This window comes from Roseburia rectibacter (assembly GCF_014287515.2).
Classification (GTDB): domain Bacteria; phylum Bacillota; class Clostridia; order Lachnospirales; family Lachnospiraceae; genus Roseburia; species Roseburia rectibacter.
Genome location: NZ_CP092473.1, coordinates 1875413 through 2106098, shown reverse-complemented (window position 1 = coordinate 2106098; position 230686 = coordinate 1875413). Strand labels below are relative to the sequence as shown.

At 41.0% G+C, this 230686-nt stretch carries 222 protein-coding genes, 3 tRNA genes, 1 other RNA gene, 2 pseudogenes and 1 other annotated feature (2 of these 229 cut by a window edge); of the genes and pseudogenes, 27 read left to right on the top strand and 201 right to left on the bottom strand.

The window, feature by feature from the left end:
• Positions 1–292, bottom strand: the start of a protein-coding gene (locus H8S51_RS09980; RefSeq protein ID WP_186898790.1) for a chloride channel protein. It extends 914 nt beyond the left edge of the window; the window shows 292 of its 1206 coding nt (coding positions 1–292); the start codon lies at positions 290–292; its stop codon lies beyond the left edge, outside the window.
• A gap of 167 nt (positions 293–459) precedes the next feature.
• On the opposite strand from H8S51_RS09980, the gene H8S51_RS09975 reads away from it, so the two are divergent.
• Positions 460–1986 (top strand): sodium/proline symporter, encoded by a 1527-nt coding sequence (locus H8S51_RS09975; RefSeq protein ID WP_186898791.1) that lies wholly within the window; start codon positions 460–462, stop codon positions 1984–1986.
• 58 nt (positions 1987–2044) lie between these two features.
• On the opposite strand, the gene H8S51_RS09970 is transcribed toward H8S51_RS09975, so the two are convergent.
• Together H8S51_RS09970 and rlmH are read right to left on the bottom strand one after the other, a co-directional pair.
• Entirely contained in the window at positions 2045–3568 is a 1524-nt protein-coding gene (locus tag H8S51_RS09970; RefSeq protein WP_186898792.1) for a glycoside hydrolase family 43 protein, read from the bottom strand.
• Positions 3569–3635: 67 nt separating this feature from the next.
• The gene (rlmH, locus tag H8S51_RS09965; protein ID WP_118208864.1) at positions 3636–4127 is read right to left on the bottom strand and encodes a 23S rRNA (pseudouridine(1915)-N(3))-methyltransferase RlmH; all 492 of its coding nucleotides are present in this window, start codon (positions 4125–4127) and stop codon (positions 3636–3638) included.
• Between the two features lie 159 nt (positions 4128–4286).
• Here rlmH and H8S51_RS09960 point away from each other — a divergent pair, with 159 nt between their 5' ends.
• Positions 4287–4814: a hypothetical protein gene (locus tag H8S51_RS09960; RefSeq protein ID WP_241070674.1), complete on the top strand. Its 528-nt coding sequence runs from the start codon at positions 4287–4289 to the stop codon at positions 4812–4814.
• Between the two features lie 65 nt (positions 4815–4879).
• Positions 4880–5458, top strand: a complete 579-nt coding sequence (locus H8S51_RS09955) for a xanthine phosphoribosyltransferase (RefSeq protein ID WP_186898793.1) — start codon at positions 4880–4882, stop codon at positions 5456–5458.
• A 79-nt stretch (positions 5459–5537) separates the two neighbouring features.
• Here H8S51_RS09955 and H8S51_RS09950 read toward each other — a convergent pair whose 3' ends face one another.
• The 4 genes from H8S51_RS09950 to H8S51_RS09935 all read right to left on the bottom strand — a co-directional run bounded on the left by H8S51_RS09950 (position 5538) and on the right by H8S51_RS09935 (position 9750).
• Entirely contained in the window at positions 5538–6503 is a 966-nt protein-coding gene (locus H8S51_RS09950; protein WP_186898794.1) for a glycoside hydrolase family 43 protein, read from the bottom strand.
• Positions 6504–6551: 48 nt separating this feature from the next.
• Positions 6552–7388, bottom strand: coding sequence for a carbohydrate ABC transporter permease (locus H8S51_RS09945; protein WP_118208868.1), 837 nt, complete (start codon positions 7386–7388; stop codon positions 6552–6554).
• Positions 7389–7401: 13 nt separating this feature from the next.
• The gene (locus H8S51_RS09940; protein WP_186898795.1) at positions 7402–8289 is read right to left on the bottom strand and encodes a carbohydrate ABC transporter permease; all 888 of its coding nucleotides are present in this window, start codon (positions 8287–8289) and stop codon (positions 7402–7404) included.
• Positions 8290–8373: 84 nt separating this feature from the next.
• On the bottom strand, positions 8374–9750 hold the full coding sequence (locus H8S51_RS09935) for an ABC transporter substrate-binding protein (protein WP_186898796.1): 1377 nt from the start codon (positions 9748–9750) through the stop codon (positions 8374–8376).
• Positions 9751–10166: 416 nt separating this feature from the next.
• On the opposite strand from H8S51_RS09935, the gene H8S51_RS09930 reads away from it, so the two are divergent.
• Complete coding sequence (locus H8S51_RS09930; protein WP_117921398.1) at positions 10167–11024, top strand: helix-turn-helix transcriptional regulator; 858 nt, start codon at positions 10167–10169, stop codon at positions 11022–11024.
• Positions 11025–11026: 2 nt separating this feature from the next.
• Here H8S51_RS09930 and H8S51_RS09925 read toward each other — a convergent pair whose 3' ends face one another.
• The 15 genes from H8S51_RS09925 to H8S51_RS09855 all read right to left on the bottom strand — a co-directional run bounded on the left by H8S51_RS09925 (position 11027) and on the right by H8S51_RS09855 (position 30147).
• A complete protein-coding gene (locus H8S51_RS09925) occupies positions 11027–12157 on the bottom strand; it encodes a tetratricopeptide repeat protein (RefSeq protein ID WP_186898797.1) in 1131 nt (376 codons plus the stop codon).
• Positions 12158–12180: 23 nt separating this feature from the next.
• Entirely contained in the window at positions 12181–13851 is a 1671-nt protein-coding gene (locus H8S51_RS09920) for a formate--tetrahydrofolate ligase (RefSeq protein WP_186898798.1), read from the bottom strand.
• Positions 13852–13869: 18 nt separating this feature from the next.
• Positions 13870–16638: an FtsK/SpoIIIE family DNA translocase gene (locus H8S51_RS09915; RefSeq protein WP_186898799.1), complete on the bottom strand. Its 2769-nt coding sequence runs from the start codon at positions 16636–16638 to the stop codon at positions 13870–13872.
• Between the two features lie 21 nt (positions 16639–16659).
• The gene (locus H8S51_RS09910) at positions 16660–17538 is read right to left on the bottom strand and encodes an undecaprenyl-diphosphate phosphatase (protein WP_186898800.1); all 879 of its coding nucleotides are present in this window, start codon (positions 17536–17538) and stop codon (positions 16660–16662) included.
• Positions 17539–17641: 103 nt separating this feature from the next.
• Positions 17642–18295, bottom strand: a complete 654-nt coding sequence (locus H8S51_RS09905) for a ClpP family protease (RefSeq protein ID WP_117921388.1) — start codon at positions 18293–18295, stop codon at positions 17642–17644.
• Positions 18296–18449: 154 nt separating this feature from the next.
• A complete protein-coding gene (glgA, locus tag H8S51_RS09900) occupies positions 18450–19901 on the bottom strand; it encodes a glycogen synthase GlgA (protein ID WP_117921386.1) in 1452 nt (483 codons plus the stop codon).
• 165 nt (positions 19902–20066) lie between these two features.
• Positions 20067–20795, bottom strand: a complete 729-nt coding sequence (locus H8S51_RS09895; RefSeq protein ID WP_117921384.1) for a YebC/PmpR family DNA-binding transcriptional regulator — start codon at positions 20793–20795, stop codon at positions 20067–20069.
• An 83-nt stretch (positions 20796–20878) separates the two neighbouring features.
• Positions 20879–21226: a type II toxin-antitoxin system PemK/MazF family toxin gene (locus tag H8S51_RS09890; RefSeq protein WP_015560523.1), complete on the bottom strand. Its 348-nt coding sequence runs from the start codon at positions 21224–21226 to the stop codon at positions 20879–20881.
• A gap of 73 nt (positions 21227–21299) precedes the next feature.
• The gene (gene alr, locus H8S51_RS09885; RefSeq protein ID WP_117921382.1) at positions 21300–22469 is read right to left on the bottom strand and encodes an alanine racemase; all 1170 of its coding nucleotides are present in this window, start codon (positions 22467–22469) and stop codon (positions 21300–21302) included.
• A 32-nt stretch (positions 22470–22501) separates the two neighbouring features.
• Positions 22502–24064: an NAD(P)H-hydrate dehydratase gene (locus H8S51_RS09880; RefSeq protein WP_186898801.1), complete on the bottom strand. Its 1563-nt coding sequence runs from the start codon at positions 24062–24064 to the stop codon at positions 22502–22504.
• Between the two features lie 86 nt (positions 24065–24150).
• The gene (locus H8S51_RS09875) at positions 24151–24804 is read right to left on the bottom strand and encodes a redox-sensing transcriptional repressor Rex (protein WP_118209033.1); all 654 of its coding nucleotides are present in this window, start codon (positions 24802–24804) and stop codon (positions 24151–24153) included.
• 124 nt (positions 24805–24928) lie between these two features.
• Complete coding sequence (gene abc-f, locus H8S51_RS09870; RefSeq protein ID WP_186898802.1) at positions 24929–26866, bottom strand: ribosomal protection-like ABC-F family protein; 1938 nt, start codon at positions 26864–26866, stop codon at positions 24929–24931.
• Positions 26863–28074: an NADP-dependent isocitrate dehydrogenase gene (locus H8S51_RS09865; protein ID WP_186898803.1), complete on the bottom strand. Its 1212-nt coding sequence runs from the start codon at positions 28072–28074 to the stop codon at positions 26863–26865. The genes abc-f and H8S51_RS09865 overlap by 4 nt, the downstream gene beginning before the upstream one ends.
• A 14-nt stretch (positions 28075–28088) precedes the next feature.
• Positions 28089–28748, bottom strand: coding sequence for a GntR family transcriptional regulator (locus tag H8S51_RS09860; RefSeq protein WP_117921374.1), 660 nt, complete (start codon positions 28746–28748; stop codon positions 28089–28091).
• A gap of 10 nt (positions 28749–28758) precedes the next feature.
• The gene (locus H8S51_RS09855; RefSeq protein WP_015560518.1) at positions 28759–30147 is read right to left on the bottom strand and encodes a beta/alpha barrel domain-containing protein; all 1389 of its coding nucleotides are present in this window, start codon (positions 30145–30147) and stop codon (positions 28759–28761) included.
• 313 nt (positions 30148–30460) lie between these two features.
• On the opposite strand from H8S51_RS09855, the gene H8S51_RS09850 reads away from it, so the two are divergent.
• The gene (locus tag H8S51_RS09850) at positions 30461–30685 is read left to right on the top strand and encodes a chorion class high-cysteine HCB protein 13 (protein WP_117921372.1); all 225 of its coding nucleotides are present in this window, start codon (positions 30461–30463) and stop codon (positions 30683–30685) included.
• A gap of 148 nt (positions 30686–30833) precedes the next feature.
• On the opposite strand, the gene H8S51_RS09845 is transcribed toward H8S51_RS09850, so the two are convergent.
• Complete coding sequence (locus H8S51_RS09845; protein ID WP_241070673.1) at positions 30834–30998, bottom strand: hypothetical protein; 165 nt, start codon at positions 30996–30998, stop codon at positions 30834–30836.
• A gap of 169 nt (positions 30999–31167) precedes the next feature.
• On the opposite strand from H8S51_RS09845, the gene H8S51_RS09840 reads away from it, so the two are divergent.
• Positions 31168–31494 (top strand): hypothetical protein, encoded by a 327-nt coding sequence (locus H8S51_RS09840; RefSeq protein WP_117921370.1) that lies wholly within the window; start codon positions 31168–31170, stop codon positions 31492–31494.
• 29 nt (positions 31495–31523) lie between these two features.
• Positions 31524–31802, top strand: coding sequence for a hypothetical protein (locus H8S51_RS09835; protein WP_117921369.1), 279 nt, complete (start codon positions 31524–31526; stop codon positions 31800–31802).
• 56 nt (positions 31803–31858) lie between these two features.
• Here the strand turns inward: H8S51_RS09835 and H8S51_RS09830 are convergent, their stop codons facing one another.
• Complete coding sequence (locus tag H8S51_RS09830; RefSeq protein WP_241070672.1) at positions 31859–33184, bottom strand: InlB B-repeat-containing protein; 1326 nt, start codon at positions 33182–33184, stop codon at positions 31859–31861.
• A gap of 108 nt (positions 33185–33292) precedes the next feature.
• Entirely contained in the window at positions 33293–35386 is a 2094-nt protein-coding gene (locus tag H8S51_RS09825; protein WP_186898804.1) for an elongation factor G, read from the bottom strand.
• 349 nt (positions 35387–35735) lie between these two features.
• Here H8S51_RS09825 and H8S51_RS09820 point away from each other — a divergent pair, with 349 nt between their 5' ends.
• Positions 35736–36833 (top strand): prephenate dehydrogenase, encoded by a 1098-nt coding sequence (locus H8S51_RS09820; protein ID WP_186898805.1) that lies wholly within the window; start codon positions 35736–35738, stop codon positions 36831–36833.
• A gap of 86 nt (positions 36834–36919) precedes the next feature.
• Here the strand turns inward: H8S51_RS09820 and H8S51_RS09815 are convergent, their stop codons facing one another.
• Positions 36920–38608 carry an AAA family ATPase gene (locus H8S51_RS09815; protein WP_186898806.1) on the bottom strand — a complete coding sequence of 563 codons (1689 nt, stop codon included), beginning with the start codon at positions 38606–38608 and terminating at the stop codon, positions 36920–36922.
• Positions 38609–39093: 485 nt separating this feature from the next.
• Here H8S51_RS09815 and H8S51_RS09810 point away from each other — a divergent pair, with 485 nt between their 5' ends.
• Positions 39094–41040: a right-handed parallel beta-helix repeat-containing protein gene (locus tag H8S51_RS09810; RefSeq protein WP_241070671.1), complete on the top strand. Its 1947-nt coding sequence runs from the start codon at positions 39094–39096 to the stop codon at positions 41038–41040.
• An 86-nt stretch (positions 41041–41126) separates the two neighbouring features.
• Here the strand turns inward: H8S51_RS09810 and H8S51_RS09805 are convergent, their stop codons facing one another.
• From H8S51_RS09805 to H8S51_RS09750, 12 genes are all read right to left on the bottom strand, one after another.
• Positions 41127–41468, bottom strand: coding sequence for a PilZ domain-containing protein (locus H8S51_RS09805; RefSeq protein WP_117920884.1), 342 nt, complete (start codon positions 41466–41468; stop codon positions 41127–41129).
• A 31-nt stretch (positions 41469–41499) separates the two neighbouring features.
• Positions 41500–42537: a tRNA preQ1(34) S-adenosylmethionine ribosyltransferase-isomerase QueA gene (queA, locus tag H8S51_RS09800; RefSeq protein WP_186898807.1), complete on the bottom strand. Its 1038-nt coding sequence runs from the start codon at positions 42535–42537 to the stop codon at positions 41500–41502.
• An 84-nt stretch (positions 42538–42621) separates the two neighbouring features.
• Positions 42622–45039 (bottom strand): phenylalanine--tRNA ligase subunit beta, encoded by a 2418-nt coding sequence (pheT, locus tag H8S51_RS09795; RefSeq protein WP_186898808.1) that lies wholly within the window; start codon positions 45037–45039, stop codon positions 42622–42624.
• Between the two features lie 25 nt (positions 45040–45064).
• Complete coding sequence (gene pheS, locus H8S51_RS09790) at positions 45065–46084, bottom strand: phenylalanine--tRNA ligase subunit alpha (protein WP_117920887.1); 1020 nt, start codon at positions 46082–46084, stop codon at positions 45065–45067.
• Positions 46085–46196: 112 nt separating this feature from the next.
• Positions 46197–46426: a binding site (T-box leader), on the bottom strand.
• Positions 46427–46469: 43 nt separating this feature from the next.
• The gene (locus H8S51_RS09785; protein ID WP_186898809.1) at positions 46470–47327 is read right to left on the bottom strand and encodes a YihY/virulence factor BrkB family protein; all 858 of its coding nucleotides are present in this window, start codon (positions 47325–47327) and stop codon (positions 46470–46472) included.
• Positions 47324–49579, bottom strand: coding sequence for a SpoIID/LytB domain-containing protein (locus tag H8S51_RS09780; protein WP_186898810.1), 2256 nt, complete (start codon positions 49577–49579; stop codon positions 47324–47326). Before H8S51_RS09780 ends, H8S51_RS09785 begins: the two co-directional genes overlap by 4 nt.
• Before the next feature lie 251 nt (positions 49580–49830).
• Positions 49831–50023, bottom strand: a non-coding RNA gene (gene ssrS, locus H8S51_RS09775) — 6S RNA.
• Between the two features lie 66 nt (positions 50024–50089).
• A complete protein-coding gene (locus tag H8S51_RS09770; protein ID WP_186898811.1) occupies positions 50090–51163 on the bottom strand; it encodes a 5' nucleotidase, NT5C type in 1074 nt (357 codons plus the stop codon).
• A 228-nt stretch (positions 51164–51391) separates the two neighbouring features.
• Positions 51392–52996 (bottom strand): phosphoenolpyruvate carboxykinase (ATP), encoded by a 1605-nt coding sequence (gene pckA, locus H8S51_RS09765; RefSeq protein ID WP_117920892.1) that lies wholly within the window; start codon positions 52994–52996, stop codon positions 51392–51394.
• 122 nt (positions 52997–53118) lie between these two features.
• Positions 53119–54081, bottom strand: coding sequence for a methyl-accepting chemotaxis protein (locus tag H8S51_RS09760; protein ID WP_186898812.1), 963 nt, complete (start codon positions 54079–54081; stop codon positions 53119–53121).
• 12 nt (positions 54082–54093) lie between these two features.
• Positions 54094–55146, bottom strand: coding sequence for an FIST signal transduction protein (locus H8S51_RS09755; RefSeq protein WP_118208883.1), 1053 nt, complete (start codon positions 55144–55146; stop codon positions 54094–54096).
• 99 nt (positions 55147–55245) lie between these two features.
• Entirely contained in the window at positions 55246–55665 is a 420-nt protein-coding gene (locus tag H8S51_RS09750; protein WP_186898813.1) for a cytidine deaminase, read from the bottom strand.
• A 173-nt stretch (positions 55666–55838) separates the two neighbouring features.
• Here H8S51_RS09750 and H8S51_RS09745 point away from each other — a divergent pair, with 173 nt between their 5' ends.
• Positions 55839–57203: a citrate/2-methylcitrate synthase gene (locus H8S51_RS09745; protein ID WP_186898814.1), complete on the top strand. Its 1365-nt coding sequence runs from the start codon at positions 55839–55841 to the stop codon at positions 57201–57203.
• Between the two features lie 29 nt (positions 57204–57232).
• On the opposite strand, the gene H8S51_RS09740 is transcribed toward H8S51_RS09745, so the two are convergent.
• The 3 genes from H8S51_RS09740 to H8S51_RS09730 all read right to left on the bottom strand — a co-directional run bounded on the left by H8S51_RS09740 (position 57233) and on the right by H8S51_RS09730 (position 59912).
• Positions 57233–58789, bottom strand: a complete 1557-nt coding sequence (locus H8S51_RS09740) for a sensor histidine kinase (RefSeq protein ID WP_186898815.1) — start codon at positions 58787–58789, stop codon at positions 57233–57235.
• Entirely contained in the window at positions 58779–59453 is a 675-nt protein-coding gene (locus H8S51_RS09735) for a response regulator transcription factor (protein WP_117920898.1), read from the bottom strand. Before H8S51_RS09735 ends, H8S51_RS09740 begins: the two co-directional genes overlap by 11 nt.
• A gap of 117 nt (positions 59454–59570) precedes the next feature.
• A complete protein-coding gene (locus H8S51_RS09730) occupies positions 59571–59912 on the bottom strand; it encodes a hypothetical protein (protein WP_186898816.1) in 342 nt (113 codons plus the stop codon).
• Between the two features lie 203 nt (positions 59913–60115).
• Between H8S51_RS09730 and H8S51_RS09725 the strand changes: the two genes are divergently transcribed.
• Together H8S51_RS09725 and H8S51_RS09720 are read left to right on the top strand one after the other, a co-directional pair.
• On the top strand, positions 60116–60493 hold the full coding sequence (locus tag H8S51_RS09725; protein WP_006858027.1) for a response regulator: 378 nt from the start codon (positions 60116–60118) through the stop codon (positions 60491–60493).
• 2 nt (positions 60494–60495) lie between these two features.
• Positions 60496–61389, top strand: a complete 894-nt coding sequence (locus H8S51_RS09720) for a chemotaxis protein CheX (RefSeq protein WP_117920900.1) — start codon at positions 60496–60498, stop codon at positions 61387–61389.
• Between the two features lie 105 nt (positions 61390–61494).
• Here the strand turns inward: H8S51_RS09720 and thrC are convergent, their stop codons facing one another.
• Positions 61495–62985 carry a threonine synthase gene (thrC, locus tag H8S51_RS09715; RefSeq protein WP_117920901.1) on the bottom strand — a complete coding sequence of 497 codons (1491 nt, stop codon included), beginning with the start codon at positions 62983–62985 and terminating at the stop codon, positions 61495–61497.
• A 242-nt stretch (positions 62986–63227) separates the two neighbouring features.
• Between thrC and H8S51_RS09710 the strand changes: the two genes are divergently transcribed.
• On the top strand, positions 63228–64031 hold the full coding sequence (locus H8S51_RS09710; RefSeq protein ID WP_117920902.1) for a hypothetical protein: 804 nt from the start codon (positions 63228–63230) through the stop codon (positions 64029–64031).
• A gap of 157 nt (positions 64032–64188) precedes the next feature.
• Positions 64189–65658 (top strand): methyl-accepting chemotaxis protein, encoded by a 1470-nt coding sequence (locus tag H8S51_RS09705; protein ID WP_186898817.1) that lies wholly within the window; start codon positions 64189–64191, stop codon positions 65656–65658.
• Between the two features lie 102 nt (positions 65659–65760).
• On the opposite strand, the gene H8S51_RS09700 is transcribed toward H8S51_RS09705, so the two are convergent.
• The 7 genes from H8S51_RS09700 to rsxC form a co-directional block, all read right to left on the bottom strand.
• Entirely contained in the window at positions 65761–67686 is a 1926-nt protein-coding gene (locus H8S51_RS09700) for a [Fe-Fe] hydrogenase large subunit C-terminal domain-containing protein (protein ID WP_186898818.1), read from the bottom strand.
• Positions 67687–67865: 179 nt separating this feature from the next.
• The gene (locus H8S51_RS09695) at positions 67866–68657 is read right to left on the bottom strand and encodes an RnfABCDGE type electron transport complex subunit B (RefSeq protein WP_117920905.1); all 792 of its coding nucleotides are present in this window, start codon (positions 68655–68657) and stop codon (positions 67866–67868) included.
• Between the two features lie 13 nt (positions 68658–68670).
• Positions 68671–69267: an electron transport complex protein RnfA gene (locus H8S51_RS09690; RefSeq protein ID WP_006858034.1), complete on the bottom strand. Its 597-nt coding sequence runs from the start codon at positions 69265–69267 to the stop codon at positions 68671–68673.
• Between the two features lie 14 nt (positions 69268–69281).
• Entirely contained in the window at positions 69282–70004 is a 723-nt protein-coding gene (gene rsxE, locus H8S51_RS09685) for an electron transport complex subunit RsxE (RefSeq protein ID WP_117920906.1), read from the bottom strand.
• Positions 70004–70615 (bottom strand): RnfABCDGE type electron transport complex subunit G, encoded by a 612-nt coding sequence (locus tag H8S51_RS09680; protein WP_006858036.1) that lies wholly within the window; start codon positions 70613–70615, stop codon positions 70004–70006. The genes rsxE and H8S51_RS09680 overlap by 1 nt, the downstream gene beginning before the upstream one ends.
• 1 nt (position 70616) lies before the next feature.
• Complete coding sequence (locus H8S51_RS09675; RefSeq protein WP_117920907.1) at positions 70617–71567, bottom strand: RnfABCDGE type electron transport complex subunit D; 951 nt, start codon at positions 71565–71567, stop codon at positions 70617–70619.
• An 87-nt stretch (positions 71568–71654) separates the two neighbouring features.
• Positions 71655–72983 carry an electron transport complex subunit RsxC gene (gene rsxC / locus H8S51_RS09670; RefSeq protein ID WP_118208889.1) on the bottom strand — a complete coding sequence of 443 codons (1329 nt, stop codon included), beginning with the start codon at positions 72981–72983 and terminating at the stop codon, positions 71655–71657.
• A gap of 294 nt (positions 72984–73277) precedes the next feature.
• Between rsxC and H8S51_RS09665 the strand changes: the two genes are divergently transcribed.
• Positions 73278–74381: a ribonuclease H-like domain-containing protein gene (locus tag H8S51_RS09665; RefSeq protein WP_186898819.1), complete on the top strand. Its 1104-nt coding sequence runs from the start codon at positions 73278–73280 to the stop codon at positions 74379–74381.
• 109 nt (positions 74382–74490) lie between these two features.
• On the opposite strand, the gene H8S51_RS09660 is transcribed toward H8S51_RS09665, so the two are convergent.
• From H8S51_RS09660 to H8S51_RS09590, 15 genes are all read right to left on the bottom strand, one after another.
• On the bottom strand, positions 74491–75273 hold the full coding sequence (locus H8S51_RS09660; protein ID WP_117920909.1) for a CheR family methyltransferase: 783 nt from the start codon (positions 75271–75273) through the stop codon (positions 74491–74493).
• Positions 75274–75403: 130 nt separating this feature from the next.
• Positions 75404–76528, bottom strand: a complete 1125-nt coding sequence (gene rpsA, locus H8S51_RS09655; RefSeq protein WP_117920910.1) for a 30S ribosomal protein S1 — start codon at positions 76526–76528, stop codon at positions 75404–75406.
• Positions 76509–77378, bottom strand: a complete 870-nt coding sequence (ispH, locus tag H8S51_RS09650) for a 4-hydroxy-3-methylbut-2-enyl diphosphate reductase (RefSeq protein WP_186898820.1) — start codon at positions 77376–77378, stop codon at positions 76509–76511. The genes rpsA and ispH overlap by 20 nt, the downstream gene beginning before the upstream one ends.
• Before the next feature lie 17 nt (positions 77379–77395).
• Complete coding sequence (cmk, locus tag H8S51_RS09645; RefSeq protein ID WP_117920912.1) at positions 77396–78070, bottom strand: (d)CMP kinase; 675 nt, start codon at positions 78068–78070, stop codon at positions 77396–77398.
• A gap of 70 nt (positions 78071–78140) precedes the next feature.
• Positions 78141–79403 (bottom strand): BaiN/RdsA family NAD(P)/FAD-dependent oxidoreductase, encoded by a 1263-nt coding sequence (locus tag H8S51_RS09640; protein WP_186898821.1) that lies wholly within the window; start codon positions 79401–79403, stop codon positions 78141–78143.
• Positions 79396–80328, bottom strand: coding sequence for a MurR/RpiR family transcriptional regulator (locus H8S51_RS09635; RefSeq protein WP_118208892.1), 933 nt, complete (start codon positions 80326–80328; stop codon positions 79396–79398). Before H8S51_RS09635 ends, H8S51_RS09640 begins: the two co-directional genes overlap by 8 nt.
• A gap of 96 nt (positions 80329–80424) precedes the next feature.
• The gene (locus H8S51_RS09630) at positions 80425–82230 is read right to left on the bottom strand and encodes an ABC transporter ATP-binding protein (RefSeq protein ID WP_117920915.1); all 1806 of its coding nucleotides are present in this window, start codon (positions 82228–82230) and stop codon (positions 80425–80427) included.
• Between the two features lie 150 nt (positions 82231–82380).
• A complete protein-coding gene (locus H8S51_RS09625) occupies positions 82381–83799 on the bottom strand; it encodes an oxaloacetate decarboxylase subunit alpha (protein ID WP_117920916.1) in 1419 nt (472 codons plus the stop codon).
• Positions 83800–83844: 45 nt separating this feature from the next.
• Complete coding sequence (locus H8S51_RS09620) at positions 83845–84993, bottom strand: sodium ion-translocating decarboxylase subunit beta (RefSeq protein ID WP_186898822.1); 1149 nt, start codon at positions 84991–84993, stop codon at positions 83845–83847.
• A 16-nt stretch (positions 84994–85009) separates the two neighbouring features.
• Complete coding sequence (locus H8S51_RS09615) at positions 85010–85381, bottom strand: biotin/lipoyl-containing protein (RefSeq protein WP_006858048.1); 372 nt, start codon at positions 85379–85381, stop codon at positions 85010–85012.
• Positions 85382–85447: 66 nt separating this feature from the next.
• Positions 85448–86188 carry an OadG family transporter subunit gene (locus H8S51_RS09610; RefSeq protein ID WP_186898823.1) on the bottom strand — a complete coding sequence of 247 codons (741 nt, stop codon included), beginning with the start codon at positions 86186–86188 and terminating at the stop codon, positions 85448–85450.
• 12 nt (positions 86189–86200) lie between these two features.
• On the bottom strand, positions 86201–87634 hold the full coding sequence (locus tag H8S51_RS09605) for an acyl-CoA carboxylase subunit beta (protein ID WP_186898824.1): 1434 nt from the start codon (positions 87632–87634) through the stop codon (positions 86201–86203).
• Between the two features lie 177 nt (positions 87635–87811).
• Positions 87812–89056 carry a D-alanyl-D-alanine carboxypeptidase family protein gene (locus tag H8S51_RS09600; protein ID WP_186898825.1) on the bottom strand — a complete coding sequence of 415 codons (1245 nt, stop codon included), beginning with the start codon at positions 89054–89056 and terminating at the stop codon, positions 87812–87814.
• Between the two features lie 93 nt (positions 89057–89149).
• On the bottom strand, positions 89150–89719 hold the full coding sequence (gene scpB / locus H8S51_RS09595) for an SMC-Scp complex subunit ScpB (RefSeq protein ID WP_117920961.1): 570 nt from the start codon (positions 89717–89719) through the stop codon (positions 89150–89152).
• A gap of 24 nt (positions 89720–89743) precedes the next feature.
• On the bottom strand, positions 89744–90493 hold the full coding sequence (locus H8S51_RS09590) for a segregation and condensation protein A (protein WP_117920920.1): 750 nt from the start codon (positions 90491–90493) through the stop codon (positions 89744–89746).
• A 132-nt stretch (positions 90494–90625) separates the two neighbouring features.
• Here H8S51_RS09590 and H8S51_RS09585 point away from each other — a divergent pair, with 132 nt between their 5' ends.
• Positions 90626–91843: a D-alanyl-D-alanine carboxypeptidase family protein gene (locus H8S51_RS09585; RefSeq protein WP_207723994.1), complete on the top strand. Its 1218-nt coding sequence runs from the start codon at positions 90626–90628 to the stop codon at positions 91841–91843.
• 52 nt (positions 91844–91895) lie between these two features.
• Here H8S51_RS09585 and cls read toward each other — a convergent pair whose 3' ends face one another.
• Together cls and H8S51_RS09575 are read right to left on the bottom strand one after the other, a co-directional pair.
• Positions 91896–93431 (bottom strand): cardiolipin synthase, encoded by a 1536-nt coding sequence (cls, locus tag H8S51_RS09580; protein WP_117920922.1) that lies wholly within the window; start codon positions 93429–93431, stop codon positions 91896–91898.
• Positions 93432–93522: 91 nt separating this feature from the next.
• The gene (locus H8S51_RS09575; protein WP_186898826.1) at positions 93523–94443 is read right to left on the bottom strand and encodes a S8 family peptidase; all 921 of its coding nucleotides are present in this window, start codon (positions 94441–94443) and stop codon (positions 93523–93525) included.
• A 208-nt stretch (positions 94444–94651) separates the two neighbouring features.
• Between H8S51_RS09575 and H8S51_RS09570 the strand changes: the two genes are divergently transcribed.
• Together H8S51_RS09570 and H8S51_RS09565 are read left to right on the top strand one after the other, a co-directional pair.
• Entirely contained in the window at positions 94652–96175 is a 1524-nt protein-coding gene (locus H8S51_RS09570; RefSeq protein WP_117920924.1) for a DUF1538 domain-containing protein, read from the top strand.
• A gap of 2 nt (positions 96176–96177) precedes the next feature.
• Complete coding sequence (locus H8S51_RS09565; protein WP_117920925.1) at positions 96178–96873, top strand: hypothetical protein; 696 nt, start codon at positions 96178–96180, stop codon at positions 96871–96873.
• 164 nt (positions 96874–97037) lie between these two features.
• On the opposite strand, the gene H8S51_RS09560 is transcribed toward H8S51_RS09565, so the two are convergent.
• From H8S51_RS09560 to galE, 17 genes are all read right to left on the bottom strand, one after another.
• Entirely contained in the window at positions 97038–99131 is a 2094-nt protein-coding gene (locus H8S51_RS09560) for a polyribonucleotide nucleotidyltransferase (RefSeq protein WP_117920926.1), read from the bottom strand.
• 262 nt (positions 99132–99393) lie between these two features.
• Positions 99394–99660 carry a 30S ribosomal protein S15 gene (rpsO, locus tag H8S51_RS09555; RefSeq protein WP_006858056.1) on the bottom strand — a complete coding sequence of 89 codons (267 nt, stop codon included), beginning with the start codon at positions 99658–99660 and terminating at the stop codon, positions 99394–99396.
• Positions 99661–99811: 151 nt separating this feature from the next.
• The gene (locus H8S51_RS09550; protein WP_117920927.1) at positions 99812–101017 is read right to left on the bottom strand and encodes a C40 family peptidase; all 1206 of its coding nucleotides are present in this window, start codon (positions 101015–101017) and stop codon (positions 99812–99814) included.
• A gap of 108 nt (positions 101018–101125) precedes the next feature.
• Positions 101126–102055: a bifunctional riboflavin kinase/FAD synthetase gene (locus tag H8S51_RS09545; protein WP_186898827.1), complete on the bottom strand. Its 930-nt coding sequence runs from the start codon at positions 102053–102055 to the stop codon at positions 101126–101128.
• Positions 102052–102987, bottom strand: coding sequence for a tRNA pseudouridine(55) synthase TruB (truB, locus tag H8S51_RS09540; protein WP_117920929.1), 936 nt, complete (start codon positions 102985–102987; stop codon positions 102052–102054). Before truB ends, H8S51_RS09545 begins: the two co-directional genes overlap by 4 nt.
• Positions 102988–103001: 14 nt before the next feature.
• Positions 103002–103955 carry a DHH family phosphoesterase gene (locus H8S51_RS09535; RefSeq protein WP_186898828.1) on the bottom strand — a complete coding sequence of 318 codons (954 nt, stop codon included), beginning with the start codon at positions 103953–103955 and terminating at the stop codon, positions 103002–103004.
• Positions 103956–103993: 38 nt separating this feature from the next.
• Positions 103994–104389 (bottom strand): 30S ribosome-binding factor RbfA, encoded by a 396-nt coding sequence (gene rbfA, locus H8S51_RS09530; RefSeq protein WP_117920931.1) that lies wholly within the window; start codon positions 104387–104389, stop codon positions 103994–103996.
• 12 nt (positions 104390–104401) lie between these two features.
• Positions 104402–107341, bottom strand: coding sequence for a translation initiation factor IF-2 (gene infB / locus H8S51_RS09525; protein WP_186898829.1), 2940 nt, complete (start codon positions 107339–107341; stop codon positions 104402–104404).
• 5 nt (positions 107342–107346) lie between these two features.
• Positions 107347–107655: a L7Ae/L30e/S12e/Gadd45 family ribosomal protein gene (locus H8S51_RS09520; RefSeq protein WP_186898918.1), complete on the bottom strand. Its 309-nt coding sequence runs from the start codon at positions 107653–107655 to the stop codon at positions 107347–107349.
• Between the two features lie 10 nt (positions 107656–107665).
• Positions 107666–107956 (bottom strand): RNase P modulator RnpM, encoded by a 291-nt coding sequence (gene rnpM / locus H8S51_RS09515; protein WP_006858061.1) that lies wholly within the window; start codon positions 107954–107956, stop codon positions 107666–107668.
• A 15-nt stretch (positions 107957–107971) separates the two neighbouring features.
• Positions 107972–109180, bottom strand: coding sequence for a transcription termination factor NusA (nusA, locus tag H8S51_RS09510; RefSeq protein ID WP_118208907.1), 1209 nt, complete (start codon positions 109178–109180; stop codon positions 107972–107974).
• 32 nt (positions 109181–109212) lie between these two features.
• The gene (rimP, locus tag H8S51_RS09505) at positions 109213–109680 is read right to left on the bottom strand and encodes a ribosome maturation factor RimP (RefSeq protein ID WP_117920935.1); all 468 of its coding nucleotides are present in this window, start codon (positions 109678–109680) and stop codon (positions 109213–109215) included.
• Between the two features lie 281 nt (positions 109681–109961).
• Positions 109962–110033 (bottom strand) — tRNA-Glu (locus tag H8S51_RS09500).
• Between the two features lie 34 nt (positions 110034–110067).
• Positions 110068–110139 (bottom strand) — tRNA-Glu (locus tag H8S51_RS09495).
• 34 nt (positions 110140–110173) lie between these two features.
• Positions 110174–110245: transfer RNA gene (locus tag H8S51_RS09490), tRNA-Glu, on the bottom strand.
• A gap of 128 nt (positions 110246–110373) precedes the next feature.
• Positions 110374–111447, bottom strand: a complete 1074-nt coding sequence (locus tag H8S51_RS09485; RefSeq protein WP_186898830.1) for an NAD(P)H-dependent flavin oxidoreductase — start codon at positions 111445–111447, stop codon at positions 110374–110376.
• Positions 111448–111617: 170 nt separating this feature from the next.
• Complete coding sequence (gene galE / locus H8S51_RS09480) at positions 111618–112634, bottom strand: UDP-glucose 4-epimerase GalE (protein WP_117920937.1); 1017 nt, start codon at positions 112632–112634, stop codon at positions 111618–111620.
• 201 nt (positions 112635–112835) lie between these two features.
• On the opposite strand from galE, the gene H8S51_RS09475 reads away from it, so the two are divergent.
• On the top strand, positions 112836–113675 hold the full coding sequence (locus H8S51_RS09475) for an AraC family transcriptional regulator (RefSeq protein ID WP_241070670.1): 840 nt from the start codon (positions 112836–112838) through the stop codon (positions 113673–113675).
• 42 nt (positions 113676–113717) lie between these two features.
• Here the strand turns inward: H8S51_RS09475 and H8S51_RS09470 are convergent, their stop codons facing one another.
• From H8S51_RS09470 to H8S51_RS09445, 6 genes are all read right to left on the bottom strand, one after another.
• The gene (locus tag H8S51_RS09470) at positions 113718–114455 is read right to left on the bottom strand and encodes a PHP-associated domain-containing protein (RefSeq protein ID WP_117920939.1); all 738 of its coding nucleotides are present in this window, start codon (positions 114453–114455) and stop codon (positions 113718–113720) included.
• Between the two features lie 90 nt (positions 114456–114545).
• Positions 114546–114902: a 50S ribosomal protein L20 gene (gene rplT, locus H8S51_RS09465; protein ID WP_006858929.1), complete on the bottom strand. Its 357-nt coding sequence runs from the start codon at positions 114900–114902 to the stop codon at positions 114546–114548.
• A 25-nt stretch (positions 114903–114927) separates the two neighbouring features.
• The gene (rpmI, locus tag H8S51_RS09460; RefSeq protein WP_006858928.1) at positions 114928–115125 is read right to left on the bottom strand and encodes a 50S ribosomal protein L35; all 198 of its coding nucleotides are present in this window, start codon (positions 115123–115125) and stop codon (positions 114928–114930) included.
• 19 nt (positions 115126–115144) lie between these two features.
• A complete protein-coding gene (gene infC, locus H8S51_RS09455; RefSeq protein ID WP_157350346.1) occupies positions 115145–115642 on the bottom strand; it encodes a translation initiation factor IF-3 in 498 nt (165 codons plus the stop codon).
• 263 nt (positions 115643–115905) lie between these two features.
• Positions 115906–117606: a methyl-accepting chemotaxis protein gene (locus H8S51_RS09450; protein WP_186898831.1), complete on the bottom strand. Its 1701-nt coding sequence runs from the start codon at positions 117604–117606 to the stop codon at positions 115906–115908.
• A 41-nt stretch (positions 117607–117647) separates the two neighbouring features.
• Positions 117648–118091 (bottom strand): chemotaxis protein CheW, encoded by a 444-nt coding sequence (locus H8S51_RS09445; protein WP_015560470.1) that lies wholly within the window; start codon positions 118089–118091, stop codon positions 117648–117650.
• Positions 118092–118318: 227 nt separating this feature from the next.
• On the opposite strand from H8S51_RS09445, the gene H8S51_RS09440 reads away from it, so the two are divergent.
• The gene (locus H8S51_RS09440; protein ID WP_155219243.1) at positions 118319–119188 is read left to right on the top strand and encodes a PHP domain-containing protein; all 870 of its coding nucleotides are present in this window, start codon (positions 118319–118321) and stop codon (positions 119186–119188) included.
• A 41-nt stretch (positions 119189–119229) separates the two neighbouring features.
• On the opposite strand, the gene H8S51_RS09435 is transcribed toward H8S51_RS09440, so the two are convergent.
• From H8S51_RS09435 to pheA, 5 genes and pseudogenes are all read right to left on the bottom strand, one after another.
• Complete coding sequence (locus tag H8S51_RS09435; protein WP_186898832.1) at positions 119230–120042, bottom strand: Cof-type HAD-IIB family hydrolase; 813 nt, start codon at positions 120040–120042, stop codon at positions 119230–119232.
• Between the two features lie 53 nt (positions 120043–120095).
• Positions 120096–122248: pseudogene (locus H8S51_RS09430) on the bottom strand (RNA degradosome polyphosphate kinase).
• Positions 122249–123781, bottom strand: coding sequence for a Ppx/GppA phosphatase family protein (locus tag H8S51_RS09425; RefSeq protein ID WP_186898834.1), 1533 nt, complete (start codon positions 123779–123781; stop codon positions 122249–122251). It lies immediately after the preceding pseudogene.
• Between the two features lie 22 nt (positions 123782–123803).
• The gene (locus tag H8S51_RS09420; protein WP_117920946.1) at positions 123804–125099 is read right to left on the bottom strand and encodes an ATP-binding protein; all 1296 of its coding nucleotides are present in this window, start codon (positions 125097–125099) and stop codon (positions 123804–123806) included.
• A gap of 50 nt (positions 125100–125149) precedes the next feature.
• Positions 125150–126280 carry a prephenate dehydratase gene (gene pheA / locus H8S51_RS09415; protein ID WP_117920947.1) on the bottom strand — a complete coding sequence of 377 codons (1131 nt, stop codon included), beginning with the start codon at positions 126278–126280 and terminating at the stop codon, positions 125150–125152.
• 191 nt (positions 126281–126471) lie between these two features.
• Here pheA and H8S51_RS09410 point away from each other — a divergent pair, with 191 nt between their 5' ends.
• Positions 126472–127500: a DUF5050 domain-containing protein gene (locus H8S51_RS09410; protein WP_118208914.1), complete on the top strand. Its 1029-nt coding sequence runs from the start codon at positions 126472–126474 to the stop codon at positions 127498–127500.
• Between the two features lie 105 nt (positions 127501–127605).
• Here H8S51_RS09410 and H8S51_RS09405 read toward each other — a convergent pair whose 3' ends face one another.
• The 13 genes from H8S51_RS09405 to H8S51_RS09345 form a co-directional block, all read right to left on the bottom strand.
• Positions 127606–132141 (bottom strand): PolC-type DNA polymerase III, encoded by a 4536-nt coding sequence (locus tag H8S51_RS09405; RefSeq protein ID WP_117920949.1) that lies wholly within the window; start codon positions 132139–132141, stop codon positions 127606–127608.
• Between the two features lie 21 nt (positions 132142–132162).
• Complete coding sequence (ispG, locus tag H8S51_RS09400) at positions 132163–133218, bottom strand: flavodoxin-dependent (E)-4-hydroxy-3-methylbut-2-enyl-diphosphate synthase (protein WP_186898835.1); 1056 nt, start codon at positions 133216–133218, stop codon at positions 132163–132165.
• 7 nt (positions 133219–133225) lie between these two features.
• Complete coding sequence (gene rseP / locus H8S51_RS09395; protein ID WP_186898836.1) at positions 133226–134257, bottom strand: RIP metalloprotease RseP; 1032 nt, start codon at positions 134255–134257, stop codon at positions 133226–133228.
• 28 nt (positions 134258–134285) lie between these two features.
• Positions 134286–135431 (bottom strand): 1-deoxy-D-xylulose-5-phosphate reductoisomerase, encoded by a 1146-nt coding sequence (locus H8S51_RS09390; protein WP_186898837.1) that lies wholly within the window; start codon positions 135429–135431, stop codon positions 134286–134288.
• Positions 135432–135446: 15 nt separating this feature from the next.
• Positions 135447–136253, bottom strand: a complete 807-nt coding sequence (locus tag H8S51_RS09385) for a phosphatidate cytidylyltransferase (RefSeq protein WP_118208918.1) — start codon at positions 136251–136253, stop codon at positions 135447–135449.
• Positions 136254–136283: 30 nt separating this feature from the next.
• On the bottom strand, positions 136284–136997 hold the full coding sequence (locus tag H8S51_RS09380) for an isoprenyl transferase (protein WP_241070991.1): 714 nt from the start codon (positions 136995–136997) through the stop codon (positions 136284–136286).
• Positions 136998–137109: 112 nt separating this feature from the next.
• Positions 137110–137664 carry a ribosome recycling factor gene (gene frr, locus H8S51_RS09375; protein WP_117920962.1) on the bottom strand — a complete coding sequence of 185 codons (555 nt, stop codon included), beginning with the start codon at positions 137662–137664 and terminating at the stop codon, positions 137110–137112.
• 72 nt (positions 137665–137736) lie between these two features.
• Complete coding sequence (pyrH, locus tag H8S51_RS09370; RefSeq protein WP_006858906.1) at positions 137737–138432, bottom strand: UMP kinase; 696 nt, start codon at positions 138430–138432, stop codon at positions 137737–137739.
• 6 nt (positions 138433–138438) lie between these two features.
• Positions 138439–139290, bottom strand: coding sequence for a polymer-forming cytoskeletal protein (locus H8S51_RS09365; RefSeq protein WP_186898839.1), 852 nt, complete (start codon positions 139288–139290; stop codon positions 138439–138441).
• Between the two features lie 24 nt (positions 139291–139314).
• The gene (locus H8S51_RS09360; protein WP_186898840.1) at positions 139315–140307 is read right to left on the bottom strand and encodes a polysaccharide deacetylase family protein; all 993 of its coding nucleotides are present in this window, start codon (positions 140305–140307) and stop codon (positions 139315–139317) included.
• A 143-nt stretch (positions 140308–140450) separates the two neighbouring features.
• The gene (locus H8S51_RS09355) at positions 140451–141296 is read right to left on the bottom strand and encodes a DUF368 domain-containing protein (protein WP_186898841.1); all 846 of its coding nucleotides are present in this window, start codon (positions 141294–141296) and stop codon (positions 140451–140453) included.
• 19 nt (positions 141297–141315) lie between these two features.
• On the bottom strand, positions 141316–142953 hold the full coding sequence (locus tag H8S51_RS09350; protein ID WP_186898842.1) for a Na/Pi cotransporter family protein: 1638 nt from the start codon (positions 142951–142953) through the stop codon (positions 141316–141318).
• Between the two features lie 238 nt (positions 142954–143191).
• Positions 143192–144865, bottom strand: coding sequence for an alpha-glucosidase (locus tag H8S51_RS09345; protein ID WP_118208922.1), 1674 nt, complete (start codon positions 144863–144865; stop codon positions 143192–143194).
• A 1258-nt stretch (positions 144866–146123) separates the two neighbouring features.
• Between H8S51_RS09345 and H8S51_RS09340 the strand changes: the two genes are divergently transcribed.
• A complete protein-coding gene (locus tag H8S51_RS09340; protein WP_118208923.1) occupies positions 146124–147008 on the top strand; it encodes an AraC family transcriptional regulator in 885 nt (294 codons plus the stop codon).
• Between the two features lie 82 nt (positions 147009–147090).
• Here H8S51_RS09340 and tsf read toward each other — a convergent pair whose 3' ends face one another.
• The 46 genes from tsf to sigK form a co-directional block, all read right to left on the bottom strand.
• Positions 147091–148026, bottom strand: coding sequence for a translation elongation factor Ts (gene tsf, locus H8S51_RS09335; protein WP_117921823.1), 936 nt, complete (start codon positions 148024–148026; stop codon positions 147091–147093).
• Between the two features lie 28 nt (positions 148027–148054).
• Positions 148055–148798: a 30S ribosomal protein S2 gene (gene rpsB, locus H8S51_RS09330; protein ID WP_022112309.1), complete on the bottom strand. Its 744-nt coding sequence runs from the start codon at positions 148796–148798 to the stop codon at positions 148055–148057.
• 236 nt (positions 148799–149034) lie between these two features.
• A complete protein-coding gene (locus H8S51_RS09325) occupies positions 149035–149604 on the bottom strand; it encodes an MltG/YceG/YrrL family protein (protein ID WP_186898843.1) in 570 nt (189 codons plus the stop codon).
• The gene (locus H8S51_RS09320; RefSeq protein ID WP_241070990.1) at positions 149601–150230 is read right to left on the bottom strand and encodes a DUF6115 domain-containing protein; all 630 of its coding nucleotides are present in this window, start codon (positions 150228–150230) and stop codon (positions 149601–149603) included. The genes H8S51_RS09325 and H8S51_RS09320 overlap by 4 nt, the downstream gene beginning before the upstream one ends.
• Before the next feature lie 65 nt (positions 150231–150295).
• The gene (locus tag H8S51_RS09315; protein WP_117921817.1) at positions 150296–150619 is read right to left on the bottom strand and encodes a hypothetical protein; all 324 of its coding nucleotides are present in this window, start codon (positions 150617–150619) and stop codon (positions 150296–150298) included.
• A gap of 25 nt (positions 150620–150644) precedes the next feature.
• Positions 150645–151409: a FliA/WhiG family RNA polymerase sigma factor gene (locus H8S51_RS09310; protein ID WP_117921815.1), complete on the bottom strand. Its 765-nt coding sequence runs from the start codon at positions 151407–151409 to the stop codon at positions 150645–150647.
• Positions 151410–151429: 20 nt separating this feature from the next.
• Positions 151430–151705: a hypothetical protein gene (locus H8S51_RS09305; RefSeq protein WP_117921813.1), complete on the bottom strand. Its 276-nt coding sequence runs from the start codon at positions 151703–151705 to the stop codon at positions 151430–151432.
• Positions 151706–151725: 20 nt separating this feature from the next.
• Positions 151726–152211 carry a chemotaxis protein CheD gene (locus tag H8S51_RS09300; protein ID WP_186898845.1) on the bottom strand — a complete coding sequence of 162 codons (486 nt, stop codon included), beginning with the start codon at positions 152209–152211 and terminating at the stop codon, positions 151726–151728.
• A 12-nt stretch (positions 152212–152223) separates the two neighbouring features.
• Positions 152224–152844, bottom strand: a complete 621-nt coding sequence (locus H8S51_RS09295) for a chemotaxis protein CheC (RefSeq protein WP_117921809.1) — start codon at positions 152842–152844, stop codon at positions 152224–152226.
• Positions 152845–152925: 81 nt separating this feature from the next.
• The gene (locus tag H8S51_RS09290) at positions 152926–153372 is read right to left on the bottom strand and encodes a chemotaxis protein CheW (RefSeq protein WP_006857472.1); all 447 of its coding nucleotides are present in this window, start codon (positions 153370–153372) and stop codon (positions 152926–152928) included.
• 15 nt (positions 153373–153387) lie between these two features.
• Entirely contained in the window at positions 153388–155505 is a 2118-nt protein-coding gene (locus tag H8S51_RS09285; protein ID WP_117921807.1) for a chemotaxis protein CheA, read from the bottom strand.
• 1 nt (position 155506) lies between these two features.
• On the bottom strand, positions 155507–156571 hold the full coding sequence (locus tag H8S51_RS09280) for a protein-glutamate methylesterase/protein-glutamine glutaminase (RefSeq protein ID WP_186898846.1): 1065 nt from the start codon (positions 156569–156571) through the stop codon (positions 155507–155509).
• Entirely contained in the window at positions 156568–157329 is a 762-nt protein-coding gene (locus H8S51_RS09275; protein WP_241070989.1) for a flagellar brake protein, read from the bottom strand. Before H8S51_RS09275 ends, H8S51_RS09280 begins: the two co-directional genes overlap by 4 nt.
• Positions 157330–157341: 12 nt before the next feature.
• Positions 157342–158220 (bottom strand): MinD/ParA family protein, encoded by an 879-nt coding sequence (locus tag H8S51_RS09270; protein ID WP_117921801.1) that lies wholly within the window; start codon positions 158218–158220, stop codon positions 157342–157344.
• Positions 158221–158224: 4 nt separating this feature from the next.
• Positions 158225–159505 (bottom strand): flagellar biosynthesis protein FlhF, encoded by a 1281-nt coding sequence (gene flhF, locus H8S51_RS09265; RefSeq protein WP_117921799.1) that lies wholly within the window; start codon positions 159503–159505, stop codon positions 158225–158227.
• A 1-nt stretch (position 159506) separates the two neighbouring features.
• Positions 159507–161552 (bottom strand): flagellar biosynthesis protein FlhA, encoded by a 2046-nt coding sequence (gene flhA, locus H8S51_RS09260; protein WP_186898847.1) that lies wholly within the window; start codon positions 161550–161552, stop codon positions 159507–159509.
• On the bottom strand, positions 161549–162688 hold the full coding sequence (gene flhB / locus H8S51_RS09255; RefSeq protein WP_006857478.1) for a flagellar biosynthesis protein FlhB: 1140 nt from the start codon (positions 162686–162688) through the stop codon (positions 161549–161551). Before flhB ends, flhA begins: the two co-directional genes overlap by 4 nt.
• 1 nt (position 162689) lies before the next feature.
• Positions 162690–163469 carry a flagellar biosynthetic protein FliR gene (fliR, locus tag H8S51_RS09250; protein WP_015560457.1) on the bottom strand — a complete coding sequence of 260 codons (780 nt, stop codon included), beginning with the start codon at positions 163467–163469 and terminating at the stop codon, positions 162690–162692.
• Positions 163470–163477: 8 nt separating this feature from the next.
• On the bottom strand, positions 163478–163747 hold the full coding sequence (gene fliQ / locus H8S51_RS09245; protein ID WP_006857480.1) for a flagellar biosynthesis protein FliQ: 270 nt from the start codon (positions 163745–163747) through the stop codon (positions 163478–163480).
• 83 nt (positions 163748–163830) lie between these two features.
• Positions 163831–164730 (bottom strand): flagellar type III secretion system pore protein FliP, encoded by a 900-nt coding sequence (gene fliP / locus H8S51_RS09240; protein ID WP_117921792.1) that lies wholly within the window; start codon positions 164728–164730, stop codon positions 163831–163833.
• Between the two features lie 7 nt (positions 164731–164737).
• Complete coding sequence (locus tag H8S51_RS09235; protein ID WP_022112313.1) at positions 164738–165109, bottom strand: flagellar biosynthetic protein FliO; 372 nt, start codon at positions 165107–165109, stop codon at positions 164738–164740.
• 1 nt (position 165110) lies between these two features.
• Positions 165111–165470, bottom strand: a complete 360-nt coding sequence (locus H8S51_RS09230; protein ID WP_006857482.1) for a response regulator — start codon at positions 165468–165470, stop codon at positions 165111–165113.
• A gap of 38 nt (positions 165471–165508) precedes the next feature.
• On the bottom strand, positions 165509–166687 hold the full coding sequence (gene fliY / locus H8S51_RS09225) for a flagellar motor switch phosphatase FliY (RefSeq protein ID WP_186898848.1): 1179 nt from the start codon (positions 166685–166687) through the stop codon (positions 165509–165511).
• A gap of 1 nt (position 166688) precedes the next feature.
• Positions 166689–167669 carry a flagellar motor switch protein FliM gene (fliM, locus tag H8S51_RS09220; protein WP_006857484.1) on the bottom strand — a complete coding sequence of 327 codons (981 nt, stop codon included), beginning with the start codon at positions 167667–167669 and terminating at the stop codon, positions 166689–166691.
• 31 nt (positions 167670–167700) lie between these two features.
• Positions 167701–168228 (bottom strand): flagellar basal body-associated FliL family protein, encoded by a 528-nt coding sequence (locus tag H8S51_RS09215; RefSeq protein WP_015520437.1) that lies wholly within the window; start codon positions 168226–168228, stop codon positions 167701–167703.
• A gap of 16 nt (positions 168229–168244) precedes the next feature.
• Positions 168245–169048 carry an OmpA/MotB family protein gene (locus H8S51_RS09210; RefSeq protein WP_082425117.1) on the bottom strand — a complete coding sequence of 268 codons (804 nt, stop codon included), beginning with the start codon at positions 169046–169048 and terminating at the stop codon, positions 168245–168247.
• Positions 169048–169842: a motility protein A gene (locus tag H8S51_RS09205; protein ID WP_256451914.1), complete on the bottom strand. Its 795-nt coding sequence runs from the start codon at positions 169840–169842 to the stop codon at positions 169048–169050. Before H8S51_RS09205 ends, H8S51_RS09210 begins: the two co-directional genes overlap by 1 nt.
• Positions 169843–169896: 54 nt before the next feature.
• Entirely contained in the window at positions 169897–170100 is a 204-nt protein-coding gene (locus H8S51_RS09200; RefSeq protein WP_006857488.1) for a flagellar FlbD family protein, read from the bottom strand.
• A 162-nt stretch (positions 170101–170262) separates the two neighbouring features.
• Positions 170263–171918 (bottom strand): flagellar hook protein FlgE, encoded by a 1656-nt coding sequence (locus tag H8S51_RS09195; RefSeq protein WP_186898849.1) that lies wholly within the window; start codon positions 171916–171918, stop codon positions 170263–170265.
• An 80-nt stretch (positions 171919–171998) separates the two neighbouring features.
• The gene (locus H8S51_RS09190) at positions 171999–172394 is read right to left on the bottom strand and encodes a TIGR02530 family flagellar biosynthesis protein (protein WP_015560452.1); all 396 of its coding nucleotides are present in this window, start codon (positions 172392–172394) and stop codon (positions 171999–172001) included.
• A gap of 25 nt (positions 172395–172419) precedes the next feature.
• Positions 172420–173163 carry a flagellar hook assembly protein FlgD gene (locus H8S51_RS09185; RefSeq protein WP_186898850.1) on the bottom strand — a complete coding sequence of 248 codons (744 nt, stop codon included), beginning with the start codon at positions 173161–173163 and terminating at the stop codon, positions 172420–172422.
• A gap of 21 nt (positions 173164–173184) precedes the next feature.
• Positions 173185–174618 (bottom strand): flagellar hook-length control protein FliK, encoded by a 1434-nt coding sequence (locus H8S51_RS09180; protein ID WP_186898851.1) that lies wholly within the window; start codon positions 174616–174618, stop codon positions 173185–173187.
• A 47-nt stretch (positions 174619–174665) separates the two neighbouring features.
• The gene (locus tag H8S51_RS09175; protein WP_186898852.1) at positions 174666–175508 is read right to left on the bottom strand and encodes a MotE family protein; all 843 of its coding nucleotides are present in this window, start codon (positions 175506–175508) and stop codon (positions 174666–174668) included.
• 26 nt (positions 175509–175534) lie between these two features.
• The gene (gene fliJ / locus H8S51_RS09170; RefSeq protein WP_186898853.1) at positions 175535–175987 is read right to left on the bottom strand and encodes a flagellar export protein FliJ; all 453 of its coding nucleotides are present in this window, start codon (positions 175985–175987) and stop codon (positions 175535–175537) included.
• Between the two features lie 14 nt (positions 175988–176001).
• Positions 176002–177309, bottom strand: coding sequence for a flagellar protein export ATPase FliI (fliI, locus tag H8S51_RS09165; RefSeq protein WP_186898854.1), 1308 nt, complete (start codon positions 177307–177309; stop codon positions 176002–176004).
• Positions 177310–177324: 15 nt separating this feature from the next.
• Positions 177325–178134, bottom strand: a complete 810-nt coding sequence (locus H8S51_RS09160; RefSeq protein WP_241070988.1) for a FliH/SctL family protein — start codon at positions 178132–178134, stop codon at positions 177325–177327.
• Positions 178127–179140 (bottom strand): flagellar motor switch protein FliG, encoded by a 1014-nt coding sequence (gene fliG / locus H8S51_RS09155; RefSeq protein WP_117921770.1) that lies wholly within the window; start codon positions 179138–179140, stop codon positions 178127–178129. Before fliG ends, H8S51_RS09160 begins: the two co-directional genes overlap by 8 nt.
• Positions 179141–179143: 3 nt before the next feature.
• Positions 179144–180742: a flagellar basal-body MS-ring/collar protein FliF gene (gene fliF, locus H8S51_RS09150; RefSeq protein WP_241070987.1), complete on the bottom strand. Its 1599-nt coding sequence runs from the start codon at positions 180740–180742 to the stop codon at positions 179144–179146.
• A gap of 18 nt (positions 180743–180760) precedes the next feature.
• On the bottom strand, positions 180761–181072 hold the full coding sequence (fliE, locus tag H8S51_RS09145; RefSeq protein ID WP_117921765.1) for a flagellar hook-basal body complex protein FliE: 312 nt from the start codon (positions 181070–181072) through the stop codon (positions 180761–180763).
• Positions 181073–181090: 18 nt separating this feature from the next.
• Positions 181091–181531, bottom strand: a complete 441-nt coding sequence (gene flgC, locus H8S51_RS09140; RefSeq protein ID WP_006857500.1) for a flagellar basal body rod protein FlgC — start codon at positions 181529–181531, stop codon at positions 181091–181093.
• Between the two features lie 32 nt (positions 181532–181563).
• Positions 181564–181959, bottom strand: a complete 396-nt coding sequence (gene flgB, locus H8S51_RS09135; protein WP_117921763.1) for a flagellar basal body rod protein FlgB — start codon at positions 181957–181959, stop codon at positions 181564–181566.
• Positions 181960–182242: 283 nt separating this feature from the next.
• Positions 182243–183028 (bottom strand): GTP-sensing pleiotropic transcriptional regulator CodY, encoded by a 786-nt coding sequence (gene codY / locus H8S51_RS09130; RefSeq protein ID WP_117921761.1) that lies wholly within the window; start codon positions 183026–183028, stop codon positions 182243–182245.
• Positions 183029–183135: 107 nt separating this feature from the next.
• A complete protein-coding gene (gene topA / locus H8S51_RS09125) occupies positions 183136–185223 on the bottom strand; it encodes a type I DNA topoisomerase (protein WP_186898856.1) in 2088 nt (695 codons plus the stop codon).
• Positions 185224–185336: 113 nt separating this feature from the next.
• Positions 185337–186422, bottom strand: a complete 1086-nt coding sequence (gene dprA, locus H8S51_RS09120; RefSeq protein WP_186898857.1) for a DNA-processing protein DprA — start codon at positions 186420–186422, stop codon at positions 185337–185339.
• A gap of 1 nt (position 186423) precedes the next feature.
• Positions 186424–187947 (bottom strand): YifB family Mg chelatase-like AAA ATPase, encoded by a 1524-nt coding sequence (locus H8S51_RS09115; RefSeq protein ID WP_186898858.1) that lies wholly within the window; start codon positions 187945–187947, stop codon positions 186424–186426.
• A 215-nt stretch (positions 187948–188162) separates the two neighbouring features.
• Positions 188163–188786 (bottom strand): RNA polymerase sporulation sigma factor SigK, encoded by a 624-nt coding sequence (sigK, locus tag H8S51_RS09110; protein WP_117921753.1) that lies wholly within the window; start codon positions 188784–188786, stop codon positions 188163–188165.
• A gap of 100 nt (positions 188787–188886) precedes the next feature.
• On the opposite strand from sigK, the gene H8S51_RS09105 reads away from it, so the two are divergent.
• Complete coding sequence (locus H8S51_RS09105; protein WP_186898859.1) at positions 188887–189780, top strand: RluA family pseudouridine synthase; 894 nt, start codon at positions 188887–188889, stop codon at positions 189778–189780.
• Here the strand turns inward: H8S51_RS09105 and H8S51_RS09100 are convergent.
• Entirely contained in the window at positions 189728–190366 is a 639-nt protein-coding gene (locus H8S51_RS09100) for a DUF5662 family protein (RefSeq protein WP_117921752.1), read from the bottom strand. The two genes, H8S51_RS09105 and H8S51_RS09100, sit on opposite strands and share 53 nt — an antisense overlap.
• Positions 190367–190390: 24 nt before the next feature.
• Positions 190391–192265, bottom strand: coding sequence for a glycogen operon protein GlgX (locus H8S51_RS09095; protein WP_186898860.1), 1875 nt, complete (start codon positions 192263–192265; stop codon positions 190391–190393).
• A 162-nt stretch (positions 192266–192427) separates the two neighbouring features.
• Between H8S51_RS09095 and H8S51_RS09090 the strand changes: the two genes are divergently transcribed.
• Entirely contained in the window at positions 192428–192739 is a 312-nt protein-coding gene (locus tag H8S51_RS09090; RefSeq protein ID WP_117921748.1) for a DUF1292 domain-containing protein, read from the top strand.
• Here the strand turns inward: H8S51_RS09090 and H8S51_RS09085 are convergent.
• The 4 genes from H8S51_RS09085 to H8S51_RS09070 all read right to left on the bottom strand — a co-directional run bounded on the left by H8S51_RS09085 (position 192736) and on the right by H8S51_RS09070 (position 199358).
• Positions 192736–194559 carry an ATP-dependent helicase gene (locus H8S51_RS09085; protein WP_186898861.1) on the bottom strand — a complete coding sequence of 608 codons (1824 nt, stop codon included), beginning with the start codon at positions 194557–194559 and terminating at the stop codon, positions 192736–192738. The genes H8S51_RS09090 and H8S51_RS09085 overlap by 4 nt on opposite strands.
• Before the next feature lie 67 nt (positions 194560–194626).
• Positions 194627–196078, bottom strand: coding sequence for a glutamate--tRNA ligase (gene gltX, locus H8S51_RS09080; protein WP_015520425.1), 1452 nt, complete (start codon positions 196076–196078; stop codon positions 194627–194629).
• A gap of 206 nt (positions 196079–196284) precedes the next feature.
• Positions 196285–198018 (bottom strand): methyl-accepting chemotaxis protein, encoded by a 1734-nt coding sequence (locus H8S51_RS09075; RefSeq protein WP_186898862.1) that lies wholly within the window; start codon positions 198016–198018, stop codon positions 196285–196287.
• 23 nt (positions 198019–198041) lie between these two features.
• On the bottom strand, positions 198042–199358 hold the full coding sequence (locus H8S51_RS09070) for an extracellular solute-binding protein (protein ID WP_118208944.1): 1317 nt from the start codon (positions 199356–199358) through the stop codon (positions 198042–198044).
• A 223-nt stretch (positions 199359–199581) separates the two neighbouring features.
• Between H8S51_RS09070 and H8S51_RS18280 the strand changes: the two genes are divergently transcribed.
• The 3 genes and pseudogenes from H8S51_RS18280 to H8S51_RS09055 form a co-directional block, all read left to right on the top strand.
• A complete protein-coding gene (locus tag H8S51_RS18280) occupies positions 199582–199854 on the top strand; it encodes a spore coat associated protein CotJA (RefSeq protein WP_330418424.1) in 273 nt (90 codons plus the stop codon).
• Positions 199845–200117, top strand: coding sequence for a spore coat protein CotJB (locus H8S51_RS09060; RefSeq protein ID WP_117921738.1), 273 nt, complete (start codon positions 199845–199847; stop codon positions 200115–200117). The genes H8S51_RS18280 and H8S51_RS09060 overlap by 10 nt, the downstream gene beginning before the upstream one ends.
• Positions 200118–200315: pseudogene (locus H8S51_RS09055) on the top strand (manganese catalase family protein); the annotation flags it as partial.
• A gap of 123 nt (positions 200316–200438) precedes the next feature.
• Here the strand turns inward: H8S51_RS09055 and H8S51_RS09050 are convergent.
• The 42 genes from H8S51_RS09050 to H8S51_RS08850 form a co-directional block, all read right to left on the bottom strand.
• Entirely contained in the window at positions 200439–201506 is a 1068-nt protein-coding gene (locus tag H8S51_RS09050; protein ID WP_186898863.1) for a restriction endonuclease, read from the bottom strand.
• Positions 201466–202683 carry a hypothetical protein gene (locus tag H8S51_RS09045; protein WP_186898864.1) on the bottom strand — a complete coding sequence of 406 codons (1218 nt, stop codon included), beginning with the start codon at positions 202681–202683 and terminating at the stop codon, positions 201466–201468. The genes H8S51_RS09050 and H8S51_RS09045 overlap by 41 nt, the downstream gene beginning before the upstream one ends.
• A gap of 302 nt (positions 202684–202985) precedes the next feature.
• The gene (locus H8S51_RS09040; protein WP_186898865.1) at positions 202986–203666 is read right to left on the bottom strand and encodes a glycoside hydrolase family protein; all 681 of its coding nucleotides are present in this window, start codon (positions 203664–203666) and stop codon (positions 202986–202988) included.
• A 2-nt stretch (positions 203667–203668) separates the two neighbouring features.
• Positions 203669–204130, bottom strand: a complete 462-nt coding sequence (locus H8S51_RS09035; RefSeq protein WP_006857518.1) for a phage holin family protein — start codon at positions 204128–204130, stop codon at positions 203669–203671.
• Between the two features lie 341 nt (positions 204131–204471).
• A complete protein-coding gene (locus H8S51_RS09030; RefSeq protein ID WP_186898866.1) occupies positions 204472–205857 on the bottom strand; it encodes a hypothetical protein in 1386 nt (461 codons plus the stop codon).
• A 17-nt stretch (positions 205858–205874) separates the two neighbouring features.
• Positions 205875–208247, bottom strand: a complete 2373-nt coding sequence (locus tag H8S51_RS09025) for a hypothetical protein (RefSeq protein WP_186898867.1) — start codon at positions 208245–208247, stop codon at positions 205875–205877.
• A 59-nt stretch (positions 208248–208306) separates the two neighbouring features.
• Entirely contained in the window at positions 208307–208660 is a 354-nt protein-coding gene (locus H8S51_RS09020; RefSeq protein WP_186898868.1) for a hypothetical protein, read from the bottom strand.
• A gap of 9 nt (positions 208661–208669) precedes the next feature.
• The gene (locus H8S51_RS09015) at positions 208670–211777 is read right to left on the bottom strand and encodes a phage tail protein (RefSeq protein ID WP_241070986.1); all 3108 of its coding nucleotides are present in this window, start codon (positions 211775–211777) and stop codon (positions 208670–208672) included.
• A 31-nt stretch (positions 211778–211808) separates the two neighbouring features.
• Positions 211809–212198 (bottom strand): Gp15 family bacteriophage protein, encoded by a 390-nt coding sequence (locus H8S51_RS09010; protein WP_241070985.1) that lies wholly within the window; start codon positions 212196–212198, stop codon positions 211809–211811.
• Positions 212146–212448: a hypothetical protein gene (locus H8S51_RS09005; RefSeq protein WP_186898869.1), complete on the bottom strand. Its 303-nt coding sequence runs from the start codon at positions 212446–212448 to the stop codon at positions 212146–212148. The genes H8S51_RS09010 and H8S51_RS09005 overlap by 53 nt, the downstream gene beginning before the upstream one ends.
• Before the next feature lie 58 nt (positions 212449–212506).
• Positions 212507–212977, bottom strand: coding sequence for a phage tail tube protein (locus H8S51_RS09000; protein WP_186898870.1), 471 nt, complete (start codon positions 212975–212977; stop codon positions 212507–212509).
• A 2-nt stretch (positions 212978–212979) separates the two neighbouring features.
• A complete protein-coding gene (locus tag H8S51_RS08995; RefSeq protein WP_186898871.1) occupies positions 212980–213387 on the bottom strand; it encodes a minor capsid protein in 408 nt (135 codons plus the stop codon).
• The gene (locus tag H8S51_RS08990) at positions 213384–213767 is read right to left on the bottom strand and encodes a hypothetical protein (RefSeq protein ID WP_241070984.1); all 384 of its coding nucleotides are present in this window, start codon (positions 213765–213767) and stop codon (positions 213384–213386) included. Before H8S51_RS08990 ends, H8S51_RS08995 begins: the two co-directional genes overlap by 4 nt.
• Entirely contained in the window at positions 213764–214102 is a 339-nt protein-coding gene (locus tag H8S51_RS08985; protein WP_186898872.1) for a hypothetical protein, read from the bottom strand. Before H8S51_RS08985 ends, H8S51_RS08990 begins: the two co-directional genes overlap by 4 nt.
• Before the next feature lies 1 nt (position 214103).
• On the bottom strand, positions 214104–214496 hold the full coding sequence (locus tag H8S51_RS08980; RefSeq protein WP_186898873.1) for a head-tail connector protein: 393 nt from the start codon (positions 214494–214496) through the stop codon (positions 214104–214106).
• Positions 214496–214741 (bottom strand): hypothetical protein, encoded by a 246-nt coding sequence (locus H8S51_RS08975; protein WP_186898874.1) that lies wholly within the window; start codon positions 214739–214741, stop codon positions 214496–214498. The genes H8S51_RS08980 and H8S51_RS08975 overlap by 1 nt, the downstream gene beginning before the upstream one ends.
• A 4-nt stretch (positions 214742–214745) precedes the next feature.
• Positions 214746–215648, bottom strand: coding sequence for a capsid protein (locus H8S51_RS08970; protein ID WP_186898875.1), 903 nt, complete (start codon positions 215646–215648; stop codon positions 214746–214748).
• Positions 215649–215666: 18 nt separating this feature from the next.
• Positions 215667–216293, bottom strand: a complete 627-nt coding sequence (locus H8S51_RS08965; RefSeq protein ID WP_186898876.1) for a hypothetical protein — start codon at positions 216291–216293, stop codon at positions 215667–215669.
• 224 nt (positions 216294–216517) lie between these two features.
• Positions 216518–216817, bottom strand: a complete 300-nt coding sequence (locus tag H8S51_RS08960) for a DUF4406 domain-containing protein (protein WP_186898877.1) — start codon at positions 216815–216817, stop codon at positions 216518–216520.
• Positions 216818–216884: 67 nt separating this feature from the next.
• A complete protein-coding gene (locus H8S51_RS08955) occupies positions 216885–217052 on the bottom strand; it encodes a hypothetical protein (RefSeq protein ID WP_241070983.1) in 168 nt (55 codons plus the stop codon).
• Positions 217053–217066: 14 nt separating this feature from the next.
• A complete protein-coding gene (locus H8S51_RS08950) occupies positions 217067–218779 on the bottom strand; it encodes a phage minor capsid protein (protein WP_186898879.1) in 1713 nt (570 codons plus the stop codon).
• A gap of 41 nt (positions 218780–218820) precedes the next feature.
• Positions 218821–220515: a capsid protein gene (locus H8S51_RS08945; protein WP_241070982.1), complete on the bottom strand. Its 1695-nt coding sequence runs from the start codon at positions 220513–220515 to the stop codon at positions 218821–218823.
• Positions 220499–221908 carry a terminase gene (locus tag H8S51_RS08940; protein WP_186898880.1) on the bottom strand — a complete coding sequence of 470 codons (1410 nt, stop codon included), beginning with the start codon at positions 221906–221908 and terminating at the stop codon, positions 220499–220501. The genes H8S51_RS08945 and H8S51_RS08940 overlap by 17 nt, the downstream gene beginning before the upstream one ends.
• The gene (locus H8S51_RS08935) at positions 221908–222363 is read right to left on the bottom strand and encodes a transposase (protein WP_186898881.1); all 456 of its coding nucleotides are present in this window, start codon (positions 222361–222363) and stop codon (positions 221908–221910) included. Before H8S51_RS08935 ends, H8S51_RS08940 begins: the two co-directional genes overlap by 1 nt.
• A 262-nt stretch (positions 222364–222625) precedes the next feature.
• The gene (locus H8S51_RS08930) at positions 222626–223036 is read right to left on the bottom strand and encodes a DUF1492 domain-containing protein (RefSeq protein WP_241070981.1); all 411 of its coding nucleotides are present in this window, start codon (positions 223034–223036) and stop codon (positions 222626–222628) included.
• A 99-nt stretch (positions 223037–223135) separates the two neighbouring features.
• Positions 223136–223369 (bottom strand): ABC transporter ATP-binding protein, encoded by a 234-nt coding sequence (locus H8S51_RS08925; protein ID WP_241070980.1) that lies wholly within the window; start codon positions 223367–223369, stop codon positions 223136–223138.
• 39 nt (positions 223370–223408) lie between these two features.
• Positions 223409–223597 (bottom strand): BlaI/MecI/CopY family transcriptional regulator, encoded by a 189-nt coding sequence (locus tag H8S51_RS08920; RefSeq protein WP_186898882.1) that lies wholly within the window; start codon positions 223595–223597, stop codon positions 223409–223411.
• A gap of 83 nt (positions 223598–223680) precedes the next feature.
• A complete protein-coding gene (locus H8S51_RS08915; protein ID WP_186898883.1) occupies positions 223681–223821 on the bottom strand; it encodes a hypothetical protein in 141 nt (46 codons plus the stop codon).
• Positions 223822–223839: 18 nt separating this feature from the next.
• A complete protein-coding gene (locus tag H8S51_RS08910; RefSeq protein WP_186898884.1) occupies positions 223840–224190 on the bottom strand; it encodes a hypothetical protein in 351 nt (116 codons plus the stop codon).
• Entirely contained in the window at positions 224177–224449 is a 273-nt protein-coding gene (locus H8S51_RS08905) for a hypothetical protein (RefSeq protein WP_186898885.1), read from the bottom strand. The genes H8S51_RS08910 and H8S51_RS08905 overlap by 14 nt, the downstream gene beginning before the upstream one ends.
• Before the next feature lie 24 nt (positions 224450–224473).
• A complete protein-coding gene (locus H8S51_RS08900) occupies positions 224474–224749 on the bottom strand; it encodes a hypothetical protein (RefSeq protein ID WP_186898886.1) in 276 nt (91 codons plus the stop codon).
• Positions 224746–225087 (bottom strand): hypothetical protein, encoded by a 342-nt coding sequence (locus H8S51_RS08895; RefSeq protein ID WP_186898887.1) that lies wholly within the window; start codon positions 225085–225087, stop codon positions 224746–224748. Before H8S51_RS08895 ends, H8S51_RS08900 begins: the two co-directional genes overlap by 4 nt.
• Before the next feature lie 2 nt (positions 225088–225089).
• Positions 225090–225446 (bottom strand): YopX family protein, encoded by a 357-nt coding sequence (locus H8S51_RS08890; protein ID WP_186898888.1) that lies wholly within the window; start codon positions 225444–225446, stop codon positions 225090–225092.
• Between the two features lie 2 nt (positions 225447–225448).
• A complete protein-coding gene (locus H8S51_RS08885) occupies positions 225449–225799 on the bottom strand; it encodes a DUF551 domain-containing protein (protein ID WP_186898889.1) in 351 nt (116 codons plus the stop codon).
• Positions 225780–226202: a hypothetical protein gene (locus H8S51_RS08880; RefSeq protein WP_186898890.1), complete on the bottom strand. Its 423-nt coding sequence runs from the start codon at positions 226200–226202 to the stop codon at positions 225780–225782. The genes H8S51_RS08885 and H8S51_RS08880 overlap by 20 nt, the downstream gene beginning before the upstream one ends.
• Positions 226192–226347 carry a hypothetical protein gene (locus tag H8S51_RS08875; RefSeq protein WP_186898891.1) on the bottom strand — a complete coding sequence of 52 codons (156 nt, stop codon included), beginning with the start codon at positions 226345–226347 and terminating at the stop codon, positions 226192–226194. The genes H8S51_RS08880 and H8S51_RS08875 overlap by 11 nt, the downstream gene beginning before the upstream one ends.
• Before the next feature lie 10 nt (positions 226348–226357).
• Entirely contained in the window at positions 226358–227458 is a 1101-nt protein-coding gene (locus H8S51_RS08870; protein ID WP_256451919.1) for a DUF4317 family protein, read from the bottom strand.
• Between the two features lie 11 nt (positions 227459–227469).
• On the bottom strand, positions 227470–227712 hold the full coding sequence (locus H8S51_RS08865; RefSeq protein WP_186898893.1) for a hypothetical protein: 243 nt from the start codon (positions 227710–227712) through the stop codon (positions 227470–227472).
• Between the two features lie 11 nt (positions 227713–227723).
• Positions 227724–228707 carry an N-6 DNA methylase gene (locus H8S51_RS08860; RefSeq protein WP_256451913.1) on the bottom strand — a complete coding sequence of 328 codons (984 nt, stop codon included), beginning with the start codon at positions 228705–228707 and terminating at the stop codon, positions 227724–227726.
• 32 nt (positions 228708–228739) lie between these two features.
• Positions 228740–229264: an N-6 DNA methylase gene (locus tag H8S51_RS18120; RefSeq protein WP_186898895.1), complete on the bottom strand. Its 525-nt coding sequence runs from the start codon at positions 229262–229264 to the stop codon at positions 228740–228742.
• Between the two features lie 67 nt (positions 229265–229331).
• A complete protein-coding gene (locus H8S51_RS08855; protein WP_186898896.1) occupies positions 229332–229697 on the bottom strand; it encodes a hypothetical protein in 366 nt (121 codons plus the stop codon).
• Between the two features lies 1 nt (position 229698).
• Positions 229699–230686, bottom strand: the 3' portion of a protein-coding gene (locus tag H8S51_RS08850) for a hypothetical protein (RefSeq protein ID WP_186898897.1). The gene runs 308 nt beyond the window's last position; only the last 988 of its 1296 coding nucleotides appear in the window; its start codon lies off the right edge, out of view; the stop codon is at positions 229699–229701.

Genomic DNA, 230686 nt, shown 5'->3' with positions numbered 1-230686 from the left:
CCAATGGAATCAGAACCAGTGGGATATCCTCTCTTTTCTTCTGTCCGGTTTCAAAAACAAGTGTCATTCCCTTTAAACTTGTTTCGCTGAAACGATAATAAAGCCAGGTGATCAAAAGACCTGCAAGCGGCAGAAACGGTATCAGAAACAGATAATGCTCCATCCGGAAATCGGAGATTGCAAGCAGTCCTCTGCCAAATACGGCATCAATGATTCCAACCAGCACACCGGTCAAAACGGCAAGTGATACATATTTCAAAAATAAAATAAATGATTGTAATTTTTTCTCCATAAATTTTGTTCCCTTCATTTAACTTTCACTATCATCCTACGAATACAAAAGCATGTCAACAAAAAAAGTTTTACATTACAACTTTATTGTGATACAGTATTGCAGTAATGTTTTATTCATGATATACCAGCAAAAATTTTTACAAACAGACAAAGGAGAGTTTTGTTATGACAGGACAAACGATAGGGCTGCTGCTCGTCATGATCATTTATCTGATCCTGATGGTGGGGATCGGTGTGATCTATTCGAAAAAGAACAATGATGTATCTGACTTTTATTTAGGTGGCCGGAAATTAGGACCGATCGTAACGGCAATGAGTGCGGAGGCTTCTGATATGAGCAGCTGGCTTCTGATGGGACTGCCGGGTGTTGCCTATCTTTCCGGTTGTGCCGAAGCAGGCTGGACAGCGATCGGACTTGCGATCGGTACTTATCTTAACTGGCTGATCGTTGCAAAACGTCTGCGCCGTTACACGCACAAGGCAAATAATTCCATCACACTTCCTGCTTTCTTTGAAAACAGATACCGTGACAAAAGTCATGCACTGATGGCGATCTCTGCTATTATGATCGTTATTTTCTTTGTACCATACACTGCTTCCGGATTTGCCGCATGTGGAAAATTATTTTCTACGCTGTTTGGGATTTCCTATCTTCCGGCAATGATCGTCAGTGCCATCGTTATTGTTTTATATACCACGCTTGGCGGATTTCTTGCTGCAAGCATGACTGACCTGATCCAGAGTATTATTATGACGATCGCACTTTTGATCGTCGTATTTTTCGGTATTCACACAGCCGGTGGACTGGATGCAGTTATCACAAATGCAAAATCCATGAGTGGATATTTAAGCCTGACTTCCTCTTATGACCCTGCAACCGGTGTGTCTGTGCCATATAAGGGACTGACGATCGCTTCCACGCTTGCCTGGGGACTTGGATATTTTGGTATGCCTCATATTCTGCTTCGTTTTATGGGAATCGAAGATGAAAACAAATTAAAAACCTCCAGAAGAATTGCATCCGTATGGGTTGTTATTTCCATGTTTGTGGCTATATTTATCGGTATCATCGGTTCTGCAATGACAAAATCAGGTGCTCTTGAATTATTTGAAACTTCCTCACAGTCAGAAACTCTGATCGTAAGGACAGCTGTTCTTTTAAGCGATCACGGCGTTTTGACTGTTATTATGGCTGGTCTGATCCTTGCCGGAATCCTTGCAAGTACCATGTCAACATCAGATTCCCAGCTTTTAGCCGCATCCTCATGTGTTTCACAAAACCTTTTCTGTGACTGCATGGGACTAAAGCTGTCAAAAAAATCCTCCATGCTCATGGCAAGACTTACGGTTATCGTGATCGCTGTTATTGGTGTTTTCCTTGCAAGAAATCCGGATAGTTCGGTATTCCGTATCGTCTCTTTTGCATGGGCTGGATTTGGTGCAACCTTTGGTGCCGTTATGCTGTTTTCCTTATTCTGGAAACGCACGAATCGGAATGGCGCACTTGCAGGTATGATCGTTGGCGGTGTTATGGTGTTCGTATGGAAATACCTGATCGCTCCGCTTGGAGGGCTGTTTGGAATTTATGAACTGCTTCCGGCATTCATATGTTCCGCATTTGCGATTGTTGTTGTCAGCCTTTTGACTGCACCACCTTCACAGGAAATCACTGATGAATTTGAGAGCGTATAATGAAATCTTCATAAAAAATAGTCCGGGCTTTTAGATCAATAAGCTCGGACTATTTTCATTATCTGTCTGTTCCCTGTTTCCAGTATAAATTTGTAAACTGGGCTTTCTGTTTCTGATCCTCATTTGGATTGACTGCATACATGCCCATCACAACTCCGGTAAATCCTCCTGCAACTTCTGAGGATAAGTATTTTGTACGCGCACTTCCAAGCAAAATTTCCTCTTCATTTATGAATCCATAAAAATGATACTGCGCTGCATCAGATACCACTTTTAAAATAATCTGTGCATCTTCCGGCAGTTCTATTTCTTTTGCTGTCATAACCGCATCTCCGATCCGCAGACGCAGGATCAATGTACGCTTTTTCTCTTTGCACAAAACAGCAAGATCATAATGATGTTCCTCTGACAGATAAAATGTGATGCCTGCTTCGGGAGAATTGCCGGTAAGTGAAACGGTAAGTTCTGTATCAAACTCCGACTGACGGACTCCTAAAAATGTTGGTGACTCAGTATCATTTAGTGTAAAACGGTTACCAAAAAGTGTCACACTGTTTTCAGTAAATTCATAACATTCCGGATGATATTCACGGAGATGACAAAAACGCTGCGGTTCGTTTTTTATTGTTTCAAAAGAAACATCATACCGTCCATTTATCTTCTGTTCTGAAGCTTTTAATGGCAGATCCATCACAGTCTGCACTGTTCCGTCCACACCTGCCGTAAACCATCCGTTCTTATCCCAGGTAACAGGAACCAAAAACACTTCACGTCCTAAATGATGGAACGGCATCCAGTCACTCTGGATACGGAATCCAAGACATACCATAAAAGTTTCTCCATATGGCGTCTCTATGAGATCACCATGACCGATTCCCTGTATATGATTTTCATTACCACCCAGATTCCGGTTGGTAAGTACCGGATTTTGGGCATACGCTTCAAATGGTCCATAAGGATCTTTTGACCTTGCATAAGTTACCATATGACCATATTCCGTACCACCTTCTGCAACCATGAGATAATACCAGTCCCCAAAATGATACATATGCGGTGATTCAATATAACGGCCGCCGCTTCCCTTCCAGATCGGTCTGCTTTCTGTCAGACGTTTTCCGGTTGTGATATCGATCTCACACTGGAAAATACAGCCTCTTCCATCTGATTCATCCGTTCCATTGCTGATAAAATAAACTTTGTCTCCTTCAAAATACAAAGACGGATCAATACCGCCCTGATCCACAAAAACGGGATCCGACCATTCGCTGTAGATATCGTCTGTATAGACATAAAAATTTTTCTGATAGGTATTGTTGTTGGTAACCATATAGAACCGTCCGTTATGGAAGCGGATCGTCGGTGCGAACACCCCGCCGGAACCGGGAACCTGATATAAATTGACCTGGCTTTTTCTGGTAAGGCAATGACCGATCGGTTTCCAGTTTAACAGATCATCGCTTTCAAATAATGGAACCCCCGGAAAATATTCAAACGAACTGCAGGCAAGATAATATTTGCCGTTTGCACTGCAGATACTTGGATCCGGGTAAAACCCCCGGACAACTGGATTTTGTACTTTCATGTTTACCTCTCCTTTGACAGCAGTTTAGGGCAGGCTGCTCATTTCAAAGACACTCCCGCTGACTGCATTATTTATGATACGGTTCGCCATTCATAATCCGGTAACTGCGGTAAATCTGCTCTAGCAGAACCACACGCATAAGCTGATGCGGAAACGTCATTTTCGAAAAACTGAGTTTAAAATCAGCACGTTTTAGCAGGTTTTCAGACATACCGAGCGATCCGCCGATCAGAAAAATGATCTGGCTGATCCCGGAAGTTCCGAGATTTTCAATCTTTTTCGATAACTCCACGGAATCTAACTCCTTACCATCGATTGCAAGGGCAAAGATATATGCACCCTCTTTTGCTTCTTTATCGAGACGCGTCAGGATACGCTCTGCTTCTTTTTCTCTGATCTGGTTTTCTACCGTATCACTTGCATTTTCCGGTGTCTTTTCGTCAGCGACTTCTATGATGTCTAATTTACAGTAACGGCTTAATCGTTTGCTGTATTCTGCAATTGCATCCCTGTAAAACTTTTCTTTGATCTTTCCTACACATAAAATCGTAACTTTCATAGTTCCTCACATAGTTTTATTTATGCTCTCCACGGAATTATGCTGCGAACTCATTTATCCTTATTCTAGCAAATCCGCTTGCATGCATCTACATTATAATTTATACTAAAACTACTTGAAAAACAATAGATGTTCATTCATCTGGAAATGAGGAAAATTATGTCACAGGAACCATTTGATATCAGCAACAATGCAGCCGAGAGCAACTTAGCACCGTCTCACGCATATGTATCAAAGAAAACAAAAAAAGAAGATGTCACATCCACTGCATATACATTTACAATCGTAAGTGTCGTTGGATTTATTCTTCTGATCTTATTCGGACTCGATCTGCTTCCTTTTCAAAGTGCTGCTTACTCTAAAACAATGATCCTTATTGTTATGGGTGTGATGTTTGCTATTTTTCTTTTTGTCGGCATACATTCATTTATGGAATTAAAATCTCTTTCAAACGCCGCTGACCGTGAGGAACAGCAGTTTGAAGAAATCTGTCAGTGGTTTTTAGATACATATACGGCAGAAAAAATCAATGCAGATGCCGGTATCTCAGATGAATCTGAAGAGCAGAATTATTTTTTGCGTTATGAAATCATGAAGGGATTGCTTCTTGAAAAATATCCGCAGACGAATGCCTCACTTATTGATCACATCATAGAAACAATTTATGATAAAATATTTTTGGCATAGTGCTTTTTTCTGTCAGATATATGTGTTATAATGGACAAAATATTTGAATATATGAGGTGGCTATTGTGAAAATACTTGAAGAGAAGATTCTTTCTGAAGGAATTGCAGTCAATGAAGATATTTTAAAGGTAGACAGTTTTGTAAACCATCAGGTAGATCCTGTTTTGATGCAGCAGATCGGTGAGGCATTTGCCGAACATTATAAAGATTGCGGAGTAACAAAAGTTGTAACGATCGAAAGTTCCGGTATTGCTCCGGCTCTTATGACAGCACTGGCACTGAATGTTCCAATGATCATTTTAAAGAAACAGCCTTCTAAGGTATTAAATGATAATCTGTTTCAGACAGTAATCACTTCTTTTACCAAGGGGACAAGCTATGAACTGACCTTATCCCAGCAGTTTATCAATGAAAATGACCATGTATTGATCGTGGATGATTTTCTTGCAAACGGCGAAGCTGCAACAGGAGCAATCCGCCTGCTGCGCAAAGCACATGCAACGATCGCCGGAGTCGGTATCCTGATTGAAAAATCATTCCAGCCGGGACGCGGAAAATTAATGGAACAGGGCATTGATGTATACTCTCTCGCCCGCATCAGTAAACTTGGAAAAGATCTGATTGAATTTATTCCGGAAGAATAATAGAAAATATAAATAGCGGTAAGAAAATATGCCATCAGGCTTTTTTCTTACCGCTATATTTAAATAGAAGAGAATCTACTTATGGTTTTATAGTCTGAATCGTTCCGTCCTCATTATATTGAAGTTCACAGTATTTCACACAGCGCATACTGTTAACTCCTCCGGACAACTCACAGTCATGATAAAAAAGATACCATTTTTCACCAACCTGTACGATGGAATGATGTGTTGTCCAGCCGAGTACCGGTTCTAAAATTACACCTTTGTACTGAAATGGTCCCATAGGATCGTCTCCGACAGCATAAACAATTTTATGTGTAGTTCCTGTCGAATAGGAAAAATAATATTTTCCCTGATATTTGTGCATCCATGGTCCTTCAAAATATCTCCGGTCTTCGTCTCCTGCTTTTAAAGGCTCTCCATTTTCATCTAAAATGACAATTTCTTTTACATCTTCTGCAAAGCCAAGCATATCTTCTCTTAATCTCGCAACTCTTGGTCCGACTGCATTTTTATCCATATCTGGTTCTGTGGCATTTTCATCAAATACTCCGGTTTTCCATTTTTCCAGTTGTCCGCCCCATAAGCCGCCAAAATAAATATATGCCTCATTATCATCATCTACCAGTACAGCAGGATCTATGCTGAAACTTCCTTCTATATAATTTTTCTCCGGGATAAATTTTCCGGCAGGTTTATCGGATACTGCAACACCGATACGGAAAATACCTTCCTTATCACGTGCCGGGAAAAACAGATAATATTTTCCATTTTTATATGCCGCATCCGGTGCCCACATTTGTTTTGATACCCATGGAACTTCATCCATATGCAATACTTCACCACAGTCAACACATTCACTGTCTACATTATCCATACAGAGAATGTGATAATCTTCCATATTATACTGGTCTCCATTGTCATTGTCTTCACATTCATGCTGCAGATCGTGTGAAGGATAAATATAAATTTTTCCTTCAAATACATGTGCAGATGGATCTGCAGTATAAATATTTTTTACCAGTGGTTGTTTTTGTTTTGCCATTCTTTTTCTCCTTCAAATCTTTTTATGATTATATATATCATGCTAACATCAGCCTTTTACAGCACCCGCAGTCAATCCGTCTACGATCTGGTTGCTAAAACAGCAGTAAACAATGATTGTCGGCAGGATTGCAATGATAATCGCAGCAAACATCTGTGTATAATTTGTATTATAAGGTCCTACAAACTTGGATAATGCTACCGGCAGTGTTTTTTTTGCGTCATCTGAGATAAATACCATTGCTAAAAGAAGTTCATTCCAGTTCCCGACGAATGCCATCAATGCTGTTACAAAAATACCTGTTTTGGATAATGGCAATGCAATGGATGTAAATATTTTATAAATAGAGCATCCATCTATGCAGGCAGCCTCAAACATTTCATTTGGCATATTTTTGAAAAATCCTGTCATAATAAAAATTGTTGTAGGCAGTGATACTACGGTATAAGGTATGATCAAACCAAGCAGACTGTTATATAAATGCATATTTGAAAATGTTTTAAATAATGGTATTAAAATACAGTGGATTGGAATCATCATTCCGATCAGGAAATATGTCATAACTGCACCGGACATTTTAAAACGCAGTCTTCCGAGTGCAAAACTTGCCATACAGCCTATGATAATATTAAGGATTAATGCGGTAACACATACAATAGCTGAATTTAAGGTTGCAATACCAAGTTTTCCGGCAGTCCATGCAAAAATAAAGTTTCCAAGCTGTATTTCTTCGGGCAATGCAAATGGACTTTTAAAAATTTCTGTATTCGTTTTCAGCGAAACAAAAAACATCCATACCAATGGTGCTAAATAAAGAAAAGCCATCAATACAAGGAATATATATATCACGATTTTCCATGCCAGTGCTTTTTTATTTCCTTTCATGTAAATTTCCCCCTTACATTTCATAGTTTTCTACTTTTACAAACTTATTAATGAAAAATGTAACCAACAGACATAAAATTAAAAGCACAACACCGATCGCACTTGCATATCCGTATTTAAAATATTTAAATCCCTGCGTATAAAGATGTGTTGCAAGAACTTCCGTCTGATGATTTGGTCCGGCTTCTGTCATGTTAAAGATCAGATCAAAGAATTTTAATGCGCCAATACAGTTTAAGGACATTGCAATCGCCATCATTGGACGGATCAATGGCATGGTAACATACCAGAAAGCTTTTGTTTTAGTTGCTCCGTCGATATAGGCAGCTTCATAAAGTGATTTATCGATTCCTGATATCTGTGCCATATAAAGCATCATAGATTGTCCTACATACTGCCACAATGCAACAAATGCGATCACTTTCATCGGAAGTGTAATATATCCGCTGACATCCATCAGCCAGAGTGGTCCTTCTATTCCCCATGTTGCAAGAACCTGATTGATACCAAGTTTTGGTGTAAAAATAAACATCCATAACAGTCCGAGTGCTGCTGATGAAAGTACACATGGCAGATAATATATATTCTTAAAAAGGTTTCTTCCTTTTTTTATATTCGTAAGTAATGCTGCTAAAAAAAGACCAACAACAAGTTGTGATACTACGGAAAAAATCATAAAAAATATTGAATTTTTCAATGCGATCTGCATGGTTGTATCTTTCGTAAACAATTTAATATAATTTCCAAATCCGATAAATTCGGGTTTCGATAACGCATCCCAATCACAGAGAGAATAATAAATCGACTGGCAGATTGGTATAAATAATACCAGGGTAAAGAGAATTATTCCCGGTGCAAGAAACAGACAGATGGCTTTTTTATCCCGTAATAGTTTATCCATAAAATTTCCCCCATCAACACATTCATTCTATTTGTGAACACGGGATCCATAACAGATCCCGTGTTCAGGTACTTCAGCTATACATTATTTATTCCAGACATTTTCCTTATAAAAATCTTCAATGATCTGTAATCCATCTTCTACTGAATTGTTTCCAAGATAAATAGAAACCATTGCATCATCAAATGTTGAACCGGCTTCTGTGGAAGCAAGTGATTCATTATAGAATCCAAATGTTCCGGTTGCTTTTGCAAAGATATCCATCACATACTTTAACTGCTTTGGAGCTTTATCATAATTAATATCAACATTGGTAACCGGAATCTTTCCACCGATCTCTGCTGTATATTTCTGTGCAGTCTCATCAGTAAAATATTTCATTAATGCAATACATGCATCCGGATGCTCCGTAGTAGAGCTCATTGCAAGGCTGTCTGTTTTTGCAATGATACGGTTTGGATCGTTACCGCCTTCAATGGCCGGGAACTGGAATACACCGCATTTTTCTTCAAAATCAGGATTGGAACCATTGATCTGTGCGATTGCCCAGGAACCCTGAATTAAGATCGCAGCCTCACCATTATAAAAGTTTGCAGTTGCAACATCATTTGTATCTCCTGCTGCTGTTGGCTGGAAATATTTTGATAACTCAAGCATTTTATTTGCTGCATCCTGGAACGGCTGATCAAGCCAGCTTGCATTACCTGCTGCAATTGCATCAAGATCTGCATTTTCTCTGTCGCAGAGATATCCGCACAACATTGATAAACACCATGCTGTTCCTGCACTGATCGTAATCGGAGTATAACCTTTTGACTGAAGTGTCTCACATGCTGCAAGAAGATCATCGTATGTTTCCGGAACATCTACACCGGCATCTGCAAACATTTCTGTGTTATAAAATACACACGCTGCTGCAAGATTGGTAGGTACTGCGTAAATTTTTCCGTCATAAGTCTGTTTATCAAATACACCACCGTTAAACGTATCGTACCATCCGTCTTCATGCAAATAATCTGTAAGATCAGCCGCAACCCCCGGCTCCACATAATCTGTAAGATTTGGTCCAGGTGAAACAATAAATACATCCGGTGTCTGATTGGAAGCAACTAATGCATTTAATTTTGTATAGTATTCTTCCAGATTTGTTGTGATCACATTACAGTGATAAACCCCCTCATAATCTTTGTTGAATCTGTCGATGACATCTTTATAACCCAATGTGATAAGATCTTCCGTTGCCTCCATGTCATCCCAGAACATCCAGGTAATCTCTTCTACATCCCCGTCTGTTTTTGTAGTGCTCTCCTCTTTCTGGTCTGTTTTTTCAGCAGCTGCAACTCCTGATTCAGACGAAGCATTTGTGTTTACCCCGGTATCAGTAGATACTCCACAACCTGCTATCGTTCCCATTGCCATCAATAAGGAAAGACCTGTTGCTAAAACTTTTTTTAACTTCATATGTAACCCCCTTCTTTCACCTGTCAGATATTCTGACTGTGTGAATTGATTTATTTGACAATCTTATCTTATTTCTTACTTGTTTTATTCTCTATACAATAATTGCTTTTTCATAATCAATTCTTGCTTTTTTTGTATTTAATTCAAAGTACAAATTGCATAATTTGGTAGTATTTTTCAAAATATTATTATATTTTTTGTGCACATTTCCTTTTTTATAAAATGATATTGTTTTTAAAATTGATATATTGTATATATATCTTAAGAAACAGCAATAGATTTTCGATTAATAAAATGCAATATTTCGTAATGAAATTTATATTTTTATATCAATTTAAAAAATACATATAATCTGATTTATGCAGAACATGGCAAAAAATAATTCTAAGGAAGTTTACATAGAAAAGGAGATTTGAATGATAAAATATTTAGATGGTGTTCGTGAAACAGTTGGATTTGAAAATAACTCATCCCTTATGCTTTTTGATAATACTGATTATGAAGAATATCCGGTTCATTGGCATACACCCATCGAGCTGATCATGCCAACAGAAGGAACATATGATGTAGACTGCAATCAGATTCCATTTCATATGCGCAAAGGAGACATTATTGTTATTATTCCGGGTACTCTGCACCATATGAAAGCCTGTCATGGGCGACGAATTATTTTTCAGGTTGATATGAACAGTGGAAAACCATTTGAAGAGTTTACTGCATTTCTGCCTTTTTTACAGCCGGCTGTTTTGATCACTCCGGAGGAGGCTCCTGCCATTCACGAGGAAGCTATGTCTCTTATGTTTGGAATCAGAGATGAATATCTCTCTGATACACCGTTATATGAGACGTCTGTTTATGCAAAATTTTTACAGCTTATCGTTTTGATTGGCAGACAGATTGCCAGTACCCCGGCAAAATTTGCTGACACAAAACCAACAAAACAAAAAGAGTATATTGATAAATTTATCAGTATTTGTCAATATATCAACCAGCATTGTACAGAAGATATTACCTTAGAACAGGTTGCTGCTTTAGCAGGATTTTCAAAATATCATTTCAGCAGATTGTTTAAAGAATTTACAAATATTTCTTTTTATAAATACCTGAACAACCAGCGGATTTCATATGCTGAAAAACTTCTGTTAGATCCCAATATAAATATAACCGAAGTGGCCATTCACTCCGGTTATAATAGTATTTCCGCATTTATGCGGATGTTTAAAATTATAAAAAATTGTACTCCAACAGAGTTTCGGAACATGTATCAGTCCTGATATCATTGTGGATGATATCCAAAATTTACACGATAGATATCACTGACTAAACCTGTCTTGTTATTTACTGCCATGACAGATAATACATAATCCCCTTCCGGAACAACAATCGGTTCTGTATAAACAGCCGATTCTGTTGTTGGATCTGTAGAATCCCATGTATAATAAATCGTGCACTCTTTCTGCTGTGTGATTGTTACAGTGGTCTCCTCAGAGAAAACTCCTCCATCTGGTGAGACAGATGGCAGATCCGGTTTTTTAAACTGAATCTGGTATTCTTCTGTTACGATATCACTGTAGATGCCTTTTTCATTACAACATACAGCATTGATTTCAAAATTTCCAGTATGATTTAGCGGAATACCTCCCTGTGGATATGGAATCCCATTTTCTTTATCCGGGACAGTGCCATCCGTCGTATAATAAATGTCATTTCCGGCAATTGAGTAGATCACGACTGTAATATAATCATCATATTGCCCACTAAGCGGAGATATGATCGGTTCACCAACCTCATAATCATCGAATAATGCAAGTATATCCGCATCCGTAACATCTTCTTTTAAAGAAAGAATGTTGTCATAATCCCCCATTTCATCATAAATGGAGATCAGATGCTGATAAGCCTCTTTATTCGTTTTGTCAAGTTGAAGGATTTCCATATATAAAACGAGTGCTGAATCATATTCTTTCTGGCTGGTATAGACTTCTGCCATTGCCTCACGTACTTTGATATCATCTGGCTGCAATGCCAATGCGGTTTTATAATATTGAAGTGCATTTTCGTAATTATGATCTACCAGTTCTTTTTCAGCCATTTCAATTTGATAATCGTAGGAATTTGCATTCTTATTATCTATATAAAGTTTTACAGCAACACCAACTGCCGCACCTGTCACTATAAAGCAGCAACAGAGAATCAGCAGCAGATGGTTGTTTTTTTTCTTTTTGTTTTTTTTGGGTTCTACTTCCGTCTTTTGCGGATTTTTTGCACTTTCTCCGTCTTTTAGAAGTGAACGCAGATAATCATCCTCAAGTACGTTGTAATCCGAAACTATCTGTGCTTCGTGGCCACAGACAGAACAGTAAAGGCAGCCTTTTTTTAACTCTGCCCCACACTTCGCACATTTCATGGGATATCCTCGCTTTCGACTTATTAAAATAATCCTGTGATCACACCGTTATCATCAACATCTATACCGTATGCTGCCGGATTTTTTGGAAGTCCAGGCATTGTCATGATCGCTCCGGTAACCGCTACAACAAAACCTGCTCCGGCAGAAACATAAACTTCTCTCACATTAATGGTAAATCCGCTAGGACGTCCGAGTTTCGTCTGGTCATCAGACAGGGAATATTGTGTCTTTGCCATACATACAGGGAAATCTGACATTCCCATCTCAGCAATGCGCTTTAACTCCTTTGCAGCAGCAGGTGCATATGTCACACCGTCAGCTCCATAAATTTCTTTTGCAATCGTCTCGATTTTTTCTTCCAGTGAAAGATCATCCGGGTATAATGGTTTGAAATGGCTTTCCTTTGTCTCTAAGGTTTTTAATACTTTCTCGGCAAGTTCTACTCCACCTTTTCCACCTTTTTCCCAAACTTCTGCAAGTGCAAATTCACAATCTCTTTCACGGCAGAACTGTTCAATATAATCGGTCTCGGCTTTCGTATCTGTAACAAATGAATTTAATGTCACGACAACTGGAACACCATATTTCTGTAAATTCTCGATATGTTTTTCAAGATTTACGATACCCTTCTTTAAGGCATCTAAGTTTTCTTCACCAAGATCAGCTTTTGCAACACCGCCATTGTATTTTAATGCTCTTACCGTTGCAACTAAGACAACAGCATCCGGATGGAGCCCTGCCATGCGGGATTTGATATCAAAAAACTTTTCTGCACCTAAATCTGCACCAAAACCGGCTTCTGTGATGACATAGTCCGCCAGTTTTAAAGCTGTCTTTGTAGCACGTACACTGTTACAGCCATGTGCAATATTTGCAAATGGTCCGCCGTGAACAATTGCCGGTGTGTGCTCTAAAGTCTGGATCAGGTTTGGTTTTAAAGCATCTTTTAATAATGCAGCCATTGCGCCGGTCGCTTTGATATCATCTGCAGTAACAGGCTTACCATCATAAGTATATGCAACAATGATCTTTCCGAGTCTGCGTTTTAAATCATGCATATCATCTGCAAGACATAATACAGCCATAATTTCTGATGCAACGGTGATAACAAAATGATCTTCCCTGACCATTCCATCCATTTTTCTGCCAAGACCGACTACAATATTTCGAAGGACACGGTCATTCATATCCAGACAACGTTTCCAGACAACCTGTCTTGGATCAATACCAAGCTCATTTCCCTGCTGGATATGATTATCAAGCAATGCAGCGAGCAGATTGTTTGCAGAAGTAATCGCATGAAAATCTCCGGTAAAATGAAGATTTAAGTCTTCCATTGGAACTACCTGTGCATAACCGCCTCCGGCAGCACCGCCTTTAATTCCAAAACACGGTCCAAGGGACGGTTCACGGAGTGCGATCACTGCTTTCTTTCCAAGCTGTCCAAATGCCTCACCAAGTCCTACACTGATCGTTGTTTTGCCTTCTCCCGCCGGAGTTGGATTGATTGCTGTTACAAGGATTAATTTTCCATCTGGTTCATCTTTAATGCGTTCCATCAGTTCATCAGAGAGCTTTGCTTTATATTTTCCATAAAGTTCTAATTCGTCCTCTGTGATACCAAGTTTTTCGGCTACTTCACGGATATGCAGCATTTCTGCTTCCTGTGCGATCTCGATGTCTGTTTTCATAATGATCCTCCTCGTGTCTTATAAATATTCTTCTTCGTATTGTTCAAACTGCTCCTGCGTCATTAAAACGCGGCGCGGTTTTGTACCTTCTTCCGGACCGACAATGCCGGCCTCCTCAAGCTGATCCATAATTCTTGCTGCCCGGTTAAAACCAACTTTAAAATAACGCTGCAACATTCCAATAGACCCTTTTTCTTTATCGATCAAAAGTTTTGCGGCATCTGCAAAATATGCATCTCTTCCATCTCCGGTTCCCGAATTTGAATCAATGCTCACAGTAGTATTTTCAGATTCTATATTATTCATATGTTCTTCCACTGCCGCGCTATATGAAACCTGTCCATTTTCCTCTTTGATGTAATTGACAACATCTGATACTTCCTTGTCAGAAACAAATGCTCCCTGTACACGGACCGGCTTTGGAATTCCCTGCGGATAGAAAAGCATATCGCCTTTCCCAAGCAGTTTTTCTGCACCGTTCATATCAAGAATTGTTCTTGAATCAACACCGGATGTTACCGCAAAGGCAATACGGCTTGGCATATTTGCCTTGATCAATCCGGTGATTACGTTTACAGAAGGACGCTGGGTTGCAATGATAAGATGAATCCCGGCTGCACGTGCAAGCTGAGCCAACCGGCAGATCGCACCTTCCACATCACTCGGTGCAACCATCATCAGATCTGCTAACTCATCCACGATAATGACGATCTGAGGCATTTTTTCCGGTTTCGGATCACCTTCCACATCCGGAAGACTGTCTATTTTAGCATTGTATCCTTTTAAATTCCGGACATGCGCTTCGGCAAATTTATTATAACGGTCAGTCATTTCTGCTACTGCCCAGTTTAAGGCACCTGCTGCTTTTTTCGGATCAGTAACGACCGGTATCAGAAGATGCGGGATACCATTGTAAACACTTAACTCCACAACTTTCGGATCTACCATGATCAGTTTTACATCCTTCGGATCTGCCTTGTACAAAATACTCATAATGATCGTGTTGATGCAGACAGATTTACCGGAACCCGTTGCACCTGCGATCAGAAGATGCGGCATTTTTTCAATATCAGCTACAGATACTTTACCACCGATATCTTTTCCGACACAGAAAGAAATTTTCGATGGATGGGACTGAAATTCCTCAGATTCCACCAGCTCGCGGAACGACACCATAATATTTTCCTTATTTGGAACTTCAATACCAATCGCTGCCTTTCCAGGGATCGGTGCTTCGATACGGATATCCGCTGCTGCAAGATTTAACTTGATATCATCCGCCAAATTAACGATCTTGCTTACTTTTACACCCATTTCCGGCTGTAATTCATATCTTGTTACGGCAGGTCCGCAACTGATATTTGTGATCGTGACATTAACACCAAAATTCTTTAATGTCTGTTGCAGCTTCATGGCAGTTTCCTGTAACTGTTTTCTGGTATCTCCCTGCTTGTTTTCAGATTGTTTCAGAAGTGTAACAGGAGGAAATACATACGCTTTCTCAGGTGGTGCAGTTTCCAGATCTGTTTCCATTACCGGTTCAGCTGCATCTTCATTTTTCATATATACAGGCTCGTGAGATACATTTTCACGTTTTACAGGTCCGGTTTGTTCTGCAGCGGTCTGCTGCGCCTGTATATCTTCATCAACTGATTCTTCTTCCGATAAATCAGATCCTAAATCAGCCTCAAATGATGATAGATCTGAGGTATCCTCTGAAAAAGGCTCTATTCCAAATGCCATTGCAGGATCAGGACGCCCCGGCATATCGAATATCTCTTCCTCTTCGACTGTCTGTGAAACTTTTGGTTCTTCCATCTGGATTGGAAAAGATGCCTGCTCATCCTCCGCTGCAAAAAGCGCTGTTTTTTCCGTCAGAGCCTGTCCCATTGCTTCTAACGCCTCATCTGAAAATGCAGATGGAGCCATCTTCTGTGGTGCATTTCCTGCAGTCAGTGTGACACGTTTTTCCTCTTTGATCTCCGGCAGATCTATCATATCTTCCGGCAAAATCTCGCTGATATTCTGAGAACGTTTCTGTGACGTATCCGGGATCAGTTTGGTATCGATAGCAACTCCCTCAATCTTTCTGTCCATTCTACGCTGCTGCTCCCGCTGTTCACGTTCTTCCCTTCGCATCTCTGCACGTTCTCTGTGCCGCTCATTACTGATCTTCGCAGACTCATATACCTTACGTCCACCCTTTTGCATACCACGGAATGCGGAACGTTCGGTAATAAGTACAAGTGAAATGATAAGTACGATCACATCGATCACATAAGCGCCAATAATTCCAAAACCGGAACATAACATATGTGAAAGCACGCCACCGATCAGTCCGCCGCCACTTTTTGCATCAAAACTATACCGGTAGGCATCCATTGCAGTTTTCGCATCCGTTCCATCGGAAATGAGTTCGAAAAACATACACAAAAATGCCACAAAAAGAATGACTGCCACTAATTTTACAGCCGCAACTCTGTTTCCCTGATTCGAAACAGCAAAAAAAGTACCAACCAGCAATACAATCGGAAATATATATGAAATAATTCCAAATATACCAAAAAAGAAACGACTGACCGTTCCTCCTATGGTACCGCCAAATCCAAAATTACTGATAAAAAGTAAAAGTGAAACAGCTACTACGATCCATAAGATCACTTCACGTGTAAATTCTGCTTCACGTTCCTGCTGTTTTTTTGTAGTCCTCTTATGTCCAGAATTTGTTTTCCTGCCGGATGATGTTCTTTTACCGGCAGCAGAACGCTTCCTATTCCCTGTTGCCAAAATATTACCTCCAAATCAATTTTATGCCATATAGATATATCCGCCGATCGAGATAACGCCTACGATCAGGCAGTAAATAGCAAAGCCTGTAAATTTCTTTCTACGAACAACAATAAGCATTGTCTTAATACAGACATAACCTACTACAGCAGCTACGATCATACCAACTACATAGTATGCAATTTCCGCACCAGAAAGTGCAGCTGCCGTGTAATCTTTTAATTCCAGTACCAGTGCTCCAAGAATTGCCGGTATCGACATCAAAAATGAGTATTTTACAGCAAAATTACGGTTAAAACCACTGAGCAGACATGCAGTGATCGTCGTTCCGGAACGTGACAACCCCGGAAGCGTTGCTATTCCCTGTGCAATACCGACGCCAAATGCATTTGTATATGTAACACCTTTTGGCAGCTTATCTCCATCTTTTGCATGATCTGCAATAAAAAGCAGGACAGCGGTAAGAATCAGACAAATCCCCGGAATAAGTAATATCTCAGATGCCATCTCCACGACATCTTTTCCGACCACTCCGATGATTCCTGTTGGAATCGTGGATACAATAATCAAAACAACTAATTTGCGGTAGCTGCTGTTTACCAGACGGAGATATGGCTCATCTGTCCTGCCGGTTTTATTCCCGATAAAACGGACGAAATTAATGATACAATCCCTGATCAGACCGATTCCCTCTACAATCATTTTCAAAACATCTTTATAGTATACAACACAAATAGCTGCCAGAGTCCCGATATGCAAAAGTACATCAAATAAAAGTCCTGTCTCTGTATCTACCCCAAATAATATTTTAAAAATCGCCAGATGTCCGGAACTGCTCACGGGTAAAAATTCTGTCAATCCCTGTATGATCCCCATCAATATTGCCTGTAATAATGACATATCTGCCTCCTCTTTGTATCTCCGTAATAAATCGTTCTTTTGCAGTAACTTTTTACATACATGTTTTATCTTAACATATTTGAGGCAGATTGTCATTAACTGGTTATTTTTTTTCTATCATCTGATGCAGTTTTGAAAATGCATCGGAAATACCTCCAACTTCATTGATCAGTCCTTCATCTACCGCTTCTTTTCCGACCAGAATTGTTCCAAGATCTTTTGTGAGTATTCCAGTGTTCATCATAAGCTCTTCCAAACGTTTTTCCGTTGCTTTTGAATGTGTACTGATAAAGTGTACGATCCGGTCCTGCATCTGTTTAAAGTAATCGTATGTTGGTTTTGCGCCAATCACGGTTCCATTCATGCGAACCGGATGGATCACCATGGTTCCGGATGGCACAATAAAGGAATAGTCCGTTGACACGGCTAAAGGGACACCGATGGAATGACTGCCGCCAAGAACCAGTGAAACGGTTGGTTTCCGGATGGATGCAATCATTTCGGCAATCGCCAGACCGCTTTCCACATCACCACCAACCGTGTTTAAAAGCAGCAACAGCCCTTCTGTATCCGGATTATCTTCAAGTTCAGCCAGTTTTGGCAGAACATGCTCATATTTTGTGGTTTTGGTAGTTGCCGGAAGACAGTCGTGTCCCTCAATCTCCCCAATGATCGTCAGTAATGAAATCTTATTTTTCATTTGTATCTGACCAAACTCTTTGATCTCTTCATTTTTCTTTTCCTGATTTTCTGCCATGATATACTCCTTCCATATGATATGAAAACAATAGACGGTACGCTCTTTAAATATTCTATTGTCATGAATGAAAAAACAGGATGTTTGTAACATCCTGTTTTTTATACGACATCCTTATTTAAGTATATCCAATCTGCAAAATAATCATACAGAATTAGCATCCGAGCAGATAATTGTATAATCCCTCGTATTTCCCTTTAGAGTTATTCCATGAATAATCATTTGCCATGCCACGGTCGATCATCTGATTCCACTGTTTCTTGCGGTCAAAGAAGATATGTTTTGAATAATTGATCACAGAAAGCATTTCATCTCCATTATAATTTGCAAATGAAAAACCGTCTCCTGAATTTTCATACTCATTAAATGGTTTTACCGTATCTCTTAATCCACCTGTCTCACGGACAATCGGAACAGTACCATAACGGAAAGAAATAAGCTGTGTCAGCCCGCATGGTTCAAAACGGGATGGCATCAGGAAAGCATCTGCCGCTGCGTAAAGTTTATGTGCAAGTTCATCAGAATAACAGATATTAGCAGATACACGATCACCGTATTTCCATGCATAATGGCGGAACATATTCTCATACTGTGGATCTCCGGTACCTATGACAACCAGCTGGGTATAATCATCCACGATCCGGTCGATCGCATAGTTCACAAGATCTAAGCCTTTCTGATCTGTCAGTCTTGAGATCAGCCCGATCATGTATTTCTTCTTGTCAACAGCAAGTCCAAGCTCTGCCTGAAGTTTTACCTTGTTCATGTACTTTTTCTTCCGGAAATCCGATGGTGTGTAATTCGTATAGATCTTTCCATCTGTTGCCGGATCATAAACTTTATAATCAATACCATTTACAATACCCTGCATATCAAAATGACGTGCAGATAACAGACCGTTCAATCCTTCTCCATAGTACTCGGTCTGAATCTCCTGCGCATAGGAATCGCTGACAGTCGTGATATAATCTGCATAAACAAGTCCGCCTTTTAACATGTTGGCATCCTTTTTAAATTCCAGTTTATCCGGTGTGAACAAAGAAGCTGAAAATCCGGTCAGTCCCTGCATAGTCTTGATATCCCATACTCCCTGGAATTTCAGGTTGTGGATCGTCATGATACTCTTCATTCCCCAGTAAAAAGAATCTGCCTGAAATTCATTTTTCAGATATACCGGAATAAGACCTGTCTGCCAGTCATGACAGTGAATCAGATTCGGGCAGAAGTCAATCTGTTTTAGCATGGACAATACAGCTTTGTCAAAGAAACAGAACTTTTCAATATCATAGCGGACATCTCCATATGGCACTGCACAGTTAAAATATTCCTGATTGTCAATAAAATAATATGTAATGCCATCCATGACATATTTTAAAATACCGACATATTTATTCGTAATATAACTGCCGGTGCTCATATAAAAATGAGCTACATATTCGAATTTGCTGCGGAACTTATCCGGAATGCAGCTATAATTTGGTATTACAACCCTGACATCCCATTCATTCTTATCAAATTCTTTTGGCAATGCTCCACATACATCCGCCAAACCCCCGGTTTTAATAAACGGAACACACTCCGATGCTGCAAAAAGTATTTTCTTCATAGCAATCTCCATTCCTGTGTTTATTCTACATCTATTTCTATTATCATATAACATTTCCGAAAAGAATACCATATCTTTTTTACTGCAATGCAGAAAAACTTTTTCATACAAAAAACGACACAGACTTCTTCTCCATGTCGTTTTCCTGTGTATTTTATATATTATTTATTCATCCCAGTTATGATATACTTCCTGTACATCATCGTCATCATCAAGCAGATCAAGAATACGGTTAATATTGGTTAAATCCTCTTCTGCTGTCAGCTCTACATAATTCTGTGGAATCATTGTAACTTCCGCTTCTGCCATAGGAATCTTTTCTGCTTCAAGTGCTGCATGTACTGCTTCAAAATCAGCCGGATTTGTAATGATCTCATAGCTGTCCTCTTCCTCAGAGAAATCTTCTGCACCAGCATCAAGTGCGATCATCATCAGATCATCCGCATCCATTTCACAGTCTTCTTTTGCGATAATGATCTGTCCCTTTTCATCGAACATATAGGAAACACATCCCTGTGTACCGATACTTCCATGTCCTTTTGTAAATGCGTTACGGACATTGGCAGCGGTACGGTTCTTATTGTCGGTCAGACATTTTACAATGATGGCTGTTCCGCTTGGACCATATCCCTCATAAGTGCAATACTCGTAATTGACAGAGTTGCCTTCGCCGGATGCTTTTTTGATACCACGCTCAATCGTATCGTTTGGCATATTGCTTGCTTTTGCTTTTGCAATGATTTGAGCCAGTTTAAAGTTGTTTGCAGGATCCGGACCGCCATCTTTTACTGCAACGGCAATCTCACGTCCGATAATTGTAAAAATCTTTCCTTTTGCTGCATCATTTTTTTCTTTTTTGTGCTTAATATTCGCAAATTTGGAATGTCCTGACATAAATACTTCCTCTTTTCTCACTTGTTTATTGCTTCAAAAATACATTTTATTTTATCACTATTTCCGTTTTCTGGCAAGCCTATTTATGTATACAGCTCTAAACTTACCTCAAGCGCCTTATCTATTTTCACCAGAATCTGGGAATCTAAATGACATACCTTGTCTTTTAACCGTTTTTTATCGATCGTGCGAAGCTGTTCTAAAAGAACAACAGAATCCTTGACAAGATCATATTTTCTGCTGTCCAGTTCTACATGGGTTGGCAGCTTCGCCTTATTCATCTGGGATGTGATTGCTGCGCAGATCACGGTAGGACTGTGCCTGTTTCCAACATCATTCTGTATAATAAGCACCGGTCTTACACCGCCCTGTTCTGAGCCAATCACCGGTCTTAAATCTGCATAAAAAATATCACCACGTCTAATTACCATATACTTCCACTCCATTTTTCTTACTTTACGGATAGTATTGCCAATTTTTACTGGTGTATTCCATTTCTTCCTGTTATTCTGAAAAATGATCTCTCGTGCCAATGATCCTTCCGCCATGGATATAAACACGTGGAATACGTTTTCCAAGATCACAGGCGAATTCATAATTGAATCGTCCGGACAGGTCACCGACTTCTTCCATAGTGATACACTCATCACCATCTCTGCCAATGAGAATCACTTCATCTTCATTTTTAACATCCGGAATGTCGGTAACATCAACCATAAACTGATCCATGCAGACACGGCCAAGAATCGGTGCACGTTTTCCATGGATCAAAACAAATCCTTTATTTGAAAGGCCTCTTGCATAGCCATCTGCGTAACCAACCGGAATTGTTGCGATTATGCAAGGCTCTGTTGTGACATAAGTTCCCCCATAACTGATTGCTCTGCCAGCCGGAAGTTCCTTTACATATGCCACATGTGTCACCAGTGTCAATGCAGGTTTCAGGCTGATCGCATTCTTATCTACATCCTCAGACGGCCACATGCCATACAATGTGATGCCGGCGCGGACCATATCCATATTTGCATCTGGAATATCGACAATCCCTGCACTGTTTGAACAGTGATGAATCGGAATACTTACGCCACGGTCTTCTAACATGCCGATCATTTTCTTGAAAAGACCGATCTGCTGGTAGGTAGGTTCCTTATCTTTTTCATCCGCTTTCGCAAAATGGGTAAAAATACCCTCCACTATAATATGCGGCAGTTTTGAAAGCTGTGCCATCTCATCTGCTGCGTCTTCTGTGACCTGATAACCGATCCGGCTCATTCCGGTATCGATCGCGAAATGGATCTTGCAGTCTCTTCCGATACTTGCTGCGGCAACGGAAAGTTTTTCTGCCATCTCTTTTGTAAATACGGTTGGACGGATACCTGCTTTAATCATATCCACATACTGGTCCGGAAATACATATCCTAAGATCAGGATCGGTTTCTGGATTCCGTGATTACGAAGGATAAGTCCTTCCTCAACCGTGGCAACTGCATAACCATAAAGATAATCCAGTTTTTCAATCGTCTCTGCAATCTCTACGGCACCATGTCCGTAGCCATCTGCCTTAATGACAGCCATAATTTTTGTGTCTTTTGCAATGTTTCCGCGCATCGCATCCATGTTGTGTAGAATTGCATCCAGATCGATTTCCGCATGCACTCTGCTGTATCTGTTCATGTTGATCCTCCATCTATTTTGTGTACCGTTTTTTATTCAACGAATTTTTGTTCATTATCGACCGGCTTTGTAGTATAAATATTCAGAACTTTTTTAATACCACAGATCAGATCTGAGGCTGTAAGCCCCTGTAACCCCGTTGTGCGTATCATAAGATCACCGGACAGGCCATGAAGATATACCCCAAGAGGAGCCGCCTGGTAAGGTGTTATTTTCTGTGCCATAAATGTACCGATCACACCGCTTAACACATCTCCGCTTCCTGCTGTTGCCATTCCGGAATTGCCGGAAAGATTCAGGTATTTTTTACCATCCGGCAGTGCAGTTACGGTATGTTCGTCTTTTAAGACACATACAACGTGATATTCTTTTGCATAATCCGCAGCAGTCTGAAGCAAATGATGCTGGATCTCACTGACTGTTTTTCCGGTAAGCCGGCTCATCTCTCCGGGATGAGGTGTGATCACTGCCGGGATTTTAAAATTTTTCCAGATATCTGCCTCTGGTAAGTCATTCTGCTCTGCTATCAGATTTAACGCATCCGCATCAAAAAGAATTGCTTTCTTTTCCTGTGACGTTCCATATTCTAACACAAAATTTAATATCTGTGCAGCAGTTTTTTCTTTCCCAAGCCCGGGACCTGCCACAATGGCATCTGCCCAATCAAAAGCCTCCTGTAATACAGCCTTCCCCGGAGCAGCATTTTTATCATAAGTAGTAAGAACCGCCTCTGGAACACAGCTCTGTAAAATAATCCTGTTTTCTTCCGGCGTCAGCACACGCACCAGACCGCATCCTGTGGCGTAAGCAGCTTTTGCAGATAAAACTGCCGCCCCTGCCATATTGACACTTCCTGCGATCAGCAAAAGTTTTCCATAGCTTCCTTTATTAGAATGACTTTTTCTCTCCGGGAGCAGCAATATATCTTTCGTTTCCAATGCCATTACTGACGGTGTCTCTCCCAGCCAGCTTTCTTTCGTGATACCGATATCACATACGATCACTCTGCCGGCATATTCATTTCCCGGCCAGAGAATACTGCCTAATTTCGCAAATGCGAATGTGATCGTGATATCTGCACGAAATGCCATACCAAGGACAGCACCTGTATCTGCAGAAATTCCGGATGCAATATCCACTGCCACTTTTTCTCCCGGAAGTGTATTCATACAACATAATATGTCTGCATAAGTACCAGTCACGTCTCTCGACAACCCTACACCAAATAGTGCATCTATGACAGTTGTTGGTCTGATCTGTTCCGGTAAATCCGTATAGACAGGAACACCATATGCATTTAAAATATCCTGCTGGATTCTGTTTTGCTCCGAGCAATGATCTTTATTTCCAGCAAAAACAACTGTAACAGTATGTCCCTCCAGAAATAAAAGGCGGGCGATCGCAAGACCATCTCCACCATTATTTCCGCTACCGCATACGATAAGAACTTCTGAGAGATCGACTTTTTGCTTATGGAGTTCATTTACAAATGTTATTGCTGCACGCTCCATCAGAAGAAGTCCCGGAACCTTAAAATGTGAAACGGTATTTGCGTCATATTTTTGCATTTCCCTGCTGTTTACAAGATACTTCATGATAATAAACCCCCTGTTATAAGCAAAAAACGCCGCACAAAGATCTGTGCGGCAGCTAATTGCTTCCTGAATTTATGGCACCCTTTTCAGTTGCCGTTTTTTTCTGCTTTTTTGTTTCTGACAATGTTGTAAGATAACTGCATCAAACTGTCGGAAAGATGTACATTCTCTACAACAACATTTTTATCAATGAGCTCCAGGTCTACATGCGCAAAATTCCAGATTGCGCGGATTCCAAGTCCGACTAGTCTGTTTGCAATGGCATCAGCCTTTTCCTTTGGCATAGTAAGCGCCGCAATATCCACCTGATTTTCTGCACAGAAACTCTCTAATTCATCCAGCATGCGGATTTTGATTCCACGCACGGTCACACCGTCCAATGCAGGATTTACATCAAACAGTCCTATGATCACAAAACCAAGTTTTTCAAATTTCACATAGTTTGTAAGTGCCTGTCCAAGATTACCTGCACCCACCACAATAATATTGTGTCTTTCATTTAAACCTAATATCTTACCGATTTCCTCATATAAAAACTTTACATTATAACCATAACCCTGCTGGCCAAAACCACCAAAATTATTCAGATCCTGTCTGATCTGGGATGCGGTCACATTCATTCGTTTACTCAGATCATTGGATGATATACGTTCTACACCGGCATCTAAGAGTTCTCCGAGGTAGCGGTAATAACGCGGCATTCTCCGGATAACTGCCTGTGATATTTCTTTTTCCTGCACAAAAGGTTCCACCTTTCTTACGTTCTCTCGTTTATTATAGTGATTTCCCCTGTGTCTGTCAATGTGTGAAAAATTTAACTATCTTTTTTCAATAAGATATTTTCTGTTTTGTCAGGAAATATCATCAATCAGTTCCATCTAACTGCATTGACAGCTCTTCCCAGGTTTCATAGCAGGTTTCCAGTCGTTCCCTGCACTCCTGCTGTCTTGCTGCAAGCTCATTTAATTTTGCGGAATTAACTGCGTTTTCCGGCTTTGCACATTCTTCATCGATCATGCTTATTTCACTTTCAAGTGCGGCAATCTCTTCCTCGGCTTTTTTTAAACTGTTTTCAATTTTACGAATCCTTGCCTGCTCTGCTTTTTGTGCCTGCCAGTCGAGCTTATTAACGGCATCATCCTGTTTCTTAGGCTGCACATCTGAAGTTTCTGGCTGTTTCACATACAACTGCGTCATAATATCATGTTTTTCCAGATAATAATCATAGTTTCCGATATAATTTACAATTGTTTCACCTGTCAGCTCCAGGATTCTTGTTGCTGTCTGATTGATAAAATAGCGGTCATGTGAAACAAAAAATACCGTTCCTGTATACTGGTTTAATGCAGATTCCAAAATTTCCTTGGATGTAATGTCCAGATGGTTTGTCGGCTCATCTAAAATAAGAAAATTAGCATCTGAAAGCATCAGTTTTGCCAGAGAGACACGGCCTCTTTCACCACCGCTTAAATCTGAGATCCGCTTAAACACATCATCATTTGTAAATAAAAAGGCTGCCAGTACATTGCGGATCTTTGTGTTGTTCAGCTCTGGATAAGCATCTGAGATCTCTTCAAATATGGTTTTTTCCATATGTAAAAGCTGATGTTCCTGATCGTAATATCCAATGTGAACATTCGAACCAAGTGTTACCGTACCACCATCTGCCTGTATCAGATTATTGATGATCTTTAAGATGGTCGTTTTCCCGGTTCCGTTATTGCCGATCAGTGCTACCCGCTCCCCACGTTTAATCTCGAATGAGATATCCGAAAACAATGTAACCGGCGGATATGATTTTGCAAGACCTGACACCGTAAGGACATCATTTCCGCTGACCACATTTGGCTCTAACACGATCTTAATGTCTGTATTGTCCTCAACCGGTTTTTCAATACGTTCTATCTTGTCTAACATCTTTTCGCGGCTCTCCGCACGCTTGATGGATTTTTCACGGTTAAACGATTTTAACTTTGTGATAACTTCTTCCTGATGTCTGATCTCACGCTGCTGATTATAATATTGTTTTAACAGATCTTCACGGACTTTTGCTTTCTTCTTCGCAAAATCCGAGTAATTTCCCTGATATACATAAGCCTTATGCTGGAAAATCTCAACTACTTTCGTGACAACTCTGTCTAAAAAATAACGGTCATGAGCCACGATCACAACAGCACCTTTGTATGCACGCAGAAAATTCTCAAGCCATCGGATCGATTCCATATCCAGATGGTTTGTCGGCTCATCTAAAAGTAATACATCCGGCTTTGTGACTAAGAGTTTGCCAAGCGAAACCCTGGTTTTCTGTCCTCCGGACAATTCATTCATCTGCTTTGTTAAATCTTCGTCCGAAAAACCAAGTCCTTTTAAAATACCGGTTACTTCACTCCGGTATGCATATCCGCCCTGCAGTTCAAATTCGTGGCTCAGACGATGATAAACCTCCATCAGTTTTTCCAGTTCCCCACCGGTCTGCTGATTCATTTCTGACTCCATATTGCGGAGTTTCTGTTCCATTTCAAGGATGTCAGCTCTTGCATTAAGAACTTCGTCATAAATGGTTCTGTGCCCCGATACATCCTGATACTGTGCCAGATAACCGATTGTTTTATCTTTTGCAAGGATCACTTCACCGGTATCGGACGTTTCTTCGCCCATAATAATTTTAAGCAGCGTAGACTTGCCGGCACCATTGATGCCGACAATCGCTGCTTTTTCGTTTGCTTCAATATGAAAACATACATCTTTTAAGATCTCATCTGTTCCAAAAGACTTTGAGATACTCTGACATGACAAAATCATTTTAAACTTTCCTCTAATGTTGTTCTGATTGCCTTGATGAAATTTTCGCTGTTTAATACAACCGGATTCGGATTTGTAGTAATCAGCGCAAGGTCTTTTGTCATTTTACCATCTTCAATGGTCTTTATACAAGCCTTTTCAAGTTTTTCTGCAAAATCAGATAATGCCTGGTTAGAATCAAGTTCTCCACGTTTCTTAAGTGCACCTGTCCATGCAAAAATAGTTGCAACAGAGTTTGTGGATGTCTCCTCACCTTTTAAGTGTTTGTAATAATGGCGCTGTACCGTTCCATGTGCAGCTTCATATTCATAATATCCATCCGGGGAAACTAATACAGAAGTCATCATGGCAAGTGAACCAAATGCACTTGAAACCATATCACTCATGACATCTCCATCATAATTTTTACATGCCCAGATATAACCACCCTCAGACTTCATTACACGTGCAACTGCATCATCGATCAATGTATAAAAATAGGTAATACCTGCTTTTTCGAATTTTTCTTTGTACTCTGCATCAAAGATTTCCTGAAAAATGTCTTTAAAGGTATGATCGTATTTTTTTGAAATCGTATCCTTTGTTGCAAACCACAGATCCTGTTCTGTATCCAGTGCATAATTAAAACAGCTTTTTGCGAAACTTTCAATGGAATTGCAAAGGTTATGCTGTCCCTGAACAACGCCTGCTCCGGTAAAGTTGTGGATCAGTTCTCTCGTCTCTGTACCATCTTCCGCTGTATATACCAGCTCACATTTGCCTGCTCCAGGAATCTTCATCTCAGTTGCTTTATATACATCGCCATATGCATGACGCGCGATCGTGATCGGTTTTTTCCAGTTCTTTACACATGGCTCGATCCCTTTTACAACGATCGGTGCACGGAATACCGTTCCATCTAACATGGCGCGGATCGTACCATTCGGGCTTTTCCACATTTCTTTTAAATTATATTCAGTCATGCGGGCTGCATTTGGTGTGATCGTTGCACATTTTACAGCAACACCGTATTTCTTTGTTGCATTGGCAGAGTCAACGGTAACCTGATCATTTGTCTCATTACGATGCTCTAATCCAAGATCATAATACTCTGTTTTTAAATCAATAAACGGCAGAAGTAATTCATCTTTGATCATTTTCCAGAGGATTCTTGTCATCTCATCTCCGTCCATCTCTACCAGTGGTGTTGTCATTTTGATTTTTTCCATTATGTTCTCCTTTTCTATTGAAATAAATTGTCCCATCCGTAATTGTCCATATTGTGAATGGTGTTCATCATATGCTCATTTGCAAGTTTTTCTGCCAGATTGGCATCATGTTTTTTTAATGCTTCCACAATCTGTCTGTGTTCCTGATTCGATTGCACAGAACGTTTTGGATCTGCAAGTGTGATTTTACGTACACGCTGCACGTAATGATGAAAATCAAGCAGCACATGTTTCAGCTCTTTACTGTCAGAAGCGTTATATAAAATCTCATGGAAACGGTTATCTAATTCCACGACTTGTTCTGAATTTCCTTTTGCTGCATGGAAATCAGACAGATATATATTTTCATCCAGTTCATCTAACTGCTCTTTTGTGATATTGTCCGCAGCCCACTTTGCACACAGTCCCTCCAAACGTGACCGTATCTCGTAAATATCCTGAATATCTTTCTTGGAAATACCTACAACATAAGCACCCTTATTCGGAATGATGGTGACTAATCCTTCCAGTTCAAGCTGGCGGAGCGCCTCACGCACCGGAGTACGGCTGACGCCTAACTCTTCGCCGATATTTTTTTCCTTCAGTTCTTCGTCTGTCGCATATTTTCCGGATAAAATATTCTCACGGATCGTATGGAACACACGGGAACTTAAGGAATAATTATCCTCTCCCATATATGACACCTCATGCTCCTATTGTTACATTTAATTCCTTACAGCATTTTTCAATTTCTTCTACTAATTCCTTATCCGTCAGTACCGTAACACGTCCATCCTCATACTGCTTGTCTACCCAGACTTTTACTTTTTTTACAAGTTCTGAGTTCTTATCGACACTCTTATCTTTCGGAAGATGATAATATGAGTTGATCCAGAGAGCAATTCCTGCAAGACCGGATGTGTTGGAAACAGATACTAATGGCGGTCTGTTTAAGAATTTTCCGGTATCAAAAATATTATAGATCTCCTCATTTTTCAGAAGTCCGTCCGCATGGATTCCAGCTCTTGTAACGTTAAAATTACTGCCGACAAACGGTGTACGGCTCGGCTGCACATATCCAAGCTCTTTTTCAAAATATTCCGCCAGCTCTGTGATCACTGTGGTATCCATACCATCGAGTGTTCCCTTTAACTGTGCATATTCAAAAACCATAGCCTCAAGCGGTGTGTTACCGGTACGCTCTCCGATACCGAACAGGGAGCAGTTGACACCACTGGCTCCATAAAGCCATGCCGTCGTAGAGTTATTAACTGCTTTATAGAAATCATTATGACCATGCCATTCGATCAGTTCAGAAGGTACACCTGCATGTGTGGTCAGACCATAAATGATACCCGGTACACTTCGCGGAATCACAGCACCAGGGAAATTCACTCCATATCCCATAGTATCGCAGGCACGGATCTTGATTGGAATCTTATATTCATCCATCAGCTTCATAAGCTCCACACAGAACGGAATTACAAAACCGTAAATATCAGATCTTGTGATATCCTCCAAATGACAGCGTGGACTGATACCTGTTTCCAAACACTCACGGATGACACTCAGATAAAGATTCATGACCTCTCTTCTTGTCATTTTCATTTTATAGAAAATATGATAATCCGAGCAGCTTACCAGAATACCTGTCTCACGCAGGCCGATATCTTTTACTAACTGGAAGTCTTGTTTGCTTGCCCGAATCCAGCTTGTAACTTCCGGAAATTTATAACCGCGCTCTAAACATTTATAGACGGCATCTCTGTCTTTTTTGCTATATAAAAAGAATTCACTCTGTCGTATCAGACCCTTCGGTCCACCCAGGCGATGCAGATAATCATAGATCGTCACGATCTGTTCTGTTGTATAAGGTGCCCTTGACTGCTGTCCATCACGAAATGTCGTATCTGTGATCCAGATATTTTCCGGCATATTATGTGGTACAATTCGGTCATTGAATGCGATCTTTGGGATCTCATCATACGGGAACAGATTATGGAATACATTTGGTTCTTTCACATCTGCTAACTGATAAAAATGCTCTTCAAGCTGCAGCAGATTCGTTTTCTTATTCATTACAACTTCTCTCATAACGTAAATCCTTCTTTCTGCCATGGCACTTGTGCCATTGACACCTATGCCATGAATGCATATTTTTACTTTTAGAGTGAATATTTTTTCATGCATAATTGTATACAATTATACTTTTTCTATATTCTATACATTTCTTCTCTTATTTGTCAAGGCATAAAATTTTATATTTTCTATAACTTGCAGTTATAAATATGTTAAAATATGCATCCTGTATATTCCTTTAAACCTAACAGAAAATTTTTTCAGATTTGTAACACTTATCTGGCTTTCACATAAGATACAGTGTAAGAAAAATTTCTGGAGGTTTTATATGAGTGATTTAGCTGCAACAAACTGTGGTGGTGGATGTTCCTGTAACGAGGGAGGATGCAATTCCATTCTCTGGATCATCATCTTATTATGCTGCTGTGGCGGTAACGGCGGATTCTGTGGTGGAAATAATGGCTGTGGTGGCAGTAATGACTGTCTGTGGATCATCCTGCTTCTCTTCTGCTGCGGCGGATGTGGTGGAAATGGCGGAGGATGCTTCTGCTAGTCTGAGCATCCATTCCATACAGGCGGCCGGTATTGCCGGTCGCCCTGTATCATTCTATTGTTTATACCAAAAACGTCTCTGCCCGTTACAGGCGAGACGTTTTTTGCCCTCCGGGCAGGATTCTTTCCTGATTCATAGATCATCGATATTATGAGTATTTTTCATTCTGATTTTTATCTGTATATTCCTGATCTTTTTCCCATTTCTGCTGTTGTATCATCTTCTCATAAATTCCACATTCTTTCGGAACTTTCTTTCTTCTGGCACACTCCTCATCTATTTCATAAACACTATTTCCATCAATAATCAGCATATTTTTATTCCTCCCTGTTTATTTTATGCCGGACTGCCTGACATCGTCACTAAACCCATCCTAAAATCTGCATAATAGCTGACATAATCTATTTTTCTGATTCATAAACTGAAAGAAAAAGGCATTCGAGTGAAAAAAACTTTTTTCACACACAAGAATGGAGATTTTTATGGAACAAAATTCATTCACGCCATTTGATAATATGACACAGACCCGAGAACTGCAGATGTTAAAAACAGCAATTCCTTATATGAAAGGCGACCAGAAAAAACAATTTGCCATTCTGATCAAATATATGGAATTACAGAATACCATCCAGGTATTTAATCAGGAAGATAAAGTCATGTCTATGTGCTCTGTCAGCGAAGAAGAAAATTCCACGCTTGCTATGCTGAACGATCTCCGGAAATTCTGTACGGATAAGGAACTCGAAACACTTGATATGCTTACGAATATGATTTCCATGATGGAAACATATGAGACGATTTTTGCATAAAATATCTTAAATCTTTTGAAAGGGAAAATATGGAAAATGATTTTTGGAATAATCCGGGGTTGAAAAATATGTCACCCGAAAAACTGCAGTTTTTAATGAACTTTGCTTCAAAAGAAAAGCCAACAAATATTAAAGATATGATGCCATTTCTCCTTGGCACCATGAATGCGGCAAAGACAAACAATATCCAGTTTACTGATCCGGAAACAGAAATGTTAATTGCCCTGTTAAAACAAAACATGTCGAAAGAAGAGGCGGATAAGGCGGATAAGATCATCCGTCTTATGAAAGAACGGAAACAAAGCTGACAAAAGGGATGGAAACACTCCATCCCTTTTCTATCTGCTTGCTGTTTGATTTAGTTTTACCAGATTGAAGCAACACTCACTTCTAACAACTTGTCAATCGGTGCCGGACTTTTTCCCATACCGTCTGTACCCTCAAAATATTTTGCACTCGCAGATTCAAATAAAACAAATACCGTATCATCCGCAATCGCAACTTCCTCTGAGCAAGGCGGCATCTCAACTTTTACCTTTGGATCATTTGGCTTTTTATCCAGTGCAAGGAGAGACGCATAAACTTTCAAATAAGAAGAATTGTTTCTTCCATAAGAGGTACTTAAATAAATAGAGCCATTATCATCAAAAGCCACGCCCTGCACCTTGCTTGGAAGATTATAACTGCTGACTGCTGTCAGTTTATCCGCTTCTTTATCGTAACTGTAAGAATACATTTCGGAATCAAAAAATCTGGTATGTGTAGCAACCCAGAGTCTTCCGCCGTAGCAGGTAATGCAGGATGGTGTATTTTTCAGACGATATTCATCTGACAAAGCGGATGCATCAATACAATACCCCGGTACATCATTTGCAATTGTTGTGATATATTCATAGGAAATGCGCTCTAATGTATTGGAATTAGAATGGCAGATCCAGACATTTTCACCATCAAAAGCAATACCTCCAAGATGACTTTCTTTCTTCATGCCAAGTGTCACAAGATATTCACCACTCTCACGGTCAAATACCATTAACGAGCCTAAATTTTTACGATCTTCTGAATAGGCTGTGATAAGAATATAATCCGGTGTGAAGCAAAGTCCCTGCATACACTGGCTGGAACTGCTGATCAAATTGTCCTTATAATCTTTTTCTCTGGTAGAAGGCATTCCCGGAATCGAAAGAGAATCCAAAAAAGTATAAGAACATTCCTTTAACTCTTTCTGACTGCTATCACGGATCGTGCCAGTCTGGTAAGAATACATTTCTACATTATAATGATTATCGATGTTTTTTGTCCATTTTGCAAAAAGCACCATATTAGCAGGACTGTCCTCATCAATTGTTGTAACTTTTCTGGAATAATTGCAATCTGCATACCAGCCGGCAAAATTATATCCGATCTTAACCGGCACATCCAAGGTAAACGGAAGTTCTTCCTTTTTGATGTTTTTTGTATTATTACTACTGTTAATGCCACCATTTACTTCATATACGATATGATATTCCGATGGATTTTCTCCTGCAAAGAGGTCTAATGTGATATCATCACTTGCAATGGTCTCCTGTGAAGCATTCGGGAGGATGATAATACTGCAGGCACGAACCAGTTTTGGATCACTTACAAGAAAAATAAATACATATAAAATTACAAATAATTCTTTGCAAATTTTTCTGCCAAACTGCATACCCATTCCTCCCTTTTTTGTACACAGACCAGCTGGTATTACAGCCAGTCTGTGTTTTTTGCTCTGCTTTCCGGGAAGACCTGCTTCTTTTATTTTTCAAAGAAGTTTTTATGAATTGTCCGTGTTATCGAGTTTGCCTGCTCTTTCTGCGATCTCCTGTTCCTGAATATCAGAAGGAGCCTGTTCATATCTTGCAAACTCATAAGAAAAGGTTCCGCTTCCACCGGTCATAGAACGTAAATCTGTATTGTATCCATATAATTCCATATATGGGATATCAGCTACGATCTCCTGATAACCGTGTTCTGTCGGATTCATTCCAAGTACGCGTCCACGGCGCTTATTTAAGTCTCCCATGATGTCACCTGTATATTTGTCAGGTACAACAACCTTTAAGGATGCGATCGGCTCTAACAGGATCGGTGATGCCTCCATGAAACCTTTTTTAAATGCCTGAAGTGCTGCAACCTTAAATGCCATTTCAGAAGAGTCTACCGGATGATAAGAGCCATCATATAAAACTGCTTTTACTCCTACCACCGGATAAGCTGCCATCGGTCCTTTTTGCACGCCTTCCTGGATTCCTTTCTCCACCGCCGGGAAGAAGTTCTTCGGAACGGCTCCACCGACAACACATTGTTCAAATACATATGGTGTTTCAAGATCCCCGGAAGGTTCAAATGTCATCTTGACGTGACCATACTGTCCATGACCTCCGGACTGTTTTTTGTACTTGTATTCCACATCCGCTTTCTTACGGATGGTCTCCCGGAATGCTACTTTTGGTTTTTTCAGTTCAATCTGAACCTTGTATCTTTCTAACAGTTTACTTGCCACAACTTCTAAGTGCTGGTCACCCATGCCATATAATAATGTCTGGCCGTTTTCACTGTCATTGACTGCTTTTAATGTAAGATCTTCAAGCATCAGTTTCTGTAATGCCTGTGAAATCTTATCTTCATCTCCTTTATTGACCGCCTTATAACGTTTATAGGTATATGGTGTGGAGATCTGGGTTCTTATATACAGGATCGGGTTTGCCTTTGTGGAGAGGGAATCCGTGGTAGCTGCTTTCGTCAGCTTTGCTAATGCTCCGATATCTCCTGCGTGCAGCTCCTTTACTTCTTCCGGTTTATTTCCACAGAGTATATAAATTTTTCCGATTTTTTCTTCTGTATCTTTATGCTGGTTATAAAGGAGATCATCTGTTTTGATTACTCCCGAATTTACCTTGATCAATGAATATTTTCCAATGAATGGATCTGCAATCGTCTTGAAAATATATGCTGATTTTGGTTTTGCAAAATCATAGTCTGCATTGTATACCTCGTTGGACTTTGCATTGATTCCGGTGCAGGAACGTTTTTCCGGGCTCGGAAGATACTTTACAATGTCAACCATCAGGGTATACATACCACGTGCAAGGATATTTGAACCCATCAGCACAGGAACGATGCTTCCATCGGATACATTGACGCGGAGTGCCTGACGGATCTCATCCTCAGAAAATTCTTCACCGCCAAAATAACGATCCATGAATTCTTCGCTTGTCTCCGCAACAGCTTCCATCAGCGCTTCCCTGCAGATACCAAGATTTTCTTTGGAATATTCAGGAACTTCTGCTTTTTCCACTTCGCCGTTGTCATTCCAGCGTTTTGCCCGCTGCTGTAATACATTGACATATCCGACAAACTGTCCGTTTTCACGGATCGGAAGATGGAAAGGTGCGATCCGCTTACCATAAAGCTGTTGTAAATCTTCTACCACCTGTCTGTAACTTGCTTCATCGATATCCATATCTGTAACGAATACCATGCGTGGCAGTTTATATGTTTCACATAACTCCCATGCTTTTTTTGTGCCGACTTCAATGCCTGCCTTACCGGATACTACGATAATTGCTGCATCCGCAACGCTGACTGCCTCTTCTACTTCTCCTACAAAATCAAAATAACCGGGTGTATCAAGGATATTGATCTTTGTATCACCCCAGACGATCGGTATCACGGATGTGTTGATGGAAAAATGACGTTTTATTTCTTCTTTGTCATAATCACTGATCGTATTTCCATCAGTGACTTTTCCCATGCGTGTCGTCATCCCCGCAAGATAAGCCATTGCCTCGGCGAGACTTGTTTTTCCGCATCCACCGTGTCCAAGCAGAACCACATTACGAATCTTATCAGTTGTGTAAACGTTCATAGCAAATCCTCCAATACATATTTTTTAGTCGATACCTCTAAAGCGGCATTCACTGTATGGTTATATTTTACTAAATTTAAACATTTATTACAACTTATTTATTCATATTTACTAACTATTTTTATATTACCCAAAATTTGTTTATATATTATGTATGCATTTTAAATATTTTTTTACCATTTGCATGGAATGTTTACATAGTGTTCACATTTCGTCCAAACTTTGATTATTTTTTTATGCAATATACACTTTTGTACTTTAACGTGTTGACTTTCTTGTGATTTATGTCTATGATAGGTAAAGAATTATAAGAATAGAATTTTAACATCTAACAGGGGGATTTCCATATATGTCACTTCAGAAAATCGGCTTTATCGGGCTCGGACTCATCGGTGGTTCCATTGCAAAGAAACTGCATGCACTTCATCCGGAACTCACAATGATCGCTACAGCACATCATACCAAGACGGTTGACGACGCTTATAAAGAACATTTAATCGTAAACAATACACCGTGTGAACTGAAAGATTTTTCAGACTGCGATTATATTTTTCTGTGCACGCCGACCAGGAAAAATATCGAATATCTGCAGCAGTTAAAAGATGTGATCTCACCGGACTGCATTATCACAGATGTCGGAAGCGTCAAGACAGAGATTCACAGGGAAGTAGAAAAGCTAGGTCTTGAAGCTAACTTTATTGGCGGGCATCCGATGGCGGGATCTGAGAAAACCGGTCTTTCCAACGCCTCAGAAACACTTTTGGAAAATGCTTACTATATTATCACACCAACCGAAAAAAGTCCTGCTCCCGCCGTGGAAGAGCTGACAGAACTGGTGCGTTCTCTCGGTGCGATTCCACTTGTTTTAGGATACGAACAGCACGATTATGCTACCGCAGCGATCAGCCATCTGCCGCACGTGATCGCATACAGTCTCGTAAATCTGGTTCGTGAATCAGATGATGAAAATGAGATCATGAAAACCATTGCAGCCGGAGGATTTAAAGATATCACGCGAATTGCATCATCCTCTCCTGTCATGTGGGAAAATATCTGCCTGTCCAACCAGGAACAGATTTTAAAATTATTGGACAGTTATATTCATACTTTGGAGAAAATGCGGATCAATATCGCAGATGCAGATGAATCAGCTTTGTTAGATGCCTTTACTGCTGCAAAGGATTACCGTGATTCTATCACTATTACGGCAAAAGGCGCTTTAAAGAATATTTACGAATTATATTTAGATCTGATCGATGAGACCGGTGGGATTGCCACCGTCGCCACGATCCTTGCAAGCAATAATTTAAGCATAAAAAACATCGGCATCATTCATAACCGTGAATTTGAAGGCGGTGTCTTGAGACTTGAAATGTATGACAGGGAATCGTTAGCACTGGCAGTCGCACTGCTTAAGAAACATCATTATACGATTTACGAAAGATAGGAAAATGCCGTACGGTCGGTTGATCGTACGGCATTTTTTCTGCGCATGATAATGAAATATCTCATCCTGGCAGCATACATTCTATATTATTTTCCATCATACCAAACTTCACAGTCCTTCCGGTAAAAAGCAATCCCATAACAGTCAATTGTCTTATAAACTTCCTTTAAAAGTGCCTCTTTATATCCTTTCTGATAAATCTGACGCACCGCTTTCTCTGCATCATTTTCCAATTCATCAATTCCAGAAGACACTTTTACTTCTATAATAAATGCCCTGCCTCTGAGCGACGGACTTTTTACCATCAGATCATATCGTCTTTTCCCTGATTCACGGTTCGACTCAACAAGATAATTGCTGCTCTGGCTTAGAATCCCGGCAAGAAAACCATGATAAAAACTTTCCGCACTGTCATAATAACTGATTGTTACTAACAACTGTTCATTCAGAATCTCCTGCATACGCGCCGCGTTTCCCGTTTCCATCGCCTGATACAGATCATGGAAATCTGTTTTCTTTACTTTTTCCCGAAACCAGTTTTGTATTGTGGTCTTATAAATCATTTTCACTTCCTGATTCGGTATCCGGACTTTCAGAAAAATGATACCATCATCCATGTATTCATCTGTTTTAGTCAGATACCCGGTAAAAAACAGAAAATTCCATAAATTCACATCATTCTCATAAATATCCGTGTAAGTAATTTCCTCATGAACCGGAATATCCAATGTATTTCCTGCCAGAAGCGTCTCAATCTGCCCTTTTGTTTCCCTGTCGGCACGCAGTACAAGATTTTTTACAATATCGTTTGAACTGGTATTTACCCAGTACGGACGTGTGAATGCATTTTGATCCGCCACAAGATCATATAAAAACTTGATGACACTCCACGGGTTATATACTTCCCGGTTTCCGAAAGTATATCCATCATACCACTCTCTCATATCTGCAAAACGATCTTCCACACCATAGGAAATCATTGCCTGCTTTACTTCCTGCTCTGTAAATCCAAAATGTTCGCTGTACTGTTTATCCAGAATCGAAATACCGTTCAAATGATTCAAACCGGTAAAAATACTTTCTTTCGATATTCTAAGACAGCCTGTAATGACTGCAAACTGAAGATACGCATTTGTTTTTAACACAGATTCAAACAACGACCGGGTGAAGTCAATCATTTCATTATAAAATCCGGAAAAATATGCATTTTCTAACGGTACATCATATTCATCAACCAGAATGATCACTTTTCGCCCGGTCACCTGATAAAGCAGCCTGCTTAATGTCTTTAAAGAACCGGAATATACCTCCCTGTCCGCTTTTCCTGACGCAATTTCATAAAACAGAGTTCTGTCATCCTCTGAGATATTACCGCTCATTATCTGTTTCTCGTGTCTTTTAAATTCTTCAGAAATTTCTTCTTTCAGTTTAAAATAAGCTGCTTTAAAATTCCTTTGTTTTGCAGACTTTAATGTAAGAAAAATAACAGGATAACACCCCATCTGTGAAATATATTCTTCCCCTGCATTCATAATATTTAAGCCAGTAAATAATGCACGGTTTCTCACATTCTGCTCCGCATCTCCTGTATCTTCAAAAAAATACTGTAACATGCTCAGATTCAGCGTCTTGCCAAAACGTCTGGGGCGGGTAAACAGATTTACCTCGCCTTTCAGCTCTAATAGCTCTTTGATCAGCAGAGTTTTATCAATATAGTAATAATTTTCCTGAATTAATTTTTCGAAACTGTCAATTCCAACCGGTAATGGTCTCATGTCTGCTTCCCTTCTTTTTTAAAAAGTCCCCCGCCTTATGGCAAAGGACTTTTTATTACAACCGCTTGTTCTGTAATCATAGTATCAATTTCGGGTAGTAATATCAACTTTTCTTCGTTGTAATGACTACTTGAATTTTATCTGAAATTTTCACATCTTCAGTCTTTTAAACGATTCCATAACAGTCAAAAAGCTGTATCCCTGACGTTAATCAGGAATACAGCCTCTTGAGTTGAACTGTTTACATTATAAACTAGTTCATGGATACAAATATAGTTTAGCACACTTTTATAAAATCTACAATAGTAAATTTCATAAAATTCAAAAAAATTTTCAAATAACTTTTTTACTTTCAAAAAGGTATTCCAGCTTCTCTTCCACACAACCTTCTCTTTAAATTCACATAACTTCCAATCCCACTTCATCTAACCATCACATTCCCCCGATAGAATACAGCTATCAACAAAAAAGGAGTGAAAAACACTATGAAATATCAAAAAGCATTACTATGTATCGCACTGGCAGGAACACTGATTTTCTCCGGATGCGGCAGTACAACCAATAGTACAGACACCGACAATACCATAGGCACCTCTTCTTCGGTGGAAAGTACCGTAGAAGCGTCTACTGAAAATACCGATACAAAATCAGATGAAAATGCGATCATTGGAATGATTTCCGAAATTACCGACAGCACGATCACGGTTGCTACCATGCCGGGCGGTGGTCAGGGCGAAGCACCGGGTAATCCACCGGATGATAATAACGGCGGCGACAATGGTTCCGCTCCGGCTGACAAGCCTGATTCCGATAACAACGATCAGGGCAAAGCACCGGGCAATCCGCCGAGTGACGACAATGGCAGTGACAATAACTCTGCTCCGGCTGACAAACCAGACTCTGATGGCACAGATTCCACCGAAACCCCTGACAATCAGCCAAGTAGCGACAACACTTCTGCCCCTTCCGACAACGGCGGCACACCGGATATGGGCAATATGTCAACCGAGACGATCAATCTGACCGATTCCACCGTCTATTATGACAAAGATGGAAATGAAACCACACTTTCCGCTTTATCAGAAGGCACTATGGTAACGATCACCTTCGATGATGATGGAAATGCGGCAACAGTAACAATTTCTGACGGAGGCAACGCTCCGGGAGGCGGCGCACCGGGAGGCAGCGCTTCCTCCCAGCCGGAATCCTACAATGCAGTAACAGAATACACGGAAGATACCGAAGTTTCGGATGCTTCTTTCTCTTCCACAGGATCTGATGAAAATGCGATCCTTGTATCAAATGGAGCGAATGTGACTTTAAAAAATATCACATTAGACCGCACTTCCTCTGATAGTACCGGTGGCGATTCATCCAGTTTTTACGGAGTAGGTGCCGGTCTTTTGGCAACTGACGGAACAGTATCTGTAGACAATGCAACGATCACGACAGATTCTGCCGGTGGTGCAGGCATCTTTTCTTATGGTAACGGAAATGTTACGGTTTCTGACAGTACAATCACAACCACACAGGATACATCCGGCGGTATTCATGTTGCAGGAGGTGGTACACTCACTGCCAAAAATCTGACCGTGACAACGAACGGCGAATCTTCTGCGGCAATCCGGAGTGACCGTGGAGGCGGAACCATGACGGTAGACGGTGGCAGCTATACCTCAAACGGAACCGGTTCTCCGGCTGTTTACTGTACTGCAGATATTTCTATCTCAAATGCTTCTTTAACAGCAAACGGATCGGAAGCAGTCTGTATTGAAGGTCTGAACTCCTTAAAATTAACAGACTGTGATCTGACCGGCAACATTCCGGAAAACGAGCAGAATGACTGTAACTGGACCGTCATCCTCTATCAGAGCATGTCCGGTGATTCCGAAGTTGGAAACAGCGATTTTTCCATGACAGGAGGAAGTCTGACTTCTAAAAACGGAGGCATGTTCTACACCACCAATACAGAAAGTACCTTTTATTTGTCAGGCGTAGATTTAAGTTATTCTGATTCCAATGATTTCCTGTTAAAATGTACCGGAAACAGCAATGCCCGGGGCTGGGGTTCTTCCGGTGCCAACGGCGCTGACTGTGAATTTACTGCAGATTCCCAGACCATGGCAGGAAAGATCATCTGGGACAGTATCAGCCAACTGGATGTTTCTCTTAAAAATAAAAGTACCTGGACAGGAAGTTTTGTTCAGGATGAAAGCAATGCCGGAAATGGAGGCGACGGTTATGCAGATCTGACGGTCGACAGCAGTTCCACCTGGATCGTTGATGGTGACAGCACTCTCTCATCTTTAACCTGCAAGGGAACTATCACTGACGCGGACGGCAATACCGTTACCGTCAAAAGTACCGATGGAACCACTTATGTGGAAGGTACGAGCAGTTATACTATCACCGTAAATTCTTATGAGGCATAACCTCAAAAAGGGCCTGACAGATTATTTAAAAATAATCTGTCAGGCCCTCTTCAATTATATTGCTTATCACTTCATCCTTGAAACACTTATGCTTCACGAAACACCTGATAAATATCAATTTTTATCGCATCCGTGTCGGACATGCCTATAAAAGTTGCTCCATATTTGTCTGTTCCATCCTCCAGTTTCTGTTTACGCACGATTTCGATGACCGCATCGAACACTTCTTTCGTCCATATCTGGATCTTAGTATTATAATATCCCCCAACTTCCAAAGGTTCGTTGGACAAAAAGCCGATTCCACCACGCGAAACATCCGTAACTTCGACCTGCGTATAATCATATGTCGTTGTTCCATCTTCTGTCAGACGTTCTAACTGGATGGAAACGTCGATCTTTAAACGCTTATGATGTCTTTTTTCTTCCATTCCATAATACTCCTTCTCTTTTGTAAATCACCTAAACTGTGGTATCTGTGATCAGCATAGCATCCCCAAAACTAAAGAAACGGTATTTTTCTTTTACCGCAATCTCATATGCGCTTAACACATGCTCTCTGCCTGCTAACGCAGAAACTAACATCACAAGTGTAGACTCCGGCAGATGAAAATTCGTGATCAGAGAATCAATGACTTTAAACTGATACCCCGGATAAATAAAAATCTCTGTCCACCCGCTTGTCTCGCGCAGGAAACCATTCTCATCCGAAGCTGCCTCCAAAGTACGTGTACTGGTAGTTCCTACTGCAATGACACGATGTCCGGTTTCCTTTGCATGATTGATCTTATCTGCCTGTGACTGCTCGATCCGGTAAAATTCAGAATGCATATGGTGTTTCAGAACATCTGTTTCTTTGACCGGACGAAAAGTACCGAGTCCTACATGAAGTGTTACTTCTGCAATCTCCACACCCATTTCCCGTACTTTATTTAAAAGCTCCGGTGTAAAATGGAGTCCTGCTGTCGGTGCGGCGGCGGAACCATCATATTTTGCATATACCGTCTGATAACGGTTTTTATCCTGAAGCTGATGTGTGATATAAGGCGGCAGCGGCATCTGTCCAAGCTGGTCTAAGATTTCCTCAAAAATCCCTTCATAATGAAACTGGATCAGCCGGTTTCCCTCTTCAACAATATCAATAACCTCACCGATCAGCAGTCCTTCGCCAAAAATGATCTTTGTTCCAACTTTACATTTTTTTCCTGGTTTTACAAGTGTTTCCCAGATATCATTCTCTTTACGTTTTAATAAAAGAATCTCGATCTTTGCCTGTGTGCCCTCTTTTACTCCATAAAGTCTTGCAGGTATTACCTTCGTATTATTAATAACCAGACAATCTCCCGGTCTTAAATAATCTGTAATATCCTTAAAAACACGATGTGTCACTTCACCGGTATTTTTATCCAATACCATCAGCCGCGAACTGGAACGGTCCTCTAACGGGTCCTGTGCGATCAGTTCCTGTGGCAGGTCATAATAAAAATCTTTTACATCCATGATAATCCTCATTCAATATACTACAAATACCTGATCCGGCAGAAAACCGGATCAGGCACTACTTACATGCATATGCTTTTTGTTTTATTTTCTTAATTCAGCACCGACACGCTCAAGTGCATTTACAATCCTATCCATTGCACCGGTAATATCGGCATCCTCTAAGTTTCTGTCCTTTGCACGGAAAGATAAAGAATATGCGATTGATTTATATCCCGGTTTGATCTGTGCTCCCTCATAGATATCAAACAGATCATATTTCTCTAAGAACTGGCCGCCTTTTTCATCAAAAATCTTCTCAATATCACCGGCAAGCACTTTCTTCGGAACAACCATGGAAATGTCTCTGGTTGCAGCCGGGAATTTAGCGATTCCTTCATACTTGTGGTCGAAAGATGCGCGGGATACGATCTCCGGCATATCTAGTACTGCCACATAAACACGCTCTTTGATCGCATAATTTGCAGCAACCGTCGGATGAACCTCTCCGAGATAACCGATCACGGTACCATCATAGACAACATTTGCCTGACGTCCCGGATGTAAGAACGGTTTTCCGGATTCTGGATCATATTCCGGTTTCAGCTTCATGCCTGCTTTGTAGAGAAATTCCTCGATCACACCTTTCATGGTAAAGAAGTCACCCTCTCCGTACATACCAAGTGTAAACTGCATGCGCTCTTCCGGCAGCTCTGTTACAGGTACCTGTTTTGGCAGATAAATATTTCCAAGCTCGTATAAACGCACATTTTTATTTCTGCGGTTAAAGTTTGTGGAAAGTGATGTCAGCATACCATTTAAGGAAACCGTTCTCATGATAGAGAAATCCTCTCCGAGCGGATTGCTGATCACAACCGCTTTGCGGAGCGGTGAATCCTGTGGCAATAATAATTTATCGTATACTTTCGGGCTCTCAAAGGAATACGTCATCCCCTGTGAAAATCCGCAGAACTCTGCGATCTCTCTTGCTACTGCCTCAATACGGAGTTTGAAGGTAAGTTTTCCTGTGGTAGCTTCACCGCTTGGCAGTGTGGTCGGAATCTTGTCATAACCGAAGAATCTTGCCACTTCCTCTGCAAGGTCGGCGTCACACTCTAAGTCCTGTCTCCAGGATGGAACGATCACTTCATTCGAAGCCGGATCATAGCCGAGGTCGATCTTTGAGAAATAAGCCAGCATTGTCTCTTTTGCAATGTCCGTTCCAAGAAGTTTGTTGTATTTCTCCGGCTCGAATGGAATACGTTTATCCCCTTTGACATTCGGGTAAACATCCACAACGCCGCCGACAACTTCTCCGGCACCAAGCTCCTCGATGAGCTGGCATGCACGGTTCATTGCTTCGATCGCTGTATTCGGATCTAATCCTTTTTCAAATTTTGCGGAAGCATCGGTACGCAGACCGATCTTTCTTCCGGACAGACGGATGTTTGTTCCATCGAAACATGCAGCCTCAAACAGCATTGTTTTTACATTGTCTGTGATCATGGAATTTTCTCCACCCATGATACCTGCAATACCGATGGCTTTCTTTCCATCACAGATCATCAGTACAGAATCATCTAAAGTGCGTTCCTGACCGTCTAAAGTCACAAACTGCTCACCCTTTGCAGCGCGTCTCACAACGATCTCTCTATCCTCGATCGTGTCAAGGTCATAGGCATGCATCGGCTGTCCATACTCTTCCATCACATAGTTTGTGATATCTACAATGTTATTGATCGGGCGGATTCCCTGCGCACGCAGTCTGCACTGCATCCATTCCGGTGACGGTGCGATCTTGATATTCTTTACAACTCTTGCGGTGTAACGGGAGCAGAGTTTGTCATCCTTTACAGATACTTTGATGTAATCGTTGACATCTTCATTGTTACCTGTTTCTGGCACAACCGGAGGAACAAATTCTTTTCCGAATGTAGCTGCAGCTTCTCGCGCAATACCAAGAATGGAAAAACAGTCTACACGGTTTGAAGTGATCTCATACTCAACAACCGTATCATCCAATCCCAGATAACTTACTGCATTTTCTCCGACCGGAGCATCTTCCGGCAGAATATATAAACCATTTTCCGGTGCAAGCGGGAACATATCTCTGTTAGAACCGAGTTCCTCGATCGAGCACATCATACCGTTTGACTCCACACCGCGCAGTTTTCCTTTTTTGATCTTAATACCGCCCTCAGTCTTGCTTCCGTCATGACCGCCTGCAACTTTTCCGCCATCTAATACGACCGGCACTTTGCAGCCTTCAGTTACATTTGGAGCTCCTGTTACGATCTGGATCGTCTCTGTTCCGATATCTACCTGACAGATGACAAGTTTATCTGCATCCGGATGTTTTTCAATGCTCTTTACCTGTCCGATCACAATTTTATCAAGATCCTCATCCATGTTCTCATATCCTTCTACTTTAGAGCCGGATAAAGTCATGGCATCCATATATTCCTGTGGTGTACAGTCAAGACCAGGAACTAAATCTTTGATCCATTTTAATGAAGTATTCATAATGCTATATTCTCCTATCTTTTTCCTAGAACTGATTTAAAAATCTCTGATCATTTTCATAGAGCAGACGCATATCGTCGATCTCATATTTGAGCAGTGCAATACGCTCTAATCCGATACCGAATGCAAATCCTGAGTATTCTTCCGGATCAATACCGCTCATGCGCAGTACACGCGGATGTACCATACCACAGCCTAAGATCTCGATCCAGCCTTCTCCTTTACAGAAACGGCATCCTTTACCGCCACATTTAAAACAGGTTACATCCATCTCTGCGGACGGTTCTGTAAATGGGAAGTGATGCGGACGGAATTTTACCTTTGTGTCCTGCCCAAATAACTGTTTTGCAAACTCTGCAAGTGTTCCCTTTAAATCAGAAAACGTAATGTTTTTGTCAACAACAAGTCCTTCGATCTGATGGAAAGACGGAGAATGTGTCGCATCTACCTCATCTGCACGGAATACACGGCCCGGTGCGATCATACGGATCGGGAGTTTTCCTTTTTCCATCTCGCGGACCTGTACCGGAGATGTCTGTGTACGAAGTACGATCTTGTCATTGATATAGAAAGTATCCTGTTCGTCTTTTGCCGGATGGTTTGCCGGGATATTAAGTGCCTCAAAGTTATAATAATCGTACTCTACTTCCGGTCCTTCTACTACTTCGTATCCCATTCCGGTAAAGATGCGCTCTACTTCTTCTAATGCGATCGTATTTGGATGACGGTGTCCGACATTATTTTTCTTTGCAGGAAGTGTCACATCAATAACTTCTCTGCGGAGTTTTGCATCTAACTCTGCTGCCTCTAATTTTTTCTTTGTTTCATCTAAGATCTTTTCGATGCTCTCTCTTGTCTCATTGACAAGCTGTCCGACTAATGGACGTTCTTCCGGACTGACATCTTTCATACTCTTTAATACGGCGGTCAGTTCTCCTTTTTTTCCAAGAACTGCAACACGCACATCATTCAATTTTGACAGATCGCCGGATGCCTCGATCTGACGGATCGCATCTTCTCTGATTTTCTGCAATTTTTCTTTCATGATAATCTCCATTCTGCATTATTTCTTTCAGATATTTGTCTTACAAATTATTTTTGTGACACAATTTCCTGTGATGGATTTGTTTCAGCAACAAAAAACGCGGAGTCATTCGTCCAGGGACGAATGATTCCGCGGTACCACCCTGATTCTTTCTGCCATAGTAGCTGGCAGGAAGCTCTTAACATGCGTAACGTGCATAAACGTCATCTGCTACTGTCATTTCACAAATGCGGCTCCCGTGCGAACTTCGATTCCTACCTTGTCTTAAATGGGTTTTCAGCCGGTGACCCATTCTCTCTGAAAGAATTATAGTGCACTACTAATCACGTTCAATGCCTTTTCTTTTTCACTCTGTATTGCATTGTAGCACAGGCAATTTATTAGTTCAAGAGTTTTTTCTTTTTTTCTTCTCTTTCTCTTTGAGCAACCACTTCCGGATACTGTCATTGAAAATAACGTTTACTTCCGCCGACATCATCATGATATACATGCAGAAATAAAGCCACAACATGATAAGTGCGATCGTTGTCAGGCTTCCATACATGGAAAAACCATTAAAATAATCCACATATATAGATACACCAATAGAAAAAACATACCATGCCACTCCGCAGATCGCAGCTCCCGGAAGCTGGCTTTTAAAGGTCAGCTTTTTATTCGGCAGTGCAGTGAAGATTATATCAAAGAAAAGGATCAGCATTGCTAACATGACCAGACCTCGAAAATGTGACAGCAGATCCACAGCATGCCGCAGTAACGGAATATACTGCGATGCCAGTTTCTGAAGCGAATTTCCAAAAATAATTACAAGCAGCGTAAATATAATCGCGATCACAAACACTACTGTATAAACGACTGCCCAGAGGCGCAGCACAAACCAGTTTCTTGTCTCTTCAAGGTCATTGACAGAATTAAGTCCATCGGTCATATATTGTACTCCCTTTGCCGCAGACCAGATAGCCGCGATCGCTGTAATGGAAATAATGCCCACAGATCTGTTATACACCTCATCGATCAGGGAAATAAGAAACGGTGCTATGTATTCCGGCATAACTCTTTCTATAATTTTTAAAAGTGTCCCCTCCGTCACAGATGTATACTGTAACAGGGACGAAAAAACCATGAGAAACGGGATCAGCGATAATATAATAAAAAAAGCTGACTGCGCAGAATATGCGTTGATCTTATCCCGTTTACATTTTCCCATAAATGACATGACATTTCCTATAATCTTCCAGATCATAATGTCTTTTTTCCTTCCATCTCTCCGATTGTCTCTATTTTAATATCCTGATAAAAATAATTTAAGATATCCAGATAATTCATACCGGCTTTTGCCATTCCATTTGCGCCATTCTGGCTCATGCCAAGTCCATGACCATAACCCCCGCCGGATAACAGATAGGTTCCGTCTTCCTGCTTTTCGATCGTTGAAAATGCACTTGGCAGCATCGTCATATTTTCTGATTCCGTTGCATCTGCATAGACTATTTTTTCGATCATACAGCCAAGAATCTTACGAATATTGTATTCTGTCTTTACTTTTACAACACCATGTTCATAAGCAAGATTCAATGTAAGGATCGAACCGGAACCACTTCTTGCTTCCACTGACATTCCGGTAATGTCTCCCATTTTCTTTCCGGCATCAGAAACATCCATCTCTGTTGTGCCGTCAGATTCATAATATAACACATTTTGGGGTGAAATGGAATGTCTTGCTGATAAGATCTCATTTACCTGTTCCGTTTTATCCGATAAATCTGCTGTTGCAGACCACCTGTAATAACGGATATCACTATCATATCCATCCGCGTTGCCCTTAATATACCGGGTAAATGTTGTTTCATCCGATAAGTCCATCCCGGCATCCGTCTGATTTAAACATGTTTTTTTCAGATATCCATAATCAGCAGGATCATCCACATTCCAGATTTCTGCCGTATCTGTATACCCCATTGATGTAGAGAAATAATATGCCTCCACAACCTTTCCCATCCAGGTCATCACCTGATCACATGTTGCATCGACAGCCGCAACGGACTCCTTGGTCTGCTCCACTTTATTGTAAACCTGATAAGATGTACTGTCATTGATATGCGCTCCGTATGCCGCAAGATCTGCCCGCATAAGCTGTATATAAGCGTAACTGCGCGCACATACCGCCTGTGCCTTTAATGCCTCTGCCGAAAAATTTGACGGCATTTCACTTGGCACAACCGCAGATAAATATTCTTCTAATGGCAGCTCATTCACGACCGTATACCCATTCTCTGTATTTCTCACCTCGATCGTTCCAAAATAGCCATTTGACGTAGCTGTCCCATTCTGGTCACACAGATAGATCCGTCCATCTTCCGTTTCCGGCTTCAAAACATAAGTTTTTCCAGAGGTATCTGTCAATGCATCCGCAGGGTGAAGAAGTTCATCCGGTTCTGTATTTTTTGTTTCATCGCCACAGGTCACTACAGCTTTCACAGAACATTTTAAATATATATCTTTCCGGACATTTGTACCATCATCCGCTAAAAGAAGAACCCGGATATTTTTTATATCAGCAGGCTGTAGAATAAGGATCGCACAGACTTCCTTCCCTGCTGTTACATAAGCAACATCCATGTTACCTAAAACAACATCCGATATCGATTTTTCAGACACATCGCCATAAGTCTGATAAACCGGAAGTTTTCCATTATGGTGGATTCTTCCATAATCTTCTATCTCAATCTCAGAATCATCATAAGACAACATCTGCCCCTGTATAAAATCCTGTTTTGTCTTGATTGCAGTAAGCGTACCATCCGTAAATACGAGGTCACAGACTCCCGGTTCGCAGGATATCTGATCATCGTTCAATTCTATTTCATAAACTGCACCGGCAAATAAAAAACAGATTTGTTCCCTCTGGCAGGATTTTAAATATACATTCTCGACCGTTTGTCCCTGTCTGGATACCTGTGCAATGCCAATGCACTGATTCTCTCTTATATAAATCTCATATGCCATCCAGTTTGTAAAATATGTATTTTGTAATCTGGTATAATAGTCACCCTGATTCGTTACAAGAACCGTCTGATCATCCAGCTCCAGACTATTTAACACAAGCAAAGACTCTTTTGTCACGCTCTGTTCCATATCAAGAAATCCAAGTATCTGCTCATATATCTGATTCCATTCTGTACGCGGGATGGCTGAGTTTTTTCTTTTTACCACAAAATCAATCTGTTCTGAAACACCCAGTTTTTTTAACAGTTCATCCAGCACTGACTGTGTCAGATACTCCTGTTTCCTGTCTGAAAACCAGTCGTCCCATTCATCCTTTGAATACACGGTAAAAGCCAGTTCCTGTTTTACTTCATCAATACTGATATAATCTTCCGAAAAAACTTCCGGATCATAATTCTCTTTCAGTTTGTTTATAAGTACACCTATAAAAACACAAATTAAAACTCCCAGTATGACTGCTGAAATTTTAGGTATATTTCTTTTTTTCACGTTGAGCCCCGTTTCTGTACCAAATACATATAATTTCTGTCATTTTATTGCACAAAAGAAGCTGCTTATATTTCAAAGCAGCTTCCCTGATCTTTTGTCCGAAAACAAAAGTTCTTTTGTATTTTAAATATTCTTTTGTATAGCAGATTTTTTTCATCTGTATGCCAAATATTCTTCTGTACATCAAATTTTCTTTTGTACTCTTCATCTCTTCTGTACTAAAAAATCTTCTGTACCTTATGATCTTTTGTCAAAAACCCAAAATGCCGTTTCCTACGTTTTTGACTCCTAGCGACCGCTAGGTGGGTAACCGCACGTCGGTTTCTGTCTTCCACTGCTCATGTACTGAAGTACTGATGGCTTGACATCTGCCTTCGAATATAAGAATCCCATAAAAGTAAATGTAGGTTCAAAAATGTAGGGTGTCGCACATCCCAGGCCGTTTTTGATAGTCTTATTATACTTTAATATGCCCCATTTCGCAACTATTAATTAGTGCCAAATTTTGTTTTACTTTCTATCTATTTTCTCTATTGACAAAAGCATCCTTACCTGTTCAATAGCTTCTTCCATATTATCTGTCCGTATAGAGAAGTCACAGAGTTCTTCATTGTCAATTTCATTTTCCAATGATAATAGACGGTACATTTTTTCCTGATTACTGATACTTTTTTTTAAAATATTGGAAATCATTTTTTCACGACTGCTCCTGCAAAACAATATGGCTGTTGAAAACAATCGTTTCATAGCTATTGCACCACCGATATCAAGCGGCACGATCGGATTAATCCCATCTTCGATCATTTTTGCAATATCAGACGCCAGGATACCATATTTATTTCCGGCATACACGGTTACTGTTACAAAATCATTTTTTTTATTTTTAAACTCTTCAGCCGAAAGTCTCTGATGGAACCCATCTGCTGTTCCTGTCGTATACGAATGAACAATCTTTCCTGCTCCTGCTTTTTCTAACCTTTTGGCAAGTTCATTTTTGCCGGAACCAGACGGTCCGACCAATGCTATCACAGACGGAAATGAAACCGGCTTTTTATCTAACAGCATTGACTCTTTGATCTGATCTATTAACTGCAAAAATTCCCCATAATGATTTACAGATAGAATGCCGCTAAGTGAATCATTCCATGGGCGGCGCATTAAAACCGGATATTTAGCACAACTTTTAAGAATATTATGCGGTCCATCATCTAACGTAACATCAAAACGAACCAGCGATTTCTGGAATCCCATAATAATATTCTGTTCCGGGAAATCAGGAAATGCTGTCAGAATCTGTTCTGCGCGCAGGCTCATAAACTGCGGTGCAATTGCTGTAATAATATATACTTTCCCTTTTTTCTGCAGTTCATGTATGAAATTTTTGGCTTCATCCGTCACTGTCTGCATACGATAAATCCGTTCGTCCTGATAGTACTGCTTGATGATCGATGCCTTACCGACATTTTCCCATGAATTGATATCTTCTAATTTCAGATTCAAGGCATGTTCCTTATTTGCAAGCGTAATTGCATGTGTATTCAGATCAGAAATCACATCATCCCAGTCAATTCCATAAGTCAGCATAAATATCCTCCTATTTTTTACTGCAAGAAAGAATCCTGCTTTACAGGATTCTCCGCCTGCGGCGGGTCGCTCCAGCGACATAATTCCACTCCGACGCAGTGCAATCCTGCCCGGAGGTTTTTTAATTCATAGGACGTAATTTCCTATGAATTAAAAAATCGGGTGTGAACCAAGTCACACCCGATCGTCATTCATAACAATAAGTCTGCTCGCAAAGCGTGCACTTTATTATTTCTGAGGACCTGCAGAAACTAATGCTTTACCAGCATCGTTTCCTTCATATTTAGCAAAGTTCTTGATGAATCTGTCAGCAAGATCTTTTGCTTTTGTCTCCCACTCAGATGCATCTGCATATGTGTCACGTGGGTCAAGAATACCTGAATCTACACCAGGAAGCTCTGTCGGAACCTCAAAATTGAACATTGGGATTTTCTTTGTCGGAGCTTTAAGAATATCACCAGAAAGGATAGCGTCGATGATTCCTCTTGTATCCTTGATTGTGATTCTCTTTCCTGTTCCATTCCATCCTGTGTTAACAAGATATGCTTTTGCTCCACTCTTCTCCATCTTCTTAACAAGCTCTTCTGCATATTTTGTAGGATGCAGCTCTAAGAATGCCTGTCCGAAGCAAGCTGAGAAAGTAGGTGTCGGCTCTGTGATTCCACGCTCTGTACCAGCAAGTTTTGCTGTGAATCCAGACAGGAAGTAGTACTGTGTCTGCTCTGGTGTCAGGATAGATACTGGAGGAAGTACTCCGAATGCATCTGCTGATAAGAAGATTACGTTCTTTGCAGCCGGTGCAGAAGATACAGGTTTTACAATATTGGTAATGTGGTTGATCGGGTAAGATACACGAGTGTTCTCTGTAACGCTCTTGTCATCAAAATCAATCTTTCCGTTTGCATCAACAGTAACGTTCTCTAACAGTGCGTTACGTTTGATTGCATTGTAGATATCCGGCTCAGACTCTTTGTCAAGACCGATAACCTTTGCATAGCATCCACCCTCGAAGTTGAATACACCGTTGTCATCCCAGCCGTGCTCATCATCACCGATTAAGAGACGTTTCGGATCTGTAGAAAGTGTTGTCTTTCCTGTTCCGGAAAGTCCGAAGAAGATTGCTGTATTCTCGCCGTTCATATCAGCGTTTGCTGAACAGTGCATGGAAGCGATGCCTTTAAGTGGGAGATAGTAGTTCATCATAGAGAACATACCTTTCTTCATCTCTCCACCGTACCATGTATTGACGATAACCTGCTCTTTGGATGTAATGTTGAATGCAACACATGTCTCTGAGTTAAGACCTAACTCTTTGTAGTTCTCAACTTTTGCTTTTGAAGCATTGTATACGATAAAGTCCGGCTCAAAGTTCTCAAATTCTTCTGCTGTTGGCTTGATGAACATGTTTGTTACGAAATGAGCCTGCCATGCAACCTCAACGATGAAACGAACTGCCATACGTGTATCTTTGTTTGCTCCACAGAAAGCATCTACTACGAACAGTCTCTTGTTTGAAAGCTCTTTCTTTGCAAGATCTTTCACTGCTGCCCATGTTTCCTCTGACATAGGATGGTTATCGTTTGGATATTCTTTTGAATTCCACCATACAGTGTCTTTTGAATTCTCGTCCATAACGATATATTTATCTTTCGGGGAACGTCCTGTATAGATACCAGTCATAACGTTAACTGTACCAAGTTCTGTTTCCTTACCAACCTCATAACCCTCAAGACCTGCTTTGGTCTCTTCCTCGAATAACATCTCGTAAGAAGGATTGTGAACGATCTCTGTTACTCCGGTAATGCCATACTTGCTTAAATCAATATTTGCCATTGCTCTTTAACCTCTTTCCTTTAAAATAATCAGGGTATTTTTTAAAAAATTCCGCTAATATAAATATACACAATGTTATTTTTTTGTCAATCAGTTTTTGTAAAATAATGTCACCCTTTTTTTTATTCTCCGGCTGTAAAATTCTTCTGTTCTAACTCTTTTGCGATCGGAGCAATCTGTACCAGTAAATTTTCCATATTTTCAAACATGGTACTCTTCTGGGTGCCAAGATCATTTGCCTGTTCTATATGCATGCGAACTGTATCATACTCTGCCTTTTCCCGCTCAAGCGAACGGTTTACATCGGCAAGTTTTTCCCTTGAATCATCAAGCACGCCTGCAATCTCCTGCTGTACCTGGTCTGCTCCGCTTGCAGCCGCCGTAATACGGTCAAACACCTCATATGTCTCATCTGCACTCTCTAAGCTTTTCCCGAGTGACTCTTTCGATGTAGCAATGCTCTGGTTTAAATTTTCCGTATCCTGTTCCACTTCCACAATGCTTCCATCTACGGTGCTGACAAGGCTTTTGATCTCACTGGCGAGATTCTTTACTTCCTCTGCAACAACGGCAAATCCTTTTCCCTGCTCCCCGGCACGCGCCGCCTCAATGGATGCGTTCAATGCAAGCATATTGGTCTGGTTTGCAATTGAGATGATCTGTCCCATACATTCTTTGATTTTCTGCACGGATGCCTGGAAATCTTCGAATGTGCGCTGGATCTCATCAAAATGTTCCTGTACTTCCCCTGAACTCTCCTTTAAGCCACCGACTTTCTGCTGTGCCTCTTCCACCGATTTTGTAATATCTTCTCGCACACCGGCAAACTGTCCTGACGTTTCGCCAACTGTTTCAAACGTTTCATGAAAAGAGCCAAGCTTCTCTTTGAGCTGTTCATTTTCCTCTAAAACCGCCTGAAATGCATTCTGGATTTCCTGTAATTCATCCAGAGATCTTACCTCTGTCTGTGAAAGTTTTTTCTGGTAGTCAAGCAGACTTTCAGACACATGTATTACCGGATGCAGATTTAATTTTTCTTCTGTCTGACTCACCTGTTCTTTTATCTCTTTTTTGAATTGAAACATTCTCTCTCCCCCTTACTCAAATACAACACACGACATGGTCTGATTTACAAACTGGCTGTTATAATGTTCCCCAAAACCAACTAAACCTGCATGCATACCAAGTGTCCCCATTGTCTTTAAATACTGATCCATATAATGCTCCTGGGAGAAGAATAGATAACGGAAAATGCAATTTACGGAAAAAACACCAGAAATCCTTGCAAAATCACCTTTGATCTGCCGCACCGTCTCTTCCACGATGGAAGGATAATCATTCGTCTCAAGCAGATAAAGCACATCGGAATCATTGACCTGACGATAGCAGCCCAATGCATTTCCCGCTACTTCTTTGATTGAGATAATACAGATATCCTGCCCGTTCTTTTTACCGATCGGGTTTTTAAAAGTCTGGTTTACAATATCCTGTTCCCGGATACCAAGTGTATCTTCATAGACCTGTTTTGCCGGCTTTCCGTTTAGTTCCCCGACTGTGTATTTACTGCGGTCTGTATTTGATGCAATAAAACGATACTGTGGAAGTGGATAATAAATATTTTCCTTATACACTTTAACTTTGCCACCGGTATTTTTCACAAATGCAAAAGCATCTGCATCTTCATATACCTTTCCATTTACGGAAACTTTTCCACCATCCCCTGTTCCACCTGTCAGTGAAATTTTCTTTTTTTCCAGAATACTGTACATGGTCGTAAGAACCGCCGCATCATTTCCTGTACAAAAATCAATACAGACAGTATTTTCAGATGACGCATTTATCTTCTGTAAAGCCTTTTCAACCCTGCTGATATATTTGACCGGCATGATGGATGCCTGCTCTAATACGTCTGTCACAGCCTCTACACCTTCAAACGCTGTTACACTGACACCTTTTTCCGTCACACCTGTCTGGTAACTCATTCCGATGCATCCAATGCTCGGTACACCCGGATATAATTCTTCCAGTTCAGCTGCATGAGCTTCAAGCTGCTCTGCATTTGACATCAGGATCAAAAATGCCGGATTCCCCAACCCCCGTACAGCTTCTTTTAAATTTCCACTGGAACTTGTTCCATAACTCTCTTTCATCTGTTTGTCTCTCCTTTATCTTTTCTGTTTCAGATTCCAAACATATCTGTAAAAATTATCCTATTTCCTGTGCTGTCTGTCAAGTTTATCAGCTATATTTTACAACTCTTTTCCGGTTGCTTTTGTGATATCCTTCTTTGTAAATGCTCCAGGCAGCAACTCTTCCAATGTAAATATCTTATAATCATCCGGTGAGTTCACAAGAATCACCTGAAATGTTTCCGGATCACAAAACTCTGCCATGACCTGCCGGCATACCCCACATGGATAAAGATAGTCATCTGCGTCCCCGTTGATCGCAATCGCAGTAAATTCTTTTTGCCCTTCTGATACAGCTTTAAAAAAAGCTGTCCGCTCTGCACAGTTTGTCGGTGTATAGGCAGCATTTTCTATATTACATCCCCGGTATATTTTTCCATCTTTTGTAAGCAGGGCAGCTCCTACCCTGAAATGTGAATACGGTGTATAAGCAAATTCTTTTGCCGCTATTGATTCCTGTGCCAGTTTCTTTATATCCATTTTTGTTTCCTCTCTTTAAATGTGTTAAGTCATCTGTTTATATTTTACCTGAAAAACTCTTTCATGAAAAGTTTTTTTAGAAAACTCTTGTGTCATAAGAAATACTTATGATATGATAAGTAAAAATACTTTAATGTTATAAAGTAATAAATCAAAAAATACGGAGGATTATTATGACTGCCAATCGTTTCTGCGAAATTACCCCGGAATTACAGCATCTGTCAAAGCTCAGCGAACAGTGTGCCAGAATTGATCCTGCTCTCTATACAAAATACGATGTTAAACGTGGTCTGCGCGATATTAATGGTAAAGGTGTTTTAGTCGGTCTTACAGAAATATCTGATGTCTGTTCCACAAAAATGATCGACGGTGAAATGCGCCCGGCAGATGGTGAACTTTATTACCGTGGTTACAATGTCAAAGATATTATTGACGGCACATCGGAAAACAGCCACTTTGGTTTCGAAGAATGTACTTATCTGCTTCTTTTTGGAAAACTTCCCACCAAAACAGAACTGACGGAATTTACAAAAATGCTCAGTGAATACCGTACGCTTCCTACCAGTTTTGTCCGCGATATTATCATGAAAGCTCCAAGCAAAGATATGATGAATACGCTTGCAAGGAGTGTTCTTACGCTCTATTCCTATGATGATCTTGCTGATGACATATCGCTTCCAAATGTACTCCGGCAATGTTTACAGCTTATCAGCCTGTTTCCGCTTCTTTCCGTATATGGCTATCAGGCTTATAAACATTATCATGATGGTGCAAGCCTTTTTATTCATCCACCAAAAGCCGAATATTCCACTGCAGAAAACATTCTGCATATTCTGCGTCCGGACAGCCAGTTTACACCTTTAGAGGCAAAACTTTTAGATACAGCGCTGATTCTTCATATGGAGCACGGAGGTGGAAATAACTCCACTTTTACCACACATCTGGTATCTTCATCCGGAACAGATACTTATTCTGTGATTGCCGCTTCCTTAGGTTCCTTAAAAGGTCCAAAGCACGGTGGTGCCAACATCAAAGTTGTCCGCATGTTTGAAGACATGAAAGCAAACCTCTCCGACTGGAATGACGAAGAGGAAATCAGCCGCTATCTGAGAGCTTTATTACATAAAGAGGCTTTTGACCATGCCGGTCTGATCTATGGTATGGGGCATGCGGTATATTCTCTTTCTGATCCTCGTGCACGCATCTTCCGTTCATTTGTAGAAAAACTGTCTGCCGAAAAAGGCTATGAAAAAGAATTTGCTCTCTATGATGCTGTATCACGATTAGCACCAAAGATCATCGCAGATGAACGTCAGATCTATAAAGGTGTCAGTCCAAATGTCGATTTTTACAGCGGCTTTGCTTACAGTATGTTAGGACTTCCAGTGGAACTTTATACTCCGATCTTTGCGATTGCCAGGATTGCCGGATGGAGTGCCCACCGTCTTGAAGAAGTTGCCATCAACGGTAAGATCATGCGTCCTGCTTATAAAAATATTGGTGAACATAAAGAATATATTCCAATGGAAAAACGCTGACCGGAAAGTCAGCGTTTTTCTCAATTCTGCTATTTTTCTATTGGAAGCTCAAACCAGAATGTTGATCCACATCCGGGGGTGCTCTCCACACCATATCTGGCATGATGAAGTTCCAGAATATTTTTTACGATGGAAAGGCCCAGACCCGTTCCCATTACAGCGCGCCTGTGTGTTTTATCCACTTTATAATAGCGATCCCACACATATGGAAGTGCATCTTCTGCAATACCTTCTCCGCTGTCTGTCACTTCGATCCGAACATAATCCTGTAAAATTTTCTGACGCACCCACACTGTTTTATCTTTTCCGGTATAATTGACCGCATTGTTGATCAGATTATAGATCACCTGATATATCTTGTATTCATCCGCCTCTACCAGAACTTTTCTGTCATATTCAAAATGTATGCAGTAACCATCCTGCTCTTTCAGTTTATTATAGCGTTCAAGAACAGATTCGATACTTTCCGTCAGATTGTATTCGGTATCATTTTTTTCCATAACACCAGCCTGAAGTTTTGATATATCAAGCATGTCATTTACAAGGTTTGTCAGTCGTCCGGCTTCATCGATCACTACCTGGACGTTTTCCGGTGTGTTTTCTCCCGGAAGGTCCCGCATCACCTCTGCATAGGCAATGATCATCGTAAGAGGCGTTCTTAAATCATGTGATACGTTTGCAATCAGTTCCCTCCGCAGAGACTCATTTTTGCCAAGTTCTTTCGCTGTTGCATTGAGCGTATCTGAAAGTTCTGCTACTTCACGATAATCTTTTCCATCAAAACGTACATCAAAATCTCCCTTTGCAAGCGCTTTCGCTGACTCATTGATCCGGATCAGTGACTTTGATATCTGCCTGGATAACAAAAGAGCAATTCCAAGTGAAAGCAAAATCATAATAACCGTGATCCATACCAGCTCAATACGCAGTGTATTGACCGTTGCATCCACCGGTGTCAGTTGTGTATTGACCATCAGAATATATTCCTGACCTTTACACTCCACTGCTTTCACATAGATCACACTCTTAATGCGCTCCTGTCCCCGTTTTTGTAAAAAGCTATGAAAAACACGTTCATTTCCGTTTTCGGTTCCATCTTCTGTGGCAGGTTCTAACGGTTCTTTTTCATCCCTCAGTAAATCTTCTTCTACATTTTCAGGTTTTTTCATGTTATCATCCCAGAACTCCGGGTTGATCCCACCTTCGTATTCTACCTTAAATATACCGCCATGTTCTTTTGCCTGTTCATAATAATATTGTATCTGCTCTGACGGCATATCTGTGAGTCTTGAATTTACAATATACTCTGCGCTGTATATTTCATTCCCTTGTATATCTGTTACATATACCGCCATGTTATTTTGGGCAGCAATATCATGGATCAGGGTATCTTTATCTTCTTCGTCTGATGTTAATATTCCCGCAGCCACTGATGTAACCTGTTCTGCTTCCCTGCTTTTGATCATTGTATAAAATGAATCCAGATAACAGATCTGGATCAGCCATAATACAACAAGAAGTATTCCTGTAAATATGAGCAGATAAGTAAATACCCTCCACTTAATACTGATTTTTTCATGCTTCAAACCGGTATCCCACCCCTCTTAGTGTCACTAAAAATTTGCGGTATTCTCCGAGACTGCTCCTCAAAAGTTTGATATGGGTATCTAATGTTCTGTCATCTCCATAATAATCATATCCCCATACCTCTGTGATCAGCTTCTCACGATCAAGTGCAATATTACGGTTTCTCACCAGATAAAACAAAAGTTCATATTCTTTTGGTGACATTTCGACACGTTTTCCGTCTACGGTCACAGTCCGTCCCGTAAAATCAATAATCAGACCTTCCGCCTGAAAAATTTCATGTCCGTTTCTTACATCTTTTTTATTGTTTCTGCTGATCACAACTTTCACACGCATCATCAGTTCACGTGGAGAAAACGGTTTTACCACATAATCATCGATTCCAAGTTCAAATCCGTGAATCTTGTCATATTCTTCACCGCGTGCCGATAGCATAATAACAGGAATTTCTTTGAATTTGCGGATTTCCCGGCAGGTTGAAAACCCATCCAGTTCCGGCATCATTACATCTAGTATGATCAGGTCAAAATCTTCTTTCCGGCAAATTTCGACTGCTTCCATCCCATCATGTGCCTCTGTGATCTCATACCCTTCAAATTCTCCATATTTCCGGATGATCGCACGGATCTTATCTTCATCGTCTACAACTAAAATGCGTTCCATAACGTCTCATTTCCTCCCACAAACTGACTTTTTTCTGTTCATTACTATAACCGGCTTATGTGACGGCTGTGTGACTATCATCTGTATCTTGTGAAAATATGCTCTCCTATGAACGTCTTAAATGTGCAGGAACTTTTCCCGTGCAGTCTTTAAGCTGTTCTGGAACCATAAAAATGACCCAAGAAAGATCACAAGTTCTGCCAAAGTCAGCTTTCCTAAGAAATTCGTAAGTTCATTGATGATACCAACCAGTCCGACTATGGCAACGATTCCTCCGAACAACGCCTCTCTCCAGTAAATAAATGCTATAAATCCTGCTGTATCTTTACATTTTTTCATCTCTTCTTCTGCAATTACCATTGCATTGATCCTGCCACTTTTTTTCATCTGAAGTGAAGATACTACCATATAGATCCCAAAAAGCAGAATTACCGCATCAAATACAACCATTACTTTCATTTTAAACCTCCAGCATAAATCTTTGTATTTCGACTTTTTTGTCTCATGTTTTTTATTATAAACGCAATACAAAATTGGCGCAACCGGACGTTTTAATTTGTTTTTTTACATAAAATCCCATATTTTCGGTCAAGAAACATTGAACTCTTGCGCCGATTAGTGTAAAATAAAAACAACATACTTATAGAAGGGGGCAAAAAACCATGAAATTTGATGACACAAAAATTCTCATCAGTGACGATTCTATTTTAGCAAGAAAACAGTTAAAGGATATCCTCTCCCAGTTTGGCACACCAACATTTTTAGAGGCTGCAAACGGACAGGATGCTATTGATATTTACAAAAAAGAATCCCCTTCGCTTGTATTTCTTGACATCGTTATGCCGATCAAAGATGGCAATGCTGTCATACATGAGATTACTGATTTTGATCCAGATGCTACTATCATTATTGTCTCTTCTGTCGGTACGCAGTCCCAGCTCCGCGAAGCCATTGAGGCAGGTGCCAGTGATTTTATCCAGAAACCGATCAATGCGGATCAGATCGAACATATTATTACTTCAAGATTTGAAGGGAGATAGACATGTACGCTCAATTTTTCGGAAACTACTTATTATCACACGGAATCACAAAAGAACAGTTAATGCATGCTATGCAGGAAGCAAATTCTGAGCATCCGAAATTAGGAACTCTCGCCATGCATGCAGGATATATGTCAGCCAGTGAAGTGGACCGCGTAATCATCATGCAGACACATGAAGATAAACGTTTCGGCGAACTTGCCATCCGCGAGGGCTATCTGACAGAAGCACAGGTTACAGAGTTACTGCAGACACAGAATCCTAACTTCTTACTTCTTGGTCAGGCATTATTAAATGATGGTGTTATTAATAATGAGCAGCTTCAGTCTCTTATCATCGGTTATCAGTCAGATAATGAACTTTATGATGCAGATATGTCCGCAGAGACAAAGGATATCGTAAACCACCTTGTAGAAAATTTCTTTGTCGTTGCAGAACGTCAGCTTTCACCTGGTGAACTTTCTTTCCTGCATCTTTTGTTTAACGATCTCGTTCGTTTTATCGGAGATGATTTTTCACCAGTTCGCCCTGAACTTTGTAAAGAATATCCGACAAACTACTGTATCAGCCAGCAGATCAACGGTAAGTTTTCCATCCGTACTTATATTGACATGCCGGAAAGTACATGTATTGCATTTGCATCCCGTTATGTTGATGAAGATTTCAACAGTTTTGATGAATATGTACAGTCCTCTCTTGAAGATTTCTTAAATCTCCACAATGGTCTGTTCAATGTTAATATGTCAAATGAACAGGGACTTGAATTACAGCTTGATGTTCCAAATGTTGTGACAGATGAATTGATCACATTTGAACATGAAGCATATCTGTTACCGGTTGTTTATTCTTTCGGAACGATTCATTTTATCTTTGAACTGATTCACAACGAATTATAAATTTCATTATGACAAAAAAACGACTGTGCAAAACACAGTCGTTTTTTTGATGAAAATAGAATGTTTGCGGAATGAACATTCTATTTTCTGTTATCTGCTTATTTATTATATTCCAAGGAACTGTTTTACAACCTCTGGCATCTCTTCCACTTCACATACAGTCTTATGGCGAACCTCGGCACTGCGGATTTCCTCGATTGCCTGTGGAATTTTTACATTGCCGATCCTGCTTAATTCATCCACCAGCTCAAACTCAGATAAAGAATCATATTTTGGATCAATCGCATCCATAACGCTTCTGCTGAATTTAAACGGACTTGCTGTTGATGCGATCACGGTCTTGGTATCTGTGTCATTCGTATCTTTTTTATATTTATGATATACAGATGCAGCAACTGCTGTATGTGTATCAATCACATAACCTGTTTTCTCATACAGATCACGGATGGTATCTGCTGTCTCTTTCTCGCTCGCATAATTTCCGTAGAAATCAGCAAGTTTCTCTTTCATTTCCGGTGTGATCTCGTATTTACCGGTTGTATTTAATTCTTTCATCAATGCAGCATTCTTCACAGCATCCTCACCTGCAATACGATAGATCAGACGTTCAAGGTTGCTTGAGATCAGAATATCCATAGATGGAGAACTTGTCAGCATAAATTCGCGGTTCTTATCATAGGTACCGGTAGAGAAGAAATCATAAAGGACTTTATTCTCATTTGAAGCACAGATCAGTTTTGCTACCGGAATGCCCATATTTTTTGCATAAAACGCTGCCAGGATATTTCCAAAATTACCGGTAGGCACTACGATATTAATTTTCTCGTCTTTTGCGATCACACCGTTTGCATATAATTTTGCATATGCATATACATAGTATGCAATCTGTGGTACCAGACGTCCGATATTGATAGAGTTTGCAGATGAAAACTGATATCCTGCAGCGTCCATCTCCTCTGCAAGTTCTGCATCAGAAAACATTTTCTTAACACCGGTCTGTGCCTGGTCAAAATTGCCATGGATACCAACAACAAAAGTATTATCACCTTTCTGTGTTACCATCTGCTTTTCCTGTACCGGGCTGACACCATTCTTTGGATAAAATACAATGATCTTGGTTCCCTTTACATCTGCAAAGCCTGCCAATGCTGCCTTTCCGGTATCACCGGATGTAGCGGTCAGGATCACGATATCATTTTTGACATTATTCTTTCTTGCTGCAGTGATCAGAAGATGTGGCAGAATGGATAATGCCATATCTTTAAAAGCGATCGTCGGACCATGGAACAATTCAAGATAATACGCACCATCTGCGTCCACTAACGGTGCGATCTCTTCTGTATCAAACTTACTGTCATAGGCAGCATTAATACAGTTTTTCAGCTCTTCTTCTGTATAATCTGTCAGAAACAGTCTGAGTACTTCATAGGCAGTCTCCTGATAAGTCATCTTAGAAAGTTCTTCCATGCTTACATCCAAAGACGGGATCTCAGTCGGTACATATAAACCGCCATCATTTGCCAGTCCTTTTAAAATTGCCTGTGATGCTGTCACTTTTTCATTTGCGTCTCTTGTGCTTGCATACATTAATTCCATTTTCTTCGTCCTCTTATCTTTTTATTCATCGTAATTAAGTTTGGGATTTCCAATTCCTTCCAGTATTATATCAATACTTTTTAGTATTATATAGGAAATGATTGCTTCATGTCAATGCTTTAACGTATGAAAATATTATTTTACAAAAATCGCATCATCTTGCAACCTTTCCGGAAACATGATATGCTGATTACATCTCATCAATGCATCATAACAACTTTAACCGCAGAATGGAGATTTTTATGTTAAAAGGAGTTTTTCCTGCTACAAAAATAGATGGAACCATCTACTATCGTTCCAGCATCAATTATTCCGGCAAACACATCAGTCTTGGAAGTTTTTCATCAGAAGATACCGCTCATCTGGCTTATAAGGAAGCATCACAGGCTCTTTCTGACTCAGTCATAACCATTGACAATGTCTACTCATACAAAACAACTCTTCCATATGAAAAAATCATCATTTTGCTTAATTTTCGTGATAATGGACTCTATTTTAAAAATCCGATCTATCTCCGTAAAGGATATTTCAGTTATTTTCTTTCAGAACATGAAGAATTAAAATTTGACATTGACGATCTTTTTTATTATTCCAGTCACAAGATCCAGAAACGGCAGGGACACCTTTTTGTCAGTGATTACGGGATGCAGTATTCCATTCTGTCACGCTATGGGATACGTCCATATGCAGTTGCCGGCAGGGATTATCAGTTTGTCAACGGGGACCCATCGGACTATCGTTATGCTAACATCCTTGTGATTAACCGTTTTCACGGTGTCGCTCGTTATATGGTAAAAGGAATTACCAAATATCGTGCTACGATACATATTAATGGCAACTATATCGTCGGAACCTATTCTAGTGAGGAAAAAGCTGCTATTGCATATAACAAGGCTGCAGACCTCGCAAAAGCCGCCGGAATCCAAAAAGATTTTCCTGAAAATTATATTGATACACTTTCACCAAAAGAATATGCGGAAATTTATACAAAAATAAAGCTGTCTGAACGTTATCTTTCTTATCTAAAAAACTCTGGCACAATATGATCTTTGATGCATAGCCTGACTGAAAATGTCAAGTTGTGCTCGCCTGTTTTCAAAATCGCGTTATTGTATATTTATCTAAAAAGTAGTACAATAAACGCAAATGTTTTGATGAATTACCATTACTACTGAATAACTATACATAAAGGGAGACATATTTATGAGCCAAACCACTTTCAGCGATCTTGAACGAAATAATAAAACCTGTATGTATGCTCATCTGATTGATTCGAGTATCATGACACTGTTTTGTATTTTGCAGGTGCTTTCCGGACTTCAGACCTGGGGTTATATTCTTATCATTATGATTCTCGGTTTTGCACCTGTCATTGCAGAATTTTATTTCTGGAACAAATCACATGAATCAGCCGCAATCAAACATCTCGTTGCGATCGGTTTTGCTGTTTTTTACAGTTTTGCACTTTTTACTGCCACAAACGGTCTGGTTTTTTTATTCGTTATTCCAATGATTTTAATTATTTCCGTTTATAACGATGCAAAATATTCTCTTATGGTCAACGCCGGAACCACGATTGAAAGTCTTATTGTCGTAATTGTAGGTTCTCAGAATGGAGAATTTGGTTATTCCGGACAGGACAATGCTGTGATCCAGGTCGTCATTATGATTATGGTCGGTATTTATTCTTACTATACTTCACAGACTTTAAACCTCAATATGACACAGAAAATCAAACGTGCCGAGGAATCCCAGACACAGTCAGAGAAATTACTGACAAACCTGTCTGAATTATCAGATCATGTTAATCAGGAAATCAACAGTATCCATCAGGAACTTGATAAATTAAGCACCGCAGCCCAGACAACCCAGCATGCCATGCAGGAAGTATCCAGCGGTACAGCAGATGCAACAGAAGCAGTTATGGAACAGGGTGTGCAGACAAAATCCATTCAGGATAAAATTGTGTTTGTCAATGATGTAACACAGCAGATCAGTGAAAATATGCAGCACACGTTAGACATCGTAACAGAAGGAAGTAATTCCATGCACCTTCTTGTCAGCCAGGTAGATACTTCTGTTGAAAACAGCGTGGAAGCTGCCGCAAAGTTAGAAACATTAAATCATTATATGGAAGAAATGCATTCTATCGTAGAACTGATCGGCGGGATTACATCCCAGACCAGCCTTCTCGCACTAAACGCAAGTATTGAAGCGGCAAGAGCCGGAGAAGCAGGAAAAGGGTTCTCTGTTGTTGCCACCGAAATCACAGGAATGGCTTCACAGACAAAGGATGCGACCATAAAGATAACTGAGTTGATCAATAATGTTACTTCTGCTATCAATGAAGTTGTTACTGTGATACAGCAGATGATTGGCGGTATCAATCAGGAAAAAGAAAGTGCGCAAAATACTGCAGACAGCTTCTCTTCCATTCATGAAAATACACTTTCCATTCAAAATGGTATACAGAACCTGACCACAAGCACCTCAGAATTAAAAGATGCAAATCAGGTTATTTCTGATTCCGTCCAGACACTTTCTGCAATATCAGAAGAACTGACTGCACATGCACACGAGACGTTAGAAGCCGAAAGTAAAAACACAGATATACTTGATAATATTGCTTCAAAAATGCAGGAACTCGTAACATTTACCCAAAAACAGTTTTAAATTTATTGAAAAAAATACATCTGACAACCGGAGTATTGTTGTCAGATGTATTTTTTTGATAAATTGCTATTTCCATCTGTCTGCTTTACAAAACTGTCATTTCTATATATTTTCTACTGCATCGCGAAGTTCATCTGCCATACTCTGCACGCAGGATGTCTGTGACGAAATCTCCTCCGATGTTGCAGCAATCGTTGCTACTTTCTCGTTCATTTCATTAATATTCTCAATCAGATCTTTGATCGAATCAATGCTTGCATTAATCTTAGGAATGATCTCTTCTGCTTTCGCATCATTTTCAACGATCAGATTTTTTGTCGAATCAGACAATTCACGTATTTCGCTTGCAACTACTGCAAATCCGCGTCCCGCTTCTCCTGCCCGTGCCGCCTCTATGGAAGCATTCAGTGAAAGAAGATTTGTCTGTCCTGCGATCGAGGAAATATCCTCATTACTTGCCTTATAAATATTAATAAAATCAGATATCGTTGCCAAAGAGCTGTTTAACTGCTGACAGAAATTGGAAATTTCCTGTATATGCTGTGCAAGAGTTGTCGCCTCGTTTGCTGACGTCTCATTGGCAGCACCCAGCTGATCAATATTATCGCTCAAAGATACAAACTGTTCTGTAATGCCGGCAAGTTTCTGATTATGAATCTCTTGTTTTTGCTGTTCCTCCTCCATAAGATTCTGGATCTTTTCTTTTTCATTTTCTGCAACACTCTTAACATAATGTACACAGTTTTCTTTTACATTCACATGATTATAGATTGCCTTTGCCATATTGCGGCAGGATGAATAGCCACAGGACTCACAGTTAATTTTTTGGCTGGCTGCATCCATCTTATTCATGGATGTAAAGATCTCCTGGATTTCATGCTCGGAAGGCTCTTTAATAACAACATTCTTATTTGTATATTTACGCACGAAATCATTGATATCCAGATCTGCAAATGCTTTCATCAGATTTGCGAGGCGTTCATTTTCCGGCACGGAGTCATCCCATGGAGAACCATTCTTTCCTTTTTTCCAAAACAGTCCCTTTTTCGTTTCTGTCCTGTCGGAAGCTCTGTTTCGCATATCACTTAACGTCAGCATAACATCATCCGTATTGCGTTCCGGTTCTGTAGCTGTTCCGTAGATGCATCCTTTCGAACAGTTTAAAATATCGACCATAAATGGCTGTCTCCTGTTTGTTCTGATACGTTCTAAGTACTCATGCAGGTAGCGATAAGCCTCCTCTTCGCCCTCTACCTGTCTTACCACCTGTTCTTTTCCAAGGAAATGTTCTACGTTTTCTCTTAAACCACCCGGCATCGGATAAAGAGCACCCATGCCATATTCCAGTTCGTCCTCATATTCCTTACAGCCCTGATATTTATTTCCAATCGTTTCAAAAAGCTTTTTAAATGTCACATTATATTTTACATAGCCATAGCAATTTGGATCTGTAATCTCTGTCTTCTTTGCGATACAAGGACTGATAAATGCAAGTTCATCATCACATTTTAAATATTTTTTTATGTAAATTGCCATACACATCATCGGACTATGAATCGGCATCATTTTCGGCAGTAATTCCGGAATATATTTTTCCACATAATTGACAACTGCCGGACATGGCTGGGAAATGCCACCCAGAAACTGATGTTCTGTAATATATTTTAAATATCCCCATGTCGTGATATCTGCACCGAAAGAAACACTGTAAATATGATTTACACCTTTTTTCTTCAGATATCCAAGTACCTTTTTATACTCATGCGGATAATTTGCCAAAAATGCAGGAGCTAAAATAACAGAAATCTTTTTTCCTGCTTCTAATGCTGTAAAAAATGATTTTGTGTCATCCTGATATTCTCTGGCATTATGCTCACATGCATCAAAACATGCCCCACATGCAATACATTTTTCAGAGTCAACTGTTACCTTTCCTGCATCTGTTGCAACATTGGCGATCAGCACCGGACAATCTCTTACACATTTGTTGCATCCGGTACAATTATCATTTGCGTAAATAAGTTCCATTTTGTCCACCCACTTTGTATAATTTTCATAAAAAATATATTGTTATAGTGATATTTTATCATATTTTTGTGTTAATAACAATTTTTATCACTTATTTTTTTGAATGTTTATAAAATAATATACAAAAGAACAGACCGCTTTGAGCAGCCTGTTCTTTTGTTCTTCTAATTGTACTTAAATTAAAGAATAATCTTCTTCGGACATTTCTGTGCACAGATACCACATCCGACACATTTTTCCTGATCAATATATGCTACATTGTCAATGACATGTACGGCATCCTTCGGACAGTTCTTCTCACAGAGATGACATCCGATACATCCAACGGAACATGCCTTCATTACATTCTTGCCGACATCCTTAGAACTACACTGAACAATATGTTTTGCTGAGTAAGGAACAAGCTCGATTAAGTGTTTCGGGCAGGCAGCTACACATTTACCACAAGCCTTACATGCCTCTTTGTCAACTAATGCAATGCCGTCTACGATATGGATCGCATCAAATGGACATGCTTTCACACAGGAACCATATCCCAAGCAGCCATAGTTACATGCTTTGGGTCCACCGTTTGGAACAAATGCCATAGATGCACAGTCCTCATTACCGGTGTACTCATAGTCTTTCTGTGTCTTATCACAGGTACCTGCACATTTTACGAAGGCAACTTTTTTCTCACCCTCGCCAGCATCTACACCCATGATCGCACCGATCTTTGCCGCAACCGGTGCACCACCGACCGGACACTGATTTACCGGTGCTTCACCTTTTGCGATCGCTGCAGCAAGTCCGGAACATCCGGCATAACCACAGCCACCACAGTTATTTCCTGGAAGTTCGCCTAAGATGGCAACTTCCTTCTCATCAACTTCTACTTTGAATTTTTCTCCGGAAATACCAAGGAAAAATCCAATCAAGATACCTACGCCGCCCACAACAAGGGCTGCAACTAATATTGCTGTAACGTTCATCTTATTTTTCCTCCTAAATCATTCCTGAGAATCCCATAAACGCGATAGACATCAAAGCTGCTGTGATCAGAACGATCGCAGTACCCTGAAATGGTTTTGGAATATCATTGTATTCAATTTTTTCACGCAGACCTGCCATCAGAACGATCGCGATCAGGAATCCGAATGCAGTTGCAAAACCATTTACAACACTCTCTAAGATTCCATATTCTTTTGTAACGTTTGTTAATGCAACACCTAATACGGCACAGTTTGTAGTGATAAGAGGAAGGTATACACCTAAACTCTGATACAATGCCGGCATTGATTTCTTTAAGAACATCTCAACAAACTGTACTAATGCTGCGATAACAAGAATAAATACGATCGTCTGTAAATAAGTAAGATCGATCCCCTTGCTCATCAGATAGCTGTTTGCAAGAATAAATTTATAGATCAGTGCTGTTACAAACGAGGAAATCGTGATAACGAACACAACTGCACCGCCCATTCCGGCTGCTGTCTCTGTTTTCTTGGAAACTCCTAAGAACGGACAGATACCAAGGAACTGACTTAATACAACGTTATTTACAATCGCAGAACCGATTGCAATCAAAAGTAATTCTTTCATCTGTACCTATCCTCCTACTCTTCTTTTCCGGCAGCATCTGCTTTTACAGTTGCTTTACCGCTGCAGTGTGCAGCCTGGCTGCAGCCGGAGCAGTCGCCGCTCAAGCATCCTGCAGGCTCTGCTAACGGTTTTCCTTTTGCTTCCATCTTCGCTCTTACAATGTTCATAATAGCAACCAGACAGGACAATACTAAGAATGCACCAGGAGCCATAACGAAAATTGTGATCGGTGTAAACCATTTTAAGGATAAGATCTGGAATCCGAAGATCTGACCTGCTCCTAAAAGTTCACGGATCAAACCGATGCAGGTAAGACCAAATGTAAATCCAAGTCCCATACCAATACCATCAAACATAGACGGGATTACCGGGTTCTTAGAAGCATAGCTTTCTGCACGTCCAAGGATGATACAGTTTACTACGATAAGAGGAATATATACACCTAAAGACTCGGAAAGGCTTGGTGTATATGCCTGCATGATAAACTGAACCATGGTAACAAGTGATGCAACGATTACGATGAATGCCGGCATACGGACACCATCCGGGATCACTTTACGGAATGCTGAAATCAGCATATTGGATAAAATAAGTACCACTGTTGTGGAAAGTCCCATACCAAGTCCGTTGACTGCTGAGGAAGTAACCGCCAATGTCGGACACATACCAAGCATCAGAACGAAGGTAGGATTCTCCTTGATAATACCGTTATATAAACGTTCTACATTTTTGTTCATTAATTTGTACCTCCCGCTAAAACATTCTGGAAGTATGTCAGGCAGGCATTTACACCGTTAGCCATAGCTTTTGATGTAATGGTAGAACCTGAAATTGCTTCGATCTCGTTGTCGGCTGACGGAGCTGACTTAACAACGGTAAAGGAATCTACTTTTTTGTTTTCAAACTGACCGTAGAAATCTTCTTCCTGCGCCTTCATACCAAGACCAGGTGTCTCAGAAATAGATGTGATGGAATAACCATTTACAGTTCCATCATTCTGGATACCTACGGAGAATGTGATAGATCCCTGGCTTCCGTCCTTTGCGGTTACCGTAAATACATAACCAAGTGTATTTTCGGATGCATCCTGTGCTGCAACTACTGTCTCGATCTCATCGGAATATCCGTTTTCATCTAACAGAGCCTGTGCTGCGTCTGCATCAAAATCTGCATAATCTGTAAAATGATCTGCATCTGTAAATACCTGTTTGTAGGCATTCTGTGTTTTTTCTTCATTTACCTTGTCAATTGAAGGTTTTGTAACACCGTACACAACTCCAAGTAAAAGTCCAAGTACGATTGTAAAAGCAAATAAAATTAATGCGTCATGAACGATCTTCTTATTCATCTTATTTGCCTCCTTCCTGCTTTTTGGCTTCTTTTACCATGCCAAATGCTCTCGGAACTGTATATTTCTCGATCATCGGAACTAAGATATTGCTTAAGATGATTGCAAAAGAAACACCCTCTGCATTTGCACCAAAGCAGCGGAACAGTCCGGTAAAGATACCACAGCAGATACCAAAGATGATCTGTCCCATTGGCGTGATCGGTGAAGTAACATAATCAGTAGCCATAAAAAATGCACCAAGCATGAGACCACCACCGCAGAGCTGTGCTGTAATATAAGTCCAGTCAGCACCATGTCCGCTGAAAAGAAGCATGAAAACAACAAATGTTATAATATAGCTTGCCGGGATTCTAAGATCGATCACTCCCATTAAAATCAGGAAGATCGCACCGATCAGAATAGCGATTGCAGAAGTCTCACCGATTGTTCCGGCAGTACGTCCGATCAGCATATCCATGGTATTTACTGCATCCCCGTTTCTCATTGCCGCAAGCGGTGTTGCTCCAGTATAAGAATCAATCGTAAAGTTTGTCATGTTTGCTGCAAATGCGATCAGAAGGAAACATCTTGCACCCAGTGCAGGGTTCATGAAGTTCTGTCCGAGGCCGCCGAACATACATTTTACAACAATAATTGCAAACACACCGCCAAGAACTGCTTCCCACCATGGAAGTGTAGCCGGGAGGTTCAATGCTAAAAGTAATCCTGTCACAACAGCACTCAGATCATTGATCGTCTGTTTTTTATGTACGATCTTGTTAAAGATCCACTCTGATGCAACACAGGATGCGATTGTTACTAAAATTAAAATCAGTGCTCTGTATCCAAAGTTATAGATACCAAATAAAGTTGTCGGAAGCAATGCAATAATTACATAAAGCATGATTCTTTCCGTTGTATCTTTGGAACGCACATGTGGTGATGATGAAACATGATATAAATCACTCACAGGAATCCACCTCTTTCTTCAGTTTTAAAATTTTATTTAATATTGTGAAAACACATTTTCCGAAAATCTCTGCGAATCATGCTTTCATTATTTCTTGTTGCGTTTTGCAGCAAGAACCTGTTTCTTCATGGTCTTAATAGACTGTGCAAGCTGTCTCTTCGCCGGGCATGCAAAACTGCAGCTGCCGCACTCCACACACTCTAATCCATGCCATTTTTCAAATTCTTCGGAAAGTCCCTTATCTGAGAACTTTGCAAGTCTTGACGGGATCAACTGCTCCGGGCATGCCTCCACACAACGTCCGCAGTTGATACATGCTGTCTGTAATTTCTCTGCTGCTGCAACCTCATCCTGTGACATACATAACAGGGAAGATGATGTCTTTGTAGTTGGAACGTCTAATCCAAACATTGCAAATCCCATCATCGGGCCACCGGAAATGATCTTTTCAGGCTGTACTTTAAATCCACCAGCCGCATCAACGAGTTCCTGATAACTCGTACCGATGTTATATAAAAAGTTGCCAGGATGCTCGATCGCATCACCAGTGATCGTAGAGATACGGTTTGTTACCGGTTTGCCAAGTTTGACAGCATTGTAAATTGCAATGATCGTCTCAACATTGTCTACGATACAGCCAGCATCTGCCGGAAGCATTTTAGAATTGATAGAACGTCCTGTTACCGCATAAATCAGCTGACGCTCACCACCCTGCGGATACTTTGTCTCTAACGGACAAACCTCGATACGCGGCTCATCTTTTACAAGTTCCTGCAGTTTTTCGATACAATCCGGTTTGTTATTCTCAATACCGAATACACCTTTTGCTTTGTCAAAAATCTGAAGGATGATCTTCATACCACCGATCAGTTCTTCCGGATTTTCTAGCATTCTCCGATAATCTGCCGTCAGATACGGTTCACACTCTGCACAGTTTGCAATAATGTACTCAATTTTCTCCGGTTCTTTCGGTGATAATTTTACATGAGTCGGGAAACCTGCACCACCCATGCCGACAACACCGGCTTCTTTTACTTTATCAATGATCTCTTCTTTTGATAAAGCAGTTACATCTTCACACGGTGTATAAGAAACCTCTTCGAACGCTCCGTCGTTTTCGATCACGATGGAATTGACCATATCGCCAACTGCCACACGACGCGGTTCAATAGCTTTTACAGTACCGGAAGCAGATGCATAAATTGGAGACGATACAAAACCGCCCGCTTCTGCGATTTTCTGTCCCTTTAATACTCTGTCGCCTTTCGCCACTATCGGACTTGCAGGTGCTCCGATATGCTGTGATAACGGATACACCAGGTCGCCCTTGGGTAAAACTTCCACAATTGGCGCATCCTTTGCTAATTCCTTGCCTTCGTAAGGATGGACGCCGCCTTTAAATGTCTTTAAACCCATTTTTCGTGCCCCACTTTCTCTTAATTGTATTCTATTCTATGATATAGCTCATAGAACATTTATCCTATAGATTATACCACAAAATGATACATATTACATCTGTTCCTTGTATTTTTTTTAGTACCTTTTGACAAAATTTTCACAATTATTGAGATAATTCCACCAATTAAGAGTAATTCCATTTTCCTTATATATATGATAAAATTGCAGTAATCCAATGAATTTACCTGCCATAAATGGCAGTACATATAGGGAATACACATGCGCAGAAAAAGCGCAGGAATGGAGACTTTTATGAAACACTGGCACGAAGAAATGCCTTTTACATTAAACGATTCGCTGACAGAACAGATATTTACAGAAAAATCTCTTTTTTTTGATATAGAGACAACCGGATTTTCAGCTGCCCGCACATCACTCTATCTGATCGGATGTGCTGCGCGGAAGAAAAATCTGCTGATTGTCGATCAGTTTTTTGCAGAAACTCCAGCAGATGAATCAGATGTGCTGCATGCATTTTTAGATTATCTGAAAAATTTTGATACGATCATCACATTTAACGGAATCGGTTTTGATATTCCGTACCTGACAAACAAATGCCAGAAATACAAAATTTCCGCACCATTTTCTTCCTATGAATATGTTGATATTTATAAAATGATCTCCGGCTTCCGTTTTCTTTTTGCCCTGCCTGATCTCAAGCAGAAAACAGTGGAACAATTCATCGGTTTAAACCGCCAAGATATGTATAACGGCGGCGAACTGATCAAAGTATATCAAGAATATCAGAAAAATCCCGATGAGAAACTTATCTCTCTTTTAAAACAGCACAATTATGAGGATGTTATCGATATGCCAAAACTTCTCTCTGTCCTGTCCTACGTAAAACTGTTTGACGGGGCATTTACCGTAACATCCATCAATGCAAATGAATATGTCTCTTATGACGGCAGACCATGCAGGGAGCTTCTCTTTTCTCTGCAAAACGATTTTTCGGTTCCTAAACGTGTTTCCTGTCATTATGAGGATTTCCATCTAGTGGTCGATACAGACCAGACAACACTCTGTGTCCGCTTATATACCGGAGAACTAAAATATTTTCTTTCTGATTATAAAAACTACTGGTATCTGCCCGAGGAGGATCTCGCTATCCCTTCAAGCCTTGCTGCATCGATTCCAAAAGAACGCAGGAAAAAGGCTACCGCAGGAACCTGTTATGAAAAAAGGAATGCCATTTTTCTTCCCCAGTATCAGGAAATCGTAAAACCGGCATTCCGGCATATGTTTAAAGATAAGAAAAGCTACTTTGAACTTACAGAAGATTTTGCTGTTTCCAAAGAAATGCAAAGAGAATATTGTCTGCATGTACTGCAGTTTATCTGCAATAAAAAAATGTAGTCTTTACAAAAACCAATAAAAATCTTATCAAAAAACAGGAAGTCTGAAATATGACTTCCTGTTTTTCATCTCAGAGACTCTGATGTCTCTTATCTTTCTTATATATCTTTTACTGTTTTTCAAAGAAAAACGATGTATGTCTGTCAAATCCAAGTTCTCTGTAATTCATGATCTGCTCTGTGCTTCCAATAAAAAGCACGCCACCAGGCTGGAGAGCTTTATGGAATTTCTGATAGATCACATCTTTTGCCTCCTCTGTAAAATAAATAACCACATTACGGCAAACGATCAGATTGCAGCCACTTGGATAAGGATCTTTTAGCAGATCATGTTTCTTAAATTCCACTCTTTTTTTGATCTCATCTGAAATCTGATAGGAAGAACCAACTTTTGTGAAATATTTTTTCTTAAGGTCATCCGGTACGGAAGCGATACTCTTTTCATTGTACAGCCCCATTCTTGCTGTATCGAGCACCTGATTGTCAATATCTGTCGCAATGATCTTAATATTAGTAAGCGGCACCTGTCTTGAAAGAGCCATGACAAGTGAATATGGCTCATCTCCTGTCGAACAGGCTGCACTCCAAATTTTCAGGTTTTTACCAAATTTTTTAATCAGTGCCGGAAATACCTCTCCCTCTAATATCTTCCACTGATCCGGATTACGATAAAACTCAGAAACATTGATCGTCAGGAAATTGATAAACTGATCAAATTTCTCTTTATCTTTCTTAATCAGGGCTACATAATCATTGTATGTCTTGACATTGTTCTTGGTGATCAGCGTATTAATACGACGACGCATCTGTTTTTCCTTGTAAGAATTCAGATCGATTCCTGCAAGCTGTAAAATATCTTTTTTAAACTTTTCATAATTATCGGTTTCAAGCATAATCTACTTTCCTCCTGTTTCCTTTTGCACAAAAGTTCTGTAAAAACAGATTTACTTTCATGCCATATCAAAAATAGGCTTTACACATTTCGTGAAAGCCTATTTTTATCCATATTACTGTATACGGAATTTAGTTCTCTTCTGCTGCAACTGCATCGATATCGACATCTGCAACATCAGCATCTTCTGACTCATTTGTCTCAGGAGCAAGTAATGCTTTGATAGAAAGACTGATCTTCTTCTCGTCCTCGTTGAAATCAACGATCTTAGCTTCGATCTCCTGACCTACTTTTAATACATCAGATGGTTTCTCAATATGCTCTTTTGCAATCTGGGAAACATGCAGTAATGCATCAACACCTGGTGCAAGCTCTACGAATGCACCAAAATCTGTCATTCTTGCCACTTTTCCTTTTACAACGTTTCCAACCGCATATTTCTCTGCAGCACCATTCCATGGATTCTCTGCCGGGAATTTCATGCTGAGTGCAATCTTTGTCTCATTAATGTCTTTGATGAATACACGTACATGATCACCAACGTTAAATACTTTCTTAGGACTTTCTACTCTGCCCCATGACATCTCAGAGATGTGAAGCAGACCGTCAGCTCCGCCAAGATCAATAAATGCACCGAAGTCTGTTACATTTTTAACAGTTCCTTCCATAACATCACCGACTTTGATCTTTGCAAAAAGTTCTTTCTGCTGCTCTAATTTCTTAGCAACTAAAAGCTGTTTTCTGTCACCGATGATTCTTCTGCGTTTTGGATTAAACTCACTGATTACAAATTCGATATCCTGATCTTTGTACTTGGATAAATCTTTCTCGTAAGTATCAGATACAAGGCTTGCCGGGATAAATACTCTTGTCTCATCCACGATAACGCAAAGACCACCATCTAATACCTGTGCTACTTTTGCTGTTAATACTTCTTTGTTTTCAAATGCCTCTTCTAATCTCTTGCTGCCTTTTTCTGCTGCAAGACGTTTGTATGTGAGTAATACCTGTCCCTCACCGTCGTTTACCTTAAGAACCTTTGCTTCCATGGTGTCGCCGACAGATACCAGTGTTGTTAAATCAACGTTAGCTTCATTCGTATATTCATTACGAGTAATGATTCCGTCTGATTTGTAGCCGATATTTAATACGATCTCATCAGGTTTTACATCGATAACGGTACCTTCAACTACCTCTCCATTTCTTATTGTTTTAAATGATTCCTCCAGCATTTGTTCAAAGCTCATTTCTGACATTCTTTTGAACCTCCTCAATAATTTTGTTTGGGGTAGAAGCCCCTGCGGTAATACCTACGTTATCGATGGACTCAAAACATGTGACATCCAAATCTTTTACAGTTTGTATATAGTAAGTATTGTTGCATTCGTTTTTACATATTTCAAACAACTTCTGCGTATTGGAACTATTTCTGCCCCCTATGACAATCATGGCGTCCACATCACGGGCAATCTTTGCTGCCTCAGTCTGTCTTTCCTCGGTGGCATTGCAGATTGTATTTAAAACAATTATATCATAACCTTTTTTATTTATAATTTCAACTAATTCTTGAAATTTATTGTAATTAAATGTCGTTTGTGCTACAATACATACCTTTTTCCCAGATTCTGCCTGATATTTTTCTGCTTCTTCCGGGGTTGAGATCACAGCCGTATGCGGATCAAGCGACCAGCTTTTGATTCCTTTCACCTCAGGATGTTTTTCATTTCCAATAATTACAATCTGTGCTCCATCGGTACTGTATTTTTCCACAAGGCGGTGTATCTTTAACACAAACGGACAGGTTGCATCCACAAGTGTATAACCCAGTTCTTTTATTTTTCCGGATATTCCCTTTTCCACTCCATGTGCACGAATGATAACTGTTCCACCCTGCGGTGCCCTCTCTTCAAGTTCTTCAACGCTCTCTAAAACAGTCACTCCTTTTTCTTCCAGGTCATGCACCACTTCTTCGTTGTGAATGATCGGGCCAAACGTATAGATCGGCTGATTTCCGCTGACACTCTTTTCTAACTGCTCATATACGGTATCGACTGCACGCTTCACGCCAAAACAAAAACCCGCACTTTTTGCCAATGTTACTTTCATATTTTCAGATTTCCTTTTTATACTTCCTTTTCTGCCTTCAGATAAACCTGATAAATGGCATCTACCACTTCATCAATATTCATTTCCGAGCTGTCAACTAAAACAGCATCCTCTGCCTGACAGAGCGGTGATGTTTCGCGGTGCATATCGCGGTAATCGCGGTCGATGATATCTTTCTCAATTTCCGCAAGATCACAGCTTACACCTTTTTCCGTCAATTCATCGAAACGACGTTTCGCACGTGTTGCCGAACTTGCTGTCAGATAAATTTTCACCTGGGCATCCGGAAGCACACATGTTCCAATGTCCCTTCCATCCATAATCACATCTGCTGATTTTGCAAGCTGACGCTGCAGCTCAACTAACTTTTCGCGGACTACCGGATAAACACTTGTGGATGATGCCATATTTCCAACTTCCTCATTACGGATCACACCATTTACATTCTCTCCGTTTAAAAGTACCTGCTGTTCGCCGTTTTCATAGGTAATCGTAACATCTACATCCGGACAGGCAGCCGCAATTGCACTCTCATCTTTTGCATCAATATCATGCTGTAAAAAATAATACGCCATTGCGCGGTACATTGCTCCCGTATCCACGTAGATAAAACCAAGTTTTTTTGCCAGGCGCTTTGCGATCGTGCTTTTTCCTGCCCCTGCCGGTCCGTCAATTGCAATATTCATACTCATTTTTTATTTCTCCTTCTATCTTAACCAGATATGCTTTTTGCATCTTGCAAAAGCATAATTTTTAAATGCCTTATTTTTCTGTCTGCGCAGCAGATACCCCCGCAAGATATCCAGTCGACCAGGCAATCTGTAAATTATAACCACCTGTCATCGCATCAAGGTCTAACACTTCTCCACAGAAATATAAATGCGGTACCAGTTTTGATTCCATCGTGGACGGATTCACTTCCTTGACCTTTACGCCACCCTTTGTGATAATTGCCTCATTAAAATCGCGCAGTCCGCAAAGTGTAACAGGAAATGCCTTGATCAGTCCGATAAAATATCTGCGTTCTTCTTTTGTGATCTCATTGACTTTCTTCTCCGGATCGATTCCGCTAAGTTCAAGCATTACCGGGATCATTTTTGCCGGGAAAAGTCCTCCAATCGAGTTTTTAAACTGTTTATTTTTTGCCTCATCAAACTCCCTCAGCAGGCGATGGTCTAACTGTTCTTCGCTAAGTGCCGGCTTTAGATCTATAAACATGGAAAGTTCTCCTGCCGTAAGAGACGGTTTTATCGCCGCACTTGCCGACAAAAGCAATGGCCCGCTGACGCCAAAATGCGTAAACAACATCTCGCCGAACTCCTGATATAACAATTTCTTTCCATTTAAAATACGCACTTCTACATTTTTTAAAGCCAGTCCCTGCATCTGCTGCACATATCCCTCTTTTGCAAGAAAGGGAACAAGCGACGGATGGATATCCGTTACCGTATGCCCCATCTCCTTTGCAAAGCGGTAACCATCCCCGGTAGATCCGGTTGTCTGATAGGAAAATCCGCCTGTTGCAACGATCACCGCATCTGCCTGCATTGTAGTGCCGTCTTCTAACTTTACCCCGGTGACAACATTCTGGGACATATCATCCACAGACGGTTCCTCTAACAGGCTCTGCACCTGTGTATGCAGCATTATCTTTACTTTTTTCTCTTTCAGCACTTTTTGTAATGTGGCAATCACATCTGAAGAATGATCTGAAACAGGGAACACTCTGTTTCCACGTTCTATCTTCGTCCGAAGTCCGTTTCTTTCAAAAAAATCAATTACTCTCTGATTATCATAAGAATAAAACGCACTGTACAAGAACTTTGCATTGGTCATGATATTAGCAAAGAGATTATCCATATCTCCTGCATTGGTGATGTTGCAGCGTCCTTTCCCGGTGATATATAGTTTCTTTCCTAATTTTTCATTTTTCTCAAGCAGTGTAACCTGACTTCCTGCTTCTGCTGCGGCGATCGCAGCAAACATTCCAGCCGGTCCTCCACCTATTACAATGATTTTATTCATGAAAATCGCTGTCTCCTATTTTAGCATATCGCATTTTTATCGAATCATCAATCGCATTGATCTCATCATTTTCATAAACCTGATATTCATCCCAGATTCCTTCTAACATTTCTAACGTCTTTGCCACATCCCTCTGCTTTTTCATACAAAGAGCAACGATCAGGGCATTGATCACACTGAGTGGTGCAACCAGTGAATCGACAATAGAAGCCATGTCACTGTCCGCGATCAGGTTGCAGGAAGAATATAAATTCATTGGCGAATGTACACTGTCTGTTAATGTAATAACTTTCGCACTGCGGTTGTTCGCAAACTCCATTGCTTTTAGTGTACGCATGGAATATCTTGGAAAACTGATACCAATGATCACATCTTCTTTTCCGATACGTACCATCTGTTCAAAGATCTCACTAGAACTGCTTGTCTGTATCAGATGTACGTTTTCAAACATCAGAGTAAAATAAAATGCCATAAATGACGCAAGCGGTGCACAGCTTCTGATTCCTATTATATAAATGTGTTTTGCATGTAAAATGGTATCCACCGCCATTTCAAATGCTGTCTGGTCTATTTTTTCCAGTGTACTGTTAATCTTTTCCGCATCTGACTTTAAAACAGATTCTAATATTTTTGACTGGCTGATCCTGCCATAGGTAACTTCCATACGCTGGATAGAATTTAATTTATTACGCACCAGTTCCTCTAAGGCACTCTGAAATTCAGGATATCCCCGATAACCAAGGTGCATGGCAAAGCGTACTACCGTGGATTCACTGACTCCGACTACCTCACCTAATTTTGCTGCTGTCAAAAATACTGCTTTATCATAGTTATCCGTAATATAAGTGGCAAGCAGTTTCTGTCCCTTGCTCAATTTACTGTATGACTCGTTGATCCGATTACTCAAATCATTTTTACTGCCCATAACCCCTCGTTCCTGTCATGATTATGACATTGTCTGCAATTTGTGATATGTCTTTGCACACCAACATTTCTATTATACCAAAACTTTTTCTTTTTGTCAGCTTTGAATCATTTTCATTTTGTAAAATTCACCTTTTTGTTCCATCAGCTCCTCAAATGTACCATATTCCACACAATGTCCATCTGCAAGAACCGCTATTTTATCCGCATCCCGGATCGTCGACAGACGATGTGCAACTATAAATGTTGTCCGTCCTTTTGTAAGATTTCCAAGTGCTTCCTGTATCAGTTTCTCAGAAATACTGTCCAAAGCAGACGTAGCTTCGTCGAGAACGATTACTTCAGGGTCACGGATCAGTGCTCTTGCAATTGCTATACGCTGCCTTTGTCCTCCTGAAAGTTTTCCTCCATGTTCTCCAACTACAGTATCAACACCATGTGGAAGACTTTCCATCAGATCTGTAAGATTTGCTGCCCGGATGACACGTTCTAATTCTTCATCCGTAACATGTTCGTTCCCATATGTAATATTTTCACGGATAGTTCCGGAAAACAAAATGGATGTCTGCGGTACAACAGCCAGATGCTTTCTGTATGTACGCAGATCTATTTCTTTCATATCATTACCATCTAAAAGAACTTTTCCCCCATCCGCAAGATGAAATCCGATCACAAGATTCAAAATGGTTGATTTTCCCGCACCGGACTCCCCGACTAATGCGATTGTCTCTCCCTGTTTTATATGAAGATTAAAATGGTTCAGCACCGGTTTATCACTGTTCTTATAATGAAAAGAAACATCGCAGAAATCAAAAGTTCCAGTTACATCCTCCAACTGTTTTTTGCCTTCATTCTGTTCCACATCCTCTGAAAGTAGCACTTCACCAATGGAATTAACAGATTCAATTCCCTTTGCGATTGTCGGGAGAAGCGTCACGATTGCAGACACCTGATTGACAACTGTTGCAAAATAGCTCTGATAAAGAGTAATATCTCCCGCCATGATACGTCCGCGCAGCGCAAGATAGCCGGTAAATGCAAGACAAACGACCTGAAACACCTGAAATACAGCCCATCCAACCGAGCCAAACAATGCCTGTACAAGATCCAGTTTATATCCTTTTTCGGCAACTGCAAAAAGCTGTCCACTCATTTTGTGTACTTCTTCATCCTCTAAGGCATGCGCTCTTGTCACCGGAACAAGTTCCACCATTTCCATCACACGAGCGGACGTTTCTTCCATTTCTTTTCGAAATTCCGTATTACGTTTTTTCATGACAGAACGAAACGAAACCATGGTAATTGCAGCAACCGGAGTAGTCAGCAGGAAAAAGACAAACACAATCCTGCTTTTCGACGCTGTAACGACCAGTGCGACCCCGATATTTAACGCAATATTTAAAATACTTAAGAACATCTGTGTAGAAAGTGTTTCAACAGCCTCCACATCACGCATGATCTTCGACTGCAGTCTGCCGGACTGCGTCTCCACATGATAAGCAATTGACAACTGTTGCAATTTCCGGATCAATGCTTTCCGGAGTCCTGTTTCCACATAACGCGTTGCAAGACTTTTATAAGATGTATAAAGATAATTCATCGGAATATTCAGTGCGATCAGACCAGTTTCAAGAATTACACTAAACCAGATATTTCTGACTGTATCCGGATTTGCAGTCGTGACATCATTGATAATATTTGCAGTTATGATCGGAAGAACCCACACGCAGGCATGTTTTATAAAAAAACAGATCACAGCCATAACAAATTTATGATAATTTCCTTTATAAAGTGCTATCAGGATCTGTATCGGATGTCCTTTATGTCTCTGATAACTCTCTATAAACCAGTTTTCCGTATCTATGCCACTTTTTGGCAAAGTCTTTCGTTCAAAATCATTCATTTTTTCATATCCTTTAAAATTTATAGGATGATTCTAATTCTTTTTTATACAAAAAGCAATATTTCACATTGTTCATTCTGCAAAACAAAAAAATGTCATAACAGTATCTTAAGATACTGTTATGACATCTTTTGTCAATATTATTTCTGATTATACCGGATATGCACCATTCTTTGTATCTGCGATTGTTGCATCTACTTTTTTCTGCTGTGCCTCACGGTATTTGAAGAACTCAGTTGCAACCTGTGGGAATAATGCGTAGGATAATACATCCTCATCCTGCTGTTTCCACTGTTTCATCTCAGCTTCAATCTTGTCAAGTTCTGGCTCTAACAGATCTGCCGGTCGGCATGTGATCGCATTCTTCTTCTCATCACCTAATACTTTATCGACAACTTCCGGATTGAACGGTTTTACAGTCTGACCATATTTTCCGAGAAGAACGTCTTTTGTCTCTTTGGTAGCTACTTTGTAACGCTCACCCATTAATACGTTAAATACAGCCTGTGTACCAACGATCTGTGAAGAAGGTGTAACAAGCGGTGGCTCACCGAGATCTTTACGAACACGTGGTACTTCTGCAAGTACTTCCTCGTATTTGTCTTCTTTGCCCTGCTCTTTTAACTGGGAGATCAGGTTGGATAACATACCACCCGGTACCTGATATAATAAAGTCTTGATGTTTACACCTAATACTTTCGGGTTCATCAGACCGCTCTCTAATGCTTCCTCTCTCATCGGACGGAAGTAATCTGCGATCTCAGCCAGTTTGTTCTGGTCTAAACCGGTATCAAACTCTGTACCCTTAAATGCCTCTACCATAACTTCAGTAGCCGGCTGGGATGTTCCAAGTGCAAATGGAGACATTGCTGTATCAATGATATCGCATCCTGCCTCAACTGCTTTCATGTATGTCATGGAAGCAACACCGGATGTATAGTGTGTATGTAACTCCAATGGGATATCGATCACATCTTTGATCGCACGAACCAGTTCGTCTGCTTTCTGAGGAACTAAAAGTCCTGCCATATCTTTGATACATACAGAATCAGCTCCCATATCCTCTACTCTTTTTGCCATATCAGTCCAGTAATCTAAGGTATAAGCATCACCAAGTGTGTAAGATAAAGCAACCTGTGCATGTCCTTTTTCTTTGTTACATGCGCTTACTGCTGTCTGAAGGTTACGAAGATCATTCAGACAGTCAAAAATACGGATGATATCAATACCGTTTGCGATAGATTTCTGTACGAAATACTCTACCACGTCGTCTGCATACGGACGGTATCCTAAGATATTCTGTCCACGGAATAACATCTGTAATTTTGTATTTTTGAATCCGTCTCTTAATTTACGAAGACGATCCCATGGATCTTCTTTTAAGAAACGAAGGGATGCGTCGAAAGTAGCGCCTCCCCAGCACTCAACAGCGTAGAATCCAACCTTGTCCATTTTATCTACGATTGGAAGCATCTGCTCTGTTGTCATTCTTGTTGCGATCAGAGACTGATGAGCATCACGCAGTACTGTCTCTGTTATTTTTAAAGGTTTTTTAACAACTTCAGCCATTTTTTCCTCCTTATACAGCGAATCTGTTTTTGTTCCGCTGTCTGATTAAATTCCAAAGATTGCCATGAATACACCGGCTGCTACTGCTGTACCGATAACACCGGCAACGTTTGGTCCCATTGCATGCATAAGTAAAAAGTTCGTAGGATCTTCCTCTGCACCAACTTTCTGTGATACACGTGCAGCCATAGGAACTGCAGATACACCAGCAGAACCGATGAGCGGGTTGATCTTGCCTTTTGTAATGAAGCAAAGTAATTTACCGAACAATACTCCGGCTGCTGTACCAAACATAAATGCGATGAGTCCAAGTGCAACGATCTTTAAGGTTGTTGCATTTAAGAATGCCTCAGCACTTGTTGATGCACCAACAGATGTACCAAGTAAAATAACAACGATGTACATTAATGCGTTAGATGCTGTCTCCGATAACTGACGAACTACACCACACTCACGGAACAGGTTACCGAGCATTAACATACCAACAAGTGGAGCTGTGGTCGGAAGGATCAGACATACGACAACGGTTACCACGATCGGGAATAAGATTTTCTCAAGTTTGGATACCGGACGTAAGTTCTGCATCTTAATGGCACGTTCCTTTTTCGTTGTAAATAACTTCATGATTGGTGGCTGAATGATCGGCACCAATGCCATGTAAGAGTATGCTGCTACAGCGATCGGACCCATAAGACCGGACTGTCCAAGTTTTCCTGCAAGGAAAATGGAAGTAGGACCATCTGCACCACCGATGATAGAAACGGCTGCTGCTGCTTTATCATTGAATCCCATCAGGATTGCAAGGAAATATGCGCCGAAAATACCAAACTGTGCTGCTGCTCCTAAAAGGAAGCTGATCGGGTTTGCGATCAGAGGTCCAAAATCGGTCATCGCACCAACGCCAAGGAAAATAAGGGATGGCAGGATTGACCATTCATCTAAGGTATAAAAATAATGGAATAAACCACCGACACCGTTACTCATCTGTTCCGGAGTTGCAAAGATATCCGGATAAATATTTACCAGAAGCATACCAAATGCGATTGGAACGAGTAACAACGGTTCAAACCCTTTTGCAATAGCCAGATACAGGAAAATACATGCAACAAAGATCATTACGAAATTTCCCCATGTCAGGTTGAAAAAGGCAGTCTGATGAAGGAGGTTGCCCATTGTCTCAGTAAAATAACTCATTGTTATCCTCCTAAAATTAGTTGTTTAAAGTTGCCAGTAATGCACCTGCTTCTACCATATCACCAACGCTTACGTTGATGCTTGCTACAGTACCATCTTCGGTAGCAACAACCGGTGTCTCCATTTTCATGATTTCAAGAACTAAGATTGTGTCACCTTTCTTTACAGATGCGCCTACAGAAGACTCGATCTTAAATACTTTTCCTGCTGCACCTGCTTCGATCTTAACATTGCCTGCGCCACCTGCCGGAGCTGCTGCCTTCGGAGCTGCTGCCGGTGCCGGAGCTGCTGCACGTCTCGGTGCTGCTGCCGGTGCGCTTACTGCACCATTTTCTTCTACAGTAACATCATAAACATTTCCATTTACGGTAATTGTATAGCTTTTCATTGAATCATCCTCCTGTGATCATTACTTTTTTAACGACATACTATTTTATAACTTGTCTTTTTTCGTCTATCTTCTATGAATAGAACGTACTACGAATCCATCTGCTGACGTTCCTTCTGCCGCTGCGATCGCTGCAGAAATAACTGCAACCAGTTCTAAATCGTCGGTAAGAGAAGCTGCTTCCTCACGCTGTTCGATCTGGTCTACTACAGGATCTGCCACTTCTTTCTTTGCACCAGCATTTGCTTTTTTGTTCTGTAAATACGGAATTACTTTAAAGCAGCTGATGATCAGACTGATCAGGATAAGAACTACGAATACGGTTCCCATTCCCATCAATGTATTCATGCCGGCTTTTTCCATTTTCTCACCAAGTGAATACACAAGATCTGCACTGGCATCTGTAAGTTCCGGTGATTCTGTTTCGTAATTATATTCATATACATATGAAACAACTACATCTCTGTCTGAGAAATGTAAAACCTGATCTGCAGTCACGGTTTTCTGTGCTTTCGTCACAGTAAGCTCTCCAAGTCCCTGATATGAACCTAAATCCGGAACTGTTTCACCCCAGGATGTCAGTAAATGGGCAAACGCAGCCATTCCGTTGGAATCATAATATTCTGCACCGCTTTGTATATCTTCATCTGAAAATGAAACAAGCGCAGATACTGTCTGCTCCATGTTATCCTGAATATCAGAATAGCTCATACCAAAATAATCAACGCTCTTAGGATCCGTTCCACATGCTGTCATTGCCAGAACCATAAAGCAAAGACAAAGCATAAGAGATAATTTTTTCTTCATAACTTCACCTTTCTATTTTGTTCCATGTTTCTTGTCCGGTACACCTGCACATTTTGTATATAATAATTCAAATGCATCTACAAGGTACTTTCTGGTGTCTGTCGGATCTAAAATAAGATCTACATAACCGCGTCTTGCTGCAGTCATGACACTAGACTGTAATGCATCATATTCTTTTGCTTTTGCTGCAAGTTCGTCTGCAGATGCATCTGCGTACATGATCTTAGCTGCAAGATCTCCATCCATCATACCGATCTTTGCATCTGTCCATGCATATGTAAAATCTGCTCCGATTGCTTTGGAGTTCATTGTCACATAAGCACTTCCGATTGCATTTCCGGTAATTACGTTAACTTTCGGGCAGGTTGCATCAGCAAACGCCATAGTCATACGTGCAAGTGCTTTTGCAAGTCCTTTTTCTGCACATACAGTAGCTGCATATCCTTTTACATTTGTTAAAGACAATACAGGGATCTCAAATGCATCACAGAAATTAACGAACTCTGCTGCCTTGTTGCATCCTCTTGCTGTTAAAGCTCCGGAGAACTCTTCTGCTTTTTTGCCTTCTTCATCATAAACTTCTGAACAGTTTGCAACTGCGCCGACTGTCATTCCGTTTAACTGGATAAATCCGGTTACCATGTCTTTTGCGTAGTTTTTCTTTGTCTCAAAGAAAACATGTCCGTCAGAGATCTCGCTGAGTAAATATCTCGGATCACCTTTCATAGCTGCCATGTTCTCACATGCACGGTTTAAATCATCCTCACATTCAGATGTATACACATCTCCCTCGTTATTTAAAGGAAGAATGCTTACTAACTCACGAATCTGTGCAATGATCTCATCCTCTGTTCCAACTGCATCGATGCAGCCATTCTTCTCACTCTGGAACTCTGCTGAGGATGTATCGCATTTTTCAATACGGTTGCCATCGATCGCATTCGGGGAGTTGATGAACATTTTTCCTTTGCTCTCCATAAATGCAAAATCAGATAATGCAGGTACTACTGCAAGTCCACCGCCACAGCTTCCGAAAATAGCGGAAATCTGTGGAACAACGCCGGATGCTGCGACCTCCTTTGCGTAGATCTCACCAAATCCGTTTAATGCATCAACAGATTCCTGTAAACGCATTCCGGCGCAATCGATAAATCCGATCACCGGTGCTCCCATTTTCATTGCCATATCATATACGGCTGCAATCTTCTTTGCATGCATCTCTCCGATAGTACCGTTTAATACGGCTGCATTCTGGCTGTATACAAATACCAGATTACCATCTACCAGACCGTGTCCGGTAATTACACCATCGGACGGTGTATCTGTGTCTGCAAGATTAAAGTCTGTATTTCTTGCGGTTACGAGAGAACCGATTTCCATGAAACTGTTCTCATCGACTAACTTGGTAATACGCTGCATTGCCAAGCTATCATTACTACTATTCATCCTTTTTGCCCTCCATCTATAAAGTTTGTTACCACATCTTTTGACATGGTACATAGTGAATAATGTAAAAATATAACAAATTCCGCTAGGATAAATTATAGATGGTCGGCGACAAATTTTCAAGTGAATTGTTAATTTTTTGACAGTTTTTTTTCACATACATAGTGTTTTGAGCATTTACAGCGGAAATAATTCGGCTGCTTTTTTTATGCACCAGCAAAAATCTATTTTTTTTACCGTCTCCTTTACCGTAACTGTACGTTTTGCCAGAATCTCATCCCCAAGCAGATATGTAATTTCTCCTGCAAAATCCCCATTCATTACCGGCGCATAAAGTTTTGGTGTCACTTCATACTTTACCTGTATTTCCTGTTCATTTCCAATCAGCAGTTCTGTCAGTCCTTCTATCGGCGATATTTCCAATTCTGTTCTTACCTCTCCACCGATCTTTTTACTCTGCCCGCCTTTCACCTCTACAGCAGCAGATTCTTTTGTGTTCAGCTCAATCTCATCCAGTTTTATTTTTTTAAACATTGTAATTCCATACTGCATAAGTTTCTTCGCATCTGCCCACTTATATGTTTTATTGTTCGGCCACCCGCAGGCAAGCAGTGCTACAATAAAAGTCCTGTCATCACGCTGTAATGCGCCTATATAACAGTATCCCGCATTACCGGTAAATCCGGTTTTACCGGACAATGCCCCATCCATCATCTGCAAAAACGCATTATGATTGTAACAGGTATAACTGTTTTTCCCATCCATATCATGAAACTGATATTGCCCTTCCTGTGTGATCGTAAGAAACTGTCCCGCCATCTTAGAACCTTTGATACAATACCGCATAATCAGCGAAAGATCCGCCGCTGTCGTATGGTGAAAACCGCCTTCATCTTTTGCATCCAGTCCGTTTGGCGTAATAAAATAGCTGTCCTCACAGCCGATCTCTTTTGCTTTATCGTTCATCATTGCTGCAAAATCAGCCGTTGTGCCTGCGATATGTTCAGCGATTGCCACTGCACAGTCATTATAAGATTCTAACATCAGTCCGTACAGCAGATCCTTCAGATAAAAACGCTGTCCTTCCCTCATACCAAGATGTACTTTCGGCTGTGAAGCCGCAAGTGCACTCACAGTCACTTCACTGTCTAACTCACAATTCTCAAGTGCAATGATACAGGTAAGAATTTTTGTTGTACTCGCATTTGCCATCGCCTGATGTCCGTTTTTTTCATACAGGATACGTCCGGAATCCGCGTCCATGAGCACTGCCGACCTTGCATACAAAGAATTCTGTTCCGGCTCTCCCATTATTTTCTCCATCTGCACATTCCCACTTTGTTCAAAAGCTTCCACCACCTGTATACCGTTTACAATTAAAATTACAGTAATAAGTATCCACGCCAGCAGCTTTTTCCACATATGCAAAACTCCAAAAAAGTATTTCATCAATCCTTATGTACACAACATCAAAAACATGTGCATTTACATCAAAAAAATACATATAAAACCGGATCAGATATCCAGTTTCATATGCATTTCCGCTTCTGCTTCCTGTTTAAATTCCTCAACCTGGACCGGACTTGGCACAGGGAGTTCATCTATCGAATGTACACCAAAGCTCCTTAAGAACTCTTCTGTCGTTCCAAAAAGCAACGGACGGCCCGGTGCGTCAAGTCTTCCCAATTCACATACCAGATTATACTCTACCAGTTTATTTACTGCATGGTCGCAGGAAACCCCTCTTATCTTTTCAATTTCTGCTTTTGTGATCGGCTGTTTGTAGGCGATGATCGACAGCGTCTCAAGTAAAACATCGGTCAACACATGCTTTTTCGGCTGTTTGGCAATTTTTACCAGATATTCATACATTTCTCCTTTTGTACACATCTGGTAAGAACCGTCAAGTTCCATGATCTTGATCCCGATACTGTCATTTTCGTAGCGTTTCATCAGATTTTCCACGATCTTTTTTGTCTGTTCTGTATCAAGTTCGAGTGTTTTTGCTATGCGTTCCAATTCCACTGACTCTCCCATCGTAAACAGGATTGCCTCAACGATTGCTTCATATTTCTTTTCTTCCATGCCAGTCCCCATTTTGCTCTGCAGCTACGCAGCAATTTTTGATTCAATTTTTATATCATCGAATGTGTATTCCTGCGAAACAACTATCTTTCCCATTTTCATCAGTTCTAATATTGCAAGAAATGTCACAACCACTTCCATTTTCCCGGACTGCGCTTCTAAAAGGCTCCGGAATGAGAAATGTCCGTGATGCATGCTGTACTCTTCCACATACGACATCTTATCGGAAAGTGACACTTCCTCTTTCTCAATTTTTCCAAATTTAGAGCGGACCGGATCGATCTTGTCCGCCTGTTTTTTTATGATAGACTGAAATATATCGTTCAATCTTGCGAGTGTGATACCGGACATCAGTTCATTCACATCTACCGGTTCTTCATATGCAAGCACTTCCGGCGGAATCGTCGGTACTTTATACAGGACTTTTTCCGCATCGATCTGACGATCCTTAAGTTCATATGCCATACATTTATACATTTTATATTCCAATAACTGCTGCACAAGTTCGGCTCTTGGGTCTTCCTCCTGCTCATCTTCACTTTCTTTTGCAGGAAGCAGCATTTTGGATTTAATATCAAGTAATGTCGCCGCCATCACAAGGAATTCGCTCATCACATTTAAGTCCTGTCTGCGCATCTCAGCAATATATTCCATGTATTGGCTGGTAATCTCCACGATCGGAATATCATATATATTTACTTTATTTTTTTCCAATAAATGTAAAAGCAGATCCAGTGGACCCTCAAACACCTGAAGCTTTACTGTTAATTCCATCTATGTAACACCCTCTCATTCCACAAATAATGATTTTACCGTGGATTCCTGCAAAATTCAAGATTTTTATGCATAATGTACATCCCGTACTCCTAAAATAAATTATAACAGAACCCTACGGAGGGCATATTTTTGAAATTTGTGGTTTCCTTTCTGCTTAGTCTTAATCTTTTTATGCAAAGCACATTATTTCCTGTATCTTCCTGTTTCACTCCGGGCACAGCAGACTCTATCTCATTTAGCTCTAATACAGAAACTGTACCGGCTGCTGATTTAAATATTTCCGCACCAAGTGCAATTTTAATGGAGGCATCTACCGGAGCCATTGTCTATGAAAAAAACTCCCACGAATCGAGACATCCGGCAAGCGTCACCAAGATCATGACTCTACTTTTGATTTTTGATGCTCTTTCCTCAAAACAGATTTCTTTCGATGATACTGTGACTGTCTCCGAGCACGCAGCCAGCATGGGAGGTTCACAGGTATTTTTAGAACCAGGCGAAACACAGACCGTCGATACGATGATCAAATGCATCAGTGTCGCAAGTGCGAACGATGCCTGTGTTGCCATGGCAGAACATATTGCCGGCTCAGAGTCAGAATTTGTCCGCATGATGAATGAACGTGCCAAAGGGCTCGGCATGAATGATACCACATTTATCAACTGTTGTGGTTTAGACGCCGATGGGCATATGACCAGTGCAAACGATATTGCCTTAATGTCACGCGAACTGATCACAAAATATCCGAAAATCCACGATTACTGTACGATCTGGATGGAAAATATCACCCACACTACTGCAAAAGGTTCCTCTGAGTTTGGGCTGACCAACACCAATAAACTGATCAAGCATTACCAGTACGCCACCGGTCTGAAAACCGGATTTACCAATACTGCCATGTACTGTATTTCTGCAACTGCAAAAAAAGGCGGCATGGAACTGATTGCTGTCATCATGGGTGCACCCGATATCAAGTCCCGCTCTGCTGATGCTACATCACTGTTAAATTACGGATTTGGGAAATGCAGGATCTACTGTGACAATCATGAAGATAAACTAGACGCCCTTCCGGTAGAAAAAGGCCTTGCTGATTCTGTCGGCATCATCTACCAAAGACCTTTTCAGTATATGACAACAGATGGAAGTGATCTTTCCGGCATTACCAAAAGCATAGAACTGCCAGAAAGTGTGACAGCGCCTGTAAAAAAAGGCGGCACTGCCGGAAAAGCGGTGTATTTCCTGAACGGAACACCCATCGGCAGTGTCAGTATCGTATATACAGATACAGTTAATGCTGCAGAATATAAAGATTATTTTTGCCGCACCCTCCTGTACTTTGTTCCATGAGACATTTCAAACGATGTACATTATATATTTTTTCCAGTCCCATCATCATATACTACAGCAATGGTGCAAACAGACGCATCAGACTTTGCACCATACGTACCGGAAGTTTTCTCTCCCTGCAGAATGCCACGTCCATCTCCTCTGACTCAGCAAATGTCTTAAGGCAGTCTTCTTTTACCTGCATGACTGCCTTAGACTGATACATAAATACACCACATTCAAAATGTAAAAACAGACTCCGGTAGTCAAGGTTCACACTGCCGACTGTTGCAATTTCATCATCACAGACAAAACATTTTGCATGGATAAATCCTGGTGTATATTGAAAGATCCTTACACCATTTTTTAAAAGCGGTTCATAATATGACTGTGTCAGAAGATAAACTGCTTTTTTATCCGGCACTCCCGGTGTCACAATTCTTACATCCACACCGCTCTTTGCCGCATTAGAAAGACAGATCAGCATCTCATGGTCTATGATCAGATACGGTGTGAAAATGTATACATATTTTTTTGCACGGCTTATGATATTTAAATAAATATTTTCTCCGACATTTTCATTATCCAGAGGACTGTCTCCATATGGCTGCACAAACCCATCCGAATCAGTTTTTTTCTGCTGATATACCGATGGCAGAAACCTGCTGTAATCTTCTGTGGAACGATTAATATAGTTCCACATTTCAAGGAACATTGCCGTAAGACTCCAGACAGCCTCTCCCTCAATCCTGACTCCGGTATCTTTCCAGTAGCCAAATCTCTGTACTTTGTTGATGTATTCGTCTGCAAGGTTGATTCCACCTGTAAATCCGATATAACCGTCCACCACAAAAATCTTTCTGTGATCACGGTTGTTCATCACCACAGAGATCAACGGTTTAAATGGGTTAAATGTCACGCAGGGGATTCCTCTCTCCTGTAGCTTCTTATAATATCCAAAGGAAATAGAATTGATACTGCCGACATCATCATAGATAAATCGCACATCCACTCCTGCTTTTGCCTTTTCTTCCAGGATATCCAGGATTGTATTAAACATATACCCTTCCTCGATGATAAAATATTCGAGAAAAATAAAATGTTCTGCACCACGCAATGCCTCTAACATATCCGGGAACATTTCTTCCCCGCATCTGTAATATTTCGTCTGTGTATTCTGGTATAAAGGGAAGCCTGCCCATTTATCAATATAAGATGACTGCAGATATGCCGACCGGCTTTCTTTTTCCAATTTCTCTTCTGCTGCGGTATCTCTCTGAAACAAGGCTTCTACCTGTCGGTTAACTGCATCCATTCTCTCTCTGGTATGTTTTGTCAGACCTGATCTTCCAAACAACAGATATACCATAAGTCCGAAAACCGGTGAAAGCAGTATCAAAAATGTCCACGAAAGTTTATTCGCCGGATTTGTCCATTTATTGACGATGACAAGTACGACAATGATCGCGATCACACGTACGAGCAGATTGACATATGTGAACTTGTAGCTAAGCTGCCACAATACAACACATAACCATAACACCTGTAAAATGATCGCCATGGCTACTACAAAAAATCTTCCAAATATGAGATGTAATATTTTCTTCATACAAAACTCCATTTCTGCGCTGTTTTTTAATAAAATAAAGTTTTATTTCATCGCAGGCATGTGCTTATTGTAATAATTTTCCACTCAAAAGTCAACGGACGAGATAATCCACATGTATCATTCCCCAGCCGGTTTTTCCAAGCTGCGTGCTTCGCGGATATGCTCTCTCATAAAGGCGAAGTTTCATTTCTGCCGGAGTAAACGACGGATATTTTTCAAATGCCAGCGCAAGTGCCCCTGATACAACCGGTGCTGCCATAGAAGTCCCGCTTTTTACCTGATATCCCATTGCATCCCTGCTGCAGCTCGTAATCCCAGTTCCCGGCGCAAGAATCTCCGGTTTGACAATGCAGCATGCAGTCGGTCCTCTACCACTATATCCTGTTTTTAAAGCTTTTCTCCCATGGTCACTGGTATCATCATCACTGCTTCCAACGGTCAGTACTTTTCTTGAAATACCCGGTATCGTCACAGTATTTTCTTTCGGTCCGTTGTTTCCTGCAGCAGCAACCACCATGATTCCCTCATCCCACAATTCATCGATCGCATGTAATAGTTTTCTCTGCTCTTCCACCCCCGCTCCAGGCAGCATTCCAACGGATATATTTAATATTCTGATATGATGCAGTTTTCTGTTTGCTTTCACCCAGTTTACAGCATCAAGTACCTTTTTAGTATTTCCATTTCCATTTTCGTCTAATACTTTTAACATGATGATCCTGCATTTTGGTGCAACGCCACTGTATCTGCGGACGTTATGTGCAGTACCTTTCACATACTGTTCCGACATTTTTCCATTTCCTGCAATGATCCCAGAAACATGCGTCCCATGCCCATTATCGTCATACATTTCATTTCTTCCATTACAAAAATCCTTAAAATATATAATCCTGTCTTCAAAATCCGGATGTGGGACAATGCCGGTATCCATCACTGCAACCGTAATATTCTGCCCGCTAAGTCCTGATCTGTATGCATAATCTGTGTGAATGATCTTCTTAACCCGATCCATAGCAGCCCCCTTCTATTAAAAAACTTCCATATTATTATATGAAAAAGTATCCTTTCTGCTAAAAAATGATAAGAAAATGTTAATTTTTTCTGAAAATTCAGAAGAATGTTTGACAGCCGGAATGTTTTTTCTTAAAATAAATAATAGTTAATTAGTGAACTATTATGGTTTGCTTTAAAAATAAAAAAGAAAGTAGTGTGATGCCATCTTGAACAAAAAACTCAAAGAAAAATTTGACGAATCCGTAAACGCGGTTCTCCCGATCACTGTGATCGTACTTCTGCTCTCTATTTTTGTCGTCCCCATGGAAACAGGTACGATTGCCCTCTTCCTAGTCGGTGCATTTATGTTGATCATTGGTATGGCTTTTTTCCAGCTCGGTGCAGAAACTGCCATGACTCCTCTCGGCGAAGGCGTTGGTTCTTCCATTATGAAAACAAGAAAACTTCCTATTTTAATCAGTGTTTGTTTTCTAATGGGTATTATCATTACTCTTGCAGAACCGGATCTTCAGGTTCTCGCAAATCAGGTTCCTTCTATTCCAAACAATACTCTGATCTTTACGGTTGCACTTGGTGTCGGTGTATTTCTGGTAATCGCCGTACTCCGTATTCTTTTCCGGATCAGTCTTCCAGTCCTGTTGTGCATTTTTTATATTGCGCTGTTTCTTCTTTCTTTTGCGGCACCTGCTGATTTTATCGCAGTCGCATTTGATTCCGGCGGTGTGACAACAGGTCCTATGACAGTTCCTTTTATCATGGCGATCGGTGTTGGACTCTCCGCCACCAGAAATGATAAAAATGGTTCAAGCGACAGTTTCGGACTGATCTCTTTTTGCAGCATCGGTCCGGTTTTGATGGTTCTGCTGCTTGGCATCTTTTATCATCCAACCGGTGCCGCTTACAATGAAACAACAATTCCTGACGTGATCACCATGCAGGATGTAATCCGCGAATTTGTACATATGGTACCGGATTACGCCAAAGAAGTACTTCTGTCCATTCTTCCGGTACTTTTTGTTTTTTTGATTTTCCAGCTTATTTCCAGGCGTTATCACCGCCCGCAGATGATCAAGATGATCATCGGTTTTCTCTACACGATCATCGGTCTGATTCTTTTCTTAACCGGTGTAAATGTCGGATTTGCGCCTGTCGGAAGTCTTCTTGGAAGCAGTCTTGCCGGACAGCCATGGAAATGGATCCTGATTCCGATCGGTGCTCTGATCGGTTATTATATCGTAAAAGCTGAGCCTGCCGTTCAGGTACTGAACCGCCAGGTTGAAGATGTCACAAACGGTTCTATTTCAAGAGACACTATGAATTTAAGTCTGTCGATCGGTGTATCCGCCTCAGTTGCGCTTGCTCTGCTGCGTGTTCTTACCGGTTTAAATATTTACTGGCTTTTAATCCCCGGCTATCTGATCGCACTGATTCTGACACGATTTGTACCCAGAGTATTTGTCGGTATTGCATTTGACTCAGGTGGAGTTGCAAGTGGTCCTATGACTTCCACTTTCCTGCTTCCTCTCGCCATGGGTGCCTGTACTGCAATCGGAGGCAATGTCGTAACAGACGCTTTTGGTGTTGTCGCCATGGTTGCCATGGCACCACTCATTGCAGTTCAGGTTATGGGAGTTTCTTATAATATCAAATTAAAGAAAGCAAGTACCCCTGCCGCTGCACTCATTGGAATTGACGACAATGAGATTCTGGATTTTGAGGAGGAATTTTAACGATGCAGGAACAGAAAAAAAGAGAGGCTTACCGTTGTCTTGTAATTATTACAGATTCCCATATCCGGGAACGATTATGTGAATTTTTAGCAGATTCCCATATACCGGTCTACTATCAGATGCATGGAATCGGCACAGCCAGCTCGGAATGGCTGGAATTATGTGGTCTTGGAAGCATCCAGAAAAGTATTACACTCTGTTTTATTCCAAATGAGCGCAAGAAAATTCTGCTTGCTGAGATGAATCAGGCATTAAGTCTTCATAAGAAAGGAACCGGTATTGCCGTAAGTATTCCAATGAACGGCATGCAGGGTTTTCTCTATAAACTTTTAAATGAACATACAGCAGAATCAGACAGAGACGATGTTGAAAAGGAAGTGAAAAAAATGAGCGAAACAATTACACATGCCATGATACTTGTAACGATCAATCAGGGATACAGTGATGCTGTCATGAATACCGCACGCGCTGCCGGTGCAACCGGAGGCACAATTCTAAAAGGTCTGCGCTGCAGCCCCGGAAAATCAGCCGTCATTTTCGGTATCACGATCCAGGAAGAACAGGAAATTGTCGCAATCGTTGTTCCAAAAGATAAAAAAACCGAGATCATGCAGGCAATCAGTTCTGCTCATGGCATGGACTCTCCTGCACACGGCGTCGCTTTTTCCCTGCCGGTGGATGGAATTATGGGATTATAATGTCAATGATACATTCCGTCATGGTTATCTGCTATTCAATCGCCGGTATTTGAATATAGTTACAAAAAGAACTGCGTGTTTTCAGATCAACACGCAGTTCTTTTTTCAGGTCTGTATACCAAAATATACAGACCATTTGCAATTTTCAAATTGTCTATCTTTTCTTATGCCTCTGCCGGAACATCCTTCATAGAAAAGCTGATGCGTCCCATCTTATCTTTTCCAAGGCATACAACTTTAACCTTATCTCCTAATGTCAGGACATCTTCTACACGGTTGATACGCTCTTTGGAAATTTTGGAAATATGAACCATTCCCTCTTTACCCGGAGCAAACTCAATGAATGCACCAAACTCTTTGATGCTTACAACCGTACCGGTAAAAATCTGTCCCTCAGCAAAGTCAGTCGTGATGATCTTGATCATCTCGATTGCTTTATTCATCATCTCAGCATCTGTACCGCATACAGAAACTGCACCGTCATCCGTGATATCGATCTTAACACCAGTGCGGTCGATGATCTCGTTGATTGTCTTGCCTCTCTGTCCGACTACATCACCAATCTTGTCCGGATTGATCTGAATCTGAACGATCTTCGGTGCATACGCACTTACTTCTTTTCTCGGCTCTTCGATCGCTTTTGACATAACCTCATCCATGATGTAGATTCTTGCCTCTCTTGCACGGCTGATCGCTTCCTCAACGATCGGTCTTGTAAGACCATGAATCTTGATATCCATCTGGATCGCAGTGATACCTTTGTGCGTACCGGTTACTTTAAAGTCCATATCCCCGAAGAAATCTTCAAGTCCCTGGATATCAGTAAGAACAAGATAATCATCATCTGTATCACCGGTAACAAGACCACAGGAAATACCTGCAACCATTGCTTTAAGCGGAACGCCTGCTGCCATTAATGACATACAGGATGCACAGGTAGAAGCCATGGAAGTAGATCCGTTTGACTCAAATGTCTCGGATACAGCACGAATTGCATACGGGAACTCTTCCTCAGAAGGAAGTACAGCCATAAGTGCTTTCTCTGCTAATGCACCATGACCGATCTCACGACGTCCCGGTCCACGTGAAACCTTTGTCTCACCTACAGAATATGCAGGGAAGTTATACTGATGGATATATCTCTTTGTTGTAATATTCTCATCTAATCCGTCAATCTTCTGTACTTCAGAAAGTGGAGCTAATGTAACAACATCACAGATCTGTGTCTGTCCACGGGTAAACATTGCAGAACCATGAACTCTTGGAATCAGGTCAACCTCTGCTGCAAGTGGACGGATCTGATTGATTGCACGGCCATCCGGACGTTTATGATCTTTTAAGATCATCTTACGGACAGTCTTCTTCTGATACTGGTAAACAGCCTCACCGAGCACTGCTAACCATTCTTCGTTATCTGCAAATGCCTCAGCAAGTTTATCTGTAATCTCACGGATATTCTCTTCACGTTTCTGCTTTTCATCGGTAAATACAGCTTCTTCCATCTGCTCCGGTGTTACGATTTCTTTCATTGCAGCAAACATTTCTTCCGGAATTGCACAGCTTGTGTACTCATGTTTTGGCTTGCCTACTTCTTCTACGATATGATTGATAAACGCAATGATCGTCTGGTTTACATCATGACATTTATAGATTGCCTCGATCATTTTCTTTTCCGGGATCTCATTCGCACCGGCCTCGATCATGATGACTTTCTCTGATGTAGATGCAACCGTAAGCTGTAAATCACCGGTATCCCATACTTTCTGGGACGGATTGATGATAAACTCGCCATCTACCATACCCATCTGTGTCATAGCACAAGGACCTGCAAATGGGATGTCAGAAATGGTAACTGCAAGTGCAGAACCGATCATTGCTACAACTTCCGGACGGCACTCTGTGTCAACAGACATAACCATGTTGTTGATGGTAACGTCATTACGGTAATCTTTCGGGAACAGCGGACGCATTGGACGGTCAATAACACGAGAAGTCAGGATCGCATTCTCAGATGCTTTTCCCTCTCTCTTATTGAAGCCTCCAGGGATCTTTCCAACTGCATACATCTTCTCCTCATACTCAACACTGAGCGGGAAGAAATCAACGCCATCTCTCGGCTTGTCCGATGCGGTAGCTGTAGATAAGACAGTTGTCTCGCCGTATTTTAATAATGCAGCACCATTTGCCTGGGCACACACTCTGCCGATATCAACAGTCAATGTTCTGCCGGCAAGTTCCATTGAAAAACTTTTATACATTCGTTTTCTCCTTTTCTCTGTGGAGACAGAAGCACCGAAACTACTGAAAAATACACGACTTTTCATACATTTTTCAGTGGTCTCGGAAATATACTTCTGCCTGTAATCCGTCTTTGGAAAGAATCTTTTTGGGGACCCTTTCTTATTTAACTGAAAATCGAGTGGAGTATATCTCCACTCGATAAAACCGCATGGAACAGATTCCATACGGTATCCATACAAGCCAGCCTCCATGCGGAAGCGGCTCTGTATGGAGAAGATCTTATTTTCTAAGACCTAAACGCTCAATTAAGGAACGATATCTTTCGATATCAACTTTCTTTAAGTATGCCAGTAAACCACGTCTCTGACCAACCATCTTTAAAAGACCACGTCTTGAATGATAGTCGTTTTTGTTCTCAGCAAGATGAGCATTTAATTCCTCGATACGTGCTGTTAAGATAGCGATCTGTACTTCCGGTGAACCTGTATCTCCCGGTGTTCTGCCATACTCTGCGATAATTGCCTGTTTCTTTTCCTTTGCGATCATTTTATGATCCTCCTTTTCTTATTAAACGCCCTTTCCGGCTGTGCCGGGATATGATACTCAGTAAAAGGTCGGAGTGTCCATCTACCGAATATGGGCTAAACTCATACTTCGTTATTATAACATGGGTTCATCCTGTTGTAAATGCCTAAATTTAATTATTGATCACACGCACTACTTTAACCGGCGTTCTGTAATATGCTCCGGAAATCTTGATACCGGACTTTGGAGAACTTGCATGTACCACACGACCTCCGCCAATATAAATAGCCACATGATTGATACTGCTGCCATTGCCATAGAAGAAAAGATCTCCCGGCTGTGCGTCCGACGCAGCAATCTTTGTTCCACAGTTTGCCTGTGCCTTAGAAGAATGCGGAAGTGAAATACCATAATTAGCAAATACACTTAATACAAATCCGGAGCAGTCTGCCCCTCTTGTAAGACTTGTTCCTCCCCAGACATATGGGTTTCCAACAAACTGTGTAGCATAGGAAACAAGTGATACGCGCACATCCGATACACCCTGTCCATAACGAACTTCTGTCATGGTCTGTGCTTTCGGCAGTTCCGTTGCTATACTGACATAATCAGATGAAACATATCCCTCATCACTGTCAACATTGATCTTTACCCAGCCGTCAAGAACTTCAAGTACCTCAAGTTCTTCTCCTTCCGGCATCATGGTGATAACATGACTGTCTGTATTTGCCTCATCACGGACATAAAGTGTTGTCGTTGTCACGGTCGCAACAGTCTGCTTTACCTCCTGTGCTTTTGCGATCGCAGCTTCCCCGGTCAGAAGATATTCTGATTTTACATATCCTTTTACTTTTCCTGACTCGATCTGCGTCCACTCACCGTCTGTTCCAATAATTTCACATCCTGCATTATTTGGCAGTTTGCCAACAATCTCTGCCTCTGTTCCAGGTACTTCACGGACATTGATATTACCGTCCGCCTGTGCAATGCCAAGGTTCGTATAGCCAAATTCGCCTGCTGCTTCTGCAAGTGCTTTTTCTTTATCCTCTTCCTGCGTCTCTTCCTCCTGACCGGATGCGGTCACATCACGGTCTGACTCCGAAACACTGACCATATCTGCAGCCGTAACAGAAAGATAATCTGACATTGCATCCGTAACACCAGAAGTCACCTTTGCATCCGTCATTGCATAATTTCCAATCTGTCCGCCCAATGTGGAAGAAACTCCGGCAGATACCTCATTTTCCTGTAAAGATGTGCTCTCTGCCATCACTGCACGTCCATCTTTTGAACCTGACTTTTCATCAATATAAGCTACTGAAAATATAAGAGAACCGGCTGCAAGGAGTCCGGCTGCCTTAACCCATTTTGCTTTCATATCCGTACCTTTCCAAATATTCCAAAATACCTTATTTATTCAATACTGCTCAAGTATAGCAGTCATTTTTTACAATGTCAACATATTTATGTAATATTTTCGTAATATTTAGGTTTCATTTTTCCCAAACCATGCCCTTGCATATGCAATGTTATTCTGCATTTCCTCTTTCAGAGCCTCAATGGATGGAAATTTCCGTTCCTCACGTACTCTGGTCAGGAACTCTACCGTTACAACTTTTCCATAAAGATCTCCTGCAAAATCCAGAAGATGGGTTTCAACTCCGATTGGATTTTTTCCTTCAATCGTCGGTTTTACACCAACATTCGTAACACCACGGTAACACCTGTCAGCGAGCCGTACTTCAGTCACGTATACACCGCTCTCCGGAAGAAGTTTTTCTTCCGGCGGGATCTGATTGATCGTCGGGATTCCAAGTTTAGTGCTGCCTAAATGTCTCCCATGAAGGATCTCTCCTGTCACAAAATAGTGGTATCCCAGCAGGTGATTCGCTTTCTCGATATTGCCTTTTGCAATCTCTTCCCGGACAAATGTACTGCTGATATCTCTCTTATCTTCCTGCATCTTGTCAATGACAAGCACCTCATAACCATACTTGTCCGACAGATCTTTCAGCATGTGATAATCGCCTCTGCGGTTGTGTCCAAAATGAAAATCTGAACCAACCACAAAACATTTCACATGGAGCTGGTGTACAATCTTTGCTATAAAATCTTCCGGTTCCATGCACATGATTTCTTTTGTAAACGGACACTCAACCAGATAATCAATCCCAATCTGTTCAAAGATATGCATTTTTTCTTCATTAGTCGTCAAAACTTTCGCTTCAACCTGTTCCACACTTTTCCGCGGTGGAATATTAAAGGTAAATATGACCGCAGCAAGTCCATCTTCTTTCTTAGCAGCAAGATGTTCCATCAGAAGTACATGTCCTCTGTGTATTCCATCAAATTTTCCAAGCGAAAGTACCGTTGGTTCTTCTATATAAAATTCGGTTGTATTTTTCAGATATTTCATGCTTCCATAAACAGTTTTACCGGTTTATAATCCCCCTGTATATCTGAGTACTCATAAATTCCGATAAAACGCCCTTCCTCATCATAAATACGGATCGGCTGCTGTTCCCATTTACTCTGATAGGAAACAAACATGTCTTTTTTTATCCGGTTTCCGTTATATAACAGTTTGTTCCATTCTCTGCAGATCACCGCTTTTTTATACTGTAAAAATACGGAATCAACCGTATAAATAAAGTCAAACATCCCTGCTTCCCACTGCTCCGGTGCTGTCTGTCCTACTGCTTTTTTGACACGCTCCTCAATCTCTGAGAGCCGCAATGCATCCTGTACACAAAACTCAGATACTTTTGTCCGCAAAAGTGATTCCATACATGCTCCGCAGGAAAGTTTTTCACCGATATCCTGACATAACGTTCTGATATAAGTTCCTTTCGAACAGCGCACACGCATGCAGACTCTCGGCAGTTCCATTTTGATGATCTCTATCGAATAAATCTGAACCGGTCTCGCCTGACGTTCCACAGTTACACCGCTTCTTGCCAGATCACACAGCTTCTTGCCGTTTACTTTTAATGCAGAATACATTGGAGGCACCTGCATGTAGTCTCCCGCAAAAGAAAGAACCGCTTCTTTTACCTGTTCTTCACTTACTTCTACCGGATGTTCCTCTAAAACAGTTCCGGTGACGTCCTGCGTATCTGTCACTTTTCCAAGCAGCATCACAGCAACGTATTCTTTATTTTTATCCGTCAAAAGGTCGCAGACTTTTGTTGCCTTACCAAGACACACAGGAAGCACTCCCTCCGCATCCGGATCGAGTGTCCCTGTGTGTCCGATTTTCCTTGTTTTTAAAATGCCTCTTAATTTTGCGACCACATCAAAGGATGTATATCCTTTTTCTTTGTATACATTGATAATTCCGTTAATCATAAATTTCCCCAAAATCAATCTGTGATCTGTTCTTTAATATCTGCAATGATTTCATTCAGCCGTACATCCGGATCTCCTGTCACAGAAAAACCGGCTGCCCTGACATGCCCGCCACCACCGTATTTTGCAGCGATCTTTGCAACATCCACATAACTTGCAGACCGGGTGCTGACTTTATAATTTTCCTCATCTGTCTGGTATAAAAATACTGCCACTTCCACATCTTTTGTCACGCGGAGCTGACTGACGATTCCATCTAAATGTTTCGGCAATACGTCATATTCTTTCATTTCTTCCGCAGTAATGATGCTTGAAATGCATTTTCCATCCAGATGCAGCTTACTTTTGACTAACGCAAGTCCCATAATACGGTTCTGCTCATAAGTCTTCGTAAAAAATGTCTGATCCACGATCTTCGGGAAATCTATTCCCAGTCCCATCAGAACACCTGCTGCTTCCATCGTTTTTGCCGATGTGCAGGAGTACTGGAACACACCGGTATCATGAATGATCCCGGTATAAATGCACTCTGCGATTTCCTTATTCAGCCGTTCTCTCGGAATCAGTTCAAATACAAGCTCTGATGTAGAACTTGCCTGCGGGAAAATATAATTTTCATCTGCAAAGCTCTGATTGCTGATATGATGATCGATACATGCTGTTTTTTTCGCATGTTCAAAATATTTTGCCGCATCCCCAAGTCTTCCGAGATCACCACAGTCCTGTGCGATAAACAGGTCATAACTTGTATCCGCAGTACAGTCGCTTATGATCTTATCTGAATTTTTCATAAACTTGAAAATATTGGGAATCGGCTGCAGATACAGGCTGACTTCTATCTGTGGATAATAGGTTGTGATATAATTATAAGTTGCAAGGCAGGAACCGACACAGTCTCCATCCGGTCTTACATGGCCTGCAATGGCAACTGTTTTCACTCCCTGGAAAAGTTCATCAAGACTTTTCATTTTCTCCTCCATCCCCAAATACACATGATCTGTGCATCTTAATCATTGTTTGTATCTGTTTCTTCCTCGTTATCATCTCTGATATCTTTTGTAACCTCGTCGATCATCTTAGACATTTTTACGCCATACTCGATTGACTGGTCTAATACAAAACGGATCTCCGGTGTATTGCGCAGATTGACTGTTTTTGCAAGTTTGCTGCGGATAAATCCTTCGGCACTCTTTAATCCTGCCAGCGTTTTTGCCTGGGATTCCTCATCTCCTAAAACGCTGATATATGCTTTGCATGTCTTTAAATCCGGTGCAACTTCCACTGCAACAACGCTTGTCAGCGGATTGATCCGCGGGTCTTTGATCTCCCCGCGGATAATATTGGAAAGTTCACGCTGCACTTCACCATTGATCCTGGTATTTTTAATACTGTTTTTTCTCATATCAATCCTCTTTTAGCGCGGTACCTCAACCATTGTATACGCTTCTACGATATCTAATTCCTGGAAATCTCCAAAGCCTTCAAATACAAGACCGCACTCAAATCCTGCTTTTACTTCTTTCACATCATCTTTAAATCTCTTTAAGGAAGCTAAATCACCCTCAAAGATCTGCTCACCCTCACGGGAAATACGAACTTTACATCCTCTCTGGAACATACCGTCAAGCACATAAGAACCTGCGATATTTCCAACTCCGGAAGCCTTGAAGATCTGACGGATCTCTGCGTGGCCTAAGACTTTCTCCTCGTATACCGGGTCTAACATTCCCTTCATTGCTGCCTCTACATCCTCGATCGCATTGTAGATGACTTTATAGAGACGGATATCTACATTTTCTTTATCTGCAGTAAGTTTTGCAGTCGGATCCGGACGAACGTTAAATCCGATGATGATCGCATTCGATGCAGATGCAAGGCTGACATCAGACTCGTTGATCGCACCAACACCACCATGAATGACTTTTACAACTACTTCTTCGTTCGACAGTTTTACAAGACTCTGTTTTACTGCCTCCACAGAACCCTGTACATCGGCTTTCACGATGATATCGAGTTCTTTGACATTTCCGGACTGGATCTGTGAAAACAGATCGTCTAAGGACATCTTTGCTTTTGTATCTTCGATCAGACGGTTCTTGCCCTCGGAAATATAGGTCTCTGCAAATGCTCTTGCTTCTTTCTCTGTATCCATTGCAACGAATGTCTCGCCTGCTTCCGGAACAGAAGATAAACCTAAAATCTCAACCGGCATGGAAGGACCAGCCTCTTTGACACGTCTTCCCTGATCATCGATCATCGCACGGACTTTACCATAGCAGCTTCCGCATGCTACCGGCTGACCAACTTTTAAAGTACCTTTCTGTACCAGAACAGTTGCAACAGCACCGCGTCCTTTATCAAGCTGTGCTTCAATGACAAGACCTCTTGCATTACGCTTTGGATTTGCTTTTAACTCAAGCACTTCTGCTGTTAAAAGGATCATCTCAAGCAGGTTGTCGATACCCTCTTTTGTATGTGCGGATACCGGACAGAAGATCGTGCTTCCACCCCAGTCTTCCGGAATAAGCTCATATTCGGATAACTCCTGTTTTACACGCTCGATGTTTGCACTTGGTTTATCGATCTTGTTGATTGCAACAATGATCTCAACTCCTGCTGCCTTTGCATGGTTGATCGCCTCTACAGTCTGTGGCATAACACCATCATCTGCTGCTACAACTAAGATTGCAATATCAGTAGAATTTGCACCACGCATACGCATTGCGGTAAATGCCTCATGTCCCGGTGTATCTAAGAATGTAATATTCTGTCCATTGATAGATACCACAGACGCACCGATATGCTGTGTGATACCGCCCGCTTCTCTGTCTGTCACACGGGTAGAACGGATTGCATCCAGTAAAGATGTTTTACCATGGTCAACGTGACCCATAACACAGACAACTGGTGGACGTGCTACTAAAGTATCTTCCGGATCATCTTCCTCTTTTAAGAGTTCAGCGATCACATCGACTTTTTCCTCCGGTTCACAGATACAGTTAAACTCTAATGCGATTTCTTCTGCCTGCTCGTAATCTACTTCCTGATTCACAGTAACCATTGTTCCTTTTAAGAACAGCTTCTTTACGATGACAGATGGCTGTACTTTCATCTTGTCAGCTAATTCTCTGATCGTAAGTTTCTCTGGGAGAACAAGTGTACGGATTGCATCCTCTTCCGGCTGCTGTTTTGGCTGCTGCTGCGGTTTCTTCTTGCCGCCATTCTTCTCAAGATTGATAAAACGTTCCTGTTTCTTTCCGCCAAGTGCATCATAATCATTACGCTGTCTTGCGTTTTTGTTTCTGTCTTTATCACGCTCTCTCGATTCTTTTCCTCTTAATTCTTCCGGAGCTGCTGCCGCTGCCTCTTTATTGAAACGGTCGATCTCACGGTCAAGTCTGCCGCCACCGTTATTTCCGCCACGGAAGCCATTGTTTCTGTTATTATTTCTGTCGCCCTGACCCTGTCCCGGTCTGCCATTGTTCTGGTATGGACGCTGTCCGTCATTTCTTCCGTTTCTGTCACCGTATGGACGCTGTGGTCTGTCACCATTGTTTCTCTGGTTTCTTCCGTCTCCCTGTGGACGGCGCTGACCATTGTTATTACGGTCGCGTCTGTCATTATTATTTCCCTGACGACGATCATTATTCTGCGGACGGTATTCCGGATTCTGTGCATATACATTTTCTCTCGGAGTCTGTACCTGTACAGTCTCAACCGGTTTTTTCGGTTCTTCAGCTGCCGGTTTAGCATCTCTCTGTGCCTTTAACTCTGCTGCTTTTGCTGCTGCAAGACGTTCTGCCTCTTCTGCTGCCTTTGCAGCCTCCGGGTTGATCGCACGCTCAAATGCTTTTCTCACATCATAACCGGATGTCGGTCTTGCCTGCGCATTGCCACGGTTCTGGTTCTGTCCCTGCGGACGGCGTTCACCATTACCCGGACGTCTGTCGCCATTGCCCGGACGTCTGTTGTTATTACCACCGCGGTTATTGCCCTGTTTACTGTACTGTGCATTGAATACAGCAGTAATGCTTGATTTTTTCTTCGGACGCTGCTCTGCATTTTCTGCTGATTTTGTCTGTTCATTTGCCTGCGGTTTCTGTACCGGTTTATTTTCCGGTGCAGCTGCCTTATTATCTGCCGGTTTATTTTCCGGTGCATTTTCTTTGTTCTGCGCCTTTTTCTCCGGTGCAGCAGATTTCCCGAACTTCTTTCTCACAATCTCCTGTGCCGGATCATCCACATTGCTTGAAGCTGCTTTTACTGCATATTCTGTCGTATTTAATGTCTCTATAATCTGTTTACTCTCTATTCCTAATTCTTTTGCAAGGTCATATACTCTCATTTTTGCCATTTATCTTAATTCCTCCCACTATTCAGTTGTGATTGTTGTTTCAGTCTCTCTTCTATCGAGTGCGACAGTCCCTCGTTCGTGACTGCAAGCGACGCACGAAATTCTTTTCCAATGAAATGCCCAAGCATTTCTTTATCTGAATATTCATACATTGGCACCTGATAAAACTCTGTCATATTGCGAAACATTTTCTTTGTATTGTCTGACGCATCCTGTGCAACGATGACAAGGTATGCCCTGCCCTCTTTTACCGCCTTTTCCGTAGAAAATTCTCCGCTCACCACACTGCCGGCCTTTGCGGCAATTCCTAGCATAGATAACACTCTATCTGGTTTCAAGCTGTTCCATCTCCTTTGTCAGCGTTTCATATACATCTTTTGGGATCGGCATTTTAAATGATCGTTCTAACCCTTTATTCTTTATCGCCATTGCAAGACATTCACGGTTCGGACAGATATAAGCACCTCTTCCGTTCTTTCTTCCAGTCGCATCTAAAATGATCTCCGTTTCCCCTTCTTCCGTCGGCGCTGTTTTGATCACACGGATCATATCTCTTTTGGCTTTCATTTCATGACAGCCGACACACTGCCTCATCGGAATCTTTTTATTTGACATTCTTCTTAATACCTCTTATTCTCTGTCCTCTCCGTCAGCTTCAACATTGTTTTCTTCTGTTCCGTCAGCCTCATAGCTGTCTTCTGCCGGTGCGCTGCTGTCTTCGTAATCCTCATAGGACTCGCCGTCCTCATCGTAATACTCATCTTCCTCGTAATCATTCTCATAATCAAGGAAGTCACCTGACTCTCTCGCCTGTGTCTCACTCTTAATGTCGATCTTGAATCCTGTCAGACGTGCTGCAAGTCTTGCATTCTGTCCTTCTTTACCGATTGCAAGAGAAAGCTGGTAATCCGGTACAACAACTTTCGCTGATTTTTCTTCAGCATCTGCAATAACGGAAATAACTTTTGCCGGGCTTAATGCATTTTCGATCATCATTGCCGGATTCTCATTCCAGGTAATGATATCAATTTTCTCACCGCGCAGCTCACCAACGATTGCATTAACTCTGGCACCGTTCATACCAACACATGCGCCAACCGGATCAACATCCGGATCATTGGACCATACTGCGATCTTTGTTCTGCTTCCTGCTTCACGGGCGATTGCTTTGATCTCAACGATACCCTCGCGGACTTCAGCAACCTCAGATTCAAACAGACGTTTTACAAGTTCCGGATGTGTTCTTGATACTAATACCTTTGGTCCCTTTGAAGTAGCCTTAACTTCCAGAATGTACACTTTGATACGTTCTGTCGGCTGGAACACCTCACCTTTCACCTGTTCATTTTCTGTTAAGATCGCATCAACTCTTCCTAAATTAATGCTGACATTTCTTCCAATGTAGCGCTGTACCACACCGGTCACAACATCTTTTTCCATGCTGTAATACTGATCATATAAAACCTTACGCTCTTCCTCACGGATTTTCTGTAAGATCACATTCTTTGCATTCTGTGTTGCAATACGGCCAAATTCTTTAGACTGCACCTCAATATTGACAACATCGCCGATCTCGTATTTGGAATTGATCATTTTAGCATTGACCAGACTGATCTGCTCTACCGGATCTTCTACATTTTCAACAACTGTTTTTTCCTGAAACACATGGAACTCACAGGTTTCCGGATCAATCGATACCTTTACATTATCAGATGTACCGAAATGATTCTTGCATGCTGTAACAAGAGAATTTTCAATCGCCTCAAGCAATGTATCCTTGCTGATATTCTTCTCCTGTTCCAATATATTTAACGCTTCTAACAACTCATTATTACTCATTTTAAAATCCTCCTTTAGTTTATAGTTTATCTTTAAAAATCAAATGCCAGACGGATCAGCGCAATATCACTTTTTTCAAACGTCATTTCCGTCTCATCCTCTGTCTTTATTGTCACGGTATTTTCATCATATGCAGATAAAATACCATAAAATTCCTTTTCACGGTTAATCGCACGGTATGTTCGTATCTCTACTTCTTTTCCCATGCTGCGGACATAATCCTTTTCTTTTTTTAACGGTCTTCCAAGTCCCGGAGAGCTGACCTCAAAAACATAGGAATCTTCAACGAAATCTTCTTTATCTAAAATCTCGTTCATCTCCCGCGCCACTGCCTCACAGTCATTTACGGTAATGCCGCCTTCCTTATCGATATAGGCTCTCAAGTACCAGGTACCGCCTTCCTTTACATACTCCACATCGACCAGCTCAAAATTCATGCGGTCCAAGATCGGAGTAATCAGTTCTTCGGTGCGCGTTTCGTATGTTTCACGTTTTGACATGTGTACACCTTCTTTCTTCCATATTCAGTTTTCCTTTTGCCAGATTCTTTCACTCATCAGAATACATGGCTCCTAAACATGAATTGAGAGAGGGCTTTCGTCCTCTCTCAATCAAGTCATCGTGTTATCATTTATTAATGTAACACTTTCCTTTCTAAAATGCAAGCCTTTTGCGGGATTTCAATGAAATTTCCTATTACAAAAAAAATTGCCAATACACCATCTGGCATACTGACAACTTCTCGGGTTGGGCTGTTTATCTCTTTCGAAATAACAGTGAGTAGCTCGTAGGGGAATCGAACCCCTGTTTCCGCCGTGAGAGGGCGGCGTCTTAACCGCTTGACCAACGGGCCACAAATATTTGATTATCTCTGTTATAAAACAGAATAGCTCGTAGGGGAATCGAACCCCTGTTTCCGCCGTGAGAGGGCGGCGTCTTAACCGCTTGACCAACGGGCCATAAGTATTTGTTCATCCCTGTTATAAAACAGAGTAGCTCGTAGGGGAATCGAACCCCTGTTTCCGCCGTGAGAGGGCGGCGTCTTAACCGCTTGACCAACGAGCCGAACTGATACTTATTATAGCATGCTTTTTTTTATTTGCAAGTCTTTTTTTGAACTTTTTTTATTTTTTTAAAAATATGAACAATTTACACAATTCTGTGTCATATTTTTTCCTGTTTTCATGGCACATTTACACCTTTTCATACATTAAATCCTCTATTACTTCCTTAACCGTCGAAATCCGTTCTATTTTTCCAACATTTGAACCGCAAAATACAAGCCCGTTTTCGATATCTCCATGTACGGCACGGATCAATGCCTGTGTAATGCAGTATGGAATCTGCGCAGGTTTGCAGTTTTTAATACAATGATAACAGCGTTCCACCCGCTGTGCCGTATTTTCTGTTTTCTGGACAAACGCATTATTCAATGCACGTCCCGGCATGCCGACCGGACTTTTGATAATTTTTACGTCCGACTCTTCTGCTGTCACATAAGCATTCTTGTATTCTAAAGACGCATCACATTCTTTTGTTGCAACAAATCTTGTCGCTGCCTGAATACCATCTGCCCCGATTTCTGCGATTCGTTTTGCGTCGGCTGCATCCCAGATCCCACCTGCCGCAAAAACAGGGATCTGTTTATGGTATTTCTCCTCATACTGTTTCTTTTCTTCCATGATCGCAGTCAGTTCTTCCGCAAAACGGATTTTGGGAATGTCCTCAAGTTGTTCTCTTGAAAATCCCAGATGGCCGCCTGCTTCTGGTCCCTCAGCAACAATAAAATCTGCTGTTCTGCCGTATTTCTTATCCCAGGTTTTTAAGATCAGGGACGCAGCACGCCTTGATGATACAATGGGTGCGATCTTTGCCTTCCCCGCTTCTACCAGTTCCGGCAGGTCTATTGGAAGCCCTGCTCCACAGATCACAGCATCTGCCCCCGCACGCACTGCTTCTTTTACATGTTCTCTGTACTGCTGTAATGCAACCATGACATTCACTGCCACCATTCCTCTTCCAGCAGACAATTCTTTTGCCCTGGCAATATGTTTCCGGATACCGCGCAGATTACATTCTTCTTCATTTCCCACAAAATCAGGTTCTTCAAATCCGATCTGTGCTGTGGAGATCACTCCCATACCTCCCTCCGCCGCAACTGCACCTGCCAGACCGCTTAAACTCACACCAACTCCCATGCCTCCCTGTATCAGCGGCAGGCTCAGATTCCATCCCTCAAAACTGTTCATTGAAAAAATTGGTTTCATAATATCCCTCTCTATTATATATAGTTTTTATTACTATGTATTATAGTAGCATTTAATATATATCATGTCAATGACAACCATATTATTATTTATAAAGAAAAATACCCTGCTCTGCCGCATTGGCATTACAGGGTATTTTCCATCTTCTGTTATATAGTCTGTCTTACAGATTATTCGTCATATCCATTCGGATTATTCTTCTGCCATCTCCAGGAATCTTCACACATTTCCTTGATACCATACTGTGCCTTCCAGCCAAGCTCACGCTCCGCTTTTGAAGGATCACAATAGCATGTTGCGATATCTCCTGCACGTCTTGGTTTGATTGCGTATGGAATCTTTACGCCGGTTGCAGCTTCGAAGTTTTTCACAATATCAAGTACGCTGTAACCATGACCAGTTCCAAGGTTATAGATTGCAAGACCACAGTTCTCATCAATCTTCTTCAATGCCTTTACATGACCAAGTGCAAGATCAACGACATGAATATAATCTCTGACACCAGTTCCATCCGGTGTATCATAATCATTGCCAAATACACCAAGTTCTTTTAATTTTCCAACTGCCACCTGTGTGATATACGGCATCAGATTGTTCGGGATACCATTCGGGTTTTCTCCCATTGTTCCGCTCTTATGGGCACCGATCGGGTTAAAGTAACGAAGTAAAATAACATTCCACTCCGGATCAGCTTTCTGGATATCCATCAGTACCTGCTCTAACATGGATTTTGTCCAGCCATAAGGATTGGTACACTGACCTTTCGGGCAGTTCTCTGTGATCGGGATTTCAGCCGGATCACCATATACCGTTGCTGAAGATGAGAAAATAATGTTCTTGCAGTTATGCTGGCGCATTACATCTACCAGAGTTAATGTTCCTGAAATATTGTTGTTGTAATATTCCCAAGGTTTCTGTACAGACTCACCAACAGCCTTTAATCCTGCAAAATGAATGCAGCTGTCAATTTTCTCTTTCTTAAAGATCTCATTTAAGATCTCACGGTCTAAAATATCTCCTTTATAGAAAGTTACATCTTTTCCTGTGATTGCTTTTACACGCTCTAATGATTTCTCAGATGCATTTACCAGATTGTCAAGAACAACAACCTCATAACCTGCATTTAATAATTCTACACATGTGTGACTTCCAATAAATCCGGCACCGCCGGTAACTAAAATTGCCATAGTTTTCTTCCACCTTTCCATAACAAGTCTTTTTATTTACCTTCAACGTTATGGGTACATCTTACCCCATTCTGATGAAAATGTATAGCCAAAAATGTACAAATAATATGTAAAAATGTTGCATATTAGTATGGCAGCCAGTATACTTATATTTATAAAATACACTGGCAGTTAATTACCAGTAAATAATGGAGGATTTCTATGTATGAAAAACATAAAAATTCCTACAAAGTAACGGAAAAGGAACTGGTTTCTCTTTCTGTGTACAATGTAGGATTTCAACGATGTGATTCCCTGTATCAGTGGGGACCGGGAATCCGGGATCATTATCTGATCCATTATATTATTTCAGGAAAGGGATTCTATAAGATTGGAAAACGCACTTATGAATTACAGGCGGGAGACTCATTTTTAGTCTATCCAAACACAGAGGTTGTTTATTACGCTGCCGAAGCGGATCCGTGGGAATATGCATGGGTAGGTTTTACAGGCAGTGACGCTTCCATGATCTTAAAAGCAACTGATTTTTCGCCTGAAAAACCGATTATCCGCTCTACACCTCACGGAGATGACATTCACCGACAGATACTTCATATATATGATGCAAGAGGCAACGAATTTCAGCATGCCGTGGAAATGACCGGACGGCTCTATACAATGCTCGCCATGTTTTTACACGACGCCTCCCACACAACAGAACAAATTTCTGCCAACAGTTATGTGCAAAAAGGCATCGAATATATCTCTTCCAATTATTCTTATGCAATTACCGTGGAAGATATTGCAGACTATGTCGGGGTCAGCCGCAGCCACCTGTTCCGCTCTTTTGAGTCAGTGCTCGGTCAGTCACCAAAGGAATATCTGACGGATTTTCGCATGAAACAGGCATGTTATCTTTTAGAACACTCCAATCTGTCCATCACTGCAATTGCGAACTCACTTGGTTTTGACAACAGCTTATATTTTTCCAAAACATTTCACAAGCAAAAGCAAATGTCCCCAAAAGAATACCGGGCACATTCGCGTACTCCCCAGTCATAATACCGCATTTAACATACATGATTTCCTTTTTCAATATCGTTTTTACATATCACTGGTTTTCGCATAGAACTCACTGCCATTCCAGTATGCTTTTGCTTCTCCCGCAAGCACCGCCTTACAAAAATCTTTTTCATCAGCAAGTCTTCTGTCAAACAGCATACCACCACCAATCATCTTTGTGGTGTGCTGGTCAGAGCCTGCCGTAATAGGAAGTTCATGTTTTCTTGCATAGGCAATGGCTTTCTCATTATATAAAATGTTTTTATGCGCCGTGCTTGCCGGACTCTCATGTGTGGCATTGATTCCCTCTACCGCATCCACACAGTCTGGGAAAAGACGGATTTCCGGAATATAGTCCTCCTCACGGAACGGATGAGCCTGACTGACAATGCCTCCACCGGCATGCACCAGTTCATATTGCTCTTTTACATCTGCATCCTTGATCTCGGGATGTTCTAACAGCCATTCCTTACTTAACCCATATATTAAAAATTCTGTTCCCTGATATCCTGACTCCCATCCAAAGAATACCTGCAATCCAATCTTATCGCCTTCTTCTTTTGCATGTTCATATCCCTTGCAGAATTGTTCCACCCAGTCTTTCCACGGAAGACTCCGGTCTGCTGCCGTATTTCCATAGAAGAAATGGTCTGTTACAACGATGCCGGCATATCCCGCTTTCTGATACGCTCCCGCCATCTCTGCCCCTGTATTCTGTCCGCATGCACTACCCTCTGACGTGTGTACATGGGTGTCATATAAATATCCGTTTATCTGCATGAAAAACCTCCACTTTGTCTTCCATAGAAAAAGAACCTACCCCGGCAGGTTGTCCCACCGGAATAAGTTCTCTTAAGTCTTGTCCTATAATTAAGCAACTGCTTTCTTAGCAATTTCTGCTAATGCTGCAAATCCTGCTGCATCATTTACAGCCATCTCTGCTAACATTTTACGGTTGATATCAACACCAGCTACTTTTAAGCCGTGCATCATCTGGCTGTAAGAGATTCCGTTCATTCTTGCTGCTGCGTTGATACGAGCGATCCATAACTGACGGAACTGTCTCTTTCTTTCTTTTCTACCTGCATAAGAACTTGTTAAGGCTCTCATAACAGACTGTTTTGCAACACGGTACTGTTTAGAACGAGCTCCTCTGTAACCTTTTGCTAATTTTAATGTTCTATTATGTCTTTTTTTAGCGCCTAAACCGCCTTTAACTCTTGCCATGATCTATTCCTCCTTAACAACTTTCTTACATGTATGGTAAAATCTTCTTCATATTCTTAACGTTTGTAGCATCTACGATAGCCGGTTTTCTAAGATTTCTCTTATTCTTTGTTGTTTTCTTTGTTAAGATATGTCTCTTGTAAGCTTTATTTCTCTTTAATTTTCCTGTTCCTGTTACTTTGAAACGTTTTGCAGCTGCTCTGCTTGTTTTCATTTTTGGCATGATATATTCCTCCTTAAAATTATGATTTTTTTTCTGCCAACACCATGCTGATGCTTCTGCCTTCAACCTTTGGTGCTTTTTCCACTACTGCAACCTCTGCAAGACTCTCAGCAAAATCATCCAGAATGTGTTTGCTGGCATTCATATGTGCCATCTCACGTCCGCGGAATCTTAAAGTAATCTTTACTTTATCACCTTTGCTCAAGAATTTTTTTGCAGCATTCATTTTGGTGTTCAAATCATTTGAATCAATATTCGGTGACAGACGAATCTCTTTTAACTCGACCACTTTCTGTTTTTTTCTGGCTTCTTTCTCTTTTCTAGCCATCTCATAACGATATTTACCGTAATCGATAATCTTACATACCGGCGGCTTTGCGGTCGGAGCAATCTTGACCAAATCAAGCTCTGCTTCCTCAGCCAGCTTCATTGCTTCTCTTGCTGACATAATGCCAAGCTGTTCTCCGTTTTCTCCGATCAGACGAACTTCTCTGTCTCTGATCTGTTCATTAATCATTAACTCGCTAATGGTATTGCACCTCCAAAATATTATTCTTTACTTGCATCAAAAAAAGTGGATAGGCAGACTATCCACTTTTAATACTCAATACTCGCAAGGTGCGGTACTTCAAACAACAGGAATATTCCCGATGCCTTGAATATAAAACCATGAGTCACACGAATGCTGGTGCTCCGGTGAGAGTGGATACTCTACTTTGTTTTCAACAACTATTTAACTATACCACTTCAAAATATCTCTGTCAAGTGTTTTCTTATTAATTATTCCTGTGGAAGAACATATTTACTAATCAGTTCATCTAAGGATACTGCCTGAGCAGAAAGCTCCTCGCTGGTAGCAGAGGACTCCTGTGCGGTTGCGGAGTTTGCCTGAACAACCTCCGAAATCTGGTTGACACCCTGCTCTGCCTGTTCCATGGCAGTTGCCTGATCTCTGGATACCTGTCTGACATTTCTGGCAGACTCGGCAATTTTGCCGATTCCTTCTACAACTGTTTCAATGGATGCTGCAGCTTTGTCTGCCGCCTTGTTTCCTTCTGCGATCTCCTCTAAGGATCCTTCAATCAGTTTTCTGGTATCTACTGCAGATTTTGTACTCTGCTCTGCTAACTGACGGATCTGGTCAGCAACAACCGCAAATCCTCTTCCTGCCTCTCCTGCTCTTGCCGCCTCAATGGAAGCATTTAAGGAAAGCAGGTTTGTCTGGGATGCGATATCCTCAATCTCAGAAATGATATTCTCGATATTTTTGGATGTCTCGTTGATGCGTGTCATTGCATCTACCATTGCTGTCATCTGCACACGGCTGTTGTCAGCTTCGTCTGCATACTGTTTTGCCTGTACATAGGACTCATGTGCCTGATCTGCAGATTTTTCAATATTCTCTGTGATGCTTGTGATCGTAGCCTGTAACTCTTCTACTGCACCTGCCTGCTCAGTAGCACCCTCTGCAAGACTCTGGGATGCCTCTGCAAGGTTTGTAGATCCTGCGGATACCTGACTGGACGCATCTTCAATAGAACGTAATGTTACGATCATCTGATTCTTCATATCACGCATAGCGAGAAGCAGCTTCTCAAATTCACCCTGATATACTTCCGGACAGTCTGTTCTGATATCGAAGTTACCACTTGCCATATCTGCAAGATGTTTGCCACAGTCAGCAATAACAAGCTTTAATGTTTCTTTCATCTCATTCGCTGTATTGATCATATCTGCAACCTCATCCTGGGTATCTACTACCGGGAACGGATCGGTAAGGTTACCTTTTGCAAATGTTGTAAATCTGTCACTCAACTCACCAAGTGGTACTGCGATACCCTTTGCAATGGAACTTCCCATTCTCATTGCCTGTGCAAATGCAAATACAATCATTGCAACAATCATAATAAGGAAAATAATACTCATGGCAGAAAGCTTTGCCTCAAGGGAGTTTCCCTCGTTTACGTTTGCATTCAGCAAGTCAGCTGTAAGGCTGTAAACCTGCTCATACAATGGATCTACGGTATCGTTCATCATTTGCTGGGCTTTGATGCTGTCTTCATTGTCCGTGGAAGCGCCGATCTCCATCGCTTGGGCTTCTGCATCCCAGTACTGCTGAACAAGTGTGTTCACCTGCTCATAGAGATCTTTCTCAGTGCCTGTCACACAGGTGTTCGCAACTATAGCCCAGTAATCATCAAACTTCTGTTTCTTTTCATCATGTATCTGTTTCATGGTTGCGATCATATCAGCATCATTGTAACCAATCACACCGCGCGCTGCCGATCTCGCATCTGCAAAAACGATCATTGCCTTTCCGATATCACCCTGTGAAAAACCATAATTAGTAAGCGCATGTTTATACTGCGCAGATATAATAAGCATCATAATTGCTCCAATAACACCTGCAATGGATGCAAGCAGTGCAACGACTGTGAAACATTTTTTCAGCCGTTCCTGAATTTTTAGATTCTTATACATAACCTTTTCCTCCTGTTTGTGCACTTTATTTACTATGTCTGTCAGGTATTGTCATCGATAAGCTGCTTTATCCCCTGCTGCTCGGACTGTGGCATCAGTTTTGACACCTCAAACATCACGATCAGCTGCTTATCATAGGATGCCACATCATTAAAGCAGCTCTGATTGGCATTCATGATCGTCGGCATCGGAATCACCTGTTTTTCATTTACATCAATGATCTCACGGACACTCTCTACTTCAAGACCAATCTTCATGCCATTCATACTTGCCACAATAACATTTTTTATATCCTGTTTTGGATATCCGAAATAGTCAGCAAGATTACATATCGGAACGATATCACCATGCAGATTCACGATTCCTTCGATATGCGCAGGTGCATTTGGAACACCTACCACACTCATTCTGGTTTCAATCGACTCGACATCATCCACCGGTATTCCAAAACGGACATTATTGAGCATAAACGTCAGTAATTGCATTTTTTCACCTTCTTTGCTGTATTTTTTGCCTAAAAACCATCCTGCGACTATTGTACCATTCTGGTAAAATATGTAAACCATTTTTTTTATATTTTTTAACTTTTTGACAAATATATTCCATTCATGCTACGATGAAATTGCTTAACCGTTTTCATATAATAACAGACTTTACTCTACCATAACAGCTCTGTTGTTATAAAATACAGATATGAAAGGACTTACAGACTATGGATAATAGAATTGTTGACCTGCATGTACATTCCACGGAATCAGATGGAACATTTACACCCACTGAGGTGATCGCCGAAGCAAAAAAAGCCGGTCTTTCCGCTATCGCTCTGACGGACCATGATACTGCCACCGGTATCAAAAAAGCTATGGATGCCGCAAAGGAAGCCGGTATTGAGCTGATCCCGGGCATTGAACTTTCCACTGCTTACACGCTTCCGGGAAAAAAACAGGAAAAGGAAATCCACATCGTCGGTCTCTACATTAACCCGGATGACCCGGAACTCTTAAAAATGACTGCAGACTTCCGTGACTGCCGTGATAAACGGAACGAAAAAATGATCCTTGCCCTGCAAAAAGAAGGATTTCCAATTACTATGGAAGCCCTCCTGGCAGAAAATCCGGATAGTGTCATTACACGCGCAAACATCGCACGTTTCCTTTATGAACACGGATGGATTAAATCCGTTTCCGAAGCATTTGACAAATACATCGGTGATGGCTGCCGCTGCTATGTCGGACGTTTTAAAGTATCTCCAATGGAAGCCGTCTCACTTATAAAAAGAACCGGTGGTGTCGCCATCCTTGCGCATCCGCTGCTTTATCATCTGGGGGTAGAACAATTACAGCTTCTGATCGACGACTTAAAGGCGGCAGGACTTGACGGCATTGAGGCAATCTACTCTACCTATACCACTGGAGAAGAACAGCTTGTCAAACGTATTGCAAAAGAAAATAATCTGCTCATCAGCGGCGGCTCGGATTTTCATGGGGAAAACAAACCTGCCATAAAACTTGGCATCGGACGCGGACAGCTTTATATCCCTTATTCTGTATTAGAAGCAATCAAAATACATGCCGGAAAATAGTCCATATCCCATATATTTTACGGGGAAACAGGTTCGGTGGATCATAGTACAAATTTTTCAATCACCTCAGCAATGGCATCATGATTATTGTCATTTACCGTGACGTAATCCGCTGCTGCTTTTGCTTTTTCGGTGGCATTTTTCACTGCAACCCCTACGTATGCAGTTTTTATCATCGGAACATCACTATCTTCATCTCCGACTGCGATGGTCGTATCCATCGGCATGTTTAAAATCTTTGTCAGTTCTAAAATACCGGTCGCCTTGCTTGTATTCTTAGGACTATATTCAAGATACTGGCTGCTTGAGAAGAAACTGTTACATTTTCCCTGTTCCCATTTCAAATTCCTTTTCTGGAAACGTTCTAACTTGTCTCTCTGATCCAGTGAGATCAGCATAACCTTCTGTGGTTCTTCCTCTAAAGCATCCAGAATATTCGGTGATATCTTATAGGAAATATGTGCCTGTTTCACATAATAATCCAGCTCTTTGGTATGTTTTGTAGTGATAAGATCCGTACTGTTATAGGTCTGCACATATAAACCGGCACGTTTTGCCTTATCAAAAAGCTCCTGCACAACCTCAATCGGAAGTGAACGCTGCAACAATACGCGGTCTGCCGCACAGTCATAAAGCACCGCACCATTGAATGCGATCATATAACACCCAGGTGTATTTAACCCCAGATTTCTTGCGACTTCTCTTGCCGTTTCAACCGGTCTTCCGGTTGCAAGTGCTATGTAATGTCCTGCCTCTAACATTTTGTGAATTGCATCACGGTTCTTCTGTGAGATACTTTTATCATCGCACAGTAATGTTGCATCCAGATCCACACATAAAATTTTGTGATTCATATACCTCTCCCCTTCTTATATGTGAAAAACCATTTCACACTCCACCACTTCCGCTATTCTGCAGGCTCTGCCGGAACAAACACCCTTTCCCGGTATACATGATCCTGTTTCGGGACCGCCACAACGGCTTCCTCACAGAATTGCATCTGTGAATTGACTAAAACTTTTCCTCTTTTATCTATTTTCTCATAATTTCCATCTGATTTCAAGATATGAGCCTTTGTATTGTCAGATAATTCAACTTCAAGAATATGTTTTGCAGATTCTTTTGCATCATCATCCAGAACAGGGAACAATATTTCAACACGACGGTCCAAGTTACGCGGCATCCAGTCTGCACTTCCCATATAAACTTCATCCGCACCGTTATTCTCAAACCAGAAAATTCTGCTGTGCTCTAAGAAATTTCCAACAATCGAACGCACTTCGATATTTTCACTCACACCTTCGATGCCTACTTTCAGACAGCAGATACCACGCACGATCAGCTGGATCTTTACCCCTGCTGCCGACGCCTCATAAAGCGCTGCTATGATTCCCGGATCGCAGAGTGAATTCATCTTGGCAACAATACGGGCAGGTCTTCCTTTTTTTGCATGTGCCGTCTCCCTGCCGATCAGCTTCATGAATTTATTACGCAGCCAGATTGGTGCAAGTGACAGTTCATTCCAGGAAAGTGGTTCAGAATAACCGGAAAGCATATTGAATACCGCTGTCGCATCTTCTCCAATCGCTTCATTGCAGGTAAAGATTCCACAGTCCGTATATAATTTTGCTGTTGAATCGTTATAGTTACCGGTTCCAAGATGCACATATCTGCGGATGCCATCCTCTTCCCTGCGGACAACCAGTGCGATCTTACTGTGGGTTTTTAAACCAACCAGTCCATAAATTACATGACAGCCTGCCTGTTCTAATTTTTTCGCCCAGACAATATTATTTTCTTCATCAAAACGTGCTTTTAATTCTACTAAAACAGATACCTGCTTGCCATTTTCCGCTGCCTGTGCCAAAGAAGCAATAATCGGTGAATTACCACTGACACGGTAAAGAGTCTGCTTAATCGCAAGAACATCGGGATCAGATGCCGCCTGTCGGATAAAGTCAACGACAGGGTCAAAGGTCTGATATGGGTGATGTAAAAAAATATCTCCATTTCTAATCAGTTCAAACAGATTTTCTCCCGGCTCGATCTTTGGATTCTTCTGCGGTGTATACGGCTTGTAACGCAAATGATCACAACCGGAAAGTCCATACATTTTCATAAGGAAAGTAAGATCGATCGGTCCCTGAATACAGAAGATATCTTCCTCTGCCACTTTCAGTTCATCCTTTAAGAACCGCAGCAGACGTTTATCGATTCCACTCTCTACTTCAAGACGGATCACTTCGCCCCACTGTCTCATCTTAAGCTGTTTCTGGATCTCTTTTAAAAGATCCTCTGCCTCGTCCTCATCAATTGTCAGATCCGCATTTCGCATGATACGGTATGGGTACGCACAGAGTACTTCATAATTTAAAAACAGTTTGTCGATATTTTTTTCAATGATCTGTTCTAACAGGATAAAGCTCCTGACACTTTCTTCTTCCGAAGGGATCTGTACCAGTCTTGGAAGTACTCCCGGAACCTGTACTGTCGCAAAATCCAGTTCCTGCTTTTCACTTTTTGTATTCTTTTTTGAAAGCAATGCAGCAATGTTTAATGTCTTATTGCGGATGAGCGGAAACGGACGTGATGCATCCACTGCCATCGGTGTCAGTACCGGATAAACATTCTCCTCAAAATAACGGTCTACAAATCTTTTTTGTTCCTCTGTCAGATCCTCAAATGCATCAATGATGTAGATCTGTTCTTTTTTAAGCAGTGGAAGCAGGGATCTGTTATATGTAGTGTACTGCAGATCCACCATTTCCCTTGTTTTTCATTGATGGCAGCAAGCTGCTCTTTCGCTGTCATACCTGCAATGTCTCTTTTTTTATAATCAGCATGTACCATATCTTTCAAAGAAGCAACACGCACCATATAAAATTCATCCAGGTTCGATGAAGTGATACTGACAAATTTCAGACGCTCTAAGAGTGGGATGCTCTTATCGCGTGCTTCATTTAATACACGGTTATCAAATTTCAACCAGCTTAATTCTCTGTTTTCGTAATACTGTGGATTTTTAAAATCTTTTTCCTTTTCCATAGTGGTGTCCTCCATTTAATACACACGTTTCTCCTTTATCACTGGTTTTATGCTGAATATGTTTTCAAAGTAAGAAACCTTCGCATCAAACAGTGCCTTTTCCAGCGCAATATCATCATCCGTCTCAATCGTGATCACCAGTTCTTTTCCTTTTACTGCTGCACGCACATTTTTGAATTTCTGTTTATGGCTGCGATCCATAGCATTTGATACACGTAATATAGCAGAAAGTTTTGCAATGACAAGGTAGCTTTCATGACTGATATCGTTTTCAAACTCTTCGTAGGCAGGCAGCGGATAGGTATTATAAAGAACCGTGTACGCAACAATCTCACGTTCCATATGCGTAAGTCCTATAATTTCCGATTCCATGATAATATCATAAGAACAGACCGGTCCGTTCGCAAGACTGATATATTTACCACAATCATGTAAAATTGCAGCCACCTGCAGTAAAAGTCTCTCCCTTTTTCCCAGTCCGTGAATTTTTTTCATTGTGTCAAAGATCAGTGTAGCCATCTGCGTCAATGCATCAATGTGTGGCGAATAACTCATATAACGTGCAGACAGATTTCCCGCTGCTGAGATAACATCTGCATCAAAATCATGAACCGGTTTACAAAGTTTATGTTTCTGTGCATAATCATATGCAATACCATCACTGACAATGACACCCGATGCCCAGATTTTTTCCGCTTTCATTTTACGTGCCATACATTTAAAAATGATCATATATGGAATGATCAGGGAATCATTTTCATTTGATAAATTCAATTTCTCTGAGATCTGCTCCACAGTCTTTTTGTCAAGTCCATCCAAAAAAGCCAGGAAATCATTGGTTTCCATCAGATTTGCATGTTTTTTCCCTGTGACTTTACCGGCAACTTCCATGATATAGTCCCCGATGATGATCAGATTTTTTACCTTTACCTGTTCTGTGAACATTGCCATAAACACGTTTAGTTCTTTTTCTACCAGTTCTTCGATCTGCAGCTCATACTGCTCTAAACTGCAGCTTTTTTTTGCAAGCTGTTCCTGCATCCGCATGGTTCCAAGTCCAAGATGCTGTGTAGTGATCACTTTCCCCTTTGAAAAGATCGTGATCTGCATACCGCCGCCACCGACATCAACTACTGCTGCACCTGTTTTTATCAGTTCTTCAAACTCACTGCGCATCGCAACCGATTTATAACTGATAAAACGATGCTCAGAGTTGCTTAAGACATGTACCGTAAGTCCGGTGCGGATACGGATCTGGTCTAAGATAAACAATTCATTGCTCACATCACGGAGCGCTGCAGCTGCATATGCCTCATACCCATCCACCTGATACTCTTTCATGATGCCTGTAAACTGTTCTAACGTATCACAGAGAGCTTCCACCAGCTCATACCCGATCACGCCGCGCGAATACGCATCCCGCCCAAGCTCGATCCGGCTTCTGATATAATCGATTTTGCGAATACCTTTTCTGGCAGAGATTTCAAAAATTTTCAAGCTCACCTCATAAGAACCGATATAAATCGCTGCAAATGTATGAATTGCCATATCTTATCCTCCTGCTTTCAAGTTATTCCTGTTTTCCAAGCAGATAATTAATAAACTGCTGTGCTGTTCTTCCTGACAGTCCGCCATGGGCAAGTTCCCATTTGTTTGCCTCGGCAAGAAGTGTTTCTTCTTCCATGGTAATGCCATTCTTTTTGGCAAGTGAGACTACGATATTCTGGAACTCTTTTTTGCTTGGTGCACCAAAATAAATAGAAACACCGAATCTTGCATACAGGGACAACTTTTCCTGTACTGTATCTGAAGTATGCATATCCTCCCTTACTTCCTCTTTATCAGAGAATGTCTCACGGATCAGATGACGTCTGTTTGAAGTTGCGTAGATCAAAACATTATCCGGTTTCTTCTCAAGTCCTCCTTCGATCACTGCTTTCAGATATTTATATTCGATCTCAAATTCCTCAAATGACAGATCATCCATATAAATAATAAATTTGTAATTACGGTTTTTAATCTGTGCGATCACATCATTCAAATCGCAGAACTGATGCTTGTACACTTCGATCAGACGCAGTCCCCTGTCGTAATACTGATTTGCGATTGCCTTGATACTGGTTGATTTTCCGGTTCCTGCATCTCCATAAAGCAGGCAGTTGTTTGCCTCTTTTCCACGGACAAAACTCTCCGTATTGTCAATCAGTTTCTGTTTTGCGATCTCATATCCGACCAGATCGTCTAATCTTACATGTGCAATATTTGTGATCGGTACGATCTGTGCACCTTCTTCTTTATGTAACACACGGAATGCTTTATGCAGTCCTAACTTTCCAACACCAAATTCACCATAAAACTCCGTAACGGCATCCTTAAAATCGTTTGCGTCAGCCGCCTGTTCTAATTTTTCCGTCAGTTCACAGATGCGGTCACGAATCCTCTTATTAAATAATTTTCCGCTGTCACTTGCACTTTCATAATGCAGTAATGCATCCATACAGTCGATCTCATAATCTTTTGCCAGCCCGGTAAAATCAAAATCAAATAAATCTTTCATGATCTTAAAATCATGAAGTGCGATCTGATTAACAGAACCTTCCATGCCACCCCTGATCTCACATCCACAGCTGTATGCATTTTCATTATTGACCAGAATAAATGCAATAAAATTATGCCAGAGGTTTCCTTTAAATCCATGGCTTACAGCAAGTTCTGATAACTGGTTAAAGCACTCATATAACAGAGCTTCGATATCCTCTCTGTTGTAATATTCATTCTCATAATTCTCCATGATCCATGCCATGTTATAGAATAATTTTCCATTTTCAAAATTTTTATATAAAATCAGATTTTTTGTGCTTTTCATGTCTTTCTCCATTTCTCTGTATGAAAAGTTTTTCACACATTTCTTTCGTTCTAATAATTTCCAAGGATCTTTAATCCCAATGTTTCCTCTGCGAGTCCCCTTAATGCATTCTGTACTGCTGCATCATTTAAATTTCCTTCAAAGTCAACAAAGAAACGATATTCCCAGTTTTTCCCCTGAACCGGTCTTGATTCGATATGGTTCATATTGATGCCGTTGTAAATAAAATGGGATAACATATGGTAAAGAGATCCACTCTCGTGCATACCTTCAAAACAGATACTGATCTTTTCCGCTTTTGAAGTAAATACACGTTTACCGGATACAATGATAAAGCGTGTTGCGTTCATCTTGTTATTCTGGATACATTCATCGAGTACCTTCAGTCCATAGATATCTGCCGTCAGGCTGCTTGCAATCGCTGCTTTATGTTTTTTGCCGTCTTCTTTTACTTTCTTGGCAGCCATTGCTGTATTTTTCAGACTGTGTTTTTCCCACTCTCTATGGCTTTCAAGATATCTGCCGCACTGCATCAGTGCCTGTGGGTGAGAATAGACGTCTGTGATATCAGAAAGTTCTGCTTCCGGCAGTCCAAGCAGTGCATGATTGATCTGTATGATCTGCTCCCCTACGATACAATTATCATATTCTACCATCAGGTCATAATTTTCAGATACGATACCCGCCGAGGAATTTTCAATCGGTAAAACTGCATAATCAGCTTCTCCGTTTTTGATCGCCTCCATGGCATCGCGCCAGGTCTCCACGTGATAACTGTCTGTCTGCTCTCCAAAGTATTCTCTTAAGGCAAGCTGGCTGTACGCTCCCTCTGTCCCCTGAAATACAATACGCGCATTGTGATAATCCAAACTTTCCACTTCTGTAAAATCTGGTTTTTCATACATGCCGTGTGCGGTTAAAAGCTGATACTGACGTTTTCTGCTCATCGACATGATCTGCTCAAACAGTTCACGTATCCCATGTTTATTAAAATCTGTTTTGCCAAGTGCTGTCAGAGTTGCAAGTTTTGAATCTTCGCGTTCTTTGTCAAATACCTTTTTCCCGGTATTGATCTTATATTCTGCAACACCTGCTGCAATCTCCATTCTCTCCTGATATAAATCTACGATCTGTCTGTCAATGACATCGATCTGGTCTCTTAATTCTTTTAAGTCTTTCATGGATTCCACCTTTGTTATTTGTATTACTTCTAATATATTACATTAACGTGCTAATATCAAGGGCAGAAAAAGTGATATTCCATAGGAAAAATATAGTATTCGTGCTCTGAAAATGCTATAATAAACACAGATGAGAAGCAAATCAAACACATTGTCACGTCAGCATAAAATGCTCTCAGAATGGAGGCCTTATGAAAAAAGTTATCACGATTCTCTTAGTTATCCTCGTACTCGCCGCCGGTGTCGGTTTTGGTGTCTACCACCACAAATCAAACGAGACAAAATTCAATGACGATTACATAAACGGCAACACGGCTGGCAATCTCTACAATGCCGGCATCTTCTGCACGGCAGCTGATGGTACGATTTATTTTGCCAATCCTTCTGACGGCAGTAAACTCTATTCTATGAACAGTGATGGTTCAGACCTTACAAAGATTTCTGATGATGTTGCCACCTTTATCAATACGGATGACAATTATATTTACTATGTGCGCAACAATCCGGTTTTTACAGAACCATTTTCATTTTTGACGATCAACACAGACAGTCTCTGCCGGCTTGACCGCAGCAAGCATAAAAAGAGCATTCTCCTTGATTCTTCCGCGAGTCTTTATGCCTCTTTAGTCGGAAATAAAGTTTATTATCTGCATTATGATGATAAGGATTTTACAACTTTTTATGAAGTAGGCATTGATGGCACCGGCATGAAGCAGGTAGATAAAACACCATACCGTCCCTGCTCGACAGTTGGACAGTATATCTATTATAATGGTGTATCGAACGAACATAGCATCTGGCGTTTTGATACAGTTACTGATACGGCAGAACTTGTACTTAAAGGAAATTATTATATGCCGGCTGTAATTGGTGATACACTCTTTTTTCTGGACAACGAACAGAATTATACACTTACCCGCACAGATCTTTCCGGGGGGGCGCCTGTCACTCTAAGCGATGACCGCATTGACTGCTATAACATCACCGGTGACTATATTTATTTCCAGCGCAACAGTACAAGCGCGCCTGCTCTCTGCCGTATGAAAACGGACGGCAGTGATTACACCGTGATCACAGAGGGCAACTATACCAATATCAATGCCACAGAAACGGATATCTATTTCAGGGATTTTGCATCGGGTGTCATGTACAAAACACCGATCGCTGATCCTTCTGACGTCGAAGTTTTCAATCCAGGAACAGGTTCTTCCGACAAGTGATCCTGCAGCGGATATACAGATATACAGCCGGCAATGGTTTTATCAAAAAAACACAGGGACTTTTTGTTAGTCTTCTGTGTTTTTTCATACCTTTTTATCTTTTTTCTACGTGAAATCAAACAGTGAAAGCTGGTTCGATTCCGGCATATCGCCAAGCAGTCCTAAATCTCCCATCAGGTCAATGACCGTCTTCGTTGCTTTTGTTCTCTGTCTGAAATCATCCCTGGATAAGAATTTCCCATCCTTTGCTGCTTCTGCCACCGCGATCGCAGCATTGTCTCCCATACCATCGATGGTATTTAATGCAGGCATCAGTTTTCCGTCAATGATCTGGAAACGATCCGGTTTTGCCCGGTAAATATCAATCGGTATAAAATCAAAGCCTCTTGCATACATTTCCTGCACGATCTTCATATCACGGTAAACATCCTGCTCTTTCTTGGAAAGTGAGTCTTTTCTGCGCTCATAATCTTTCTGAAAATAGGTAAGGCGCTCTCTTCCCTGACACATGATCTCATAGTTGAATCCGGTCGCACGAATGGAAAAATAGGCTGCATAGTAGGCAAGCGGATAATATACTTTGCAGTATGCAATACGCCATGCCATCATAACGTAAGCTGCCGCATGCGCTTTTGGGAACATGTATTTGATCTTTAAACAGGAATCAATGTACCACTCCGGCACATCATGTGCACGCATCTCCGTCTTCCATTCTTCCTTAAGTCCCTTTCCCTTTCGTACAGACTCCATGATCGTAAAGGACTGCTCACTGTCAAGTCCCATCTGGATCAGGTAGATCATGATATCATCACGCGTACAGATGGCAGTAGAAATCGTCGCCAGTCCCTGCTCGATCAATGTCTGTGCATTGCCAAGCCATACATCGGTACCGTGTGACAGACCGGAAATACGGATCAAATCTGAAAATTCCTGTGGTTTCGCATCGATAACCATCTGCATGGCGAACTCTGTGCCAAACTCCGGGATACCAAGGCATCCAAGCGGAATACCTCCGATCTCCTCCGGTGTGACACCGAGTGCTGATGTATTCTTAAATAAAGACATGACTGCTTCATCATCCAGAGGGATCGTAACCGGATCGATTCCCGTTAAGTCCTGAAGCATACGGATCATGGTCGGATCATCGTGTCCTAATATATCAAGTTTTAACAGGTTGTGGTCAATCGAATGGTAGTCGAAATGCGTAGTGACTGTCGCAGTTGTCATATCGTTTGCCGGGTGCTGTACCGGAGTAAAAGTGTTGATCTCCTCTCCCACCGGAAGTACGACGATACCACCCGGATGCTGTCCGGTTGTTCTTCTTACGCCGACACATCCCTGTACAATACGGTCGATCTCACAGTTTCTCTTATGAATACCACGTTCTTCATAATAATTCTTAATATAACCAAATGCCGTCTTATCTGCAAGTGTACCGATCGTACCGGCGCGGAATGTCTGACCGTAACCGAAGATAACCTCACAGTACGCATGTGCCTTACTCTGATACTCACCGGAGAAGTTTAAGTCGATATCCGGCTCCTTATTTCCCTTAAATCCAAGGAAAGTTTCGAATGGAATATCAAATCCGTCTTTCACTAATTTTTCACCACAGACCGGACAGATCTTATCCGGCATATCGCAACCGCTTCTGCCGGAAAATGCCTTAACCTCCGGCGAATCAAAGTCGCTGTATTTACAGTTAGGGCAGCGGTAATGTGCCTGAAGTGGATTTACTTCCGTGATACCGGACATTGTTGCCGCAAAGGATGAACCTACGGAACCACGTGATCCAACCAGATATCCATCCTCATTTGATTTCCATACCAGTTTCTGTGCAATGATATACATAACCGCATATCCGTTGGAAATGATGGAGTTTAACTCACGGTCTAACCGCTCCTTTACGATTGGTGGAAGTTCTTCCCCATACATACTGTGTGCCTTGGTATAGCAGATATCACGCAGCATCTGATCCGAATTTTCAATCACAGGCGGACATTTATCCGGACGTACCGGTGCAATTTTCTCGCACATATCCGCAATCTTGTTCGGGTTTGTGATAACAACTTCTTCCGCTTTTGACGAGCCCAGATACTCAAATTCTTTGAGCATTTCCTCTGTTGTCCGAAGATAAAGCGGAGCCTGGTCATCTGCATCCTTAAATCCTTTTCCCGCCATAATGATACGACGGTAAATCTCATCTTCCGGATCAAGGAAATGTACATCACAGGTTGCAACAACAAGTTTTCCGAATGTTTCTCCAAGTTTTACGATACGACGGTTGATATCCTGCAGCTCCTCGATCGTACTGACCGATTCCTTATCGCTTTTTAGCATAAATTCATTGTTGCCAAGTGGCTGGATCTCCAGATAATCATAAAACTTTACAAGTCTTATGATCTCTTCTTCTGGTCTTCCACCTACGATCGCACGGTAAAGCTCCCCCGCTTCACAAGCAGAACCTAACAGCAGACCTTCACGGTATTTTACAAATTCGCTTTTCGGAATACGCGGTCTTTTGTTATAGTAAGTCAGATGTGACAATGAGACCAAACGGTACAGATTGATACGTCCGATATCGTTTGTCGCAAGGATGATCGCATGATATGTGTTCATCTTCATGATCGTCTCCGGTGAAGCCTGTCCCATCTGGTTAACTTCATCTAAAGTCTCCATCCCCCGGTCATGAAGCATCTTTACAAACTTTACAAAAATCTCTGCCGTACATCCTGCATCATCCACTGCACGGTGGTGGTTCTCTAAAGAGACTCCAAGTGCTTTTGCCACTGTATCCAGTTTGAACCGGTTTAGCTGCGGCATCAGGATTCGTGCTAAGGCAACCGTGTCAATGATCGTAAAATCTTTCTCAATCCCCTGCCTCTCACAGTTTTTGATGATAAAACTCATATCAAAATCAGCATTATGGGCAACCATGATCGCATCCCCGCAGAACTCCATAAACTGCGGCAGGATTGTCTCGATCTTTGGTGCATCAATTACCATATCATCACGGATGGAGGTCAGTTCCTCAATCCTGTATGGGATTGGCACTTCCGGGTTTACAAAAGTGGAGAACCGGTCTGTGATCTCCCCATGCTCCACTTTTACCGCACCGATCTCTATGATCTTATTTTTTTCAGGAGAAAATCCGGTCGTCTCAAGATCAAATACCACATAAGTATCATCGAGATTCTGGTTTTTCGAGTTGGTAATGATATCTTTTAAATCATCCACCAGATATGCCTCCACACCATAGATAACCTTAAAGTCATCATCCGGCGAGATCGCATGGTTTGCATCCGGGAACGCCTGTACATCCCCATGATCAGTGATAGCGATTGCTTTATGTCCCCATTTCACGGCACGTTTTACGATATCTTTTACCTCGGAAACACCATCCATATCGCTCATCTTGGTATGGCAATGCAGTTCCACACGTTTTTCCGGGCTTGTATCCATACGGACAGACGTAAAATCCGGTATCTTTTTGATTCCGACAATCGAACCTATCGTAAGTTCACTATCGAATTTATCGATTGTCGTAACACCTTTAATCTTTAAAAATGCACCTTTTTTCACACCCTCAAGCAGCTCCGGAAGCTGGTCATTTCTGGTAAAAATTTTTAAGACGATCGAATCCGTAAAATCGGTTACCGACATAATCACGATTGTTTTTTCATTGCGGATTTCTCTCGTCTCAAGTGTCATGACCTGACAGCGTATCGTAACCTCTCCCATTTCTCCGACGATCTTCTCGATCGGGATCGTCTCATCATCAAAATCTTTTCCATATAAAACATCCGGATTATCTGATTTTTTGTATCCGCCATAGGAACCACCATCATATTTCTTTCGAAATTCTTTTTTCCCGAAAGATTTTTCCCCTTTTTCGTCTGCCATTTTTGCTGTATTTGCTGCAAATTTTGCATTATTCCCTGCGTTTGCAGATTCTTTTGCATTATTTGATTCCTTTGTGGCAGTTTTTGTCGTCATATTCGCAGTCTGCACATCTCTGTCATCCTGTGATTCCACTTTTACCGGTGTATCATCCTCATGAAGCTGTACGCGTTTTAAAATATTTTTTATCTCAAACTGTATCTGTAAGTCACTGTTTTTCTTATGTTTACTCTCTTTCGGTTCCTCAAAAGCAAGTTCCACGGAAAGATCAAGTCCACAGCGCTCACAGACCACTTTCTCTAAAAATTCAACGATCTCATGTGATCTGGTCTGCGCAATGATCGTATTCTCTAAAGTTAAAAGCAGATGTGAATCCCCTGTAAACTCCATTTTAGCGGAACGCAGCAGATTATACTCCATCAGACTGTAATTTTTCAGCTCCTCTAAGATACTGTCCTTATACAGATCCATCAGTTTCTCCGCTGTATACTGCTCTGACAACTGATATTTTTCAATGACCTTGACATCCATGTGTCTGTTTTTAAAGATCTGGTCATGTATGTTTTTTTCCAACTGATATATATTCTTTTTATGTATGAGACGTTTTCCATTTAAGTAGATCCGGATATGATCTTTCTCATGATTCATACCGACTTTGGTAACTTCCGTCTCCGATAACAGTTTTTTCATATCCCCGTTCACTTCCAGTGTCGGAAATACATCAAAAAACATTTTTGTCATGTTGTTTCAACTCCAACTTACTTAATTCTCATTCCAGTGCAGCAGTTCAAACCTGAGGCTCTCTAACAGTTCAGATTCCGGTACTTTCTTGTAAACTTCCCCGTGTTTGATGATAAGCCCTTCTCCGATTCCTCCGGCAATTCCGATATCCGCTTCTTTTGCTTCTCCTGGTCCATTGACCACGCAGCCCATAACCGCAACTTTGATATCAAGCGGAATATCTGCAACCATGTTTTCGACCTGGTTGGCAAGTCCGATCAGGTCAATTCTGGTTCTTCCACAGGTAGGACAGGAAACAACCTCAATGCCGCCCTTTCTCAGTCCAAGTGTCTTTAAGATCAGCTTCGCAGATTTGATCTCTTCTAATGGATCTCCGGTCAATGACACGCGGATTGTGTCTCCGATTCCCTGAGATAAGATCAGACCAAGTCCGATTGAGGATTTGATATTGCCGCTGATGATTGTTCCTGCTTCTGTGATTCCGACATGCAGTGGATGATCCGTTTTCTCCGCGATCAGTTCATGTGCTTTCACACACATCATAACATCTGAGGATTTGATACTGATGACAAGGTTATCATATCCCATATCCTCGATCATTTTTACTTTATCTAATGCGCTCTCCACGATTCCCTCGGCGGTCACACCGTGATATTTTTCTACAAGATCTTTCTCTAGGGAACCACTGTTAACACCGACACGGATCGGGATCTGGCGCTCTCTTGCTGCATCTACGACTGCCTGCACACGCTCCCTGCTTCCGATATTTCCCGGATTGATACGGATCTTATCCGCACCATGCTCGATCGCTGCGATCGCCAGACGGTAATCAAAATGAATATCAGCCACAACCGGGATCGTTACCTGTTTTTTTATCTCTGTCAGTGCTTCTGCAGCTTCCATGGTAGGTACTGCGCATCTTATGATATCACAGCCTGCAGCAGCAAGTTTATTGATCTGTGCCACTGTCGCTGCAACATCCTCTGTCTTTGTATTTGTCATTGACTGGATCAGGATTGGATTGCCGCCTCCGATCACCTTAGAACCGATTTTTACTGTTTTTGTTTTCACTGTCATTTCACCTCTACATGAAAATTTTTCGGATATCGTTAAACATTACGACCACCATCAAAAGCATCAATAGCATAAGCCCTACAAAATGCACCATGCCCTCTTTATCCGGAGCCACCTTTTTGCCCCGGATCGCTTCAACGATCAGAAATACAAGTCTTCCACCGTCCAGTGCCGGAAGTGGCAGCAGATTCATGACACCAAGGTTTGCGGAAATTAAAATGGAAATATAGAGCATCTGTAAAAATGCCGCATAATAACCATAGGAAACACTCTCCTCATAACTGTCACCGATCGCATCGACCAGACCTACCGGACCGCTCATATCATTTAAGGTAACACCACCCGTGACAAGCATTTTCAAACTTCCAAGAGTTGTATCGATCCAGTATTTTACTTCATAACCGCTGTATAAGAAATTCTTAAAAATATTTCCTTTTTCCACTTCACCGCCGACAAAACCATAACGGTATCTGCCAAGTTCTTCATCAAATAACGGTGTCAGATCTGCCGTATATCTTTTCCCATCACGCTCATAAGTTACTTTGACAGTCTCACCGGCATGAAACATTGAGTAGGAACTGACCTCTCTGTAAAAATGAATATGTTTTCCGTTCATCTTTACAATGACATCCCCCGCCTGCATTCCTGCCTGCTCTGCTGCAAATCCCTCACTGACCTGCGTTATCTTAGGAATATCATATCCGTTGCATGAAAGAAGGATGAATGAAAAAAAGAATGCCATGATAAAATTAAAGACCGGTCCGGCAGCGACCACGCTGATCCTTGCCCATACAGACTTTTTCCCAAACGCTCTGTCATCGCTGCTTTCACCGTCCTCGCCCTCCATCATACAGGCACCGCCAAACGGAAGCAGTTTCAGGGAATATTTTGTTTCCCCCTTCGTCACACCAAAGATCGTCGGTCCGAGTCCAAGACAAAATTCATTGACACGGATTCCATTTGCCTTTGCGAGTGAAAAATGCCCCAGTTCATGAAATATAATAATGATACTAAAGATCAATAATGCAATAATAATTTTCATCCGTTTCTAATACCTTTCCATTCTGCATTTATACCCATTTCTGTTCAATATACTCATATACTGCCTGTTCTGTTTCTAATACCTCATCCAGACTCGGATCATTTTTATAAGCCACATATTCCATGCAGTCCTCAATGATTTCCGTAATCTGCGGATAACTGATCTTCCGATCTAAAAACATTGCCACCGCCCGCTCATTTGCTGCATTAAATACCGTTGGCTGGCTGCCGCCCTTTCTCATTGCATCGTAAGCTAATGCCAGACCTTTAAATGTCTTTGTATCCGGTCTCTCAAACGTCAGGCTTCCCAGTTCAAAAAGATCAAGTCTTTTACCTGACATTTTTCTGCGCTCTGGATAATAAAGTGCATACTGGATCGGCAGACGCATATCCGGTGTTCCAAGCTGTGCGATCACTGCCCCGTCCTCATACTGCACAGCAGAATGGATCACACTCTGTGGATGAACGACCACTTCAATCTGATCTAATTCCACCCCAAAAAGCCACTTTGCCTCCATAACTTCAAGTCCTTTATTGACAAGTGTGGATGAATCTATTGTTATCTTTCTTCCCATTGACCAGTTCGGATGCTTTAGGGCATCTTCCACTTTCATCCCTGCAAGATCAGCCGTACTTTTTCCACGGAATGGTCCACCGGATGCTGTCAGCAGTATCTTTTCAATACGATTGCCCGCATTTCCCTGCAGCGACTGGAAAATTGCACTGTGTTCGCTGTCCACCGGAAGGATGGGCACATGATATTCTTTTGCTAATGGAATAATAATATGCCCTGCCGTTACCAGTGTTTCTTTATTTGCAAGGGCAATTTTTTTACCTGCCTTAATTGCAGCAACTGTCGGCCGGATTCCCATCATGCCAACGATCGCAGTAACTAAAATCTCACTCTCCGGATGAACTGCCACATCGATCAGTCCCTCCATCCCTGAAACCACTTTCGTATCTGTGTCTGCTATTTTAATCTTCAGTGCTTCTGCAGCTTCTTCCTTGAACACACATACCAGTTTTGGAGAAAACTCCCTAACCTGCTGCTCTAACAATGTAATATTGCTTCCTGCTGCAAACGCAACAACCTCAATATCCCTCTGTTCTCTTACGATATCAAGTGTCTGCGTACCTATCGACCCCGTCGAACCTAAGATTGCTATTTTTTTCATATCCGTATCCTCTGTTTACAATACAATAAAATTTGCTGCAAGGAAATAAATCATCGGTGCAGTAAAGATCACACTGTCAAAGCGGTCTAAGATACCGCCATGACCCGGGATCAGCTTTCCGTAATCCTTGATCTCATAGTTTCTTTTGATTGCAGAGGCAGTCAGATCACCCACCATGGAAATCAGCGCTCCAACCGCACTGATCGCCGCCATGATCCACACATGCTGCATGGTAACACCCATCGCATTTTTAAAGATCATGCCATAAATGACAGTTAAAAGTGCAGCTCCAACTACTCCGCCAATTGCTCCCTCAACAGACTTTTTCGGACTTAATTTTGGAGACATCTTATGTTTTCCGATCAGCATGCCTACACAGTACGCACAGGTATCGCATCCCCACGAACACAAAAAGATCAGCCAGACAATATAAGCGCCTGCGTTAAGCATCCTTGTCTGGTATACATAAGAAAGCATCACAGCAACATAAAACACTCCAAAAAATACAGCCAGCATCTGCTCTGTCTTATATTTCGGATAGGTAAAGACATAAACAAACATAAGTGCCATCAGAAAACCTAAAACAACTACCATAATATCCGGCAGAAAATCCCATTTTAAATTACAGTAAAATACAGTTGCTGCAAGATAGCCCACGATTCCCGGTAATTCTTTTTCCACATGAAAAATCCTGTACAATTCGAACATCCCGATATACGAAATGAGTAATGTCGAAAAGAGTAATACATCTCCCCCTGTGATAATAAGCACCAATGCGGCTGCAACTAACACAATGCCGCTCAACAGTCTTGTTTTAAACATATACGAAAACCTGCCCTTTCCTCTTTCAGTTTATTTGGATTTCTCTGTCAATCCACCAAATCTTCTGTCTCTCTTATTATACGCTTCTACAGCTTTTTCTAATTCCTCTTTTCCAAAATCCGGCCATGGTACATCCGTGAAATAAAATTCGCTGTACGCAAGCTGCCACAACAGATAATTTGAAAGGCGCTGTTCTCCACTTGTCCGGATCAGAAGATCCGGGTCCGGAATCCCTGCTGTATCCAGATATGACGCAAACACATCCTCATTTAATTCTGATATCTGCCTTGTTCCATTCTCCATATCCTGATAAAGTTTTTTCATTGCACGGATCATTTCATCCCTGCTTCCATAATTAATAGCAATCTGTAAATTCAGGCCATCATTATTCGCAGAAGCTGCTTCCAGTTCTGTAATCTGTGCCTGGAACCGGTCACTTAAACGTGTGGTATCTCCGATCACACGCACACGCATATTATTTTTGTCTGCTGTTTTGATACAGTTCTTCAGATAACTTTCGAGAAGCTTCATGAGCGCTGCCACTTCTCCCTCAGGTCTGTTCCAGTTTTCTGTTGAGAAAGCATACAGGGTCAGATATCTGATTCCCATATCATGTGCTGCTTTGCAGACTGTTTCCACATTTTTTGCTCCGACTGTATGTCCATAATTTCTTGGCATTCCCTTACTTTTCGCCCATCTTCCGTTTCCGTCAAGGATAATTGCTACATGCTGTGGAATTTTCATTTTGATCCTCCGTTCCTGCCTACTTTTCATGAAAAATCATTTTCATTTCATAAAGCGAAAATGAGGACACGCTTTTGTCATGTCCTCACCTCTATATTCTACACAAAAATCCTTAAACTGTCAGGATCTCTTTTGTTTTTGCCTCAACAGCCTTATCGATCTCAGTGATATATTTATCAGTCATTTTCTGTGCGCCGTCCTCTAACTCTTTCACTTCGTCCTCGGACACATCTGCAGACTTACTTAACTTCTTGAAAGAATCATTGGCATCACGACGGATATTACGAATTGCAACTTTTGCACTCTCACCTTTTTTCTTAACATCCTTTGCCAGTTCTTTACGTCTTTCCTCTGTGAGTTCCGGGAAAAGAAGACGAATCACTTTTCCATCATTGGTCGGGTTGATTCCAAGATCCGATGTTAAGATTGCCTTCTCGATCTCTTTTACCATGGATGCTTCCCACGGCTGGATCTGAATCATTCTCGGTTCCGGGACATTAACGTTTGCCACCTGCTGGATTGCTGTCGGTGTTCCGTAATAGTCAACTCTTAACTTGTCAAGGACATGCGGATTAGCACGTCCGGCACGGATGCTTCCAAACTCCTCAGACAGGTTATTCATTGTTTTCTGCATTTTTTCATCAAACTGAACTAATCTTTCATCCATATATTTTTCCATACCTTTCGCGGTTTTTATTGCAATAGAATGTATATTCTGTAAACATTCTGCTGTCATGAATTATACGGTTACTTTCGTACCATTAAAATCGCCTGTCATTGCCTTTACAATGCTGTTTTCCTCGTTCAGTCCAAAAACAAACATCGGCATTTTATTTTCCATACACATGATCGATGCAGTAAGGTCAACCACTGCAAGTTTGCGGTCAATAACCTCCTGTATAGATACCTCGCTGTATTTTACAGCGGAAGGATTGATCTTTGGATCGCTGTCATAAACACCATCAATTGCTTTTGCAAGGTAGATTCCCTCTGCCTCCATCTCGATCGCACGGAGCACAATGCCTGTGTCCGTTGAAAAATACGGATGTCCGGTTCCTCCTGCAAAAAATACGACCATTCCTTTTTCAAAATACTTATTTGCACGGTCTTTTGAAAACAGTTTTGTCATGCTTCCACACTCAAATGGTGTCAGGATCTGTGTTTTCATTCCAACGGAACGGAAAATTTCAGAAACATAGATACAGTTCATAACTGTCGCAAGCATTCCTATCTGATCCGCCTTTGTACGATCAATGGTTTCACTGGTTCTTCCTCTCCAGAAATTACCTCCGCCGATCACGATGCCGACCTGAATGCCCTGATCTGTAATCTGTTTTACCTGTCGCGCCACTTCTGTAACAGTCGGCTCGTCAAATCCGGTATGTTTTTCACCAGCTAAAGCTTCACCGCTTAATTTTAAGAATACTCTCTTCATATTCGATTACTCGTTTCCTTTCTGAGCATTACCATTGAACAGGCTCTGTACATCCACGTCAGAGTAGCACTGTGAACAGAATCCCTCGATTACTGCGCCGTTGTTGATCTGTACAGAACGGGATTTGATGTTACCCATAACAACTGCGGATGTGTCTACAACAACCGGTCCCTGTACATCGATATCACCTTTGATAGCTCCTGCGATCACTGCGGAAGTGGAAGTTACATTACCGATGATAACAGAACCAAGACCGATTTTAACGGTTCCTGTGCTGACAACCTCTCCCTCGATCTTTGCTGCATCTGCAAAAAACTCAGACGCACTGCTGTTTCCATTTACGACACCAGTTACAACTAATTTGCCGTTACATCCTACATTTCCTTCTACCTGTCCTCTTACATCTAAAGAACCGTTTGATACAATGTCACCTTTGATGATTGTTCCCTCTGTGATTACAGATACCTCATCAGATACCGGTGCGCTCTGGTTATTAGTTGCAGGTGCTGTTGTATTGTCAGCCATTTTTCTTTCCTCCTGGGTTGCTTTTGTAATATTTGAAACTGTTTCATTTTTTTCTGTTACAGGTGCTGCTGTTTTTTCCGGCTGTACACTTGCATGCTGTGCTGCCATTTCTGCGGCACTTCTTGCTACGGCTGCTTTCTCAGCTTCCTGCTTTGTCACCTGTTCTAACAGACCATCCAGCTTGGAAAGTTCTGTCTCAACATCCACTTCGCCTTCTAACGTATTAACCTCAACGTCATCTTCGTTCGTGCTGGTTTCCAGGTTGTCATCTGCAGGCATCAGTTCATTGACTGCCTGTGAGAAGTCATCTTTAAAATCCTTGAAAAATCCCATGTTCATTCCTCCATTTATTCTCAGTTATTCCACTGTGTCTGCTTTCACATACTGAATAACCTGTGTATCTTCATCAATCGGTAATATTTGTGCGCCCATTCCCTCTAAAGCCTCAATCAAAGGTCCTAAAGCTTCTACCGTTGCTGACTTATCTTTCCCGTCATGCAGCAAAACCACCGACGTTTTATATTTTACTACATCATCTGTCACATTTTCAACTATTTCCTCAGATGTATACACAGTTGAAGCGCCATCTCCAGCCGATACATTCCAGTCGTAATAGACAATTCCCTGCGTATTAAGATAATGGATAAAATAATCCATCGGCACATTACTGATGAGATTATTGCTTCCTCCCGGAAAACGATAATAAAAGCTGTCCACTCCTGTGGTCTGCTTTAAGAAATTCTTCAGTGTCATATAATCCTGCTCAAACGCTTCCTCTGACTGATAGATCACACTATACTGATTTGAATAAGAATTCATGCCAAGAGTATGCCCCTCATCTACAATCCTTTTATAAACAGGAATCATTTCTTCATCCTGGCTTCCATTCACAAAGAAAGTAGCTTTCACACCATATTCTTCTAATACATCTAAAATCTCAGACGTATGTTCAGACGGTACATTATCAAATGTTAAGTATACCTTATGTAAATCTCCGTCCGATGCCATATTATCTTCATCGGATATTCCTGTAGCCGGAGGTGTTACTTTATCCCAGGTCATCTCCGTCTGCATAATTTCCGTATCTTCTGTTTCCTCTGCTATCACACCGCCACTCAGCTTTGCGGCAGCGCCTGCATTGACCTGATCTGTATTCTGTTCGCTGCTGCTTGTCACCAGCCGGTCTATCTTATGTTCCAGTGACACCATCTTAAAAAATAATGCCACGATCAGAATCATGGAAAGAACAATCCATCCTGCTACGATCAAGATAATACCGTTTCGGATCTTCGCAATCCTTTTTCTGCGTTTCCGCTGGTGATTCAGCATTTCTGAATCTTTATCCTGCATACAATACCCCCAAGGTAATCGTTAGTACCTATCTATTGTAACACATTTTTTTATTTTTCAAATAAAAAAGCGCAAAAAAATTGATTAATTTTTCCGCACTTTTTTTGTTATTGTCTGATTATTTTTATTTATCTTCTACTATTTTATTTTCCAAGCATATTTGCAATAAAAAAACCGCCAATAAAAAGTAATATTCCCAGCAAAAGCTGTCCAATCCCAATGGAAACAATATTCATTCCCGAAAGAACTGCGATCGGTGATGAAATGACCAGTCCCATAATCGCAAAATAAGTTCTTCTCTCCTGTTTTTTCAGGAGATATTCCACGAGTTTTGAAACAAGAAATATTCCCAGCACTACACCAATGCCAAACGGAATGAGAACTGCCGCACACGAAAACAGCACTTCCCACCTTAATCCCGGCAATGCAGCCAGGAATTCACTGATCCTGTTTATGACCGGCGTATAGTACCCAAGAGACATCAAAAGCATTGATCCACTGACACCTGGAATGACCATGGTCGCTGCAGCTACTGTTCCGACCAGAAATAAGGACATACTGCTCTGTATACCGGGTTCTAAAGAAACATCTGTTCCCTGTTTCCAAAACTGCATCCATACGACCAGTCCAAAGAACAGTAAAAACAGCAATATCTCCGAAACCGAAGCACGTTTTCCCATTACTTTTGGCAATAAAAGTGGTACTCCGCCAAAGATCAGACCAATAAATAACATTGCTGTCTCAAACGGAAATTCCAGAAAAAAATATCCGATCACAAACGACAATCCACCGATCCCACACAGCATCCCAACTGCATATGGCAGTAAAAACCTGACACTCCTCCAAAAATGTTTAGGCATTTCCGTCACAGCAGAGATCACATCCCCGTATATTCCCATGGAAACCATCATAGTTCCTCCACTGACACCCGGAATGATATTTGCAACACCGATTGCGATTCCCCGCAATACATCTTTTAAAAATGACATAATATTCCTCCAACTTCTGTTATTCTGCCAACCTTACTTCTGTCATCTCTTGTGCAATATTTAATGCATGATCTCCGATTCTCTCAAAATCAGTGAGCATCTCTGTATAGAGAACACTCCCTTCACCCGATGCCGTTCCTTCCTGTATCCGGTGCATCATACGATTTCTATAATCCTCTGTCATGTCATCCATCTTTTGTTCGAGTGCTGAGACACGACTTAATTCGTCGAGTGCCTCCATATTTTCATTTAAAAGCAGCGTCAAAAGTTCCTCGCAGGTCTGCTGCATCTGCAAAATTTCTTCCTTTACTTCTTTTGAAAATCTGACATCTTTTTCCTTCAGCCACTCAGAATATCCGCAAATATTCATTGCATGATCACTGATTCTTTCTATGTTGCTGGTCACTTTGAAATAGGCACTTAATATCCTGCTTCCCTGCGTATTTGTCTCATGTGCCATGTTTTTGGATATGTACTTTGAAATCTCTCGGTTTAAAAAATCCACGTACTCCTCTTTTTCTTCCACTTTCGGAATAAATCCATCATCACAGTTTAAAAATGCCGTAAAACTGTCAGAAACATTTTTCTTTGCGATCTCAAGCATTCTCGCTATCTCTTTGTGTGTCAGTTCGAAATTGATTGCTGATACGCCGATTTTCCCTTCCGTCACCGGTTTTGTATTTTTTAAATACTTTAAATACATTCCCTCCTCCGGCTCGTCCACATCCGGCAGAATCTTTTCTGCCAGTTTTGCCAGAAGATTTCCCGCCGGAAGCAATAATATTGTTGTTACAATATTAAACAGCGTATGCATATTTGCGATCTGCGCTGCCGGATTTGCAGGTGTAAGTCCTCCTACCCAGGAAGTCAGTGGCGTCAGCATACAGAGTATCGTAAAGACTGCTGTTCCTATGATATTAAATGAAAGATGGATGATCGTCGTCCGCTTAGCATTCCGGCCTGTTCCAATCGACGCTAACACTGCTGTAATACAGGTACCGATATTTTGTCCAAACAGCACATACACTGCTCCAGAAAAAGAAATCGCCCCACTTGCCGCAAGAGCCTGAAGGATTCCAACCGACGCTGATGAGGACTGGATCAATGCTGTAAAAACTGCACCTGCTAAAATTCCAAGCAGAGGATTGGAAAATTTTGTCATCATATCAATGAACGCTTTGGAATCCCGAAGCGGCATCATTGCTGTGCTCATCATTTCCATTCCAATAAAAAGAACACCAAGCCCTGCTAAAATACCTCCTATGTTTTTTACTTTTGGCTGTTTCAGAAAAACAACCAGCACAACACCTAAAAACGCAATAAACGGTGCGATCGCCCCGGCATCAAGTGCGATCAGCTGTCCTGTAATGGTCGTACCGATATTAGCACCCATGATCACTCCGACTGCCTGCCGCAATGTCATCATGCCGGAATTAACAAAACCTACGACCATAACTGTTGTTGCGGAGGATGACTGTATGATCGCAGTGATCACTGCTCCTACTAAAACACCTAAATACCGGTTCGTTGTCAGCCGCTCTAAGATCTGTTTCATCTTATTTCCGGCAGCAGCCTCCATCCCCTGGCTCATCATGTTCATTCCATACAGAAAAAGCGCCAGTCCTCCTAATAATGATGCAAATTCTTTTGCTCCCATTTTATCCCTCTTTTTTTAGTTATTACGGCATTTTCCGTTTTTCCTGCAAACACGTCATTGCCGCTTTTTACACACTCTTTTAACATATCAGACGTATTTTTTACCGTCAACCGGGATATCGGATTCTTAACGCTTCCTGTATTTTTTTTATGAAGTTTTTGTCAATTCTATGTAATGCCTGCATCTGCCAAATGTCATTATATTTGTTCCAGAAAGATGCTGTTTATTATATGCCTGCTTACAGAAAAAGTACTGCTGTCTCAAGACTCTCCAGCATAATCTTCTCACCCGGCAGAGTTTTTCTACCTGTATTTGACAGCAAAATTTCTTTTACCTCTCCCGGCAGCATCAACTCTGCCGCATCTTTTCCGTAATTTGCGATTACAAGTATTTTCTGTCCGTTTTCTTCTCCAATACGCATAAATCCAAATATTGTATCCGTATCTTCATAAACTGGTACTACTCTTCCATAAACAAAAGTTTCTTTAAATTCCGGTGATTTGCGCAGTGCGATCAGCTTTTTATAATAGGAAAGTACTGAGTCCTCCCGTCCTTCCTGCTCACGGACATTGATTTCTTTATAATTTGGATTCATTGCAAGCCAAGGCACATGTACACTAAAGCCTCCTTTTTCATCTGCACTCCACTGCATTGGTGTACGCGCATTGTCCCTGCTGTTTTCATAGCAGCATGCCAATGCTTCTTCTTTCGTACATCCTGCCTCGATTGCAACCTGATACTGATCTTTTGTACTGATATCATCATATTCTGAAATATCGTTTCTATGACAGTTTGTCATACCGATTTCCTGTCCCTGATAAATAAACGGGATTCCCCGAAGCAGGATTGAAGTTGTGGCAAGCATTTTTTTGCCCATTTCATTCTGCGCATAATCCGGAAGGTAACGGCTTGCACCTCTCGGTTCATCATGATTTTCAATGATGTTTGCCTTAAACCCAATGCCCTCCATCTCTTTCTGGGAAGCAAACAAAATTTCTCGCCAGCGTTTAAAATCTATCTTTTTGCTGTCATACCATCCATGCTCACCATAGGTCAGTTCATGTGCAGAGAAATCAAACATGCTTGAGAAATGACCATCATCCCCGACAAACTCCCTTAATTCGTCCTCTTTCATATTAAATACTTCACCAACTGTAAAAGCGTCGTATTTCTCGAAAGTCTCATGTTTCATCTCCTCTAAAAATTCTCCGACGCCGTCTGTCTCTTCTACCATCTTCACACATGACACCAGACCATCATCCCCATCCGGTTCATAGGAAGGAAAACTTGTATCTTTCTTGATATTAATGATCGCATCAATACGGAATCCACCAAGTCCCTTATCTAACCACCAGTTGATCATCTTATATATCTTATCCCGTACTTCTTTGTTTTCCCAGTTCCAGTCCGGCTGTTCCTTAGCAAACATATGCAGATAGTATTTATCCGATCCCGGCACCGGCTCCCATGCCTTTCCACCAAAATAAGAACGATAATTGCTTGGTTCTTTTCCATCTTTTCCCTTTACAAAATAAAAATAATCTGCATAAGGTCCGTCCGGATCAGCTAAAGCCGCCTTAAAATATTCATGTTCACTCGAACAATGGTTTACCACCAGATCCATAACAATGTACATGTCACGCTTTTTTGCTTCGGCAAGCAGCTCGTCAAATTCTTCCATAGTTCCAAATTCTTCTGCAATCTTATAGTAATCAGATATATCATATCCCTGGTCAATAAACGGTGATTTATAAATCGGAGAAAGCCAGATGATATCAATGCCAAGTTCTTTTAAATAATCCAGTTTTGAGATAATTCCTCTCAGATCACCAATTCCGTCTCCGTTTGTATCCAGAAAACTCTTTGGATAGATCTGATATGCTACCTTGTCATGCCACCATTTTCTTTTCATTTTTTTCCTCCTGACACATTTTATTTCAATATTCTTTTTATATTTTTTGCATAATTCTGTTTTCTTTTTCAGCTGATGTAAATATTATATTTGATTTTTATTCGTTTTTCTTGCATTATGGTTGGATAATATTGTACAATACTGCTATCATAGCTACCCAACAAATGTTGGTTTGTTTATGAAATAAATCGCCCGTCCCAATGGTGTGTCGCAGGTTTGTGAGTGGCATCTTGCGCAAAGCCGGAGTAATTTTTGTTCCGTTGTACGAAAATAAGAAAAGTCTAAGTGTGTCTGAGTTAGATTTTTTCGGAGTGACGTGACCGGCGTTCAACGAGCCATCCGTGGCTCGTGAAGCCTTGTTCTGCCATCCGTGGCAGAACATCACTGTGTATCTGCAGACACACTAAGATTTTCTAATTTTCTCCCAAAGTCACAAAATCAGCTCCGGCTTTGCGCAAGATGCCAGTCTTCAGGTTGTGAACACCATTTGGGTGGGCGGTTCATCTCAAAATCGGGGGGCGTAAGTGCGGATTTTTGATATTCGCACGAATGGAAATATGCTTAAAATCCTAAGGTGTTGTATCATTGATATTCAGCCTAATGACTTTCCAGAATTTCCATCTGCTACATTGTACTACATGAATTGTTTCGTAAATTGTCAGACCAATAACACAAAATATTCTTCAAATGTGTATGGCAATAAACATGAGCATAGTGGAATATATTGAGTTTTTTGCCAGCGTTATCAAACAAATAATAAATTATTGAATATAGTTATTTAGAAATATTTTTTAATCAGATTCAGACACAAAACACTAAAAATTTACGCACCCCCAAGGTTGTAAAATGAGTTCTCCGGCGAAGGGTGGTTCACAACTTAGTGGCTGGCAAATCGCATTAAGCCGGGACCTGTTTTGTGACTTTGGGAGAAAATTAGTCAATCTTAGACTGCCTGTCCGCAATACAGTGTTGTGCTGCCACGGACGGCAGCACAAGTCTTAATGTGCCCGGATGGCACATTTAAGACGCACACGTCACTCCGCCACAACCTGAACCAGGCAGCCTTAGATTGTCTTATTTTCGGACAACGGAAACAAAACAGTCCCGGCTTGATGCAATTTGCCAATCGAAAACCCCCGAAACCACCCTACACAGGGCAACTCATGCTTGGATATATTGTGTATTTTCAGGTAGTAAAAAAGCTGGCAGCAGATTCGCATATACAGACCAAAATCTGCACCGGCAGAATGGAGTTTTTATGGCAATCAGTTTATCTTTAGACCAAAAAGAAAAAGCAAAACACGGTGAACAGCTCTTTCCTCTGCAATGCTATGTCACAAACCTGTCTGCCACCTGTCCGGCAGTCACTGCGCACTGGCACGATGAGGCTGAGTTTACAATGATTACAAACGGAGGCTGTACCTATCAGATACAGCTTTGTCCCTATTCTGCAGATGTGGGAGATCTTATATTTGTACCACCTTTAGTCCTTCATTCTATCCACGCTGACACAGATCCGGTAATGACTTCCGAAACATATGTTTTTCATATGAATTATCTTGGCATGGGAAACGCGGATATCTGTGCAGTCAAATATCTCGCGCCGCTTGCAATGCAAAAATTAATTCCTCCTTATATCATAAAAAAAGAACATCCCATCTATGGAGACGCCCTGTCGATTTTTCAAAGGCTTAGTCAGCTTTATCATAGTAAATCCATTGGTTATGAACTGAAGATCAAGTCTCTCCTTTTAGAACTGATCGCTCTGCTGCTTCCTTTCTGTCAGGAAGATTCTGCATTTTCCCAGCTTTCCAATGAACACACCAGCAAACTGAAAGCCGTGTTAGAATTCATTGAACAGCATTATGCTGAGCCCTTATCAATCGCCGATCTCGCATCCATCTGCTGTTTCAGCGAATACCATTTCATGCGTTTTTTCAAAAAATATATGGGAGAATCTGCCATGGAGTATGTACGGAATATCCGACTGGAAAAAGCGGCAGAGCTATTCGAACAGGGTGCGGAATCCTCTCTTGAGGTCTCACTCTCCTGTGGATTTAATAATTTATCCTATTTTCATCGGGAATTTAAAAAGAAATATGGAATGACACCAGGAACTTTCCAGCGGAAGATCAATATTTAGAGTCAAAAATAACCCTTATAAATGATGTCTGCATCATTCATAAGGGTTATCAATATGTTCAGGAACTTAGCACAATATCAAATTAAGCATTCATCTGAGCTGCAACTTCTGCTGCAAAATCTTCCTGTTTCTTCTCAAGACCTTCACCAGTCTCAAAACGAACAAATCTCTTAACTTTTACAGTACATCCAGCTGCTTTAGAAACCTCTTCAAGGTATTTAGCAACGGTCTGTTTTCCATCCTCAGCTTTTACGTATACCTGATCTACTAAGCATACTTCTTTTAACTCTTTGCTGATACGTCCTTCGATCATACCGTTGATAACTTTCTCCGGTTTCTGGGACTCTTTCGGATCGTTCATGATCTGAGCCAAAAGAATTTCTTTCTCATGTGCGATATAATCAGCACTTACTTCGTCTCTGGAAACGTATTTTGGATTTAAAGCTGCGATCTGCATTGCAATGTTAACCATAGCCTCTTTTACAGCATCATTAACAACATCAGTATCAGCGTCTACGATAACACCGATTCTTCCGCCGCCATGTACATAAGAAACTACGCAGCCATGCTCTGCAACAACTTTCTCAAATCTACGGATCTTTAAGTTCTCTCCGATTACAGCTACTTTCTCTACTAATGCATCGTTAACAGTCTTAGAAGCATCCTCGTTCCATGCCTCTGCCATAAATGCATCCATATCTTTTGCATCAGAGTTTACAGCCTGAGTTGCTACTGCTTTTACGAAATTCTGGAATGTCTCATTCTTAGCAACGAAATCAGTCTCAGAGTTAACTTCAACAACTGCTGCTGTTGTATCATCTTTTACAACAACGGTGCAAAGACCCTCTGCTGCGATTCTGCTTGCTTTCTTCTCAGCCTTAGCCTGTCCGTTCTTTCTTAAGAACTCAACAGCCTCGTCCATATTTCCGTTAGTCTCGTTTAATGCTTTTTTACAATCCATCATACCTGCGCCAGTCATCTCACGCAGTTCTTTTACCATAGCTGCTGTAATAGCCATTTTTCAATCCTCCAAAATTAATTTGTTCTTATGCTTCCTCTACTGCTTCGTCAGCTGCTGCAGACTCTGCCTCTTCTGCAGTCATCTCTGCACCCTGATTAGCCTCGATAACAGCATCTGCCATCTTAGATACGATTAATTTAACGGCTCTGATAGCATCATCATTACCCGGAATTACATAATCTAACTCTTCCGGATCACAGTTTGTATCAGCGATACCAATTAATTTGATTCCTAATGTATGAGCTTCCTGGATACAGATTCTTTCTTTCTTAGGATCTACAACGAAGATTGCATCCGGGATCTTTTTCATTTCCTTGATACCACCAAGGTTTTTCTCTAATTTCTCCCACTCTTTTTTCAGTGCGATAACTTCTTTCTTTGGTAATACTTCGAAAGTACCATCTGTTGCCATTGTCTCGATCTCTTTTAATCTTGCAATACGGCTCTGGATAGTTCTGAAGTTGGTCAGCATACCACCTAACCATCTCTCATTTACATAGAACATTCCGCAACGCTCTGCCTCAGTCTTGATTGCATCCTGAGCCTGCTTCTTTGTTCCTACGAAAAGAATTGTGCCACCTGCTGCTGCGATATCAGATACTGCTTTGTAAGCCTCATCTACTTTACCAACGGATTTCTGTAAATCAATGATATAGATTCCGTTTCTCTCTGTGTAGATGTATGGAGCCATTTTAGGGTTCCATCTTCTTGTCTGATGTCCAAAGTGAACACCTGCCTCTAATAACTGTTTCATTGAAATAACGCTCATGTTTCTACCTCCTGGTTTTTGTTGTTATAAAAAGCTGTGCGTCAGGCTTTTTATAAGTTGCTTCCATGTGTTTCATTCTTTCAGACGACCATCTGGCACCAGCCTGTCAGTCCACACATGTGTTTGTTTGGAATATTCTTTTTTATTCCGTCATAACCTTGCAAATTATAACATACGCCCCAACCAGAATCAAGTACTTTTTTCTGATTGGAGCGTATTTTTTATTTTATTCTATTTTATTGCTGCTGTTCCATCGGTCCGGCTTTTAAAATATTTGTAATTTCTTCATAAGATGCGTGATACGGAATCTGGTAGGTTCCAGCACTGATAAAGGAAGCATAACCAACTTCACTCAAATATTTGCGTAACCCTTCCGAATCATCGATCACACCATTGGCAGCAAGATTCTCACACATTGTTCTGCATACATCTCCACGGTTTACAACAAGCGTAAACGGTTCCTGCTGTGCTGGTTCTTCACTTTCTGCATTCTCTGTATCTTCTGACGGCGCATCCTGCTGTGTTTCTTCTGTTGCCTGCTCTTTTGGCACTTCTGTCTGCTGCTGTGCTTCTTCTGCTGCCACCTGCTGTTCATTTTTCTGCTGTGTTTCTTCCGGTTCTGTGGTTTCTGTCTCTGCAGCGACTACACTGTCCTGTTCCGGCATGATCATACCAAGCTGGGATGCCTTTTCAATGATCTGTGCATCTGTCATTTTAGGTTTCTGCATTGAAAAGCAGCTTACAAGAATAATTGTTGTGACAATGATACCTATACCAAGTCCTCTTAAATAATATTTTAGCTTCACGAATCTGTATCCCCTTTATAAAGTCCAAGTACAAGATTAACCTCTCCGAGTCCTACTCCTAGTGCTTTTGCAATCTCAACACTCTGCATTCCCTTTTTGCGCATTTCAAGAATCTTACCCGTGTGGTTTTCCTCTGTATCAGGATTTTCTTTCTTTTTTACGACTGGGATTTTCTGTTCTTTTGTTTCCACTTTTTCTTCTACGGACTCAGGCTTCGCCACAGGAACTGGCTCCGGTGCTTTTTTCTTTGCCAACCCATCCTGTATACTCTTGACATTTGCTGCGATCTTCTGCAGATCAGTAGCAAGACCTGTCAGCTCTGCATGTTTGTCATTCAGCATATTATAAAGAAACATGATCTCATTATGGGTTTTATTCATGTTTTCCATGACTGTATCTGAATATTCACTGATGGCCATGATCTTTTCATTTGTTTCTTTTTCCAGTGCACGCTCCACTTGTTCCGAAGAAGCATCGATCTGTGTCTGAATTGCCTCCTCTACTTTACTGCTGGCATCTGACAGAGCACCGTCAATGATTCTGCCCAATTCGTCCTTACTTAACTCTGCAATCTTATTTAATTCGGATGGAGATAAGCGTTCCGTGATAAAAAAACTTCCAACCATAAAAACAACCCCCGTCAGAAGCAAAAAAAATACTATTCCCGTCATATCAACTATTACGCCTTTCGTTATATTTTGACATCAAAGCTGGTCCTGCGTTCCTTAACATGAACACTTCCTTCATCCTCTTCTGACTGACCATGCTTTTTTTTCTTTTTCCCACTACCGTTATAACTGTTATTTCCTTTTTCCCGGGCATCATATCGAAATTCCTGATTATCCTTCTGTTCCGGGTCCTGTACTTTGTGGGACAAATCAGATTCCTGTTTTTCCTGCCTTACCTCAATGTTATACTGATCTACGATCGGTCTGCTGTCCTCCGCATGCTTAATGTTGCCAATGTCCTGCGTTCGTTGTATCATTCCACTCAAATCAACTGGTCTTATCGACATAACATATCACCTCCGGACTCTTCTGTCAGTCAATCAGTATTCCCATATAGTTTCCCATCTTTTTACGCATTTTTAACAATGCCTTGGTATGAAGCTGCGAAACCCTCGATTCCGAGACTTCAAGGATGCTGCTTATTTCCTTTAACGTCAGATCCTCATAATAATATAATAAAATAACTTTTTTCTCTTTTTCTGTCAAAAGCTCCAGTGACTCCATCAGAACTTTTTTCAGTTCTTCTTCCTGAACAGACTCCTCGGGTTGGATGAAATGTGAATTATTTTTTGCATCCATCACAGGTTCTCCGCCCTGCTCCACAAATTCATTCAGTGAGATAACATTTGTGACATTTAACTGCGTCTGCCAGTCATTTAATTCTTCCTCACCGATTCCTAATTCTTTTGCTATTTCTTCATCCGAAGCATTTTGCCCTGTCTTAGTTTCGATCTGCTTGATCGCTTCCTCGATCTTCTTGCGTTTCTGCCGCACCGTCCGTGGAATCCAATCCATTTTTCTTATCTGATCCAATATGGATCCACGTATTCTTAAACTTGCATACGTCTCGAACTTTACATCTTTTCCACGATCAAATTTATCTATTGCGTCTATCAGTCCAAATATACCATAGCTAACCAGATCTTCATACTCTACGTTATATCCGAGATACATGCTAAGCCGTCCTGCCACAACCCGCACCAGTGGAGCATACTCGATAATAATTTTCTCCCGCAGCTCCGCGGAAGGATTTTTCCGATATTCCTCCCAGAGCTTTTCTTTTTCTACCGTTTTCATATGAAGCCCCCACGTTTCAGTTATTCGTCATCCTGTTCATCGCTTTCCTGCTCCGGTTCTGCCTGATCTTCTGACTCTGCCGGAGTTTCTTCACCATCCGTGGTTTCCTCTTCCATATCCTTAAAATTTTTATCAATCAACAGTTTTACAATCCCGCCAATAATATAAAACACAATTAAGACAACCAGCAGCATTTTTACAAATCTGCCGGTTTCCATATGTCCCGCCATTCCCGCAATACAGGCAACCAGTCCTGCCACAAGCATAACGATAGCTGGTATCGGCTTTGTTTTCATAATGCATCCATGCCTTTCTATCAGATAATCTTTAAAGGTTTGCCTACTGATTTGATATAAAACTCGCCTGTATCACAATGAAGTTCAACAGTACGACCATAATTAAGTCCTGTATCTTCTGCAACAAGCCTGATTCCAAGCTGCTTTAATTTTGCTTTTGCCGCCTCTGCATTTCGCGCACCAATATTACCAACATCTGACAAACCACTCACTTCAAACATTTTTGCACCGCCTGCAATTTTAGCGATCAATCTGCCCTTATTTGCTCCTGCCGCAATTACACGGCGTAATAATTCATCAATCCCTGTATCTGCAAACTTTGCGATATTGCTGTTATTTCTGACTTTTGTACTGTCCGGGAGCATATAATGAACCATTCCCCCAACTTTTGATACCGGATCATAAAATACCAGTCCAATGCACGAACCCAATCCCAAAGTTGTAATAACATCAGGGGCTTTACATACATTCAAATCTGCCATGCCCACTTTTATTACTTCGCTCATATATCCTTCTCCTTACAGTGAGATTCCAAGTGACGTTAATATCTTTTCATAGGACCCCTGCTCTGGCATCAATATAAAATATCCATTGATTGCCACGTCCGCACAGATCTCAGTCTGAATCAACAGTGCATTATCACCAAACTGTCCAAACTCAATGGCCGGCACACTTAAGATAGAAGCTGCCATATCTACGGCAATATAAGGAACAGACGGAGAAATCACAAGATTCGTCATAGAAGAAAGGGCTGACAGATAAGAACCTGCAATAATATTTCCTATTTCTTTTAACGCAGATAATTCCATTTCATCAAATGGTTTATCTGCCGGCACATCTTCCATCATCAGTTTGTTAACAAGATAACGTGCCGATGGAATATCTACCAGAAACATCATACTACCTTCGATGTCATTCAGCACCTCTAAGAAAATGCCAACAATTGTTTCATCCTCCGCTCCGACAGCCGTTCCTAATTTTGAAACTTCCATCAGTTTTACGTTCGGGACATTCATGTCGATTTTCATGCCAAGCATATTTGCAATTGCGGTAGTTGCATTTCCTGCACCGATATTACCAATCTCTTTTAAGACATCGAGATACATATTATTTACGTCTTCCAACGTTAAATTTCCCATGAATTGCTGATTCTCCTCTCATTTTGCACATCAGATAAAGATCCGGTGGGATTTTATGTTTCATAAAACCCCACCTTTTCATTAATTATTTTCCTCTACAAGTGCATTGATCTCAAGCAGGGAAATCAGCTGATCTCCATGCTTTCCGATTCCATTGATAAATCTTCCTTTGTTAGAAACTTTATCAATTTCATCTTCACTTAAATTTACAACTTCTCTTACTTCATCTACGATGACACCTAAAGAAGCATTTTCCTCTAATTTTAAGATAATGATTCTGCTTGCATTTGTCAGCACATCATCTTCAAGTCCCATTTTTTTGCGTACACTCATAACCGGAACAACCTCACCACGAAGATTGATCACACCTTTAAAATATGTCTGTACTTTCGGAACTCTTGTAATTTTCTGCATGCGGACAATGTTATCAATATAGCTGATATCAATTCCATACTGTTCACTGCCCACCATGACAACGATATATTGTTTGGATTCTTTTTCCGTTGTTTCAAGATTATTATTTGCCATGCTAAGTACCCTCCATTACATTAACGTATTCACATCTAAGATCAATGCAACTTCGCCATCTCCGAGGATGGTTGCACCACTGATCAGCTTGTTATTGTCAATGTATTTTCCAAGTGACTTGATTACGATCTCCTGCTGTCCGATCAGGTTATCAACTACAAGACCCGCCATGCTGTCACCTTTCGTTACAATAACAACGGTCAGGCTTTCCGGTTCTTCCCTTGGCTCAAGATCAAGCACTTTATCGAGCCGTACTAATGGGATAACCTTGCCACGCAGATGAATTACTTCCTGTGCCTCCACATACTTGATATCCTTAACCGGAATATCCTCAATATTGGAGATGGAACCAAGTGCGATCGCATATTTTTCATCTCTTACCTCTACCATCAGAGCCTGGATAATTGCAAGAGTAAGCGGCAGACGTACTGTAAAAGTTGTACCCTCACCCATTGCTGTCTTAACTTCAACATCACCGCCTAATGCTTCAATGTTGGATTTTACTACATCAAGTCCAACACCTCGTCCTGAGATATCGGTAATTTTTTTGGACATTGAGAAACTTGGAAGGAACAGGATATTGATAATATCTTTCTGGCTCATGCTCTCAGCCTGTTCTTCTGTAATAATGCCTCTCTCGATTGCTTTATCACGTACTGCAGCCACATCAATACCGGCACCGTCATCTCCGACCTGGATGATGACATTATTGCCTTCCTGGAATGCATTTAAGAAAATGCTTCCCACTTCCGGTTTACCGAGAGCAATACGTGTTTCGTTATCCTCAAGACCATGGTCAGCAGAGTTACGCAGTAAGTGCTGCAGAGGATCACCGATCTGGTCAACAACCGTACGGTCAAGCTCTGTATCCTCACCAGTCATGTAAAGCTCCATCTTTTTGTCCAGCTTTCTTGACAGGTCACGGATCATTCGAGGGAATTTATTTACAACGCTCTCGATTGGAACCATTCGAACTTTCATAACCGACTCATGAAGATTGGTTGTAATACGCTCAAGATATTCAATCTGCTCATGATAAGTCTGATTCTGGAAATCACCGGACTCTGTGGAGCCAATCGCAACAAGACTGTTCTTTGCAATAATAAGCTCTGATACCTGGTTCATTAATGCATCCAGTTTTTCAATATCAACACGTACCGTTCTGTTTGTAACTGGTTTTGCAACAGTCTGTTTTTTATTATTCTGTGCTGCCGGAGCCTTCGCCGGTGCTGCTTTTACTTCCGGAGCCGGTGCTGTCTCTGCCTGAACCGGTGTCTCATTCTTTGCTGCCTCTTCTGCTGCAGCCTTTTCTGCCTGTGCCTGTTTTTCTGCAAGCACGTCACATTTTACCTCTTCGCCGACTACTTTTTCAATTTCAGATACAGACTGTGCTGCCTGTAAAATTTTATCGAATGCTTCCTCGGATGCGATAAAGAAACTGAAATCATTTTCAAAATGCTCGTCCTCAATTTCCTGAGATGTCGGGTTGTATACAAGAATCTGTCCAAACTCTTCTACAGCCTTAAACACCAAAAACGCACGTGCTGCCTTTAAGAGACATTCTTTCTGAATATATACGGTCATTCCATAAATATGTAAACCATTATTCTCAGCCTCTTTTAACTTTGTACGGTCTGTCTCGTTCAGTTCAAATTCAAAATACTTCTTTTCACCATTCTTAGCTGCTTCATCTGTATTTTCTTCTTTTGGTGCCGGAGCAGCTTCTTCTGCTTTTTTCTCAGCATTCTCTTCACCGGCGATAAAATCATTCAATTCTTTGATGATCAGTTCATTATCTTCTGTTCCCTCGTCAGAACTTGCTTTTACATTGTTCAGATAGCTTTCAATGGCATCTAAGCATTTAAAAAGAAGATCGATCATATTACTGTTAACTTTAACTTTATCACTTCTGACTTCCTGAAAAACATTTTCCATATCATGGGTCAGTCGCTGCATGCGCTTAAATCCCATGGTACCTGCCATACCCTTTAAGGAATGGGCTGCACGGAAAATTTCATTTATAGTATCCATATTTTCCGGTTCTTTTTCAAGTTCCATAATGCAGTCACTTAAAGTCTGCAGATGTTCTTCTGTTTCATCAATAAAAATCTCAAGATATTGGCTTACATCCATATTACTGTACCCCCACATTCTTTGTTATTGTTTGAGCAACCTGTGTAAGAGGAACCACTTCATTTACCAGTCCGGTTTCAGCAATCGACTTAGGCATTCCGTATACCACACAAGTCTCGGCATTCTGCGATATCACATATACCGGCTTACTCTTTGCTAAGGATTTTATTCCCTTGGTACCATCTGCTCCCATACCGGTCAGTACAACACACACTATCTGATCATATCCACAGGTTCGCAACGAATCATAAGTAATGTCTGCACACGGTTTTAATCCGCCGATAGGAGGCAATTCATCATTGAGTCTGATTTTATGGCTTCCGTCAGGACTTTTCTTTATTTCCATATGCTTTCCGCCGGGAGCAATATATATCGTTCCCTTTTTGAGCACATCTCCATCTTCCGCCTCTTTGACATGTATGTCACTGACTTCGTTCAGTCTGTCTGCCATGGATTTTGTAAATCCTGCAGGCATATGCTGCACTAAAACCATTGGTGCATCCAGATTTTTAGGAAGATATGGAATCACACTCTGAAGAGCTTTCGGACCTCCCGTCGAACATGCCAATGCAACTAATTTATTTCTGCTTCGAACCGGCTCTGTGTTTCTGCGCAAGACTACTTTTTCCGGTGTTGCAGCCGATTTGCTGCCCAAAGCCATCTTCTGTGTTTTTAAAACTGCATTCAGCACTCCAAGAAGTTTACCCTTAAATGCTTCACCTTTTGCCTCGATCACATTCGTCGGCTTCGGCACAAAATCAACTGCCCCCCGTTCCATGGCAAGCATGGTAACTTCGGCATCCTTTGTAGTCGTAGTACTGACCATGATGACCGTAGCACGGATTTTTTCTTTTTGAAGCTGCTCTAATAAAGCAAGTCCATCCATCCGCGGCATATTAACATCCAATACCACACCGTCATATCTTTTTGCTCTTAATTTTTCAAGTGCATCCAGACCGTCTCTGCAGGTATCGATTGCCTGAAATGTTTCATCCGAATTAATAATATCACAGATCACCCTTCTCATGAGTGCAGAGTCATCAACAACAAGAATATTTTTTTTCATTTTTTTATCCTCTCACTGCCATTTTGCTGACGCATTCTTCTCTCTTCTTCGAAGATGTAACGAATAATTTCTTCCCTTACACGATCATTCTTGATACTGAATTTTGCACGCGACATAAATCCATATTCCGCCGCTGATTCTATTTTACCTGATTCTATCACATTTGCAACAATATAATACTGATTATCCATTGTCTGGCTCTTCAGCCTTAATTCTGCCAATATCCACGTACCAGGTTTCTGCTCCTGTTCTGTTGTAAAACGGATTCCTCCGCCACTTAAATCCATGATTTTTCCTTTTCGTTCTTTCTCATAAAAGTGTTCATCACGGATTTCTGAAAAAATAGCCTCCACACTGTCAAGCATAGCCTGTTCAGCCGTCAGTTCATAATATTTAAAATCGAGCAGACACGGAAATCTGAAGTATTCTCTCCGTTGAAATTTTTCCGGCTGGGATTTCAATTCCATCTCAAGCATATATATATTGTCTTTTTTATATCGTTCTTTTACCTGACCAACGGCTCGATACAGTGACTCGCGTGAGAAAAACACGAGTTCATAGCGGACACCAAGCTGTAATAATACCAGTTTACCCGCCTCCATTGGCATTGCTATCTCCATATTCCCATTTGAACAGAAATCAAGTACTTTACTCTTATATGTTTTAACAGTGACATCCGTTTTTTCTGCCTGTTCAACTTCCTGAAGAACACGGATATCAATCTTATCGCCTATACGTATAATGTCTGAAACCTTCATATCCATTCCTCCTTAGTATTTCTGCCACCAGAAATCTGAAAACATTCTGGCAATTCCCAACCGTTTATCCGGTATTTTCTGTTCCTGTAAAATCAGATTCGCTGCCATAGTTTCAAATGCTCTTGCTGACTTTGCCATCGGTGCATTCAGTGAAACAGGTTTCTGCTGTCTTACCGAACGTTCCAGCATGTGATCCTGAGGAATCATCCCAAGATAATTCACAGAACCATCCAGAAACTGTTCTACTACAGAATTCAATTTTTCATATACCTGCTGTCCCTCTTCATTAGATACCACACGGTTTGATACGATCCGGATATCTGTCTGTTCGCGTGAAAATAAAGGGTTATGATATAATGCTTTAAGCAATGAATAGGAATCGGTCAAAGAACTCGGTTCAGGAGTTGTTACAACAAGAACTTCCGGACTCGCCATGACAAACTCCATAACCTGATTTGATATCCCCGCTCCTGTATCGATCAGGATCACATCTGCATACTGATCTAATTCAGATAAACCACGGATCAGATATCTGATCTGTTCGTCTGCCAGCTGGTTCATACATAAGACCCCTGCTCCACCTGAGATAAATCCAATCCCCATAGGACCTTCTGTTATGATTTCTGTCATACTCTTTCTCTGGAACAGAAAATCTCCCAGATTATAACGGGGAACTGCTCCAAACATAACCTCAACATTGGCAAGTCCAAAATCAGCATCAAAAATCAGTACTTTCTTTCCTAATTTACTAATCTGCACAGCAAGATTCACTGCAACATTCGATTTTCCAACTCCACCTTTTCCACTCGTCACGGTAATCACACGTGCATCCAGTTTCCGGCTCTGATTTTTTACTTTAATTACATTTCTGAGATTTTGAGCCTGATCCATATCATTATCTGCCTCCCAGAAGTTGTTTTACTATTTTTTGTGTATTAAATTCCTCTATATCATCCGGCACATTCTGTCCGTTTGTCATGTAGGAAAGCGGTGCTCCCGAATACATCTTGATGTTGTAAATATTACCATAAGCCTCAGTTTCATCCAATTTGGTAAATATCAGCTTGTAATCGGCAATCTCTTTATAACGGTCAGCAATTTCCAGAAGATCTTTATACTTAGTTGTCGCACTGACTACCAGATATACCTCTCTTTCATATGCTTCATCAAGTCCCGCAAGCATTTTTTTCATATCATTGCACTGCTCATCATTTTTGTGGGAAAAACCTGCCGTATCTACAAAAATGAGATCATATTCACTGACTCTTTCAATCGCGGCATTCATCTCCTCGGAAGAATAAATGATGCTCATCGGTGCATCTAAGATATTGGCATACACCCGAAGCTGCTCCGTAGCAGCAATACGATAAGTATCCGCTGTCAGGAACGCAATCTTCATCCCCATCTCAAGTTTATACTTAGAGGCAATCTTGGCAATCGTTGTTGTCTTTCCCACACCTGTCGGGCCAACAAAGAAAATAATTCTCGGTTTTTTACCGGTAACACAGATTGTATCCGGCTGTCCTAATTTTAAGATCATTTTCTGGTACACATTTGACAATATCACATCCACGCTGCTTCCACTGTGCATCACTTTCTCTGCTTCGTCTAAAATCTGGTTGACATACTTTTCGTTTACCTCATTTTCCAGCAGCGTTCTGTAAAGCATTTTTATGAACTGCAATCCCTCCGGGTTCACAACCTGATGTTCTTTTTCTTCTTCCTTTACTTCCTTCTGTCTGCTTTCCTCAGCAGACAGCTGTTTTTCCAGTATATTAGAAAGATTTTCGAGTCTTTTCTCCAATCCATCTTTTGCATGCAGCTCTGATGCATGCAGCTCTGGTGCATGCAGTTCCGGTGCACTTGTAAGACGTCCTGACAGGATATCCTGTGTTCTGTCATTTGAGAACTCTTTTGGACTGATTTTCTCATCTGCTGCAAGATTTAATGTTTTAACTGTTTTTGCCGCCAGATCGGCAACCTGTCTTGGATCTACAAAATCATCTTTCTCTTCTTTTGCTGCTGTAACCTCAAACACGGAACTTTTCCAGGCCTTAAACATACCTGTCGGTTTGATCTCCTTAACATTCATCACAACCGCGCCTTCGCCAAGCTCCTGTTTTGCTTTTTCAATTGCTTCTTCTTTCGTTTTTCCCTGATACTTATTTATGGTCATTTCACTTGTCACCGTCCCTGCTGATTATCCCTACTGACTGTAATTCTACATTAGACTCAATTTCATTATATGAAACCACGATCAAGTCCTTAAAATAATCTTCCGTTAATTTTTTAAAGTACATTCGTACAATCGGAGATGTGATCACAATTGGAGTTTTACCCATGTTTTCAAGTTTTGTCACTTCATTCTGTACAGAATTCATAATTGCTTTTGTTGTCTCCGGATCAAGTGTGAGATATGCACCCTGCTCCGTCTGTTTTACGGAAGCCATAATTTCCTGCTCAACCTTCGGATCAAGTGTAATGACACTGGTTGTTTCATTTGCAGGGAAATACTTGCTGGAAATCGCTCTCTTTAAACTCTGACGTACATACTCCGTCAATACATCCGTATCTCTTGTTGTTGCTGCATGATCGGCAAGCGTTTCAAAAATTGTCAGAAGATCCCGGATTGAAATTCCCTCATCCAGCAGATTCTGTAATACCTTCTGAACCTCGCCAAGTCCAAGCATTTTAGGAATCAGCTCGTCCACTAATACCGGATTGCTCTCTTTCAGATTATTGACAAGATTCTGCACATCCTGTCTGGTAAGCAGCTCTGCAATATGTGACCGGATCACCTCCGTCAGATGTGTTGCAATGATCGATGGCGGATCAACAACTGTGTAACCAAGGCTCTCTGCACGTTCACGCTGACTTTCCGTGATCCAGATAGCAGGGAGATGAAATGAAGGTTCAAACGTAGGAATACCTGTGATCTCTTCCTCCACATATCCTGGATTCATTGCCATATAGTGATCAAAAAGGATTTCTCCCTCTGTTACCTGCACACCTTTGATCTTAATGATATACTGGTTCGGATTTAGCTGAATATTATCTCTCAAACGAATAATCGGTACGATAGTACCAAGTTCAAGAGCAATCTGCCGTCGTATCATAACAACACGATCCAACAGATCTCCTCCCTGGTTTACATCGGCTAATGGAATAATACCATATCCAAATTCAAGTTCAATCGGATCAACCTGAAGAAGCGACACAACATTCTCTGGTTTTCGTATCTCTTCCGCTTCCGTCTCCGCCGTATTGACTTCTTCCTCTATGCTCTCAATACCGATATTCTTATCTACCTGTCGTCCTGCAATAATAAAAGTTGCTCCAAATGCAAGAAACAGCAAAGTATTCAACGGAGTTGCGATTCCTAGTACCGCTAAGGTGGTACCTACAATATATAATACTTTTGGGATTCCAAATAACTGACTGACAAGAATATTGGAAAAGTCAGCTTCCTTAGATGCCTTCGTCACAAGAATACCAGTTGCAAGCGATATCAGAAGTGAAGGAATCTGTGAAGATAATCCATCACCGATCGTAAGCACACCATAATGTTCAATGGCTTCCTGAAAACTCATTCCACCTCGCAGTATACCCATGATAGTTCCACCTGCAAGGTTTACAAACGTGATGATAAGACCAGCAGCTGCATCTCCTTTTACATACTTGGTAGCACCATCCATGGAACCAAAGAATGCGGACTCTTCCTGAATCTTATTTCTTCGCTCTCTCGCCTGTTTTTCCGTAATCGCTCCGGTATTTAAATCAGCATCGATTGCCATCTGTTTACCAGGCATCGCATCAAGTGTAAATCTCGCTGTAACCTCAGCAACACGTTCAGAACCTTTATTAATGACAACAAACTGGATGATAACCAGAATGATAAATACGATGGCACCGACGATCAGGTCACCGCCACCAACAAATTGACCGAATGTCTGTACAACATTACCCGGGGCACCAGTGGTTAAGATCAGTCGTGTTGAAGATACATTCAGGGAAATTCGAAAAATTGTTGTAAACAAAAGTAATGTTGGAAAAAAAGACATATCCAGTACTTCTTTTACAAACAATGTATTAAAAAGAACAATCAATGCGATTGAAATGTTCAGTGCCAGCATAACGTCGAGTAAATTGGAACTGATTGGCACTATAAAAAAGATGACTGCAGCCAGTAGATACAGTGCAACACCTATGTCAGCTTTCTTCATGACCTCTCCTCCCTGTTTCTCAGATTATATACCATAGCAAGAATTTCCGCTACTGCCTGATACAATTCCGGCGGTATTTCTGCCCCTATATCTACATTCGCATATAACATTCTTGCCAACGGTTTATTTTCAACAATTTCAATGTGGTTTTCCTTTGCTTTTTCACGAATTTTCTGTGCAAGATAATCTTCTCCTTTTGCAATAACGATCGGAGCTCTTGACACCTCGGCATCATATTTGATTGCAACTGCCAGGTGTGTCGGGTTCGTAATAACCACATCTGCCTTTGGTACATCCTGCATCATACGCCTTTGAGAAGCTTCTCTCATACGCTGTCTCTGTCTTCCTTTGATCTCAGGATTTCCCTCAGTATTTTTATACTCATCCTTTAATTCCTGCTTGGTCATCTTCATATCTTCATTGAAACGATGTTTCTGATAAACAAAATCTGCAATTCCGACCACCAGATAAACAAGGCTGATTTTAAAACCTGCATTAATGATAACATTCCCGCATAATACAACTGCCTGATTCAGCGGTATGTCATATAAAATAAAAATATCATTTGCCTCACCCTTTATGGATGTATAAGCAACATATATGATCAAACCTATTTTTAAAATAGATTTAAGCAGCTCAAATAATGAATCTTTTGAAAAAATACGTTTAAATCCATTGATCGGATTAAATTTATCCCCCTTAGGTTTTAACGGCTTAGCCGTGACTTTCCACCCTACCTGAAGGATACTTACAAGGGCTGTCACCGCAACACCAAACACAAAAAACGGGGCAGCCATCTTGAACATTTCTATATACACATTATGTAAAAACGAAGTAATCTCCTTTGTAGATGATTCCATCGCATTAACACTTACAAAATCAGGCATCAGCTTATATACATAATAAAAAACTTCCAAAAAGCCATTGCCAATTAACGAAATAAAAACCTTCAACACGAGGAACAATACTATCAGATCAAATGCTGCGGTAAGTTCCTTACTCTTTGCAACCTTACCATCCTCTCGTGCTTCTCTTAACTTCTTTTCTGTTGCCGGCTCTGTTTTTTCCCCTCCGGGTCCATCTTTTGCGAACCACTGAAGGTCATATGCAAATAGTAATCTGTCTTTCCATTCCACCTTAGTACATTCCCTCTATAAATAAAACCATCATCTTTTTCATTTCGGTAAATATAAAACTGGCGATTCCAGGCAAAAGTGAAATTGTAAGAAATAAAACTCCAAAACCAACCAGTATTTTCATCTGCATACCAACTGCAAACATATTCATCTGTGGTGCAACCTTTGCCAGAATACCAAGAATACAGTTTAAAATCATCATACAGGCAAATATTGGAAGAAAGATCCTGAAACCTATTACAAACAGATCTGTCATATACTGTGTTATAGAACCCGCAAGTGAATCCCAGTTAAAGATCTGACCATTGATTGGGACTACGGTAAAAGAATCTACCACAGCCTGTAAAATCACATGATGCATATCTGTTGCAATCAAAAGAAGAAGTATAAAATAATTGTACAGGTTTCCGGTAATTGTTACCTGCGTATTCATTGTCGGGTCAAATTCAGTCACCATGGATAATCCAATATCCATATCAATAATATTTCCCGCAAATAAAATAATGGAATTACAAATGTTTGCAGCAAACCCTATCAGCAACCCTGTAATTCCTTCTTTTAACACTATTATCGCATACCCAATCAAACCTGTATACTCGATTGCTGTCTTATCAACAAAACCATACACCAGAAGTGCAACAAAAAAAGAAAAACCTATCTTTGCCTGCGAGGGCGCATTTTTTGTTCCAAAAAAAGGTGCAATATAGACAAAACAGGATATGCGAACCAATATTAATATCAGTATTTCAAAATTAGCCAATGAAAACGTATATTCTAACATAGATCGTCCTAACCGAGATACATACTAAAATTCGACCATAATGTCGTCACGAATTCTGTCAGATTTGTCAAAATCCATGATCCAAAAATCATAAGTCCGACAAATACTGCAATAATTTTAGGAACAAACGTCAGCGTCTGCTCCTGAATAGATGTAACCGTCTGGAAAATACTGACAATCAAACCAACAACCAGTGAAATGATCAACATTGGAGCCGAACAGATTATAATCGTATAAATTGCTTCTTTTGCTACATCAAGTACCTGTCCTTCTGTCATTTTGTTCTCACCTCTTTGCTATCTATATACATTTTAATCTGTATCTATAACAGAATGCACATTCTTCGAACATTCTGTTATCATCAATAAAACGTCTTTACTACGCTTCCTATTACAAGATTCCATCCATCCGCCAGTATAAACAGTAATATTTTAAACGGCAAAGAGATTGTTGTCGGTGGAAGCATCATCATACCCATCGACATAAGCACGGATGCAACTACCATATCAATTACAATAAACGGGATATATATAACAAATCCCATAATGAACGCCTGTCTCAGTTCTCCGATTATAAATGATGGAATCATAATTGTCATCGGAATCGCATCATATGCACTCTGCCCGGATTCCTCATATTCCTTTTCCAGTGCAGCACTGTCAATATCATAACTGTCACCAGCCATATCCACGAAAAGCTTGACATCCTTTCGCTGTACCTGTCCATACATAAACTGGCGAATCGGCACTTCCGCTTCTTTTAATGCCTTTTCTATGGTAATATCTCCATTATCCAGTGGCTGGATTGCATTCTCATTGATCTGCTGAAACGTCGGCCACATGATAAAAAATGTCAAAAACAATGCCAGTCCAATCAAAATCTGGTTTGGCGGTGCCGTCTGTGTTCCAATTGCCGTTCTTAAAAAATGAAGTACAATTACAATTCTGGTATACGATGTAAGCATAATCAAAAGCGATGGTGACACTGCAATAATTGTCAGTAACAATAATGCACGTACTTCTGAAGCAACCCCCGCCTCATCATTATTTATCGAGATGGACAGACCACCTTTGCTGTCTGACTCACTACCTGAACCTGTGCTGGTATTCGCTGCTGTATTATCCAGCGAATCAATGCTGTCCGGATCCATGGAAGCTGCATAAACAGTCGTTCTGTTTTGTGAGGCAAACAACACTGCCACAAACACTGCTATTGCAAATATTAATGACAGTATACAATATGTCTTTTTTAATTTTGTCATAATTCCATCAATCCTGCTTTTTCGGAAAATGATCTTTCAGTCTACTAAATATCTCCTGAAAATTTTCCTGTGAATTTTTCATATCATCCGATGTCTGGACTGATAACTGATCTTCTGTAAGTTCCGCAATTTTGGTTACTTCATCCTTACCCACAGCGATTACAAAATACTGTTCTCCTGCCTTAACAAGCTGTAAAAATTTACCATTTGCAATCCGGATTGTTTCGAGAACCATAAGATTTCCTTTGGACATTTGTATTTTTTGAAAACCACCTACCCACTTTGTCGTGAAGTAGGTAATAATCAAAACAAACACAAATATGATCAGTACTCCAATCAGCTGCATCAGACTTCGAAAAGAAGCGCTTAATAAAATCATACTAACCCACTACTTTTTTTACTGCCTCAAGTACACGCTCAGCCTGGAATGGCTTCACAATAAAATCCTTTGCTCCTGACTGAATTGCTTCAATAACCATAGCCTGCTGTCCCATTGCAGAACACATGATAACATTTGCATTTGCATCAATCTCTTTGATCTTCTTTAATGCCTGGATACCATCCATATCCGGCATAGTAATATCCATTAATACCAGATCCGGTTTTGCTTCAGGATATTTCTCCACTGCAATAGCACCATTTTCAGCCTCCGCTGCAATCTCATAACCATTCTTTGTAAGAATGTCCTTAATCATCATTCTCATAAATGCAGCATCATCACAAATCATAACCTTAGCCATAATTTTCTCTCCTATCTTTAACTCTTCTTTTTTGTTTTTTATTTTATAATTTCAGTAATTCGTATACCATAGCTTTCTTCTATTACTACTACCTCGCCTTTGGCTACGAATTTACCATTTACCAGAACATCAATCGGTTCTCCGGCAATCCTGTTTAATTCTATAATGGTTCCCGGTGTAAAATCAAGTATTTCTTTAATTGATTTGGAAGTTCTTCCAAGTTCTACCGTAACTTCAAGTGGTACATCCATAATCAAATCAATATTTTCCGGTTGAAAATTCCCCGGTACTGCTCCAGTAAATGCCTGGAATTGTGCCGGCTGTACATTTACCTGCTGTTGTCCATACATCTGCGACATCTCCTGACCCATCATTGATTGTCCCATCATCGGCTGACCCATCATTGGCTGCCCCATCATCGGCTGTCCCATCATTGGCTGCTGTGCTGCCATCTGAGGTTGTGGCTGCGGTGCAGGTGTCGGCTGAGCTGCCGGTGTACTCTGGGTGTTCTCTTTTTCACTCATTCCTGCAGTGGAATTACTGTCTTCTTCCATATTGCTTGTTACATTTGTACACATTTCTTTTGCAAAAGAAACAGGATATAACTGCATGATCTCACTATCAACAAGATCACCAATCTCTAACCGGAATGAAATTTTTACAAATTCACCTGCAAGGAACTCATCAATCTGACTCTCATCAATTGTCTGTTGCAAATCTATCAGATCTGCACTTGGCGGGCTGATATCAATTACCTTGTTCAGCATGGAAGACAATGATGTTGCTGCCGAGCCCATCATCTGGTTCATTGCCTCGCTGATTGCACTCAGGTGAAGTTCTCCAAGTTCTCCATCCGTATTTGTTCCATCACCGCCCATCATCAGGTCCGTGATAACTTTTACATCATGTTCCTTTAACACAAGGATATTGCTTCCATCTAATCCCACGGTATACGCAATTCGTATAAATACACATGGCTTTTCATATGCGTCACATATATCACTCCAGTTTGCAAACGCAACCACTGGGGTGGAAATCTCAACCTTACGGTTTACCAGTGAAAACAGTGTAGTTGCCGCTGTTCCCATACTGATATTCGAGATCTCACCGATCGCATCTTTTTCCTGTTCTGTCAATGTATTTTCCGGATTTTCATCTGTACCTGAAGGATTGTTCAGTAAAGCATTGATTTCTTCCTGTGACATCGTTCCATCCATCTTACTGCTCCTCCCTAATCACTGATGTAATTCTTACTGCATAGTCATCACCGGTTTCTCCCGGCAGAGCAGTAAATTTTTTTATACTTCCAACAAAGACACTCAGTTCCTGATCAACCTTCGTATCCAGCCGGATAATATCTCCTACCTGCAGTCCCAAAAAATCATTTACTGAAATGGAACTGTTACCAAGTACAGCTTTGATCGGCATTGGTGCTTTTGAAATAAGTGCCTCGATCGTTTCTGTATACTGTTGTTCATCTTTTTCCTGCAGACTCGAATACCAGTATTTGGTATTCAGTTTGTCCATAATACTCTCTAAAGTCAGATATGGAAGGCATACATTCAGTAATCCCTCCACATCGCCAATCTTAACATTGAGCGTTACCAGAGCTATCATCTCCGTCGGCGATATAATCTGTGCGAACTGCGAATTCGTCTCAATACGCTCTAACCGGGGTTCTAACTCACATACATTCTCCCACGGCTCCACTAAAAGATCTACTGCCACATTAAATATCCGCTCAATGATCAGCAATTCTATCTCCGAGAAATCCCTCGGTTTATCCAGAGGCACTCCCTTTCCACCTAACATTCTGTCTACTACAACATATCCAAGATTTTGTGCCATCTCAATGACAATGCTTCCATTCAATGGAGATGCATTTACAATTCCAAGTAATACAGGATTCGATAACGCATTTGAAAATTCTGAATATGTAACTGCTTCTGAGTTCATCACCTCAACCTGAACATTTTTCCGTAAATAAACAGGAAGATTGGTTGACAAGAGTCTTCCGTAATGTTCAAAGATAATCTCCAGCGTTCGCAGATGTTCCTTTGAAAACTTTGCAGGACGGGCAAAATCATAATTTTTGACCTGTTTTTTATCTTCATCTTTCATTTCATCTACATCAAGTTCACCACTGCTTAACGCTTTGAGCAAACTATCTATCTCATTTTGAGATAAGACTTCACCCATTCTTTCTCACCACCTAACACAATATTTGGGTCTATTCCGTCTGAACGCTTGAGAAGTTTACACCAACGATGAAGTCTGAACCTCCAAACATATCCTGCATTGATTTTAATATATCGTCTTTTACATTCTGATAGCCATTTGCATCAAACTCATCTAATGTATATCCATTTACGATCGTGTTGATCTCACTCTGGATAATTGTTTCTTTTGCAGCAAGCCCTTCCGATCCCCCATAAGTCTTATATCCGTCACTCTTGGTATTCAAAGACAGACTGACTGAAAATACAGCATAGTGTTGTTTGCCATCATCGCTCTGTTTTAAATTCACGGTAAATCCATCAGTGATCGCATAAGTCTCAACATCTTCAATCGGCACCTCCGGTGTAGCCGGCGTATTTTCTCCACTCTGAAGTTCCAGATTAATAGCAGAGCATACCTGATCGATCAGCTGATTCGATTTTTTTGTCTGCGGAATAATCGTGAACACAAGAATTGCAGTTAAAATAAGATTTGCTAAAACCAGTGCCAGAATAATTACGGTTATCAAATTCTTTTTCATAATGCTACCTTCCTGTTCAATTAAAATCTGAACTATAAGAATTATATATTTTTATAATAACGCGGCGGTTTCTTGCTCTTCCCTCCTGCGTTGTATTATCTGCAACAGGTACATACTCACCTCTTCCAGATGCCTTCAAATGTGCGGGCTCCACTGTTGTAATATCTCTTAGATAATCTGTAACCGCCCGTGCCCTGTAAAATGAAAGCACATCATTATCTTCATATTTTGCAGAATGAATCGGCACGTTATCCGTGTGTCCCTCTACTTCTATGATATTATCCTGATAAGGTTCGATCAGCTTACCCAGCTTATCAATCAGCGGATACGCCTCTGATCGGATTTCAGCATGCCCGGAGTCAAACAAAAGAGCTCCATTCATATTGAGCATGACATACTGTGCATTGAAATCAACTTCCACCTGATCCTGGATTCCATATCTTGCAATGGCATCCTCCAGCTGTTCAGACATTTTTTCTGATTCTTCCAGTGCCTGTTCTTTATATTCTTCCACTACATCATTCTCTTCGTCTGTTTCCTGATCCGTTTCAGAGTTCGCTTTGTCTTTATAATAAGAATCTAACATTTCAAGCTGGCTCACACCGGATGATATCAGAGTTCCATCTCCAATAGAAGATCCTCCATTGGGAAGAATACTAAATGTATTCTGAAAGGAAGCCACCATTTTTTCAAACTTTTCTGCATCTACCGTTGACATAGAGAATAACAATACAAAGAAACATAACAGTAGGTTCATCAGATCTGCAAATGTATTCATCCATGCCGGTGATCCTTTTGGTTCATCAGGCTTTCTTTTCACTATTCTTCACCTCCAGCCTCGCTTTCCTGCGCTGTATTACGCGCCGAAGGTGCAAGGAATGATTTCAGTTTTTCTTCTATAACACGCGGATTCTCTCCTGCCTGGATCGACAGAATACCTTCCACGGAAATTTCCTTCATCATCATTTCATTATCATTATTCAGTTTTAACTTACCTGCAATCGGGTTACATAACCAGTTTGCAAGTAATGAACCATACAATGTTGTAACAAGCGCCGTTGCCATCGCCGGTCCGATTGTGGATGCATCTTCCATGTTCTGCAACATGAGGATCAATCCGATCAGGGTACCGATCATACCCCAGGCAGGACCTAATTCAGCCCATTTCTCCCAGACAGCAATTTTAGCTTTATGTCTGCTCTCAACGCAGGCTAAGTCAGTCTCCATGATTCCTCTTACCAGTTCCGGATCTGTACCATCTACAACAAGCATAATTCCTTTTTTCAGAAAATCATCTTCAATCCCGTTTGCTGCTTCTTCCAATGCCAGAAGTCCTTCTTTTCTCGCAGTATTCGACAGTGAGATAATCTGGTTGATGACAACTGCCGGATCCTGAACCTCATCCTTAAAAATCAGCTTTATTGACTTTATACCATTGATAAAATCTGCCAATTTAAAAGATGCGAGCGTACCTGCAATGGAACCTCCTATTGTAATAATGAATGATGCCGTATCCCACATGGAGTGTAAACTTGCAACACCTCCGTTGGAAAGTACACCAAACACAAACATTACAACGCCTAATAACATACCTACTATTGATGCTATATCCACTTTTTCCACCTACCATCCTTGATTTTTCAGATTATAAAATCCCATCCGTGGGACTTATTCTTCTCTTAAAAGGCCATTTGTAAAAATATCCCTTTTGTATGATTTTACTAAATTTTTGACCTCTTGTCTACTTTCTTTTACAATAAACTTTTTACCTGTTGTAAGAGAAATAACTGTATCCGGGGTCTCCTCCACCGTTTCAATCAGATCCGAATTGATTAATACTGTTGTTCCATTCAATCGTGTCACTTCGATCATAAAGTAATCATTCCTCCATTATTAATCAACAGTTTTTATTGTGACCGGTCCATTTTAAAACCGGCCACAATGTTCAGTATAACATATGTAACTGTCTGTGTAAAACATGTTTCGACATTTCAGAACAGGTTTTACCTAAATATTATATTTTTTTACATTACATTAACGTTTCAGGTTAACCAGTTCCTCTAACAGTGTATCGGATGTTGTGATGATACGGGAGTTTGCCTGGAAACCACGCTGTGTGATGATCATCTGTGTAAACTCTGTAGATAAATCTACGTTAGACATCTCAAGTTCTCCGGATGTCATAGAACTTCCGTCTGCGGATATCTCTACACCGATTCCATCAAACTCACCGGAGTTTAATGTTGTACGGTAGCAGTTCTCTCCTACTTTTTCAAGACCGGATGCATTTGCGAACTGTGCTACTGCGATCTGTCCGAGGATTTCTGTATTACCATTATCATAAGTACCTTTGATAAGACCATTGTTGTCGATGGAAATACCGATCATGGCACCTAATTTCTTTCCTTTTCCTGTCACACCATCATCTATAGATCCTGTAGACATAACCGCTGTGGATTTACCACCGTTGTTTGCATCTTTCAGTCCCGAAAAATCAATGGTAATATCATCAAACTGGGTCGGATTGTTTCCAAGTTTACTCATATTAAGTGTAACTGTGTTTGTCTTATTGTTTGACGTTCTTGCACCGACTCCTGTAAATGTACCATCTTTTGTACTGAAGTCGATTGCATAATCCGTTACATCTCCGGTGATCGTCAGTGTTCCATTTGTGACTGTAGCATTTGCCTTATTACCTGTAATCTTGGCAACCATTGCATTCGAAATTCCATATACCTGTTTCAGGCTGTGTGTAGTTGCTGGAGTTTGTCCATCCGTAAAAGAATTTGTTGCCGGATTCCAAGAGATTTCTGTACCGTTTGCATCACTTCCTACATAGAATTTATCGTTAGCAGAATCATAGTAATAACCACTCTGAACCTGGCTGTATGTTCCAAGTGTAGCATTCGTTGTTTTTGCTCCAAATATATCACTCAGATCAACATTGCTGGTTTCCGGATCATAGAACGTTGTTCCGTCACTGTTTAAGATTTTTTCCAGTTCCACCGTGTATTTACCATCTGTTCCGGTAGATTTCATTGCAAAACGTGCTGTATAGGAATAACCGAGATTATCAAAAAAAGTCAGTGTTTTGACAAGTCCTTTGTCTGACAATACATCCTTATCATTTTTATCAATAATACCGGAAACATTTGCCTGTGTGGTTGCCTCCGGAGGAGATGTCAGGTTGGATGTCTGCATGACACGAAGTGCAGATACGGTATCCTTCTTGATATTTCCTGTTGTCGGATCTACCTGCCATCCCATAACTGTATAACCGGTGGATGTCATACATAAGTTACCGGCACCATCTACATAGAAAGAACCGGCTCTGGTAAACAGGTTCTCAGAACCGTTGTTAACTACAAAAAAGTTTGTCGTAGACTGGTCTGATAAACGGATATCGAATGCACGTCCGGTTGTTTCAGCCGCACCGGAAGTTGTGATGCTTAAGTTTGTTGCACCGGTCGTAACACCAAGACCGATCTGTTTTGCATTCACACCACCGGTACCTGTTGCTGCGTTCGCACCGGATGCATTACTTGTCATCTGATATAAAACATCCTGAAATACAACTGAGGATGATTTAAAAGCTACTGTGTTTACGTTGGCGATATTGTTACCAATAACGTCCATTTTTGTCTGATGTGTCTTAAGACCTGACACAGCAGAGTACATTGATCTCATCATAGTTGAAATTGACCTCCTAAGTTCTTTTGTGCTGCCTTCCCTTCTGTCATTCCGGGAATCTAGCCTCCATTTCGGTCCGGCTACGTGATCACAGCACCATCAATATTGGTATAAATATTATCATCGGACTCTGTCCGGTCCATTGCTGTAACGACTGTCCTGTTCGGAACATTTACGATAAAAGCGAGTGAATCAACAATTACTAACGATTCTCTGATTCCCTTTTCACCAGCCTTAAAAACGCCTGTCTCAAGTCGTTCATTCTGTTCCTCTGACAGATTGATATTACGATCCATCAGGCGCATCGTGGCATGCTTGGAAAATTTGAGTGTCCCACCTGCTTTTGCATCCTGCTTCTGCTTTAAAATATCTTCAAAGGAGACACCGCTCGAAGTTACCGCATCCGTGCTTTTCCGAGTCAGATACTGGTCAGTTACCTGCTCAATGGAAGCAAACTGGTTACTGATCTTATTCATAATCGCATTTCCCTTCTGTCAGATATCAGGTTTTATCTGTATCTGTCTTTGTGTCTGTTGTTGTATCTGTTCCTGTTGTCGTATCTGTTTTTGTATCTGTATCTGTTTTTGTACCTGTCGATGATGAAGTACTTTTATACCAGTCTTTTCCTGCAAGTTTTTCCATCTGTGCAAGCAGTTCCTGATATTTTTTCAAAGTATCTGTATCGATCTTTGACTGCTGATAAGAATTCAGATTATCGTAATATGTCTTTAAATTCTTGACATCATCTTTGTCACTTAATGTAAGCTGTGCTGCATTCGGCAATTTAGCAACCGCTGCTGCAAACGTCTTAGCAAGTGTCTCTGCCTCCATGTATTCGGTATCTGCAACCTGATATACATCAGAAAGTGAATATAACACCCCATTTACACAGATCTTCTGCTCACCGTTTTCTTTCTGTACATAATCAACAAATCCCTCTGTTGCTGTTGTTTCTCCAGTCGAAGATGTTGTCTTGATAATAACATATTTTCCAACAAGTGCATTTGCATTGCTGCTCTCGATTGTACTCTGCATACCAAGTGTTGCTTCCATCTGTGAAAATGTAGCAAGCTGTGCAACATACTCCGTATTGCTGGTAGGCTCTAACGGATCCTGATACTGCATCTCTGCACATAACAGCTGTAAGAACTGGTCATAGCCAAGGTCATTGCTGGTATCCGATTTGCTTGTAGTACTGGTATCCTTTGGTATTTTTCCGTCTTCAACGGGCTGAATTAATGCCATTTTTTTCTCCTTTCTTTTGTTTTAAGCAGTATAATCTACGGAATTACCGTGATCTGCCATAATCTGCGCCACAAGGGCTTCTTCCTCACTCATGACTCCGGAGAGTTCATCTAACTCATCTAAGTTGATTCTTCTAGTCTTTGGCGAAGCTTTTTCCTGCTCCTCTGCCTGTCTTTCATCCTGTTTTGCATTCTGCTCTAAGTTTTTCTCAAACTCATGACTCCCAACTGTGACTTCCACAGCATCTACCTTGACGCCTGCCTGATTCATACTCTGTTTAAGTTCTGCCATCTGTGACTCTAAGGCTTCTTTTACCAGTTCATTCTGTGTCATGATATGAGCAGATACGTTACCTTCTTTGGTTGTTACTTCGATATAAAGCTTGCCAAGATGTTCCGGATTCAACTGCATTTCCATTGTCGTCTGTGCTTCACGGACAGTAACTTTTGTAAACTCTGTCACCTGCCGGATCAGATCTAACGTATCAAGCTGTCTTGAAAATTCCGGTACAGTCTCCGGTGTTTTTGCCGCTGCCGGATCAACAGTATGCTCCTGACTCACAAATGCTGTCTGATTTGACGTGTTCCCGGATTCATTTCTGTTTCCTGTCTGCCCGTCATCTGCCTTTGTATCTGTTTCTTCTGCCACTTCTTTTTGCAGGAGAATATTGTCTTCCTGTTTTTGTATTTCCACTTCATCTGCATCTGATGCTGTCTGAACTGTGTTTTCTTCCTTCAAAACAGAATTCATCTGATCTGATGTATCGTTTGCTGCGGTTTTGTCTGCTTTAACATTTTCTGTTACCTGCATTTCCGGTAACTGTTCAATACCTGCCGATTTCGGAGTCGTTACAACCTGTGATGCTGCCGCAACCGTCTCAGTAAACATCTGTGATGTCATTCCAAGATCATCTAACAGATCCTGTGATAATCCACCGATTTCATTTACAATTTCCATAAACGAATCATTGCATAACAATTCGCCGATATTTTCAGATCCTGTAAGTTCAGCTGTAAGTTGTGTAAGCTGGTTCGGCTGTATAAGATCAGCCACAGTAAGTCCCAGCTTCTGCATTGCATCCGTGATCTCTTCATCTGTCACACCAAGTTTCTCTTTCAAAACCTGTCTAACATCCTCTTCAAATGCAGCCAGCTTTTCATCTGTATTCCCAGTCTGGATATCTGTTTTGTCTGACGGATTATTTTTTATACTGGCAGCATTATTCTGATAACGCTCATAGTTATCTGTGACACTGCTTTTCCCTGTCACAACAGACATGTTCTGTTTGCCGTTCTGTCCGCCATAACTGTATCCGTATCCAACCTGTGTTGTCATCTGGCTCATCACTTCTGCAAACTGGACTTTCAGATCTCCTTCTTTTGTACCTGTGAGTGTCTGGCTTCCCTGTCCAACAGACATGATACCGGTCACTTCTGAAACACTCGTGCTTCCCATTTTTCTTCCTCCTCTCTCTTTCGCTGCATGTACTGCCGCTTAATAATCTATTCTGAAGGCTTCATGATCTCTGTTACCTTTGCAGCGGTATCAGAACTCATTTTGCCAAGAATAGCAGCTCTTGAATCTGCATCCATTCCATTTAAAATCTGTGCAACCAGCTTCAGATTATCTGTCATGGTATCAAAAATTGCTGCCGCCTCTTTCGGCTTCATGGATGAATATGTCTTGATATAATCATCAAGCTGCTCATCCTCTGCCGTCTGTGCTACCACCTGCTTATACAATACTTCTGCATTAGCAGGATCGATACTTTCATAATATTTCTTATATTCCTCAACATCCGGGGCTACATCTGAAAAAACAACATCTTCATAAAAACTCTGCTTTTCTTTTTCAAATTCTGCCTCGTTTTCCTTATATTGCTGTAACTCTGCCGACTGTGCTTCCAGCTGGCTGATATAATCTGCATTTGCAGATGATGTATTCTGGGCATCTGCCAGTTCTTTTTCCAGCTCTTTGATGCGCTCCACTGCATCTGCCATAGTGTCATATGCATAGGCACTGTCCTCTGTTGAAACTTCTTCCACCGCATCATCCGGCAAAATCTTGTTCACATAAGGAACATCCTTTAAGATCGGTGCAAGCATGCCTGAGCCAAATCCACCAACATCCCATTTGATCAAAAGTGCTATAATCGCAAGCCATACAATTATGATCAGAAGTGAGACAAAGAATACAGCCACTTTGCTTCCGCCGCTTTCTTCCTCAAGCTCATCACTATCTTCTGCCCGCTGTGCTTTTTTTGCTTTTGTCTCTTCTTTTTTTCTTTGTTTTTCTTCTTTTTTTGCAGCTTTCTTATCTACAACTTCTTCTTTTTCTTCTGCCATGTTTTCCTCCTGTCCGCTCAAACTGCCTAACTGCGCTGTCCATTATCGTGATAGGTATAACTGACAAGTTCGTCTATTTCTTTAGACTCTTCATGTAAAAGTTCCTGTTTAAATTCCTCAAAAGCTTTTTCTTTTAGTTTTTCATGTGTTTTGCGTTCAACCATTGCTTCATTTAGCTGTTTTCTTGCCAATTCAACATTGCGTTCCGCAGCATGTACATTCATCATCTGGCTGCGCTGTTTGCTTTTCATAACATCAATAGCCTGCCTACATTCACAAATTTCCAAAACATTGAGGTTTCCACTTACTAATTCCCTTGCTTTTGATTCATACCCGGCTCTCCGGATCAGAATGTCCTGAAGTTTCTGCTGTTCTGTTGCCAGTTTTGCATTTGCCATACCATAGGCTGTCTTTGCCTGATTTTCCATTTTTTCTTTGATATCAAGAATGTTCTGCATTCTGTATCTGAACTTTGCCATGTCAAAAACCTTTCTTAGTTTTCAAACAGTTTTCTAAGAAGATCAATTTCCTCACTGAATTCAAATTTTTCATCGGTCTTCTGCATCAGAAATTCATTTACTGCCTGTATTTTCTGAATAGCATAATCTATTTCACGATTGGTTCCATTTTTATAGGCTCCAATATTGATCAGATCCTCTGCCTCATTATAAGTAGCCATAACATTTCTTAATTTTCCGGCAAGTTCTTTATGTTCACTTGTAGCAATTGAGCTCATAACACGGGAAATACTCTGTAAAACATCAATTGCAGGATAATGATTTTTATGTCCTAATTTTCTGGATAACATGATATGTCCATCCAGAATACTTCTCGCCGTATCTGTAATTGGTTCATTCATATCATCACCATCTACAAGTACGGTATAAAGTCCGGTAATAGATCCTTTGTCTGAGGTTCCCGCACGTTCTAGGAGTTTAGGCATTTCTGAATATACGCTTGGTGGATATCCTCTTGTTACCGGTGGCTCTCCGGATGCCAACCCAATCTCCCGCTGTGCCATAGAAAATCGTGTCAGTGAATCCATCATCAGCAACACATCTTTCCCCTGATCTCTAAAGTATTCAGCAATAGCTGTTGCTGTTTTTGCAGCTTTATTTCTTATCAATGCAGGTTTATCGGATGTCGCAACAATAACCACGGAGCGTTTCATGCCTTCTTCACCAAGATCACGTTCCACAAATTCCCTTACTTCCCTTCCACGCTCACCAATCAGCGCGATCACATTGATATCTGCTTTTGTATTTCTTGCAAACATTCCAAGCAAAGTACTTTTTCCAACACCAGATCCCGCAAAGATACCGATTCTCTGTCCTTTGCCGACTGTGATCAGACCATCGACTGCCTTAACGCCCAAAGGCAGAACCTCATCAATGATCTTTCTTGCCATCGGGTCCGGCGGCTGTGCCTCAACCGGGTAATCATATGGAACCAGCAACTCATCCACATCCGTTGGTCTCCCGATTCCATCTAAAGTGTGACCTAACAGTTCTTCTCCAACCTTTACAGTCAAAGGATGTCCTGTATTCTCTACGATACAGCCAACACCAATTCCTTCCACGCTTTCAAAAGGCATCAAAAGTAAATGTTTGTCACGGAAACCAACCACTTCAGCCATCGTCGAAAGATTTTGTTCCCGATCGATAATGATGCGGCACAGATCATTCAGTTTTGCATTTGGTCCTACAGATTCAATCGTAAGACCAACAATCTTTGTCACCTTGCCCAGACGGTTAAAATATGTCTTGTCAGCAAGCTGAAGATATTTATCAAATGTATACATTCTGCCGCCTCACTTTTAAGAACACAAGGATCTGATATCTTTCATCAGATTATCAAGCTGCACATCCAGACTGCAGTCAAAGATTCCCGAATCGGTTTCTATAACACATGCATTTTCATCCAGCGTATAATCAGGAACGATCTCCAATTCTATATCATGACCCACATAATCTAATATATTTTCTTTATGTTCCTCCAGAAATGAGACATTGTCGCCTGCCACTTTGATCCGGAAACGCTTTTCATCCTCTATATTGGCAATAGCATTATCGATCAGATGAAGCAGGATCTCCTTTTTGCCATCAAACTGGACATGAAAAACTTTATTAAACACATCCAATATTACATCCACCAGTTCTCTTTCCATATTTTTGTGTTTTTCCTGGTAGGAATTCTGCAATTGTGCCTTTTTCCGCTGCTGTTCCTGTTCTAATTGCTGTTTTTTCTGGTCATACTCCTGTTCTAATGTACTCTGTCCTTCCAGATATCCCTGTTTCTTTGCTTTCTCGCGTATCGTTTCTGCTTCTTGTCTTGCATCGTCAATCAGCACATCCGCCTGTGCCCTCGCCTGCGAAAGTATCTGTTCCGCTTTTTCATTTGCAGCAGACATATCCTGTTCCGGTTCTTCTACAGGGATCACATTATCTGTTTTTTCAGTAATGATTCCCTCTGCAAAACCATCCGGTCCTACCGGCCGTGCTTCTTTCGGCTGTGCCTCTTTTATGATGTTTTGTTTCAGAAATTCCTGCATATGATCATTTGAATTGATCACCCTCGCATTCTGACTCTCTGTATGTACGAACCATGGTTTGTAAAGATTAGACAACGATCTCGTCACCTCCGCCTCTGGAGATTACGATTTCTCCAGAATCCTCTAATTTACGAATAACACTGACAACTTTCTGCTGAGCCTCCTCAACATCCTTCATACGGACAGGACCCATAAACTCCATATCCTCTTTGATCATTGCTGCCAGACGTTTTGAAAGATTCTTAAAGATAACATTCTGTACTTCCTCATTTGCAGCCTTAAGTGCAACACCAAGATCTGCATTATCGACATCGCGGAGTACACGCTGGATTGCACGGTCATCAAGCAGCAAGATATCCTCGAATACAAACATCTTCTTGCGGATCTCGTCTGCCAGTTCCGGTTCTTCGATCTCTAAAGACTCCATGATATGTTTCTCTGTCGTACGGTCTACCGTATTTAAAATATTTACGATTGCATCCACACCACCAACAATCGTGTAGTCCTGATTGACAAGCGAAGAAAGTTTCTTTTCCAAAACACGCTCTACCTCTTTAATCACATCCGGTGATGTACGATCCATCATTGCAATACGTTTTGCAACATCCGCCTGTTTTTCCGGTGGAAGTGCCCCGATCACAAGTGCCGCCTGCGCGGATGTCAGATATGATAAGATCATGGCAATTGTCTGTGGATGTTCATCCTGGATAAAGTTCAGTAACTGGCTTGGATCTGTTTTCCGCACAAATTCAAACGGACGTACCTGCAATGATGCTGTAAGTTTCGTAATAACTTCCTGTGCCTTTTCCTCACCAAGAGCTTTGTCCAGCAGTTCTTTTGCATATCCAATACCGCCTTCAGCAATATACTGCTGTGCAAGGCAGATCTGATAAAATTCATTTAAGACATCTTCCTTAACCTGCGGTGAAACGCTTCTGGTATTTGCGATTTCAAGTGTCAGCTCTTCAATTTCATCTTCTTTTAAATGTTTAAAAATATCAGCAGACCGCTCCGGTCCTAAGGCAATCAAAAGAATCGCCGCCTTTTGTATTCCAGTATAATCCTGTGTATTTGTTGCCATACCTTATTCCCACTCCTCGTTCAACCAGTTGCGCAATAATGAAGCTGCCGCCTCTGGATTATCTTCCACAAATTTTTCGATCAGGATACGGGTCTCAGACTTCTCATTGTATCCAATATCCTGCATTTCTTCCTGGCTCTCTTTTGTTGATTCAAGCAGGCTCTCAACAGAAAGCTCCGGTTCGATCTCTGCGGTTTTCTCTTTTCTGGTGCTGCGGAATACCACATAACCAAGAAGAAGAAGGATCAGAACCACAAGCACAATCTGTAAATAATCGGAAGCACTTCTTCCACCGGAAGAATACTGGAAAACCGGTTCTTCCTGCGCAATGATCGTAATCTTATCAGTCGGGATTCCTGTTGCATTAGAGATCATTGTAATGTATTCCTGATCAACCGTGATCGGTGTCGGGTCACTGTTTGCTGCAACATACTCATCAAACGTCATATTTTCCAGTGCTCCGGATGCACGCAATGTATCTTCATCATAGATACGATATTTTGTTGCCACCAGAGAAACAGAAGAACTTGCATAATCAACAGTTCCTCCATTGGAAGATTTCTTTGTTACTTTCTCATTATTCTGATAATTGGTTGTTGTATCTGTAACTGTACTGTGTGTGTAATTATTATCTTCGATTACATAAGAAGTATCATCATTGGAATCTGTTCCAGGTGTTGCAGCCGCGCCACCTTCTGAATCTGATTCATACTCGCTCTTGCTGCCAACCATACCATTCGTCTGTCCGTCTGGTGCGTAATATTCATGGGTTGCCTCTTCCGATGTGTCAAAATCCATCACGAGTTCCTGTGCCACTTCCACATGATCAAACAGGGAAGATCCAACCATAACATCTTTTACTTTGCTTTTTACAAGATTTTCTGCCTTTGATTTTACTGAAAGCTGACTGTTTGCTGTTCCTATCGAAGTATCAGAAGAATCTCCCGAAAATAAAACATTGGAATTAGAATCTAAAATCTGAATATTATCTGTATTTTTATTACCAAGCTGTGTTGCTATGTATTTTGCAAGACCTGCGGCCTGATCTTCATCCATATCTCCACTTAAGGTAAGAATGACTGCGGCATATGAATCCTGATCTTTTGCAAGAATTGTTCCATCATCATTCGGAATATCAAGAGTAACAGAAGCGCTTTCAACATTTGACAGTGTCTCTAACTGTTCTGCGAAATATTTCTGCAGATAAACTTTATATTTTTTTGTTTTATCTGCCTCAGTTGAGCTGAATCCGCCATCAAAAACATTATCGATTGAAGCTCCCTGACTCGGAATGTCATTCTTGCCGAGCAGGATAGACGCAGCCGCTTCATCCTTCGCATCTACATAAAAGATCAGACCATCCTGAGACATCTGATATGAAATGTTTTCACCATCCAGCAGATCTTTTACTGTACCAGCTTCCGCTGTTGTCTGACATTCATGCAGCGTAACCATATTGGGTTTGCTCACAACTGCTGCCAGTATTGCCAGTGCAACAAGGATTACTGCCACAATACTGATCAGTAATGCTTTCTGCTTTGTATTGAATTTTTTCCACCACTCTGTAATCTTATTTAATATATTCTGCACCTGTTCCGGCATGTTATCTGACTCCATTCATTAAATTTGCATATTCATGATCTCTTTATATGCATCCAACATTTTATCCCTTACTGCTGTTGTATACTGAAGTGCTGTAAGCGCTTTCTTTGCTGCAACCTGCATATCATGCGGATTGTCTGCCTTCCCAAGGGCAAATTCTATCTGAGCAGCCTCTGCATCATTCTGCAAATCACTTGTTTCTGTCAACACATTCATTGCTGAATCAAGTACTGACTGGAAACTGTCATCTGAAGTATTTACGAGTCTGTTCTGTTCTGCTACTTTTTCAATATAATCTGATGTAATCCCTGTCAACGAAGTAATGTCCATTTACCGTCATTCCTTTCCTTATTTGCTGATGTTGAGTGCAGCCTGTACCATACTTTTTGTTGCATCAAATGCTGTTGTATTCGCCTCATATGCTCTCGTTGCATCAATCAGGTTCGTCATTTCAGTTACTGTATTAACATTCGGATATGTAACATAACCGTTTTCATCTGCATCCGGATGGGATGGGTCATAAACCATGCGCATTTCTGTCTCATCATCTTCTTTTACAGATGTTACTTTTACACCATTTCCAACCGCTCTCGCTCTTGCCGTCTCATAATACTGCGAAAAAGGTGTTTCTGTCTTTTCCGCAAATGTAACAATCTTTCTCCGGTACGGTGTCCCATCTTCCGTTCTTGTTGTATTAATATTTGCAATATTCTGTGCAATCGTATCCATACGGAAGCGTTCTGCTGTCATACCACTTGCACTGATATCAAATGCCTGAAATAATCCCATATAATTTCCATCCTTTGTTTCTTTTTATTCTTTTATTTTAAGACTGTCTGCATTCTTGAGAAATTGTTTGTTATCGCTGTCGTCAATAGCTGATATCTCAATGATTCAGAAGCCAGCTCCGCATTTTCCGTGTTTTCATCCACATTATTACGGTCAAGACGGTATGAATAATTTGCCGCATCCGTATAAGATGTCGCTGTAAGTTTTCCAAGATTCTGGTTCAATTCTCTTACCTTCTTATCAAGGCTGCTGTATTTTGTCTTACCGAGTGCCTTTTGTAATACAGATTCAAAATCAACATCCTGTCTCTTGTATCCAGGTGTGTCGATATTTGCAATATTATTAGTGATAACATTCTCACGCATCCAGCTTGCATCAGCCGCTTTATCAAGTATATTTGTATAGTCAAATGCATTCGTTGTAAACATTCTGTTGCTCCTTTCATGCACTATTTTCTACATTATTCTATTTTATTATAAAATATCTCAAAAAAAACACAAGAGTTTTTTACTTTTTTTTGTTGTTTTTCCCCGTATCTTGTATTATTTTACGATTTCGTGTACAACAATTTGTTCTGATTCTTCATAATTCTCTTTTTTTCGACATTTTTTGCATTTTTTAGCGAACATGCTACCAGAATGCTGTAAAAAGCACCCTCATAAAAAAGGAATTTGTCACGTTTTTCAAATAGCGTAACAAATTCCTTTTCATTTAACTATTCTTATGATTCTCTTTCTTTATCTTGTCTAGTTCATCAAACACAACATCATTCAATACCTTGATGTATGTTCCTTTCATTCCGGATGATCTCGATTCGATCACACCTGCACTTTCAAACTTGCGAAGTGCGTTTACGATCACCGATCTTGTAATTCCAACACGGTCTGCTATCTTACTTGCAACAAGGATTCCTTCTTTGCCGTCCATCTCATCAAAAATATGTGTGATTGCTTCTAATTCTGAAAAAGATAATGTACTGATCGCAGATTTTACAATCTGTACCTTTCTTGTTTCTTCTGCATTTTCTTCATTTACAGAACGCATCATTTCAAGTCCGACCACAGTTGTTCCATATTCGCTCAATATAATATCATCTATATCATACTGACGGTTCTCACGGTATACAAACAATGTTCCAAGCCGTTCTCCGGCAATATCAATTGGTGTAATGATCGCTGTATATTTTTTTACATCATCCACAAATCCCAATGTTTCAAGATTAACATTCTCTTTTGTGGACAGGATTCCAAGCAAACGTTCATTTAAAAGCGGATCAATAAAACCTCCTACTTCATCCACGATCAATTCATTGATCTCTTCGACATCCTGTCTTACTCCGGTTCCAAGTACTTTTCCTTTTTTACTGATGACAAGGATATTTGATTCCAGTATTTCTTTTAATACGTCGCATATATCATTAAATACTACTTTGGATGAATTATTATTGTGAAGCAATTTATTGATTTTTCTTGTTTTATCCAACAACTGAACGCTCATAATGCGTGCCTCCTGACTACATATATGTCTTTCATGATGTACTATATTTTATCACGTCAATTCTGAAAATTCAATATTCTTAATATATTCTTCCTAAAATTATTTCATTATTCGGAATCTTTTTCAACATTTTTACGATCTGTCACATAACCGCACTGTTCATCTGCACACACAATCTTATTTCCTTTGACTACCATGTACCCGCCACATTTCGGACATTTTTCTGCAACAGGTCTTGACCAGCTCATAAAATCACATTCCGGATTATCCTCGCAGCCGAAATATTTTCTTCCTTTTTTCGTTTTGCGAAGTACAACTTCCTTACCGCACTTCGGACATGCAACTCCAATCTTTTCGAGATAAGGTTTTGTATTGCGGCATTCCGGGAATCCCGGACATGCAAGGAACTTGCCATGCGGACCATATTTTACTACCATATTTCTGCCGCAGACATCACAGATAACATCTGTCACTTCATCTTCTATTTTTACTTTTTCCAGATCCTTCTGCGCTGCCTTCACAGCTTCATCCAGATCCGGATAGAAATTACGTACCACTGTTTTCCAGTTTACATTGCCTTCTTCAACACCATCAAGCAGCGATTCCATGTTTGCGGTAAAATGTTCGTCTACAATGCTTGGAAATGATTCCTTCATAATCTGATTGACCACTTCTCCAAGTTCCGTCACATATAAATTTTTTGCTTCCTTAACAATATATCGTCTTCCTAGCAGTGTCGTGATTGTCGGTGAATAAGTACTCGGACGTCCTATTCCCAGCTCCTCTAATGTTTTTACCAGTGATGCCTCTGTATAGTGGGCCGGTGGCTGGGTAAAATGCTGTTTTTCATCAAACTCTTTTAATCCAAGCACTGTATTCTCATCAATAGAGCCTACCAGGACATTATTCTCTGCCTTTTCATCATCATCGCTTGTATACACTGACATAAATCCGTCAAATGCAATTTTAGAAGCAGATACTGTAAACTGGTATTTTCCTGCTCCAATTTTTACATTTGTTGTCTCATAAACCGCCTGTGACATTCTGCTTGCCGCAAAACGTTTCCAGATCAACTGGTACAGGCGGAACTGATCTCTCGATAACGACTCTTTCACCATGACAGGTGTACGATTGATATCAGACGGACGGATCGCCTCATGCGCATCCTGAATTTTGGCTCCATTCTTCTTTGCTGTTTTTTCACCTGCAATATAGTTCTCACCATAATTTTCAGCAATATATTCCCGCGCCTGTGCATCTGCCTCTTCTGAAATTCGTACAGAGTCTGTTCTTAAGTAAGTGATAAGACCAACCGTTCCCTGACCTTTGACATCCACACCTTCATACAACTGCTGTGCAATACGCATTGTTTTTGAAATCGGAAAATTAAGTGCCTTAGATGCTTCCTGTTGTAACGTACTGGTTGTAAACGGTAACGGAGCTTTTTTCACACGTTCTCCTTTTTTTACCTCTAAAATGTGAAACTCTTCTTTCTGCATCTCTGCCATGATGCGGTCTGCCTGCTCTTTACTGGAAATTGTAACTTTTCCATTCTCATCTCCATAAAATTTGGCGAGCAATGCCTTTTTTTCACCTTTTACAGACAGTTCTGCATCCAGTGTCCAGTATTCTTCCGGAATGAATGCATTAATCTCATCCTCCCGGTCACAGATAATGCGAAGCGCGACTGACTGGACACGTCCGGCACTAAGTCCTCTTTTTACTTTTGCCCATAGCAGTGGACTGATCTCATATCCCACCAGACGATCCAGAATTCGTCTGGTCTGCTGTGCATCTACAAGATTCATGTCAATCTGGCGCGGTTCTTTTAACGAAGCCTTCACTGCATTCTGCGTAATCTCATTAAAAGTAATTCTCTGTGCATTTTTATCATCCAGCTTCAGTGCCTGGCTCAAATGCCATGAAATCGCCTCTCCCTCACGATCGGGGTCAGTTGCAAGATAAACTTTATCTGCTTTTTTTGCTTCCTTTCGCAGTTTTGCCAGGATATCTCCCTTTCCGCGGATCGTAATATATTTGGGTTCAAAATCATTCTCTGTATCAATTCCCATCTGGCTTTTTGGCAGATCTCTCACATGTCCGTTCGATGCCACTACCTCATAATTTTTTCCCAGAAATTTTTTAATTGTCTTTACCTTTGCGGGCGACTCCACAATAACAAGATACTTTGCCATGCATCCATCTCCTTTTATTCATGACAATAGAGCAGTGTACAAAACGTGCCATCTATTGTTTCTGACAGCAGCTCTGTTTCATTTGTGCAGATTGCTGTGTCTAAGAATTTCTTTCATATTTTTCTGATATAGTAATTTTTAACTGTCTCGGTAATAAAACCTTTTTGCAGAAGTCTGGCAAGTACGTCCATCATGTCCGGTACTAATATACCAGTCTTCTCCAAGAGTTCCCCGACGTTTTTCGGTCGTAAACTTAGACAACTATACACCAGTCGCTCATCTTTTTCAAGTAATAAATTTTTTAAATTATCTTCTCCGGTATTTATCTCCCCCTGTAATTCAATTTCTTTTAAGAATTCATCTACATCAGAAATAATGCCTGCCCCCTGCCGTATCAGATTATTGCATCCCCCGCTAAGCGCATCATATATACGTCCCGGCACCGCATATATGTCTCTCCCCTGTTCTAACGCATAATCCGCCGTAATAAGCGAACCACTCTTTATTTTTGCCTCAACAACAACCACCACATCCGCAAGTCCTGCAATGATCCGGTTCCTTGCAGGAAAAAGCGGCGCAGACGGATTTGTCCCCGGCGGATATTCTGAGATGACCGCACCATTTTTTTCAAGTATCTCCTGGTATATTCTAATATTTGATCTTGGATAACAGATATCTACCCCACACCCTAATACTGCACATGTATATCCATTTTTCTCAAGTGCACCCGCATGTCCGCCACCATCAACCCCGGATGCCATGCCGCTTACAACCCATGCACCTGATTCTGCTATTTTTCCTGCTATTTTTTCTGCCACTGATCTGCCGTAAGCAGAACAGCGGCGTGCACCAACGATCGCCACTGTCTTTTTATTCCACTCTGCCGGCATATTCCCTTTCACATAAATGCTATATGGTGCATCCGGGATTGTGGCAAGACGTTCTGGGAACAGCTGTTCCTCTCTGGATAAAAACCAGATTCCTTGTTCTATCATCCCCTCAAACATTGCATCATAATCTTTTTTTCTGCTCTCTAAGATCCTCGCAGCATGTTTTTCCGTCACGCCAGGGATCAGAAGAAGCTGTTTTTCTGTCAGTCCATAAATCTCCCTCGCACTTCCTGCTGCGGCAATCAGCCTGTTTCTGGTGCGTATTCCGACTTCCGGAATATTTGAGAGCCAGTACGCATAATTTATCACCCTATACCTCCCAGAACTTCTTATCAATATTTCTATAACAGATCGCTTCATTTAAATGCCGCATTTTTATCTGTTCACTTTCTTCCATATCTGCCAGTGTGCGTGCCACACGCAGTATTTTATGATAAGTCCGTGCTGTCAGATTTAATTTGTTATACATCCGTTCCATGTAAGTTTCCTGTTTTTTATCAAGTTTACAATACTCAAAAATCTTAGAAGACGGAATATGACTGTTAAAGCAGAACTCTTCTCCACAGTAACGCATTTTCTGTATCTCTTGTGTCCGTATAACGCGTTTTCTGATTTCTTCTGACCGTTCACTTTTTCCAGTATTGTAAAGATCCTTAAATCCGATCGGCGGCACTTCCACACATATATCAATCCGGTCTAAAAGCGGTCTGCTTATCTTCCTCAGATACCGGTTAATCGCTGCCGATGTGCAGGTACATCTCTGCATATCCGGGTAATACCCGCATTTACAGGGATTCATCGCAGCCACAAGCATAAAATCAGCCGGATATTCATAGCTCGCATTCAGTCTTGCGATACATATTTTTTTATCCTCCATCGGCTGTCTTAATATTTCCAGAGTATCATTTTGAAATTCTGTCAGTTCATCTAAAAACAAGATTCCCTTATGTGCCAGCGAAATTTCCCCCGGTTTCGGCAATGCACCTCCACCTGCAAGTCCCTGCGGTGTGATCGTATGATGTGGTGCACGGAACGGTCTTTTCTGCATCAATCCTCTTTTATGTTCTAAAAGTCCGCAAACACTGTATATTTTAGAAAGCTCCATCCGTTCTTCTGCATTTAAGGGCGGCAGGATTTCAGGAATCCGTTCTGCAATCATTGTTTTTCCTGCACCCGGAGACCCCATCAAAAGCAGATTATGCATTCCTGAAACAGCCGTTTCACAGGCACGTTTCACTAATATCTGTCCATATACATCTGCAAAATCCAATGCCTTTCCTGCCTGTATTTCTTCTATATTATATGGCTCATTATAATATTCCCCTTTTCCATTTAAAACCGTAACAGCTTCCGCAAGATCTTTTACGGCAAACACCTGCATGTCCGCTACCAGCGCTGCCTCACTTGCATTTTCCCATGGAACCATGCATTTCCTCATACCTCGTTCTTTTGCCTCCGCGACCATTGGCAGAACTCCATTTACTGGCTGTACTTTTCCATTCAGCCCGACCTCTCCTGTTACAAAGTATTCTCCGACCAGTTCCTGTCTGACATAGCCAAATGCGGTAAGGACCGCAACTGTAACCGGAAGATCAAATCCGGATCCGGATTTCCGGATGTTAGCAGGTGTAAAGTTGATCGTAATATGTTTTGGAGTCAATGCATAGCCACAGTTTTTCAGTGCCGTGCGCACTCTCTCTTTTGCTTCCTGTACCTCTGAAGCAAGAAATCCTACCATTTCAAACACAGGCATGCCATCGCTCACATCTGCTTCCACAGAAATCGGCACACTTTGGATTCCGTGTATGATCGCTGTTGATACAATACTATACAACGTATTCCTCCTTTTTATTCATTTTTCTGATTCATCTGATTCTTACAGCAGAAATGCTGCAGTTGATTTTTACTGACATATGCACACGACAACCTGTGCATAGAAACACTGAGCAATTCCATACCCAGCTTCTAAGACCTGATATAAATCCGAACATAAGGCGGCGACATCCGCCGTCGCCTAAGTATAACACATTCATAGTAAGAAATACAACCTTATTCGCAAAAACTTTTTTTCAATTTATCCAATGCTTTTTTTTCAATACGTGACACGTATGAACGTGAGATTCCAACTGCAGAAGCAATTTCTCTCTGCGTCATCTCCTTATTCCCAAAAAGTCCATAACGATGTACAATAATAAACAATTCTCTTTCCTGTAACACTTTAGGAACCAGCCCAAGCAGCTTTTCAATCTGCCTTGTATGTTCTAACAGTTCCACAACATCCGGTTCTTCACTCTCCACAATATCAAGCAGATGGATCTGATTTCCCTCTTTATCCATACCGATAGGTTCATATAACGATACTTCACGCGACACTTTCTTCTTTGCCCGAAAATACATCAGAAGTTCATTATCGATACATCTGGCTGCATAGGTTGCAAGCCTGCTCCCATAATCTTCTTTATACGTTGCAATTGCCTTCATCAGTCCTATCGTTCCAATCGAGATCAGATCCTCCATATCTTCTTCCGAGTTCTGATATTTTTTTGCCACATGCGCAACCAGACGCATATTGTGAAGTGTCAGTTCGTTTTTTGCTTCAAGGCTACCTTTTTTTAATTTTTTCAGGCATTCGTTTTCCTGCTCTGGCGTAAGTGGAGATAAGAATGTTTTCAAAACGCACCTTAAAAGCTTTATTGATACATTCTATGTTTTTGCCAGGTTGTGCGTGCTTTTCCCCATTTATTTTTTCAAAGTTTTATTATATAATGACCATATGATTCGAAAATTTAACTACCGGATAGAGCCGGAATATGATTCTTTCAGCATTCGTGAGTATCTCTCTCTAAAAGGATATCCAAATGCTGTTTTCGTACAACTGAAAAAGACACCCGAAAGCGTCCTGTTAAACGGGGAATGGGTTTACATGCGCACACGTATATCTGCCGGCGACGAACTTTTTATCCACCTGGAAGAAAATACATCCTCCGCACATATTCTGCCAGTTTCCCTGCCGCTTTCCATCTGTTATGAAGACGAGGACATCCTTGCTGTGGATAAACCGGCATATATGCCCATCCATCCGTCCCTCAACCACTACGACCATACACTTGCGAATGCTGTATGTGGCTATTATAACGACCAGAATATCCCTTATACATTCCGCTGTGTCAATCGTCTCGACCGTGACACAACCGGGCTGACCCTCATTGCAAAGCACATGTTAAGTTCTGCTATATTAAGTACCGCAGCAGCCAGACGCGAGATATCAAGAGAATATATCGCCATTGTCTCCGGAAAAACACCTGAATCTGGAACGATCGATGCTCCGATCGGACGCGTGGATGGATCGACGATCGAACGCCAGATCGACTATAAAAACGGAGAACGTGCCGTCACACATTATGAACGCCTTGCTTATCACGATGGTTTATCTCTGCTGTCGCTGCATTTAGAGACCGGTCGTACACACCAGATCCGCGTTCACTTAAAATCGATCGGTCATCCACTGATCGGGGATTTTCTTTATAATCCAACAGATAAAACAATAAAGCGGCAGGCTCTTCACTCCTACCGCTTAACATTTTCACATCCTATCACAGGCGGGCTGCTCGTTCTCACTGCTCCTCTTCCAGACGATATGCACTGCCTTTTTCCAGATTTTTCCTGAAATTAATGAGGTATTCTTTCTCATAAGGAACCTTTCCTTTTAATACCTCATATTTCAGAAAATGATTTACTTCATCTTCCCCTTTTACTGCCAGCATAACCAGTAAAAGTTCTAACATCGCTTTCGTGTCCTCATTTAAAATATAATGCTGTCTGCCTTTTAAATAGTACTGAAGCGGGCTGTCCGGTCTGAATTTATCCCGCTGATAATTCTTTGATGCTGAAACACGATCCACATACATCTCCGCCACATACTGAATCGGCATCTTCATACCACAGATCCCACGATGCGGTTTCTGACCATCTCTCCCATCACCAACACCATAATCCATCCAGTATTCCATATGGTGCTTATTTCTTCCCTTATGGTGAAGCCATGCCGAAGAATATCCTTTATCTTCACGTTCTGCATTATTAGGGCTCATCGTTCCCTGATAATATTTACATCCTACTAAAAATTCTGTCGGCGTATACTTTGACATGTCATGCAATAATCCCTGTTTATAAAGTCCGATTTTAAAACAGCCTGCCCGGACTAAATTTTTGTGATGCAGGATCGTACATAAATGTTTCCATGCCTTTATCATATTCTTTTACCCTCTTTACTACTTTTATATTCCAATTACAATGTTGATTGACTGCCCTTCGATTGCCAAAAGATGCTGATCTTCGAGGAGTCTCTTTTCCGGCAGAAATGAATTTTCCACTGCCGTAGTCATCAGAAGATACCATTTTTTATTTTGCGGAAGTTTTGGCAGTGCAAGATGCGACAGACCACTGTGAAAATTATAACCAATATAGACATAATCATCCGGTGTCTGATCTGACTTCTTCTCATATTCGCCGCAATAGAGCATTCCCGCAGCCTGTCTGTCAGCCGGTATTGAAGAAATCCATGCATTCTCCCCATGATAGGAAAGATCCGGGAATCCTTTCCGCCCATAATCGCTTAGCTCCATCGGATGATCCGAAGCAATGATCGGATGTTCCCTGCGGAAATCTGCAAGTTTTTTCACAAATTCATACAGCCAGCTTTCTTTTGTTTGTCTTTTCCAATTCAGCCAGCCTGTCTTATTGTCCTGACAATACGCATTGTTATTGCCCTGCTGTGAATTTAAAAATTCGTCTCCTCCCAGAACCAGTGGAACTCCCTGTGCCAAAAACTCCATGGTCAATGCATTTCTGACCTGTTTTTTCCGCAAATTATCTATATATCTTTTTCTCGTATTTCCCTCTGCGCCGCAATTACTGCTGTAATTGAAGCAATTTCCATCGCAGTTATCCTCACCATTTTCCAAATTATGCTTTTCGCAGTAGGAAAACAGATCCCACAAGGTAAATCCGTTATTATTTGTAATGTAATTGACAAAACCTTCCACACTGTTTTGCTTTCTCTGCTGACAGAAAAGCTCGTCAAGACTGCCTTCCATATGATTCAGCATTTTCCTTGCCGGATACAGATATTCATCACTATATACATATAAATGATGATATTTCTTTGCATTTTCCAACAGGATCGGATCAAAGTGCGTATAAAATAACTTCGTTCTGCTAAGCAGAAGATCCTGCGCTGCTGCTGTAACCGGCAGTGCATCCCCCTGCAGATGAAATCCATCTACATGATATTCCCGTACCCAGAACCGCAGTGCATCCAGAATCACATTCTGATTCATCCCAGGTGCGAAATAAAATTCCATCACACATTCCATTCCATTCTGATGTAATGTGCGCACCATCTCCCGAAACTCAGACGCAGCATCTATACTGCTGCTGTAAGAAGCCTTTGGAGCAAAATAGTTGCCCGGAACATATCCCCAATAATTAATTTTTTTCTCCGGCTGTACTATTTCCGGTTTGATCAGATCATCGCTCTGGCTGTCCCATTTCAGATAATCCGGCAGCGTCATTTTCTTTGGTATTATCTGCTCTTCAAACTCATAAGCAGGCATTAGCTCTATTGTCGTAACACCCAGTGCCTTCAGATACGGGATTTTGTCTGCGACTGCACGAAATGTCCCCCTCTCTTTTCTCGGGCAGGATGCATCATCCATGGAGAAGCCACGCACATGCAGTTTATACATAACCATCTGCTGTCGTTTAATCTCCGGCTGTCTGTCATTTCCCCAGTCAAACGACTGCGGATATGCACCGCCACAGATAAAATAATCATTCTCACTGCGGGTTTTATCGTTCCATTTTTCTCTGCCTATAATACGGGTCGCATAGGTATCCGTAATGATTTTTCCATTTATCTCGTAATTGTATCTTAAATTTTTCCATAACTTGCCGGCTACAGCTACAGAACGTACTGATCCGCGGCAATATTCTTCCGGTACAGGAATTCTGCAGACATGCTCTGCTTTTTTCCCATAAAAAAGAATGCTGCAGTTTTCTTCTTTTTCCCCTTCAAATGTGAAAATAACTGCATCATTCTTTTTCTGTACTCCTAATTTTTCGTAATCGCCTTCTCTGATCGTGTAATCCATGCTGTCTGCCACCTTTTCTATCGTACCCCGGTATTTTTTCTATAATAAAATAGTATACCTTTTTTTTTACATTTTGTATAGAAAAATATGTTCATTCACACCCGATTATGTTATGATGTCTTTGTCTTTATTAGGACCATTACAAAAAAGAGAGGTATCGGCATGAGTGATTTCAACCAGAACAATGACGATGAAGATATCGTTGTAACCCTTGATCTTGACGACGGAAGTCAGGTAGAATGTGAAATTCTTACCATTTTTACTGTTGGCGAACGTGATTACATTGCACTTCTCCCACTCGATGAAAATGGCGAGGAGAACGAGGAAGGCGAAGTATTTATTTATCGTTATTCTGAGGACAGTGAAGGCAATCCTTCCCTTGATAATATCGAGGATGATGATGAATACGAAGCTGTATCCGACCGTTTTGACGAGCTTTTAGATGAAGCAGCCTTTGAGGAAATGGATGATTAGTTCTGAGCTTCTTTGATGAAGCGCGAAATTTCTGCATCTTTATGGTTCAGTTGTTTTACCGAAAAAAGATGCAGATTTTTTTTTGCACGCGTCATCCCTACATAAAACATCCTTCGCTCTTCTTCTATTTCCTGTTCTAACACTGCTTTTTTGTATGGCATAACTCCTTCATTGACGTCAATGATGTATACATTCTCATATTCTAACCCTTTTGCACTATGCAATGTTGCTAACGCTACACTGTTTGGATTCTGGTTCTGCACACGATAAAATTCTTTTAACTCTTTCGTATAATTTTCAATGTGGTCAAACCACGCATCATAAGTCTTATATTCCCTCGCTGCATCCAGGAGCTCATCCAAAACATCAAACAGATCATCCGCTTTGATACGTCTGTAATCCGCATATTCTGTACAAAACTCATCATATCCGATTGCCTTCCGGATGTAATTGATCGCCGCATACGGACTTAATCTCTCTAACATACGGATATCGCCCTCTAATTTTTCGATGCGCTTTGCCACCCACGGCTGTTCCTCATAGTACCACTCCCACACATCAAATGCCACGGTCTCCTCGTCTAGCGATTCCCGGCTGATATAGCGTTTCGGACGGTTCATGATCTGCAGGAAATCCCTGCGTCCCCTGCTTCCCATCGCAATCCTTATGTATGCAAAGATATCTTTTGCGATCCAGTGCTCGTATAAGTTCGGCACGGTATCTCTCGTTCGGAATGGAATATTATACTCCATCAGCTGTTCCATCAGAAGTCGCGGCTGTGTATTGGTGCGGAAAAGCACTGCAAATTCTTCATATTTTGCGCCTTTCTCCACCGCCTCCTGAATATCCCAGATGATTCTTGCATTTTCTTTGCGCTGGCTTTCAAACAACTGCCATTCAACCGGGATATCCCCCTGATCCGCCGCCTCTATTTTTTTCTGAAAGCGTTCCTTATTGTGGCCGATGAGATATCCGGCACTTGTCACAATGTTTTTTACGGAACGGTAATTCACATCTAAAAGAACCGTCTCCGCCTCCGGGTAATCATCTTTAAAGTGTAACATGATCTCCGGCTTCGCGCCCCGGAAACGATAGATTGACTGGTCATCGTCTCCCACGATAAACAGATTTTTACGCTCTCCTGCCAGCATTTTTATAATATCATACTGAATCCGGTTGATATCCTGGAACTCATCAATCAGAATATAACGGTATTTATTCTGCCACGCCGCAAGGATATCGGGGCGCTGCTCAAAAAGTTCTTTCGTGTATACCAGCATATCATCAAAATCGATCAGTCTGTTTTTATACAAAAACTCATGATATTCACGGTACACCTTCCGGAACACAGTTTCCGCACAGTTTTTCGAATAATAATTTGCGATCTGTATTCCTGAATTTTTGACCAGACTGATCTCCCCCAGCAAGGAAGTGATAAATTCCGTCTCATCCTCATAGGTCAGATGTTCCTTCGCTATGATCTCTCTCATACACTGATAGCGTTGTTCCTCTCTCGCAATATTATCCGCACTGTAATTATATGCATGCTTTAAGATTGCAAAATAAACCGCATGGAATGTACCAAATGTTACCGGACATGATCTGTTCATCTTCCGCTGAAACCTGCGTTTCATCTCTGTTGCCGCAGCTTTTGTAAATGTGATAACAAGAATCTGCGCTGGATCTATCCCACACTCTTCGATCAGATATTTCGTGCGTTCCGTAATTACAAGGGTTTTTCCGGAACCTGGTCCGGCGAGAACGAGCATGGGTCCATTTTTATGATGGATTGCCCGTGTCTGTGATGCATTAAAGCTCATAGATTACCTCAATTCATAGATTTGAAACGGCAGGGAAATTTAAAATCTCCCTGCCTGTCAAAAAATCTTACTGTTCTAACAATTCAATACCCTTTTTGATGCGGGCAATGGACTCTTCTTTTCCAAGTACCTCCATCAGCTCTGTCGCTCCGCCCGGTGTCATCTGTTTGCCGGAAACAGCGGTACGGATCGGCCACATTACATAGCCATTCTTCACGCCGGTCTCTTCCACGTATTTTAACAATGTGGCATACAATGCATCATTACTGTAATCTTCCTGTGCTTCTAACAGTGGAAGTACATCCTTTAATACCTTTAAAGATGTTTCTGCGTTTGTTTTCATCTTCTTGTGCGTGTACATTGCCACATCATATTCCGGAAGCGCCTCAAAGAAATCAATATGCTCTTTGATATCCGGGAATACCTCGATTCTGGTCTTTACCATTGCTGCAATTTTCTTTAAATCAAGATCCTTTGTAATCACCTCGCGGATATATGGCTCTGCTTTTTCATAGAAGCTGTCAAAATCCATAGCTTTGATGTATTCACCATTCATCCATTTTAATTTTGTATAATCAAAAACCGCCGGTGATTTGCTGATTCTGTGGTAATCAAATTCTTTGATCAGCTCATCTAAGGTAAAAATTTCTCTGTTATCTTCCGGACTCCAGCCAAGCAGTGAGATATAGTTTACAACTGCTTCACTTAAAAATCCCTGCTCTAACAAATCTTCAAAAGAAGAATGTCCGCTTCTCTTAGAAAGTTTCTTGTGGTTTTCATCCGTGATCAGCGGCAGATGGATGTAAACCGGTGATTCCCAGCCAAATGCATCATACAGACGCTGATATTTTGGCGAAGAGGAAAGATACTCATTTCCACGTACCACATGTGTGATGTTCATGGTATGATCGTCAACCACGTTTGCAAAATTATAGGTTGGATATCCGTCAGATTTGATCAGGATCATATCGTCAAGCTCAGCATTATCTACCGTAATATCTCCGTACAGTTCATCATGAAATGTTGTTGTTCCTTCATTTGGAATATTCTGACGGATTACAAATGGTTTGCCAGCAGCAAGATTTGCTTCTACTTCTTCTTTGCTCAGATGCAGGCAGTGTTTATCATACATCATGATCTCTTTACCATCCACCTCTGTTTTTAAAGACTCTAAACGCTCCTTATCACAGAAGCAGTAATATGCCTCGCCTTTTTCGACCAGTTCTTTTGCATATTTCATATAGATACCGGTCTTCATACGCTCACTCTGTACGTATGGACCATAACCGCCATCTTTATCTGGTCCCTCATCATGTACTAAGCCTGTCTCCTCTAAGGTATGATATATAATATCAACTGCACCTTCTACAAAGCGCTCCTGATCCGTATCCTCGATACGAAGCATAAAGTCGCCGCCTGCATGTTTTGCGATCAAAAATTCATATAATGCAGAACGCAGATTTCCCACATGCATTCTTCCTGTCGGACTTGGTGCAAATCTTGTTCTTACTTTGCTCATTGTTTATTTTCCTCCTGTATTCTCATTTTCCATCTTTATGATCCGGAAAAGATTTTCAAATTTCAAATGCCGTACACGTCATTATATAACAATTTTTCCCTGCTGACAAGTTCACAAATCGAAATATAACGGTAAAAAGCAGAGACAGGATCGTTCTCCTGTCTCTGCATACTTAAAACATTTTCCCTTCAGGTGCAATGCCAGCATTATAGTTTTGTAAATATCGCCGTTTCTTTCTTTAAATCGGTTGCAATTTCAAAGTTCTCATCCATACGGCTTGAGATATTCTCCATATCTGTAACAAGTACCTGTGTACTGTCTGCCGCATTGCTGACACCTTTTGCCCCCTCCTCGATGGCATGTGCAATCGTATTGATCGATTTCTGTATCTCAATCATTGTGTTCTTTAATGAATCCGTCTTTGATTCGAATTCATTCATGGCATTCTCTATGTAGGTTGCCTTGTTTTTATACTCACTTCCGGCCGTTACAAATTCTTCAAACTCTGGAAGAATCGACTCGTTCATATATTGTACCAGTCCATTTGCATTGTCTGCTAAATTATGCACTGCCTGAGTTACAACACTGTTGATCTGCTGGATACGGTTTGCAGCTTCCTGACTGGCAGCTGCAAGCTGACTGATCTCTGTTGCAACAACAGCAAAACCGCGTCCTGCATCCCCTGCTCTGGCTGCTTCAATAGATGCATTTAATGCAAGCAGGTTTGTCTGGCTTGCAATATTCAAAATATCATCCGTCAGGCTATTTACCTGATTTACACTGTTACTGTCCTCAATCGCCCTGTTTAACACCTCAAGAATCTCATTGACTTTCGTGCCGGTAGATTCCATATTAGAACGCGCAGCAGATTCCATGGAATCCGCATGACCTTTCATTTCCTTCGTATAATTATTAATCTCAGTTGTACGCTCCGCAATCTGATTTACCTCTCCCGCAACAGATTCCGTATTGGAATTGATCAAAGAAGCATTATCTGACATCTCCTGCATGGTAGCTGAAAGTTCCTCCGTTAATGCAGACAGATCAGACACACTGCTGTTTGATGTCATAACACTTTCACGGACTTCATTGACTACCGTTTCCATACGTTTTGAATTATGAATGATCGTCTTAAAAATATCCTGTAATTTTCCCATGAAAAGGTTAATGCCACTGCCGACTGCTGCCACTTCCTGGTTCGACATGATTGTCACACGTTTAGTCAGGTCACCTTCCCGTTTATCAATACCGTCAATGATTCCGGTAATCTCTTTCTGTGTTTTAGAAAGAGGTACAATTACCATCTTTAATACGGAAAATACTGCAACCAGCAGAGATGCTATACTTACCGCAATGGTAATAAAACTAACAGTCAGGGAATAATTATATACAGCCGTCAACTGCGTTTTTGCTGTGTCCGCATTGTTATTTACTATTTCCTGAATTGCCGTGATATTCTGATCAATCTTGTCTGCATACTCTGAAATCGCGCCGTTTGCCAAGGCATAGGCAGCCTCTTTATTTCCATTTGCACTATATGCCATAAGATTTGCGATCTCATATTTTAACCCATCATAATTTGACAATATCGCTTCATAATTTTCACGATCCGAATCATCTATAAACTGTTCAAAATCTGACAGATATCCATCAAGCACCGTTTGTTCTGAGCGGATGACATCTACAAGAGAAATCATGGAATCAAGATCTGTTGCTACAATATGTGACAATCCAAGCCGATGAATCTTTTCTGTTTCTGTCTGAATTGATCCCAAATCTGCGATACAGACCATATAGCCATTTGCGATCTGTGTTGCATTTGCATTGACTTTACGGATATTCCTTACTGCCAGAATACTCGAAATAATGGACACAATTCCAAGAACAAACACTGGAATCAGTATGATCATTTTTGTGCTGAAACGTCCCTGTTTTTTCATAATGTGATTTGTCCTCCTGTTACTTATTTAGCCGTGGATGCCGTGATACCATCAACAAGTATATCCATAATTTCCTGAAGATCCTGTCCGGATGGATTGCCTGCTGCCATCGTATCACCAAATGCAGAACATGCATCCCAGTAACTGTTTCCAACACGCTGCAGTTTACCAAACTCAGACTGTGCAATAACAGCCTGGATTGCCGGTACCTGTTTTACAGCATCCGACGCTGCCGCATTGGTATTAGACGGTCCCTGATTTCTCTCTTCAAAACGAATGGTCTGGTTTTCCTCGTTTGTAAGCCAGTCTGCTAATTTTGCAGCCCATTCCGGATATTTTGAATACGTATTCACACCCATCATTTTATATCCGGTAAAGGATGACATCTGTATCTGCTGTCCTGCTACTGTATAGGTCGGAAGCTTTACTGCACCATAGTCGTCTCCCCAAGCCTCTTTAATGGAAACAGCATTCCATACACCACTGATTCCGGCACCGATTGTACCATTCTGTACTCCGGTAACAAAATCGCCATCCGGCTGACTGATAAATGCCGGGTTGGTTGTAATATTTAAAATAGACTGTGCTACATCAATTCCCTTAATCGCTCCATCCGTTGAATTCCAGTTACAATAGTTTGTCACACCATCATCATTGATACCAAACTCTAAACCTGTGTTTCCAAAAAACGAATACAGATACCATCCAGAATTTAACTCCATGGAAAACGATTTACCGGCAGCATCCAGCGCTGCTAATATTCCATCCATCGTCTGAACATCTGTATCAGAAAGAACATTTTTATCATAATAAAGGAAATATCCATTATCTGCCGTCATCGGATAAGCATACAATGTATCATTAATAGATGCAGCTGAAACTGCCTCCTCTAAATTTGCATTTTTTACCTCATCTGCATTTGGCACCGGATATAACGCACCTGCTGCAACCATTGCAGAAAGCTGGTCATCCGCAAACGAGAAAACATCTGCACCATTATGAATATCTCCTAATAAGACATCCTTTGTATCAGAATCTGCATTCTGCTCCAATGTTATCTCAAGCTTTGCCTCCCCGGCATATTTCTGTTTAAAACTGTCTATCATCTGGTTTAACATATCAAAATTATCTTCCTCTGACCAGACTTTCAGCTGTACCACTCCGTTATCCGCTTCCATATCTCCAAAAGCAATTTCTGTAGATGCTTCTGCCCCCGGTACTACTGACTCCACAGCGCCATCACTGTTTGTACTTTTCTGATCTGCCGTATTTCCACAGCCTCCGAACGCCATACACAAGATTGTCGTAAACAGCATTCCTGCAACGATTCTTTTTTTCATTCTAATTCCCCTTTCTCGTATTATGCCGTCTTATCACTACATCACTTATCTATTTTACAGGCTTTTTACATATTTATCAATCACGTTTTTGCTTTTTTCGATATAAAAGCAGGCTTTTTTGACTATATTCAGTTATTTTTTTACATCATGTTCATACGTGCACAAAAATCTTCTTTTCTACATATCTTACTATAAAATTAACGATAAAAGGAATAGAACAATTATGAGACCTTATCATATGTCCGGGAATGCAGGTCGTTCCTGCGGACGTTCACCTGTTTCTTCTGCACCAAATGCAGAATCTATGCCTTGCATGGAATGTATCTCCCCTTCAGGGAATCCCAGTTGCGATTCAGATCATGTACTCGCCATGGCCTACGTTCCCTGGCAGCAATTTTCTTCTGTTTACGAACCGGATCGTGCACTTAGTGCAGGAACAATCTTTCCAGAACTGGATAAACCATTTTTAGCTGCAAAAGGAGGTAGATGCCGATGATGATCAGTCAGATGAATCAATCACAGCTTCTTCACTGGATCGACATGGTCAGCTTTGCAGTCGTGGAAATCACAGAATATCTTGACACTCATCCAGATGATGAAAATGCTTTAAAATATTTCAATCATTATGCTGATCTGCGGCGCACAGCGCTGCGCGCATACGCACAAAATTACACACCGCTTACCATCGACACTGCAAATCCGGATAATTACTGGTGCTGGGCATCAGACCCCTGGCCTTGGGAAGGAGGTGACTGTTAAATGTGGAACTATGAAAAGCGTTTGCAATTTCCAGTCAACATTACAAGACCCAATGCCAAAATCGCCCAGATTATCATCAGTCAATACGGCGGCCCGGACGGAGAGGCTGCTGCATCATTCCGTTACCTTTCGCAGAGATATAGCATGCCCTACAATAAGGTAGCAGGGCTGCTGACAGATATTGGAACGGAAGAATTGGGATGGAGAGGTTGGATATGAAGAGTGTATGAATAGAGCGTGTGAATAAAAGTCTGTAAATGTGATCTTCTATGATAGTGACTGGGGGCTGTCGCACTAAGTGGTGCACAGCCCCTTCATCCTTTACTCTTCATTTACTTCAAACATTTCCCATGTCATATTATTAGAATTACTTGTAAACTTACAAATTTTATAATTTAGATACTCAAGCAAATTTACCCTCTTGTCAATTATATAATTCAAATCATTATCGTCCATACAGATAATGATTTCTTGTTTAGGCGCAAATTTTTTTGTTAAATAATGCATATATGCTGTCTTATTACAAGTCGCTGCAACACGTCCTCTCGCAAATAAGATACCTAATTTTGCTTCATTCTTCTCCATTATACCTATCAGTTTATTTACATATGTATTTCCAGATTTCTTTTTCTCATTTTTACATTCAATAATAAACATTGGTGACATATAATTAAATACACTAGGATACTTTGTATTTACATCAGTCAAAACAACACAATCAAATTGATTTATTTCACTTCGAACTTTTGTTGATCTTTTGGCATACTTAACATATTTAAAAATTTCACATATCAAATTTTCTAATGCAGCGCCCTTTGCTGTTTTGTTATCTCCATAGTCCTTATCCAAACATTCTCTCATTTGTTTGAATTTAACATACGCTGATTCATCTGGACTATAGAAACAATTATATAAAAAAGTTCTCTGTACTAATGAATCAGCCTCCGTAAAATTTATTTTTTCATTTTCCTCTGATATTCTATTCTTAATTGCTTCTTCTATTTCTTGATCACTTGCATCTGGTCGTTTAATAATTGTATATGCATTATATATATCGCTCGGCGAGATGTTTTTTTCTTCATCACATTCACGACAATATATTGGATTTAATAGAACGTTTGCAATATCATCATTTGTTTCTAATACATCAAGACAACTACCACATACCGGACAGTACACTATATAATGTCTGCTTAGTATTCCGGCGTTTTTTGCAAATTCAAGAAGATATTCAGCCTGAAAAATCCTCCCACCTAACTGACTACACACAGTTGATGCCGTAATATTTTTAGTTTTTCTTTCCGGAATAGTTGCAAGCCAATAATCAAACTGAACAACATATTCAGCATTAACTTCTTCTGGCACACTCGAAAAAATATTGTAAAACATTGTTCAAATCCGCCTCCTCCGCATACTGCTTGGTCTTAAGTACACCATATGATTTATATGTGAAAAATCGGACCTCAAATGGAGCCTTACCAAAATACTTCGTTTCCTGTCTTTTAAAACATAATGACAATTTTTTACATCTATGGCCACTCATTACAGATTTTTTACTATCAAAAAATGCTTCTGTGCATTGTAATGGTACTCTCCAATTAGATGATGTATTAATTGAAGTTAATTCAGCTTCATCATCAGCACCTACCTTTATTAAATATGCGTCTCTTCCCTTTTTAAATAAATCTTCATTATTTCCGTTTATAGAAATAAATTTTTCGATAAAAATTGACATATCTGTCATTGCGGTCTCTTTATTTTTAGGATCCAAATTAAACGTGGTAAACACTGCGTCAACAAAATTAGCAAGTTCCCCTCTAATGCACTGTACGCATTTCATCACTTCTAATGGTGTAAAAGAAAACACCTCATACAGATTATACATAATTTTTTGATATCTATCTTGCGCTCTTTTGGACTCGCTTATACAATTCAATTCTAGTTTTTTTAAAACTTCATCAATACATTCAACCGCATAATCAGATGCAATAATATGATTAGTACTGGTTAATCTTTTTTCTTCGTCAACATATTTATATATAGTAGTTTTAGCTTTTGCTCTACTAAATATAAATTTTTCTTTTAAATATATGTCTACATAAACTGGATATGCTATTTCTTCTCCTATCCCTCCACTATCTCCCACCAACACCAATGATGAAAAACAAAATGATATTATAGATACTTCTTTCTTTGCATTCGTTATAATTTCATAATTTATCAACGTCCTTTGGTATGTATTTTTATATGAAACAACATCTGAAAAAACACAATTAGGAAATGCACTCTTCAACACATTACTCATTGTTTCATAATTAAAGTATTCATCAGGTACGCTATTTATCGCCCGATAACAAATTTCTTTACTTCCCTCTTTCGCCACACGCCTCAACCATTCACAAACTTTTTTTTCATTTTCTAATGACATATCGGCAAAATGTTTTATTTCTTTTAAACAATCGGGTCTAGTATTGTAAACTTTTAAACCGTTTTCGAAACAAAATTTTTTTACAATCGGATTTTGCAAATAATCGTCATTATCCATAAAAATTGGTATATTTAACATATTCGTCACGCTCCCAACGCTTTTTCTTTTATTATACTATTTATGTCAATTTTCGCAATATAATTTGAAAAACATGCCAAGTTATGGTATACTGTAATTATCTTAATTAAGATAAGCAGATTAGTTTTCGTCCCAACGTTTTCTGATCTGTTTTTTATTTTGTTAATGAACATTTGTTCTGATATGACTTTACCATATTTTTTTTCAACGCTCAACAATATGTTAAATCTTTGGCGAATTTCACAAAAAAGCCAGTACAAATTTCTCCGCACTGGCTCTCTCATTCAAATAAACTACAATTTTTATAACGATTCTAACCCCGTTTTCCAAGAGTTCTTTCCAACAATTCCATCAGCCGTCAGTCCATGGTTCTTCTGCCATGTCTTTGTCATGCTTTCCGTGCCGCTGCCGAAATTGCCATCCGCCGTCGTACCGATGATGATCTGCCATACCTTAACCGCATTGCCCTTGCTGCCTTTTTTAATTGTATTCATGTTGTAATCCTCCGTTTCTTTCACTGTGGTAGTGGTTGCACCGGTGCAACTCTCTACTTTCTTATTATAGAGAGCTGCTTCGGCTTTTCTTCTCCGCTGTAATCCCGGTAATGTTTTACCAGCAGCCCTACAGTACCGCTGCATTGCAGACGGTATCTGATTCATTGTTCTGCCCGTACACAGTTTTTTCACATTGCCCTGTCCCAAGTTGAAAGCAAAGCTGACCAGTGCATCAAACTGGTTCTGGTTAAGTTTGTCCGTAAATGGGACATAAGACGGGTTGTTGATATACTTTTCAAACTTTGCCACGTCCTGTTTTAAATACTCGTCCGCCTGTGCCTGTGAGATCTTCATCCCTTTGTATACACCGGCAGTATGCCCATATCCAATCGTCCATACACCGGCAGAGCACTGATAAGCTGCCAACCGGCAGCCTTCAAACTGTTTGATAAGTGCAAGACCAGCCTGTCCGGTTTTTCTATTTGCCATAATTATTCCTCGCTTTCCTTAATCTCTGTTTTGGTGTCAAGCAATTTTTGTGTCACATCGAGTCCGGCAATCAAAAACGCCGGTACCCTTACATTCATTTCAACCAGATTTTCCAAAATGCTGCGAACCTCATTAATCAAATATGTTGCCAGCGTGAACCATCCAAAGAGCTGCACAAACGAAAGATTAATACCGATGATCTCCCCCATATGTACAAAACTCATCGAAACAAAAAATGCCATACCAATTACAATCCAGTACCACACTTTTTTTAATATTCCTTTTGCACCGATCGCACTGGACTCGTTCTTTTTGTAGAACTTCGCCTTGCAGTATCCGGTAATGTAATCAACCGCATTTAATACCAGAAATCCAAAAAACAGGAACCAGTACTTCCCGAACAGTGCCACCCCTATTGTGGCAATTACTCCATAAATCATGTTTACTTTGTCAAATTCTTTCATTATTCTTTTCCTCTCTTTCTGCCCGTAGGCTTGTTATTTAAAAGAGCCGGCTACACAACACATGGTCATGTAATCGGCTCTTAGACTTTTGATTTTATTATATTTCTGCAGTTATTTTCTTTTGTGCCAAGTTGTCCTCATTTTTTTTGTAAAACAGCGGTTTAACGAAAAAAGTCCAAATTCAAAATAGTTCTAATCAAATGATATTGTTTCATGGTGCTGTTAACCAAACAATGCTTCAAATATTTGTAGATTCAAGTAACAACCTCATAGCATCTTATAGAAGTGCAAACATGGGTGACGATAAATGGCATAATATCAAAATTGGCACATTTTCATAGTTATTTTAAACGGGTTATTGAAATATAAGATTCACTTACGTTTAAGGTAGCACCACTATTCTGATTTGCATACAGTCCAATTTTGTCTCCACTATGTAAGCTAAGTGCATTTATAGTCTGACATTGCAGACACGTTTGTACTGGCGATGGTAGAGCAATCGTATTTGCGTTTCCACGAGTTGCGAGCATATTTGTTTTTTTGTCAGTTACTTTTATTGATACATCACGATAACCAACACTGGCGGCAACAAATGTACATTGAGAACGGATAAGATATAGCCCATCATCCTTAACCTCTAATTGATTGACTAATGTCTGCGTGTTATTTGGAACGGCTACCTGGGTTCCGTAAATACTTGATGTCTGAGCCTGCATTACATTATTTATATGGTTCGTTAAACCGCTGTTTAACGCCATAAGCTGTTGCGCTATAGTTTTTAGCGAACCACTTATTCCTTCCAAATAATTGACTGTTTGCCAACCACTACTTTCCTCTACTATGAGCTGATCGTCTTCTGTACCAACGACTGCTAATTCCTGTGAAAGTGGAATACTTACTTTTTTCATCATTTCATCAATAGCTTCTATTGCATACGCTCCAATGTCCACAGGCGTAAGATTAACATTTCCACGTCGGTAAGATGTTTCTTTCGCTCCTTTGATTCCAGTTACAGGTGTCCCCGCCAGCACATCCCACTTGCCATCTGACGTCTTATAGATGTTTGCGCCGGCCGGAACTGTATTCCCGGCTCCCTCTTTAAAATCATCCGTGGTTGTAAATTCGTCTGAAATATTGAACATCCACCCTGTGCTAACATCTGCAAGTGCCGGAAGATCTGCAAATGCAACTGTTCCGTGTGGCTGCAATCCACCTTTAAGTCCTTCTGATATGTCTTTTGCCTGCTGATAGTAATACTTGGCATTGTCAGAATCCTCGCCCTCTCTGCTTCCTGTACCACCAACAGCATAACTCTGTGCCTTGGTTGCACTTTCTGCTGTCTGTTGCTGGCTTGCCTCTGCTTTCTCTGCTGAAGATTCTGCTTTTTTTACATATTCCAGCATCTTTGGCAAATATGTATTAACTGTATCATCTCTAATCTGTACAACCGTATTCCTGTTCTCGCTGGTCTGTTCCGCCAATTTTTCAATTTCGCCAAGAATTGTTTGAAACTCTTCTTTATATTCATTCTTAATTTCAGCCGTGGCTTCCCTGATCTGTTCTTTAAAATCCTCATATGTTCCCATACGTTTAACAACTCCAGCTCGGAAACACATCCATACAATCTGATTCTGTGTGTCGCCATCAATCGCTACTGCCCATTCCCCGGGCAACATCTTTGATGGATCAAAATCAGCTTTATTTCCTCTTCGCATCTGTATTGCCATTTTTATCACTCCCCCCCTTATATAAGGAAATAATCAAAGCGAAATGTAACATCTACTGCCGTATCTGTTTCGTATTTACTTCCACAATTTCTTATTTGCATTAAACCTTTAGTATTAAAAGTGAACATAAAAATTCGACCCCCCGGTCCGTTAGTCGTTGTCTTTACTCTATAATGTTTTGGAAGCAACTCATCAGGTACAGGGTTTTTTACGTCTTCAACCATCGGAATTTCCATATATTTATTTGTATCCAAAGAACTTACATGAGCTGTTCCATATAAAACAACAAACACTCCTGATCTAACAAAACTCCCCTCTATACCAGCTCCTCCAGAACCTATAAAATAGAAATCCGTCTTACTAGTAGTCAGGTTTTGTATTACACCTTTATTAATTGTAATATTCTCGAACACCGTATGTTGTGGAAATCTTGCAGCATATGCCGTTTCTCCCATTTCCATTACAACATCGCCTTTTTTTCCTTTTATATTCTTTTGAATCTGTATGTTTTCTGCAACCTGTATATCATTTGTGGATACATTATCGCTATTAATTTCTTTTGAATTTACTTGTTTAGCGTCCACATAATACGAAGATACTTTTTCCGAATCAATGAATGAGCCTGATCCGTCATCATACCCAACGTTTATACGCGGTGTCCCTTCGATAAGCCTAATACTTATACAGCGTCCACTTTCCGTTTCTAGTCGAATACTTCCGTTTTCGATAGAAACTGTATATTTAATTTCGAGTTCTGTTCCTTCATCTGTATCTTTCGTTTTCCACACACCACTGCTGTGAAACGATCCATTCAGATCAATTCCATCTTTATTTAATATTCCAATGATTTTTCCATCTTTGTCATAAATTCTTATAGAACCGTCTGCATTGTGATCTTTGCCACCTACGATCAGGTTTCCTGTATTGATCCAGTCAGCATTCACACCGATTGCATTTAGAATCGTCACAACCGCATTCCCCTGGGAATCCATGCCGGCATTCCAGGTTTTTCCACCATCTGTACTTACCGCAAAAGCATCTGCTGTCATTTTCCATATAGTCGAACTGTTAGAAATTTCCGGTTTATTGTGCATATAAAAAATAATGGCCCCATCTTCTTGCACTTCCTCGGTTTTATAAAGTCCAAATGACTGTGTCATAAGATCTGTGAGTCTCTTGACTGCAATATCATAATTGGACAAGTTTCTTTTAGTATTTCGATCTGCAGCATCAAGCAACCTTGTTGTCGCGCTGTACTTTGTGTAATTGTTTTCCGTTGGTGTTTCCGCCGTACATTCAATTTTCTGCATTGAACCAACCGAAAACGTGGTATTTGAAATCACACTGAAAAATGTTCTCTGCTTTCTGTCTGTCACACAGGCACAGTCTCCTGCCTCAATGCATGGATCTGACTGGCATGAAATGCTCAATGGTCGAAACCTCTTTCCTGCCATCTTTTTGCCAATATAACTTGCAACAATCTGAACATCTCCCGTCTGAATCAACGGATTTTTCTCGATGGACAATACATAACCATCACCTCCATACATATAGCTTTCTTCTTCGGAATCATCTGTTTTTTCAGATGTTACTTTTATGCCGGTTACAATAATGTCATCCGTGTTAATACTCTGACTTCCCAGTGAATAAAAATGATGATATTCATAAGTATCCCGGAAACTTCCACTGTCATAAAAATCACCCTCACTGTAATCTTTAAAATTACCGCCATCTAGTTTATCCCCAGTAGCATAATCTGCCAGATTTCCACCATCATATCCATTTTGCATCTTTTCCAATGTTTCAAAGTCGTACCATCCAAACGAAAGCTTATCCAGATGATCTATCTTTGCATAACAACACATGATCTGTGCACAATATCCGATCATATCCCGAAATGTCAGATCTTTATCATCCGGACGTTTTTTGATGATATGTCCGCCCCACGGAATTGTTTTTTCATCCACAGCCATCTGACAGTGCACGCATGCATCATTAATGATTTGTGTGATAGTTGCCGGATATTGTAATGTACTTTCTGAATATGGGCGGTCAAAAAAAAGCATACTGTCGTATGCCTCCAGATCAATAGTGCTTTCATTCAGTTTTGCGTTCACACATCGATACTTACCTTTTGGTATAATCTCCACAGTCCCGTCTTCTAACAGCAATCCAACTCGCGCTAAAATATCCAATCCTTCAAAATCAAAGTCACTAAATTTTTCTTCCATGTTGTTGAGTGTTGCCGTATATTTTTTAATAACTGCTGCCCCAATAGAAAATGTGCTCTGTTCACTTACAGCTTCATTGATTTCATACTTCATAAAATCGATCGTTCCGATATCAGGCCTGCTGCCATTTTTAAATATATATTGATCATGTATCGACATGATCCTGCTACCCCTTATCGCTTTTTTATATGCCATGCTTGATGCAATCATACTTTTACCTACCTTTGAACAATATCCACAGAGACGCTTTTATAATAAAAAACTCCATCTCCGACATAACCTCCAACATCCTTGCTGATCGTCCCTCGATAACTTTCTATCGTAACATTGGTTCCATAATCCTGAAATGTGATTGGAAAGAACCCGGCAACAAGGCAGCTCTTTATCAGAGCCGCCTGCTGTGCGGTAAGCCACGACCAATCTATTTTCAGATTTTTCTTTTCTGCAACAATATCCCCCATCATGGTTCCGTCTAATGTTCTTCCTGTATCCGATGACCAGATGATTTCATCACTGACTGACATTTTAACAGGACCCGGAAGATCTGTGTTTCCGCACTTTAATAAAAACATGTCTGCCTCCTATACAATCTCTGCCGTATTGAATCTGCGGTCTATTCCCGTCTGGATCATTTTTTCCGCTTTGGCAAGCTGTTCTCCATTGATGTTAAATCCCATTGAATATAAAGCAGAAACAATTCTCATAACTGCATTATTGATTATCTTCTCTAATTCATCCCGTGTGATTCCACCGGCAACAGATGCGTTTTTAACCGCCTGCATTGCCATTTCTTCTAACTTATCCTCTGGTGCAACGACCTCTCCCTGATGCCTGTTATCTCCGATCATAGCAAGCTGTGGCGTATTTGGCTTCACATAACCGCCTTGCGCCAGTCTTGGCAGGCTTACATTAGACATCTCGCCAATGTGAAAACCGAACGTTTTTCCTCCCAGTCCATCCGGTAACCAGTCTGGTGTCGTAAATGACAGATTATTCAACGCTCTGATAACTGCATTTATACCGGAAACAACACCATTTGCCATTTTCTCGATACCACCAAGGATACTGTTGATAATCCCTTTGATCGTTGACCAAATTCCCTGGAAAATATTTGTAACTGTAGTTTTCATGGCGTTCCACGACTGGCTCCATACTGCTTTTATTGCAGAGAGTACAGCACTAATGGTATTTTTTATCACATTTATTCTGGTAGAGATTAAGGATTTTATAGACCCCCATATTCCGCTGACTTTTTGCTTTATTGCGTTCCATGACTGATTCCATATCGCTTTTATCGCCGAAAGCACTGCATTAATGGTACTTTTTATAAGCATAATACGTGCCGAAATCAATGCCTTCACAGAATCCCATATATCACTGACTTTTTGCTTTATTGCATCCCACGTTGTTGACCAGAACGCCTTGATTGCAGTCACTACAATGGTTATCTTCTGTTTTGCAGCTTCTATCTTTTCTGATATTACTTTTTTAATACTTTCCCATATTTCTTTTGCTTTCGCACTGATTTCATCCCAGTGTTTATAAAGCATAACACCGGCAGCAATCAGTAAGCCAATCGCAATGATAACTAAACCGATCGGACTGGTTAAAAAAGTAAATGCCGCACCTAATGCCGTTGTAACTGCTGTCGCAATAGCACACACTGCATTCCACGCCACCGTAGCTGCGGTCTGTGCAATCTGTGCTGCAGTATCAGCGATCTTTCGTGCTGTATTAATAGCAAACTGAGCTGCCTGTTTTATCAGTTCAGCAGTTCCTTTTGCCAGATTCACCACGAAGTCTTTTGCATACATTGCTGTTAACGCAATCGTCTCAGCTTTATCAGCAATTTTCGCTGCTGTCGTTCCGATCAGAGCATCTTTTATCAGTCTTAGTGCGCCTATAACCCCTCCAGATTGTTCTATAAATGCTAAAAGCTCAGTTACCTTCCATGCCAGAAAGAAAGCACCCACAACTTCCGTGATGGTTCGAATTGTATCTGGATTCTCACTGCACCAATCACTAAATTTTTTCAAAACATCATTAATTGCATCCCATGCATTTAAAAATGTATCTGCCGCCCATTTTGCCAAAGGTTCCAACACTTTATCCCAGAACCACTGAAAGAGTGGCTTTAAGGCGTCGATAACACTATTTAGTATTGTTATTGCAGAACTTAAAGTATCCAAAAATCTTGGAACCACTTCATTCATGGTCCATGTTCCGAGTGGTACTAATACATTCTGCCAAAACCACAGCAACCCCTCACCCACATTGATAGCAAACGGAGTAAGCGCATCCCACAACTTTTTTAATGAATCATTGATTTTATTAAAATCGATCTTCATTAACCCGTCATTCAAAGTATTGATAAACTCAGGTAATCCTTTCCCCAATACCCATTTCCCAACTGGGAGAAGAAAGTGTTCATAAAAATCCTTTAATGCATTCCATGTAAATGTTCCAAGCCTTGCTAATCCGTTGTCCCAAAGATTTTTCAGTGCTGTTGTCGTTGGTTCTATCGCCTTTTTGATTTTCTCAAAATAGCCTGCCATTTTTTCAGCAAATGCACTGGTTGCACTATCCATCTCTGATAATGCGCCTGTTCCAAGATCAGCTCCGGAAATTCCACCGCCTGTTGCCCCGCCTGAACCAGAACTGTTGCCAGAATCTGTGTCAGAATCCGAATTACTGTCTAATTTATTTACCGTATCGAATCCCATCAGCGAACGCATTTCCTTTGCAGCTTTCTTTGCGGCTTTTCCTGCCCCTGTTGTAGAATCTGCAAGGTTGCTTGCCGCGCCTGCAGCACTGTTTAAACTGTCAGTTGCCTGTTTTCCTGTTCCGGTTACCTGTGCACCTGCCGATTTTTTCCCCATAACCAGCTCTGTAAATGCTTTAAACGCATTCGCCAGAGTCATGAGTTTACCAATTACCACATTAATGACTTTAATGACTGGTGTAAAAATATTAATGAGTCCCTGACCAACCGTAGCCATAAAGGACTGCATCTGAAGCTTCATGATACGGACCTGGTTCGCCCACGAATCAGATGTCCTGGCAAAATCCCCGGTTGCTGCTGTCAACTGGTCCTGTACAAATGCATACCGCAGAGATACCTTTTCAAGCTCTGACATTTTAGCAGTCGTCTTGCCATAACCGTTTGCCAGTGCGTAAGCATCCAATGCGTTCTGCGTCATTACGACACCCAGATCTTTTAGCGTCTCTGTCTCACCAGAAAATACTGATTTTAACTTCGTGTATGCTTCATCCTGCGATATGTTATAGAAAGATGCCACATCCCCGGCAAGACCGGTCAGTGTGGTACTCATGTCATAGGCCGCCTGCTCCGTAAACCCGAAAGCCTTCGCCATTGCACCAAAAGTACCTGTGTATTGCTTTGCCATGGTCTCTGATAAACCGAACGATGTCATTGCGCTTTTTGCAAATTTATCCACCTGCGCTGTCATAGATGGAAACGTTACATCAACAACGTTCTGCACCTCTGCCAGATCAGATCCCAGTTCCAAACATTCTTTCCCGAAGTCAATCAGCTTCTTTACAGAAAAAGCAGCGGCAAGGGCAACACCTGCCTTTTTCGCAAGGCTGTTAATTCCTGCCATCTGCCTTTTAAAACTGCCTTCATTTACAACAAGATCAAGTCCGATCTCTCCTACACTTTCGCCCATATTTCTCACCTGCCTTTCTGTTTTATCTTCTCTATTGCTCCACGCCTCCCGCCATCTTGATGAATGCCTGTTTCATCTGCTCTAAAAAGGTGTCTCTGTCATTCACAGGTACCATCCTGGCACGCTTGTTTCTCCACTCACTTCGGATTCGTTTCTGCTCTTTCGAAAAGTGCTTTAATACCTCTTTGTCGTCCTCTGCGCGTATTGATACAATGCGCCCCAGCGGTGTTTCCGGCTGCATACCGGACAGGAGCATGCAGAATTCATTCCACTTCATATCTTTCAATTCTCTTGAAAGACGAATCCCGTATTGTGTCTGGAATGATGCCACAACTAAATCAAAGTCCTCTAACAGGTCATAATACGGGTCACTGCTCCCCCTCGGCTTCATCCTCGCCGATGATAAGTTCCATAGCTGCATGCACCACTGTTGTTAAATCTTTAAATGACAGCTTCATTTTTTCCAACTCTTTTCTTGATCTGTCAGAAAAAATTAATTCGTACATAGACAAAATAGATTTGGGTGATGCATCGCCTTTGTCTCCAAATTCTCCCATGATCTTCAATACGGTTTCTGCATCCGCATTAACCTCTATCTCTTTACCTTTGATTGCAATCTTCGGATTTGTATCAAAATCCAGTTTCTCTGTAATATCAATCACTTTTGCCATTCTATTTTCCTCCTAAAAGAAAGAGCCATGCACCTTAGTGCACAGCCCTGTGGTTATTCTATTTGCTTATTGGTACCGATGATGCCATGGATGTCGGAAGTGTGATTGTAGGCTTTCCATTACTCATAACATCAAATTCCAGTGGTGCAACTGCTGTAGAATCGCCCGCACCGATATTTGTTACATTGATAACTGCCTGCTCAAATGCAACAACCGTTCCATCCGGGAAGTTCCATGCAAAGTAACCTTCTGTGTCGCGTCCGTTCAAAAACGCTTTTCCTGCAATGTAATCATTGCCGGTATCTCCGACATTTCTTTTTGCCGTTACTGAAATCGTAATGCCTTTCGATGTCTGCAAACGTCTTATCCATCCCTCTGTATCAAACGGATTCCATTCTTCTACACCATTGTCAAAAGAAACATCAAAGGTTTCCGCATCTGCAATTCCTGTTGCAGTCTCTTTTGTGGCACCCACGCTGAACTGGTTTTTATAACATGGGTAGACTCCTGTACTTTTCTGATTTCCCATATTTACTTCTTCCTTTCATAATAAAAAAGACATTCGATCACATATTCATAAATACCATCTTCATCCGTATCTACCGGAATCGGCTCGCCGTAAGTGATATTTATAAATTTGATCGTCTGTCCGTTAATCGTTACGTTTTCACAATTCTGCAATGCTTCCTGCAAGACATTTGCCGCCTCTTCACTCTCTGATGGGATCTTATTCCAATGCACCAGAAAAGAAATGGCTTTTGTGCCATAGGATGCTTTTTCCATACCACCCAACGGTATTTTATTCGGTGGTCTGTTCTTTAATGGATAAGTGCCGATTGACTTTTCTTTCTTATCCGGCATCTTACCGCAATAGCAATGATCATCGTCAGTAATCCCCAGTCCTGCAATATAATCCCTGATATCATTCAATGTGATCATAACCCTGCGTTCCTCCTGTACATTTCTTTAAATGTATCCGGAGCAAATTTTTCATATTTGCCACCAGGCATCCAGTCCTCAAACCATTTACCTTTTGCATTCGGGTTTTCATCTGTTCTAAAATGATATTCCGGATGGAAATACACACGCCTTGCATAAGGTGTACTGTGAACCAGTGATACTTTTCCATTTATCGCCTCAGACCTGTCAAGAAACGTGGATTCATTCTGTAATGCTCCCGTACGAAACGGAATTACCTGCGCCTGTTCAACCTCTGTATGCAATTTGTCCGCCGTCTGCACCAAAGAAGTCACTGCTGCCTGCGTAAGCTGTTTGATACGGCTGCTGTTTATCTTTACCTGTGATGCTACTCTCATCATATCAACTCCAATCCTGTGTAATTTACCGTGCCATCCGGGTTCCTTGCTTTTGTTCCCTGCACAATCCTGCGCTCCACACCAAATATTGTAACCATACCGCCGCTGATTACCGGCAGATCCGGTGCAATATCCCCAGGAAACAATGCCGTTCCGGTTACCTCTATCAGCTTTTTTTCGGCAGTCAGAATCGTCTTAGCCTTATCCTGATAATTACATTTCCCATCATAAACAACAGGTGTGAGAGGGCGTCCGTATACGTCTAATCCTTCCGGTTCTATTTCCACATGTATTTCTGTTTTGCAGAATCTTTTATCTATCAGACATGGATATTTCATCTTACCACCGTCCTCTTAAGACCAACTGGCACAAGCCTGTCTGTGACAGCTTATCATAAGTATCTGCCCTTACTGCCACACCGGAGATTGTCCGCAGGTTCCAGGAACTTCCAAATCCCATTGTCACACCATTGATCGAATAATTCTGCAGTACGCTCTGGATCATATCCGCATTTTCATACTCAAAATCTGCCATCTCGCAGCACACTTCCTGTATGATATCCTGCTGAAACCCGGAAAGCATTTCGATTCCCCGGCCTATAATACGGTTATAGGTCAGGGAATCGATATGGCGGCTAGCTGTGCACAGACATTTTTCAATGTCTTCTTCCGGAATCGTGTCACCGCCATACACATCCCTGTAATACGCCGCATCCGCGTAAGGCTGATACATTACGCATCCTCTTCTTTCGTCTTTTTGGCAGATGCAGTACTTTTTGTCTTTTCAGCAGATGTGCCGTTCTTTAAGGCTTCCAGCTCCTGTACTACTTTCTGGTATTCCTCATAAGATACCGTCTTTCCTTTACCATGTGTGATCACATTGCCGTCATCATCTTTGATGTCGTACCCTTCTGCCGCATAGTGGTTTTTCATGCTCTCATCAATGGTGTAAACTTTATTATCTTTTTCTGCTGTCATACTCTTAACCCTCCGCTTCTGCATTGATCGCGATACCACAGGATTTTCTTTCGATCAGGAAAGTATCTGTATAGTATCTGTTCTGGTATACATACTTGTCTGCTGTACGGGAATCACTGCCCGGTGTAAACAGCTTCATATATGCATATTTGTCACGGGAAATGACACAGGACGGATGTATAAGCATCATATTGATCTGTTTTGCTGCTGCCGCCGGTACGTATCCATCTGTAAAATCATATTTTGTTTTGAATCTTGCAGATGGTACGGTCTTAATTACAACATCATCTAAACCATGTACCCGGCGGTCAATAACACCTGCTGCCCCCGCATTGATGGTTCTGGTAATGCCATCCGCATTCTTTAACAGTCTGTTGATTGCAGATGTAACATACAGGATTCTTCCTTCCTGTGGGACAGATTTATCATCCATGACCGCCATCTGCTCATCAAACCAGTCGAGGATATTTGCGGCTGTAAGGACTGTATTGTCAATAACCGCTCCAGCAGTCTTATACGTTTTTGCTTCTGCATATAACTTTGAGAAGCGGTAGCTGTCTTTTTCCGGGATTGCCTGCTCTTCCTCAAAAACATTCTGGATATTTGCCATCTCAACAACAAGATTTGTCTCATCAATATCCATCGGATCAATCGGGATCTCAATATCTCTGTCGTGGGTCAGTTTTTTTGGCTCCCAGTCATTTGCCACGGTTCCGGTGTTAAAACCCATGCTTCCACGGTTATGATCCTTGTAGCCGGAAACGGTTAATCTTGGAATCTTGATGGTCTGCGCATTTAAGAACTTAATCCCCTGATTTGATAATGTCAGATCGTTTGACACCATCTCCCTGCTGTACTTCTGTGCTAACTGCTGTGCAAATAATTCTGCATAATCATATACTGACATACTTTTCTACCTCTTTTCTTATTTTTTGTTGCCAAAAATTGACGCAAGCTGATCGCTCTGTGCGGTCTGCTGTTCTCCACCACTACCGCCGATCTGAAATCCTCTCTGTGACTCCTGTGCCGGTTTTAACTGTGGTACATCTTCCAGTACCTTGTTAATGGCATTCTTTAAGTTCTCGGTGTTTAATTTGCCATCCTGTCCGGTAACATTTGACAGATCAGCCATCTTAAGGACATACGGGATCGTCTTTGCGTTCAAGCCAAGTTCCACAGCTTCTAATACTGCTGCCTTTTCCACCTCTGCCCTCTGTGCAAGTGTCTGCGCCTGTGTCAGCTGTGTCTGCATTGCGCTGACATCCGGTGTACTCTTTGCCTTCTGTTCCTTAAACTGCTGCATTGCCTGTGCTGCTTCATCCTGGGACAATCCCTGCTGCTTAAAATAATTTTTCAGCACGGTATCTTCTGTGACGCTCTGTTTTCCATTCACGATAGAAGCCAGCTTTTCATAATCGAATGTAAACGGCTGTGTCTGCTGTCCTGTCTGATGATCTGCACCTGTGCCTGTTCTGGCTCCGGTGTCTGTGCCTGCATCCCCCGCACCTTCCGCAAAGAACTGCAAGTTAAACGGTAATGTGTTCTGTTTCATAGTGTCTCCTTTCAGTTGTTCGGGTGTCTCCCTGTCCAGTTTTATGTGTGTCTCACTCTGTTGTGTGCTCCGGTGTCTCCGCGTAGTTTTTTTATCGAACACTCTGTTCGGTATGCCTTCGGGCATAAAAATAACAGCCTTGTGGCTGTCTGATTTCTTTCTTTGCTCCGGTTGCACCGGTGCAACTTAAATATAGAAAGCGGCTCCATGGCTGTTCATTGTTTTTAATCTTCGATTCGCTTAATACCATATTCTACCGCACATTGATGTTCTATCTTGCATCCTCTAGCCATATCCCAGCCTTTAACAAAATAAACAACATCTGCCTGTGATAGAAGTTCTATTGATTTTCCTAAGAACCATAGCGGTTTTGCTTCTGCTGGAGCTCCTTCGAAAAACGATTCTATAACCTCTAGTTTCTCACCGAGTAACATCTCTGCATATTCTATAGCTTTCTTCCTCGTTTCTTTGATTTCCTTATCTGTTTTTCCTTTCATTGGCTGACTGATAAATAATTTTTTCATTAGTTTCATCCTCTCTTTCTTAAAATTTGGTATAAAAATACCACCATATCATTTCTGACTGGTGGTACTACTCATAGATGTCTGGTAATTCTGTATTGTTTTCTATTGCGGTCTTTATATCATTTACATAATCACTGTATTCTCCCTGACCGTAATCAATCTCCTGATATCCATCAGGTTCTACCCCAAACATTTTATAATATTGATCATATAAATTTTCTAATTCTTTCGTCATGCTGCCATGCCACATTATTTTATCATCCCTTTCAAAGTACTCATTACTTCTTCATATGTATTAGGGCATACAAATTTTAACATATCTAGGACCTCTTCATTTTGATCATATAAAATTCTACCAAATTGCGCCCATGTCTCTGACTCTACTGCTTTATCCCTTTTCCAATATTCCTTACTATGAATATATCCTAAGTTAATTTTTCCATCAGACATTCCATTTAAAATATCAGATATTCCTCTATACTCCGGTCTTAATTTTATACCGTTTCTTCCATTGGTAAAAGCCTCTTCATATTTTGAATATAACATATTTTTTATATCAGTTCCATAGCCAGATGAAAAATATTGCAGACGTTGATAATCTTTTTGAATGTTTTCTTTCAACATCCCACTTTCCGTAATTCGATATGTGTTATCTATTTCATGAAACAATTCATGTGCAACAGTTCCTTTTTCCACAGATTTTGCGAGATAAACAATTTTTTTATTACGATCAAAATATGATTTTTTATTTTCAGAAGTTTTTATTTTTACTCGCTGTCCCGACTGAAAAAGCAGTGTCCGTACATTAAAATCTGATATATCATCTAAACTGTTATTAAATTCTCTTATTTGTCTTTCTGCGCCACCTGAAATGATATATTTTAATTCATTCGCTGCATTTTTCCAAAACCTTTCTTTCTTTTGGTACTTCTTTTGATTCTCCTCATCCAACGAATACTCAGCCAGTCTCCCAAACCTGTCCGCCTGCCGTTTTGCATACTGCTGTTTCTGCTCTGCTCGATAGCTGTCTGCAATCTCTTTCACTTCCTGCCTGGTAAACTTACTATCCGGCGGTGTGCTGATTCCCTCAAAGTATGTTGTATGGCTGTCCTTGCACCGTGGATGATAAAGTCCCGCTGCGATTGCCGATGACATCAATGGATAAGGACCATCGGAAGATTTTCCACCGCTCCACACATCATCAATCAGTATCTTTCCAACAAAAGGAAGACATTTCGGGCATGGGTTTCCACGCTTATTCATGATAACCGTTGAGATTCCCCATTCCTTTCGCATTTCCCCCTCGCCCTGTAAGTATGCACGCTTACTGGCAGTCCTGATTGCCATGGATGCATAATCAGCTATCGTGTGGCGTGCTCCGTTTGCATATTCAATGCAGTTGATGCCACGGCTTAAGAAATCCTTTGTTGCCATATCTACTGCTTTCTCATAGGTTCCTGCCCCTGTATTGGCGTATACCTGTGCATTGAATATAATCTTGCGGTACTGGTCATTTGCCATACGGAGTACTGCTGTTTCTGCCTTTTTCAGATCATTCTGTGTCGCTTTGATTAAAGCATCCAGTTTCCTGTCATTCAGCTTAAAGAACTCTGCTGTGGTTGCTGTGGATCCGGTTCTCTGTTTCGGCGGCTTGAATCCTTTTTTGATTGCCCTTAAGATCTTTATTTCCTGCTCCATGCCGCCCTGTTCTTTTGCAGCATACAGCAGTGATTCTATCTGACCGTTGATCTCATGGAACTGGTTCTGAAATCTTTTCGCATTTGCTTTCTTATACTGCTCTAAAGATTTTAACTGCAATGCCTGCCACATTTCCCATTCTTTCTTTTCATCCACTTCCTCGATACGGTGTCTTTTCATATTCCGGATCATGGACGCCATCAGTTCATTTTCAACTGCTGCAAATGCGGCACCAATATCATATTCATCGTTGATCTTTGCCATATAATCACCTGCCGTTTGCGTACACCTTAAATCCCTGCTGTTTATACTGTCTTGTCAGTTCCTTTAGTTTTGTTCTGCTGCACAGATCCTTTCGGAGTTCCGCGTAATCGTTCTTTTCTATCGCGTATATCCCCATCTTTACCTGCTGACTGGCTATCTTTAGCAGTCCCTGATACTCCTTTTTGCTCATCCGGTATATCCGGTTCATCACTTTTACTTTCACCTGTTGGATCTCCTTTCATGTCCTCGTCCTCTATGTCAAGGACATCCATATCTATCCCCGGCTCTTCTACATCCTGTATGCCCTGTTCTGCTTTCAGCCTTGCAATCTCTTCCATCTTCCACTGTTCATCTCTGGAATCCCCATACAACTCTTCTACCGATGCCTCAATCGACATGATCTGCCCGGTTCTTGCCTTTGATACTGTTTCTACCTGGCTTTCAAAGGACGGGTTTGCATACTCGCCAAATGGAATATCTGCATCAATGTCCTCAACTGTCTGTTTATTCCACGTTGCATAGGCTTTCAATACTGCATCTACCAACTGCGGAAGAACATTCTGCAATGCATCCACAATCTTATTTCTGGTGTACAGCGTTGCCTTCTCTTTCTCACGCTGTGCCTCTGCGTTATCCAGCTTTTTTACATCAATCCCAAGTGTTGACGGTGAGATCACACCCTGCAGGCAAAGATCTAATGCCGTGGTATAAGTCCCCAGATAACTGTCTGTCGGAATCGTCGGCTGTACCAGATCAATTTTTGCCGCCGCACCCTCTGACATATTCATATCACGCTGGATATACGCATTATCAAATGCATTCGGCTTTAAGACCTCTCCTGTATTGGGGTTCCTCGGAAGTAAACCTTCTGGGATATATTCTTTGCTTCTTGCCTTTCTGAGTGCATCCATCCACTGTGACCAGCACTCATCCAGGTTGTCAAAACTGTCTGCTTTCTTGTCAAAAATAGAGCCGCCACGGTTTTTATACCGGCTGCTCTTAAATACCTTAAATGGCACTGCCATCATAAAATCATCCTGCCATGTGATCACCGGCTTAAGATTTGCGGTATCCGGGATATAATTCAGCGGCAGTTCCTTACCGCCATGCAAGAGTGTACTGCGTATGTACTTTCTTCCATAAGTTTCTTCCAGCGTATATTTCTGACTATTATAAAAATAATCTGTCCGGAATATGATTTCTTTCAGCCGGTTTCTGCTGTATACATATTCCACCTGATCGCCCGGAACAAATTCCAGAATCGGAAACTGTGACAGTTCCGGGTCAAAACTGATCCGGAATGCTCCATCTCCAACCACAAGTGTTTCTGCAACTGCATCCTCTATCAGTTCCTCAAAATGGTTGTCCTTTGCAATATCATCCCAGATGCTCTGATACTTGCCCTGGATTTCTATGCCGTTCATATCTGATACAACAATCGCTGCCAGTGTATCCACAATGATTCCCGGTATGCCGGTGTGATTCTTCTCTATCTCCATGCCAACCGTCGGAACCACCGCCCAGAAACGCGTCCTGTTTCCCTCTCCCGGAAGATTCTTATACAACTGGCTGAGTTCATCTGCGTTTCCACGATACCAGATACGGTTCTTTGCAGCATTTGCATTAAAATCAAGCTGCTCTGTGATCATGATTACATTCTGCTGTGCAGGTTCAATCTGCAAAAAACTCCGGATACCTCTTCTGATGCTGTCTGCCATTTTATCTACCACCTTCATTTCGTTTCACTCCGATCTTTTCACGGTACGGAATCCATCCATACTGTGTGCTGTTAATCATATGGTCATTGCCGTCCTCCGGCGTATTATCTTTATCTTCCTGCCAACTGTATACTTCCATCTCATGTATATAATTAGTGCAGGTTTCGACAATAAAATAGCTTGGCTCTTTCCCATTTTCGTTATAGGAAAGCCAGCCAAGCTGTAAATTGATTCGATCAATGATCTCAACCTTTTTGTATGCATTATTAAACAGGTACAGGCAATCGTTATGCAGTCTTTTGTATTTTGCGAATTCTGTCAGCGTTGCCTGATCTGCGGAATCCACAAATACATTTTTTGCAAACCCCCATTCCTTTCTGTTGCGTTCCAGGAAATCAATATAGTTCTTTACTGTATCCGATGGTGCTATCGGATTTTCTATATTTGCATTGTTATATACCTTTTCATCCAGGACAAACAATCTTCCATAGTTTGTGATTCCCATAAAACTCATTGCGATCGTGTCCGGACTTTCTGTGGAATATGCAGTGTCAAGACCAGCAGTAAACCATTCGAACCATTCTTTCTGATCTGTCCGGTGCCTGTCTTTTATAAACTGTTTTGCATATTCTTTCGTTACAACATGCTTTTTCCTGCTGAAATTACTGAATACAAGACCTGTTGCCCTGCCCCGCAGTCCAAGTATCTTATTCTTCCATAGCTTTGTCCCCTCTGGTACGTTCATTTTGATCTGTTCTATCTTTTCGGGCGGAAGTCCCCAGTTATCTTTAAAATTAAAAAACCAATGCGTCCATCCAGCCTTTTCCGGCTCTGTCAGTAACTCATTGATCTCTTTTGGTGCATCGTCTTTATATCTTTCCAATGGGCGGCAACAATTAATGTACTCTTTATACACCGGCAGGCTCGGATCATCCGGGTTTAATGTTCCCATGATATAATCTGCCCGCATGGCTGCCTCACGGACAAAATCAATATCTGCTGTGTTGATCTCATCAATATACAGACATCCGTACTGACCGCCGAGTGCTTTCTGCCACTTCTTTTTATCCCCATACCCCATTACATACACGATTTTTTCACCCTTACTGGTCCGGTAAAGGATATGTGGTATCTTTTCATCCTTTGTTCCATTGCCGTTATAGGTTGTAAGAATACCAAAATCATCTATAATCCCAAGGTCCTTGTTTATGATGTTCTTCTCTGCTGTTCCGGTATCCTTTGATGCAATGATGTGATATTTTTTCGGTGACTCTGCAACTTTAAGCATAAATTTGAATATGCCGACTGTTGTTTTGCCTGCTGCCGTCACGCCTTCTAACATTTCCACAGGTGCATCATGTTTTATAAAGTCCTGATATTTATCTGATAAAATCAGCCTCTGGCTGCTCATTATCCATCACCACGCATTTGTTTGATCAGGTCATCCAGCTTTGTCTTCTCTGCTTCCAAGGTACCGGATACCTGAACATCCTGTTTGTCTTTCCATTTATCCGGACGGCGGTTCTTTAACCAGAAGATCTGTGCGGTAGTATCTGGAATAACATGTTTCTTTGCTACTTTTCTTTCTGTCATTTCACCATATTCATATTTCTCAGATACTTCCTCGTACTCATATCCCAGTGCACGCTTAAGCAAAGCATTCTCCACTTGAAGATCAATAACTTCTTTCCCTCTTTTTAAGGTGTCCGAAATGTCCGAATGATCATTTTTCCATTTGTTTAATGTACTGCGTGAAATTCCCATATTGCGGGCTATCTGATCATCTGTGAGGCCGTCTCTCGCCCATCCTTCCAGTTTCAGTAAACCTTCCGGTGTCAGCCAGTATTCGTATTTTCCTTTTGCCATTCGGATCACTTCCTTCCTGATTCTTCTTTTCCCTACACTCTTTCATCACATGTGCAATCGCCTGTTCGGCTGTCGGATCACTGTATCTTTCTTTATTCATTCTAATCTCCCCATTCATACGGAGGTTGCGGCTCCCCTGGGTTTCATGGAGCCGCTTAATGTTGTGAGCACGAAAAAGAGAGACTGCTGCCGCAATCTCCCTTTGAACCTTTCGGTTAGTATAACAATATCATATTTTGAGTGTGCACTTCTATGCACTCTTTTAAATTATAAAATGTTTCAGTGCATCATTATGTATGTAATGGGTGCGTCTCCATGATAATCCCATCTTCACACAGATATCCTCCCACTTCATCAACCGGATATAACGGTACATCAATACATCCTTTTCATCTTCATTATCCATCCGCTCTATCTTGTCCGTGATCTCCTGGCACAGCTTGATTCTGTGATATCTGGCTTTCATGTACCGTCTTTCCTCTTCGTCCAGTAGTGCAGCATAAGCAGATAGATCTGTATTGTTATGTGCGTGTGGCATGCCGTCATTGCCTACAGATGGCATAATCTTGCTTAAACGCATTTCTGTGATCTTTTCCTCGCTGCGTTTCATCTGACGCACTGCTTTTTCATATTGTTTCAGGTATTCCTTTTTTAATTCATTTTCTTTCTCCACTCTCCATCCTCCATGTTCAATTATTACTCTATAGTAATTTTAGCATGGAAATTTAGTGGATTTGTACCAATTTTCAACGCTATATACTTCCATGTACTTTTAAATAATTACCGCACCATCCGCATCTGTCCGCCCGCTCCTCTTCTGCTCTATGAATTTCTGCACAATCCGACGTTTCCGGTAAAAGCAATTTTTACTGATCGGGAGAATGCCATAATGAGCTTCTAACATGTCATAACTGGTACCAACAACGATTGATTCTGTCAGTTTATCGGCTATGATGCTATCTACACTCATACAGATCTCGTACACTTCTTTCTCATTCACACACATTCCCCCTCTGCTTGTTTTATTTTTCTCCCTGCCTGTTCTTCATTGTTTATTAGTATCCGTATATCCCAGCTTCTCTAATCTTGCCATAAATGTTAAAGTAACCTGCACTGGCCAAACCTGCCCGTATCTTCTGTTTATCTCTGCCGTGATTTCTTCCGGCGTTAACTGCTGCTCTGACTCCTTGATAATTTTTAAAACTTTCTTTTCCTGATCTGATAATGTCTGCATGTCATTGTCTCCTTTATAATTATATTTGTAATTTCTATATGATTATAATTTACATGTGTAATATTGTCTATTACTAATTGTTTTTATCTCCAGATCGTGATGAATGCAGTTATTAACAGGATTCCCCAGTATACAACATTATGCAGTTCTTTCTTTTCCCGTGCTTTTTCCATCTCATCATAAAATGAAATAACAATTATTATCCCTATTAATTTTAAAATCATCTTGCTTACCTTTACCTGTCAGCTCTGGCACATCAACCAATACTGTATTAAACGTTCCTTTCGTTTTTCCTGCTCGTCTTTCTCGAATCGGAACGGTTTTCCTTCTTTCAGTTCCAGTTCTATCCCGTCAATGTTTCCATTTAGTTTATCCTGACAATGCCGGAGAAGTGTTTCCAGATCGCACAGCCTGTTTGCTCTGTACTCATCACGGATGTGCTGTAAAACTCTGCACGTGCTTTTTATCCGGTACTCATAAGTACATTTACTGTTGATAAATCTTTCTTTTCCGGTTTCTGTTTTCAAGATTTTTAATCTATCATCAGATTCCTTCAGCTTGGCATAAGACATTTCTATGTCAGTTTGTTTCATCTACACCTCCACCTTTCACAATCTCGATTGCCGTTTTAAGTTCAACAATTTCTTTTTTTGCACTCCATCCTACAGGCTGTGCAACACAACTTGCCTTATCCAATTCGCTTACAACCGCATCCACATTGTAAGCGGTCTGAATTTCGTCGACTTTTTCCATCAACGTACCCATTTTCCAAAAGCTATTTATAACATCCTTTTCCTTCTCAAATGTATCAGAAATCATCTTCTTTACATCGTCCGCATCAATCAGTCTCATCGTTCGCCCTCCTGTTCCACACTTCTAAACATCAAATTTCATGTGAAGATATTTACCCTCGTATTCGGTTTCCCAATAATAGTCACCTGTGTACCAATCTTCTCCCCTACATGTCTTGTCACACCATTCTTTACAGTTATCTCCACCCTGCTCGTTACCCGTATGATATTCTGTGATATCAGCAAAGTCAGGGTCCATACCGTCCATTTCAAGGTTTTCCTTACACCACTTTGCAATCTCTTCATTAAGTGCATTTCGTTGTTCGATTTTATCAACTATTTCTTTTGAAATCTTACTCATTCTTTATCGCTCCAATCTAATTTCTGACCACAGTCACTGCAATATGACCCGACATTATACTTGTTTCTTAAATCTCCCTTCTCGTAACAAACAGGACAATAATAGTGATGCATTCCTCTATTGTATCCTTTCTTTATCTCTTCTCTTATTCCTTTCTTTGCCGTCTGCTTCTCCATCGCCGCCCGGCATTCTTCCACCGTTCCGATTGCTCGGTACTGTTGAACCTCTTCCAGGGCCTTAATAATTGAGTTTCCAATATCTGACCCCGGAAGAATTCCCAACATGTTACTTTTTCTTTTTGAGCTTTTCAGATATTCAAGTGCTTCATTCTCCGTCATTCTTACACCTCCAACAGTTCCGGATTGTCAAAAATATTTCCAATAACTTCTGCGCATTTTCTTTCTTCTGTATAAAATCCTAAGTTGCAGTAACAATCCCCGCTTTCCTTATGGCTTGCATAACTGTAATCCAATGTCCAGTCCCCATTGCAATATTTTACAATCTCTGGATACTGTTCTTTTCTATCGCAAACGTCATTCTCCCAAATCAGCTTGCCGTTCTTATCCTTAAGTCCGGTGCACTGGCAGATGGTATTCTCCAAAATGATTACATCATGGGGTATCCCAGTGAGTGCATTCCATTCAACCCATTCTCCATTATCAATCCGCTTTCCACGGAATAAATATCTATCTTCCATCACTATTCCTCGCTTTCCCGGTACGGCTCCGGCAGTGGCATCCAGGCAATAACGTCAAATGGAATTTTCTCTCCGTCTGCATCGTTCCATCCGTGACCGTCATATCCGACAAAATACGGAAGTATATTTTCAAAATCAGTTTGTGTTGACGGCTCATAGTCCATAACAGTTACCAAACATCCATATGCTTCTTCCGGCAGTCGCTCACTCACCGGAATCCACCCACCAGTCTTTTCTTCCTCTGCCAGAATCCTGTTTACCTCTTCCTCTGAAATCACTTTCGTCAGAGGAGAATATCCGCAGGCTTCTGTTAATGATTTAACTATCCGGCTTCTAATTCTGCTTATTTTCATTCTGATCCTCACTTTCTGGTAACATAGCATATTTATAGCTACTCATTTTACCGTCGTATGTGCTCCATGACGTTTTTCCGTAATCCCATGTATAAACCGTTTCATCTTCATATTTTGCAAAATGTTCTTTGCTCCACGCAAAAAGTTCAGAATCTCTGACCAAAATCGGTGTATCAACTGGAACTCTACTCCAATCAACCGGCGGTTCAATCGGTTCGACATATTCGCTGTTCGCCCATTTTCTCGTCTTTATTTCACAATCTCTTATTGTGCCGCCATTAAAATTACACTCGTTGCACTGTGTTTTTCTGCAATTTTCCAGCTTTCCATTAACGACGGCAATGTTCCCCCCATTGCACGCGATTTCAATAATCTCTTTTGCGTATTTTTCTCTATTCAGCATCTTTCTTCTCCTTCCCATACCGTAACTGATACGGTACTTCCTTAAAATCTCTCAATGTATCCGGGTTTGGATGCTTTGGTATTCTCGTTCGCTTGTCCGTCAGCGATTTAATGGCTCTGTTGCGTTCTTTATTATCTCTATGCATTGGATTCCTCCTAAACGCCCGTAACTTCCCGTATTTTTTCAGTCAACTCCGTCTCTTTTCCGCCGTTCAAAATCTTAATCTCTTCTGCGGCGCCTTTCAGCATTTTTTTCACATGTTCGATATTGTCCCTCTTATGGCTTGCCTTAACCGCTTTTTCGTCGATTACTGCTGCAATCGTCGGTGTCTCTTTAAAAGCACTCCGGTATGACTTTGCGATCTCCTCGATACATGACGGCGGCGTGTCTGCTTTCTCCAGCGTCTCTTCCAAGATTCCAAGTGTTAATTCCTGCTGTTCTGTGCGTTCCAGTTCTTTCTTTGCTTCCTCTTCCAGCTTTTCATCCAAAACCCGGTGGAAATCTTCATACATCTTGATTCCTTCATCGCTGTCTCCAAGTACTTCCGTGATAACTGTTTTTAATATCTCCCTCTGCTCTGTCGCTGTTGTCTGCATAATACATCCTAATCCCTGTGCGAGTTCCTGGTGCGGTGCTTTCGTGTCTCTCGTATAAAAGAGCATTGCATCTCGATCTTCCTTTCGATCCGTGAATGCCGGGAATAAAAATCCTGTATCCGGTGCGCCGACTACTTTATCACGGAATCTGTTTACGATCGCATTCTCGCTTTCGCTATATGCCAGTCCCGGTGCTGTCAGATTTACCGGACATATAGCGCAGAGCATGTACTCGTAGACGTCCTCTGATTCATCTATTTTGTTGTTATCAGAAGTTTTTGTTATAACATCGTAGGCATCACGGTAAAGCAGGATCAGGTAGTCTCCGATATAATCGTAATTGTCGATCACTCTTTCATAAAATGCCATCAGCATTTCTTTATTCTTTAATCCGGTTTCTCTCATGGTCAACAGGAACTGCTGCATGTCGTTTTCTTCCTTTGCCTCTTCCGAAAGTTCCAGATTCAACATGTTGTCTTTCAGTTTTCCCTTAAAGATTCCTTTTGCAATATCCAAGTATTTATAAAATTCTTCATCCGGAAGATTCAAAAATGTCTCTCCGAATGTTGTTACGATATTTTTATCTACATCCACATAGCACCCGCAAATACGGGAAAAAGTGCAGTTATTCTTTGTCAGCCTTCTTTTTAATTCCAAGATATCTTTCTTTTTTATTTTGTTGTCCTTTCTGCCATTGCTACATACTTTCCATAACTCATCCCGGCTTCTCTTGCTTTTTCTAACACGCTGCTTATATCGCTGTTATTATGTGTCTGGTTTCTTCTTTTCTCATGAATTTTTCTACTACGTTCATTTCTACACTGTGTTCCACAAGTCAATGCGGCTGCTGATATTGTTTCGAATTCTTTTCCGCAAATTATGCACTTTTTCTTATATGCTTTTCTTACAAACACTGTTTTCCTCCTTATTTATCTTTCACGTTTTTATCACTTACATCAATCTTTCCACTCATTAAATCCGGTAGTAACGCATCCCGTAATTCCAGTAAAAATCTGTTTTCCTCAATGTTCAGATACATGATGTGTTGCTTCCACATCTGCAAAATTGACATCAAGATTGTTGATACGCTGTCTTTTCTCCCATTCTCAAATTTTAATTCTCCTGCTTTTTTCGACATTGCAATGAAATTTTCTGGAATGATTTTTTCTCCTGTGAAGCCTAGCGTCTCATTCATCGCTTTGTTAATTTCTTCTGATGCCTTAAATGCCTGGAAAATCTCGTACAGCCCTATTGCTTTCGCAAGACTCTCATTCATCGTCAGCTTCAAGCCATTTTTCTCTTCAATCACACGATTAAGGTCTGCTATGATTTCCTTGTATTCCCTATGTGGCTGTGGTTCAAAATCAACCTCAAAATATGCGGAAGGCAAAAGTCTATACTTTCTCTCCTTGACATCCTCTGGTGAAACACTTACAGCAAAATCTTTCTCTATAGTGTGTTCTTCAATTGCTTTTATGGCACGTTCCATTTGTTCATCAGAAAACACTTTCACCGCTTTCTTATACACTCTATTCGTATGGCTCGAGCTTCCGTACTGTCCTCTCTGTTCGCGTTCCTCCACCTCATATGTATTTCTCATGTCAATAAGCTCTATTTGCGTCGTGCTCTTATGTTTGTTAAATACAATGATGCAGGTTGCAATTCCAGTGCTTTCGAACATATTATCTGGACACGCTATGACTGCTTCTATTAAATTTTTTTCAATCAGATATTTTCTGATTTCCTCTTCCTGTTTTAATCCACCAGTTAGCGCAGAGCATGGCAGAATGAAAACCGCCTTTGCATTTACCTTATCTAATGCAGTTAAAACAAACGCAAAATTCGCATTACTTTCCGGTGGAAGCTCACAATCATAAAATCTCGGCTGGAGCTGTGCAAATACCGGCAATTTCCACTTCATGTTATAAGGCGGATTTGAAATCAATGTTGTTCCCATTTCTCTATCTCCTTTACTTCTCCGTACTTGTCGCCTTTAAAAACCATATATGTGTGATAAATTTCATCCTGAAGCACATCTGCATGATACACGGTACACCTAATATTTCTCACCGCCATATTAAACAGAAGGTATGGAATTACATTTTTATCAAATTCATATAGGCAAAATACCTGTTCCGGTATCATGTTCCATTTTTGAATTGTCAAGGCTCCACTCCCTGCACACATATCAATTATCACATCTGATTCGCCAGCTAACCGACTAATAAATCTCGCAAGGCTTTTTGGTGTGTAATCCTGCATCTTCTCTTTCCTGTCTGCATGATAGTATTGAAAAATCATTTGCAACCAATCGACTGATAGATCGTTGTTGATCAGCTTGCAAAATTCTTCATATACCTGAATATCATTGTTTATCACAGTTTCAAACAAGCGTTTTGTTATCTCATCAACGCTTTTGATTTTTAATATTTCAAGTAGTGTGTCTGTTATTTTTTTTAGCTCCATTTAGCTCCTTTCTCTCCGGCACCGGTTGCCGGAGAATCGCGCGTTTACTGTTTCTGTGATATATTGATTAACCAAAAGTTGGAAAATCCCATTTCTTATAACGCAGCTTGTCCTCGTTCCAGTCCGGATACTGCTGCATCAGGTATTCTTTGAACATTTCGATCATCTCCGCCCGGAGTCCTTTACTGCCGTTATCTAACAGCATGTGATGGTACCGGCAGCCCACCGCTCCGTTCTGTGGTATGCCAAGTCCGCCCTGGGACTTGTTTATGTAATGCATGATATCTTTTGTCCGGTAGAGCATCGGATCTTTATTTTCCATGTGGTACTGCCGCCTGCAGAAGATGCAGCTCTCATCGTCGCGGTAATAGATGATCCGGCGGGTTTCTTCATCGAATTGGAACTTCATGTTTTTTCTGGTCCGGTACCGCATGTCAGTCCTCCTCTAACTTATCCATGATTGCCCCTGCCTCTTCACTTTCTAATTCCTGATACGCATCTCTGTATTCAGTACATTGACATGTTGATTTTAATAATGCCCTCAACATTTTTACCTGTTCTTGGCACCAGTTGCTTTCAGCATTTTTTATTAAATCCGCCATAAAGAGATCAAGTGTCCAGTTCATAATTTCTCTTGTTTCTGCGATCTCCGGTTCGTTTTCCTCATTTTCCGGTTCGCTCGGCATGTATTCCGGATGGTTCTCAATGCTGTCCTGTCCCGGTAACTGCTGCCCGCCGGCCGCCTCCGGCTCATCCGTCTTAATATCTTCCGGCTGTTCCTCCGGCTCGATCGGTGACGGTTCCGGAATATCCGGCTCAATATCATGCAGTGTCTTGGGTGTTTCTTTTACCGGCTCCGGTTTCTTTTTCGACTGCTGCACGTGCGACTCTTTCCGTTGCACCGGTGCAACTTTGCTTTTTTCAGTTTCCGGAAAATTTTCATGAAACATATTCTCCCATGCACTCTTCACATCAAATGATCCTGTCATGTTCCTGATCGTCTCAGCAACTTCCTCCTGCATGATCTGTTCTTTTTCCATGCTTCTTGTGTTCACGATCTCGATCATTTTTTTAAAGTTGTTCACGGATACGGCAAGTTTTCCGATCCCTGGGATTCTCGTCATGTAAACTTTCATGTCCGCCGGTGCCATGATCTCAAGCACATCCTGTTCGTTTTTTAACGAATTGATCACATCTTTGAATAACTGCGGCTCATCATGGAAAATATTTAAAATCACCTTTTCAAAGATTGTCTCCGCCGTTTTCGTTGTCTCCGGCTCCTGCTCAATCATTACTTCGATATCTGAGATTTTCTGCTCTTCCTCAAATTCTTCTTTTACTGTACTTATTTCCGTTTTACTCATTTCCGGCGTCAGAATCTCGTTGATCTCATCCGGCAGTGTCAGCATGAGTGCCAGTTTT

What these genes read in the sequence shown, in the direction of transcription:
- H8S51_RS08955 (WP_241070983.1), bottom strand. Translation starts at nt 217,052, where the DNA reads ATGACGAAAGAATTAGAAAATTTATATGATCAATATTATAAAATGTTT.
- thrC (WP_117920901.1), bottom strand. Translation starts at nt 62,985, where the DNA reads ATGGAATTAATGTATGCAAGCACAAGAGACGCAAATGAAAAAGTGACA.
- H8S51_RS09520 (WP_186898918.1), bottom strand. Translation starts at nt 107,655, where the DNA reads ATGCTAGGAATTGCCGCAAAGGCCGGCAGTGTGGTGAGCGGAGAATTT.
- H8S51_RS09405 (WP_117920949.1), bottom strand. Translation starts at nt 132,141, where the DNA reads ATGACAAAAATGTTTTTTGATGTATTTCCGACACTGGAAGTGAACGGG.
- pheT (WP_186898808.1), bottom strand. Translation starts at nt 45,039, where the DNA reads ATGAATACTTCATTAAAATGGATCAAAGATTTAGTTCCTGGTCTTGAC.
- H8S51_RS09820 (WP_186898805.1), top strand. Translation starts at nt 35,736, where the DNA reads ATGTCACTTCAGAAAATCGGCTTTATCGGGCTCGGACTCATCGGTGGT.
- H8S51_RS09700 (WP_186898818.1), bottom strand. Translation starts at nt 67,686, where the DNA reads ATGGAACTTATTTACGCAAATGATAATTGTACCGGATGCAACAAATGT.
- H8S51_RS09235 (WP_022112313.1), bottom strand. Translation starts at nt 165,109, where the DNA reads ATGATTTTATTAAGCGCTTCTTTTCGAAGTCTGATGCAGCTGATTGGA.
- fliM (WP_006857484.1), bottom strand. Translation starts at nt 167,669, where the DNA reads ATGGGTGAAGTCTTATCTCAAAATGAGATAGATAGTTTGCTCAAAGCG.
- pyrH (WP_006858906.1), bottom strand. Translation starts at nt 138,432, where the DNA reads ATGAAGAGAGTATTCTTAAAATTAAGCGGTGAAGCTTTAGCTGGTGAA.
- cls (WP_117920922.1), bottom strand. Translation starts at nt 93,431, where the DNA reads ATGAAGAAAATATTACATCTCATATTTGGAAGATTTTTTGTAGTAGCC.
- H8S51_RS08995 (WP_186898871.1), bottom strand. Translation starts at nt 213,387, where the DNA reads ATGATCACATTGAATGATATCAGGGATTATATTGCAGGACTGGGGATT.
- H8S51_RS08970 (WP_186898875.1), bottom strand. Translation starts at nt 215,648, where the DNA reads ATGTCAGTATATGATTATGCAGAATTATTTGCACAGCAGTTAGCACAG.
- rseP (WP_186898836.1), bottom strand. Translation starts at nt 134,257, where the DNA reads ATGAAAATTATTATTGCATTATTGATCTTTAGTATCATTATTATATTT.
- H8S51_RS09190 (WP_015560452.1), bottom strand. Translation starts at nt 172,394, where the DNA reads ATGAATAAGATCAGTAACCAGTTTGCTTCCATTGAGCAGGTAACTGAC.
- H8S51_RS09665 (WP_186898819.1), top strand. Translation starts at nt 73,278, where the DNA reads ATGAAACACTGGCACGAAGAAATGCCTTTTACATTAAACGATTCGCTG.
- H8S51_RS09815 (WP_186898806.1), bottom strand. Translation starts at nt 38,608, where the DNA reads ATGAGACCATTACCGGTTGGAATTGACAGTTTCGAAAAATTAATTCAG.
- rbfA (WP_117920931.1), bottom strand. Translation starts at nt 104,389, where the DNA reads ATGAGAAAAAACAGTATTAAAAATACCAGGATCAATGGTGAAGTGCAG.
- H8S51_RS08890 (WP_186898888.1), bottom strand. Translation starts at nt 225,446, where the DNA reads ATGGAAGATAGATATTTATTCCGTGGAAAGCGGATTGATAATGGAGAA.
- pheA (WP_117920947.1), bottom strand. Translation starts at nt 126,280, where the DNA reads ATGAAAGACTTAAAAGAATTAAGAGACCAGATCGATGTCATTGACAGA.
- H8S51_RS09365 (WP_186898839.1), bottom strand. Translation starts at nt 139,290, where the DNA reads ATGGGATTTTTCAAGGATTTTAAAGATGACTTCTCACAGGCAGTCAAT.
- H8S51_RS08900 (WP_186898886.1), bottom strand. Translation starts at nt 224,749, where the DNA reads ATGAGTAAGATTTCAAAAGAAATAGTTGATAAAATCGAACAACGAAAT.
- H8S51_RS09630 (WP_117920915.1), bottom strand. Translation starts at nt 82,230, where the DNA reads ATGAATGATTTTGAACGAAAGACTTTGCCAAAAAGTGGCATAGATACG.
- H8S51_RS09410 (WP_118208914.1), top strand. Translation starts at nt 126,472, where the DNA reads ATGAAAAAAGTTATCACGATTCTCTTAGTTATCCTCGTACTCGCCGCC.
- truB (WP_117920929.1), bottom strand. Translation starts at nt 102,987, where the DNA reads ATGATTAACGGAATTATCAATGTATACAAAGAAAAAGGATATACATCC.
- H8S51_RS08990 (WP_241070984.1), bottom strand. Translation starts at nt 213,767, where the DNA reads ATGATGAGAGTAGCATCACAGGTAAAGATAAACAGCAGCCGTATCAAA.
- H8S51_RS09725 (WP_006858027.1), top strand. Translation starts at nt 60,116, where the DNA reads ATGAAATTTGATGACACAAAAATTCTCATCAGTGACGATTCTATTTTA.
- H8S51_RS08855 (WP_186898896.1), bottom strand. Translation starts at nt 229,697, where the DNA reads ATGCGGTACCGGACCAGAAAAAACATGAAGTTCCAATTCGATGAAGAA.
- H8S51_RS09340 (WP_118208923.1), top strand. Translation starts at nt 146,124, where the DNA reads ATGGCAATCAGTTTATCTTTAGACCAAAAAGAAAAAGCAAAACACGGT.
- H8S51_RS09440 (WP_155219243.1), top strand. Translation starts at nt 118,319, where the DNA reads ATGGATAATAGAATTGTTGACCTGCATGTACATTCCACGGAATCAGAT.
- H8S51_RS09060 (WP_117921738.1), top strand. Translation starts at nt 199,845, where the DNA reads ATGCCGATGATGATCAGTCAGATGAATCAATCACAGCTTCTTCACTGG.
- fliJ (WP_186898853.1), bottom strand. Translation starts at nt 175,987, where the DNA reads ATGGCAAAGTTCAGATACAGAATGCAGAACATTCTTGATATCAAAGAA.
- H8S51_RS09690 (WP_006858034.1), bottom strand. Translation starts at nt 69,267, where the DNA reads ATGAAAGAATTACTTTTGATTGCAATCGGTTCTGCGATTGTAAATAAC.
- H8S51_RS09445 (WP_015560470.1), bottom strand. Translation starts at nt 118,091, where the DNA reads ATGCAATTACTGACGTTTATGCTCAATAATGTCCGTTTTGGAATACCG.
- H8S51_RS09865 (WP_186898803.1), bottom strand. Translation starts at nt 28,074, where the DNA reads ATGGAAAAAATCAAAATGACAACACCACTGGTAGAGATGGACGGAGAT.
- ispH (WP_186898820.1), bottom strand. Translation starts at nt 77,378, where the DNA reads ATGAAAGTAACATTGGCAAAAAGTGCGGGTTTTTGTTTTGGCGTGAAG.
- H8S51_RS09215 (WP_015520437.1), bottom strand. Translation starts at nt 168,228, where the DNA reads ATGAAAAAGAATTTGATAACCGTAATTATTCTGGCACTGGTTTTAGCA.
- fliE (WP_117921765.1), bottom strand. Translation starts at nt 181,072, where the DNA reads ATGGACATTACTTCGTTGACAGGGATTACATCAGATTATATTGAAAAA.
- H8S51_RS09560 (WP_117920926.1), bottom strand. Translation starts at nt 99,131, where the DNA reads ATGTATAAAAGTTTTTCAATGGAACTTGCCGGCAGAACATTGACTGTT.
- H8S51_RS09605 (WP_186898824.1), bottom strand. Translation starts at nt 87,634, where the DNA reads ATGAATAGTAGTAATGATAGCTTGGCAATGCAGCGTATTACCAAGTTA.
- alr (WP_117921382.1), bottom strand. Translation starts at nt 22,469, where the DNA reads ATGAACAGATACAGCAGAGTGCATGCGGAAATCGATCTGGATGCAATT.
- flhF (WP_117921799.1), bottom strand. Translation starts at nt 159,505, where the DNA reads ATGACCATAAATAAGTATCAGGGAAAAACGAAAGAAGAAGCAATTGAA.
- rsxE (WP_117920906.1), bottom strand. Translation starts at nt 70,004, where the DNA reads ATGAACAAAAATGTAGAACGTTTATATAACGGTATTATCAAGGAGAAT.
- tsf (WP_117921823.1), bottom strand. Translation starts at nt 148,026, where the DNA reads ATGGCTATTACAGCAGCTATGGTAAAAGAACTGCGTGAGATGACTGGC.
- H8S51_RS08925 (WP_241070980.1), bottom strand. Translation starts at nt 223,369, where the DNA reads ATGTGTGTGAATGAGAAAGAAGTGTACGAGATCTGTATGAGTGTAGAT.
- H8S51_RS08905 (WP_186898885.1), bottom strand. Translation starts at nt 224,449, where the DNA reads ATGAGACTGATTGATGCGGACGATGTAAAGAAGATGATTTCTGATACA.
- fliF (WP_241070987.1), bottom strand. Translation starts at nt 180,742, where the DNA reads ATGCCGGAACAGGTGCAGAATATATTAAATAAGATTACAGAGTGGTGG.
- H8S51_RS09185 (WP_186898850.1), bottom strand. Translation starts at nt 173,163, where the DNA reads ATGGCATTAATTCAGCCCGTTGAAGACGGAAAAATACCAAAGGATACC.
- H8S51_RS09610 (WP_186898823.1), bottom strand. Translation starts at nt 86,188, where the DNA reads ATGAAGAAAAAATTATCTCTTATGCTTTGTCTTTGCTTTATGGTTCTG.
- H8S51_RS09020 (WP_186898868.1), bottom strand. Translation starts at nt 208,660, where the DNA reads ATGTTTTTATTAAAGTGCGGAAACACAGATCTTCCGGGTCCTGTTAAA.
- H8S51_RS09680 (WP_006858036.1), bottom strand. Translation starts at nt 70,615, where the DNA reads ATGAATAAGAAGATCGTTCATGACGCATTAATTTTATTTGCTTTTACA.
- H8S51_RS08950 (WP_186898879.1), bottom strand. Translation starts at nt 218,779, where the DNA reads ATGGCAAAGATCAACGATGAATATGATATTGGTGCCGCATTTGCAGCA.
- pheS (WP_117920887.1), bottom strand. Translation starts at nt 46,084, where the DNA reads ATGAAAGAAAAATTGCAGAAAATCAGAGAAGATGCGATCCGTCAGATC.
- rpsO (WP_006858056.1), bottom strand. Translation starts at nt 99,660, where the DNA reads ATGATCGCAAAGGAAAAGAAACAGGCAATTATCGCAGAGTATGGCAGA.
- H8S51_RS09925 (WP_186898797.1), bottom strand. Translation starts at nt 12,157, where the DNA reads ATGAAATGTGCGAAGTGTGGGGCAGAGTTAAAAAAAGGCTGCCTTTAC.
- H8S51_RS09960 (WP_241070674.1), top strand. Translation starts at nt 4,287, where the DNA reads ATGTCACAGGAACCATTTGATATCAGCAACAATGCAGCCGAGAGCAAC.
- flhA (WP_186898847.1), bottom strand. Translation starts at nt 161,552, where the DNA reads ATGAAGAAAGCTGACATAGGTGTTGCACTGTATCTACTGGCTGCAGTC.
- H8S51_RS09760 (WP_186898812.1), bottom strand. Translation starts at nt 54,081, where the DNA reads ATGTTTCAATTCAAAAAAGAGATAAAAGAACAGGTGAGTCAGACAGAA.
- fliG (WP_117921770.1), bottom strand. Translation starts at nt 179,140, where the DNA reads ATGGCAACAAATACACAGGATTATACTGGAATACAAAAGGCGGCGATT.
- H8S51_RS09880 (WP_186898801.1), bottom strand. Translation starts at nt 24,064, where the DNA reads ATGAAGTATCTTGTAAACAGCAGGGAAATGCAAAAATATGACGCAAAT.
- H8S51_RS09000 (WP_186898870.1), bottom strand. Translation starts at nt 212,977, where the DNA reads ATGGGAAATCAGAAAAGTACAGGAGTCTACCCATGTTATAAAAACCAG.
- H8S51_RS09105 (WP_186898859.1), top strand. Translation starts at nt 188,887, where the DNA reads ATGATTCGAAAATTTAACTACCGGATAGAGCCGGAATATGATTCTTTC.
- H8S51_RS09695 (WP_117920905.1), bottom strand. Translation starts at nt 68,657, where the DNA reads ATGAACGTTACAGCAATATTAGTTGCAGCCCTTGTTGTGGGCGGCGTA.
- H8S51_RS09195 (WP_186898849.1), bottom strand. Translation starts at nt 171,918, where the DNA reads ATGATGAGATCAATGTACTCTGCTGTGTCAGGTCTTAAGACACATCAG.
- H8S51_RS09620 (WP_186898822.1), bottom strand. Translation starts at nt 84,993, where the DNA reads ATGAGTTATTTTACTGAGACAATGGGCAACCTCCTTCATCAGACTGCC.
- H8S51_RS09550 (WP_117920927.1), bottom strand. Translation starts at nt 101,017, where the DNA reads ATGAAAGCAAAATGGGTTAAGGCAGCCGGACTCCTTGCAGCCGGTTCT.
- H8S51_RS09935 (WP_186898796.1), bottom strand. Translation starts at nt 9,750, where the DNA reads ATGAAGTTAAAAAAAGTTTTAGCAACAGGTCTTTCCTTATTGATGGCA.
- H8S51_RS09040 (WP_186898865.1), bottom strand. Translation starts at nt 203,666, where the DNA reads ATGGCAAATAGAAAAACCGGACAGGCTGGTCTTGCACTTATCAAACAG.
- H8S51_RS09450 (WP_186898831.1), bottom strand. Translation starts at nt 117,606, where the DNA reads ATGTATAAGAATCTAAAAATTCAGGAACGGCTGAAAAAATGTTTCACA.
- H8S51_RS09385 (WP_118208918.1), bottom strand. Translation starts at nt 136,253, where the DNA reads ATGTTTAAAACAAGACTGTTGAGCGGCATTGTGTTAGTTGCAGCCGCA.
- H8S51_RS08945 (WP_241070982.1), bottom strand. Translation starts at nt 220,515, where the DNA reads ATGAAGGTGGTAGATAAAATGGCAGACAGCATCAGAAGAGGTATCCGG.
- H8S51_RS09470 (WP_117920939.1), bottom strand. Translation starts at nt 114,455, where the DNA reads ATGCAGATAAACGGATATTTATATGACACCCATGTACACACGTCAGAG.
- H8S51_RS09905 (WP_117921388.1), bottom strand. Translation starts at nt 18,295, where the DNA reads ATGGCAGAAAATCAGGAAAAGAAAAATGAAGAGATCAAAGAGTTTGGT.
- flgC (WP_006857500.1), bottom strand. Translation starts at nt 181,531, where the DNA reads ATGGGATTATTTCAGGCATTTGATATCAGTGCAAGTGGTATGACAGCA.
- H8S51_RS09770 (WP_186898811.1), bottom strand. Translation starts at nt 51,163, where the DNA reads ATGCTGACTTATGGAATTGACTGGGATGATGTGATTTCTGATCTGAAT.
- H8S51_RS09945 (WP_118208868.1), bottom strand. Translation starts at nt 7,388, where the DNA reads ATGAAAGGAAATAAAAAAGCACTGGCATGGAAAATCGTGATATATATA.
- H8S51_RS09380 (WP_241070991.1), bottom strand. Translation starts at nt 136,997, where the DNA reads ATGAAAATTCCACAGCATGTAGCAATTATCCTTGACGGAAACGGAAGA.
- H8S51_RS09745 (WP_186898814.1), top strand. Translation starts at nt 55,839, where the DNA reads ATGACTGCCAATCGTTTCTGCGAAATTACCCCGGAATTACAGCATCTG.
- H8S51_RS08980 (WP_186898873.1), bottom strand. Translation starts at nt 214,496, where the DNA reads ATGTATCAGCCTTACGCGGATGCGGCGTATTACAGGGATGTGTATGGC.
- H8S51_RS09045 (WP_186898864.1), bottom strand. Translation starts at nt 202,683, where the DNA reads ATGTTAAATATACCAATTTTTATGGATAATGACGATTATTTGCAAAAT.
- H8S51_RS09475 (WP_241070670.1), top strand. Translation starts at nt 112,836, where the DNA reads ATGTATGAAAAACATAAAAATTCCTACAAAGTAACGGAAAAGGAACTG.
- rimP (WP_117920935.1), bottom strand. Translation starts at nt 109,680, where the DNA reads ATGTCAAAACGTGAAACATACGAAACGCGCACCGAAGAACTGATTACT.
- H8S51_RS08920 (WP_186898882.1), bottom strand. Translation starts at nt 223,597, where the DNA reads ATGCAGACATTATCAGATCAGGAAAAGAAAGTTTTAAAAATTATCAAG.
- H8S51_RS09975 (WP_186898791.1), top strand. Translation starts at nt 460, where the DNA reads ATGACAGGACAAACGATAGGGCTGCTGCTCGTCATGATCATTTATCTG.
- H8S51_RS09860 (WP_117921374.1), bottom strand. Translation starts at nt 28,748, where the DNA reads ATGGGAGAGGATAATTATTCCTTAAGTTCCCGTGTGTTCCATACGATC.
- H8S51_RS09830 (WP_241070672.1), bottom strand. Translation starts at nt 33,184, where the DNA reads ATGCAGTTTGGCAGAAAAATTTGCAAAGAATTATTTGTAATTTTATAT.
- H8S51_RS09320 (WP_241070990.1), bottom strand. Translation starts at nt 150,230, where the DNA reads ATGGTTGGAAGTTTTTTTATCACGGAACGCTTATCTCCATCCGAATTA.
- gltX (WP_015520425.1), bottom strand. Translation starts at nt 196,078, where the DNA reads ATGAGCAAAGTAAGAACAAGATTTGCACCAAGTCCGACAGGAAGAATG.
- H8S51_RS09360 (WP_186898840.1), bottom strand. Translation starts at nt 140,307, where the DNA reads ATGCAGGATAAAGATTCAGAAATGCTGAATCACCAGCGGAAACGCAGA.
- codY (WP_117921761.1), bottom strand. Translation starts at nt 183,028, where the DNA reads ATGAGCGTTCAGTTGTTGGATAAAACAAGAAAAATCAATAAATTGCTT.
- H8S51_RS18120 (WP_186898895.1), bottom strand. Translation starts at nt 229,264, where the DNA reads ATGGAGCTAAAAAAAATAACAGACACACTACTTGAAATATTAAAAATC.
- H8S51_RS09425 (WP_186898834.1), bottom strand. Translation starts at nt 123,781, where the DNA reads ATGGCAATTCATACATTTGCAGCGATTTATATCGGTTCTTATGAGGTG.
- H8S51_RS09030 (WP_186898866.1), bottom strand. Translation starts at nt 205,857, where the DNA reads ATGGCAATACAGATGCGAAGAGGAAATAAAGCTGATTTTGATCCATCA.
- rplT (WP_006858929.1), bottom strand. Translation starts at nt 114,902, where the DNA reads ATGGCAAGAGTTAAAGGCGGTTTAGGCGCTAAAAAAAGACATAATAGA.
- H8S51_RS09435 (WP_186898832.1), bottom strand. Translation starts at nt 120,042, where the DNA reads ATGAATCACAAAATTTTATGTGTGGATCTGGATGCAACATTACTGTGC.
- H8S51_RS08875 (WP_186898891.1), bottom strand. Translation starts at nt 226,347, where the DNA reads ATGCATAGAGATAATAAAGAACGCAACAGAGCCATTAAATCGCTGACG.
- galE (WP_117920937.1), bottom strand. Translation starts at nt 112,634, where the DNA reads ATGGCAATTTTAGTTACCGGCGGTGCCGGATTTATTGGAAGTCACACA.
- H8S51_RS09545 (WP_186898827.1), bottom strand. Translation starts at nt 102,055, where the DNA reads ATGAAATATCTGAAAAATACAACCGAATTTTATATAGAAGAACCAACG.
- flgB (WP_117921763.1), bottom strand. Translation starts at nt 181,959, where the DNA reads ATGTTTACAACGAATGCATTTGACTATACAAATATACTTGATAAAGCG.
- H8S51_RS09290 (WP_006857472.1), bottom strand. Translation starts at nt 153,372, where the DNA reads ATGGCAAATAATAATCTTGAAACAACGGAAAAAGAATCCAAACAATAT.
- H8S51_RS09565 (WP_117920925.1), top strand. Translation starts at nt 96,178, where the DNA reads ATGCAGGAACAGAAAAAAAGAGAGGCTTACCGTTGTCTTGTAATTATT.
- H8S51_RS09285 (WP_117921807.1), bottom strand. Translation starts at nt 155,505, where the DNA reads ATGGATGTAAGCCAATATCTTGAGATTTTTATTGATGAAACAGAAGAA.
- H8S51_RS18280 (WP_330418424.1), top strand. Translation starts at nt 199,582, where the DNA reads ATGAGACCTTATCATATGTCCGGGAATGCAGGTCGTTCCTGCGGACGT.
- topA (WP_186898856.1), bottom strand. Translation starts at nt 185,223, where the DNA reads ATGGCAAAGTATCTTGTTATTGTGGAGTCGCCCGCAAAGGTAAAGACA.
- cmk (WP_117920912.1), bottom strand. Translation starts at nt 78,070, where the DNA reads ATGAGTATGAATATTGCAATTGACGGACCGGCAGGGGCAGGAAAAAGC.
- fliQ (WP_006857480.1), bottom strand. Translation starts at nt 163,747, where the DNA reads ATGACAGAAGGACAGGTACTTGATGTAGCAAAAGAAGCAATTTATACG.
- H8S51_RS09090 (WP_117921748.1), top strand. Translation starts at nt 192,428, where the DNA reads ATGAGTGATTTCAACCAGAACAATGACGATGAAGATATCGTTGTAACC.
- H8S51_RS09855 (WP_015560518.1), bottom strand. Translation starts at nt 30,147, where the DNA reads ATGAGAGAAGTTGTAATGAATAAGAAAACGAATCTGCTGCAGCTTGAA.
- H8S51_RS09175 (WP_186898852.1), bottom strand. Translation starts at nt 175,508, where the DNA reads ATGGCAGAAGAAAAAGAAGAAGTTGTAGATAAGAAAGCTGCAAAAAAA.
- H8S51_RS09835 (WP_117921369.1), top strand. Translation starts at nt 31,524, where the DNA reads ATGGAAAATGATTTTTGGAATAATCCGGGGTTGAAAAATATGTCACCC.
- H8S51_RS09910 (WP_186898800.1), bottom strand. Translation starts at nt 17,538, where the DNA reads ATGTCATTATTACAGGCAATATTGATGGGGATCATACAGGGATTGACA.
- infB (WP_186898829.1), bottom strand. Translation starts at nt 107,341, where the DNA reads ATGGCAAAAATGAGAGTATATGACCTTGCAAAAGAATTAGGAATAGAG.
- H8S51_RS09305 (WP_117921813.1), bottom strand. Translation starts at nt 151,705, where the DNA reads ATGAAAACAAAGCCGATACCAGCTATCGTTATGCTTGTGGCAGGACTG.
- H8S51_RS09930 (WP_117921398.1), top strand. Translation starts at nt 10,167, where the DNA reads ATGATAAAATATTTAGATGGTGTTCGTGAAACAGTTGGATTTGAAAAT.
- H8S51_RS09615 (WP_006858048.1), bottom strand. Translation starts at nt 85,381, where the DNA reads ATGAAAAGCTATACAATTACCGTAAATGGAAATGTTTATGATGTTACT.
- rpmI (WP_006858928.1), bottom strand. Translation starts at nt 115,125, where the DNA reads ATGCCAAAAATGAAAACAAGCAGAGCAGCTGCAAAACGTTTCAAAGTA.
- H8S51_RS09730 (WP_186898816.1), bottom strand. Translation starts at nt 59,912, where the DNA reads ATGAAAGTAATGGTTGTATTTGATGCGGTAATTCTGCTTTTTGGGATC.
- ispG (WP_186898835.1), bottom strand. Translation starts at nt 133,218, where the DNA reads ATGACAGTGAAAACAAAAACAGTAAAAATCGGTTCTAAGGTGATCGGA.
- H8S51_RS09230 (WP_006857482.1), bottom strand. Translation starts at nt 165,470, where the DNA reads ATGGCTAAGGTTATGATTTGTGATGATGCTGCATTTATGAGAATGATG.
- H8S51_RS09850 (WP_117921372.1), top strand. Translation starts at nt 30,461, where the DNA reads ATGAGTGATTTAGCTGCAACAAACTGTGGTGGTGGATGTTCCTGTAAC.
- H8S51_RS08885 (WP_186898889.1), bottom strand. Translation starts at nt 225,799, where the DNA reads ATGAAAATAAGCAGAATTAGAAGCCGGATAGTTAAATCATTAACAGAA.
- H8S51_RS09420 (WP_117920946.1), bottom strand. Translation starts at nt 125,099, where the DNA reads ATGAAAAGCACAAAAAATCTGATTTTATATAAAAATTTTGAAAATGGA.
- H8S51_RS09660 (WP_117920909.1), bottom strand. Translation starts at nt 75,273, where the DNA reads ATGCTTGAAACCGATAATTATGAAAAGTTTAAAAAAGATATTTTACAG.
- H8S51_RS08985 (WP_186898872.1), bottom strand. Translation starts at nt 214,102, where the DNA reads ATGAAATATCCATGTCTGATAGATAAAAGATTCTGCAAAACAGAAATA.
- H8S51_RS09315 (WP_117921817.1), bottom strand. Translation starts at nt 150,619, where the DNA reads ATGTCGATAAGACCAGTTGATTTGAGTGGAATGATACAACGAACGCAG.
- H8S51_RS09035 (WP_006857518.1), bottom strand. Translation starts at nt 204,130, where the DNA reads ATGAAAGAATTTGACAAAGTAAACATGATTTATGGAGTAATTGCCACA.
- H8S51_RS09280 (WP_186898846.1), bottom strand. Translation starts at nt 156,571, where the DNA reads ATGAAAAAAAATATTCTTGTTGTTGATGACTCTGCACTCATGAGAAGG.
- H8S51_RS09275 (WP_241070989.1), bottom strand. Translation starts at nt 157,329, where the DNA reads ATGAAGGTTTCAGACATTATACGTATAGGCGATAAGATTGATATCCGT.
- H8S51_RS09710 (WP_117920902.1), top strand. Translation starts at nt 63,228, where the DNA reads ATGTTAAAAGGAGTTTTTCCTGCTACAAAAATAGATGGAACCATCTAC.
- fliR (WP_015560457.1), bottom strand. Translation starts at nt 163,469, where the DNA reads ATGTTAGAATATACGTTTTCATTGGCTAATTTTGAAATACTGATATTA.
- H8S51_RS09485 (WP_186898830.1), bottom strand. Translation starts at nt 111,447, where the DNA reads ATGAAACCAATTTTTTCAATGAACAGTTTTGAGGGATGGAATCTGAGC.
- rpsA (WP_117920910.1), bottom strand. Translation starts at nt 76,528, where the DNA reads ATGTCAGAAATGAGCTTTGAACAAATGCTGGAGGAATCATTTAAAACA.
- rsxC (WP_118208889.1), bottom strand. Translation starts at nt 72,983, where the DNA reads ATGGGTTTAAAGACATTTAAAGGCGGCGTCCATCCTTACGAAGGCAAG.
- H8S51_RS08880 (WP_186898890.1), bottom strand. Translation starts at nt 226,202, where the DNA reads ATGCTGAATAGAGAAAAATACGCAAAAGAGATTATTGAAATCGCGTGC.
- H8S51_RS09890 (WP_015560523.1), bottom strand. Translation starts at nt 21,226, where the DNA reads ATGGTAATTAGACGTGGTGATATTTTTTATGCAGATTTAAGACCGGTG.
- H8S51_RS09070 (WP_118208944.1), bottom strand. Translation starts at nt 199,358, where the DNA reads ATGAAAAAAAGAATCGTTGCAGGAATGCTGTTTACGACAATCTTGTGT.
- H8S51_RS09940 (WP_186898795.1), bottom strand. Translation starts at nt 8,289, where the DNA reads ATGGATAAACTATTACGGGATAAAAAAGCCATCTGTCTGTTTCTTGCA.
- H8S51_RS09750 (WP_186898813.1), bottom strand. Translation starts at nt 55,665, where the DNA reads ATGGATATAAAGAAACTGGCACAGGAATCAATAGCGGCAAAAGAATTT.
- H8S51_RS09825 (WP_186898804.1), bottom strand. Translation starts at nt 35,386, where the DNA reads ATGAACGTTTACACAACTGATAAGATTCGTAATGTGGTTCTGCTTGGA.
- H8S51_RS09845 (WP_241070673.1), bottom strand. Translation starts at nt 30,998, where the DNA reads ATGCTGATTATTGATGGAAATAGTGTTTATGAAATAGATGAGGAGTGT.
- H8S51_RS09095 (WP_186898860.1), bottom strand. Translation starts at nt 192,265, where the DNA reads ATGGATTACACGATCAGAGAAGGCGATTACGAAAAATTAGGAGTACAG.
- H8S51_RS09575 (WP_186898826.1), bottom strand. Translation starts at nt 94,443, where the DNA reads ATGGATCGGGTTAAGAAGATCATTCACACAGATTATGCATACAGATCA.
- H8S51_RS09535 (WP_186898828.1), bottom strand. Translation starts at nt 103,955, where the DNA reads ATGAAAAGTCTTGATGAACTTTTCCAGGGAGTGAAAACAGTTGCCATT.
- H8S51_RS09075 (WP_186898862.1), bottom strand. Translation starts at nt 198,018, where the DNA reads ATGAAAAAACAGGGACGTTTCAGCACAAAAATGATCATACTGATTCCA.
- H8S51_RS09635 (WP_118208892.1), bottom strand. Translation starts at nt 80,328, where the DNA reads ATGGGCAGTAAAAATGATTTGAGTAATCGGATCAACGAGTCATACAGT.
- H8S51_RS09085 (WP_186898861.1), bottom strand. Translation starts at nt 194,559, where the DNA reads ATGAGCTTTAATGCATCACAGACACGGGCAATCCATCATAAAAATGGA.
- H8S51_RS08895 (WP_186898887.1), bottom strand. Translation starts at nt 225,087, where the DNA reads ATGACGGAGAATGAAGCACTTGAATATCTGAAAAGCTCAAAAAGAAAA.
- H8S51_RS08910 (WP_186898884.1), bottom strand. Translation starts at nt 224,190, where the DNA reads ATGAAACAAACTGACATAGAAATGTCTTATGCCAAGCTGAAGGAATCT.
- H8S51_RS09005 (WP_186898869.1), bottom strand. Translation starts at nt 212,448, where the DNA reads ATGGCAAAAGTGATTGATATTACAGAGAAACTGGATTTTGATACAAAT.
- scpB (WP_117920961.1), bottom strand. Translation starts at nt 89,719, where the DNA reads ATGGAAGAAAAGAAATATGAAGCAATCGTTGAGGCAATCCTGTTTACG.
- frr (WP_117920962.1), bottom strand. Translation starts at nt 137,664, where the DNA reads ATGGATGAAAGATTAGTTCAGTTTGATGAAAAAATGCAGAAAACAATG.
- H8S51_RS09590 (WP_117920920.1), bottom strand. Translation starts at nt 90,493, where the DNA reads ATGGAATTAACAGTAAAGCTTCAGGTGTTTGAGGGTCCACTGGATCTG.
- H8S51_RS09840 (WP_117921370.1), top strand. Translation starts at nt 31,168, where the DNA reads ATGGAACAAAATTCATTCACGCCATTTGATAATATGACACAGACCCGA.
- H8S51_RS09705 (WP_186898817.1), top strand. Translation starts at nt 64,189, where the DNA reads ATGAGCCAAACCACTTTCAGCGATCTTGAACGAAATAATAAAACCTGT.
- H8S51_RS08975 (WP_186898874.1), bottom strand. Translation starts at nt 214,741, where the DNA reads ATGACAGCAGAAAAAGATAATAAAGTTTACACCATTGATGAGAGCATG.
- H8S51_RS09970 (WP_186898792.1), bottom strand. Translation starts at nt 3,568, where the DNA reads ATGAAAGTACAAAATCCAGTTGTCCGGGGGTTTTACCCGGATCCAAGT.
- fliI (WP_186898854.1), bottom strand. Translation starts at nt 177,309, where the DNA reads ATGTATACATTTGATAAATATCTTCAGCTTGCTGACAAGACATATTTT.
- H8S51_RS09100 (WP_117921752.1), bottom strand. Translation starts at nt 190,366, where the DNA reads ATGATAAAGGCATGGAAACATTTATGTACGATCCTGCATCACAAAAAT.
- H8S51_RS09785 (WP_186898809.1), bottom strand. Translation starts at nt 47,327, where the DNA reads ATGATCTGGAAGATTATAGGAAATGTCATGTCATTTATGGGAAAATGT.
- glgA (WP_117921386.1), bottom strand. Translation starts at nt 19,901, where the DNA reads ATGAAGAAAATACTTTTTGCAGCATCGGAGTGTGTTCCGTTTATTAAA.
- queA (WP_186898807.1), bottom strand. Translation starts at nt 42,537, where the DNA reads ATGGATGTAAAAGATTTTTATTATGACCTGCCACAGGAACTGATCGCA.
- rlmH (WP_118208864.1), bottom strand. Translation starts at nt 4,127, where the DNA reads ATGAAAGTTACGATTTTATGTGTAGGAAAGATCAAAGAAAAGTTTTAC.
- abc-f (WP_186898802.1), bottom strand. Translation starts at nt 26,866, where the DNA reads ATGATTTTGTCATGTCAGAGTATCTCAAAGTCTTTTGGAACAGATGAG.
- H8S51_RS09805 (WP_117920884.1), bottom strand. Translation starts at nt 41,468, where the DNA reads ATGGAAGAAAAAAGACATCATAAGCGTTTAAAGATCGACGTTTCCATC.
- H8S51_RS09350 (WP_186898842.1), bottom strand. Translation starts at nt 142,953, where the DNA reads ATGGGAGCAAAAGAATTTGCATCATTATTAGGAGGACTGGCGCTTTTT.
- H8S51_RS09735 (WP_117920898.1), bottom strand. Translation starts at nt 59,453, where the DNA reads ATGGAACGCATTTTAGTTGTAGACGATGAAGATAAGATCCGTGCGATC.
- H8S51_RS08935 (WP_186898881.1), bottom strand. Translation starts at nt 222,363, where the DNA reads ATGGCAAAAGGAAAATACGAATACTGGCTGACACCGGAAGGTTTACTG.
- H8S51_RS08960 (WP_186898877.1), bottom strand. Translation starts at nt 216,817, where the DNA reads ATGAAAAAATTATTTATCAGTCAGCCAATGAAAGGAAAAACAGATAAG.
- H8S51_RS09310 (WP_117921815.1), bottom strand. Translation starts at nt 151,409, where the DNA reads ATGAAAACGGTAGAAAAAGAAAAGCTCTGGGAGGAATATCGGAAAAAT.
- H8S51_RS09300 (WP_186898845.1), bottom strand. Translation starts at nt 152,211, where the DNA reads ATGAGCGAAGTAATAAAAGTGGGCATGGCAGATTTGAATGTATGTAAA.
- H8S51_RS08965 (WP_186898876.1), bottom strand. Translation starts at nt 216,293, where the DNA reads ATGAAACAGAACACATTACCGTTTAACTTGCAGTTCTTTGCGGAAGGT.
- H8S51_RS08940 (WP_186898880.1), bottom strand. Translation starts at nt 221,908, where the DNA reads ATGAGCAGCCAGAGGCTGATTTTATCAGATAAATATCAGGACTTTATA.
- H8S51_RS09895 (WP_117921384.1), bottom strand. Translation starts at nt 20,795, where the DNA reads ATGTCAGGACATTCCAAATTTGCGAATATTAAGCACAAAAAAGAAAAA.
- fliP (WP_117921792.1), bottom strand. Translation starts at nt 164,730, where the DNA reads ATGACAAAATTAAAAAAGACATATTGTATACTGTCATTAATATTTGCA.
- H8S51_RS09810 (WP_241070671.1), top strand. Translation starts at nt 39,094, where the DNA reads ATGAAATATCAAAAAGCATTACTATGTATCGCACTGGCAGGAACACTG.
- H8S51_RS09720 (WP_117920900.1), top strand. Translation starts at nt 60,496, where the DNA reads ATGTACGCTCAATTTTTCGGAAACTACTTATTATCACACGGAATCACA.
- pckA (WP_117920892.1), bottom strand. Translation starts at nt 52,996, where the DNA reads ATGGCAAATATTGATTTAAGCAAGTATGGCATTACCGGAGTAACAGAG.
- H8S51_RS09200 (WP_006857488.1), bottom strand. Translation starts at nt 170,100, where the DNA reads ATGATCGAAGTGACACGATTGAATGGAACAACAGTATTAATCAATTCG.
- fliY (WP_186898848.1), bottom strand. Translation starts at nt 166,687, where the DNA reads ATGGATGGAACGATGTCACAGGAAGAAATCAATGCTTTACTGAACAAT.
- nusA (WP_118208907.1), bottom strand. Translation starts at nt 109,180, where the DNA reads ATGAGTAATAATGAGTTGTTAGAAGCGTTAAATATATTGGAACAGGAG.
- H8S51_RS09600 (WP_186898825.1), bottom strand. Translation starts at nt 89,056, where the DNA reads ATGTGGAAAAAGCTGCTGGCGTGGATACTTATTACTGTAATTTTAATT.
- H8S51_RS09295 (WP_117921809.1), bottom strand. Translation starts at nt 152,844, where the DNA reads ATGGGAAATTTAACGTTGGAAGACGTAAATAATATGTATCTCGATGTC.
- H8S51_RS09755 (WP_118208883.1), bottom strand. Translation starts at nt 55,146, where the DNA reads ATGAAAGAGAGTTATGGAACAAGTTCCAGTGGAAATTTAAAAGAAGCT.
- H8S51_RS09025 (WP_186898867.1), bottom strand. Translation starts at nt 208,247, where the DNA reads ATGTCGATACATGATCAATATATATTTAAAAATGGCAGCAGGCCTGAT.
- H8S51_RS09050 (WP_186898863.1), bottom strand. Translation starts at nt 201,506, where the DNA reads ATGTTTTACAATATTTTTTCGAGTGTGCCAGAAGAAGTTAATGCTGAA.
- H8S51_RS09950 (WP_186898794.1), bottom strand. Translation starts at nt 6,503, where the DNA reads ATGGCAAAACAAAAACAACCACTGGTAAAAAATATTTATACTGCAGAT.
- infC (WP_157350346.1), bottom strand. Translation starts at nt 115,642, where the DNA reads ATGATTAATGAACAGATCAGAGACAGAGAAGTTCGTCTGATCGGAGAA.
- H8S51_RS09390 (WP_186898837.1), bottom strand. Translation starts at nt 135,431, where the DNA reads ATGAAAAAAATAGCAATCTTAGGTTCGACGGGGTCGATAGGTACGCAG.
- rnpM (WP_006858061.1), bottom strand. Translation starts at nt 107,956, where the DNA reads ATGTCAAATAAAAAGATTCCGATGAGGCAGTGTGTCGGCTGTCATGAA.
- rpsB (WP_022112309.1), bottom strand. Translation starts at nt 148,798, where the DNA reads ATGAGCGTTATTTCAATGAAACAGTTATTAGAGGCAGGTGTTCACTTT.
- H8S51_RS09015 (WP_241070986.1), bottom strand. Translation starts at nt 211,777, where the DNA reads ATGGGCGAAAGTGTAGGAGAGATCGGACTTGATCTTGTTGTAAATGAA.
- H8S51_RS09345 (WP_118208922.1), bottom strand. Translation starts at nt 144,865, where the DNA reads ATGAAAAGAAAATGGTGGCATGACAAGGTAGCATATCAGATCTATCCA.
- H8S51_RS09180 (WP_186898851.1), bottom strand. Translation starts at nt 174,618, where the DNA reads ATGGGAAGCACGAGTGTTTCAGAAGTGACCGGTATCATGTCTGTTGGA.
- H8S51_RS09010 (WP_241070985.1), bottom strand. Translation starts at nt 212,198, where the DNA reads ATGCAGCTATGGAACTTATCATCGGCGAGGATGAAGCCGAGGGGGAGC.
- H8S51_RS09920 (WP_186898798.1), bottom strand. Translation starts at nt 13,851, where the DNA reads ATGAAAACAGACATCGAGATCGCACAGGAAGCAGAAATGCTGCATATC.
- H8S51_RS09270 (WP_117921801.1), bottom strand. Translation starts at nt 158,220, where the DNA reads ATGGATCAGGCTCAAAATCTCAGAAATGTAATTAAAGTAAAAAATCAG.
- H8S51_RS08915 (WP_186898883.1), bottom strand. Translation starts at nt 223,821, where the DNA reads ATGATTTTAAAATTAATAGGGATAATAATTGTTATTTCATTTTATGAT.
- H8S51_RS09640 (WP_186898821.1), bottom strand. Translation starts at nt 79,403, where the DNA reads ATGAATAAAATCATTGTAATAGGTGGAGGACCGGCTGGAATGTTTGCT.
- H8S51_RS09625 (WP_117920916.1), bottom strand. Translation starts at nt 83,799, where the DNA reads ATGGCTGAAGTTGTTAAAAAACCTTTAAAAATAACAGAGACAGTACTG.
- H8S51_RS09355 (WP_186898841.1), bottom strand. Translation starts at nt 141,296, where the DNA reads ATGTCATTTTTAAAAGATGTATTGCGGGGAATCGCAATCGGTGTTGCA.